The sequence below is a fragment of the Dietzia sp. B32 genome (genome assembly GCF_024732245.1).
In the GTDB taxonomy this organism is placed as follows: Bacteria; Actinomycetota; Actinomycetes; order Mycobacteriales; family Mycobacteriaceae; genus Dietzia.
Window position 1 is genome coordinate 2,796,139 of record NZ_CP093845.1, and the last position, 190,033, is coordinate 2,986,171.

The window sequence follows — 190,033 nt, forward strand, 5'->3', positions numbered from 1 at the left end:
GCCGCTACCAAGGCCAAGGCCGCCGTGACCCGCCGGGCGAAGAAGGAGGCGGACAGCCCCACCGGGCCTAAGCCCCGGACGGGCTCGCTCATGCAGTCCATGGAGCCGTCCACGGTCACGCTGGAGGACGCGCTCAAGCTCCTGTCGCTGCCCCGCGTGGTGGGTGTGGACCCCACGAGTGGCGAGGAGATCACCGCCCAGCTCGGTCGCTACGGGCCGTACCTCAAGAAGGGCACCGACTCCCGGACCCTCGACTCCGAGGACGCGGTGTTCACCGTGACGCTCGAGGACGCGGTGAAGATCTACTCCGAGCCGAAGCGTCGGGGCCGGCAGGCCGCCGCCCCCAAGGCGCTGCGTGAGATGGGGGTCGACGAGGTCTCCGGCAAGCAGATGCTGGTCAAGGACGGCCGCTTCGGCCCGTACGTGACCGACGGCGAGTCCAACGCCTCCCTGCGCAAGGGCGACACGGTGGAGAGCCTCACGGACGCGCGCGCCTCGGAGTTGCTCTCGGAGCGGCGGGCCAAGTCGCCGCCGAAGAAGGCCCCCGCGAAGAAGGCGCCGGCCCGTAAGTCGCCGGCCAAGAAGACGGCCGCCGCGCGCCGCTGAGGCACGGGGTCAGAGAGGCTGGTCCTCGGCCGGTCGCAGCGCGACCGCGCCCGCCTGCCACCGGTCCGCGAGGGTGGCCCGCAGGGGACGGGCGAGCTGGGTCATGATCCCCCGGCCCCGCAGTTCCACGCTGCGACCCAGGACCCAGCGCGCCGCCTCGGGCGCGTCGGCCCGGTGGATGGTGGCCGCCGAGGCCAGGACGTGCCCCTGCTCCATCTTGGCCAGCGTGGTGAGGCGGGCGGCCTCGTTCACCGGGTCGCCGATGACCGTGTACTCGAACCGTTTGGCGTGGCCGATGTGCCCGGCGATGACGGTGCCGTAGGAGACGCCGATCCCCGCCGTCAGCGGGGCCAGCTCCGTGAGCCGACTCTGCAGCGCACGCGCGGCACGCAGCGCGCGACCGGCCTCGTTGTCCACCTCCAGCGGCGCCCCGAAGACCGCGAGCAGGGCGTCTCCCTGGAACTTGTTGATATACCCGCCGTTGGTGTCGACGGACTCGACCGCGATCCGGAAGAACTCGTTGAGGACCGACACGACCTCGGCGGGCTCGTGCGAGGCCGCGAACTCCGTCGATCCGGTGAGGTCGACGAACAGCACCGCGACCTGACGCTCCTGCCCGCCGAGCTCCGTGCCCCGCTCGAGCGCGTTGCGGGCGATGTCCTCGCCGACGTACCGGCCGAACAGGTCCTGGATGGCCTCGCGTTCCTGGAGGCCCGTCACCATCTCGTTGAACCCCTGGGCGAGTCGACCGATCTCGGAGCTGTCGTAGATCGTCACCCGGGTCTCGAGGTCGCCCTGCTTGACGCGGCTGACGCCCGCCTGCATCTCCCGCACCGGGTCGGCGATCGAGTCCGAGACCAACCCCATACCGATCGCGCCCGCGATCACGGCGACGCTGGCCAGCACGGCGAGCGCGACGAGGATGAGCCCGGGGTCGTCGCCGAACAGGCCGAACCAGTGCCCGGTGAGGATGAGCAGGATGCCGGCGATCGGGATGACGGTGGTGAGCGACCACCCCAGGAAGATCCGGCGCCGCACCCCGGGGACGTGTCGGTTCTCCGGAACCCCACGTGACAGGGCGCGGACCGTGATCGGGCGCATGATCCGTTCGGCCTGGAGATAGGAGATCAGGCAGGTCGTGCTGCCGCCGAGGATGCTGGTCACCGCGACGATGAGGGCGAGACGGGGGGAGTGGCTCACGTTGACGGCGACGAAGAGCAGCGTCCCGATGATCCACATGGCGCCCGAGATGAGCGCCTGGTGGAACGGCAGTCGCAGGGTGCGTCGGCGGATGGCGCCGTCGAAGTCCCCGCCCGATCTGTCGACCTTCAGCACCGGCAGGAGCAGCAGCGTCGAGGCGATGACGCCGCCCACGAAGGCCAGGACGAGGTAGCCGATGAACAGGCTCTGGTTGATGAAGCGGAACTCGTCGAGGTCCAGGAACCGGTCCATCGGCAGGACGAACCGCAGGAACGAGAAGACGAAGACCGCGCCGATGATGTTGGCCTGGACCATCGTCAGGGCATAGACGGGCCAGGGGGTGGCCCACAGCCACCTGAACAACCTGACCCAGCGTTCCATCGGTCCAAGACTAGTTCGCGCCGGTCATCCCGGGAACGCAGGCGTGTCGGTGGGCGGGGATAAGGTGGGGGCCATGCCCGGGGTGTTCGATCGGTTGGCCGGACAGGCCGATGTCGTGGCGGAGCTGACTGCTGCCGCGACGGCCGCCCGTGCCCGGGTGCCGGGACAGGGTTGGGACTCCTCGGACGCCCGGATGGTCCACGCGTGGCTGTTCACCGGTCCTCCCGGCAGTGGACGCAGCGTGGCGGCCATGGCATTCGCCGCTGCGCTGCAGTGCGAGCACCCGGACGTGGTCGGCTGCGGGGAGTGCCGCGCGTGCCACACGGTGCTGGCCGGCACCCATGCGGACGTGCACCTGCTCGCACCGCAGGGCGTGAACATCCTGCTCAAGGACGTCAAGGAGACCATCCACCGTGCGGCCAGTCGTCCCGGTACCGGGCGGTGGCAGATCGTGGTGGTCGAGGAGGCAGACAGGCTCACCGAGCAGTCCGGGAACGCGCTGCTCAAGGTGGTCGAGGAGCCGCCCAGCCGGACGGTGTTCCTCCTGTGCTCGCCGACCACCGACCCGATGGACATCATGGTGACCCTGCGGTCGCGCTCGCGGAACGTCGCACTGCGCCAGCCGGACGCGGCGGCGGTCGAGCGGGCCCTGCTCGCCGGCGGGGACCCGATCGACCCCGAGCTGGCCCGGTGGGCGGCGTCGGTGTCCTCGGGGCACGTGGGCCGCGCCCGGTGGCTGGCCACCGACGAGGCGACCCGGGAACGCCGGGATGTCGTCCTCCAGCTGCCGATGGTCATGCACAATCCCGGTCGTGCGTTCCCACTCGCGGACCGGCTCGTCAGCTCCGCCGAGCAGGAGGCGCTGGCGCGCAACAGTGAGGCCGACGAGCGCGAGGTCGAGGAGCTCCGCACCGCGTTGGGTGCGGGTGGCACCGGCAAGGGCACCGCGTCGGCCGGGCGGGGTGCGACGGGCGCGGTCAAGGAACTCGAGAAGGCCCAGAAGTCGCGGCGGACCAGGTCCACCCGCGACTCGCTGGATCTCGCGCTGGTCGACCTGGCCGGGTTCTACCGGGACGCGCTCATGTCGTCCCTCGGCGTCGGCGAGATCGCCCCGGTGCATCCGGACAAGGCGGAGGAGGCGGCCAGACTCGGCGGCCACTACCCGGCCGCGGCGATCCTCCGGGCGATCGAGGCGATCCAGGAGTGCCGCGCCGCGATCGAGGTCAACGTCAAACCCAAGTTCGCGGTCTCCGCGATGGTGGGCGCGATCCGCGGTGCTCTCGGCTGACGGAGCCGGACGGAGCGGGTCGTTTTTCGGCGACGGGGGTCGGTCGGATATAGTTGCGTCGCCCCACAAGGGCTCGCCGCGTTAGCTCAGTCGGTAGAGCATTTCACTCGTAATGAAAAGGTCGTCGGTTCGATTCCGACACGCGGCTCCGCCAGAACCAGTGCCCCCGATCTCGGAATCCGAGGTCGGGGGCACTGTGCGTTCCACGGGTCTAACCGCCGAGCTCCTCGCGGGCGTGGCGGATGAACCAGTCCTCCCATTGGTGCGGAGTCCACCCTCGATCGCGGGTCAGCCTCAGCCACACGGACCGCGAGGTGAGCATCCACAGTGCGTCGACGGCTGTCCCGGCAGGCGGGGAGCCGAGGATGAGCCCGGACGCCCATCGCACCTCGTCCCAGCGGGTGCGCTCACGTTCGGTCAGCCGCGCCGCGGCGTTCCTGTCGACAACCGCGGCCTCGTCCAGGACGTGTTGGATGGCGGCTGACCGTTCGTGCGCACCGCGTAGCCACGCTGCGCCGGCCGCCAGGCGGTCCCCGACCGAGCCGACGCCCATCTTCATGTAGTCCGTCAACTCGCGTACGGGGACGTCCGCGCCATCCGACAGGGAGAGGTCGATGCACGCGTCGAGCAGGCTGAGCTTCCCGTCGAACTGCTGATAGACGGTCTGTCGGGCGAGGCCGGCGGCGGAGGCGACCTCGGCCATCGTCGTGGCCACCCATCCCCGTTCGACGAACATCTCGTGCGCGACGCCCACCACCGTCGCCCGGTTCTGTCGAGCCCGCTCCGTTCGACGCTCCGATGAGTAGGTCCTGGTCATGATCCGAGTCTAGACAGATTTGGATTTACACGGTGTAATGTCAATATGGATTCGGGACTGGTGGGCACGCGGCTCGGCCGACTGCATGTCGACGTACTCGGCGAGGGCCCACCGCTCGTGCTGTGGCACAGCATGTTCGTTGATTCGACAAGCTGGAACAGGCTGGTGCCGGGGCTGGCAGAAGCACACCGCGTCCATCTCATCGACGCGCCGTCGTGCGGCCGGAGTGACCCGCTCCGCGCCGCAACGGACATCTCCGCCTGCGCAGGCGCCGCGATCGATGCGCTCGAGCGGGTCCGGGCGTCGACGGGGCAGGGCAGCGTCGACTGGCTGGGCAACGCCTGGGGAGGCCACGTCGGTATCGAGGTCGCCGCTCGCAGGCCCGACCTGATCCGGAGCCTGGTCGTCGTCAGTGCACCGACTCACCCGATCGACAGGTCACTGCGCCGCAAGGTCCGCATGCTGGTCCCGCTCTACCGGGTGATCGGCCCCCGCGGGCCGGTGAGGTCCGCCATCGAGGAGTCGATCTTCACGGATCGCACCCGCGCTCACGACCCGGAGGCCGTGCACCTACTCCGTGACGCGCTCGGCCGGGCCGGGCGCCGGGCGACGATCCGCGCCATCGAGACCGCGATCCTCCACCGCGCTGACCTGAACTCCGCAGCGCTGGAGGTGAGGTGCCCGGTCCTGTTCGTCACGACGGACGATCGCGGGGAATGGACCCCGGAGCAGGCCCGCGCGGTCGCCGCCCGCATGGCCGACGCGCGCGAGGTCACCGTGCGGGGCGCCCGGGTGATTCCCGCGCTCGAGCAACCCGATGCGCTCCTCCGGGCTCTTGACGAGTTCTGGGCAGGCCTGGACGCTCGCTGATGCACGTGGGCAAGTACCGCCCGGCCATCCGAGCGGTCTCCGGTCGAGGTCGTGGTCGGGTATTTCGGGGCGCGGTCCCGCCAGAGGGGCCACCATGGGCGGTAGGTAGTTAGATAGGGATGGCCACCCCGCGACCAGAAGGACCCCCATGACCACTGCGCCCCTGCTCGTCGAGCGCGCCGACCACATCGAGACGTGGACGCTCAACCTGCCCGACGTCCGTAACCCGATCTCGGATCCGGCGATCGTCGACGCGATCTGTGCCCAGGTGGCAGCGGTCAACGCGGACCACGACGTGCGGGCGGTCGTGCTCACCGGGGCGGGATCGGCGTTCTCCGCCGGCGGGAACGTCAAGGACATGGTGGACCGGGCCGGGATGTTCGGCGGCAGCCCGTACGAGCTCCGCGACGGCTACCGCCGGGGCATCCAGCGGATCCCGCGCGCCCTGTACCACTGCGAGGTGCCGGTGGTGGCCGCGGTCAACGGGCCGGCGGTGGGCGCGGGCTGCGACCTCGCCGTGATGTGCGACCTGCGGGTGGCCTCCACCAAGGCGTGGTTCGCGGAGAGCTTCGTCCAGCTGGGCATCATCCCCGGCGACGGCGGCGCCTGGCTGCTCGCCAAGGCGATCGGCCCGGCGAGGGCGGCGGAGATGGCACTGACGGGGGACCGGGTCACGGCCGAGCAGGCCGCAGAGTGGGGCCTGGTCAACCGGGTCGTCGAGCATGACGCACTCATGGACGCCACCCGGGAGCTGGCGGCCCGGGTGGCCAAGAACCCGCCGCACGCGGTGCGGATGGCCAAGCGCCTCCTGCGCGAGTCCCAGCACCAGTCGCTGGAGTCGCTGCTCGAACTCTCGGCGACGATGCAGGCGCTCGCCCATCACACCGAGGATCACCGCGAGGCTCTCGCCGCGTTCGGTGAGAAGCGCCCCGGCACCTACACCGGCCGCTAGCAGCACCGATGCCGTCCCGAATCGCCCCACCGACCACCCTGGCGACGGAGGAGATGACCGCCCTGCGGGCCGAGGTGCGGGACTTCCTCGCCGAGGAGATCGCCGCGGGCCGCCTCACCCCGTGGATCGACACGTGGCTGACGAGGTGGGACGAGGACTTCACCCGCCGGCTGGCCGAACGCGGCTGGGTGGGGATGACGATCCCCACCGGGTACGGAGGCCACGGGCGTACCTTCCTCGAACGCTTCGTCGTGACCGAGGAACTGCTCTCGGTGGGCGCGCCCGTCGCGGCGCAGTGGGTCGCCGACCGTCAGATCGCGCCGTCGCTGCTGCGGTACGGGACCGAGGAACAGAAGCGGGAGTACCTGCCCCGGATCGCCGCGGGCGAGTGCTGCTTCGGCATCGGGATGAGCGAACCGGACTCGGGATCCGACCTCGCGAGCGTGCGGACGAAGGGCGTCCGGGTCGACGGTGGCTGGTCGATCACCGGGACCAAGGTGTGGACGTCGGGCGCCCAGCACGCCGAGGCCTTCATCGCCCTGTGCCGCACCGAGCCCCTGGACACGTCGAACCGCCACGCGGGTCTGAGCCAGTTCATCGTCGACCTGCGCAGCGAGGGCGTCACCATCCGCCCGATCGTGTCGCTCTCGGGCGACCACCACTTCAACGAGGTCGTCCTCGACGAGGTGTTCGTGCCCGACTCGATGGTCTTCGGCACCCTCGGCCACGGCTGGGAGCAGGTCAACTCGGAGCTGGCCTTTGAGAGGAGCGGGCCCGAGCGTTTCCTGTCCTCGTTCCGGGTGTTCGCCGCCGAGATCGGGGCGGTCGCCTCGGGTGCGCTGCCCGCTCGCGCGGACCTCGGCCGGTCCGTGGCCCGGATGGCCGGTCTCCACGCGCTCAGCCAGAACATCGCCGGGTCCCTCCAGCGGAACGAACCCGCGGACACCGCCGCCGCCCTGGTCAAGCTCCTGGGCACCACCACCGAGGGCGACCTCGTGGACGCGGTCTCCGCGGGCCTGGGCGACGAGTTCGCGGCCGGTGACGACCCGGCCGCGGCCGAGCTGACGGACCTGCTCCGGGCCGGACTCCACCAACGCCCCGGGTTCACACTCCGCGGCGGGACCAACGAGATCCTGCGCGGCGTGATCGCGCGAGCACTGGGGATGCGATGAGCGACGCCACCGACCAGCACGCCGCGTCCGCGGACCCGGCCGATACGAACGACGCGTCCGCGGCCCCGGGCGTCGACGAGGACCTGCTCACGATGATGGGCGATGTCCTCGCCGGACACGCGGGCGCCGACGTCGAGCCCGACCCGGAAAAGGCGTGGCAGAGCCTGGTGGAGGTGGGGCTCGCCCGGCTCACCGCACCCGAAGCGGGCGGGGGGAGTGGAGCCGGCTGGGCAGAGGCGGCTGCGCTGCTGCGACTGTCGGCGGCCGCGGGGGTGGCCATCCCGTACGCCGAGACCGACCTCGTCGTGGGTCCCCTGCGCCGCGCCGCCGCGCTCGATGACGCCTCCACGGCGACGGCCACCCTCGCCGTGATCGGCCCCGACGGCCACGCACGGCGCGTGGCCTGGGCGGGCGGCACCGACACCGTCCTGTTCGTCCGCCGGGCCGGAGGGGACGACGACGAGGTGGGCGAGAGCCGGGCCGGCGGGTACGAGCTCGCCGACGTGCCGACCGGCCGAACCGTCGTCACGTCCGCCCGGGGGATCTCGGCGGTGCCCGTGGGCGATGTGCGACCGCCCGCCGACGCGATGTGGACCGCGGTCGACTCGGGCGCGGTCGAGGCCGCCGTACTGCGGGGAGCGCTGGCCCGGGCGGTGCAGTGCGTCGGCGCGGCCGAGGGGATGCTCGACTCGGCCGTCGCGCACACCACCCAGCGGAATCAGTTCGGCCGGCCACTGGCACGGTTCCAGTCGGTGCAGAACCTCGTCGTCGACATCGCCGCGGAGACGGTCCTCGCCCGCGCGGCGGTCGACCAGGCCGTCGCCGACGCCCTCACCACGGATCTCGCCGGCCCGCTGTCCGGGTTCCGGGTGGCCGTGGCACGCAGCGTGGTCTCGCAGGCACTGGCCGTGGCCGTCCGCAACGCCCACCAGGTCCACGGCGCGATGGGCACGACCCACGAGCACACCCTGCACCGCCTGACCCTGCCCGCCCTGCAGTGGCGCGGGGAGTTCGGCTCGGCCACGTTCTGGGAGTCCCTGCTCGCCGACGCGGCCGTGGCCGGCGGGATGGACGGGGCGTGGCCGATGGTCGTCGGGGGCGTCGCGATCGAGGGTGCCGGGGCGGCGTGGCTCGACCGCGTGACCCGGGCGCGCCACACGCCCTCGCGGGACCGCTGAGCCCCGGGCCGGGCCGCGCGCCACGGGCCGCGATCTCGGTACCCTCGACACCAGTACCGAGAAAGGTCGTGTCGTGGAATTCCTCCTCATCGCCGCAGTGATCGCGGTGGCCGTCGCCGTGGTCTCCCGCAGTCAGAACAAGGGTCAGACCCAGCTGGAGGCGCGGCACAACCATCACCTCGCCGATCACCGGGCCGAGGCGGCCCGGTGGGTCGAGCGGCTCGGGGGCCAGGTGTTCAACCTCGACGGCACCGACGAGGCGTCCAAGCAGGCCATGGCCGACGCCTCGGAGCGCTACACGGCGGCCGTGTCCGAGTTGGAGAACGCCCGCACCCCCGTTCAGGCCCAGCTGGCCAAGGACACCGCGCTGGAGGGGCTGTACTACGTGCGCGCCGCGCGCTCGGCGATGGGCCTGGACCCGGGGCCCGAGCTGCCCAAGACCCCCGGCCAGGACCGTGCCGGCCGCGTGACCGAGGACCGCACCGTCGACGTCGAGGGCCGGACCATGAAGGCCGCGACCGATCCGAGCGACGAGACCCCGCACTACTACCCGGGTGGCGTCGTGGCCGGCCGACCGGTCCCGGCCGGCTGGTACTCCGAGCCCTGGTGGGCATCGGCCCTGACCACGGGCGTGTGGATGATGGGCTCGATGATGATGTTCAACATGATGTTCGCCGGCATGTCGGGCATCGGTTACTCCGGTGAGGACTTCGCGTCCGGGGTGGGCGAGGGAGGCGCCGACGTCAGTGACATGGGCGGCGACATGGGTGGAGACGGCGGCGAGGGGTTCTTCGACGGTGGTCTCATGGGCGGGGACGGCGGCGATGGCGGAGGCGACGGCGGCGGGTTCTTCGACGGTGGCCTGTTCGGCGGCGGCGACGGCGGGGGAGACGGCGGCGGAGGCTTCTTCGACGGCGGCCTGTTCGGCGGCGACGGCGGCGGCTTCTTCGACTTCTGACCGGGCCGCGTGTGACCGCTGCCGCCCGCGGCGGGCTCAGCAGCCGGCCAGGACCCGGTCCATCGCGTCGCGCTCGGCCGGCGTCACCCACAGCCCGTAGCGGTCTTTGACCAGCACCTGCCGGGACACGTACGAGCACCGGAACTCACGACGGGGCGGGAGCCAGGTGGCGGTGTCCCCGTCGCCCTTCTGCTGGTTCGCCCACCCCGCCACGGCCAACAGGTTGAGCGGGTCGTTGGCGAAGTCACGCCGTTGCTCCTCGGTGAGCTGCTGCGCGCCCTTCTGCCATGCGTCCGACATCGCCACCACGTGGTCGATCTGCACCTCGGAGGAGGTGCCCTGTCCGCGGACGAAGTCGATCCGCTCCCCGGTGTACGGCCCCTCCAGCACCCCGGTGAGGACGACGCAGTCCCGCGTCCCGGGCCGGAAGGTGATGTCCCGCAGGTCGCGCCGGAGGATGTCGTTGCGGGTATCGCAGCCGTTGCGTCCGAACTCCACGGACACGTCGTCGGTCCACGACTGCCCGAACAGGTCGCGGTCGTAGCCCGTCTTGGGTGCCCGGCCCTTGACCTCGAGCTGCGGCAGCGCCTCGCGGGCCGCCGCGACCAGGGGATCGCCCGACGGGCCGGCGTCGGGGACGACCGGGGGCTCAGGCTGGGCGGGGGGCGCCGGCTGCGCGTCGACGGGCGGGGGTGTCCCCGGCGACGACGGCGAGGTGGTCCCCTCCGGGTCGACCGCCGAGGTCGGCGTGGTGCCGATGGTGCCGGAAGCGCCGTCCTCGACATCAGCGCACCAGCCGATCCCGGCCAACACGACCACACCGAGGACGACGGCACCGATTGCACGAGGGGTTCCGGAACTCATGCGGGGCACCCTATCGACGCCCACCGACATCCCCGTCGGCACCCGGAGCCGACTAGCCTTGGCCGCGATGCCGCCCGCGACACCCAGCCGACGTTCCGCACCGGCTGACACGGATCCGCCCGCCTCGCCGGGCCCGTCGGCGCCGTCGACCGACCGGCACGCCCGACGCCGGACGCTCGACCGGCGCCCGCTGGTCGCAGCCTGTGCACTGGTGGTGATCGCGGCCACGGTCGTGCGCACCTGGGTCGCGGCGGCGGGCTGGTTCTACTGGGACGACCTCCTCCTGCACGGCAAGGCGGCCGCGCGCCCGCTGCCGGACCCGGCGTTCCTGTTCGCCGACCACGACGGACACCTCATGCCCGGCGGGATGGCCCTGACCTGGGTCGCCGCCCATGTCGCGCCGCTGGACTTCCGCGTCCCGCTGCTGCAGATGGCGGTGCTCCAGCTGCTCGCGGGCGCCGCGCTCGCACGCATGCTCTGGGTCCTGTCGGCGGGCCGGGCGGTCCTGCTGGTCCCGCTCGTGGCCGCGCTCGCGATCCCGCTCGGCCTGCCCTCGGCCACGTGGTGGGCGGCCGCCCTCAACGCGCTACCCCTGGCCGCCGCGATGGCGTGGACGGTGGCGTCGATGGTCCGGCTCGCGAGGTCGGGGCGCCGACGCCACGCCGTGGGAGCCGCGGTGGCCACGGCGCTGGGGCTGCTGTTCGTGGAAAAGGCCCTCCTCATCCCGGTGGTCGCGGCCGCGGTGCTGCTGGGGTCGTGGTGGACGGGCCCCGCAGACCGTGCCGACCTGCGTCTCCTGTGGCAGCGGACCCGCTGGGCCTGGTCTGCACTGGCCGCGATCGTGGCGGTGTGGGCGGCGGTGTTCCTCGTCGTCGTCGGCCGTCTGGGCGGGGGGTCATCCGGCCACCTCCCGGCCGGCTACGAGGCCGAGGGCACGGGTCCCGGGTTCCTCGCGCTACTGGACCACACCTACCGGCTGGCGGTGGTGCCGACGCTGGGCGGGGGACCGTGGAGCTGGGACCGCTGGCATCCGGGGCCGCCCGTGGCCGACCCGTCGACCGCCGCGGTGCTGGCGGGTGTCCTCGCGGTCGCGGCGGTCCTGGTGTGGTCGCTGGCCGCCCGTCGACGCACCGGGGCGGTCTGGGTGGCCGCGGCGTTGTATCCGCTGGTGCCGGTGATCCTGGTCGCGGTGGGGCGCACCGGCCCGGACACCGCGACGGAGATCGTTCAGACCCTCCGGTACCACGCGGAACTGCCGGTCGTCCTCGCGGCGGCCGCCGCCCTGGCCATCGCCGCACCACGACGGGAGCCCGCTGCGTGGGGTCACCGCGTCAGAGCGTGGCTGCCCGCGGTCGGTGCCGCCGGGCTGGTCGCGCTGCTCGTCTCGTCGGCCGTGTCGACCGTGTCGTACCGGCGGTCGTGGTCCGAGCAACCCTCCCGCGACTACACCGAACCGCTGGTGACCGCCCTGCGTGAGCGGACCGAGCCCCTGCTCGACAAGGACGTCCCCCTCGAGGTGCTGCTGCCGGTCACCACACCCGCGAACCGGCTCTCCGCGCTGCTCGCCGGGGTGCCGGGGGTTCCGGAGGTGGGGGCGTGGACCCACGACCCGGTAACGATCGACGCCCGGGGGACCCTGCACCCCGCCGACGTGGTCCCGGGTCGGACCATCGTGCAGGGGCCCGAGCCGGGGTGCGGGCACCGGGTCGGCCCGGGCGGCGCGCGGCTCGCGCTGGACGGGCCGCTGCTCGGGCGTGACTGGGTGGTCCGGCTCCACCTCCTCGCCGACTCGGACGGCCACGTCGCGGTCCGCCTCGACGACGGAGACGAGGTGACGGCCCCGGTGGAGGCGGGGTTTGGGACGGTGTTCGTCCGCCTCGAGGGTGGGGGGACGGGCCTGACCGTCGCCCCGGGTGGGGGCACCTCCGAACTGTGCGTGGGCAGCGGACCTGTCGGAGTGCTCGTGCCGCGCTGAGGTTTCCCGGGGCGGTGGACCATAATGGGCGGGTCGGACGGAGAGGCCACGGACACCGAGAGGGCCACTGACACCGACTGGGCTGGGAACGGAGGCGGGTCATCGACATCGCGTTGGTCATGATGACCCTCACCGCACTCCTGGTGGTGCCCGGTGCGATCGTCGGGCTCGCCGCCCAGCTGCCCCTGCGCCTCGCGGTGGGGACGTCGATCCCGGTCTCGTTCGGTATCGCCGCCATCGCCGGTTTCGTCTACGGGCGGATCGGGGTGCCCTGGTCGCTCGGCGGCTATGCTGTCGCCACGGCCGCGACCGCCGCGGTGGTCGGCGTGGTGGGGCTGCTCATCACCGGGGCGACGTGGGTGTGGCGACGACGACGAGGCCGCGACGCCGCGCCGGTGGGCGGTCGACCCGGGCGGCGCTCGTGGTGGTGGCTGCTGCCGGGTGCGGCGATCCTGGTCAGCGCCTGGCTCATCGGTCAGATGATCCTCACCGAGCTCTCGGGGACTCCCGGTGGGACGGCGAACGTCTTCCAGGGCTGGGACGCCCACTGGCACGCCAACTACATCCGGTTCATCCACGACGTCGGCGTGGCCTCGCCGGATCACGCGGGGGAGCTGCGCTACCCCGAGAACGGGGCGACCCTCTACTACCCGAGCACGTGGCACGCGATCGCCGCCCTGGTCATGGGCCTGCGCGGGATCGGCGCGGTCGAGACCTACAACCTCGTGCAGATCGGCAGTGTCGCCCTGGTCTTCCCGCTGGGCGTGGCGGCGCTGGCGTGGCTGATCACCCACCGACGGTTCTCGCGCCCGGTCGTCGCGACCTCGGCGGCCGTCGCGGCGATGGCCACCCCGCTGTTCCCGGGACTGCCGTTCGTCGAGGTGATGGTGGCCGCGACTCCGTCCGCCGTGGCCAACGGCATGGCCGGCCTCGGGGCCGCGGTGGTGGTGGCGGCCTTGGCCGATCGCCGGCTCATCCCCGCCGCCGCGCTCGGGCTGGTCGGCATCGGCGGCGTCCACCCGTCGGCCATGGTCACGGCCGGCGTGTTCGTCCTGTTCTGGTGGCTGTTCGACGGACTGTGGCGACCGGTGCGCGGCCGCGTGCGCGACGTCCTGGTGTTGGCCGGGGTCGGGCTCGCCGGCGTGCTCACCCTCCTGCCGCAGGTGCTCACGGTCTCCGAGGAGGCCGACGACATCTCGGCCTTCGAGTTCGAGATCGACGCCGACCGCGCCGCCACCTGGGGCAAGGCGGTGGCCCTGCAGGTCCGGCACGTCCAGGACTGGGGCGTGCGGTGGGTACTGCTCTCCCTGGCCGCGCTGGGGTTGGTGGTGATGCTGCGCCGCAAGGTGTTCTGGCCGCTTCTCCTGTGGGGCGGGCTGTTGGTGGTGTGCGTCAACTCCATGAGCGTGTTCGGCAACTGGACGGGCGGTGTGCTGCGCGGGATCGGCAGCATCTACTACAACGACCCGCGTCGGATCGGGGTCGTGCTGGCGGTGGTGGTGGCGGCCGCGGTCGGCGTGGGCGTCGGGGCGGTCGTGCAGGCGCTGGCGGGATGGCTGGGGAGGCTCGTCGACCCCCTCACCGACCCGGACGGTGGCGGTGTGCGGCTCGCCCGGGTAGCCGTGGCCCTGGCCGCCCTGGTGGGAGTGGGATCCTGGGTCGTCCAGGCCTCCCCGGAGTACGCGGTCGCCGCGGGGGTCAACCAGCGCTGGGGCCGGATGGTCGACGAGCACGACCTACGCGCGTTCCGGTGGCTGTCCGAGCAGCCGCAGGCCTACTCCGGCCTGATCTACACCAACCCCGACGAGGGGTCCGGCTGGATGTACGCCACGGACGGGCTGCCCTCGACCTCGCGGCACTACCTGCAGTCCGGGACCACCGCGCCGTTGACCGGGTATCTGTTCACCCGGATGGACCGGGCCGGGGTGGACCCGCAGGTCGACCGGGCGTTGGCGGACCTGGGCGTCACGTACGTCTACGTGAGCCCGCCCAACTACTGGGGATTCCAGAAGCCCAACGAGCACCTGCTGCGCCTCGACCAGACGCCCGGCCTGGTCAGGGTGTACGGCGAATCGCAGGTCCGGATCTATGCCGTGCGGGCGGCGTTCACCGACGCCGAGTTGGCGCAGGTGCTGGAGGACTCCCCGTTCCCGCCCGAGCGGCGGACCCCGCTCACCAGGGCGAGCGGGATCCATGGCCCGGAGTGACCTCGCGAATGGCACCCCGGTCGTATTCTGATCGGGAGCCTCCGGTGGGGTGGCCACTGGTGTTCCAGAAGACCGGGCTCGTCGCACACAAGTGCTCATTGCATACAAGGGGAGGCACCACATGCGCGCGTTGGTGACGGGAGGGGCCGGGTTCATCGGGTCGACCCTGGTGGACAGGCTGCTGGGTGAGGGCCATGACGTGACCGTGGTGGACAACCTGTCCCGCGGTCGGCTGGCGAACCTCGCCGCGGCCCGTGAGGCCGGTGACCGGTTCGAGTTCTGTGAGATGGATCTGACCGACCCCGCCATCGAGGGCGTGGTGGCCGGTGCCCGGCCCGAGGTCGTCTTCCACCTGGCGGCGCAGATCGACGTGCGACTGTCGGTGGAGGACCCGGTCCACGATGCCCAGGTCAACGTCGTCGGCACCGTCCGACTGGCGGAGGCCGCCCGCAAGGTCGGGGTGCGGCGGATCGTCTTCACCTCCTCGGGCGGGTCCATCTACGGGCCCGTGACCGAGCTGCCCGTCGCCGAGACACGGCCCGTGGACCCGCTGAGTCCGTATGCCGCGGGCAAGGTGGCCGGGGAGATCTACCTGGAGATGTTCTCCCGCCTGTACGGGATCGAGTGGGCGGGCGTCGCGCCGGCCAACGTGTACGGGCCGCGGCAGGACCCGCACGGCGAGGCCGGGGTGGTGGCGATCTTCTCCCAGCGGTTGTTGGCAGGTCAGCCCACGCGCGTGTTCGGCGATGGCGGCAACACCCGCGACTACGTGTTCGTCGACGACGTGGTGGACGCCTTCGTCCGCGCGGCCGAGGTCCCGGCCGCAGCGGGCCTGCGGTTCAACGTGGGCACCGGCGTGGAGACCACCGATCGCGGGCTGCACACTCTCGTCGCCGAGGCCGCGGGGTCCGCCGACGATCCGGAGTACGCCCCCGCCCGCCTGGGCGACGTCGCCCGCTCGGCACTGGACGCCGACCGCGCTGCCGAGGTTCTCGGATGGACGCCGAGGGTGACGATCCGAGAGGGCGTCGCCCGGACCGTCGACTATTTCCGCGACTGACGTCCTTCCGCGACTGAGGCGCTAGTTCGCGCCCGTTCCAGCGCGGGCGCCGGCGCCCGCATCGCCCTCTGCCCCGTCCGCGGCGCCCGCATCGACGGTGTCGGCGGCGGCGACCGGCCCGGTGCCCACCGCGTCGGCGCGGACCGTGTCCGGAAGCGGCGCCACGTTGGGCCGGGGCAGGAACGGGCGGAGCAGGTCCGGGAATCCGGGCGCGGGCCGGGCGCCGTCGGGAGCGGTGACCTCGAGCTCGCCCTGTCCCTGACCGGCGTCCTCCCCACCGCCCGCAGCCCCGCCCTCGGTGCCTCCACCCTCCGCGCCCTCCGCGCCCTCGGCGGGCGCCGCCGGTGCAGCCGGAGCCGCCGGAGCGGGGGCGACCGGTGCGGCCGGAACGACCGACGCCCGACGGACCGGCTGGACAGCGGCGACCTGTGGAACCGGCGCCACGGTCGGCACGCTGGTCGCGGGCGACACCGGCTCGGTCGGCTCGTCTACGGAGGTTGTCTCCTCGGTCTTTCCGGTCGGCTCGTCGGTGCCCGGTGCCGTGCTGGTCTCGGAGGTCGTGCTCGCGATCGGCTCGGCGGTGGGCCCGGTGGCCTGCGCGGACTCGACCTGCGCGCGGGCCCGCTCGACGGCCTCGGCGCTGCGGTGCGAGTCGTACCAGAGGCCGGTGGAGATCAGCCCGACGGACAGGACGCCCAGGGCGCCCATCCCCACGGCGGTGAGGGACGGGCGGGTGAACCGGGTGTCGAGCGAAGCCATGGGCCCCAGTATCAGACAGCCCCCGGGCTAACGCCAACCCCTTCCCCCGCCGCGCGCGTCGCCGGAGGGACCATGGTCAGTCGCTCGGGTCCCTCCCAGAGTACGGCCGGCTCCCCATAGGGATCCGCATCGCGACGGAGCAAGAGGCCCACGGTGTGTCGGAGGACGACGGGGACGATCCGCCCCTCCTCACCGCGGTCGACGCGGGTGTGCCGGGCCCGGATCTCCCGCTCCCGCCACAGGGGGGCCGGGCCGCCGAGCATGACGGCGAGCATCGCCCGGAACGCCCCGCAGTCGCGGTCGAACACGCCGCCGTGGCCGCGGGTGCCGTATACGGGCGTGCCGTCGGCGAAGTAGCCGGTGTCGAGGCGGACGGCACCGCCACCGAGGTCGGAGTGGGACCAGCGCCGACGGAGACCAAACCGGACCTGCAGCAGTTCGACCGGGTCGCCGGGTGCGGTGAGGGAGTACCGGCGCACCGGCCCGGGGGCCCGCCAGTCGGCGGGGATCTCCACGCCCACCCCGAGATCGGGCGACTCGGCGTAGATCACCCGGTCGGCACGCAGGCCGAGCCGTTCGGCGGTGCCCACGATCCGCCCGCCGTACGAGTGCCCCACCACGGTGAGCGAGGCGCCGGGGCACTCGATCTCCATGACCCGGTCCACCTCGCGGCAGAAGCGGACCAGCCGCGGCGCCATGGCCTCGGCGAACCGGGGATCGCCGGCATCGGCCATGATGTCCTGCGGGAACTCGCCGTCGAGGAACGCCACTACGGCCAGGCGCCCGCCGCCCGCCGTGACGAGGTCCCCCGCGACGTCGGTGTTGACGTGGGACATGTCCAGATTGGTGCCCGTGCCGGGCACGTAGACCGCCACCGCCTCGGTGTGCGGGCCGAGGTCGCCCACCACCTCGATCATCCGCCCACCGCGCCGAGGCGAGAACGCAGGAAAGGAACGACGACGACGAGCATCGCGTCGCGCCATCGTCTCCAGACGCCCGATGCGCGGACTCCACGGCGTCCCCACGAGCTGCTCGCGGTGGAGCGCCCGGCGCACGGCCACCGCGTTGGCACGGGCCCGTACGGGCCAGGGCACGCCGTACGTCCCGCCCACGGCCTCCGGCTCGGCCAGGGCCAGGACACGCCGGTCGGCGACGGGCATGTGCTCGAGGCCCGAGTACACCTCGTCCGGCTCCGCTCCGGCCCAGCCCGCGACCGTGGCGGCCGTGTCGAGCCCGCCGTGGCCGCCCCACCCGCCCGCCACCTCCGGACCGCCCGACGTCATCCCGGTGAGCCGGGCCAGATCGGCGAACGCGTTGTCCGTGGCCCGGTCCAGCCTCGCCCGCAGGGCCGTTCGCTCCGGCTCGGGGAGCGGGTCCGGGCCGTCGAGGTCGTCCCAGGAGTCCTCGGCGAGCTCGACGAGCCGGTACACGCCCGCCAGGACCTCGGTCAGTCCGCGGGCCTCGCCGTCGACGGCGTCGGCCAACGCGTCCAGGGCGGGGGAGTGGGTGGTGGAGGTGAGGAGCGCGTCGCGCGCGGTCGCCAGGGCGTCCCTCGCCGAGACGACCCCGGCGGCCAGCTCGAGAAGCCGGGTCACCCGGGCCGGCGGCGGGTTCTCCGGAAGTGCGCCGGTCACCGCGGCCGCCGCAACGGCTGGGAGCCCGAAACCGCCCGTGCGGCCTCCTCCGCCGCCGCCTGGGACAGCGCGCCGTCAACGACGGCCCCGGTCAGCTCGAGCAGGCGCGTGATCCGGGACGCCGCCGGGCGGAGGAGGACGCGGATCTCGTCGTCGTCGTCGATCCGTGCGACACCCCCACGCGCCCCGGCGTCCCCGCCGGCGACGGCACCCACCTCGCCCGTTCCGGGGTCGCCACCGGCACGGAGGACCGCGCCGAGTCGGTCGCGCGCGACCGCGAGTCGGCGACGCAGGCGCGCGGCCTCGCCGCGGACGTCCTCGTTCGCGCCCCCGTCCACGGCTGCGGTCAGGGTCGCATCGGGTCGTCGTCGTGCGGAGCCGGCTTCATCACCTTCGCGTCCACCCGGTCCTCGGGGCGCACCGCGTTCTGCAGGGCGATCGTCCGGGCCAGGCGCGAGTAGCGCAGCTCCTGCTCGCGGAAACGCACGTACGTGGACACGGTGACAAAGGCGAAGCCCATGACCAGCGCGTACAGCACCAGGTCCGTGCCGCGCTGCACCCCGAGCGCATTGGCGACCACGGTGAGGTCATCGGGGCGGATCACGGCGTAGACCATGAACACCACGAACAGCACGAAGCCGATCTTCACCCCGGCCTTCGCCCGCGCCTTGCGGCGGTTGGCCAGGAAGAACACGACCAGCGCGGCGCCGGCCAGCAGGAGCAGGACCTTGATCATCGGGGCAGCCTCTTTCCCACGAACCCGTCGGAGAGGATGTTGATGCCGTTGAGCAGCGACTGGCCCTTGGACATCGAGTACTCGGTGTAGAGGATGTCGACCGGTTGCTCGGCCACCCGCCAGCCGCGCGAGTCCATGAGCTCCACGAACTCGCTGGCGTGGCTCATCCCGTTCATCCGCAGGTTCAGCTCCTCGGCGACCCGGCGGTTGAACACGCGCAGACCGTTGTGGGCGTCGGTCAGGCCCAGCCGCCGGGTGCGCGGACTGAGCAGGACCACGGTCCGCAACACGAGGCGCTTGATCAGCGGGACCTGGTCGTCGTCACCGCGGGGCCGGCCGAAGCGCGTGCCCACGACGATGTCCACGGGCTCGGACCGCAGCCGCTCCACCATGGCCAGCACGTCCTTGACCTGGTGCTGCCCGTCGGCGTCGAAGGTGACGAAGTAGCGGGCCCCCGGCTGGGCGCGGGCGTACTCCACGCCGGTCTGGATCGCGGCGCCCTGGCCCAGGTTCACCGGGTGGCGCACCAGATGTGCGCCCGCACGGTAGATCGCCGCCGCCGAGTCGTCCGCCGAGCCGTCGTCCACGGCCACGATGTTGGGGAACGTCCCGCGCGCCGAGCGGAGGACCTCCTCGATCACGGTGCCCTCGTTGAAACAGGGGACGACCAGCCATACGTCGCGGTGACCGACAGGGGAATCCCCTCCCGTCGCGCCCGACTCCGTATCCCGCACACTGTCACTGCTCATCGGAGGTCGATACTATGCGACCGGACGGACAATCCGGTGACGAGAAGGACGGCGGTTCCCCTGATGGCCATCGACGTGATGCTCCCCTACTACGGGGACGTCGACCACTTCAAGAAGGCCGTGGACAGTGTCCTGGCGCAGAGCTACCGCGATTTCCGGTTGGTCGTGGTGGACGACGGCTACCCGGATCCGGAGCCTGCCCGCTACATGGGCGAGATCACCGCGCGCGACGAGCGGGTGACCTACGAGAAGAACGAGACCAACCTCGGCGCGAACGGCAACTACCGCAAGTGCCTCGGGATGGTCACCGCGCCGGTCGTCGTGGTGATGGGCGCCGACGACATCATGCTGCCCAACTACCTGCAGGTCGTGGCCGACGGGTTCGCCGCCGTGCCGGATGCCGCCGTGATGGAGGTCGGCGTCAGCGTGATCGACGAGCACGGCGCGCCCGTCCGGGGGCTGTCCGACTCGGTGAAGGCGTTCACCCAGCCCAAGGCGCAGGGCCGCACCGTGCTGCACGGCGAGAAGCTCATGACCTCGCTCATGCACGGCAACTGGACCTACTTCCCGTCGCTGGCGTGGAACTCCGAGTGGGTCAAGCGGATCGGGTTCCGTGAGGGCCTCGACGTGGTGCAGGACCTCGCGCTGCTGGTCGACGTCATCACCGGGGGCGGCCACATGATCTACGACCCCACGCTGGCGTTCCTCTACCGTCGGCACTCGGCGTCGGACTCCTCGGTCCGCGCCCTCGACGGTCGGCGGTTCGACGAGGAGGCCCGCTTCTTCGCCGGTGAGGCCGACGCGTTCGCCGCCCGCGGCTGGAAGAGCGCGGAGCGTGCCGCGCGCCTGCACGTCACGTCGCGGCTCAACGCGCTGTCGCTGATCCCGACCGCGGCCAGGGCCGGCAAGCTGACCGAGGGCGGTAAGAAGCTGCTCGGGCACACGTTCCGCAAGTTCTGACAGGCGGGTGACGCGTGATCCCCGAGACGTGGATCCCGCACCGCCGCGACGACGGCGAGGTGGTCGGCTGGATCGACGTGACGGTCGCCGAGCCGGCACTCGTGCCGATCGACAGGCTGGGTCGCCCGATGGGCCCGGTCGACGACTGGCACGAGGCGGAGGCGGCGCTCGAGCGGGTCGGCCTCCGCTTCCTCATGGACCGCTACCTGGTCGATGAGGGCGGACGCGACACCGTGGTCCGCATCGCCCACGTCTACGACGACCGCATCGTGTTGTCCACCGCGCTCACCGACGCGATCGAGGACGTGGGTCGCGAGATCGTCGTGCCGTTCCCGGCGCCGGCGTCGCTGCGGCAGACCTGACCCCGCCCGACGGACCGCCCCGCGTCACCGGCGCACGATCACCATCCGCTCCCCGACCTCGCGGACGTCGAACCGGGTGGGGTCATCGAACTGCCGCGGCCGGAAGACGATCTCCTCGCGTGAGTTGTTCCGTACCCGGGGCATCTGGTTGACCATGGCGGGCAGCACCCAGCGTCGGGACCCCTCGCGGGTCAGGACCAGGACGTCCGGGCTGCGGAACGCGCTCGACTCCAGCGCCTCGGTCAGCTCCTCGGGGGTCCCGGTCTCCGCCCACCGACGGACCTCATCGAGGCGCTCCTCGTACCGACCGGCCGGCGTCGCGTATGCCTGGGCCGGCGCCTGGAAGGAGAAGTAGGGGCGGTAGGCGTAGAGGGTCGGATCCGAGGTCAGCACGACGAGATCCGAGGGCACCCGGTCGCCGGTCAGGTCGTCCACCGCGTCCAGCACGTCGCGGGACATCGCGGGGAACGCGCGGGCCGCGGCGGCGAACTCCGCGTCCTCCTCGGACACGTGCTGCACCATCTGCACGGCCGCGAGACCGGCGACGACCACGGCCGCGGCGAGGGTCCGGCCACGGGACCGGTCCGGAGAAGTGTGCACCGCCCACCGGGCCAGGGTCAGCGCGCCGACGACTCCCGCCAGCGCGAGGACCAGCGTGATGACCGGGATCATCCGGAACGGCAGCAGCGTGCTGCCGGTGACCGCCCGCAGCCCCGAGAGCACGTACCACCCCAGTACGGTCACCGTCGCCAGTCCGAGGGCCCGGGCCAGGACGAGCGTGCGGTCGGTCGGCGGGAGGGGGCCGTCGTGGTCGGGGACCACGTCGGCGTCGGGGTTCGTCCCGATCCGCGCTCGCAGCGATCCCGCGACCCGCTCGGCGGCGAGGTCGGCGCGGGCGGGCCACACGGTGACCACCAGCCACACGACGCCGATCAAACACAGCAGCCCGGCGGCGGACACCTCGAACATCGGAAGCGGCCACCGGGAGGCGACCTCGGGCGCGAAGTCGTTGGCCACCGACGACTCGGTCTCGGCGCCACCGAGGACGGCCAGCAGGAATCGATGCCAGAACAGCAGCGCGATCGCGGCGGAGATCCCGGCCATGGCGGCCAGTCGACCGAGTAGCGCGCGGACCACCGCTCGGTCGGCGCGGTACCGCCAGGAATGGAGGACGACGACGAGGCCCACCATCAGCGCCGCGACACCCGCGATGAGGGTGTAACCGAGCGCCGCCCAGCCGAGGTACACACCGATCGTCACGACCAGCGGCCACGTGGGCCGCCCACCGTCCGGGTCGTGCGCCCGCGCGGCGGCGCGGGCGCAGAGCAGGAACGTCGCCACGACGACCTGCGGTAGCAGGCAGACGAGGATCCACGAGTAGGGCTCGTAGGCATTGGTGTGCACACCGACCACCGCGGTGACCAGCCCGAACAGGACCGCGAGACGCGTGGGCACCAGCCAGCGCCAGGCGACGAACGCGATCGCGCCCGCGATGGCCATGGTGACGATGGCGTACGGCTTGTAGAACTCCCAGCCGTCGACGCCCGCGATCCGGGCCAGCTGACCGCCCACCCAGAACCACTGGGGCGGATAGAAGGGCGCGGCGTCGGCGTAGAAGGGGTCGGCGAGGGCGGGGGAGTCGGCGAAGCGGGTGACGTAGGCGACGCGGTTGAGCTGGTCGCCGCCGAGGCCGAACAGGTAGTGCGGCGTGCCGTTCAGCAGGAGGCCGAGGTGGGAGGAGGCCAGGAAGGCCGGCCCGGCGGTGCCGAGGAGCCACAGGGTCCGGCCGCTCGTGGCCCTGCGCAGCAGCAGCCACCCGGTGAGGATGACGACCCCCGCAGCGAGGGTCGCACCGAACGTCTCGGGCAGCCAGCTGGGTTCGACGAACGGCAGCGCGTCGACTCCAGCGAACGTGAGGGCGCCGACCACCGCCGCGACCAGGAGGGCGGCGAGGAGTTCGCCGGCACGGCGGGCGAGCAGGCGGGCGTCGGTCATCCGGCGGGCTCCCCGTGGCGGGAGGACGCGACCAGGCCGACGACGTGGACCGCCACCCCGACGCCGGGGCCGGCGAGCAGCGCGATCGCCGCGCGCACGTCGAGCGCACCCGGGACCGCGACGAGCAGGACCGCCGCGGCGATGACCGCGACCCACCATCCGGAGTTGTAGAGCAGGTGCCGATCGAAGGCCAGCGCCGCATTGCCCGTCACCATCAGGGCGGCGGTGCCCACGGACGCGGCGGTCAGGGCGGCCAGGACGGCGCCGGGGAGCTCGAAGTCACCGCCGAACAGGACGCGGATCAACCACGGTCCCACCAGCCACGCGGCTCCCGCTCCCACGATCCCCACGGCCGTGACCAGGCCCAGGGGCGTGGCGAGCGAACGCGGTCCAAGGGCGCGACGTCGGACGAAGTAGACGATGATCGCGCTCTGGAAACTGGTGAGCGGCACGAGCAACGGCGCGCGGGTCAGGGTGATGGCGAGGATCACCGCGCCGACGAGCGGGGCCGGGTCGTCGGCCCGGACGGTGGCGGTGACGAACAGCGGGAAGCCGGTGACCAGTGCCGAGGTCCCCGCGGAGGCGAGCATCGCCGCACCGGTGTTGCGCCAGAAGCGCCGGCGACCGGCGTCGACCGCCGAGGAGAGCGCGTCGCGGGTGGCGGGGGACAGCGCGATGAGCAGTGCCCACGTCACGGCACCGGCCACCGTGGCCACGGCGAACCCGAGCCCGGCGTCGCCGAGCCACCACGCGACCCCGGCGACGGCCAGGCGCAGCGCCGCGTCGACGGTGAGCAGGACCGCGTACAGACCCCAGCGTTCGGTGCCCGACAGGGCGCCCGCCGTCGCGGCCTGGAGGGTGAAGCCGAGGATGCCGAAGGCCATGATGGCGACGCCGACACCGGCGAACGTGGGCAGGCCCAGCGCGGGCCAGGCCGGTGCACTCACGGCGACGGCGGCCGCGAGGGCCAGGCCCAGCGCGAGCCCGGCCGGCAGCAACCGGATGTCCGACCGCGGCGGCCGCGCACCGGCGGTGCCGGGGCCCCCGGCGCGGGCCCCGAGCCCGCTGCCGACCCCGGGGGCCGACGTGTCGCCCTCACGAGCCGAGCGGACGGCGCGGGTGACCTCCTGCATCAGCCCGTTGGCGACGCCGCCGAGGGCGAAGAACGCACCCCAGTAGGTGGCGAACAGCGGATAGTCGGCCGGGCCGAGGGCACGGCCGGCGACGAGCATCACCAGATACCCGGAGGCCGCGGCGAACAGGGTCGCCAGCGTCAGCGCCCGCATCCCGCCCGCGGCCCCGCGGCCGGTGGTGGGCGTCGGCTCAGCGGCTGCCGGTGTCGTCATCGGGCATACCGAGGGTCGGCGGCAGGGGCTCGGAGAACAACCAGGCGTTCCACAGCGGGCGCAGATCGAGGGTGGTGTGGTCGGCGGCCATGTGGAGGAAGTCGGCGGTGGTGACGGTCTTGCCGGAGTACTTCGCGACCCACGCGCGGAGGAGGTCGAAGAAACGGTCGTCGCCGATCGTCAGGCGCAGCGCGTGCAGGGTGAGGGCACCGCGCTTGTAGACGCGGTCGTCGAACATGTCCTCGGGCCCGGGGTCCGACAGGAGGATGTCCTGGGGGGAGTCCTGCAACTTGGAGTAGTAGCGCAGGGCGTGGCTGCCCGCGTCGACGCCACCGGAGAACTCCGTCCACAGCCACTCGGCGTAGCAGGCGAAACCCTCGTGGAGCCAGATGTGTTTCCACTCGGCGACGGTGACGGCGTTGCCGAACCACTGGTGCGCGAGCTCGTGGGCGATGAGCCGCTCGTCCGAGTCCGGTCGGCCGGCGGCCTCACACGTGTTCCGGCCGAACGTCGACATGCCCATCGCCTCGAGCGGGATCTCGAGTTCGTCGTCGGTCACCACGACCTTGTAGCTGTCGAACGGGTACGGGCCGAAGAGATCGGAGAAGACCGTGAGCATCTCGAGTTGCCGGACGAAGGCCTCCTTGAATCCGCGTTTGAGGTCGGCGGGGAGGAAGGCGTGGAACGGGACCGGCCCGTCGGTGGCCTCGAGGTGCTCGTAACGGCCGAGGTTGACGGTGACCAGGTAGGTGGAGGTGGGGTACGGGAGGTCGAAATCCCAGGTGGTCGTGCTGCCGCTGCGCTTCTTGCCGACGAGCGCACCGGTGACGACGGCGCGGTACGGCGAGTCGGTGGTGAGCCGGATGCGGAACGGGGCCTTGGAGGAGGGATGGTCGTCGCAGGGGAACCAGCTGGCCGCGCCGTTGGGCTGGTTGGCCACCAGGACGCCGTCGGTCAGCTCCTCCCACCCGACCTCGCCCCATGCGCCGCGGATCGGCTTCGGGTTGCCGGAGTAGCGGATGGTCAGCGTGAACGCGGAACCCACGGCGAGCGGCTCGGCCGGGGTGATCGAGAGCTTGCCGCGGGGCCGGGTGTAGCGGGTGACGCGGCCCCGGTCGAGGAGCACCTTGGACACGGTCAGGTGTGGGGAGAGGTCGAGCTGGATCGTCTCGAGCGGCTCGGTGGCGGTCGCGGTGATCACCGCTTCGCCACGCAGGTTGTTGGGGCTCACCTTGTAGTTCAGGTCCAGCTCGTAGCGCGTGACGCGGTACCCGTGATTGCCGGCGCCGGGCAGGTAGGGATCGACCGGGTCGGAGCCCGACGGGGTGCGTGGGGCCGCGATTCTGGCGACGAGGTCTCTCTTGACTGCCTTCAATTCCATGACCCGCGCGAGTCTAGAGGACCAGCGGCCCGGAGCACCGCCGTGGACGACGCCCTGGACTCCCGCGAACTCGAGTACCGGAAAATACTTGCCAGACGGGAAAGTACTACCCTAGGGTGAAATCCACTCCGCGGTGGAAACTCCCCCGGGGCGCCGAGGGAAGGCAGAACCATGGACTCACAGAACTCCACGACCGGTGAGGTCGATCGAGCGGAGGCGGCCCGCATGCTCGCCGAGGCCGAGGGTCGCCCATCGGTCAGCTCCCGGCACGACGTCGGTGTCTTCGCCGGTTTCGCCGCGGCCATCGCGATACTGATGGGCCTCGGGACCATCGCGACGATGTTCACCAACTGGGCGCTCGTGCCCTACGCGGCGTTGTTGTTCGTGGCGATCTTCTGGCAGAGGCGAGCGATCAGCGCGAGCCCCCGGGGGTCGGGTAGGACCTACACGTGGGGCGTCGCGGGATCCGGAGCGATGGTCTTCGTCGTGGTGACGGGCCTGCACGTCATCCGCACGACGATCGGTCTCACGCCCTGGTGGTTCGCCCTCGGCGTGCTGGTGGTCGCGCTGCCCGGACTGGTGGCGGCCGCGATCATCGTCCGACGGGGGCCGAGTGATGAGTGACGCGGCGGGGCACGCCCGGCATCGGCTCGACGAGGTGATCCACGCTCCGGTGCGGTTCTCGATCGTCGCCGCGCTGGCCGGGGTCGACGACGCGGAGTTCGCGCGGATCCGCGACACGGTCGAGGTGACCGACTCGACCCTGTCCAAGCAGGTCGCGGTTCTGGAGAAGGCCGGGTACGTCAAGGTGAAGAAGGGCTACGTCGGCAAGCGCCCCCGCACGTGGCTCTCACTCACCCGGGACGGTCGTAAGGCGTACGAGTCGCACCTGGCGGCGCTGCGCGCGATCGCCGGCGGCTGACCCGCTTACCGGCTCACCCCCTCCAGGGCGCGATCGGGTTGCCCTGCCAGCGGGTGCCGGGCGGAATGCGGTCGCCGCGCATCACCAGCGAGGCGGGACCGACCGTGGAACCGTCTCCGATGGATGACGCCGGCAGCGCGACGCAGTGGCACCCCAGTGTTGCCCCGGCCTCGATCGTCACCCGGTCGATCTGCATGATGCGGTCGTGGAACAGGTGGGTCTGGACCACGCAGCCGCGGTTGATCGTGGCGCCGTCGCCGAGGGAGATCAGGTCGGCCTCGGGCAGCCAGTACGACTCGCACCACACGCCGCGGCCGATGCGCGAACCCAGGAGGCCCAGCATCGCGTTCATCACCGGGGTGCCCGTCGCGGGCCGGGCCAACCACGGCGCGGCCAACAGTTCGATGAACGAGTCGGCGACCTCGTTGCGCCACACGAACGACGACCACAGCGGTTGCTCGCCCGCACGTATGCGACCCACCAGGATCCACTTGGCCAGCACGGCCACCACCAGGGCGACCAGCCCCGCGTAGGCGAGCGTCAGCCCGGAGGTCAGTGCGGCCACCCCGAAGCCCCACTCCAGGTGGATCTCCTGCAGCACGACCAGGACGCTGAGCAGGAGGAGGAATGACATCCACACGGGGATCAGCCGGAGGGTCTCCCACGCCCCGCGGGCGACCTTGAGACGGCGTGGCGGCTGGTAGGTGCGGATGTCGTCGGTGTCGGCGACGGCTCGCGGCAGTCTCTGCGGCGGGGATCCCAGCCACGAGGTGCCCTTCTTGGCCTTCTGCGGTGCGGAGGACAGCACGGCGACCAGGCCCCGTGCGGGCACCTTCCGGCCGGCGGAGGCGATACCGGAGTTGCCGAGGAAGGCGCGCTTGCCGACCCGGGCGTGCTCCAGCCGCATCCATCCGGAGCCGAGCTCGTACGGGGCGACCATGGTGTCGTCGGCGAGGAACGCCCCGTCGCGGACGGTGGTGAGTGCGGGGATGAGCAGCACGGTCGAGGCCTCGACGTCCCTGCCGATCTTCGCCCCCAGCAGGCGCAACCAGATCGGGGTGAGCATCGAGGCGTACAGCGGGTACAGCCAGTTCCTGGCGGCGTCCATGAGGCGTTCACTGCACCACGCCTGCCAGGCGATCCGCGAGTGGACCGGGTGGAAGCCGGGGTTCAGCCCGATCGACAGCACCCGGACCGCGACGAGTGTGGCCGCGGCGAAGACCGCGAGTGCGAGGAGCGTGGCGGGGACCGACCACAGCACGACGCGCAGGACCAGCTCGCCCGGGCCGCCGGCGCCGCGGGCTCCCCACGCCACCAGAGCGAGACCCGCGAGCAGGGCGGCCAGCGGCATCGCACCGAGCGCCACGGCGGAGAACTGGTAGACCAGGCTCCAGACCCGGTTGTGGGGCGCGGGCTCGGCAGGCCAGCTCGACCCCCGCTTGCCGCGCTTGAGCGCGGGGGAGCCCGCGTAGCGCTTGCCTGCCTTGACCGTGCCGACCACCGCGGAGCCGATCTCCACATGTGCCCCGCGGCCCACCACCGCGCCGGGCAGCAGGGTGGACCGGGCGCCCACCACCGCGTTCTCGCCGATCTCGACGGAACCCACGTGCACGATGTCGCCGTCGATCCAGTACCCGGCCAGGTCCACCTCGGGTTCGATCGAGGCCCCGTCGCCCACCCGGAGCAGGCCGGTGACCGGCGGGAGGGTGTGCATGTCCACACCGTGTCCGATCTGCGCCCCCAGTAACCGCGCGAAGGGGGTGAGCCACCCGGCACCCTCGAGGTTGGCGGCCCCGGAGACCTCGACCAACCGCTCGGCGGCCCAGATCCGCAGGTGCACCGACCCCGCCCGCGGGTACATCCCCGGGGTCACTCCGGCGGTGAGCACCCGGCACAGGCCGGCGGTGACCAGCATGCGGCCGGCGGGCAGCAGGAGCAGCACCGCCAGGACCCCGAGCAGCCACCACGACACCGGCCGCGCCCAGGCGAGCCCGAGCGCGTCGGCGGCGTTGTTGGCGATGCCCACCCAGGTGAGCCACTGCAGGCCGGTCAGGGTGAGCAGCGGGATCGTGGCGAGCACCTGCAGGAGCTGCGCGCCGCGGCCGACGGGCCGGACGTGCCGCGGTTCGACCTCGGCCTCGGGCTCGAGCTCGTCCAGGAACCCGGCGAAGTCGCCCAGGCGCGAGCGGTCGTAGATGTCGCCGACCGTCACCGAGGGGAAGCGTTCGCGAACCCGGGCCACCACGTGCGCGGCGGCCAGCGATCCGCCGCCGAGGGCGAAGAAGTCCTCGTCGACCCCGGAGACGTCGGCCCCGAGGGCCGCCGACCACAGTTCGGCGACCCACGCCTCGATGCCGTCGAGCTCGGACTCGGCGGCCGAGGTCTGTGCCAGCGGCCACGGCAGGGCGGCCCGGTCGACCTTCCCGGAGGTGCGGGTCGGCAGATCGTCGACCAGGGCCAGGCGCGGAACCACGCCGGCGGGCAGGTGCTCGCGCAGGCGCCCGGCCGCGTCGGCGAGGTCGAAGCCGCCGGGGTCCTCGGCGACGAGGTAGGCCACGAGCACGGGCTGGCCGGCATCGGTCTTCTTCACCGCGGCGGCGCCGGCGCTCACGCCGGGCAGCGCGGACACGGCGGTGTCGACCTCGCCCAGCTCGAGGCGTCGCCCGCCGATCTTGACCTGGTCGTCGACCCGGCCGGTGAAGTACAGGCCGTCCGCCTCGAGTCGCACCACGTCGCCGGACCGGTAGGCCCGGTCCCATCCGAGTGTCCCCATCGGCGCGTACTTCTCGGCGTCCTTCTCGGGATCGAGGTAGCGGGCCAACCCCACGCCGCCGATCACCAGCTCACCGGATTCGCCGTACGCGACGGGCTGACCGGCGGCGTCGACCACCGCGAGGTCCCATCCGTCCAGGGGTAGCCCGATCGACACCTCACCGCGGCCGTCCAGCGGGGCGGCGCAGGCGACGACGGTCGCCTCCGTGGGGCCGTAGGTGTTCCACACCTCGCGCCCCTCGCCGGCGAGCCGCGCGGCCAGCTCGGGCGGGCACGCCTCGCCGCCGAGGATCACCATCCGGATGTCGCGGAGCATCGAATCGGGCCACATCGAGGCCAGGGTCGGCACCGTGGAGATGACGGTGATCCGGCGGTCCTGCAGCCACGGGCCCAGGTCGAGGCCGGATTTCACGACTCCGCGCGGTGCGGGCACCAGGCACGCCCCGTGGGCCCAGGCCAGCCACATCTCCTCGCAGGAGGCGTCGAACGCCACGGACAACCCCGCCAGTACGCGGTCGCCCGGGCCCAGCGGCGCGCCCTGCAGGAAGATCCGGGTCTCGGCGTCGACGAACGCGGCGGCGCTGCGGTGCGTCACCGCCACGCCCTTGGGCAGGCCGGTGGTGCCGGAGGTGAAGATGATCCAGCAGTCGTCGTCGACCGTCGGGCCGCGGTGCCGCGTGGGGTCGGCGGGTCGGTCGGGGTCGGTGACGAGCATCCCGTCGGCGCTGTAGACGGCCGCGACCTGCGCCTGTCCGAACACCAGCTCGGCGCGTTCGGCGGGGTCGTCCACGTCGACGGGGACATAGGCCGCGCCGGCGGCGAGGGTGGAGAGGATGGCCAGGTAGAGGTCGGCGGAGCCGGACGGCATGTGGATGCCCACCCGATCGCCGGCGCCCACCCCCTGCTCGTGCATCCACCGGGCGGAGGCGTGGATCGTCCGCGCGACCTCGTCGTAGGTCAGGACCCGGGTGCCGTCGTCGATGCACGGAGCCCCGGGGTGGCGGGTCGCCGCGGCACCGAACACGTCGAGGAGTGTCCGGGGCTCCGCGGCGTATGAGCTGCGAAGATACTGCTCTCCAATGGTGGCCACGTGCGGATCGTATCCCGCGTAGGTGAACTGCCCGCCGCGGTCACCCGGGGCTGGTTAAGTGAGTCGGATGACAGAGAGCCTGAGTGACAAGACCATCGTGATCGTGGGGGCGGGGCCGGGATTCGGTCGCACGCTCGCCCTGCAGGCCGCCGCGAAGGGGGCGATGGTGGTCGTCGCCGCGCGGACGGAGTCGCGGGTCGTCGAGATCGCCGACGAGGTCCGTGCGGCTGGCGGAAGCGCGATCGCCGCGGCCGTGGACGCCACCGACCCGGAGTCGGTGCGCGCACTGCGGGAGACGGTGGAGGGTCACACCGATGCCGTCCACGGGCTCGTGTACAGCGCGTTCGCGGTGCCCAGCATGAAGCCGCTCGCGCAGACCGACCACGAGCAGATCTCCCGTGGCATCGATCTGTCCGTGCTGGGCGCGCTGCGCACGACCCAGGAGTTCACCGCGCTGCTCGAGGCCGCCGCCGCTCCCGCCACCGGCACCGCAGCCGCCAGCGCGTCCGTCGTCATGATGGCGTCCGCGGTGATCCACCACTCCCGGGAGCGGTACGCGGGATACAAGATCGCCAAGACCGCCCTGGTCGCGCTGGGCCACTCGCTGGCCACCGAACTGGGCCCGCGCGGCATCCGGGTCAACACCGTCGCGCCGGGCTACATCTACGGCGAGACCCTCAAGGCCTACTTCGAGCACCTGGCCACCAAGTACGGCGGCACGGTCGACGACGTCTACGCCCACACCGCCGAGAAGATGGATCTGCGCAGACTGCCCTCCGAGCGCGAGATCGTCGACCCGGTGTTGTTCCTGCTCTCGGACGCCGCCTCGGCCGTCACGGGCCAGACGCTCACGGTGGACTGCGGCGAGTTCCACACCTGACCCTCGGGGGCAGCACCCCGATGCCGCATCAGGGTCTCGGAATCGGGTCTTTCCCCGATGCGGAGCGGGTGCTCGGGGAGGAGAGTGGAGGTCACCGGGGAGAGGTCCCCGATCCCCCTTTCCCGACGACGACGAGGTGTGACGTCATGACCTACTTCCCGGACTCCCGAGCCAAGCGCCTGACCAGGTCCTCCGACCGCTGGATCGGTGGTGTGTGCGGTGGCCTGGCCGACTACTTCGGGCTCGACCCGGCGTTGGTCCGCGTGCTGTTCGTGGCCTCGATCCTGCTGCCCGGCCCGCAGCTGCTCATCTACGTGATCCTGTGGTTCGTCATGCCCGATTCCCGTGCCTCCTGAGGCCGCGCCCGAGGGGCACGTGGCAGGCTGAGTCCATGAGCACTCCAGACACCTCAGCAGCCCCCGGCGAGTACGCCTCCGTCCGCATCGAGAAGGGCGCACGGCACCCGCACGTCGCGCAGGTGACGCTGATCGGCCCGGGGCGCAACAACGCGATGGGCCCGGACTTCTGGGCCGAGATGCCCCGCGTGATGGCCGAGCTCGACGCCGACCCCGAGGTCCGCGCCGTCGTGCTCGCGGGCGAGGGCCGCAACTTCACCTACGGCCTGGACCTGATGGCGATGATGCCGCAGTTCATGGAGTTCCTGCCGCAGGACACGACCCCGGACGCCGCGCGCAACGAGCGCATCCTGGATTTCGTGGAGAACATGCGTCAGGCCGTCGACGCGGTCGCGTCCGCGAAGACGCCCACCGTCGCCGCGATCCAGGGCCGCTGCATCGGCGGCGGCATGGACCTCATCTCCGCCTGCGACGTCCGCCACGGTTCGGCGGACTCGAGCTACTCGGTCCGCGAGGTGAAGGTGGGGATCGTCGCCGACATGGGGTCGCTCGGGCGACTGCCGTACATCATCGGCTCCGGGCTGACCCGCGAGCTGGCGCTGACCGGCCGCGACATCGACGCGGAGACCGCGCTGCGCTACGGCCTGGTCACGCACGTCGCCGACGACGCCGCGGGCGTGCTGGACTCGGCCCATGCGACGGCCGCCGAGATCGCGGACAACCCGCCGCTGGTGGTCCGCGGTACCCGCGAGGTGCTCAACCGGGCGATCGAGGGTCCGATCTACGAGTCCAACCGCTACGTCGCCACCTGGAACGCCGGTTTCCTGGCCTCGGCGGACATGATGGAGGCCATCGGCTCGACGCTGGAGAAGCGCGAGGCGCGCTACACCGGCCGCTGACCGCGCACGCCGGACCCGGCAATCCGCCCCCCGTCCGACGAGAAGACAGTTCCGCACACCCGCCTCCCGGGCGATGTGTGCGGAACTGTCTTCTCGACCGGGGAAGGGCCGGGCCTGACGGCGTCAGCCGCGGAAGGGCTCGGCCTTCTCCTCGGGGTGCTTCTTGAAGTTCTCGATCCCCTCGACGACCAGCTTCTCGCCGTGGGCCTTGTCCCGCCACTCGCCCGGGGTGACGTGCTTGCCCGGCTCGAGGTCCTTGTAGTGCAGGAAGAAGTGCTCGATGGCCTTGAGTTCGAAGTCCGGGACGTCGTCGACGTCCTGGATGTGCTCCCAGCGCGGGTCCAGAGCGGGCACGCACAGCAGCTTGTCGTCGCCACCGGCCTCGTCGGACATCGTGTACACGCCCACCACGCGCGAGTTGACGATCACGCCGGGGTAGACGGACTCGTCGAGCAGGACCAGGGCGTCGCAGGGGTCGCCGTCGTCCGCGAGGGTCTCGTCGATGTAGCCGTAGTCGGCCGGGTAGCCCATCGAGGTGAAGAGGAAACGGTCGAGATAGATCTTGCCGGTCTCGTGGTGGATCTCGTACTTGTTACGCGAACCCTTGGGGATCTCGATGGTCACTTCGACGGTCACGGGCTACCTCACAAATCGTCATTCTCCGGACCCGGGACGGCTCTCCCGGACAATCCGGGCCGATTCTAGTAGGCCGCCCCGGCTCCGGGGGTGGCCGCCGTCACGCGGGCCGCTAGCGTGGGTCTGATGCACCCGGCAGGAGCCGGGGACCACCGGCACCGGCCGGTGGCGGTGACAGCGGAGGCGACAGCGTCCGGGAGGGTGGGCACGAGTGACCGAGCGCGGAGTGTGGCGCGGGCGTGGGCTCGTGTGGCGGGGCGGGGTCGTCCTCGTCGTCGTCGTACTCCTCGTCGCGGGACTCGTCGCGGCGGCACTGTTCACGGACGTCGAGGACGAGGTCCGCGCGGTCGTCGACGCCCCGGCGGAGACCACGACGGAGCTGAACCCCGGACTCCACGCCGCGGACGGGACGGCGCCGTTGCCCGACCCGGCCGCGCTCGCAAGGCTCCTCGGCCCGCTCGCGACGTCCCCGGCCGTCGGCGACCTCACCGCCAGCGTGGTCGACGACGCGACGGGCCAGGTGCTGTGGGAGCGTCGCCCGCGCGACGCCAAGGTGCCGGCCTCCACCACCAAACTGCTCACCGCGGTCGCCGCCCTGACCCGACTGCCCGGTGACACCCGCGTCGACACGGTCCTAGCCACCGGCGCCGAGCCGGACACCCTCGTGGTGGTCCCCGGCGGCGACCCCACCATGTCCGGTGGCGCCGAGCCCGGGCCGCTCTTCCCCGACGCGGCCACCCTGGTGGGAGCCGCCGACGTCGTCCGTGCCGCCGGGGTCACGCCGTCGCGCATCGTGGTGGACCCGGGTCCGTACACCGGGCCGAGACTGGGTCCCGGGTGGCCACCCTCGGAGATAGCGGCCGGCAACATCGCACCCGTCGACGCGTGGATGCTCGACTCCGGCCGCCTCGACCCGGCCGACGAGTACTCGCCCCGCTCGGGCGAACCCGCTCTCGCGGCGGGTAGGGCCCTGGCCCGCGAACTGGGCGTGGACCCCGAGCGCGTACGGGTCGCGTCCGAATCGGTGGAGACGACCGGCGAACTGGGCCGGGTGTCGTCGGCGGAGCTCACCGAGCGCCTCCGCTCGATGCTCGTCCACTCGGACAACGTGCTGGCCGAGGCGATCTGCCGCGAGGTGGCCCTGGACCGGGATCCGGACGCCCGCGCCGACTTCGCCGCGGGGACCGCCGCCGTGCTCGACACCCTCACCGAACGCGGTCTGGACATGTCCGGGGTCCGCCTGGACGACTGCTCCGGGATGAGCAACGGCAACCGCATCTCGGCGGCCGTCCTCACCGACGTCCTGCGCACCGCGTCCGCCCCCGACGCCACCCGCGAGATGCGGGACCTGCTCGACACCCTGCCCGTGGCGGCCGGGTCGGGGACGCTCATCGACCGGTTCACCGGCCCCTCCGCCGCCGGGGCCGGCTGGGTGCGCGCCAAGACGGGCACCCTCGCCGGGACGAGCACGCTGGCCGGCTCGGTGACCAGCGCCGACGGCCGCACCATGAGCTTCGCCCTCCTGTCCTCCGGCACCGACCCGGCCGTCGCACGGCCGGTCCTCGACCGGATCGCCGCCGAGATCAGCGCCTGTGGCTGCCGCTGACCCCGTTCGGCCCGGTGGGGACTGGACCGGACCGGCCTGGGCCGTGCGCGCGGCGGTGCGGGCCTTCCGCCGGGCGCACCCCGAGGTCGGCGACGACGTGTGCGTGGCGCTGTCCGGGGGAGCGGATTCGCTGGCCCTGACCGCCGCGGCCGCCGTCGAGTTCGCCGTCGTGACCGCCCTCGTGGTCGACCACGGACTGCAGGAGGGCTCGGATGCGGCGGCCCGGGACGCGGCCGCCGCGGCACGCGGGCTCGGTGCGTCCGCGGAGGTCCTCGTCGTCGTCGTGGATTCCGACGGTTCCGGCCCCGAGGCCGCCGCCCGCACGGCGCGCTACACCGCGCTCGACACCGCGCGCCGAGGACGTCCCGTGCTGCTCGCCCACACCCTCGACGACCAGGCCGAGACCGTCCTGTTGGGCCTGGGGCGTGGCTCCGGCGCCCACTCGCTGCGCGGGATGGCCGCCTGGGACGCGCCGTGGGGGCGACCGCTGCTCGGCGTCCGCGCCGTCGACACCCGCGACGCGTGCCGTGACCTGGGCCTGGAGGTCTGGAACGACCCGCACAACACCGACTCGTCGTTCACGCGGGTGCGCCTGCGGCACGAGGTGCTGCCGCTGCTCGAGGACGTGCTCGGAGGCGGCGTCGCCGAGGGGTTGGCGCGCACCGCGACGCTGCTGGGGGTCGACGACGACGAGCTGGACCGCCTCGCCCGCGCCGTGCCCGTCGGCCCGGACGGCGCCCTGGAGGTGAGCCGACTGGAGCCGCTGCCGGCCGCCGTCCTGACCCGGGTCCTGCGGCACTGGCTGCGGGATCGGGGGATCACCTCACCCACGTACGCGCACCTGACGGCGGTGGCCGCGCTCGTCACGGACTGGCGCGGGCAGGGCGGGGTGGCGGTCGGTGGCACCGGCCCCGGGGACGCGGGTGGAGCGGGGCCCTCGGCCAGGTTGGTCGCCCGGCGTCGACGTGGAAAGGTGGTCGTGGAGAACGACCGGGCTAGCGGAGCGGGGACGTAGATGACCACGGACAAGTACGCCGACGAGATCGAGTCGGTGCTGCTCGACGAGGACGCGATCCGCGCGCGGATCGTCGAGATGGGCGCCAGGATCGGCGAGCGCTACGCGAACTCCGAGAAGGAGGTCGTGCTGGTCGCCGTCCTCAAGGGTGCGGCGATCTTCGTCTCCGACTTCGCCCGGGCGCTGACCATCCCCTCAGAGCTGGAGTTCATGGCCGTCAGCTCGTACGGGTCCTCCACCAGCTCCTCGGGCGTGGTGCGGATCCTCAAGGACCTCGACCGCGACATCGCCGACCGCGACGTGATCATCGTCGAGGACATCATCGACTCCGGCCTCACCCTGTCCTGGCTCATGCGGAACCTGCGCACCCGGAACCCGCGCTCGCTGGAGATCGTCACCCTGCTGCGCAAGCCCGACGCGGTGAAGGCGGACCTGGACATCCTCGAGATCGGGTTCGACATCCCCAACGAGTTCGTGGTGGGGTACGGCCTGGACTTCGCCGAGCGCTACCGCGACCTGCCGTACATCGGCAAGCTGCATCCGCGCATGTACTCCTGACGCGAGGACTGCTGGACACGTGTCTGCCTAAATCGTGATCCAGATCACGTCGGGCGGTTAACCTGACGACATGTTCCCAGGTACCTTCGCCGCCACCACCCCCGACAAGCCCGCCGTCATCCGTCCCGCGACCGGCGAGCAGATCACCTACGCCGAGCTCGAGGCCCGCTCCGCGCAGCTCGCGCACGTCCTGACCGACGACTGGGGCCTGCGCCCCGGCGAGACGATCGCGGTGGTCTCCGACAACACCCTCGAGATGATCGAGATCTACTGGGCCGCGCTGCGCGTGGGTCTGTACATCGCCGCCATCAACCACCACCTCACCGCGGACGAGTCGTCGTACATCATCGGAGACTGCGGAGCGCGGGCGTTGTTCGTCTCCGCTCCGGTCGCCGACCACGTGGACCTCACCCCGGGCGCCCATTCCGACGTCGAGCACCGGGTGGTCTTCGGTGGCGAGCTGGAGGGCTTCGAGGACTACCGCGGCCTGCTCGAGGGCAAGCCGACGGATCCTCCCGCCGACCAGCCCCGGGGACACGACTTCCTCTACTCGTCCGGCACCACCGGCCGGCCGAAGGGCGTGCGTGTGGACCCGCCGGAGGGGCAGATCGACGAGGTGCCCGACGTCTACACCCCCGTGTTCAGTTTCCTGTACGCCTTCGACGCCGACAGCGTCTACCTGTGCCCCGCGCCGCTGTACCACGCGGCCCCGCTCCGGTTCTGCGGCGTGGTCAACTCCGTCGGCGGGACCGTGATCCTCATGGACCGCTTCGACGCGGAGGAGTCGCTGCGACTGATCGAGGAGTACCGGGTGACGCACTCGCAGTGGGTGCCGACGATGTTCGTGCGGATGCTCAAGCTGCCGGAGGAGACGCGGGCGCGCTACGACGTCGCCAGCATGACCCACGCGATCCACGCCGCCGCCCCGTGTCCACCGGAGGTCAAGCGCCGGATGATCGAATGGTGGGGCCCGGTGATCCACGAGTACTACTCGGCGACCGAGGGCATGGGCATCACGTTCATCAACTCGCAGGAGGCGCTCGACCATCCCGGTTCGGTGGGGCGCGACGGGCTCAAGGGCATCGCCCACATCTGCGACGAGGAGGGTAACGAGCTCCCCACCGGCGAGATCGGCACCATCTACTGGCAGCAGGACGAGGGGACCTTCGAGTACCACGGCGACCCGGAGAAGACGGCGTCCGTCTTCCATCCCGACCACCCCAACTGGGCGACCTTCGGCGACGTGGGTTACCTGGACGAGGACCGCTTCCTCTACCTCACCGACCGCAAGGCGTTCACCATCATCTCCGGCGGCGTCAACATCTACCCGCAGGAGATCGAGAACGCCCTCGTCATGAACCCGGCGGTCGCGGACGTGGCGGTGATCGGCATCCCGGACGAGGAGATGGGGGAGAAGGTGCACGCGGTGGTGGTGCCCGCCGCGGATCGCGTCGGCGACCCGGGCCTGGCCGACGAACTCCTGGCCTCCCTCCGGGGCACGATCTCCGACTTCAAGATCCCGCGGAGCCTGGACTTCGTGGACGAGCTGCCCCGCACGCCCACGGGCAAGCTGGTCAAGCGCCGGATCGTGCAGCAGTACGTCTGAGCCGGGGCGTCTACGCACAACGAGAGAACCGTCGACCGGTGGTCGACGGTTCTCCGCGTATCGCGAACGAGCTGATGGTCTTCTTCCCCCCGATCGGTCGGCTCAGTCGCCGACACTCGCCGTGAGATCCAACGACGTGCCGAATCCGATCATCCCGAGGATCCTGAGGAGGAACGACGGTGCAGTGGTGAGCGCGTCGAGCAGGACTGATCCCGAATCGAGCGCGAATTCACTGGAACCTTCGGCGAATACTCCGAGACTACCCATGGTGATGGTCCTTTCCCTTGCCGGACGAGGGGCGGCCCGGAGAGCGGTTCTCCAGAGTGACGAAACCGCGAAAAAGTGATGGAGATCACTTCCCTCGCGGAAGATGATGCTCTCTTTATCAGGGCGAGTCAAGGCTCGTGGCGAAAATGGAAAACGCCATGATGTCGGTCCCTGCGCGGCGGCTACCGGGCGTCAGTCGCCGACGCTGGAGACGAGGTCACCGGCGATCCCGTTGAACAACATGTCCGCGAACTGCAGGAGCAGCGACGGCAGTCGACTACCCATGTCGGCGAGGGTGGATCCCGAGTCGAGGGCGAACTCGGCGGAGCCGGCGGCGAGGATTCCCAGGCTTCCCATGATCGTTCCTTCCTGACGGCGCCCCGGTGGGGGTGCCGGTTGGCGAGAGGTGGACGGTCGCGCCGCGGGAGCGGCGCTGGCCTGATGCTAACCAGGGCTCCGCCACGGGTCCGGGGGATCGCGAAGACTCCCGTCACGCCGTCGGATCGACGGCGCACGGGGGACACTGTCGAGGTGGACAGGACCTCCGAGTTCGAGAGTGAACGTCCCCGGCTCGTCCGGATCGCCGCGCACGTGCTCCGTGACCCGACGGAGGCCGAGGACGTGGTGCAACAGGCGTGGCTCCGGTTGGCGCGCACCGACGCCTCCGCGATCACCACCCTCCCCGCCTGGTTGACCACCGTCGTCACCCGTTTGTGCCTGGACAGGCTCAAGGCCGCGGTGCCGCCGCCCGTCGAGCCCACCGACCGTCCCGGCGCCGACCCCGGCCCGTCCGACGAGGCCCTCCTGGCGGAGTCGATGGGGTCGGCGCTGCACGTGGTCCTCGACCGGCTCACCCCGGCCGAGCGGGTGGCGTTCGTCCTCCATGACTCGTTCTCGGTCGACTTCGCCACGATCGCCGCCGTCCTCGACTGCTCGCCGGCGGCGGCCCGCAAACACGCGTCGAGGGCGCGCGCGAAGATCGCGGAGGCGGGTCCCGGCGCGGGCCGGGCGGACTGGCTCGTCGTCGACGCCTTCCTCGCCGCCGCCCGACGCGGCGAGTTCTCCCGACTCCTCCGGCTCCTCGCGCCGGACGTCGAGGTGGTGGGCGACCCGCTCGCGGTGGGCCTCGGGACGCCCGCGCGCATCGAGGGACGCGAGGCGGTCGCCGGGTTCTTCGACGGCGCGGCGGCGTCGGCGCTCCCGGTGTTCGTCCGCGACCGCCCGGGAGCGGCGTGGTTCGACCGTGGCGTGGCCCGCGTGGCGTTCGACTTCCGGGTCCTCGACGGGGTGGTCCGCCGGATCGACTTCCGCGCGGACCCGGACGTGCTCGGCTCGATCCGCCGGCGTCGTGACGGGGAGCCGAGGTGAGCCACACGGTCACACCCGGGGCGCGGCGCTCGTCATCAGGGTGAGGCGACGCGACCCCGCGCGCCTCTCGACCGGGAGGATCAAGTGCCATGAAGACCATGACCTGCAAGGACCTGGGCGGCCCGTGCGACCTCGCCCATCGCGGCGAGAAGGCGGACGACGTGATCAACGCCCAGGACGCCCACCTCAAGGAGCGGGTCGGGGCGGGCGACGAGGCCCACGTCCCCGCGCGCGAGGACATGAAGAGCCGCTGGCGCCGGCCGCGCCAGTCACTCGGGTGGTACCGGGACGTCAAGAAGCGCTTCGCCGAGCTGCCGGAGGACTGACCGGCCCGGCCCGCCCGGCCCGGCCCGCCCGGGCCGCGCCCGCCGACCCGCGCCCTAACGCCCGCCGGCCTCGATCACGGCCGCCAGCGCGAGCAGTGTGGCCTCCGAGCCGGGCCTGCCCACCAGCTGGACCGAGGTGGGCAGGGCCCGGCCGAGGGGGCTGTGGGTGGTTCCGCACGGGACGGACACCGCGGGCCACCCGAGCACGTTGGCGAGCGGGGTGAACGGGGAGAACCGCATCGACGCCCACAGCGACCGGCCCCAGGACCGCCGGTGCCAGTCGGTCGCCTCGGGAGGCACGTCCGCCAGCGACGGGGTGAGCCACACGTCGACGCCCGCCGAGTCCATCGCCCGGCCGACCTCGGCGCGCAGTGACTCCACACCGCGGTTCCAGCGGGTGTCCCCGTCGGACGCGCCGCCGCGCCGGAACACGGTCCGGCCGAGCAGGGCGTGGTGCCGGGTACGCCTCTCCATGGCGGACAGGGGCAGGTTCTCCTCCTCGGCCGCCCGTGCCACGCCGGTGGTCCAGCGCGCGAGGTAGAGGACCGGGTCGGATGGGGAGGGCAGGGTGGTGTCGACGACGACGAGGTCGCTCGCCCGCAGCAGCGCCGCGGCCTCCCGCGCCGCGCGCGTCCAGGGTTCGTGGATGCGCACCAGGTCGCGGCCGAGCCGGATCGGGCTGGTCACGGACAGGCCGATGCGCGTCCCGCCGGGCACGGGGCCGATGTCCGCGAGCTCCGGTCGGCCGGCCATCACCGACAGGGCCAGCGCGACGTCAGCGACTGTCCTGGCCAGCGGGCCGGACTCGGCCAGGCCTCCCCAGTTGTCGCCGGACAGACGGGTCGGCACGACGCCCGGTCCGGGTTTGATGGTGACGATCCCGCAGGCTGCGGCGGGGATGCGCAGCGATCCCATCCCGTCGTCGCCCACCGCGAGCGGGACCATGCCGGAGGCCACGGCCGCCGCCGACCCCCCCGAGGACCCGCCCGCGGACAGGGCGAGGTCGCGGGGGTTGCGGGTGATGCCGTGGGCGTCGGAGTCGGTCATCCCCCAGGCGCACAACTGGGGTGCGGCGGTGATGCCCACCGGCACCGCGCCCGCGGCGAGCAGCGGAGCGACGACCGGGTTACCCAGGGTGACGGTGCTCTTGATCGCGAGCGGCACCCCGGCCAGGGGCAGCGCCGCGCGCTCCGCCGGGGCCGTGGCGTCGACGGCGGCCCCGGCGGCGCGACCATCCGCCCGCAACAAGGTGGTGAAGGCGCGCAACGACGGATCGAGGTCGGCCACCCGGTCGAACGCCGCGTCGAGGGTGGCCAGCGCGCCGACGGCGCCGGTGCGTACGGCCTCGGCGGTCTCGGCGGCGGAGAGGGGGTCGGTGGTCACGGTCACGATCGTACGACGGTGACCGTGTCCGCCCATGGCGATCATCACGGTGGACGGCCCCGCCCGGCGGGTAGCCTGGGGCGATACCGACTCCGGTCGGATGCACGACCGGGCCCGTCGACCGGCTGGGCCGTCCTTCCACACGAGGACCGAATGGAACGCAAGAGCAACACCGTCTTCCGCAACGTCGCCATCGCGGGCGTGATCATCCTGGCGATCGTCGGCTTCTCGTTCTTCGCCAACGGTGACCGCGACTACGCCGAGGTCGACACGTCGGTGGCGTTGGCGCAGGTCGACGCGGGCAATGTGAAAGAGGCGCTGATCGAGGACCGGGAGCAGCAGCTCCGGCTCACCCTCGAGACCCCGATCGCCCCCGAGGACGGTGCGGACGAGACCGACAAGCTCCTGGCCAAGTACCCGGAACGGGCGGCGGACCAGATCTTCGACCGGGTGGCCGCCGCGGAGCCGGAGAAGTACGACACCGCTGTGAACCAACAGGGTTTCCTGTCGCAGATGCTGTCGTTCCTGCTGCCGATGCTCATCCTGTTCGGGCTGTTGTTCTACTTCATGTCCCGGATGCAGGGCGGCAAGGGCGGGCTGTTCGGCGTGGGCAAGTCGCGCGCGGTGGAGTTCACCAAGGACATGCCCCAGACCACGTTCGCCGACGTGGCGGGTGAGGACGAGGCGGTCGAGGAACTCAACGAGATCAAGGACTTCCTCCAGAACCCGGCCCGGTACGAGCGTCTCGGCGCCAAGATCCCTCGGGGTGTGCTGCTCTACGGCCCGCCCGGAACGGGCAAGACCCTGCTGGCCCGGGCTGTCGCCGGTGAGGCGGGCGTGCCGTTCTACTCGATCTCCGGCTCCGACTTCGTCGAGATGTTCGTCGGTGTCGGCGCCTCGCGGGTGCGGGACCTCTTCGAGAAGGCCAAGCAGAACGCGCCCTGCATCGTGTTCGTCGACGAGATCGACGCGGTGGGCCGGCACCGCGGCTCGGGCACCGGCGGCGGTCACGACGAGCGGGAGCAGACGCTCAATCAGCTGTTGGTCGAGATGGACGGGTTCAGTGACCGCGAGACGGTCATCATGATCGCCGCGACCAACCGCCCGGACGTCCTCGACCCGGCACTGTTGCGCCCGGGCCGTTTCGATCGTCAGGTCCCGGTGACCAACCCGGACCTCAAGGGTCGTGAGGCGATCCTCGCCGTCCACTCCGTGGGCAAGCCGCTGGCCGAGGACGTCAACATGACCTCGCTGGCCAGGCGCACGATCGGCATGTCCGGGGCGGACCTGGCCAACGTGCTCAACGAGGGCGCCCTGCTCGCGGCCCGGCTGGGGCGCGACGAGATCGACATCGACATCCTCGAGGAGGCGACCGACCGGGTGGTGGGTGGTCCGCGCCGCAAGCATCGGGTGATCAGCGAGCACGAGAAGAAGGTCACCGCGTACCACGAGTCCGGGCACGCCCTGGCGGCGTGGGCGATGGAGGATCTCGAGCCCGTCCACAAGGTGACCATCCTCGCGCGCGGCCGCACCGGTGGTCACGCGTTGGTCGTCCCGGAGGACGACAAGTCCTTGATGACGCGCGCGGACATGATCGCGCGGGTCGTCATGGCGATGGGTGGCCGTGCCGCCGAGGAGTACGTCTTCGGCGAGCCCACCTCGGGTGCGAGTTCGGATATCGAGCAGGCCACCCGTATCGCGCGGACGATGGTCGCCGAGTACGGCATGAGCGCGAAGCTCGGTGCGGTGAAGTACGGCGGCGAGGGCGGGGACCCGTTCCTCGGCCGCGGTGGTTCCGCGGCGGGGGAGTACTCTCCCGAGGTCGCGAAGACCATCGACGACGAGGTGCGCCGGATCATCGACGCCGCCCACACCGAGGCGTGGCAGGTCCTCGAGGCCAACCGTGACATCCTCGACGCGGTCGCGGGTGAGCTCCTCGAGAAGGAGACCCTGCGGCAGGACGATCTCGAGAGGTTGTTCGCCGACGTGGTCAAGCGGCCGCGGATCACGGAGTTCGACGATTTCGGCGGACGCATCCCGTCCACCCGTCCGCCCATCAAGACCCCGGGCGAGCTGGCCAAGGAGCGCGGCGAGCCCTGGCCCCCGCCGGTCACCGACCCGTTCGCCATGCCCGTACTCCCGGCCGGCCGGGAGGACGAGGGTGACCGCGGCCCGGGCGAGGGCAGCGGCCCCGCGGATCGGGAGGGTGACCGCAACGGCGTGGGCGCCCCCGCCGGGATGACCGGTGGCCGAGGCGACTCCGGTCGCGGCGGTCTCGCCGGTGGCGGCCAGCGACCGACCGGCATCCCGGCCTATGGCACACCGCCGCCCCCGGGCTGGTCGGCGCCGGGTTGGCCCCCGCGACAGCCCGCCCACCACGGGGACCGGGGGCCGAGCGGCGCCGAGACCACCCGTCTGCCGGCCGCACCGGTCAACGGGCAGGGGCATCCCGGCTCCGGGGACACGGGGGTGCGGGACGGGGCCGGCCGGGACGAGCAACCGTCCGGGGCCCGGACCCGGGCGTGGTCCGCGGTCGGCGACGGCGACTCGTATGGTGACTCGACCGGCGACGCGCCGGGCGAGGCGTCGGGCGAGGCGACCGGAGACCCGGCCCGGGACTCGGCGGAGCGCGGTTCGCACCGCCGTGAGGACAAGGACCCCGACTGGCGTGCGCCGTGGGAACGTGAGGACTGACCGCACGGTCGGCTCCGTGCGAGAAGAGGATTGAATGACGACTCCTGACCTGATACCCCCTGCCGACGCCCGGTCGATCTCGACGGGACAGACCTTCGACGCCGAACGCGCCGAGGCCGCCGTCCGAGAGCTGCTCCTCGCCGTGGGGGAGGATCCCGAGCGCGAGGGGCTGCGGGACACGCCCGCACGGGTGGCCAGGGCCTACCGTGAGGTCTTCGCGGGGTTGTACACCGATCCGTCGGACGTGCTGTCCAAGACCTTCGACGAGGACCACCGCGAGCTGGTGTTGGTGCGGGACATCCCCATCTACTCGACCTGTGAGCACCACCTCGTTCCGTTCCACGGAGTCGCCCACATCGGGTACATCCCCGGACAGTCCGGCGCGGTGACGGGTCTGAGCAAGCTCGCGCGTCTGGTCGATCTCTACGCCAAGCGCCCCCAGGTCCAGGAGCGGCTCACCAGTCAGGTCGCGGACGCGCTGGTCGACAAGCTCGACCCGTCGGGGGTGCTCGTGGTGATCGAGTGTGAGCACCTGTGCATGTCCATGCGCGGGATCCGGAAGGCGGGGTCCATCACGACGACTTCCGCCGTCCGCGGCATCATGCGGTCCAACGCGTCCACCAGGGCGGAGGCCCTCGGCCTCCTGCGCGGGACGTGAGCGCTCCCGGTCTGGTGCCCCACCCGGACCGGTGCGCGGTGATGGGCGTCCTCAACGTCACCGCGGACTCGTTCTCCGACGGTGGTGAGCACCTCGCGTTCTCCGACGGGGTCGCGCACGCCCGGCGGATGGTCGCCGAGGGCGCCGACATCATCGACATCGGTGGGGAGTCCACCCGGCCCGGTGCGATCCGGGTCGAGGAGTCCGACGAGGAGCAGCGGGTGGTCCCGCTGGTCCGCGCGGTGTCCGGGCTCGTGCCGGTCTCCGTGGACACCATGCGCGCCGGGGTCGCCTCGCGTGCCCTGGAGGAGAACGCGGCGATCATCAACGACGTCTCGGGTGGGCTCGCCGACCCCGACATGCTGCGAGTCGTGGCCGATCACCGGGCCTCGGTCATCCTCATGCACTGGGTGTCGCCGGACGAGTACCGCGCCGGCGCCGGCGGCCGCGCCGACTACGGCGGGGACGTGGTGGGCGCGGTCCGCGACCACCTGGCCCGCCGGGCCGACGCGGCGCTCGCCGCGGGGGTCGACGCCGCGGGCATCGTGCTCGACCCGGGCCTGGGCTTCGCCAAGAACGCGGACGACAACTGGGCGCTGCTGCACGGACTGGACCGGCTGATCGAGCTCGGGTTCCCGGTGCTCGTCGCGGCGTCCAGGAAACGGTTCCTCGGGTCGCTGCTGCCCGGCGTGGACGGGCAGCCACGTCCGGTGTCCGGTCGGGATCCGGCGACAGCCGCGATCACGGCACTGTCCGCCGCCGCCGGGGCGTGGGCCGTCCGTGTCCACGACGTGGCGCCCAGTGCGGACGCGGTGCGGGTGGCCGCGGCATGGGCTGCCGGCGGGGCGGGGGCGCACTGATGGCCGATCGCATCGAACTCGACCGGATCGAACTGCGGGGCCTGAGGGTGCGGGGCACCCACGGGGTCTTCGAGCACGAGAAGCGCGACGGCCAGGACTTCCTGGTGGACGTGATCCTGTGGACCGATTTCACGGCCGCCGCCGCGTCCGACGACCTGGCCGACACCGTCGACTACGGGGCGCTGGCGCTGTTCGCCCGTGACGTGGTGGGCGGGCCGTCCCTCGACCTCATCGAGACCGTCGCCTCGCGGATCGCCGACGGGATCATGGAGATGGCCCAGGGTGCCCACGCGGTGGAGGTGACCGTGCACAAGCCCCAGGCGCCGATCCCCGCGGAGTTCGCCGACGTCGCCGTCGTGGCCCGACGCTCGCGCCCGGGCGTGGCCGGCGCCGCGGGGGGAGAGCGGTGAGCTGCAGGGCGGTGCTGTCGATCGGCGGCAACCAGGGGGACGCGCTCGCGCTCCTGCGCGGCGTCGTCGACGCCGCGGCCGCGGACGGGATCCTGCGCGCTGTCTCCGCGGTTTACGCCACCCCGCCGTGGGGAGGTGTGGAGCAGGACGATTTCCTCAACGCCGTACTGGTCGTCGACCACCCAGGCTCCCCGGCGGATGTCCTCGAGTGGGGTTTCGCCCGCGAACGGGCCGCCGGCCGGACTCGTGACGTGCGCTGGGGCCCGCGGACCCTCGACGTGGACGTGGTGTCGGCCGAGGTGGACGGGGAGCCGGTGACCTCGGACGCCCCGGCCCTGACGCTGCCCCATCCCCGGGCGGCCGAGCGCGCGTTCGTCCTGGTCCCGTGGCTGGAGATCCAACCGGACGCACGGCTGGGCGGGGTGCAGGTGACGGAATGCCTCGACGCGCTCGATCCCGGCGACGTCGCTGCGGTCCGCCGCCTCCCCGACCCCCTGGTGCGAGACGGCGAGGGGGCATGAGGTGACCCGCGTCGCGAAGTCGACCCTCGCGCTGGTGGCCCTCGTGGCGGCAGTGGCCGCGTACGTCCTCGTCGGCGCCTTCCTCCGTGCGTTGACGCCGATCGGTTTCGGCTGGGTGACCCTTCTGGCGGTCACGGCGGTCGACGTACTGCTGGCCCTGCGGATCCGGGCGGCGATCTCCGATGGTGGCGTGGGGCAGGACCGTAGTCAGATGCACCCGCTCACCGTCGCCCGCAGCGCAGCCCTCGGGCAGGCCTCCGCGGTGCTCGGCTCGGCCGCCACCGGGATCGGGGTCGGCCTGACCTCGTACTTCCTGACCAGGCTCGGCGACCTGGCGGTCGCGGGCGCTGAGCTCCCCGCGTCCGTCGCCGTCCTGGCGTCCGGTGCGGTGCTGGTGGGAGCGGGACTGTTCCTGGAATCGGCGTGCGAGACACCGCCCGACGACGACGAGAACGGCGGGCTGGCCGAACCCGCCTGAGGCGGGGAGGGCCGAACCGGCGGGGTGACGCCGCCCCCGTTACCGCGGACACGCGCTGGTTACCCGTGTGACCCGTGATTCTCCGCGTATCATGCGGGCATGAGTTCCGACGGCGCGATGGACAAGCCCCGGTCAGCTCGCCCGACCCGGGGCGACGACCGTGGACTGGCGAGCATCGCCCTGGGGGTGCTGCTGGTCCTGGCGCTCATCGCCACCATCGTGATGGTCTTCTCCGACAACCCGGTGTGGATGCGCATCGGCACCCTCTCGGCACTGTGGGCCGCGTTCCTGGGTGCGTTCCTCGTCGCCAGGTACCGCCGTCAGGCCGCGGCCGAGGCCGCTCGGGTCCGGGACCTGCACACCGTCTACGAACTGCAGCTCGAGCGTGAGATCTCCGCGCGTCGCGAGCACGAGTTGGTGGTGGAGCGGGATCTGCGGGCCTCCGTCCGCGCCGAGACCGGTGATTCGATCGTCGCGCTCCGGCAGGAGATCGCAGCCCTGCGCGAGCAGCTCGGGGCGCTGGGCGTGACCTTTCCCGAGGACCGCTTCGCAGTGGGCGGGGCGGGGCCCGCCGCGCAGCTGGGGGCGGGGTCGTCCCTGCCGTCCGTCCCGTCCGAGCGGGTATCGCCCCGTCGCCGTGCACCCGGCTCCGAGTCCGGGCCGGCCGGCGGGTTCGGATCGGATCACTCCGCGACACCGGCCCCCGGTGTCGGCCCGGACGCCACCCCGAGCACGGAGCGCACCGAGCGCCTCTCACCGGTCGCCGATCGGGCGTCCCGGTCGGATTCGCCGACGTCGCATCCCCGTCGCCCCGCCGTCCGCCCCACGGGCGGCGACAGTGGGTCACGTCCGTCGTCCGGAGCCCCCCGGCAGCCCCAGGTCCGACCCGGGGCGGCGGCGACCGCCGGCAGTGCGGTCACGTCAGACAGGTCCGCGAGGCCCGAGTCCGCGAAGCCCGAGGCCCCGGTGACAACCGGCGGCGCGGCGGCGTCCGCCACGACGGGGGCGTCCGACAAGACCGACAAGACCGACAAGCCCGGCAGGCACGAGTCCCCCGCGGCCTCCACCGAGACGGCCGCCCTGGCCCGCGCCCGCTCGAAGCCCGCGCCGGCCGGCGAGTCCGCCCCGTCGAGCCGCCACGGGGAGGGGTCCGGCCTGTCGGTCGCCGAGCTCATGGCGCGGCTGGGTGACGGCTCCGCTCCCACGTCGGGGCGCCGCCGGCGTCGCACCGAGGACTGAGCAGGACCCGGCGGGTGCCGCCGGTCGGGCGACGTCCGTCGAGCGGGTTCTGTGAAGTACGCCACTGAATGCTGCTCGTGGCCGCAGTCAGGACTACTCTCGCCAGCGAGATGTCCGGGACCCACCACCAGTGAGTGGGCCTGGAACGGATCGAGCACTGGAGCACCCTGAGATGTCCGACAACGGCGTCACCGGAACACCCCCTGCCCGCCTGTCCATCGGCCTCGTGTCCGCGGGACGCGTGGGCACCGCGGTGGGCGCGGCCCTCGAGCGGAGGGGCCACGTCGTCTCCGCCCTGGTCGCCCGCTCGGCGCAGTCCCGGGACCTCGCCGCCCGGCGCCTCCCCGAGGCCCGCATCACCGAGCCCGTCGGCGTGGCGGAGGCATGCGAACTCCTCATCCTCGCGGTGCCGGACGCCGCCCTGTCCGCAGTGGTGGCGGAACTCGCCGAGGCGAACGCCTTCCGCCCGGGCCACATCGTCATCCACGTCGCCGGTGCCGTCGGCGCCGAGGTGCTGCGTCCGGCCGCCGACGCCGGTGCCGTGGTCGTCGCCGCGCACCCGGCCATGACGTTCACCGGGGGATCCGCCGACGTCGACCGCATGGAGGGGTGCTCGTGGGCGCTCACCGCCCCGGACGAGATCGGGCTGGTCGTCGGCCAGATGCTGGTGATGGAGACCGGGGGCCTGCCCGTCACGGTCGCCGAATCCCATCGAGCGCTCTACCACGCGGCGCTCGCGCACGGCGCCAATCACCTGGTGACCCTCGTGAACGACGCCGCCGAGGCGCTCGCCGCGTCCTTCTCCGTCCTGCCCGGGGGCGGGGTCGAGGGTGACCCCGACGGCATGCTCGGCCAGGACGCGGAGGCGCTCGCGCGCCGGACCCTGGAACCGCTCCTCCGGGCCGCTCTCGACAACGTCCTGGCCTCCGGGGACTCGGCCCTGACCGGTCCCGTGATGCGCGGCGACGCCGTCACCGTCTCCCGGCACCTCGACGCCCTGGAGGACGTCGACGGCGGTATCGCCGCCGGCTACCGGGCGCTCGCGTTGCGCACCGCCGACCGCGTCGGTGCCGGACCCGACGTGACCGACCTGTTGGCCCCCGACCTCACGGAGCAGCTGCGATGACCCCCACCTCCTTCCCGGTCCGGACCGCGGTGCCCGGTCGGCCCGACACCGGGTACACCCGGGGCGAGCTGACCGTCCACCACGAGCCGTCCTCGTTGCGCGCCGTCACCGAGTCACTGCGCAAGGTCGGCAAACAGATCACGTTCGTCCCCACCATGGGCGCACTGCACGAGGGGCACCTCGCACTGGTCGAGGCGGCCCGCCGGACCCCGGGATCGGTGGTGGTGGTGTCGATCTTCGTCAACCCGCTGCAGTTCGGGCCCGGAGAGGACCTCGACGCCTACCCGCGCACCCTCGACGAGGACGTGGCCCGGCTCGCCGACGCCGGCGTGGAACTGGTCTTCGCCCCCAGCGCCGCCGCCATGTACCCGGACGGTCCCCGCACGACGGTGCAGCCCGGGCCGACCGGTGAGATCCTCGACGGGGCCGCTCGTCCCGGCCACTTCTCCGGGATGCTCACCGTGGTCAACAAGCTGTTCAACATCGTCGCCCCCCACCAGGCCTTCTTCGGGGAGAAGGACTACCAGCAGCTCGTCCTGATCCGCCAGATGGTGGCGGACCTGGACATGGACGTGCGCGTCGTCGGTGTCCCCACCATCCGCGAGTCGGACGGCCTGGCGATGAGTTCCCGTAACCGCTATCTGTCCGCCGACGAGCGGGAACTGGCCACCGTCCTCTACGCGGCCCTCGTGGCGGGGACGTTCGCCGCCAAGGGCGGCCGGCAGGCCGTCATCGACGCCGCCCGCGCCGTGCTGGCCGAGCGACCGCAGATCTCGATCGACTACCTCGAGCTGCGGGCCGGGGACCTCGGGGAACCGCCGGAGGAGGGCCCCGGCAGGCTCCTCGTCGCGGCCCGCATCGGGGGCACCAGACTCATCGACAACGTCGGCGTGGCCATCGGAACCGGCTTCCTCGCCGCCGCCGAGGCCACCGTCGCCGCCCAACAGGCCGAGATGGCCGAAGACCTCCAGGAAGGCCTGTAGATGCAGCGCACCATGCTCCACTCCAAGATCCACCGTGCCACCGTGACCCAGGCCGACCTGCACTACGTCGGCTCCTGCACGATCGATGCCGACCTCATGGACGCCGCCGATCTGCTCGAGGGTCAGCAGATCGACATCGTCGACGTCGACAACGGTGCCCGCCTGACGACCTATGCCATCACCGGCGAGCGCGGCTCCGGCGTGATCAGTATCAACGGCGCCGCCGCCCACCTCGTGCACCCCGGCGACCTGGTGATCATCATCGCCTACGCCCAGATGTCGGACGCCGAGGCGCGGGCCTACAAGCCCCGGGTGGTGTTCGTCGACGGCGACAACCGCACGCTCACCGAGGGCACCGACCCCGCGGACGTGCCCGAGGGGTCGGGCCTGAAGAACCCCCGCGTGCCGGAGCCCGCCGCCGTCTAGGCGGCGCGGACAGAAGATGCTGCTCACCGTCGACGTCGGCAACACCCACATCCGGCTCGGCGTCTTCCCCCCGGGCGGTGGACCGCTCCAGCGCACCTGGAGTATGCGCACCTCGCCGGCGGTGACCTCCGACGAGTTGGCATTGACGATCCGGGGACTGCTGGGGGACTGTGCGCTGCAACTCACCGGGATCTCTGCGATGTCCGTGGTGCCGTCGGTCACCGGGGAGCTACGCCGGATGGCCGCCGACTACTGGCCGGGGCTGCCGGCCGTCGTCGTCGCGCCCGGGGTGAAGACCGGGGTGCCCCTCAAGGTGGACAACCCGCGGGAGGTGGGCTCGGACCGCGTGGTCAACGCGCTCGCCGCCCACTCCCTGTTCGAAGGGCCCGTCGTCGTCGTCGACGTCGACACGGCGACCACCGTCGACGCCGTCTCCGCCCGTGGTGAGCTGCTCGGCGGGGCGATCGCGCCCGGCATCGACATCTCCGTCGACGCCCTCGCCGAACGCGCCGCCGCCCTGCGCAAGATCGAGGTCGTGCGCCCCAGGGGCGCTCTGGGCAAGAACACGGTCGCGGCGCTGCAGGCCGGCATCGTGATCGGGTTCGCCGGTCAGATCGACGCCCTGGTGGACCGGCTGCGCAGCGACGTGGCCGAGTTGGCCGACGCCTCCGTCGTGCTCACGGGGCTGCGTGCGGATGTGGTGGCGGAGGAGTCGCGGACCATCACCGACGTCGAGCCCGAGCTCGCGCTGGAGGGCCTGCGGCTGGTGTTCGACAAGAACGTCTGACCGCTCACCCCGGGCCGGCGGTCAGGCCGACCCGGGGCTCGCGGTCACGCCGCTGTGCGGTAACTGGTCATGGAGACCGAGCCCCAGGCGTAGCCCTTGCTGAACGCCTCGAGCGTTTCGCCGGAGCCCGCCGCCATGCCTGCCGTGTACAGCAGCGGCAGGAAGTGGTCCGCCGTGGGCACCGCGAGCCGCGCGTCGGGGTGCTCGGTCAGTGCGAGGGCGTCCTCCGGTCGGGAGGTGAGCAGGTCCTGGGCGTGATCGTCGAACCGATGCGCCCAGTCCACGCCGTCGTTCCCGCGCGAGGGGTCCACCGCCGCGAGGTTGTGCACCACGTTGCCGCTGGCCAGCACGAGCACCCCCGAGTCGCGCAGCGCGGCCAGCCTGGTGCCCAGGTCGAAGTGGTAGCTCGCCGGCTTGGACGCGTCCACGGACAGTTGCGCCACCGGGACGTCCGCGTCGGGGAACACGTGGGTCAGCACCGACCAGGTGCCGTGGTCCAGCCCCCAGGAGTCCTGGTCGGCGCCCACCCAGGTGGGCTTGACGGCCTCGGCCACCTCGGCCGCGAGCTCCGGTGCGCCCGCGGCGGGGTAGTCGAACTCGTTGAGCTCACGGGGGAATCCGTAGAAGTCGTGGATCGTGCGCGGTGCGGACATCGCGGTGACCGCCGTGGCGTTGATGTACCAGTGCGCCGACACGGCCAGTACGGCCCGCGGCCGCTCGGGCAGGGACGCGCCGAGGGCGGCCCACTGGCGGGTCCACTCGTTGACCTCGAGCGCGTTGAGGGGGACGCCGTGTCCGATGAAGACGGCGGGCTGGCGTGCGGTCGAGGATGTCGGTGCGGTCGAGGCGGTCATGGTTCTCCTTCTCTCGACTACATGATGCATCAACTACATGGGTGTGCGCCAGTGCGGGTCGGGACGTCCACCCCCTGGGCGGTAGCCACCCTTGCGGCGGATAGACCGGTCTGTCTATTATTTCCCGCATGACCACGCGACGAATGCCCCCGGCCGGACCGGCGGCGTCGGTGCGCGTGCAGCACTGGTGTCCCCGGCCGGCAGGCCCCTGCCCCATCCCAGCCGACCCCACCACTCCCGGGAGCACAGTATGACCACCACCAGCATTCGCGTCGCCGCCACTGCCCCTGCCACGACGTCGTCCACCACGTCGGCCGCGACCGTCATCCCCGCCGTCGACTATCCCGCCGCGGTCCGCTCGGGCGCCCTCGTCGTCGACATCCGGTCCCGCGCCCAGCGCGAGCGTCAGGGAGTGCTCGCGGGCGCCGTCGCGGTGGAGGCGCGGCCCGTCGTCGACCTCCTCGATCCCCGGTCGGCCGCACCCCTCGCCTCCGTCGTCGAGGGGCGGTCGGTCGTGCTCGTCAGCGACGACGGCCTGGACGCCGAACTCTTCGCGCTGGAACTCCACTCACGCGGTGTCCGCGGTGTCCGCGCGGTGGACGGCGGCCACGATGCACTCCGGGCCGTCCGGGCGCTGGGCCTGCTGTCCGAGGCCGACCACCTGCTGCGGGAGCGCTCCGCCATCTCGGCCCACTGAGCCCGGGCGACCGGGGGCGCCGCCCCGGTGACGCCGGTACGGTCGCACCATGACGGACATCTCCGCAGACCTGCTGGCCGAGATCCTCGACGAGGTCCGCGAGGACTCGTCCGGGGACGTCGTGCCCCACCTCGGTGACTACGAGCACCCCAACCCCGACGCCCTCGCGCTGGCGGTCTGCGATCTGGACGGCGAGGTGATCTCGGCAGGCGACGACGAGGTGCTCTTCGACCTGCAGTCCGCCTCCAAGCCGTTCGTCTACGCGCTCGCGCTGGACCAGAAGGGCGTCGAGGAGGTCGCCAAGCGCATCGGGGTGGAGCCGTCCGGGGACCCGTTCAACGAGATCTCCCTCGAGGCCGGCACCGGCCGCGCCCCCAACGCCCTCGTCAATGCCGGCGCGCTGGCCGCCCATGCGCTGGTGGGGGAGGAGGACGACGACGAGGACTCCCGTTTCGAACAGATCCGCGTGTTGTTCTCCCGCCTGGTGGGCCGGGAGGTCGAGGTGGACGAGGAGATCATCGACATCGAGGCACGGAGCGCCCACCGCAACCAGGCGCTGGCGCATCTGCTGGCGGAGGAGGGCAACCTGGCCGACGACCCGCACCAGGTGGTGTCCGGGTACGGCCGTCAGTGCGCGATCCGGGTGGACACCCGCGAGCTGGCGCACATGGCCGCGATGTTCGCCGACGGCGGTCGGAGGCCGGGCGACGGCGAGCGGATCCTCGGACGTAGGGCCGTGCGGTACGCCAACAGCGTGATGTTCACCTGCGGGATGTACGACGCGGCCGGGGATTGGGTCTACCAGGTGGGGCTTCCCGCCAAGAGCGGCGTCTCGGGGTGCCTGTTCGCCGTGGTGCCCGGTCGGCTCGGGGTGGCGGCCTACTCGCCCCGGTTGGACGAGCACGGGAACAGCGTCCGGGCGGCCGCTGCGATCGAGGCACTGTCCGATCGGCTGGACCTGCACGTCCTCGACCGGGTGTGAGGCCGTCGGGGCGGGTGCCCACGGGTTCGGCCCCCCGGCCGGGGACGACTATCCTCGACAGTCGTGACCGATTCGACTCCCGCCGCGCCCGGGGCCGCCACCGGTGAGCCCGCCGACGACACCCCTGAGCAGCTGCGTATCCGCCGCGACAAGCGGCAACGCATCCTCGACTCCGGGGAGCAGGCCTACCCGGTGCAGGTCCCCCGCACGCACGGGCTCGCCGAGATCACCTCGGACCCCCGTTTCGCCGCGCTGGAGCCGGGCGAGGAGACCGACGTCGAGGTCTCGGTGGCCGGCCGCGTCCTGTTCGTCCGCAACACCGGGAAGCTGTGCTTCGTCCGACTGCAGGACGGACTGGACCCCTCCGCCGACCTGTCCGCCCCGGTGGCGGAGGGCGAGGTGGGGCCCCTCACCCCGCAGCTGCAGGTGATGCTCTCGCTGGCAGCCGTCGGACAGGAGCGGCTCGACGCGTGGAAGCAGGACGTCGACCTGGGTGACCACGTCTCGGTGACCGGCCGGGTGGTCCGATCCAAGCGCGGCGAACTGTCGGTCATGGCGGACTCCTGGGTGTTGGCGGCCAAGTCGCTGCGCCCGCTGCCGGTGGCGCACAAGGAACTGAGCGAGGACACCCGCGTCCGCCAGCGCTACACCGACCTCATCATGCGGGACGCCGCCCGCCGGAACGCCGTCACCCGCATCAAGGTGGTCCGCGCCCTGCGCCATGCTCTGGAGGCCCGCGGGTTCCTCGAGGTGGAGACCCCGATGCTGCAGACGCTGCACGGCGGCGCCGCGGCCCGGCCGTTCATCACCCATTCCAATGCGCTCGATCTGGATCTGTACCTGCGCATCGCCCCCGAGCTGTACCTCAAGCGTTGCGTGGTGGGCGGTATCGAGCAGGTCTTCGAGATCAACCGGAACTTCCGCAACGAGGGCGTGGACTCCTCCCACAGTCCCGAGTTCGCGATGCTCGAGACGTACCAGGCCTACGGGGACTACGACACCTCGGCCACGATGATCCGCGAGGTCATCCAGGAGGTCGCGATCGCGGTGTTCGGCTCCACCACGGTCACGCTCGCCGACGGCAGCGAGTACGACCTCGGCGGGCAGTGGCGCGAGATGCGGATGTACCCGTCCCTCAACGAGGCGCTGCGCGCCAAGCACCCCGAACTGGTGACCGGCGACGACGGCGAGGACACCGTCACGGTCGACTCGACGGTCGACGAGCTCACCGAACTGGCCGGCAGGGTCGGACTCGAGGTCCCCACCGGCCAGGGGTGGCTGCACGGCAAACTCGTCGAGGAGCTGTGGGAGCACCTGTGCGGCGATCAGCTCGAGGGGCCGGTCTTCGTGCGGGACTTCCCCGTGGAGACCTCGCCCCTGACCCGCGATCACCGCACCGATCGCGGCGTCACGGAGAAGTGGGACCTCTACATCCGCGGTTTCGAGCTGGCGACCGGCTACTCGGAGCTTGTCGACCCCGTGATCCAGCGGCAGCGCTTCGAGGACCAGGCCCGGCTCGCCGCGGCGGGTGACGACGAGGCGATGGTGCTCGACGAGGATTTCCTCGCCGCGATGGAGCAGGGCATGCCGCCCACCACCGGGCTCGGGATGGGGATCGACCGACTGCTCATGGCGCTGACCGGCCTGGGGATCCGCGAGACCATCCTGTTCCCGATGGTCAAGCCGCTGCCGCGCGACTGACGGCCGCGGCCGGGTGGGGCTGCGGCCGGGTGGGGCTCGGGTCGCCGGTCAGGGTGCCCCCGCGCCGGCCTCCCGCCGGTCCCACGCGCTGGCGACCAGGTCGCGCAGCGCGCGGGCGTCGATCCGGTCGAGCCTGGTCACATAGAGGCAGCCCTTCCCGGTCTTGTGGGGGCCGAGTCCGGCGAGCAGTTCCTCCTCGCCGGGCCCGCCCAGGAGCCCGTAGAGGGACGTCGCCGACGACCTCGGGCTGAAGCCCACCACGAAGGTGTCGCCCTCGCGGCCGCTGTCGTAGACGTAGTGGCTGTGCCCGTATCCGATGATCGAACCCGCCCACATCGCGGCCGCCGCCCCGGTGACCTCGTCGAACATCGCGAGCAGTCGCAGGCCGTCGTCGACGCGCCGGCCGGCGGGCAGGCCCTCGATCCACTCGCGCGGCCCGGCCCCGGAGGGCAGGAACGCGGTGTTGTCGTTGCGGCCGGTGGCCGGGGGCCGGGACACGGGGTCCGAGAACGCGAGTCCGGCGGCGGTCAGCGCGCCGCGCAGTACCCCGAGCTGGGACGGCCCCACCCCGTGGAGCGCGAGCACCTCCTTCTCCGGGGTGCCGTCGAGCTGTCGCAGGTCCGTGATGCCGGCGGAGTCGAGCGCGCGCGTCGCCGGGGCCGAGAGCCGCGGCAGGGGGAGCGGGGAACCTGTCATGGCCACGACGCTAGACCCGTGGGAACGGCCCGACCAGGCTCGCGTGGAAATCGATCGAGGCCGGATCTGATCACGGCCGGATCTGTCAGAACGCGACGATCTCGTCACCGACCCGCAACTGCTCGAAGAAGTGCGCGGCGGCGTGGTGCCCCAGGTGGACGCACCCGTGCGACGGCTCGTCCAACCGGCCCTGGTGGAACGCCATGCCGCCCACGGTGAAATACGTCGAGTACGGCATCGGGGAGTCGAAGACCCGGCTGTGGTCGTGGCGCACGTGCCGCAGGATCCGGTGCGCGCCCCGGGCGGTCTCGTAACCCGGCTTACCGGTGGTGACGGGGACGGGGCCGTACGTGATGCGGCCGTCGTCGACCATCCAGGCGCGCTTGCCGTCGACGTCGACGCACGCCCGGGCGGTGGGCGGGCACCGTGGCGGTGCCGGCGTCCCGGGCGCGGCGGCGGCACCGGGGCCGTCGCCCAGCAGGGTCTCCCGGGTGAGCCGGTCCACCTCCCCGACCTCGACCGGGCCGCCGGCCAGCACGTCGCGGGCCACGAGGTCCACGTCCGTGAGGTGTTCGGACCGGCCCTGCTCGACCAGGATCCGGCGCGCGACGGAGCGCACCATCCGGTCGTCCACGATGACGGGCCGGGGTGGCTCGTCCGTCACCTCGGCGCCGGCGGTGGTGAGCGCATCCGACGTCGCGGCCCGGGTCGGCGCGGTGGTCGGCACGGTCGCGGACCCCGCCACTGCGGCGCCCAGCAGCGCGGCGGCGGAAAGACCCGCGAGCCTGGCCCGGCCGGGTGGGCGGGACCTCACTCGTCCCCGTGCGCCACGGGGGAGCGCAGGTCGGGGAAGGCGTACTCGGCCGCCCGCGCGGCCCACGCGGATCCGGCTGCCACCAGGAGGAACCCGAGTGCGGCCACGAAGGGCCCGTAGGTGACGGACGCGTCGGCGGGCAGGCCGGACAGGGTGGGGTCGTCGCTGCCGGTCGAGGACATCAGCGTCCACACGAACGCGAGGTGGGCCGCGAGGACCCCGAGGGCCACGACGGCGGCGGCGGCCGCGAACGCGCCCAGTCGGGTCATCGCCGCGACCCCCACCAGGAACAGGAGGACGACCAGCCCCAGGAACAGCACGGGGGCGACGCTGCGGACGTCGATGACCTCGGTGATGCCCAGGCCCGTGATCCGATTCCCGCCGCTGCTGAGCCAGGGCAGGTACAGGCTGACGAGCGCGAGCGCGAGGCCCACGACGGCGACGAGCGCGCCGAGTCGGTTGGTGACGTGGGGGATGACCTTGGTCCTGGACGGGGTCCGGGTCGGCAGAGGGGTGCGGTGCGGGGAGGGGGGCGTGTACGCGGTCACTGCGATCACCCTTTCGGCGACGAGCGCGTTGTGGTACAAGTCACACCCTAGTCCAGGGGGCTGCGCGGATCCACCGCTCACACCCCGCCCGACGTGCCCGCTCCCCCCGCCGGTGGGGGCGGCCGCGCGTCAGCGTCTCGGGTTGGTCCGGCGGGTCGGTTCGGCGGACATGGGGTCCTCCGGCCACGGGTGCCTGGGGTAGCGGCCCCGCATCTCCGCCCGGACCCCGGGATAGGCCTCCCGCCAGAAGAACGCCAGGTCCCGCGTCACCGCGAGCGGCCGGCCCGCCGGCGAGAGCAGGTGGACCGTCACCGGCACCCGGCCGTCGCAGATGCGCGGTGAGGTGGTCCAGCCGAAGCACTCCTGGAGCTTCACCGCGAGCACCGGCGGGTCCTCGGAGCCGGCCTCCGGGTAGTCGACGCGGTACGACGACGAGGAGGGCACCTGCACCCGGTCGGGCACCAGCTCGTCGAACCGACCGGCCGCCGGCCAGGGCAGCAGCCGCCGCAACGCCGGGCCGAGGTCCCGTCCCGCCAGGCGGGAGCCGTGCGCCAGAGCGTCGATCTCCGGCCCGAGCCAGTCGTCCAGTCGATCCGCGAGCCCGTCGGCGGACACGTCCGGCCACGGCGGGCCCAGCTCGCGGTGCGCGAACCCGAGGCGGCGCAGGAGCCGTGCGGCGTCGTCATCGGGTCCCAGGGCGGCGAGTCCGCCGGCCCGGACCGCCGTCGCCACGGCCTGCCCGGCGGCCTCGGGGGAGGGTCGGACCGGTGTCGAGGACAGCTCGATCGCCCCGAGCCGCCGGATGCGTCGCCCGGCGACGGAACCGCGATGGAAGACGGCGGTCTCGTCGTCGTCGAGCAGGTGTGACGCCGCCCGTTCCGCGCCCTCGCGGTCCACCGCCGCGCCGGCGCGGATCACCGCGCCCGCCTCTCCCGCCGCGCGTCCGGAGGCGCGCCCGACCTCGGCCACCGCGAGCCACTCGTGGCCCCCGAGCGCGGAGCCCGGTGGCAACACGGCACCGGTGCCGGACGCGAAGGTGTACTGGTCGCCCCGTCGACGCGCGACGCGGTCCGGGTGGGCGAGCGCCACGACCGTGCCGACGGCGTCCGCCAGCGCGATCCCCCCACCGTGCCCACCGTGCCCGCCGCTCCCGGTGGCCAGACCGGCCCGGCGGTCGCCCTTCGCGATCCGCTCGAGGCGGCGGACCTCCCGTTCCCACGCCGGGGAGTCCGGCGTGCGTCGCGCACGCAGCGCCCGCAGGTCGGCGACCAGGTCGCCACCGGGGGAACGTCGCCCGGACGCGAGCAGCGCGACCACCTCGGCGGCCACCGTCGCCCCGACCAGCCCGGCGCCGTCGAGCAGCGCGCGGGCGTGGCGCGGGTCGGCCGGGACCCGCGCGAGGTCGCGGCCGCGGTCGGTCACGCGGCCGGCGTGGTCGAGCGCACCCACACCGCGCAGCACCGCCTCGGCGCGGGTGATCTCTCCGGCCGGCGGCGGATCGGGCAGCGCGAGCCCCTCGCCGCGGGGAGCGCCCCAGCACGCGACGTCCAGCGCGAACGTGGTGAGGTCCGACGTCGCGATGGCCGGGGTGCGGTGGTCGGGCAGGTGCGCGTATTCCTGCTCCGTCAGGCAGCGCACGGCCACTCCCGGGCCGAGGCGGGCGGCCCGTCCCGCGCGCTGCACGCACGAGTCCCTCGACGCCGAGACCGTCACCAGGCCGGTCATGTCCCGCGCGGTGTCCCGTCGCGGTTCGCGGCTCAGGCACGCGTCCACGACCAGCCGGACGCCCGGCACCGTCAGCGAGGACTCCGCCAGGTCGGTCGACACCACGACCCGCGGCCGGGCGCCCCCGCCCGACCCGACCCGCCTCCCGGATCCGGACACCGCCCGGTCCTGGGCCGACGCGTCCAGGCCGCCGTGCAACGGCAGGACCTCGGCGGCCTCACCCAGCCGCGCCGACAGCGCACGCACGACCCGGTCGATCTCGCGTACACCCGGCAGGAACACCAGCGCGTCGACGCCACTCGCGGCGACCTCGTCCGCCGTCACCGAGGCCACGTGGTCGAGGAATCCGTCGGTGACCCCGCGGGCGTCCAGGCGGGCCGTCGGCGGCGGGGCGTACCGGATCTCCAGGGGGTGCAGTACGGCGGGGACGTCGACGACCGGCGCCGCACCGCCGACCGCCGCACTCCCGACCGCCGCACCCCCGACCGCCGCACCGCCGAGCAGTCGCGCGAAGCGACCGGCCTCGACCGTCGCGGACATCGCCACCACCGGCAGGTCGTCGCGCAGCTGCCGCACCTCACACAGCAGTGCGAAGGCCAGGTCGGACTCGACGTCGCGCTCGTGGACCTCGTCGAGCACCACGGCACCGACGCCGGGTAGATCGGGATCGGCGATCAACCGTCGCACCAGTACCCCCGGCGTCACGAACTCGACACGCGTGTTCCTGCCGACCCGCGAGTCACCGCGGACCGAGTACCCCACCGGGCCGCCGGGGTCGGTGCCCGTGAGCTCGCCCAGCCGCCGTGCGGCCGAGCGGGCGGCGACCCGACGGGGCTGGGTGACGATGACCCGCCCCGCCACCCCGTCGGCGACGGCGACCGCGGGCGGCACGAGGGTCGTCTTACCGGTGCCGGGCGGCGCCTGGACGACCGCCGAACCGGCGGTGGCGAGGGCGTCCCGCAGCGCGGGCAGCGCGTCGGCGAACGGGAGTCCGCGGCCGATCCGCTCGAGGTCGAAAGTGTTCACCCCGGCTCGGGCAGGTGACGGGCGCCCCGGGGCCCGGGCTCCTCGGCGTCCGGGTGGATGGTGTCCGAGATGGCATCGAGCCACAGCATGAGCCCGGCCATCGCGGCCGGACCGACCTCGGCGACGCCGACGGCGCGGCCCATCCTGAATCCGCTCCCGCGCACCGCACCTCCGCTGCTCAACCGTGTCCGGGCCATGCTAGTCGGGCCCGGTCCGGGGCGTTCGCTGTCGGCGTACACGTATCGGCAATCATTCCCCCACCTGCCGCGTTGCACATTCATGACGGACCTACTGCCACTCCTGTGGCTCCCGTCGTCAGACCGGGCCACTACAGTGGTGAAAACCCGAGGAATGTGAGGTAGCACGATGTTCGAACGGTTTACCGACCGCGCGCGTCGCGTCGTCGTCCTGGCCCAGGAAGAGGCCAGGATGCTCAACCACAATTACATCGGCACCGAGCACATCCTGCTGGGTCTCATCCATGAGGGCGAGGGAGTGGCCGCCAAGGCGCTCGAGTCCCTCGGGATCTCGCTGGAAGCGGTGCGGAGTCAGGTCGAGGAGATCATCGGCCAGGGCCAGCAGGCACCCAGCGGGCACATCCCGTTCACGCCGCGGGCCAAGAAGGTCCTGGAGCTGAGTCTGCGCGAGGCGCTGCAGCTCGGCCACAACTACATCGGTACCGAGCACATCCTGCTCGGCCTCATCCGTGAGGGCGAGGGCGTCGCCGCCCAGGTGCTGGTCAAGCTCGGAGCGGACCTCACGCGCGTGCGTCAGCAGGTCATCCAGCTGCTCTCCGGTTACCAGGGCAAGGAGGCCGAGGCCTCGGGTACGCCCGCGGGCACCGGTGGTCGCGAGGCCGGGACCCCGTCGTCGTCGACGGTCCTCGACCAGTTCGGCCGCAACCTCACCCAGGCCGCCATGGAGGGCAAGCTCGACCCGGTCGTCGGTCGCGCCAAGGAGGTGGAGCGCATCATGCAGGTGCTCTCCCGGCGCACCAAGAACAACCCGGTGCTCATCGGTGAGCCCGGCGTCGGCAAGACCGCCGTCGTCGAGGGCCTGGCGCAGGCCATCGTCAACAACGAGGTCCCCGAGACCCTCAAGGACAAGCAGCTCTACTCGCTGGACCTCGGCTCGCTCGTGGCCGGCTCCCGCTACCGCGGTGACTTCGAGGAACGCCTGAAGAAGGTCCTCAAGGAGATCAACCAGCGCGGCGACATCATCCTGTTCATCGACGAGATCCACACCCTGGTCGGTGCGGGTGCCGCCGAGGGTGCGATCGACGCCGCGTCGATCCTCAAGCCGAAGCTGGCCCGCGGTGAGCTGCAGACCATCGGCGCCACGACGCTCGAGGAGTACCGCAAGCACATCGAGAAGGACGCGGCGCTCGAGCGTCGTTTCCAGCCGGTGCAGGTCCCCGAGCCGAGCGTGGAACTGTCCATCGAGATCCTCAAGGGGCTCCGGGACCGCTACGAGGCGCACCACCGCGTCACCATCACGGATGCGGCCCTGGCCGCGGCGGCACAGCTGGCGGACCGGTACATCAACGACCGCTTCCTGCCGGACAAGGCCATCGACCTGATCGACGAGGCCGGTGCCCGCATGCGGATCAAGCGGATGACCGCTCCGCCGGACCTGCGTGAGTTCGACGAGAAGATCGCGGAGGCCCGTCGCGAGAAGGAGTCCGCGATCGACGCGCAGGACTTCGAGAAGGCCGCCGGTCTGCGGGACACGGAGAAGAAGCTCATCGCCGAGCGCGCCGAGCGCGAGAAGCAGTGGCGTGCGGGCGACATGGACGTGGCCGCAGTGGTCGACGAGGAGCAGATCGCCGAGATCCTGGGCAACTGGACCGGCATCCCCGTCTTCAAGCTCACCGAGGAGGAGACGACCCGTCTGCTCCGCATGGAGGACGAGCTGCACAAGCGGATCATCGGCCAGGAGGACGCCATCAAGGCGGTCTCGCGGGCGATCCGTCGTACGCGCGCGGGGCTCAAGGACCCCAAGCGCCCCTCGGGCTCGTTCATCTTCGCCGGCCCGTCCGGTGTCGGTAAGACCGAGCTGTCCAAGGCGCTCGCCAACTTCCTGTTCGGCGAGGACGATGCGCTCATCCAGATCGACATGGGCGAGTTCCACGACCGGTTCACCGCGTCGCGGCTCTTCGGCGCACCCCCCGGGTACGTCGGTTACGAGGAGGGTGGACAGCTCACGGAGAAGGTGCGGCGCAAGCCGTTCTCGGTGGTGCTGTTCGACGAGATCGAGAAGGCGCACTCCGAGATCTACAACACCCTTCTCCAGGTGCTCGAGGACGGTCGTCTCACCGACGGCCAGGGCCGCATGGTGGACTTCAAGAACACCGTGTTGATCTTCACCTCGAACCTCGGGACGAGGGACATCTCCAAGGCCGTCGGCATGGGATTCCAGTCCTCCGACAACACCGAGGACGCGTACGAGCGGATGAAGCAGAAGGTCAACGACGAGCTGAAGAAGCACTTCCGCCCGGAGTTCCTCAACCGCATCGACGAGATCGTGGTGTTCCACCAGCTCACGCAGGAGCAGATCGTCCAGATGGTCGACCTCATGGTCGGCCGCGTCGGCGTGGCGCTCAAGGCCAAGGACATGACCATCGAGGTCACCGACCGGGCCAAGCAGCTGCTGGCCAAGCGGGGCTTCGACCCGGTCCTGGGCGCGCGTCCGCTGCGTCGTACCATCCAGCGCGAGATCGAGGACACGCTCTCGGAGAAGATCCTCTTCGGAGAGGTCGCGGCCGGCGAGCTGGTCACGGTTGACGTCGAGGGCTGGGACGGCGAGTCCGACAAGACCGAGGACGCCAAGTTCACCTTCTCGGGTGCCCCGCGTCCCGACGCCCCCGCGGACCGCGAGGGCGAGGCGATCACGGCGAGCGTCGCTCCCACCGGCGAGGCCGGCCCGGGTGACTCGCTCCCGCCGAGCACCGGTGGCTTCGGCGGCGGTTCCACCGGCGGGCCCTCGGGCACCGGCGGCGGGGCGGCTCCCGCCACCACCTGATCCGGTGCCGGTCTGATCGGACCGGGACGTAGAGAACGGCCCCCGCCTCGGCGGGGGCCGTTCGTCGTGTACGTCGCGGGCGCGTCTCCGGCCCGCGACCACGTCAGGTGGCGCGGTCAGACAGTCCGCGGCGGGATCGTGCTGAGCCCGCCGTCGACGATGATCAGCGGATCAGTGGGATCCTCGTCGAACCACGCATCGAGCAGGCGGGCGATCACCAACACGTGGTCCCCGGCGGGGACGAGACGGTCGAGGGCCACCCGGAGTCGCGCCCGGCCACCGTGGAGCAGGGGCTCCCCGGTCTCCGCCCGGGTCCATACGGCCGTGTCGGCGAACCTCAGATGCGCGGGCCCGGCGAAACGCAGTGCCAGGTGCTCGTCCCCCTCGCCCAGGAGATGAACGACCGCGGTGCGCGCCTCGAGGACCGCGGCCAGGCTCGACGAGGAGATTCCGACGTTGAAGCTGATGAGCGCCGGCTGGGACGAGAGGCTCGAGGGTGACGACGCGGTGAAGCCGACCGGCCCCTCGGCGCCGTCGAGGGTGATGACGGTGACAGCCGCGGGGTGCATCCGCATCGCGCGGCGGTGGACCTCGGGGGCGACGGACGGCTGGTCGGTGGACGGCTGGGAGGTCGACAACGACTGGTGTTCGGTCATATCGAGGAGTCTGCGGCCCACCCGCCACGGGTGTCGAACCTTCCGTTCGCGATGATGCAAAACGCTCGTCGGGATCTCCCGGCCCGCGACCTCAGGAGGCGGTCGAGAGGCGGCGACTCGCCAGCGCGGCGGTGGGGTCGGCCGCGATCACGTCCAGTGCCACGGCCATCGCGGCGAACTGCTGGATCCGGCCCCCGGCGGTCGACACGCGCAGATCGGGCGCGCCTCCGCTGAGGCGGGTCTCACGGGTGGCCCTGATGAGCGGGGACAGGTAGCGGGGATGGTCGGTGAAAGCCTGGCCGCACAAGACCACCGAGTCCGGTCGCGTGATGGACGAGATCAGCCCGACGAGCCGGCCCAGGACGGTCGCACGCTCGACGAGGATGGCCTCGGCGACCGTGTCGTGGCGGGCCCGCGCGGCCAGTTCCGGAACCGAACCCACGCCGATTCCGTGGAGCGCCGCGGCCCGGACGAGGCCGGAGTCGCCCACGACGTCGAGCAGACCCGCGCCACGGTCGTCGAGCAGGTCGACCCCGCCCGCCGGCAGGTGTGCGAGCTCGGCGGAGCCCGCCCGCGGCCGGTGCACGGCGCCGTCGATCACCAGGGCCGAGCCCAGGTGCTCACGGGCGTAGACGACCAGCGTCGTGCCCTCGTGGGTCTCGTGGCCCACCAGCAGTTCGGCCGCGGCCATGGCCTCCACGTGTGGGGCTACGGAGAACGGGACCCCGATCCGGTCGGCGAAGAGCTCGGCGACGGGGACGTCGACCCAGCCCAGGAGTTCGTGGTCGATCCGTCCCGGGCCGGTCAACCGGGCGGCGGTCGCGATGCCGCCCCAGACCAGCGGGCGGTCCCGGTGGCCGTCGAGTAGACGGAACGCGACCGCGGACAGCTCGTCGGCGATCTGTTCCGGGTCGCGGCCGGGCGTGGGGATCGCGTGTTCGGCGAGGATGCGGCAGGCCAGGTCGCAGATCGCCACGACGCTGCGGTGGAGGCCGATGTGTACCGCCACGGCCACCGGTCCCGTGGGGTCGACATCCACGGGGATGCTCGGCCGGCCGACGGATCCGTCGTGCATGAGCTCGGGTCGCTCCCGGATGACGCCGGCGGCGGACAGGGCCGCGGTCGCCCGTCCGACGGTCGCCACCGACAGGCCGGTCGTGGCTGCGATCTCCGGGCGGGAGACGGGTCCGTGGAAGCGGATCGCCCGCAGGACGCGCGCCGAACTGGCGTCGGAGAGGCGCAGGTCAGCGGCGGGGGAGTGGGTCGTCATGGCCCGAGAATAACACACAAGATAGACCGATCGGTCTACTGGTGTTTAGGGTTTCGTGCACGGTGATCGGAATGGTGGCAGCCACTACGGCGACGGTCCCACGATGAGTCGGTCCGAACCGAGCCCCGACCCCGAGGAGTCATCCGTGGCCACCGACCAGCCCGTCACCTCCACCCCCCACGAGGAACCGACCGGGGACCTGCGCTTCCACTGGTTCCTGCCCACCTACGGCGATTCGCGGAACCTCGTGGCCGGCGGGCACGGCACCTTCATGGCGGGGGACAGGCCGGCGACCCTGCCCTACCTGCGGCAGATCGTGGCCGCGGCCGAGTACAACGGGTTCGAATCCCTGCTCACACCGACCGGCGCGTGGTGCGAGGACGCCCTCATCACCTGCGCGCTCCTGGCCGAGTCCAGCGAGCGCATCAAGTTCCTCGTCGCCCTGCGCCCGGGGCTGATGAGCCCCACGCTCGCAGCGCAGATGGCCGGCACCTTCCAGTGGCAGACCCACGGCCGGCTGCTGCTCAACGTGGTCACCGGTGGTGAGTCCCGTGAGCAACGCGCGTATGGGGACTTCCTCGACAAGGAGGGGCGCTACGCCCGGGCGGACGAGTTCCTCGAGGTGGTGCGCCGGCTGTGGTCGCAGTCGGAGCCCCTGACCTTCCGTGGCGACCACCTCGCCGTCGTCGACTCCGTTCTGGCGCGGCGACCCGATCCCGCGCCGCCGATCTTCTTCGGCGGCTCCTCCGCCGCCGGGATCCGTGTCGCCGCACGCCATGCGGACACCTATCTGACCTGGGGCGAACCGCTCGCCGCGGTCGCGGAGAAGCTCGACCGCGTCCGCTCCGCCGCCCGGGGGATCGGCCGCACCCTCGATTACGGGATCCGCCTCCACGTCATCTCCCGCGACACCTCGGAGCAGGCGTGGGCGGAGGCCGAGCGGCTCCTGCGTGGGGTGGACCCCGCGGACGTGGAGCGCGTCCAGGCGTCACTCCGCGCGAGTGAGTCGGAGGGGCAACGGCGGATGCTCGAGCTCCACGGTGGGCGCACGGACGCACTGGAGATCGCGCCCAACCTGTGGGCCGGGGTCGGGCTCGTCCGCGGGGGCGCGGGGACGGCGCTCGTCGGATCGCACGAGGAGGTGGCCGACCGCATCGCCGAGTACGCGCGGCTGGGGCTGACCCACTTCGTCCTGTCCGGGTATCCGCACCTGGAGGAGACCTTCACCTTCGGTGAGGGCGTCCTGCCGGTGCTCGAGCGTCGTGGCCTGTGGACGTCCGGGGCCGCCGCGCACCCCGCCCCGTCGGTGCCGTTCGCGGGCCCCACCCCGTCCTCCGCCCAGCCCACCGCCCAGCCCACCGCCCCAGCCAGGGAACCCGCCTCCGTCGGCGGCTGACCCACCCGAGGAGCTGCCGCAATGACCACCTTCGTGCCCCCGTCCACGCCATCGTCCCCGCCGAGCGCGGGGGCCCGGGCCCGGGGCGGGGCGCCCGGCCCCGAGGTCGCGACCGCCGCGACCGCCGCGACCGTCGCGACCGCCGCGACCACCGAACCCGCCGCGCGGGGAGGGGGGAGACGAGGACGACGACGAGCCCGGGGCGGCCTCTGGTGGCTGCGCTGGCTCAGTCCGGTCGCGCTGATCGCACTCTGGCAGATCGCCGGCGCCACGGGGATCCTGCCGGAGCGGATCCTGCCCGCCCCACAACTCATCGCCGAATCGGCGCTGGAGCTCATCGCCTCGGGTGAACTCGCGGACGCCCTCGCGATCTCGGGGCTGCGCGTGCTCCAGGGGTTCACCCTCGGGGCGGTCGCGGGGCTCGTGCTGGGGGTCGTCGTGGGGACGTCGCGGTACGCGGACGCCATCCTCGACCCGCCGCTGCAGATGCTCCGCGCCCTGCCCCACCTCGGCCTGATCCCGCTGTTCATCCTCTGGTTCGGTATCGGTGAGGCGCCCAAGGTCCTGCTCATCGCGTTGGGCGTGGTGTTCCCGATCTACCTCAACACGGCGTCGGGTCTGCGGCAGATCGACCCGAAGCTCCGCGACATGGCGACGGTGTTCGGGTTCTCCCGCCGCCAACGCCTGACCGAGGTGATCCTGCCGTCCATCGCGCCGCAGGTGCTCGTGGGCGTCCGGCAGTCGCTGGCGATCGCCTGGCTCACGCTCATCGTCGCCGAGCAGCTCAACGCGACGACCGGGCTGGGCTACCTCATCATGAACGCCCGGGACTACTTCCGGATCGACGTGATCATCGTCGGCCTCGTCGTCTACGCGCTGCTCGGCATCCTCACGGATGCACTGGTGCGGGTCGCCGAGACCCGCGCCCTGCGCCACTACCGCTGACCCTCCCGCTGCCCCGCCCATCCATCACAGGAGTCACCTCATGACCACGTCCCACGCCCCCGCGGGCGCACTGCGGGGCGCCACCCGTCGGTTCGGCGAGACCACCGTCCTCGACGGGCTGGACCTGGAGATCCCGCGGGGGGAGATCGTCGCCCTGCTCGGGCAGAGCGGTAGTGGCAAATCCACCGCGCTGCGGATCCTCGCCGGTCTGGACCGGGACCACCACGGGCAGGTGGTGATAGACGGCGCTCCCGCCGTGGTCTTCCAGGACTCACGCCTGCTGCCGTGGCGGACCGTCGCCGCGAACGTGCGGCACGGGCTCAACCGCGTGGAGGTCGACCGCGAGGAGAAGTCCGCCAGGGTGCCGCAGATCCTCGCCGAGGTCGGTCTCGGCGGCCGCGAGGACGCGTACCCCGGTGAACTGTCCGGCGGGCAGGCGCAGCGGACCTCGCTGGCCCGAGCCCTGGTCGCCGAACCCTCGCTCCTTCTCCTCGACGAGCCGTTCGGCGCCCTCGACGCGCTGACCCGACGCACGATGCACAGGCTCCTGCTGAGGCTCTGGGAGCACCACGGATTCGGTGTTCTCCTGGTGACCCACGACGTCGACGAGGCGGTCGCACTCGCGGACCGCGTCCACGTCCTGGACGGCGGCGCGGTCGCGCACACCGAGACCATCGACACCCCCCGCGGCGGCCGGGACACCACCCGTCACCGCCGCTCGCTCCTCGACGCGTTGGGCGTCGGGCACACGGAAGAGGATTACGCGATATGACCACCACCCCCACCCGCAGCCGGCCCGCCGTGTTCGCCCTGGCACTGGCTCTACTGCTCTCGGTCGCCGGGTGCGCGACCCGGGACTCCGAGGCCGCGGCGCCGGCCCCGGAGAGGGTCGCGGTCTCCGACCTGTCCGACGTCGTCCTCAAGGTGGGAGACCAGAAGGGGGGCACCCAGGCGATCCTCTCCGCTGCCGGTCAGCTGGACGATCTGCCCTACGAGGTCGAGTTCTCCACCTTCACGTCCGGTCCGCCGCAGGTCGAGGCGCTCAACGCGGGCCGGATAGACGTGGCCGTCACCGGCAACACCCCACCGGTGTTCGGCGCGGCGGCCGGTGCGCGGGTGTCCGTCGTCTCGGCCTACGCCAACCGGGGAGAGGGCGATCAGATCCTGGTGCGCCCGGACTCCGAGGTGCAGACGGTGGCCGACCTGGCGGGTCGTAAGGTGCTCGTGGCCAAGGGCACCTCGGCGCACGGTCACCTGCTGCTGCAGCTCCGCAGGGCCGGGGTGGATCCCGGGACCGTCGAGTTCGTCTTCCTCCAACCCGCCGAGGCGGGTTCGGCTTTCGCGCGCGGTGATGCCGATGCGTGGGCGATCTGGGATCCGTACACGGCGATCGCGCAGACGACGTCCGCGACGAGGACCCTCACCACCGCGGCGGAGGCCTCCAACGGATTCTGGTTCGGTCTGGCCTCACACGACGCACTCGCGGACGCCCGCAGGCAGACGGCGATCGCCGATTTCCTCGTCCGCCTCGCCGAGGCCGGCACCTGGACCGTGGAGAACCCACAGGAATGGGCACGGTTCTACGGGGAGGCGGTGGATCTGACTCCGGAGGCGGCCGAGCTCTCGCAGGGTCGCAGCACCCGGCAGCCGGTGGCACTGGCGGACACGATCGCCCGCGAACAGGAGCTGGCGGACGTGTTCACCGAGGACGGGCAGATCGAGTCCGTGGACATCGGGGAGCTCGTCGACGACAGGTTCGCCGACGATCTCGCCCCGGTCGTGGGGCCGCTGGCCTGAGCTGCTCCGGTCGGGCCCCCGCGCGATGGCGAACGGCTACTGCGCCCCACCGGCGGCGAGACCGGGTGCGGTGGGGCGCCGGGGTCAGGCGGAGGGCTTGACGTCCATCACGACGTCGAACTCCAGCAGGTTCGCGCCCTCGGCGACGGGCTTGCCGTGTTGGCCGGCGTGCGCGGAGCGGGCGTCGCCGTCGCGCCACGCGGCGAACGACTCCTCGTCCTCCCAGGTGGTGACCACGAAGTAGCGGGTCTCGCCGCCGGTGGGGCGCAGTAGCTGGAAACCGAGGAACCCGGGCGAGTTCTCGACGGTGTGCGCCCGCTCCGAGAAGCGGCGCTCCAGCTCGGCACCGGCCTGCGGCGGAACGTTCAGGGCATTGATTTTCACGACGGCCATGAGGCGAGCCTACCCACGCCTCAGGGCAGTGAGTAGAGCTCGCCGACGCGGACGACGAGCCCGTCGGTGAGCAGCGAGTCCAGTGCCCGGTCGCGTTGGGTCGAGTCGGGCCACACCGCGTCGAGGGCGCTGCGCGTGGCGGCACCGTCGCCGTCGCGCAGCACGTCGAGGAGCAGCCCGCGCACCTGCCGGTCGGTCCCGGCGAACGTCTGCACCTTGCGTCGCGGGCCGTGCCACTCCGGCCGGCCGGCCGCCACCCACGCGCAGGTGGGCGCGAGCGGGCAGTCGTCGCAGCGTGGGTTCCTGGCCGTGCAGACGAGTGCGCCGAGTTCCATGACCGCCACGGAGAACGCCACGGCCTGGTCCCGGTCGTCCGGCAGCAGGGCGTCGACCGCGGCCAGGTCGCGCCGGGTCGACGGGGGACCGGCCTCGGCGGCGCCGCCCACGGCCCGCGCGACGACCCGCCGGACGTTGGTGTCGACGACGGGGACGCGGTGTCCGTACGCGAAGCAGGCGACCGCGCGAGCCGTGTAGTCCCCGACGCCCGGCAGTGCGAGGAGTTGATCGACGTCGTGCGGTACCCGACCACCGTGGAGGTCGACGACGGCGAGGGCGCACTCGCGGAGCCGCAGCGCGCGGCGTGGATAGCCGAGTTTGCCCCACATGCGGATCACGTCGGCCGGGGCGGCGGCGGCGAGTTCGGCGGGGCCGGGCCAGCGGTCGAGCCAGGCCCGCCAGACGGGCTCGACCCGGGCAACGGGGGTCTGCTGGCTCATGACCTCGCAGAGCAGGATCTCCCATGCGCCGACCCCGTCACCGCGCCACGGCAGCGGGCGGCCGACGCGGTCGAACCAGGAGAGGAGCGCGGGTGTGTCGAGGGAGGTCAACGTCGGTCTTCCGGGGTCGGCGGTGCACAATATGAGCCATGCCTCATACCAACCCGATCAGCGCATGGGCCTCGCTCCGCGACGGCAACCACCGCTTCGTCGATTGCGAGATGCGTCATCCCAGCCAGAATACCCAGCGACGTGAGCAGCTCGTCGCCGCGCAGCACCCCAAGGCGGTCCTGTTCGGGTGCTCGGACTCCCGGGTGGCGGCGGAGATCATCTTCGACCAGGGGCTCGGTGACCTCTTCGTCATCCGCACGGCCGGTCACATCATCGACACCGCCGTGCTCGGGTCGATCGAGTACGCCGTCCACGTGCTGGACACTCCGCTGATCGTGGTCCTCGGTCACGACAGCTGCGGCGCGGTCAAGGCGACCGTGGACGCGCTCGCGACCGGTGAGATCCCGCCGGGCTTCCTGCGCGACGTGGTGGAGAAGGTGTCGCCGTCGATCCTCAACGGGCGTCGCGAGGGGCTCAGCAGTATCGACGACTTCGAGGCGCGCCACGTGCTCGAGACGGGTGAGCTGCTCGAGCAGCGTTCCAAGATCATCAGCGAGCGGATCGACAACGGCGAACTCGCGATCGTCGGCGTGACCTACAAGCTCTCCGACGGCCGCGCCTACCTGCGCAGCGTCCTGGGCGAGGTCGAGGACGTCCCCCACGGCCCCGGTGAGGAGATGGTCGCGATCTGAGGGTCGCACCGTCTGAGGGCTGCACCGTCTGAGGGACACGCCGCGCCGGGGGGCCGGAGGGGCCCCCGCTCGGCTCTAGAATTGGTCCCGTGCAGGAACCCAACGGCCCCCTACCGCGCGAAGTCTATGTGCGTCGCCGCGTCGCCGCGGTCGTCGTCGCGGTCATCGCCGTCGTCGTGGTGGTGCTCGCGCTGTTCCTCGCCTCCCGGGACAGCGGGACCGATACGCAGGAGACCGCGGCGGGCGGCGAGAGCGGCACGTCCGAGGCCGCGGAGACCACGGAGACGTCCCCCACCGAGACCTCGTCGCGTGAGGACGGTGGCGCCTCGCGGGGCCGGTGCGCGGATGAGGATCTCCGCCTGGACGTGTGGCCGGCCGAGCCCAACGTGCCCGTGGGCTCCGACGTGCGCTTCTTCGTCAACATCATCAACGTCGCGGACACCACGTGCGACCGGGACCTGGCGGAGGCACCGCTGTCGTTCGAGGTCTACCGGCTCGACGACAACTCCAAGGTGTGGTCGAGCATCGACTGCACCACACCGCGCGACGAGGACGAGGTCGAACTGCGCCCCGAGGAACCGGAGCCGCGGCAGATCGACTGGACCGGCCGTCGTTCGGCCGAGGGGGCGTGTTCCGAGTCGGATCGCACGCAGGTCGAGGTCGGTGCCTACCAGGTGTACGCGCTGGTCGGTAACGTCTTCAGCCCGGCCGCGACCTTCAACGTGGTCGAGGCGCCCGAGTCCTGACCGGCCCCGGCGCCATTGCCCCCGGCGCCCTGGCCCCCGGCCTCGCCGCCAGCTGGTTTCTCAGCTACCCGGTGCCCAGACCGGTGAGGCGCTGCCGGACGTGGCGGGCCCACAGTGCGCCGACGCCCTCGACGTCGGCGAAGTCCGACTGCTCGGCCGCCAGCAGCGCGGGCACCGATCCGAAACGCTCCACCAACGCCGTGATCTGCACGGGCCGCAGACGCGGGATGTGTGCCAGCATGCGGTGTCCGCGGGCGGTGATGTGCTCGTCCAGGTCCTCGGGCTCGGCGGGTAACCCCAGGCACCGGGCGACCGGCGCGGGCAGGAGGAGGTCGGCGTCGGACAACGCGGCCAGCCGCTCGAGCCCGGAGGTGATCTGCTCTGGGGTCGGGATCGACCGCGCGTCGCCGTCGACGGGTCCCACCTGGAGGTGGTCGGCCACCAGGCCCCATAGTTCGTCGGGGGTGTCCGACAGCAGCTCCTCGAGTTGCAGGGTGGTCTGGCGGCCGTACTCGCCCATCTCCACCGTGAGCTCGGCGAGTTCGGCACCCAGGCGCTCGAGCCGGAGCAGGCGCTGGGCCATGGTGACGACGTCGCGGACCGAGGCGTACCCGCCCATCTCCGCACGGTCGAGTCGGGCCCGGGCGCGGGCGGTGCGGGCGCCGTGGCGCTCCATCGTGGCGACCGTCTGGTCGGCCCGGGCCAACAGGACCACCGGGTCGGCCAACACCCTGGCCAGACCACCGGCGTAGACCGTCACCGTGGTCATCGACGCCGACACGGCCACGGTGGGGACGCCGGTGTGCATCGCGGTGCGTTCGGCCGCACGGTGACGGGTTCCGGTCTCGACGGCCGGGATCGACGGGTCGGGAACCAGGTGGACGTTGGCGCGGGTGATCCTGGATCCGTCGGTGGACAGCACGACGGCGCCGTCCATCTTGCTCAGTTCCCGGAGCCGGGCGGGCGCGAACTCGACGTCGAGGTCCACGCCGCCGTCGCAGATGGCCTGGACGGCGGGATCGTCACCCAGGACCACGAGGCCCCCGGTTCCGCTACGGCGGATCCGGTCGAGCGCGTCACGCAGCGGGGTGCCCGGGGCGAGCCGTCGGAGGACGGCCCGCATCTCCGGGTCGACCGGTGAGCCGTCGGCCGAGCGGGCGGACAGGGCGGACGTGTCAGTGCTCCTCGGACTCGCCGACGTACTCCGCCGGACGGTCGTACTCGCCGGCCTCGAGGATCTCGCCCACGACGGCGGCCTCGGTCTCGATCCGGTCGCCGTTGGAGAAGGCCACGGTCGCGGGGACGGACACCCCGATGTCGAGGTCGTCGGCCGAGGGGAGCGTCGCGGTGGCCTGCTCGATGCAGACGCCCTCCTGCACGGGGGCGGGACGGGCGTTCTCACGCGGGTCGACGACGACCGTGCAGCCGCGTGCCAGGGGCTGGGTCTCGCCGAGCTGGACCTGCGTCCCGTCGATCTCGACCCGGTCGATGGAGACAGGGTCGCCGAGGCCGTATCCGGTGTACGACGCGACGAACCCGACGCGGGCCTCGCCACCGTTCTCGGGGACGACGACCTGGAGGTCGTTGACGTGGAGATCGCCCGCCGAACCCCGCCCGCCGTCGACCGCGGCGACCTGGTTGGCCGTCTGGGAGACCTGGCCGGCACTGCAGGCCGACGCCCCGAGGGCGGCGCCCACGGCCAGGACTACGAGCGCGGTGCGGCGCAGGCCGGTGTTCGGTGAAGTCACGTCAGGCTCCTCGGGGATGGTCGTCTCTCAGGCCGGTCTCATCGTAGTCCACGGCCTGCGCTGACCGGCGTCAGAGTGGCCCCGTCGCACCCTCGGGAATCTTCCGTCAGCCCGCCGGAGGTTGCTGACCTGCGCAAACGGAAAACGCCTGCGCTGAGGGCGTGCTAAGATAGGGCGGTCGAAAGGGGAAAGCCACTCATGGAGTTCAAGGTCGGCGACACCGTCGTCTACCCGCATCACGGCGCTGCGACCATTCAGGCGATCGAGATGCGGACGGTCAAGGGCACCGAGAAGGAATACCTCGTCCTCAAGGTGTCACAGGGCGACCTCACGGTGAAGGTACCGGCCGAGAACGCCGAGTACGTGGGCGTGCGTGACGTGGTCGACCAGGCGGGCCTCGACAAGGTCTTCGAGGTCCTGCGCACCGAGCACGCGGAGGAGCCGACCAACTGGTCGCGTCGCTACAAGGCCAACGGTGAGAAGCTCGCCTCCGGCGACGTCAACAAGGTCGCCGAGGTCGTCCGCGACCTCTGGCGCCGCGATCTCGACCGCGGCCTGTCCGCGGGTGAGAAGCGCATGCTGGCCAAGGCCCGCCAGGTGCTCGTCGGTGAGCTCGCGCTCGCCGAGCGAGCCGACGAGGATCGCGCCGACGCACTGCTCGACGAGGTCCTGGGCTCCGCCGCACCGGCGTGACGCGACCTCGAGAGTGACCGGACACGTTCCAGACGGCCACCCCGCCCCCACGGGCCGGGTGGCCGCCGTCGTCCCCGCGGCGGGATCGGGCGTCCGGCTCGGCGCGGGACTGCCCAAGGCGTTCGTCGAACTGCACGGCCGGACCATGCTGGAGCGGGCCGTCGCCGGCCTGCTGGCCTCGGGAGCCGTCGACGACGTCGTGGTGGTGGTCCCGTCGGACCGCGTCGGACAGGCGGACTCGGTGCTCGCCCCGCTCCGGGACGACGACCACCTCGTCGTCGTCGCCACCGGCGGCCCGGAGCGCACCGACTCCGTGCGCAACGGACTCGCGGCGCTGACCGCCACCCACGGGGGGTCCGGCGCGGCGGTCTACGACGTCCTGCTGGTGCACGACGCGGCGCGGTGCCTCACCCCCGCCCCACCGATCCGCCGCGTCGTCGAGGCCGTGCGCTCCGGCGAGGTCGCGGCGGTGCCGGTCCTGCCCGTCATCGACACCGTCAAACAGGTCGACGCCGACGGCTACGTCGTGGGCACCCCCGACCGCTCCGCGCTGCGCGCCGTCCAGACACCCCAGGGGTTCGCCCCCGACGTACTGCTCGCCGCCTACGACGCGGCCGGGGACGTGGCCACCGACGACGCCGGTCTGGTCGAGCGACTCGGACAGCGGATCGCGACCGTGGAGGGTGACCTGCTCGCGTTCAAGATCACCACCGCGGCCGACCACGCCCGCGCACTGACCGAACTCGCCCCATCACGTCCCGGCGCCGCGCACCCGGCGACCGCGGGCCGCACCCAGGAGGACCCGTGACCGGACCCGTCATCCCCCGCGTGGGGATCGGCACCGACGCCCACCGCGTGGAGCCCGGCAAGCCCTGCATGATGGCGTGCCTGCACTTCCCGGACGACCACGGGTGCGAGGGACACTCCGACGGCGACGTCGTGGCGCACTCCCTGGTCGACGCGCTGCTCTCGGCCGCCGGGCTGGGCGACCTCGGGTCCCTCGTGGGCACCGGCCGACCCGAGTACGACGACGTCTCCGGTGAGCGCCTCCTCCGGGAGGCGGTGGCCGAACTCGCCGAGCACGGGTGGGCGATCGGCAACGCCGCCGTGCAGATGGTGGGCAACCGCCCCAAGATGGGCCCGCGTCGCGTCGAGGCGGAGCGGAGACTGTCCGAGATCGTCGGCGCCCCGGTCTCCGTGTCCGCCACCACCACCGACGGCATGGGCTTCACCGGCCGTGGCGAGGGGGTCTCCGCCGTGGCCACCGCACTGGTGTACCGGGCCTGAGGGGCCGACACCGGTAGACTCGGCACCCGTGACGCTCCATCTGTACGACACCGCGACCCGCTCCCCGAGGGAGTTCACCCCCGTCAGGGAAGGTCACGCGTCCGTCTATCTCTGTGGAGCCACCCCACAGGCGGTGCCGCACATCGGCCACGTCCGCTCCGGCGTCGCGTTCGACGTGCTGCGCCGCTGGCTGATCGCGAGCGGCTACGACGTGGCGTTCGTCCGCAACGTGACCGACATCGACGACAAGATCCTCACCAAGGCCGCCGAGAACGGTCGACCGTGGTGGGAGTGGGCCGCCACCCACGAGCGCGAGTTCACCCGGGCCTACGACGCGCTCGGCGTGCTGCCCCCGTCCACCGAACCTCGGGCGACCGGGCACATGACCCAGATGATCGCCTATATGGAGCGGCTCATCGAGCGCGGCTTCGCGTACCCGGCCGAGGGCAGCGTCTACTTCGACGTCGCCGCCTGGTCGGCTGCACCCGAGGGTGACTACGGGCACCTGTCCGGCCACCGGCTCGACGAGGTGGACCAGGGAGAGGCAGCGGACCTGCGCGGCAAGCGCGACCCGCGGGACTTCGCCCTGTGGAAGGCCGCCAAGCCCGGCGAGCCCAGCTGGCCGACCCCGTGGGGCGACGGCCGGCCCGGCTGGCACCTCGAGTGCTCGGCCATGGCCACGTGGTACCTCGGGGGCACCTTCGACATCCACGGCGGCGGACTGGACCTGCAGTTCCCGCACCACGAGAACGAGGCCGCCCAGTCCCACGCCGCCGGCGACGGGTTCGCCCGCTACTGGCTGCACAACGGCTGGGTCACCATGGCCGGCGAGAAGATGAGCAAATCGTTGGGCAACGTGCTCAGTGTGCCCAACATCCTCACCGCCGTCCGGCCGGTGGAACTGCGCTACTACCTCGGAAGTGCGCATTACCGGTCGATGCTGGAATACTCACCCGAGGCACTGCAGGAGGCGGCCGCGGCGTATCGCCGCATCGAAGCGCTCGTGCACCGGGTCAACGAGGCCGTCAGGTCGGGCGCGGGCCCGGAGGGCGATGTGCCGGTCGGCGAGTGGACCGGTGGATTCGCCGCCGCGATGGACGACGACCTCGGGGTCCCCGCCGCACTGGCGGAGATCCACGGCCGGGTCCGCGCGGGCAACACCGCGCTGTCGTCGGGCGATCTCGACGCGGCGCTCACGGCGGCCTCGTCCATCCGGGCGATGACCGCCGTGCTGGGCGTCGACCCGCTGGACCCGCAGTGGGCATCCGGCGGGGGCGGGGAGGACGCTGCGGCGACAGCGCTCGATCTCCTCGTGCGCGCAGAACTCGAGGCCCGCGCCGACGCGCGGGCGAACAAGGACTTCGCCACCGCCGACGCCATCCGTGACCGACTGGTCGCGGCGGGCATCGAGGTGGCCGACACCGCGGACGGCCAGAAGTGGTCGCTCGCCAACCGGAAGGACTGACATGGCGGGCAATTCGAGCCGGCGCGGAGCGATCCGCAAATCCGGCACAAAGAAGGGACAGGTCGTCGGCTCCGGCGGCCAGCGCCGCCGCGGGCTCGAGGCGCGCGGCGCCACCCCCAAGGCCGAGGACCGGACCTACCACCCCGCGCACCGCCGGGCCAAGGCCGCGTCGCGCAAGACGGAAGGCGCCCAGCAGCGGCGCCAGTACGCGCAGAAGAAGGCGGACGGTCCCGAGCTCGTGGTGGGCCGTAATCCGGTCGTGGAGTGCCTGCGCGCCGGTGTCCCGGCGACGGCGCTCTTCGTGGCCGTGGGGGCCGACAACGACGAGCGGCTCACCGAGGCCGTGCGGTTCGCGGCCGACAAGGGCATCTCGATCCTCGAGGTGCCCCGCCACGATCTCGACCGGATGACCTCAAACGGCATGCACCAGGGGATCGGCCTCCAGGTGCCGCCCTACGAGTACGCCGACCCGGACGACCTCATCGCCAGTGCGATGCACTCCTCGCAGCCGGCGCTGCTGGTGGCGCTCGACAACATCACCGACACGCGCAACCTCGGCGCCGTCATCCGCTCCGTCGCGGCCTTCGGTGGGCACGGTGTGCTCATCCCCGAGCGGCGCAGCGCGTCCATCACCGCGGTGGCCTGGCGCACGTCGGCCGGCGCCGCGGCCCGCCTGCCCGTGGCCAAGGCGACGAACCTCAACCGGACGCTGCTCGACTGGGCCAAGCAGGGCGCGCAGCTCGTCGGCCTCGACGCCGGTGGCGACGTCTCGCTGGACGACTACGACGGCACCGGACCCACGGTCATCGTCGTCGGTTCCGAGGGCAAGGGCCTGTCCCGTCTCGTCCGCGAGAACTGCGACTCGATCCTGTCCATCCCCATCGCCTCGAAGGTCGAGAGCCTCAACGCCTCCGTCGCGGCGGGTGTGGTGCTCTCGGAGTTCGCGCGGCAGCGGCGCGTCAAGCGCTGAGGCGGGTTCAGGCCCGCGGCCGGCGCGGGGAGCGGCACCGGTCGAACGCCGCCCGGGCGTACTCCCACGTCTCCATGCCGTAGTACAGGTGGCCGGCGATCATGTAGAGCGCGGCCAGCCGCTGATAGGTCCACGCCCGGTCGAGGAAGCTCTCGTCGACCCGGCCGGTGTAGCGGGCCAGCACGTCCTCCACGAAGCGCGGGCCGTACTCGTACAGCTCGGCGAAGTCGACGGCCGGGTCGCCCAGGCACATGTCGGTGAAGTCGATGAGGCCGAGACGGCCGGATTCCCGGCCGGAGTCCGGCCCGCGGTTCCAGTACAGGTGCCGCACGTAGACGTCGTTGTGCAGCAGCACCCGGGGCAGGAGCGTGGACTGCAGCGCCGCGACCTCGTCGCAGATCTCGCGGGCCGTGCGCAACTCGTCCGGAGCGAGGACGTCGGGCATGTTGTTCTCGACGATGCCGCGGACGAAGTCCAGGTTCTCGGGCTGATAGGAGTGGGGCACCCGGTCGACCGGGGGCGCTGACGTGTCCTGGATGTGCAGCGCGGCCAACAGGGCGCCCAGCTGGGCGGCCAGTGTCGTCTTCTCGGTGGTCGGCAGGCTGCGGAACAGCTCCGGAGTGAGGCGCCGGCCGGCCACCAGCGGGTACCCGGCGAACCCGCCGTGCGTCGGCACGTGGGAGTAGCGGGGGAGCGCGGCGTCGACGCGTCCGGCCAGGTGCTCGAGTACCGCGATCTCGGTCGGCAGCTGCGCCATCGCCTGGTCGTCGGCGGGGAAGCGGAACACCAGCTCGCGGTGGCCGAGCGCGTCGGGGCCGGAGCACCCGCGGCAGATCACCACGACGTGGTCCCAGCCCTCGTCGATGCGCTCGGCGAACTCCCACGTCAGGGTGGGGTAGGCGGCCCGGATGGCGTCGAGTTCCGTGGCGTCGAGTTCGGGGGCACCGTCGTCCGCCCCGGCACCCACGTTCATCGCCGCACCGCGGCGACCGCGCGGCACGCCAGGTAGATGACGAACGAGATCGTGGTGACGAACACCGAGACCGGCACCCCGGGCGCGAGGGAGAGCAGCATCCCGCCGACGGCCGCGATCTCGGCGAACACGATCGTGAGCCCGATCGCCCGCAACGGGCTGGAGGTGACGGCGGCCGCGGCGGCGGCGGGCGTGATGAGCAGGGACAGGACCAACAGTGCGCCGACGACCTGCACGGCCTGCGCGGCGGCCAAGCCCACGAGCACGGCGAAGACCATGTTGATCATGCGCACCGGAACGCCCCGGGCCTCGGCGACCTCGGGATCGGCGGAGGAGAACACGAGCGGCCGGTACAGCGCGACCAGCGCGCCGCAGATGATGGCGGCGACCACGGCCATCTGCACGAGCCCGTGCTCGGAGACGCCGACGATCTGCCCGGTGAGCAGGGAGAAACTGGTGCCGGATCGGCCGGGGTAGAGATGGATGAACAGCACGGCTAGGCCGAGGCCGAACGCCAGCACCACGCCGATGGAGCTGTCGCGTTGGGACGCCCGGGAGCCCATCAGCCCGAACATCAGGGCGGCGATGACCGACCCGACGACCGCGCCGAGCCCCAGGTTCAGCCCGAACAGCAGCGCGGCGGCGGCACCGGTGAGGGCGAGTTCGCTGGCGCCGTGCACGGAGAACGACATCTGCCGCATCACGATGAACGGCCCGATCGCGCCGGCCAGCAGTCCGAGCAGCGCGATCGCGGCCAGGCCGAGGAGCACGAATTCCTGCTCCAGCAGGTACGCGGTGGTCTCGGTGTCGGCGATGGACCCGAGGATTTCGAGCAGTCGGTCCATCGTCAGGCTCCGTGTCCGTGGTCGTGGCCGCCTGCGGCGTCGTCGTGGTGGTGGTGCCCGCTCGACCAGGGTTCGGCGACGAGGTGCTGGGTGTCGCCCACCACGACGATCTGCCCGCGCACCCGCAGCACCTCGACGGGGGAGGAGTACAGGTCGGACATCACCTCGGTGGTGAACACCTCGTCCGGGGTGCCGATGCGGTGCCGTCCGTCCACCAGGTAGACGATCCGGTCGACCATCGGCAGCACCGGGTTGATCTCGTGGGTGACGAACACGACCGCGGTGTCGTGCTCGCGGCGCCGGTGGTCGAGCACCGAGGCGACGGTGCGCTGGCCGGTGAGGTCCAGGCTGAGCAGCGGTTCGTCGCAGAGCATGACGCACGGGTCGCACGCGATGGCCTGGGCGACCCGCACGCGTTGCTGTTCACCACCGGACATCCGGCCGAGCGGAGTGTCGGCGAGCCTGCCGGCCTCGAGCCTGGCCAGGGCGTCGTCGACGATGCGCCGCTTGCCGGTGTGTCGGGACGGCCATCCGGGGCCCCAGCGGGTGCCGTCGATCCCCAGGGACACGAGGTCCCGTCCGCGCAGGGTGATGCCGGGGTCGAATGCGCGCTGTTGCGGCACGTAGCCGAGGTGGGTGCCGCGATCGCCGGGCGCGCGGCCGTCGACGAGGACCGTGCCGGAATCGGGACGATGTTCGCCGAGCAGCACCTTGAGCAGGGTGGTCTTGCCGGCGCCGTTGGGTCCGAGCACGGCCACGAACTCGCCGGGGGCGATCTCCAGGTCGAGGTCGCGGATGAGGGTACGACCGCCGCGGGACACCGTCACGCCCTGCAGTGAGACGACCGGGCCGGGGCCGGGGGTGCCGCGGACGTGGCCCGCCCCGGGTTCAGTGGCCACCGTCGCCGACCGGGGTGGCGTCGGCCAGTGCGCCGGAGACGTCGTCGACGATCCCGGTCATCCAGCCGATGTAGTCGGAGCCCTCGGGGAGGGTTTCGGTGAGGTCGACGACGACGAGGTCGGCGTCCTCCGCCGCGCCGCGGACGCGGGCTGTCACGGAGGTCTCGGTCTGGGCGTTGAAGGCCAGGAACGCGACCCGTTGCTCGGCCATCAGGTCGAGCATGGCGGCGAAGTCGGCGGCGGACGGGTCGGTGTCGTCCTCGACGGAGGCGAGGAACCCGCGCGGCGTGAGGTCGGTCAGGTGCGCGGCCTCGAACAGGTGCGCGCCGACCCGCTCGGTCTGGGCGTAGGGGAAGTGTCCGCGGTCGTGGATCTCGTCGAGCCGGTCCTCGAGCGGTGTCAGCGCGTCGGCGAAGGCGCGGGCGTTGTCGCGGTACTGCTCGGCGTTCTCGGAGTCGAGCGTGGCCAGTTCCTCGGCCACCCGCTCGGCCACGGCCGCGGCGGTGGGCAGGCTGAACCACACGTGCTCGTTGCCGCCGTCCTCGTGGGCGTGCCCGCTGTGATCGTCGGCGGGCTCGGCCTCGTCGTGGCCGTCCGCACCGTGGCCGTCGTCGCTGTGGGTGTCGTCGCCGTGGGCGTGCCCGCTGTGATCGCCGGCGGGCTCGCCGGTGACCCTCTGGAACTCGTCGACCGCCCGCACCACGGGGACGTCCCCGGCGTTGCCCAGGGCGAGGTCGACGAAGCCGTCGTAGCCCGCGCCGTTGTAGACGACCAGGTCGGCGCCCGCGACCGCGGCGGCGTCGGCGGGGCTGGCCTCGTAGGAGTGAGGGTCGGCGGCCGGGTCCGAGATCACTGACTCCACCGTGGCGTTGTCGCCGGCGACCTGCTCGGCGATGTCGGCGTAGACGGTCGTCGAGGCCACGATGCTGGGGCTGTCCGTCGCCGCGCCGGCATCGCCGTCCGTGCCGCAGGCGGTGAGCGCGCCGCCGCCCAGGAGGGCGGCGGCGGCGAGGGCCAGCGCGCGGGGTGTGCGGGCGCTGGGTGTGCGGGCGTGGGGTGAGGACGACGTCACGAGCATCACTCTCGTAGTAATGGGAACCGTTGTCGTTAAGTGTAGAGCCGCGCCGCCGCCGGTGTGTGCATCCGGGGGTGTCAGGCCCGCAGTCGGGCGAGCGTGTCCAGCAGGTCGACGACGGCGGGGATGTCCGCGACCCGGTACGCGGCGGCCGTCTCCCCCTCACCGACCTTGACGCCCACGTCCTCCGGGCGGAGGCGGGCGAAGCCGCGCTCGTCGGTCACGTCGTCGCCGATGAACAGCGCCACCTCGGCCCCGGTCCGCTCGACCATCGTCTCGATGGCCGCCCCCTTGCTGGCCTCCCGCACGGCGATCTCCACGACGTTCTTGCCCTCGGTGACGAACACCCCGTCGAGCGCGGCGGGTCCGGCCATCGCCTCGGCCTGCGCGCGTTCGCGCTCCGCGGGGTCGGCCACCGGCCGGACGTGGAGGACGGCGGCCGTCGGTTTGGTCTCGACGTGCGCCCCGGGGGTGCGGGAGGCGATCTCCTCGAGGGCGGACCGCACCCGCGAGAGCAGCGCCACCTCGTCGTCGTCGAGGGGGGAGTCGAACCCGCCCTCCCACTCCGAGCCGTGGCTGCCCACCAGGACCACCGGCGCGCCGGCCCCGCTCACCTCGGCCAGTGCCGCGCGGTTGCGGCCGGACAGTAGCGCCACGGTCGTCCGGGGCAGCCGGGCCAGGCGCGCCAGCGCGGCGGTGGCGCCGGGGGCGGGCACGGCTCTGGTGGGGTCGTCGACGAACGGGGCGAGTGTGCCGTCGTAGTCGCACGCGACGACGAGGGTGGGGGCGTCGGCGGCGCGGCGCAGGGCCTCGGCCAGGTCGGGGGAGGGGGCGGCGGACGCGGCGTCGGAGCTCATGGCCCCAGCGTAGGAGTCGGAGCCGGGGACGGTGGGGCTCCCGGCCGGATCGGAGCCGCCCGCCGAGGTCGCTTGACGCGCGGGTGCCCGGCTGTAGGATTGTCGACAATCCGACGGAGGGTGAACGTATGACGACATCGATGAGCGCCCTGCAGCTGGCCGAGGCGTTCCGCAGCGGGGCCGTCTCGCCGGTCGACGCGGCCCGCGACGCACTCGGGGCGATCGAGCGGGTCGACGGCGGGATCAACGCCTTCTGCCACCTCGACCCCGAAGCGACCCTGGCGGCCGCACGCGAGGCCGAGGGCAGGTACCGCGACGGCGAACCGCTCAGCCCGATCGATGGCGTACCGACCTCGATCAAGGACATCTTCTACACCCGGGGGGTGCCCACCCTGCGGGGCTCTCGCCTGCTGGCGGACAAGGCCGACGCGGCCGACCCCGCCGCCTGGCCCGACGACGCCCCCGTCACCGCCGCCACCCTGGAGGCGGGGTGCGTGGTGATCGGCAAGACCACCACGCCCGAGTTCGCGTGGAAGGGCGTCACCGACAACACCCTCACCGGCATCACCCGCAACCCCCACGACCCGTCACTGACCCCCGGCGGTTCCAGCGGCGGGGCCGCGGCCGCGGTGGCGGCGGGCCTGGGTCAACTCGCACTGGGCACCGACGGCGGCGGATCAGTCCGGATCCCCGCCGCGTTCTGTGGGATCGTCGCGCTCAAACCCACCTACGGCGTCATCCCGATGTTCCCCTCGAGCCCCTTCGGCACCCTCGCCCACGCCGGTCCCATGACCCGTACCGTCGCCGACACCGCGGCCTTCATGGACGCCCTACTTCGCCCGGACCCGCGGGACTGGTCCGCCGTCCCCGCCCGGGCCACCACGCCCGGTCCCGGCGGCTACCTGGCCTCGGCCGCCGAGGGCGTGCGCGGCGACCGTCCGCTGGAGGGCCTGCGGGTCGCCTACAGCGCCACCCTAGGATTCGGGAGCAACGACGCCGACGTCGAGCGGGAGGTCACCCGCGCGGTGGGCCTTCTGGGGGCGCTCGGTGCCCACGTGGACGCCGTGGACCCGCCTGTGAGCGACCCCATCGACGCCTTCCACGTCCTGTGGTTCGCCGGGTTGGCGGCGGTGCTGGCCCCGCACGGACCGTCGGCGATCGACCGCGTGGATCCGAGGATGCGTGAGGCGCTCGGCCGCTACCACGACTATTCGGCCGCCGACTACCTCGACGCCGTGGCCGTGCGCATGGCGCTGGGCGCGACCATGGCCGACTTCCATCAGGACTACGACCTATTGGTCACGCCCACCACCCCGATCCCGGCTTTCGCCGCGGGTTCGGATGTGCCGCCCGGCTGGCACAGCCCCGATTGGACCTCGTGGACGCCGTACACCTACCCGTTCAACATGACGCAGCAACCGGCGCTGAGCATCCCCTGCGGGATCAGCGACGCCGGACTCCCGGTGGGGCTCCAGCTGGTCGGCGCACGGTTCGAAGACCGGCTGGCCATCCGGGCCGGCGCGGCGCTGGAGGCCGCACTGGGGTCCGCGCCGGGCGCCGCGTCGGGCGGGGTCGTCCCCGTCCCCCGGCTCCACGCCGACGCGTCGGGGGGCGACCGACCGTGACCGCCCTCGATCCGCCCGGCGGCCTCGGGCCCGTCGTGCAGGAGTCGACTCCCGCGCTCATCGCGCGGACCCTCCGCCGTGCCATCTCCGACGGGACGTTCGCGCCGGGCACGCAGCTGGGGGAGGCGGCGCTCGCCCGGTCGCTCGGTGTGAGCCGCGGGCCGCTGCGCGAGGCCATGCAGCGGCTCACCCAGGAGGGGCTGCTGGTCTCGCACCGCAACCGCGGCCTGTTCGTCGCCGACCTCACGGCCGACGCGGTGCGGGACATGTACCTGCTGCGCACGACAGTCGAGACGGCGGCGCTGGACAGGGTCTTCGAGTCCGGGTGGGCCGCCGGGACCGCCGACGCGCTCGACGCCGCCGTCGACGCGATGGCCGCCCTCTACGACGAACCCCGCTCCGCGGCGATGGTCGCGGCGGACCTGGACTTCCACCACGCCCTCGTCGAATCGGCCCGCAGCCCCCGGCTCTCGCGCGTCCACGAGACCGTTCTGGTCGAGACGAGCATGTGCCTACACGCCATGCGGAGCACGTATTCGGACGCGGAGTCCAGACTCGCCGAACACCGGGCGATCGCCGACGCGGTACGCGCCGTGGACCCCTCCCGGGCCCGGTCGCTGCTGGTCGACCACATGCGGGACGGGCACGCGCGGGTCCGGGCGGCCGGAGGTGACAGCTGAGCGCTCCATAACGGGCCGGTCACGCTTTGGTCCGTTAGCCACCAGCCGGTGAGGACACGGTCCTACGGTGCAAAGACCGTTAACTTCGGCCCACGAGAGGCACCGATGAGTACGAACATCTCACGACGTCAACTGTTCCGCGGCGCACTGGCACTGGGCGGGATGGTCGCGGTCGGCGGCTCCCTGACCGCCTGCTCCACCACCGAGCCCGGCGGGTCCGAGGCCGGCGGCGGAGGACTGCTCGAGCGGGCCAGGCAACAGGGCCTGCGCATCGCCATCGGCAACGAACCCCCCTACACCGAACTCGCGGCGGACGGCACCGTCACCGGGTGTGAGCCGGACGTCCTGCGCGCGGTGTGCCAGCGGATGGGAATCGAGAAGGTCGAGGGCATCGTCTCGGGCTACGACGCGATGATCCCGGGCCTCAAGGCCAACCGCTGGGACGCCATCGCCGCCGGACTGTTCATGAAGCAGTCCCGCTGCCGCGAGGTCATCTACGCGTCCCCGGTCATCGTCTCCACGGAGTCGTTCGGCGTCCGCCCGGGCAATCCCAAGGACGTGACGACGATCGCCGACGTGAAGGACCGCGATGACCTGCGGGTGGGCGTGGTCCCCGGCGGGTTCGAACAGGGGATCCTGGAGACCGCCGGTGTCGACCCGGCCCGGATCGTCAACGTCACCGACGCCCGCGGCGGTGCGGACGCGCTGGCCGCCGACCGGATCGACGCCTTCCTGCTCCCCACCCTGTCGCTGCGGGAACTGGACGGAGTGGAGGTCACCGACCCCATCGAGGACGCGCCCAGCACGGGCTCGTCGGCGGCCTTCCGGCCCGACGACCAGGACTTCCTCGACGCCTACAACGTCGAGCTCGAGGCATTCAAGGCCGAGCCGGAGTTCGCCGAGATCCTCGAGAAGTGGGGCTTCGATCCGACCGTCGTGGACGGGGTGACCACCGAGGAACTCTGCGCGGTCGACGGCTGACCAGAACCGATGGATGCCATAGCGGACTACCTCCCGCTGATCCGCCAGGGCTTCGTCACCACGGTCCAGGTGACGATCCTGGGCGCGGTGCTCGCGCTGGTCGTGGCCTTCGCCCTGGGATTGGCCCGGCTGTCCACCCATCGCTGGCTGCGCTGGCCGGCGGCGTGCATCGTGGAGTTCCTGCGCGGCACGTCGCTGGTCGTCCAGTTGTTCTGGCTGTTCTTCGCCCTACCGTTCTTCGGGCTCCAACTCACCGCCCTGTTCGCGGGGGTGCTGGCGTTGGGGCTGAACGAGGGGGCCTACGCCTCGGAGGTCGTCCGCGGATCGATCGCGTCCCGGCCCAGGGGACAGACCGAGGCCGCCATCGCGCTCAACATGACACCGGCGATGCGGATGCGCCGGATCCTCCTGCCGCAGTCGATCCCGGCGATGCTGCCGCCGATGGGCAACGTCATGGTCGACCTGCTCAAGAACAGTTCCCTGGTCTCGCTCGTCACCGTGGCGGACCTGACGTTCAACGCCGGGCTCATCCGGTCCTCCACCGGCGAGACCGCCCTCATCTACGGGATCATCCTCGTCCTGTACTTCCTGCTCTCGCTGGTGATCTCCGCGATCGTCGCGCTGCTCGAGCGGCGGTTCTCGCCGACCCGTGAACGACGGCCGCTGCTCACCGCCCTCACCGGCCGGATGCAGGGGGTGAGCTGATGATCTGGGACAACGCCTTCGCGATCAGCATCCTCCCGGATCTGCTGCGCGGCCTCGTCACGACCGTGCAGATCACGGTCGCCGGCATGGCGATCGCCGCCGTCCTGGGCCTGGCCGTGGCCGTGTTCCGGTACCTGCGGATCCCGGTGCTCTCACAGATCCTCGGGTTCCTCGTCTACTTCGTCCGGGGCACGCCGCTGCTGGTGCAGGCGTTCTTCGTGTTCTACGTGCTCCCCGAGTACGGCATCGCCATGAGTGCCCTGGTCACCGGCATCATCGTGATCGGCGTGAACTACAGCGCCTACACGGCCGAGGTGTACCGGTCCGGCATCGAGGGCATCCCGGTGGGCCAGTGGGAGGCCTCGACCGCGCTCAACCTGCCCCGTGGCCGCACGTGGATCCGGATCGTGCTGCCCCAGGCCGTGCGCCGGGTCGTGCCGTTGCTCGGCAACTACCTCATCCAGATGTTCAAGGACTCGGCGATCCTGTCCGCGATCACCGTCTACGAGTTGATGTCTGTGGCCAAGGCGATCGGCCAGTCCGAGTTCCGCTACATCGAGCCCTTCACCATCGCGGCACTGCTGTTCCTCATCGTCAGCGTCCCGTGCACCCTCGTTCTGCGTCGATTGGAGACCCGCTATGGCACCGTCCACTGAGCTCGGAACGCCCGGGGAACCGATGGTCCGTTTCGAGAGGGTGAGCAAGAACTGGGGCGACAACCACGTCCTGCGAGAGCTCGACTTCTCCGTGAACAAGGGGGACAAGATCTCGATCATCGGCCCGTCGGGTTCAGGCAAGACCACCATCCTGCGCGTGCTGATGACCCTCGAGCACCCGACCTCCGGCCGCGTGCTGGTCGAGGGGGACGAGTTGTGGAACACGGACGACGCCCGCAAGCGTCCTCGTGAGACCAGGCGGATGCGGCAGATCCGCAGTCGGATCGGCATGGTCTTCCAGCAGTTCAACCTGTTCCCGCACATGACCGCGCTGGAGAACGTCATGGAGGCCCCCGTGCACGTCCTGGGGAAGGACAAGGGGACCGCCAGGCGGGAGGCGGAGGAACTGCTCGGGCTGGTGGGCCTGGCCGAGCACTCGTTCAAGAAGCCACCCCAGCTCTCCGGCGGCCAGCAGCAGCGCGTCGCGATCGCCCGGGCGATGGCGACCAAGCCGGACATCATGCTGTTCGACGAGCCCACCTCGGCCCTCGACCCGGAACTGGTCGGGGAGGTGCTCAAGGTCATCAGGGATCTGGCGAACGACTCCTCCATGACCATGCTCATGGTGACCCACGAGATGAACTTCGCCCGCGAGATCTCCGATCTGGTCGTGATGTTCGACCAGGGGGTCGCGGTGGAGGTGGCGCCGCCCGACCGGCTCTTCGACGCCCCGGAGAACGAGCGGACGAAGCGTTTCCTCGGCGCGGTGCTCGGCTACTGACCGGTCAGCGGATGGGCTCCAGGCCGTTCGTCAGGGCCCACGCCACGGCCTGCGCCCGTGTCGTCACGCCGATCTTGCGATACGCGTCGCGGATGTAGGACTTCACGGTGTTGATCGACAGGTAGCAGGCCAGGGCGATCTCCTCGTTGGACCGGCCGTGCGAGATCAGCGCGAGCATCTCCGCCTCCCGCGGGGACAGGCCGGCGTCGCCGGCAGGCCACGGGGAAGCGGGCCCGGAGTCCCCGTCGCCACCGATCACGGTGACGCACTCACCGGCCGCGATCCGCTCGATCCCGGTGACGAACGCGTCCCCGACCAGAGACTTGGAGAGGAATCCCCGGGCCCCGGCCGCCAACGCCTCGTCGACGGCCCGTGGATCGGTGATGAACGAGTAGACCGCCACCGCGCCGATCTGGGGGTCACGGGTCAACTCGGCGCACCGCTCCTTCCACCCGGGTCCGGAACCGAAGGTGTCGAACAGGGCGACGTCGACCGGCGTGGCCGCGTTGACGGCATCGGGACTCGGCACGACGAGCACCCGGTCGGCGTAGGGGCCCAGAAGGGCCTCCACGCCGGCGACGACCAGCGAGTAGTCGTTGACGACCGAGACACGGACCTGCATGAGAAAACCTTAGCAACAGAACCCATCCCACCCCGGGGGGTGTGCCGAATCACTCCCGGATTGTCAGAAGCTGGAACGGACGGTGGGGGGAAGATGCGACACAGCGTGATGACCAAGACCGACGAGCACTGGGCATGGGCCGACTCCGGGATGTGCCGAGAGATTCCTGACCTGTTCTACAACTCGGAGGACGAGGCCAAGTCGACGCGGCGCCGCAAGGAGGCCGCCGCCAAGGAACTCTGCGGGAAGTGCCCCGTGATCGACGCCTGCCTCCGGCACGCCATGGCCCAGCGCGAGCTGTACGGCGTGTGGGGTGGCCTGACCGAGGCCGAGCGGCACCGCCGCGCCGGCCGCGTCCGCACCGGCTAGACCTCACCGCCCGGTCTCAGCGCACGGGGATCGCGACCAGCTTGGTCTCGACGAACTCCTCGATCCCGCTGAGCCCGCCCTCGCGTCCCAGCCCGGACTGTTTGATGCCACCGAACGGGGCGGCGGGGTTGGACACGATCCCGGTGTTGATCCCCACCATCCCGGCCTGCAGCCGTTCGGACATGGTCATCGCGCGGTCGAGGTTCTCGGTCATCACGTAGGAGACCAGCCCGAACTCGGTGTCGTTGGCCATCTCCACCGCCTCGTCGTCGGAGTCGAAGGGGATCAGGGCGGCCACGGGGCCGAAGATCTCGGTCGACATCAACTCGGCGTCCGGGGTGACGCCGGTGAGCACGGTGGGCGGGTAGAAGTAGCCTGGTCCGTCGACCCGAGAGCCCCCGACCAGCACCTCGGCGCCGCGCTCCACGGCGTCGTCGACCAGGCCGACGACCTTGTCGACGGCCTTCTCCTCGACCAGCGGCCCCACGTCGGTGCCCTCGACGGCGCCGTCGCCCACGGTGAGGGCGGACATCCTCTCCGTCAAGCGCCGACCGAACTCGTCCAGCACCGAGCGGTGCACGAGGATCCGGTTGGCCGACGTGCAGGCCTCGCCCATGTTGCGCATCTTTGCGGCCATGGCAGCGGCGACCGCGGTGTCCATGTCCGCGTCGGAGCACACGATGAACGGTGCGTTCCCCCCGAGCTCCATGGAGGTGCGCAGCACACCACGCGCGCACTGCTCGAGGAGTGTGCGGCCGACCTCGGTGGATCCGGTGAAGGAGAGTTTGCGGGCGATCCCGGAGTCGATCCACGGTTCCACCACCCCGCCAGCGTCGGTCGTGCAGACCACGTTGAGCACGCCGTCCGGCAGGCCGGCCTCGCGCAGGAGGTCCACCACGTACAGCGAGGTCAGCGGCGTGAGATTGGCGGGCTTGAACACCATCGTGCAGCCGGCGGCGATGGCGGGTCCAATCTTGCGGGTGGCCATGGCCAGTGGGAAGTTCCACGGGGTGATGAGGATGCAGGGCCCGACCGGCTCGTGGGTGACCATGAGGCGGGTCTTGCCGTCGGGTGAGCGGCGGGCGTCACCGCGGATGCGGCAGGCCTCCTCGGAGAACCAGCGGAAGAACTCGGCACCGTAGGTCACCTCGCCGCGCGCCTCGGCCAGCGGCTTGCCCATCTCCGTGGTCATGAGCAGCGCCACCTCGTCGGCGCGCTCGACGATCAGCTCGTAGGCCCTGCGCAGGATCTCGGCCCGCTCGCGGGCGGGGACGGCCGCCCACGACGACTGCGTGCGGCCCGCGGCCTCGATCGCCGCGGTGGCCTCCATGGCCCCGCCGTCGGCGAGGGTCGCGATCACCTCACCGGTGGCGGGGTTGACCACGTCGAAGGTGGCGCCGGAGGCGGCGTCGCGCCAGGCCCCGTCGACGTGGACGCCGGTGCCGAGGGAGTCGATGATGTCGGCTGCGGAGCGGGTCATGTTGGCCTCCTGGTGGGACGGGGGTCGGGGTCGAGCAGTTCGAACAGGTGGTGGCCGGTGCGGCCGGGTCCGGTGGTGGGGTCGACGGCGCCGAGGTGATCGACCTGGGTGGCGCACGAGAAGCCGTCGGTGAGGACGGGGGCGTCGGTGTCGGCGCGCAGGGCGGGCGCGAGCGCGAGTTCGGCCACGGCCGCGGTGACGGACTCGTGGCCCGCGGTGAATCCGAAGTCGCCGGCCACGCCGCAGCAGCCGGTCGCCTCGCGGACCGATCCCACGCCGAGCGCGGTGAGCGTCGCGCGTTGGACGCGGTTGCCGAAGGTCGCGTACTCGTGGCAGTGGGTCTGCACGGTGACGCGGTCCGGGGGCGCTCCACCGGACCACGCCGGCGCGCGGCCCTCGGCGGCGAGCCGGCCCAGGTGGTCGGCCGCGGACCTGACGCGGGCGGCGACGCGGCGGGCGGCGTCCGCGTCGGGGGTGTCGGCGAGCAGGCGGGGGAGGTCCTCGCGGAGGGTGGCGGCGCAGGAGGGTTCGACGACGACAACGGGGACCTCCTGCCCACCCGGCCCGCGGATCGCGTCGAGGCGGCGCGCGGTCGAGGTCATGGTGCGGCGCGCGGCGTCGAGTCGGCCGGTCGTGACATGGGTCAACCCGCAGCACTGGTCGGCCGTGCAGGCCACGGAGGTGTGCGCGCCGCCCAGGACGCGGGCGGCGGCGCCGGCGACCGCGGGGCGCAGGCCGCGGGTGAACGAATCGAGGAACAGCACGACGTCCGCGGAGGTGCGCCCCGGTCCGCGCACGGTCCACACGCTGTCCGGGACCCTGGCGAGCTCCTCCCGCAGCTGTCGTGCGGACGCGAAGCGCGGCAGGGTGCGGTCGGTGCTCAGCCCGCCCAGCCGCGCCGCGGTCCGACCGGCGCGGGTGCCCAGCAGCGCGTTGATCGGCCCGGCCGCGCGGACGGTCCCACGCAGCCACAGCGGCAGCAGGCCGAGGGAGTAGTGCGCCATCGGCCGCGGTCGACGCCGGTAGCGACTGTGCAGTGCCTCGGATTTGAAGGTGGCCATGTCGACACCGGTGGGGCAGTCCGAGGAACACGCCTTGCACGCCAGGCACAGCTCGAGTGACTCCTCCACGGCCGGGGCGTCGATCGGCAGGGTCCCGCGGACCACCTCCTGCAGGACGCGGGACCGGCCGCGGGTGGAGTCCTTCTCGTCCCCGGTGGCGCGGAAGGACGGGCACATCACACCGCCGGAGGTGGTGCGGCAGCGGCCGACGCCGATGCAGGCCTGCACCGGGTGTGCGCCGTCGGGGGAGACGGCGGTGCCGAGGAGGTCGCGGCCGCGGTGGCCGGGCCCGGTGGGGGAGATGTCCGCGAGTGCGAGGTCGGCGTCGAACGGACGGGTGCCGGTGAGCCCGCCGGGTGCGAGCAGCCCCGCGGGGTCCCAGATGCGGGCGAAGCGGTCGAAGGCGCCGATCATCTCGGGCGAGTACATCACCGGCAACAGCTCGGAGCGTGCGCGGCCGTCGCCGTGCTCGCCGGACAGCGATCCGCCGTGCCGCACGACGAGGTGGGCGGCGTCGGTGCAGAACGCCCGCATGACGGCCCGGCCGGCGTCCGAGCGCAGGTCGAAGCTGATGCGGATGTGCATACAGCCCGCGCCGAAGTGCCCGTACATGACGCCCGTGAGCTGGTGCCGGGCCAGCAGGTCGCGGAACTCGGCCAGGTAGTCGGCCAACCGATCGGGCGGTACCGCCGAGTCCTCCCACCCGGGCCAGGACTCTGTGGTGACGCCGGTGACGGGGTCGGTCAGCCGCGAGCTCAGCCCGGCGCCGTCCTCGCGCACCCGCCACAGGTCGGCGCGGGCCACCGGATCGGTCACGACGAGCACCTCGAGGGCGTGGCCGTCCCGTGTCAGCTCCTCGGCCAGTTCGGCCACCCGGGCGTCGAGCCCACGACCGCCGGCGCCGGCCTCATCGTCGTCGTCGCTCCCGTCGTCGTCGAGTTCCACGAACAGCCACGCGTGTCCGCGCGGCAGCTCGGCGACCGAGTCCGCGCCGCGGCGCTGCCGCATGGTCTCCACGATGACCTCGTCGATGCCCTCTACGGCCGTAGGGCGGTAGCGCAGGATCGCGGGGACGTCCCGCGCGGCGTCCACCACATCGGCGTATCCGACCACTGCCAGGCCGGTGCGCACGGAGCGGGGGGCGGCCCGCATCGTGGCCGCGGTGACGACGGCGCACGTGCCCTCGGAGCCGACGAGCGCGCGGGCCACGTCGAGCCCCTCCTCGGGGAGTAGATGTCGCAGGTGGTAGCCGGACACCTGGCGGGGGATGCGTCCGAGTTCGGTGCGGATCGCCGCGAGGTGGTCGGCGGCCAGGTCCCGCAGGTGCGTGGTGAGGTGCTCGGCGCGGGCGGTGGCGGCCGGGTCGGCCGGATCGGTGGCCTCGACGCCGGTGCGCGTGGCGGTGAGGCGCAGACCGTCGGCGGTGACGATCCGCAGTGCCTCGACGTGGTCGGCGGTCCGGCCGTGGCGCACCGAGTGATTGCCGCAGGCGTCGTTGCCGATCGCGCCGCCCAGGCAGGCCCGGGACTGGCTCGACGGGTCCGGTGCGAAGGTCAGGCGGTCGCCGGTCGCGGTGTGGACGGCGGCGCGCAGGGCCGTGAGCACGATCCCGGCCTCGGCGGTGACGGTCCCCGCGGCCTCGTCCACGGCGAGCACCCGGGTCATGTGCCGGGACAGGTCGAGCACCAGCCCGGACCCGATCGCGTTGCCGGCCATCGACGTGCCGCCGCCGCGGGCGGTCGCGGGCACCCCGAGCCGGTGACACACGGCCAGGGCAGCGGCGACCTCGGCCTCCGACCGCGGGAACAGCACGGCGGCCGGCTCGACGCGGTAGTTGGAGGCGTCGTAGGAGTACTCCGCGATGCGACGGGCGTCGGCCTCGGGCGCCAGGCCCGCGTCCCGGAGTGCCCCCACCAGCGCCTCGGCTGTCCCCGTCCGCCCGGGGGCGGCGGGTGCGGCGCCGGAACTCACGCCGCCCCGTCGCACACCCGGTGCACGGCGCGGGCGAAACGCTCGACGCCGGTGTCGACCTCGTCGGCGGTCACCACCAGGGCGGGGATGAGGCGCACCACGGACCCGGTCGGGCCGCAGGTGAGGGTGAGCAGGTCCTCGTCGACGCACGCCTGCTGTACCGCTCCGGCCAGGCGGGCGGCCTCGCGTGCCCCGGCGCTGCCGGCGGGTGCGCGGGCGTCGCCGAACTCCACGCCCAGCATGAGCCCGGTCCCGCGGATGTCGCAGATCTCGCTCACGTCGCCGAGGGTACGCCGGAGCCCGTCGAGAAGCTGGGTTCCGCGGGCGGCGGCGTTGTCCACCAGACCCTCGCGCTCGACCACGCCGAGGGTCGCCACGCCGGCCGCCGCGGCGACCGCGTTGCCGCCGTAGGTCCCGCCCTGCGAGCCGGGCCAGGCCTTGGCCATGAGCCCCGAGGGCGCGGCGATCGCGGAGATGGGGAAGCCCGAGGCGATGCCCTTGGCCGTGATGATGATGTCCGGCACCAGCCCGTCGGTGTGCTGGTGGCCCCAGAACCGGCCGGTGCGCCCGATGCCGGCCTGGACCTCGTCGAGGACCAGGAGGGCACCTGCCGCGTCGGCCCGCTCGCGCAGGCCCTGAAGGTAGCGCGGGGGAGTGGCCATGTAGCCGCCGTCGCCCAGCACGGGTTCGATGAGGAAGGCCGCGATCTCGCGGGCGTCGACGCGGGTGGCCATGAGGTAGTCCAGCTCGGCCAGGGCGAAGTCCACGGCGTCGTCGGTGGTCCACCCGTGCCGCAGGGCGTGCGGGAACGGGGTCATCACCACGCCGCCCATCAGCGGGGAGAAGCCGGCGGAGAACCGGGTCCCGGCGGTGGTGAGGCTGGCCGCTGCGACGGTGCGACCGTGGAAGCCACCCTGGACGGTGACGATGTTCGGCCGACCCGTGGCCATCCGCGCCAACCGCACGGCGGCCTCGACCGCCTCGGAGCCGGAGTTGGCGTAGAAGACCGAGTCGATCCCGGCGGGCAGGTGCTCGCCGAGCTTCTCGGTGAGCTCGAGCAGCGGCTGGTGCATGACGGTCGTGTACTGGGCGTGGATGATCTTCCCGCACTGCTCGCGTGCCGCGGCGACCACGTCGGGGTGGCAGTGGCCGGTGCTGGTCACGCCGATGCCGGTCGTGAAGTCCAGGTAGTCGCGGCCGTCGGTGCCGTGGATCCACGAGCCGAGCGCGTGGTCCACCACGACGGGCGTGGCCTGCTTGAGATGGGGCGACAGGTGCGCGGTCATGGTGCCAGTGTGTGGCGCACCCCGGCAGATTGTCAACAATCCGACGATCCTGGTTTCCGGGAGGGTCGGCGCGTTACGGTGGGGCCATGACGCAGCCGCACCGTGACCCGGACAACCGCGACCCGGGCGCCCGGCCGACCGTCGTCCTCCTCACCGCGGACGGCGTGGAGCCGCCCACCACCCTCGCGCGGATCCGCGAGCTCGCCGAGGTCCGGGAGTGCACCGCGGACACGCTCGCCGACGCGCTCCCCGGGGCCGAGATCCTGTTGGTGTGGGACATCTTCTCCGACGCCCTGGCCGCCGCCTGGCACGCCGCCGACGCGCTGCGCTGGGTGCACGTGGCCGCCGCCGGGGTCGACAAACTGCTGTTCGACGAGCTGCGCGAGTCGGAGGTGCTGGTCACCAACGCCCGCGGAGTGTTCGATGGGCCCATCGCCGAGTACGTCCTGGCCTGCGTCCTCGCCCACGACAAACGGCTGCACGAGACCGAGACGCTGCAGCGCGCGGGCCGGTGGCACCACCGCGAGACCACCCGGGTGGCCGGCCGGCGGGCCCTCGTGGTGGGCACCGGCGGGATCGGACGGGCCACCGCGCGTCTGCTGCGGGCGGTCGGGCTCGACGTCAGCGGGGCGGGACGTCGACCACGCGACGACGACGAGGACTTCGGTCGCGTCCTGGATTCCGCGAGCCTGGTAGAGCATCTGGGCGACGTGGACCACCTCGTCATGGTGGCGCCGCTGACCGACGCCACCCGGGGGATGCTCGGCCCCGCGGAACTGGCAGCCCTTCCCGACGGCGCCCACGTGGTGAACGTCGGTCGCGGGGAACTCGTCGATCAGGACGCCCTGGTGCGCGAGATCGGGACGGGCAGACTCTCGGCGCATCTGGACGTCCTCGTCGTCGAACCCCTCCCGGACGGCGACCCGCTCTGGACCCTCGAGGGCGCGCACATCAGTCCCCACATGTCCGGCGACGTGGTGGGGTGGCGGGACACCCTCTCCGGGCAGTTCCTCGACCACCTGCGCACCTGGACGGGCGGCGGGACCCCCGGCCCGAGTGTGGACAAGAGTCGAGGATACGTCAGCGGCTGAGTGGTTGTCCGCGGTCGCGGACGCGGATACGGTCGGCGCCGCGAGGGGCGGCACCCCTCGCTTTCCCGAGTCAGCCGGGGTTGTCAGGCTGAGGAGAGAAAGGAATCGTCGTGACCATTGCCCTAGATGACTACCGGACCCGCGTGAGCGGGCGACCCGAGATCGTCGAGCGCCGGGACCCCGCCGCGTGGGGAGACGTCTCGGATCCCGAGGTCGAGCAGTTCGCCGAGCGCGGGTACATCCAGCGCGAGGGCGCCCTGGACGAACGGCGGATCGATGCCTGTCTGGCCGAGATCGACCGCATCGGATCGGATCCGCAGATGGCCGGAGACCCCCGGATCATCCGCGAGTCCGGCAGTGAGGCCGTCCGCTCCATCTTCGACGTCCACGCCCTGAGCGACGTGGTGTGGGAGGCGGTCGAGCAGTCCGGCGCGATCGAGCTGGCCCGGGAGATCCTCGGGTCGGACGTCTACGTCCACCAGAGCCGGCTCAACTACAAGCCGGGTTTCGCCGGCGGCGCGTTCTACTGGCACTCGGACTTCGAGACCTGGCACGCCGAGGACGGTATGCCCCGGCCGCGGGCCTGCAGCGCGTCGCTCGCGCTGACGCCCAACGAGACCTACAACGGCCCGCTGATGATCATGCCGGGCACGCACAAGTACTACGTGCAGTGCGCGGGTGAGACGCCGGAGGACTACTACAAGGAATCGCTCGTCACCACGGCGCCGAAGATCGGCGTGCCGTCCGAGGAGCACATCGCCGAGATGTACGAGCGTCACGGACTCGACGTGCTCACCGGCGGGGCGGGCTCGATGACGATGTTCGACTGCAACGCCCTGCACGCCTCGGGCGGCAACATCACACCGCTCCCGCGGGCGAACGTGTTCATCGTCTTCAACAGCGTCGAGAACGAGCTGACCGCGCCGTTCGCGGGCACCCCGCCGCGGCCGGACTTCCTCGCGCGCCGTCCCTGAACCCGGCACCGTCCCTGAAGCCGGCAGCGGGGCCACCCGTCAGGTGGGGTCCAGGCCCACCTCACGGGCGGCGTCGGTGAAGGCCTCCACGAACGCCCGGAGCGGTCGCCGGCGCGCATCGCGTCGGCGGTAGGTGATCGCCACCGTCCTCGACAGGCCCTCGGTCAGCGGGAGCGCCTCCACGTCCGACGGGAACGTGCTCAGGCCCAGGTCGGAGGCCAGCGTCACACCGAGTCCCGCCGCGACCAGGGCCAACGCCGTGGACTGCTCGCCGGCCTCGTGCCGGACGTCGGGGTCGAAGCCCGCCTCGCGGCACGCGATCCGCACCGCTCGGCCGAAGTGCGAACGCGGGTGGGCGAGCACCCAGGGGGCCGCCGCGAGGTCGCTCAGGGACACGGTCTCGGAGTCCACCGAGCCGCGGGGCACCACCGCGTGCAGCGACTCCCGCGCGATCGGCACCCGCACCAGGTCGGGGACGTCCGCCATCGCGTAGCTGGAGTAGTCCAGGACGAACGACAGGTCGAGCGATCCGTCCCGGACCGCGCCGGTCGTGTCCTCCGGGGCGAGCTCCCGGGTCCGCACCACGATTCCCGGGTGGTCCCGGGACAGGATCCGGATCCCGGTGGGCAGCAGCGTGGACGCCACCGACGCCCACACCCCGGCCGTGAGTGTCGTGCCGACGCCCGCGCGGGCCGACTCCATCGCGTGGCCGGCGTCCTCCACGGCGGTGAGGATCGTCCGCGCGTGCCCGGCCAACACGAGCCCCGCCTCGGTCAGGGCGAGCCCGCGGCCCCGCTTCTCGAACAAGGGGGTCCCGGCCTCGCGTTCGAGCAGCGAGAGCTGCTGGGACACGGCCGAGACGGTGTAGCCCAGAGCGGCCGCGACCGCGGTGACGGTGCCCCGGCGCTCCAGCTCGTGGAGCAGCCGCAGTCGGTGCAGTGACGGCTCCATGCCCCGAGCGTAGGAGGGTGCGGGCGCACCGTGCAGGAAAAGTGAACGGTCGGGTCCACCAAGTCTCGCTGGACCCCGGGGGGGACGGCTCCCATGCTGGAGACACCCCCGCCGGACCAGCCGGCGGACGAGGTCGCCGAGGAGGCGAGCACCATGACGTCCATCGAGATCCCGGGCACCACCGGCCACACCGGAACGGTCCCCCAGGCCGTGCCCGCCGCACACCCCGCACCCCCCGCCCCCGCGGCGCCGGGGGCGGGTACCCGATCGAACCGCGAGCCCTATCTGCGGCTCCACTGGGAGGACGACGAGACCGCGGCACGCGGATACCTCGTGGTCGACACCCTCGTCGGTGGCCTGGCCACCGGAGGCACCCGCATGCGCGCCGGGTGCACCCTCCGCGAGGTCGAGGACCTCGCCCGTGGCATGACCAGGAAGACGGCGGCGTTCGACCTGCCCGTCGGCGGGGCCAAGGGCGGCATCGACTTCGATCCCAAGGACCCCCGGGCGGTGGACGTACTGGGCCGGTTCTGCGAGGCCATGCGGCCGTTCCTCGACCGGCACTGGGTCACCGCGGAGGACCTGGGCGTACCGCAGCACCTGATCGACGAGGTGTTCTCGCGACTGGGGATGCGGCAGTCCTACCATGCGGCGATCGAACGGTCGGCCGACCCCGCCGCCACCGCCGACAGGATCCTTCGTGGGTTGAACGCCGAGGTCCCGGGCGGGTTGCTGGGAGATGTGATCGGTGGATACGGGGTCGCGCAGGCCTGCCTGGCGGCGGCGTACGTCCGCGGGTGGGACACGGAACGCACCTCGGTGGCCGTCCAGGGCGTGGGCACGATGGGCGGCGGCGCCGCGTGGTACCTGCACGAGGCGGGGATGCGCGTGGTCGCGCTGGCCGACGCCGCCGGCGCCCTCTACGACCCGGCGGGGCTCGACGTCCCGGCGCTGTTGGCGACCCGCGACCGGTTCGGGGAGATCGACCGCTCGGCCGTCCCCGCCCGCGTGCAACTGCTCGACCGGGACCGGATCCTCGGCATGGACGTCGACGTCCTCGTGCCGGCCGCGGTCTCGTACGCGATCACCGCCGACAACTGCGGCGAGGTCACGGCACCGATCGTGGTCGAGGCCGCCAACGCCGCCACCACGGCCGACGCGGAACTCGACCTCACGGCCCGTGGGATCGCGGTGCTGCCGGACTTCATCGCCAACGCCGGGGCGGTCGCCTGGGCGTGGTGGCTGATCCTCGGAGAGGTCGACGAGCAGCCCGAGAGTTCGTTCCTGCGTCTGGGCCGGGAGATGACCGCCAAGGTCGCGGACCTGCTCACCGACTGGACCCCGTCCGACGGGCCACTGCGGTGGTCGGCCGACGTCTCCGGCACGGTCCGCACGGTGCCGCCGGTCGTCGTGCCCTGACCGCCCCTACGCAACCGCCCGGGCCCGTCGCCCCTCGACATGGCGTCTCGCGTGCCCCGATGGGCAGGCGAGACGCCATCTACGGGAGCGGCGGCCGTCTTGGCGGTCAGGCGCGGGAGCGGGACGCCAGCCGCGGGAGCGGTTGCGGTGCCGATCTGGGCGGGCGGTCAGTCGGTGTCGGGCTCCCCGGCCGGTGCGCCGGGGTCGGAGCCGTGGCCGTTGCCGATCGCGGAGTGCATCCGCGCCCGGCGGGGGGAGTCGTCGCTGCCGAGCAGCAGATCGATGGTCAGGCCGAGCCGGGTGGCGACCTCGGCGGCCGACGACCTGCGGGTCAGCCACGACACGAGGTTCGACATCCACACGTCGGAGACGACCCGGGCGATGGAGAGCTGTACCTCGTCCGGCGTGCCCTGGGCCATGGCCCGCGCGAGGATCCGGTCCATGTAGAAGCCGACCTCCTCGACCTCGGTGGCCACGGACGCGTCGGCGAACATGAACGCCCGCGTCATCGCCTCGGTGAGGTTGGGGTCGCGTTGCATGGACTTGGTGATCATCTCCACCACGACCTTCATCCGCTCCTGCGCGGTGTCGCCGGGCGGGGCCGACCGCTCGGTGCGCTGGTCGAGTCGGCGGAACTCGCGGGCCAGCGCGGACACCAGCAGGTGGACCTTCGACGGGAAGTACCGGTAGAGGGTTCCCACCGCGACCTCCGCCTTCTCGGCGACGGCGCGCATCTGCACCGCCTCGTACCCGCCCTTGGCGGCCAGGGCCAGCGTGGCGTCCAGGATCCGCCGCCGGCGCTCCCGTTGCGACGACGTGGTGGGTTCGTCGCTCCGGGGGACGGGATCCGACGCGGCGGCGGAACCGGACTCGGCTGAGCTCTTGGTCATGGAAGCGAACCTTCTGCGCTGGTCGGAGCGGAACCGCGGGACTCTCCGGCGGTCTGGTGCGGGACCCGGGTGTGCGTGGAGGTCCCTGCTGGTGCATTCTAGAACACGTTACTTAGAACACGTTCTACTATGGCGTGGAGTGCGCGGGTCAGCGGGTCCGCGCCGGGTATGCACCCCGCCCGAGTCGAGGAGCCCAGCAGTGAGTATCGCCACCACCCCGGACCAGACCGAGATCCAGAACTCGATCAAGGCCTGGGCCAAATCCGCCGATCCCGTGGCCACCGTACGCGCTCAGGAAGATGATCCGGAAGCCTGGAAGGCGTTGTGGCCACAGCTCGCCGAGCTCGGGTTGTTCGGCGTCGCGATCGCCGAGGAGCACGGCGGGGCCGGAGCCGAGATCGTGGACCTCGCCTGCATGCTCGAGGAGGCCGCGGCGAAGATGGTGCCCGGCCCGGTGCTGTCCACCGCGCTGACCGGCGTGTTGGTCTCCCGCGCGGGCGGTGCCCTCGCCCGGTCGCTGGGGGAGACCCTCGCGGAGGGCGGGCTGCCGGTGGGCGTGTGCCTGGGCATCGGCACCGCGACCCTGGACGGGTCGGGTGCGGTCACGGGCGACCCCGGGGTCGCCTACGGCGGCACCCCCGGTGGTGGGTTGCTGCTGCCCGTCGAGATCGACGGCGTCACCCGATGGGCGCTGCTCGACGCGGACACGCCAGGGCTCAACGTCACCCCGGCGACCCCGTACGACATCTCGGCGTCGATCGGCCACGTCAGCCTGCAGGACGTGACGATCCCCGCCGACCGCGTCCTCGAGGGCGTCACCACCGAGCACGTCCACCAGTTGTTCGTCACCCTGGCCGCCGCCGAGGCCGCGGGCGTCGCCGACTACACGCTCGCCACCGCGGTCGACTACGCCAAGATCCGCGAGCAGTTCGGCCGGACCATCGGCTCGTTCCAGTCCATCAAGCACCTCGCCGCCGACATGCTCTGCCGCACCGAGCAGGTCCGCGCCCTGGCGTGGGACGCCGCCGCGGCCGCCGAGGACCTGCTCGCCGCGGACTCGGAGCTGCCCGTTGCCGCGTCGGTGGCCGGAGCCCTGGCCTTCGACAACTCCGTGCGCAACTCCCAGGACTGCATCCAGATCCTCGGCGGGATCGGCTTCACCTTCGAGCACGACGCCCACTTCTACATGCGGAGGGCGGGCGCGCTCCGCCAGGCGATCGGCGGATCGGCCCGGTGGCGGCGCTCGCTGGCCGAGCTCACCCTGGCCGGCAAGCGTCGCCACCTCGACATCGACCTGTCGGAGATCGAGGGCCTCGACGCCAAGCGGGAGGACATCCGCGCGTTGGTGGCGAAGGTCGCGGCGGTCGAGGGCGATGAGCGCAAGCGGGCCCTCGCCGACACGGGCCTGTTCATGCCCCACCTGCCGGAGCCGTGGGGCCTCGGCGCGAGCCCGGCCGTGCAGCTCCTCATCGACGAGGAGCTCGAGGCGGCCGGCGTGCCCCGCCACGACATCACCATCGGTGGCTGGGCGGTGCCGACCATCCTCCAGGCGGCCCCCGAGCACGCCGACCTGCTCGTGCGCGACACCATGGCCGGAAAGATCAGGTGGTGCCAGCTGTTCTCCGAGCCCGGCGCCGGCTCCGACCTGGCCGCCCTGCGCACCACCGCCGAGAAGGTCGACGGCGGCTGGAAGCTCAACGGACAGAAGGTGTGGACCTCCCTGGCCCGCGAGGCCGACTGGGCGATGTGCCTGGCCCGGACGGACAAGGACGCCCCCAAGCACAAGGGCATCACGTACTTCCTCGTGGACATGCGCTCCGAGGGCATCCGCACCCGGCCCCTGCGCGAGATCACCGGCGAGGCGCTGTTCAACGAGGTGTACCTCGAGGATCTCTTCGTCCCCGACGAGTTCCAGGTGGGCACCGTCAACGACGGGTGGAAGATCGCCCGCACCACCCTGGCCAACGAGCGCGTGGCCATGGGCGGAGGCTCGTCGCTCGGCGACGCGGCGGAGGAGATCATCGGGCTGATCAACGCCGCAGGTGTGGCCGACGACGCCCTCGTGCTGGACGAGTTCGGCAAGCACGTCGCCGACGGCGTCGTCGGCAACCTGCTCGACCTGCGCACCGCACTGCGCAGCCTCGCCGGCTCGGGCCCGGGCGCCGAGTCCTCGGTCCGCAAGATCGTGGGCGTGCGCCACCGCCAGGACATCGCCGAGTTCGGCCTGCAGCTCACCGGCACCGGCGGCGTCGAGTTCACCGAGCAGGGCCGCAAGTTCCTCATGGTGCGTTGCCTGTCGATCGCCGGCGGCACCGAGCAGGTCCTGCTCAACGTGGTGGGCGAGCGCATCCTCGGCCTGCCCCGCGACTGACCCCGCACGACCCGGCCCGCCCCCTACCGACCGAACAGGACTGATCCCCCGTGGACTTCACCCGTACCGAGACCCAGGCCGCCGTCGCCGAGGCGGTCGCCGGCGCACTCTCGACGGCCGCCCCCGCCGAGGAACTGCTCACCGCGCTGCCCAGCAGGAGCGTCGACGACGCCGGATACGACGAGCGGCTGTGGGCGGCGTTCGCCGAGTCGGGTCTGCTCTCCCTGGGCCTGCCCGCCGCGGTGGGGGGCGACGACCTCACGGCCGCCGACATCGCCGTGGTCCTCGAGGAGGTCGGCCGGGCCGGAGTGGTGATCCCGGCCCTGGAGACGCTCGGCCTGGGCGTGGCGCCGATCGTCGCGCTCGGCACGGCCGACCAGCAGGCCAGGCTGCTCGAGGGCATCGAGGACGGCCGCATCCTCACCGCCGCCGTCGCCGAGCCCGGCCGCCCACTGCCGCTCGACCCCACCGTGCGACTGGAGTCCGGGGCGATCACGGGGACCGCCACCTCGGTGCGGTACGCGGCCCAGGCCCGTTCGGTACTCGTGCCGGTGTCCACGTCCGAGGGTGCCGCCCTCGTCGTCGTCGCCCCCGACGCCCCGGGAGTCACCCTGACGCCCACCCTCGGCTCCCTGGGCGTGCCCGAGTACGCGATGCGGTTCGAGGCCACCCCGGTCGACGACGACGACGTGCTGCGCGGCTCGGGAGCGGAGCCCGTTCTCGAGGTGTTCCGACGTCTCGTCCTGTCCGCTTGTATCGCGCACGGTGACGGTCTCGTCGCCGGCGCGCTGGACATGACGGCCGGCTACCTCAAGGACCGCCACCAGTTCGGCAAGCCGTTGGGGTCGTTCCAGGCGGTCCAGCAGGAGCTCGCGGACGTGTACATCGTCTCGAAGACGCTGCACGTGATCGCGCAGTCCGTGTCCTGGCGGATCTCGGAGGGGCTCGCCGGCTCCGGCGACCGCTACGAGACCGACCCGACGATCGGTGCCTACTGGCTGGCGGCCGAGGGCCCCCGCGCGGTCCAGATCCTGCACCACCTGCACGGCGGGGTGGGCGTGGACGTCACCTACCCGATGTTCCGGTACTCCTCGGCCGTCAAGGACCTGGCGCGGTTCGTCGGCGGCGCGCAGCTGCACCTGGACGTCCTCGGTGCCGCGGTCGCCGCGGACCCGGTCGACGGCATCGATACAGGCGGTGCGGCCGCCACCGACGCCGACGCCGCCGCCTCGGGGGACGGGGCGTTCATCGACCTCACCCCGGAGCAGCGCGCGCTGCAGGCCGAGCTGCGCGAGTACTTCTCGACGCTCATCTCGCCCGAGGAGGCGGCGGACATCGCCACGACCCGCCACGGCGACACCTACGCGGAGATCATCAAGCGCATGGGCCGGGACGGCTGGCTGGGCGTGGGCTGGCCGACCGAGTTCGGCGGCAAGGGCTTCGGCCACATCGAGCAGGCGATCTTCACCAACGAGGCCACGCGCGCGGACGTGCCGCTGCCGTCGGTGACGCTGCAGACCGTGGGCCCGACCCTGCAGAAGTACGGCAGCGAGGCGCAGAAGGCGAAGTTCCTGCCCGGCATCCTCGACGGGTCGATCCACTTCGCGATCGGCTACTCCGAGCCCGACGCCGGCACCGACCTGGCCGCCCTGCGCACCACCGCCAAGCGCGACGAGGCCACGGGCGACTGGATCATCAACGGTCAGAAGATGTGGACCACCGGCGGCCACCACGCCGACTACATCTGGCTGGCCGCCCGCACCGGCACCCCGGACTCGCGGCACCGCGGGCTGACCATCTTCATCGTCGACACCACTGACCCCGGTTTCTCCTTCACGCCGATCATCACCTGCGACGGCGCGCACCACGTCAACGCCACCTACTACTCGGACGTGCGCGTGCCGGCCGACATGGTGGTCGGCGAGGTCGACGGCGGCTGGAAGATGCTCACCACGCAGCTCAACCACGAGCGCGTCATGCTCGCGCCGTCCGGTCGCCCGGGCGGGTACTACGACGAGCTGGCCGCCTGGGCCCGCGGCACCGGCCCGGACGGGGTCCGCCACCTGGACCGTCCCGAGGTGCGGCGCGGACTGGCGGAGATCTTCGCGGTCGTCCGGCTCAACGAGCTCCTCAACTGGCAGGTCTCCTCGACGGGCGACAACCCGTCGATGGGCGACTCCGCGGCCTCCAAGGTGTTCTCCACGGAGAAGATCCAGCACGTCGGCCGGATCGTCGAGGAGCTGCTCGGCCGCTTCGGCGACCCCACCGATCCCGACACCGCGGCGCTGCAGCGCTGGTTCGACATGATGAACAAGCGCAACGTCGTGATCACCTTCGGCGGCGGCGTCAACGAGGTCATGCGCGAGCTGACCTGCATGGGCGGCCTCGGCATGCCCCGCACCTCGCGCTGACCCGACCCCTGCCCAGACGCCCACGAACGAACGAGAAGGCACCCATGAGTGACGAGCAGGCCGCCCGTATCCTCGCCGCCGCCGAGGAGGTCCGCGCCTCCGGCGGCAGCGCGCGCCGCGCGGGCCGCGACCCCATCAACACGCCGATGATCCGCAACTGGACCGAGGCGATCGGGGACGCCAACCCGATCTACTCCAGCGAGGACGCGGCCCACGCCGCCGGTCACGGAGGTCCGGTGGCGCCGCCGGCCATGGCCCAGGTCTGGACCATGCGGGGACTCGGGAAGACCCGCGAGGCCGACGACCCGCTGGGCCGCATGACCGACCTCCTCGACGCGGAGGGCTTCACCTCGGTCGTCGCGACCAACTGCGACTCCACCTACCACCGGTACACGCGCCCGGGGGAGGAGGTGACGATCGAGTCCGTCCTGGTCGACGTGGTCGGCCCCAAGACCACGGGCCTGGGGGAGGGCTGGTTCTTCACCACCCGCAACTTCTGGAGGGTCGGCGACGAAGTGGTGGCGGAGATGGACTTCCGCATCCTCAAGTTCCGCCCGGCCGCGAAGGCCGCCGACCCCGCGCCGGCGCCCGCGGACCAGATCGTGGCCAGTTCCGGATCGGCCACCGACGACCTGGTGGTGGGCAAGGTCCTGCGCCCGTCGGTCTCGCACGACACCCGCTTCTTCTGGGAGGGTGTCCGCGCCCACGAGCTGCGCATCCAGACCCGCGAGGACGGCTCGCTGCAGCACCCGCCCGTGCCGGCGCTGTGGAAGGACAAGACCGAACAGACCGACTACGTGGTCTCCTCCGGCCGCGGCACGGTGTACAGCTTCGTCACCCACCACGCGCCGCGCGTACCGGGCCGGACCCGGTTCCCGTTCGTCATCGCGCTCGTGGAACTGGAGGAGGGCGTGCGCATGCTCGGCGAGCTGCGCGACATCGATCCGGCCGAGGTGCGGATCGGTATGGAGGTCGAGGTCGAGTACCTCGACATGCCCGGCGACCCGGCCGAGGACGCCGCGTTCGGCACCGAGCCGTGGACCCTGTACGCGTGGCGACCCGCCGGCGCGCCGCCGGTCGACCGCCAGATGGCCGAAGTCACGGAAGGTGGCGCGAAGTGAGCGAGAACAGTGCTGTGAACGTGATCTGCCCCGCCGAGCCGCCCGCCGTGGCGGTGGGCGACCGGCTCCCCGAGCTGACCATCGAGGGGACCCCGACCTTCATCGTGGCCTCGGCGCTGGCGACCCGGGATTTTCAGGACGTCCACCACGACCGCGACCTGGCCCATCAGAAGGGCTCGAAGGACATCTTCGTCAACATCCTCACCGACACCGGGCTGGTGCAGAGGTTCGTCACCGACTGGGCGGGCCAGCGCGCCCGCATCACCTCGATCAAACTGCGTCTCGGGGTGCCCTGGTACGCCTACGACTCCCTCACCCTGACCGGTGAGGTCACGGGGGTCGACGACGACGGGCTGGTCACGCTGAAGATCGTCGGCACGGACTCGTTGGGCGCGCACGTCACGTCGACGGCGACCCTCTACATGAACGGAGACCCGCAGTGAGCGTGCTGGCAGACAGGGCTGCGATCGTCGGGATCGGCGCCACCGACTTCTCCAAGGACTCGGGGCGCTCCGAACTGCGGCTGGCCGCCGAGGCGGTGCGCGCGGCGGTCGCCGACGCGGGTCTCCAGCCCTCGGACGTCGACGGCCTGGTGTCGTTCACCATGGACACCAACACCGAGATCGCGGTGGCCCGCGCCGCCGGTATCGGCCACCTGAACTTCTTCTCCCGCATCCACTACGGCGGCGGTGCCGCGTGCGCGACCGTGCAGCAGGCCGCGATGGCCGTGGCGACGGGAGTGGCCGAGGTCGTGGTCTGCTACCGCGCGTTCAACGAACGCTCCGGGATGCGCTTCGGCCAGGTCAACTCGGCGCTGGTGCAGCAGGTCAACTCCTCCGGCACGGACAACGCCTTCTCCTACCCGCACGGGCTGTCCACCCCGGCGGGATTCGTGGCGATGGTCGCGCAGCGCTACATGCACGAGTACGGCGCCACCAGCGAGGACTTCGGCCGGGTCGCGGTGGTGGATCGCAAGCACGCCGCGGTCAACCCGGCCGCGTTCTTCCACGGCAAGCCGATCACGCTGGCCGACCACCAGAACTCGCGCTACATCGCCGAACCACTGCACCTGCTGGACTGCTGTCAGGAGTCCGACGGGGGCCAGGCGATCGTCGTGACGACCCCCGAGCGGGCGCGGGATCTGCCGCACCGGCCGGTGTCGATCGCGGCGGCGGCCTCGGGATCGGGGCCGGATCAGTACATCATGACCTCGTACTACCGGCCGGAGCTCGCCGGACTCCCGGAGATGGGCATCGTCGGCGACCAGCTGTGGGCCCAATCGGGCCTGCGCCCCGAGGACATGGACATGGCCGTCCTCTACGACCACTTCACGCCGTACGTCCTCATGCAGCTCGAGGAGCTCGGATTCTGCGGCCGCGGCGAGGCCAAGGACTTCGTCCGTGAGCCGGGCGCTCTCGAGGTGGGCGGCAGGCTGCCGCTCAACACGCACGGCGGCCAGCTCGGCGAGGCGTACATCCACGGCATGAACGGCATCGCCGAGGGCGTGCGTCAGCTCCGCGGTGACTCGGTCAACCAGGTCCCCGGCGCCGAGAAGCTCGTCGTGACCGCCGGGACCGGCGTGCCCACCTCGGGTCTGGTGCTCACCGTCTGACCGCCGCCTCCGGAGGAAAGCGCATCACATATATGTGATCGGCGATAGGGTGGTGGCATGACCGCGACCGCCGCCACCCGCGCCACCGACGGGCCCACACTCCACGATGTCGTGGGCGACGTCGGGTTCCTCGTGGGGGCGCCTCGGCGCTTCCTCATGGAGATCGCATTGCGACCGGTGGGTCACGGGGTGGCCGACCACAGTCGGGCGCTGCGGGACCCGGTGGGGCGGTTCCGCAACACCACCGCCTACATCTATCTCGTGGCGTTCGGCAGCGCGGACGAGCGGGACGCGGTGGTCCGCATGGTCAATCGCGCACATCGCCCGGTGAGGTCGGCGCCCGGCGCGGAGGTGGGGTACACGGCGTTCGACCCCGACCTGCAACTCTGGGTGGCCGGGTGCATGTACTACGGCGGTCGTGACATGTGGCAGCGCATGGTCGGGCCACTCGACGCCGGTTCCGCCGATCGGCTCTACCGTCGGTTCCAGGCCTACGGGACATCGTTGCAGGTACCGGCGGAGCTGTGGCCGACCGACAGCAGGGCCTACGACGCCTATGTCGAGCGGATCCTGGACGGGATCGTCATCGACGAGCGAGTGCGTGACTACGGGGCCGCGCTGCTCGATCCCGCCGGGCACCCGTTTCCGGCCCGGCCGGTGATCCGCCTCATGCGCTTCGTCACCATCGGGCTCCTGCCCGATCAGCTGAGGGCCGCCTACGATTTCCCGTGGAACCCGGCCGATCAGCGCCGATTCGACCTGCTGATGCGGGTGGGTGCGCGCGTGCACCGTGCGACGCCCCGCCGTGTGCGCGAGCTGCCCAAGGATCTGCTGCTGCGGGCCTCCCGGCGAGCGGTGGCCGCCCACGCCTGAACGCGACCCGTGGCAGGGGCCTTCCCGTCCGCGCCCGCCCGGCTCAGCCCCGGAGGCAACCGCGGACGAACGACCCGATGTCCCGAACCGCGACCTTCGCCTCCGGGACGAGCGGGTGGAAGACCTGGAAGACGTGGAACTGGTGGGGCCACAGCTGGAACTCGTGCCGCACCCCGTGTTCGGCGAAGTTCTCGGCCATCTTCTCGATCCCGCCGCGGAAGATCTCCTCACCACCACACTGGATGAGGAACGGCGGCCAGTCGGGAGAGGGTTCGTAGTTGATCGGCGAGATCGCCGGGTCGTCCGTGTCCACGCCCGGCGCGTACTGGCGACGACACAGCTCGGCCAACCCCAGTGCGAGGAACGGGTCCTTGCGCGCCCGGTCCCGCGCGGTCATGTCGGTGAAGTCGAGGTCGACCCACGGCGAGAGCAGGACCACGCCGGCGGGCATCGGCGCTCCGGTCCGCTCGAGATGGGCGACCAACTGCATCGCCAGATTTCCCCCCGCGGAATCTCCCGCGACGACGATGTTCTCGGCCGGGAAGCCCATCTCCAGCAACCACTCCCACCCGGCGATGGTGTCCTCGGTGGCCGCGGGATGCGGGTGCTCCGGGGCGAGCCGGTAGTCCGGGAGGAACACGGGGACACCGGTCTCGCTGGCGATCCGCGACGCCAGCGCCTTGTGGGACCACGGCGATCCGAAGGTGAACCCGCCGCCGTGGACGTGGTAGATGACCTTGTCCGAGTCGAAGAAGCGCTTGCGCCCCACCCACAGTCCGGGGACGGGCCCGTCCGAGGACCAGTCGTTGGTGCTCTCCAGGGCGGCCGCGCGCCCGGCCCCCGACGTCAGTGCCCGGAGGCGACCGAGGGAGGCGTCCGTCGCGGGCATCCGGTCCAGGGCCGGTCGGACGAACAGCCGCAGCCCCCCGGCGAGCCCGCGGGACCGCAGGGTGCCCTGCTCGGACGGGCCGTGCAGGGCCGGTCCGCGGCGCCGTGAGGGGCGGTCGGCCTCGCGCTCCGAGGAACGACGCCCGTCCTGCGGCACCTCACCCGATCCCGTCGATCGCGGCAGCCGGAGACCGCCGTCGTACGGCGGGCCGGGATTTCTGGACCGTGATCCGTTCATGTGCGCAATCTAGGCGTTCCCCGGCCACGCCGCTGCACCGACGTGCCGGTGTGGCAGCCTATAGTTAATAGAACCTGTTCCAACTCTCCGGGATCAGCGCAGGTCAGCCCTGCGTCTGGACACGAGAACAAGTTCAGGTAACAATGTGAGAGACGACACAGTTAGCCCCCCGCGTGCAAAGGACCCGCCCCGATGACGGATACAGCAGCCGACCAGTCCACCGATCCCCTCGCCGGGACGAATCCGGAGATGAACCAGGCCGCCGTGTTCGAGGCCGTGGCCGACAAGATCCCCGACAACCTCCTGCTCACGATGGACGGTGTCGACTTCACCTACCGTCAGATCGACGAGCTCGCCAACCGGATGGGGCACCTGCTCAAGGCCCACGGCGCGGAGCCGCGGAGCCACGTCGCGCTGTACATGAAGAACAGCACCGAGCACATGGCCGCGATCGTCGCCTGCATGAAGATCCGGGTGGCCGGGATCAACGTCAACTACCGCTACACCCCGGCCGAACTGGTCTACCTCTTCAACGACTCGCAGTCGGTCGCCGTGGTCGTCGACGCGGAGTTCGCGGACACCATGGCCGCCGCCGTGCCCAAGCTGGAGACCGCCCGGACGGTCCTCGTCGTGGGCGGCGTCCCGCAGGTCCTCGCCGAGGCCTGTGCCGAGAGCGGCCTCACGGTGGTCGACGTGGACGCCGAGCTGCCGAAGCAGTCCGTGGAGCGGGACTTCGAGCCGGCCCGCGGCGACGACCACTGGATCGTCTACACCGGCGGTACCACCGGGTTCCCGAAGGGCGTCCAGTGGCACATGTCGGACTACTACTACGCGTGCCTGTCCGGCGGTAACCCGTACGGCGACAAGCGGCACAGCCCGCAGGAGGTCGCCGACAACGTCTCGCCCGAGGGCGGTTTCAAGATCGTCATCTCGGCGCCCCTGATGCACGGCGCCGGCCTGTTCACCCTGCTGACCTTCGTCAACCTGGGTGGCCATCTGGTCATGTTCCGCGACTTCGACGCCGAGGTCATCGTGGACTCGACCGCCGAGTTCAAGGCCCAGCTGCTGATGTTCGTCGGCGACGGCATGGCGGTGCCGATCACCGACGCCCTGCTCGCGGCCAAGGACACCAAGGATTTCAGCTCGCTGTTCATGGTCGCCTCGGGCGGCGGTATCTGGTCCAAGACCTCGCGTGACCGGCTGGTCGCGGAGTTCCCGAACGTCATCATCCGTGACAACTTCGGGGCCTCCGAGTCCGGCAACGACGGTGAGATGAGCCTGAACGAGGACGGCGAGATGCTCCTGCCGCCCGGGCCGCGGCTGGGTCTGATCGACGAGTCGAACCAGCCGATCGAGCCGGGCTCGGACGAGATCGGGTACATCGTCCGGCGCGGTCACGTCCCGGTGGGCTACTGGAACGACCCGGAGAAGACCGCCAAGACCTTCCCGGAGGTCGACGGTCGCCGCGTGTCGATCCTCGGTGACATGGGCAGGGTCCGCGAGGACGGGACCATCGTGTTCCTGGGCCGCGGCTCAGGCTGCATCAACACCGGTGGCGAGAAGGTCTTCCCGGAGGAGGTCGAGCAGGCGCTCAAGGCGCACCCGGCCGTCCACGACGCCCTGGTCGCCGGCGCCCCCGACGAGCGCTACGGCCAGAAGGTCGCCGCGGTCGTCTCGTTCCGTGAGGGCATGTCGGCCGAGCCGGAGGAGCTCTCGGCGTTCCTGCGCGAGTCCCTGGCGAACTACAAGGTCCCCAAGGTGATCGTCGACGTCCCCGAGATCCGCCGTTCGCCCGCGGGCAAGGCCGACTACAAGTGGGCCAAGGAGCGGATCTCGAGCAACTGACGCCCCGCGGCGCCCCTCCGCCGCCCACCCGCCCGGCCGGGCCCGCAGCAGCGGGCCCGGCCGCGCACGTTCAGCCGGTGGCGAGGATGCGCTCCACCGCGCCCATCGGCACGGCGACCCACCCGGGTCGGTTCCGCGTCTCGTACACCACCTCGTACAGCGCCTTGTCCAGGGTGTAGGCCCGCAACAGTGCCCCGGAGTCCCGGGGGTCATGGTCGCTGACCTCGGCGTACCCCGCGCAGAACGCGTCGACGTTGCGGTCGCGCCATTCGCGGGCCCGGAAGCGCAGCTGCCGGTCCTCGACGCCGACCAGGGTGTGCTGCGCGGCGTAGTCGAGGCTGCGCAGGATGCCGGCCACGTCGCGGGCGGGCGAGTCCGGCACCCGCCGCTCGGCCAGGGGCGCGGCCGGTTCGCCCTCGAAGTCGATGACGATCCACCGGTCCGGCACCCGCAGCGTCTGCCCCAGGTGGAGGTCGCCGTGGATGCGGTGCACCCGGACCGGTCCCGACCCCGCGACCTCGTCGAACACCGCCCGGGCGGCGTCTGCGTACGCGGCCAGTTCCGGCACCTCCGCCACCGCCGCGTCGAGCCGGGCACGCATCGACGCCACCAGGTCGGTACCGTCGCGCGTGCTCACCCCGGTCGCCGCGGCCAGGTCCTCGTGCACCTGCGCCACGGCGGCGCCCAGCCGGAAGCTCTCGTCGGCGAAGTCGGTGCCGACCTCCTCGGCGAGCAGGTCGGCCTCGGCGAACAGGTCGCGGACGCTCGCCGTGGCCATCGCCCACCCGTCCGCCGCGCCGGCCATGAACTCCTGGGCCATGGCGAGCGTGGTGGGCCCGGCTCCGGTGTCGCCGGCGGCGGCCTCGTCGTCGTCCAACTCCACCCAGCCCCGCAGCGCCGCCACCGCCGGGCACTCCCGGTCCGCCAGCGCGGCGTGGAGCTCCACGTCCGGGTTCACACCCGGCTGCACCAGCCGGAACACCTTCACCATGAGGTCGTCGCCGAACACCAGTGACGAGTTGGACTGCTCGCCCTCCAACAGCCGCCCCCACGTGGGCTCGGGAAGCGTGGCGTCGGCGACGAGCCGGAACCGCAGCCCGCCCACCTCGTCCTGCCCGGCCAGGTGGCGGAGCAGCGATTCGGTGCCGCGGCGGTCGCGCAGTCCGTCGTAGACCACGGGGGAGGCGCCCTCCGGGGTCAGCGGGAACGCCCGCCGGTCCCCGGGCAGCTCGGCCGCGGTCGCGATCGGCACCTGGTAGCGCTGGGGCCGGCCGTCCACCTCGAGATCCACCAACAGGTGCTCGACCAGCACCTCGGGATCATCCAGGAAGACCTCGCGCCGGGCGATGCGCACCCCGGTGAGCTCGAGGCCCTTACCGGCGAACCACCGCTGCTCGGGCAGCCAGTCGGTGAGCAGTCGGGCCAGGGTGTCGTCGTCGACCGGGGAGATGCTCATCTCGGTCCCTCCTCCGTGCTGCGCAGTTCGAGCCAGTAGAACCCGTATCCGGGCAGGGTGAGCTGGTACGGATCGGCGTCGATCTCCGGGAACGGCACCCCGCCGGTGAGCTCGACGGGCTGGCGACCGGCGTGCTCCGCCAGGTCCAGGCGCACCGCCTGCGGGAACCGCGACAGGTTGTTGACGCACAGGATCACGTCGGTGCCCGCGCCGTCGGAGTCGAGCGTGCGCAGGTAGGACAGGATCGACGGATTGGACCCGCCGAGGTCGGTGAACTCGCCCAGCCCGAACGCCGGTTGGCTCTTGCGGACGTGGATCATGCGCCGCGTCCAGTGCAGCAGGCTGGCGGTGGAGTTCATCTGCGCCTCCACGTTGACGCCCTGGTAGCCGTACAGGGGGTCCATGATCGCGGGTAGGTACAACCGGCCCGGATCGCAGCGGGAGAACCCGGCGTTGCGGTCGGGGCTCCACTGCATCGGCGTGCGGACGGCGTCGCGGTCGCCGAGCCAGATGTTGTCGCCCATGCCGATCTCGTCGCCGTAGTACAGCATCGGCGAACCGGGGAGGCTGAGCAGCAGTGCGGTGAACAGCTCGAGTTGGTTGGTGTCGCCGTCGAGCAGCGGGGCCAGACGCCGGCGGATGCCGATGTTGGCCTTCATCCGCGGGTCCTTGGCGTACTCCGCGTACATGTAGTCGCGTTCCTCGTCGGTGACCATCTCGAGTGTCAGCTCGTCGTGGTTGCGCAGGAAGATCGCCCACTGCGCCGACGACGGGATGTCCGGGGTCTGGGCGAGGATCTCGGTGACGGGGAACCGGGACTGCCGCCGCACCGCCATGAAGATCCGCGGCATGAGCGGGAAGTGGAACGCCATGTGGCACTCGTCGCCCACCTCGGACTCGCCGAAGTAGTCCACCACGTCGTCGGGCCACTGGTTGGCCTCGGCCAGCAGCACGCGTCCCGGGAACTCCTCCTCGACCACGGCCCGGCACTTGCGCAGGAACTCGTGCGTCTCGGGCAGGTTCTCGCAGTTGGTGCCGTCGCGCTCGAACAGGTAGGGCACGGCGTCCAGTCGGAAGCCGTCGATGCCCAGGTCCAGCCAGAAGCGCAGGACGTCGATCATCGCCTCCTGGACCTCGGGGTTGTCGTAGTTGAGGTCGGGCTGGTGGGAGAAGAAGCGGTGCCAGTAGAACTGCCCGCGTACCGGGTCGTAGGTCCAGTTGGAGGACTCGGTGTCGACGAAGATGATGCGGGCCTCCGGGTACCGCGTGTCGTCGTCGGACCACACGTAGAAGTCGCCGTACGGGCCGGTCGGGTCGGCGCGGGACTCGGAGAACCACGCGTGGGTGTCCGAGGTGTGGTTCATGACCAGGTCGGTGATCACCCGGATCCCGCGACTGTGGGCCTGCTCGAGGAGTTCCACGAAGTCCTCGACGGTGCCGAACTCCGGCAGCACGGTGCGGAAGTCGCGGATGTCGTACCCGCCGTCGCGCAGCGGCGAGTCGTAGAACGGCGGCAGCCACAGGCAGTCGACGCCCAGCCACTCGAGGTAGTCGAGCTTCTCGATGAGGCCGCGGAGGTCGCCGGTGCCGTTGCCGTCCGAGTCGTAGAAGGCCCGGACCAGGACCTCGTAGAACACCGCGGACTTGTACCAGTCGTGGTTGATCTCGAGTTCGGTGGCGTGACGGTAGTCGTCCGCGCTGGGCTCGACGACGTGCCCGTCGTCGGTGAGCTCCGGTTCGGCAGCACGGGGATCGCCGGGGTGGGATTCGGACTGAAGGCTGGGCTTCGGTGCCATGGGGGCGAGCCTACGGCCCCGTACGATCCGTTGCATGCGGAAAATCGACCCGACGACGCGGATCCGCGACCTGCAGCGGTCCCACCGGGACCGGCACGGCCGGCGCGTCCGTGCGCTGGCGGTGCGACTCGACGGCGACGACGACGAGGTGGTCCTGCGCCCCTGGGAGCTGCGGCTTCCCCGGTCGGTCATCTACGCGGCGGCCCGGTCCAGGGGCCTGGAACCCGTGGGGGGCACGCGGGCGCTCGTGCAGCGTGGCCCGTGGCTTGAACCGATGCGGTTCACCCGCGTGGAGGGTGGGCGGTGAGCTCCGGCTGGGCGCTCACGATAGTGGCGTTGCTGCCGCTCGTCGCGTGGGGGATCGCGGCCTGCGTGGTGGCGGTGCGCCGGTGGCTGCGTCGCCGGGGGGACGAACCGGCGCGGCGACTGCGACTGGCCCGGATGCTGGGGACCGCGGACCTCGTCGTCGTCCCCACCTCCGACGTAGACCTGCCCGAGCGCACCGTCCTCGAGGTGGCCTCCGGGGCGGGCATGCGGCTGGTGGGCTACGAACGCGCCGACTCGCCACTGCGTCGCCGTGTCGGCGTGTTCGTGCGGATCGGCGGCGAGGTCGACGCGGTGATCCGCGGCGACCGGACCCCCCGGTAGCGTTGCGCCCATGCGCATCGGAATGGCTCTCAACTACAGCGGCGGGTTCGCCGAGACGGCCGCGGAGGCCGCCGACCTCGAGCGGGCGGGACTGGACATCGCGTTCGTCCCCGAGGCCTACTCGTTCGACGCGGTGAGCCAGCTGGGCTACCTCGCGGCCAAGACGTCCACCATGGAGCTGGCCTCGGGGATCCTGCAGATCTACACGCGCACGCCGACCCTGACCGCGATGACCGCGGCCGGCCTGGACTTCGTCTCCGACGGCCGCTTCACCCTCGGCCTGGGCGCCTCCGGGCCGCAGGTGGTCGAGGGTTTCCACGGCGTGAAGTACGACGCGCCGCTGGCCCGGACGCGGGAGATCATCGAGATCTGCCGCAAGGTGTGGCGCCGCGAGAAGGTCGTCCACGACGGGAAGAAGTACCAGATCCCCCTGCCCGCCGATCAGGGCACCGGCCTGGGCAAGCCGCTCAAGCTCATCAACCACCCCGTGCGCGAGGACATCCCGATCATCCTCGCCGCCCTGGGACCGAAGAACGTCGAGCTCGCGGCCGAGGTCGCGAACGGCTGGCAACCGCTGTTCTTCCACCCGGAGAAGGCGGACGTGGCGTGGGGTGACGCGCTGGCCAAGGGCCGGGAGAAGCGTGATCCTTCGCTGGGCGAGCTCGAGGTCTACGCGGGGCCGGCACTGGCGATCTGCGAGGAGAGCGAGGTTCCGGGTTACCTGGACTTCGTGCGCCCGCACCTGGCCCTCTACATCGGTGGCATGGGTGCACGCGGCAAGAACTTCTACAACGAGCTCGCCTGCCGCTACGGCTACGAGGCCGAGGCCGCCCGGATCCAGGACCTGTACCTGGACGGCAAGAAGGAGGAGGCCGCCGCGGCCGTGCCCGACGAGTTGGTCCGCTCGGTCTCGCTGATCGGCCCGGCGGGGTACGTGGCCGAGCGCGTCGAGGCGTTCCGCGAGGCCGGGGCCACGACCCTCACCGTCACCCCGATGGCGCTCGACGCCCCGGGTCGTCTCCGGCTGGTGGAGCAGTTCCGCGAGCTCTGCTGAACCGTCGGGTCAGGCCGTGCTGTCTCAGGCAGTGCTGTCTCAGGCCACGCGGTCCCCGGCCCGCCGGGACACCGCAGCCCCGAGCTGGAGCATGCGCATCGACCGCTCGGTGGCCTCGACCAGCAGTCGTCGACCCTGGGCGACGGCGTCGGCCAGGGGCATGGGGACCGCCATGATCGAGGTGACGGCACCGATGCCGATGTCGTGGACATCCGGCGCCCCCCGGCCCAGCGACCCGGCGATCGCCATCACCGGCACTCCGGCCAGCCCGGCGCGGCGCGCCACCTCGGCGGGCACCTTGCCCCGGGGCGTCTGGAAGTCGATCGCCCCCTCGGCGGTGATCACCAGGTCGGCGGCGGAGATCTCGGCGTCCAGGTCCGCCCCGAGCAGGTCCGGGGTGAGCAGGGTGTCGAATCGGGAGCGCAGTACCGCACCGAGCCCACCTGCCAGGCCGGCCCCGAGCCCGCCGGACGCACCGGTCCCGGCTCCCGTCCGCAGGTCGAGCCCACCGGGGGCGCCCACCCCGTCGCGCCGGAGCACGTCGGCCCACCGTTCCAGTCCCCGCTCGAGGTGTGAGACCTGGTGCGGGGTCGCCCCCTTCTGCGGGCCGAACACGCGGGCCACCCCGCGGGGTCCGCACAGGACGTTGGTCGCATTGCAGGCCAGCTCGACGGGCACGCGGGCCAGCCGCGGATGCACAGGGGACAGGTCCACGCGCGCCACCCGGTGGAGGTGACGGCCACCGTCGGGGAGCACCTCGTCGTCGTCGTCGAGGATCAGCGCCCCGAGCGCGGCGAGGGCCCCGACCCCGCCGTCACACGTCCCGGAGTCGCCGCAGCCCACCACGATCCGGTCGGCACCGGCGTCCAGCGCGGCGGCGATGAGCTCGCCCACGCCACGCGTCGTGGTCTCGCCCGGATCCCGCAGGTCGTGCGGCACGAGCGACAGCCCGGCTGCCGCGGCCATCTCGATGACCGCGGTGCGCGGCCCGCTCCCGCCGAGCATCACCCACGTCGCCGTGACCGGGAGCCCCACGGGACCGGTGACCACCGTCTCGGTCGTCACGCCACCGGTCGTGGCGGCGAGGATCGACACGGTCCCCTCCCCACCGTCGGGCACCGGCAGCGTCGAGACGTGCACCCCCGGCAATGCGCGGCGGACCCCGGCGGCGATGGCGTCGGCCACCTCGATGGCGTCGAGGGACTCCTTGAAGCCGGACGGGGCGACGAGAATGCGATCGGGCAGGTACATGAGTCATTTCCTTCAGGGGGAGGGGGTTCAGGACAGGAATAGGGGCAGGCCCAGGACGGGCCACACCCACCAGGCGAAAGCCAGGAACACCACACACATCAGCGGGGTGAGCCAGGCGGACAGTCGGAGCAGGTCACGACGTTCGAACGTGGGCACGTCGACCACACCCGCGAAGATCGTCACCGGCTTGGCGGAGGACGGCAGCGTGTGGCAGAGGCCCGCGGCGGCGGTCGACAACAGGGCGGCCGCAACCGGGGACACGCCCACTCCCGGCGCGAGTGACAGGACGATCGGCACGAGGACCGCGGACCGGGCCGAGCGCGACTGGATCACCAGGTGCGACAGGGCGGAGACCACCACCACTGCCACCACGAACACCGCGCCGGCGACCGGCCCGGAGTCCGGCACCCGACCCAGGGCGACCCGGGCGAGCAGGTCCGCCGCGCCGGACGTGCCCAGGGCGTGGCCGAGCGTGACGGTGGCCGCCATGAAGAGCAGCAGGGCCCACGGGATCTTCTTCACCGCGTCCCCCAGCTCGACCCCGCCGTAGCGCGGGGACGTCACCACCAGGGCGCCGATCAGGGCGATCAACGCCGGTGGCGCCCCGTGGAGTGCCTCGGTGGACCACAGCACGATCATCGCCGCGAGCAACAACACGGTGCGGGACTGCTGGACCGTGAGCGGACCCGTCACCCGGCCCGCGCCGGCGGCCTCGAACTCCGACACCCCGATCTGCAGCCCGCGGCCGCGTTCCTCGGAGGTGGTGAACAGCAGGAGGACGAGTTCGGCGGCCAGGTGCGAGGAGACCAGCGCCAGCGGCAGTCCGAGGATCAGCCAGTTCGCGAAGTCGAGCCCCTCGTGGCCGGCGGTGGTGAGCAACTGCACGGTGATGAGGTGGGCGCCGGCCCCGATGAGCGAAGCGACGGCGGACAGCAGGATCACCGTGGGGAACAGCAGTGCCAGCATCCGCACGAGCGCCGGCCGGTCCGCGAGCACCCTGGCCAGCGCCAGGAAGACCGGCAACGCGAGCGCGGCCCGCCCGGACGTGGCGGGGACGGCGAACGCCGTCGCCAAGAGCGCGGCGGTGAGCAGGTGCACCAGGCTCCGCGGCCCGCGGGCACCGGTCACCACGAACACCGCCGCCCGGGTGGCGAGTCCCGACGCGGACACCGCGAACGCGATGATGAACGCCGCGATGAGCAGCCACATCGTGTCGTCGCCGAGGGACCCGAACAGGGCGTCGGGGTCGGAGATGCCCAGAACGGTGAGGACGACGGCCGCTCCCAGCGCGACGAACGTGTCGTCGACATCGGTGAACACCCAGAACCACGCCGCCGCCGCGAACACGGTGAGGGTGGGGATCGCGGACGCCCCGGCGTCGGGGCCGGCCACGGCGAGCGCGACGACACCGGCGGCGAGGACCAGGGCGGCGACGGCCGCGCGGAGCACCCGCGTGGATGGCCGGAAAGAGCTCGGCCGGAGCCCGCGCCGCGGGGTGCTGCGGGCATGCGGGGACGACCCACCGGGCCCCGGGGTCCGGTGGTGGACGGTGGTGGTCACGACAGTTTGTATCCGGCCCCGCGGACGGTGACCAGCCGTTCGGCGCCGATCTTGCGGCGCAGTGTGCGGACGTACACGTCGACGACGTTGGAGGCGGGATCGAAGTCGTATCCCCAGGCATGGGCCAGGATCTGCTCCCGGGAGAGAACCTGGCCCGGGTGCTTGAGGAACACCTTGAGCATCGCGAACTCCCGGCTCGTCAGCTCGACGGGTCGCCCGGCGACGGTGGCGATCCGGGTGAGCAGGTCGAGGGTGAGGTCGCCGTGGTGCAGGACGGGTGTGGCCTCCGCTGACTCACCGCGCTCGCCCAGCCGGATACGCACCCGGGCGAGCAGTTCGGCGAAGTGGAACGGCTTGGCCAGGTAGTCGTTGGCCCCGGATTCCAGGCCGAGGACGGTGTCGTCCACCGAGTCGCGGGCGGTGAGAACGACGACCGGCGTCGTGATCCCCGACCCGCGGGCGGTGGCGAGCACCTCGAACCCGTCCATCAGCGGGAGGCCGATGTCGAGGACCACCAGGTCGTGGTCGCCGGCCCGCATGGCCTCGAGGGCGGAGCGGCCGTCGGCGACATGGGAGGTGACGAAGCCGGCGGCGTGCAGGCCCTTCTGGAGGAACGACACGATCCGGGCGTCGTCCTCGGCGATGAGGATGCGGTTCACGGCTGGGCCTCCTGAGGGCGGTCTGGAACGGGGATGTCGACGGCGAAGGTGGCGCCGTGACCGGGCGTGGAGTCGAGGGTGACGGTGCCTCCGTGGGCAGTCGCGATCGCGGTGACGATGGCCAGTCCGAGGCCGGCGCCACCGGAACCGGAGGTCCCGGCGGTGCCGCGGTCGAAGCGGCGGAAGATGCGTTCGGCGTCCTCCGGCGCGACCCCGGGGCCCTCGTCGGCCACGGAGATCACCAGGCGGCCGTCGACCCACCGGGACCCGATCCGGACCCGGTCGCCCACCTCGGTATGGGTGACCGCGTTGGACGCGAGCTGGAGCACGGCCTGGGTGATCCGCTGCGGGTCCACGGACGCCTCGCCCTCGGCGATCTCGACGAGTTCCCACCGGCGGTCGCCCAGCTGTTGGGCCTGGGACTCGATGTCCAGCAGCAGCTCGGCGGCGTCGACGGGTCGGGGCCTGACGAAGTCGGGTCGCTCGGACTTGGCCATGGTGAGCAGGTCGGAGACGATCCGGGACATGCGGTCGAGTTCGGAGTCGACGAGGCGGAGGGTCTCGGCGCGGGCGGCGGGGTCGTCGTCGGGATCCATCGTCTCGAGGTGACCGCGGATCACCGTGATCGGAGTCCGCAGCTCGTGACCGGCGTCGTCGACGAACCGACGTTGGGTGTCGTAGGCACCCTCGATCCGGTCGAGCATCGCGTTGAACGTCTCGGCGAGCTGGGAGATGTCGTCGCGACCGTGTACCGGAACCCGGCTGTCGAGGTCGCTCTCCTGTATCCGCTCGGCCACCAGGCGCACCTCTCGGACGGGCGCGAGGATCTGTCCGGCCACGAGGTAGCCGAACAGTGCGGTCAGCGCGAGGCCGCCGAGCGACCCCCAGCCGAAGACGCGCATGGTGGAGTCCACCTCGGCACGTTCCGGCCCGGTGAACACGGCGATCACGAACGTCGACTCGCCGGCGGCCGCGTCCGCCCCGCCCGGTGTCTCACCGGCGGCGATGGTCATCTTGCCCCACCGGACCGGGCCGACAGGACTGTCGGCGATGCCCGACGGGGCGGCCGAGGCCCGGATGGTCTCGAGGAGTTCCGCATCGGCCGCGAGGTCGTAGGGGCTCGGATCGCCGGCGGAGCGGTCCACGGCGAACACCCTGGCCTCGTCCATCCCCAGGTGGACCTCGTCGGCCGCAGGGATCTGGCGGCTGAGGTAGAGCCGCAGCAGTCGTTCGGGATCGTCGAACGGCTCTGCGGTCGTCGGATCGACGCCCTCCCGGACGAACGCGCGGAACTCGTCGAGCTCCTGGACCACGTCCGCGTTCGCGGTCCGGTCGACGTCGGCCATGAGCAGTGTCCGGAGCGTCAGACCGAGTGCGAGCAGCACCAGGGCGGTGGTGAGCACGATCCACCCGACGATCCGCCACCGCGCCGGGATCGAGGTGGCGTCCGCCCGTTCGGCGGCGCCGGTCTCAGTCGTCCCAGTCGTCATCCCAGTCATCCCCGTCGTCGTCCCACCCATCGTCCCAGTCGTCATCCCGGTCGTCTCCGTAGTAGGGCACCACCGGCTGAACCGGTTGCACGGGCACCGGTCGCGCCGGTGCCGGTGCCGGTGCCGGCGCGGGCGCCGACGCCGGTGCCTCGCCGGGGGATGAGGTGGTGGTCGGGGAGGAGCTCGTCGTGGGAGATGACGACGACGAGGTACGCCCGTGCTGGCCGGGGGGCGCGTGCAGGTCGACCGTCGCGTCCTCGACCCGGACGGGCGGGGCGCCGGTATCGGAACCGATCGCCACGGCGCCCAGTGCGAGTCCGGCGGGCACGAGCACCACCGCGGCGATGAGGGCGAGCTTGCGCGTGAACTCAGACATGGCGGGCCCGGTCAGTCGTCGAGGTCGTCGTCTTCGTTGTCCCGGTCGTCGTCGCGGTCGTCGCGGTCGTCCCGGTCGTCGCGGTCGTCGTCGTCCCGGTCATCGTCCTGATGATCCAGGTCGTCGTCCGTCGACGGGGCGGCGGCTCCCGCGGTCCCGTCGACGGACTGGGCAGGCGCGGTCACGGTGGTGGTCTCGGAGGCAGGGGCATTGCTCCCGGCGTCATTCCCCGCGCCGCATCCGGACAGGATGAGGGCGGCGGAGGCGGACAGGGCGAGGAGGACGGTGCGGAGGCTGTTGTTCTCTGTCATGAGTGCCATCCTGGGTGCCCGGTATGACGGGTTGATGAAACCTCCATGACGGAGTCTTCATGTCGCACCACGGCGGGCGCCGGTGTCGGCCGGACGCGAGAACACCCCGCGGTGGTCGACCGCGGGGTGTTCTCGGGTGCTTTCGGATGCCGCCCGGTGGGGCGACCAGCGCCGGTCAGGCGAGATCGACCACCACGTTCTTCAGCACGGGGGCGTCGTCGCGTTCCACGACGGTCGCCGCCACGAGCAGTCGCGAGCCCTCTTCCCACACGCGGATGCGCATGGTCTCGCCGGGGAAGAAGATGCCGCCGAAGGTCACGCCGTAACCGCCGACGCGGGCGACGTCACCGCCGAGCACCTGATCCACGACCGCGCGCAGCACCAGGCCGTACGAGCACAGTCCGTGGAGGATCGGGCGCGGGAACCCGGCCGCCTCAGCGAACGCGGGATCGGAGTGCAGCGGGTTGCGGTCGCCGCAGAGACGGTAGAACAGCGCCTGCTGGGGGAGCGTGGCCACCTCGATGGTGTGGTCGGCCTCCCGCTCGGGGTACTCCACCTTCTCGGAGGTGCCGCGATCGCCGCCGAAACCGCCCTCGCCACGGGCGAAGATGCCCGAGCGCGAGGTCCACAGCTTCTCGCCGTCGGCGGAGACCGTCTCGGACTCCTGGATGATGACCGCGGCGGAACCCTTGTCCTGGATCTCGGCGATCTTCGTGGTGGTGGTGGCGGTGCCGGAGGCGGGGATCGGCCGGTGCAGCGTGACGGACTGGCTGCCGTGGACGACCTTGGCGAGGTCGATCTCCACGCCCGGGAAGGACACCCGGGGCGCCTCGGTGACGTTCATCGTCGCGGCTACGGTGGCGAACGACGGCAGCACCTTGGGGTCGGTGTCGTGGACGTACGCCAGCCCGGTGGTGTCCATCGGGTCGGCGGCCGCGCCCACCGACAAGGCGTAGAGCGCCACGTCGGAGGCGGTCCAGGAGAACTCCTGCGAGGGCAACTGCGCCCCGAGGGCCTTGTCGAGGTCGATCGGCACGTCAGACTCCCGTCTTCGCGGTGGTGGGGGTGGAGGCCAGCATGTTCTCCACGGCGAGGTAGCCGAAGACCATCGCGGGGCCGATGGTGGCGCCCGGGCCGGCGTAGGTGTGGCCCATGACCGGCGAGGACGCGTTGCCCGCGGCGTAGAGGCCCTCGATCACGGAGCCGTCCTCACGCAGGACCCGACCGTGGACATCTGTGTTCGCGCCGCCCTTGGTGCCGAGGTCGCCGGGCACCATCTTGGCGGCGTAGAACGGCGCCTTGCGGACCGGGCCGAGGCTCGGGTTGGGCTTGTTGGTCGGGTCGCCGTAGTAGTGGTCGTACCCCGACTCGCCGCGGTTGAAGTCCTCGTCGACGCCCTTTGCGGCGAAGCCGTTGAACTTCTCGGCGGTCCGCTCCAGCGCCTCCGCCGGCACGCCGATGAGATCGGCGAGCTCGGCGAGGGTGTCCGCCTTGTGGAAGTTCTCGGTCTCGAGCCACTTCTTGGGCAGCGGTTGCTTGGCCTGCAGGCCGGCGAAGAGGTACCGGTTCTTGTACTCCTGGTCGAAGATGATCCAGGCCGGGACGTTCTCGCCGGGGGTCCCCTCCTGCCCGGCGGGTGCCTGTCCGAACTCGCCGCCGTACATCTTGTGGCCGGCCTCGACGTAGGGCAGCGACTCGTTCATGAACCGCTCGCCGCGGGAGTTGACCATGAAGGAACACGGCAGCGACCGCTCGGCCAGTGCGAACCAGGGGCCGCGCGGCAGCAGGATCGACGGACCCCACCAGGAGTCCTCCATGAAGGACAGCGAGGCGCCGGCCTTCTCCATGTACTCGATTCCCTCACCGGTGTTGGCGGCGGCGCCGACGGTCCACGAGGTGGGGATGGGCTGACGCTGGTACTTGTCGCGCATCTCCTGGTTGTGCTCGAAGCCACCGGACCCGATCACCACACCGAGTCGCGCGCGCAGGGTCATCTCCTCGCCGTTCCGGGTGACGGTGACGCCCACGACGCGCTCCTGGGTGCCCGAACCCTCGGTGACCAGGCCGGTCATGGGGGTCTCGAGCCACACCGGAACGCCGGCGTCGAGCAGGCCCTTGCGCATCGCGGCGATGAGCGCGCGACCCATCCCCACCGAGTTCTGCCCGCGCGCCTTGGCGAGGAACATCCGGAGGGCGACCCGGATCGAACGCCTGATGCCCTTGGTGTGCGGACGCTGGAGGAGGTTGAGCCAGCGGTAGTCGGACTGCATCACCACCATGTTGACCGGCGCCTTGGCGTAGCCCGGCTCCAGCTTGTCGGCCTCGGACCCGAGCTGGCGGAGGTCGAACGGCTTGGGCTCGACGGACCGACCACCGAGACGACCACCGGGGGCCTCCGGGTAGTAGTCGGCGTAATCCTTGACCCACTCCAGCCGCAGGGGGCTGTTGGCCAGGACGAAGTCCAGGACCTCGGGGCCGCGGTCGATGTAGGCGTCGATCCGCTCGGGTTCCACGACGTCGCCGATGATCGCGCGCAGGTAGGTCCGGGCCGCCTCCGGCGTGTCCAGGACACCGTCGCGCTGGAGCACCGAGTTGTTGGGGATCCACACGCCGCCGCCGGAGCGGGCGGTGGAGCCTCCGTAGTGTGGGGCCTTCTCAACGAGCACCACGCTGAGGCCCTTCTTTGCTGCCGCGAGGGCGGCCGTCATGCCTGCTCCACCGCTGCCGACGACGACGACGTCGAATTCCTGGTCTGCCATGTAGAACACGTTATAGAACTGAGCGCCGTGGCGCCAGACGCCCCAGGTAGCATCCCCGTCATGCTCAACAAAGAGACCCGCGCCACTCTCGCCCAGCGACTCTGGGACGCCGAGTCCGACGTCGCGCCGATCGTGCCGCTGACCGACGATCATCCGGACCTGACGCCGGACGACGCCTTCGAGATCCAGTTGGTGAACATCCGCCGCAAGCTCGACGCCGGAGCGGTGGTGACCGGACACAAGGTCGGGCTCGCGTCCAAGGCGATGCAGGAGATGATGGGCGTCGACGAACCGGATTACGGACACCTCCTCGACACCATGGAGTACCCGGAGGGGACCGCGATCGAGGCGGCCCGCTTCTGCTTCCCGCGGGTCGAGGTGGAGGTGGGCTTCATCCTGGGCGCCGACATCCCGCCGGAGGGGTGCTCCCAGGCCGAGGCCGCCGCGGCGATCGAGTGGGTCGTGCCGTCGATCGAGTTGATCGACTCCCGCATCCGGGACTGGAAGATCACGCTGCCCGACACGATCGCGGACAACGCCTCGTCGTGTGGCTACGTGGTGGGCGAGCAGCGGGTCCGGCTCGCGGACATCGATGTCGCCGCGATCGACGCGACCCTCTACAAGAACGGCGAGTTCCTCGCGTCCGGGCGTTCCGACGCGGTGCTCGGCAACCCGCTCAACTCGGTCGGGTGGCTCGCGTCGACGGTCGCCAAGTTCGGCGTCCGTCTGCGGAAGGGCGACGTGATCCTGCCGGGCACCGCGATCCGCGCGATGGACGCCGCCCCGGGCGACAGCTTCCGCGCCGAGTTCGCCGGGCTGGGCGACGTCACCATGGACTTCCGCTAGGCGTCCGCGGCCAGCGCGCGACTGGCCGCCGCGGCGACGCGGGTGACCAGCGGCTCGAGCCGGGCCAGGGCGCTCTCGTCCGCGGCGCTGGCGGACAACGCGGCGACCGCCCGCGTCCGGCCGGCGTGCTCCTCGTCGTCGTCGTCGAACACCGGCGCCGCCACGCAGTACAGGCCGGGGGTGAGTTCGGCGCGGTCGATCGCGCGTCTCCTCCGTCGTATCTCTGCGAGCTCCACCGCCAGGGCGTCGGGGGAGGTCAGGGTGGTGTCCGTCCACTCGACCAACGGCCCCTGCGCCACGCGGTCGGCCGCGTCCTCGTCGAACGCCAGCATCGCCTTGCCCACCCCGGTGCAGTACGCGGGTAGCCCGCCGCCGATCCGCGACGGCGACGGGATCGGCCGCGGCCCGTGCAGCTTGTTGAGGTAGACCACCTCGTCGCCGTGCAGTGTCGCCAGGTGCACGGTCGCACGGGTGGCCTCGAAGAGGTGCGCGAGGAAGGGCGTGAGCACCCGGCGGATCCGCTCGTACGCCGGCGAGACGGGGATCGGGTCCAGCTCGTGCACCAGCGGCCCCAGCCGGTAGCGCTGCCCGATCCTCGTCACCGCGTCGTTGCGCTCGAGCGCGGCCAGGAGGCGCAGCGCCGTGGACTTGGCGAGCCCAGTCTCGCGGGCGATCTCACTGAGCGTCATCCCCGTCCCGCCCGCCGTCACGCGTAGCACCTCGAAGGCGCGGTCGACGGGAGAGGCGGGGGGCTCGGTCATGCGCCGAGTGTAGCGCGCAGGTCCGACGCCGGAGGCCGAACTGTTCGAACACTTGCGCGAGTGAGCGTGACGTCTTAGACTCGAACAGAAGTTCTAGAAAGGGCGCGGCGGGGGTGGGGGCGTGACGACAACGACGACACTGTTCGTGGTTCCGGAATCCCTGGGCGGGCTCGACACGACAGCGGTGAGCGAGGCGGCACGAGCCGCGACCCTGGCGCAGAACCGGGCAGGTGCCACCCGGTTGGAGGCGGCAGCGGCCCTGGTCGAGCAGATGTCGCGGGCGGATGAGGTCGGCACGGGCGCTGACGGGGTCGGCGGGAACGGTTGTCCCACACGTCCGGCGTACGCACGGTTGGACCCGCAGTCCAGGGCTCGTGACCATCTCGTGGCGGCCTGTCAGCTCACGTGTTGGCACGCCGCGCGTCTGGTCACCGCCGGGGTCCAGATCCATTCGCGGCTCGCGCGACTGCGGGCCTCGGTGGAGCGCGGGGTCGTTCCCGAACAGCTCGCCATCGACATCGCCTGCAAGCTGGCCGACGTGCCCGACTCGATCGTCTCGGACGTGGAGGCCGAGGTCGTGGCGGGCATCGTCGACGACCTGGACGGCGGTGACCGGCCGACTCGGAATTCCGTGGACGGCCGGATCGATGACGCTGTCGGCCGCCTCGACCCGGAGGGCGCCGAGGACGCCCGGGCCCGGGCGGCGCTGACGCGCACGGTCCGATTCCGGTCGGGCCGGGACGGGATGGCCTCGATGTGGGCGAAGCTGCCTCTGGCCGATGCGGAGTTGCTGCGGGGACGCATAGAGACCGATGCCCGCGCCGCCTCCGGAGACGGAGTGCCTGGCACTCTGGATCAGCTGCGTGCCGACGCTCTCGCCTCCCTCGCCGTGTACGCCCCGGCCCCGGCGCCCGCCGATGCCGGCGGGACGGGCTCCGGACCGGGGGATGACGGATCGATCGAGCTGGGCGAGGTCACAGTGGGCGCGGACATGCCCAGGCCGTCACTCGGTAACGCCGCCGCGGCCGGCCAGCCGATCCGGATCAGCGTGATCGCCGCGGCCGGGCAGGGGCTGCCCAACAGGGTGGAGTTCGTGCACGGGGCGTACAGCAGTTTCAACTGGTTGTGCCAGCAGTTGCTGGAGGGTGAGGACGCGAGCGTGCGGTTCGAGCTGGTCGACCCCGCCCCCGGTGCCCTCGACGGACCGGATCACGCCCTGCGGTACGTGATCACTCCGGCGATGGCGGAGAGGATCCGCATGCGCGACGGCACCTGCAGGCACCCGGGGTGCTCGGTTCCCGCGGAGGACTGTGACGTGGACCATGTGATCGCGTTCAACAAGAAGGATCCCGAACTCGGTGGGCCGACCACCGAGTGGAATCTCGTCTGCCTGTGTCGGAAACACCACCGGGAGAAGACGTTCGGGACCAACGCCTACCGGTCCGGGCCATTGGGTGAACTGGTCATCCTCACCGATACCGGACACGAACACCGCACCAGGCCCAAGGGCCCCCTGGCCCGTGCGCGCGACGCCATACGGGAACGCGAGTGGAACGCCTTCACCGACCGGCTCATCAGCGCAGACGGACACCTCACGAACCCTCCGGGCGCGGCCCGGGCGCGCGCACGGCCGGCCTGAGTGCCCGCGTTCGCCTCCCCGGAGTGCCGCGATTTCACTGAGTGGCACAGCCTGTTGTCGCACGAGGCCGCCCGCGCGACACTTCCGTCATGACAGACAAGACCAAGCTCACCGCCGCGATCGTGGGGTCCGGAAACATCGGGACCGACCTCATGTACAAGCTCCAGCGCAGCGAGTTCATCGAACCGAAGTGGATGATCGGCATCGACGCCGAGTCGGAGGGGATGAAGCGCGCCGCCGCGGAGGGCCTCATCTGTATGGCCGGCGGCGCCGACGAGCTCCTCACCTCGATCGAGGGCGGAGGCGAGAAGCCGGATCTGCTCTTCGAGGCCACCAGCGCCTACGTCCACAAGGAGTACGCGCCCAAATACGAGGCCGCCGGCATCGTGGCCATCGACCTGACCCCCGCCGCGGTGGGTCCGATGGTGATCCCGCCGGCCAACCTGCGCGACTTCCTCGACGCGCCCAATACCAACATGGTCACGTGTGGCGGTCAGGCCACCATCCCGATGGTCCACGCCGTCTCCTCGGTGGTGCCGGTCGACTACGCGGAGATCGTCGCCTCGGTGTCCAGCGAGTCCGCCGGCCCGGGCACGCGCGCGAACATCGACGAGTTCACCCAGACCACCAAGATGGCCATCGAGAAGGTGGGCGGCGCCAAGCAGGGCAAGGCGATCATCATCCTCAACCCGGCCGAGCCTCCCATGATCATGCGCGACACGATCTTCTGCTCGATCCCCGAGGACGCCGACCACGACCTCATCACCACCGCCATCCGCACGCGGGAGAAGGAGATCCAGGAGTACGTGCCGGGCTACCGGCTGCTCCAGGAACCGCAGTTCGATCCGCCCACCGAGATCACCGGCGGCATGGCCCGCGTGGCGATCTTCGCCGAGGTCGAGGGCGCGGGCGACTTCCTGCCGCCCTACGCGGGCAACCTCGACATCATGACCGCCGCCGCCGCAAAGGTCGGCGAGGAGATCGCCAAGAGCAAGCTCGGAGTGTGACAGACATGGACAAGAACAACCCGCTCAACGCACAGGCCCGCGCCTACAGCGCCGACCTCGACATCCGCATCACCGATTCCTCGCTCCGCGACGGCTCGCACCACAAGCGCCACCAGTTCTCCGTGGAGGACGTCCGCAACGTCGTGGCGGCGCTCGACGGAGCCGGCGTGCCGGTCATCGAGGTGACCCACGGCGACGGGCTCGGCGGTGCCTCGTTCAACTACGGCTTCGCCAAGTCGTACGACCAGGACCTCATCAAGGTCGCGGCCGAGACCGCCACGCAGGCCAAGATCGCCTTTCTCACGTTGCCCGGCCTCGGCATCAAGGACGACATCCTCAAGGCCCGCGACAACGGCGGGTCGATCTGCCGCGTGGCCACCCACTGCACCGAGGCCGACGTCTCGATCCAGCACTTCGGCTACGCCCGTGACCTCGGCCTCGAGACCGTCGGCTTCCTCATGATGAGCCACACCCAGCCGCCGGAGGTGCTCGCGAAGCAGGCCCGGATCATGGCCGACGCCGGCTGCCAGTGTGTCTACATCGTCGACTCGGCGGGGGCGCTCGTCATGGACCAGGTCTCCGACCGCGTCTCGGCGCTCGTCGCAGAGCTCGGCGACGATGCCCAGGTCGGCTTCCACGGCCACGAGAACCTCGACATCGGCGTGGGCAACTCGATCATGGCGATCCGCGCGGGAGCCCAGCAGATCGACGGCTCCACCCGTCGCTTCGGCGCCGGCGCGGGCAACACACCGGTCGAGGCGCTGGTGGGGTGCTGCGACAAGCTCGACATCACGACCGGCGTCGACTTCTTCAAGATCGCGGACGCGGCGGAGGACGTCGTCCGTCCGCTGATGCCGAGCGAATGCGTGGTCGACCGCCAGGCGATGATGCTCGGCTACGCCGGCTGCTACTCGTCGTTCCTCAAGCACGCCGAGGGCCACGCCCAGCGGTACGACGTGCCGGCCTCGGAGATCCTCATCCGCGCCGGGGAGCGCCGCCTCGTGGGCGGCCAGGAGGACCAGCTGATCGACATCGCGTTGGAGATCCAGAAGGAACTCGCCAACGCCTGACCGGGCCGGCGCGGCCCGGCGAGGTCAGGCCTTCTTGACCACGCTCGATTTGAGGTGCATGGGGCCGAAGCCGTCGATCCGGCAGTCGATGTCGTGGTCGCCGGGCCCGTCGACCAGCCGGATGTTGCGCACCTTGGTGCCCACCTTGATCGGCCCGGATCCGCCCTTGACCTTGAGGTCCTTGACCACCACAACGGTGTCGCCGTCGGCCAGGATGTTGCCGACGGCGTCCCGGATGTCCGCAGACCCCGCGTCGTCACCGACCGCGGGGTCGTCGGCGTTCCCGGCCACCCACTCGTGAGCGCACTCCGGGCACACGAGCAGTGGCGGCATCTCGTAGGTGTACTCGCAGGCGCACTCGGGGCACCGCGGCAACGTGGTCTCGCTCATTCCTCGACCATAGTGTCGCGGTGCGCCCAGGCCACGACCGGATCGAGGGACGTCTCGTCGACGAAGTGCAGCGGTTCGCCGGGCAACAGCATCCGCGCGGCGGGCGTGTCGGGGGTCCTGCGCAACTGGCGGCGGAGCGCGGCCATGAGGGTGCGGTCGAGCCGGGTGAGTCGTGCGGGGTCGAAGTCGCCGCGGAGGTGGAAGGTGGTGACGGCACGGCCCGACGCGTTGATCAGCCGGGCGGCGAGGTTGCCGCGCCCCGGGTCGTCGGCGGGGGAGAGGGCGACGACGACGAGGGCCGCCCTCCCGGGAGCCGAGCGGATCGCCCGGATGATCCGACGCCGCCCGAGGATCCGCGTCGCGTAGACGGGCGCGAGCACGATCAGCGGGTCGGCGTCGGAGGCGGTGGCGAGGTCGGCGAGCTCGACCGCAGGGGTGCCGAGCCGACTGCCGAGAGCGGTGGCATAGCGCCGGGTGGAGCCGTACCTGGAGGTGAAGGCGACGACGGGGCGGGTCACGCCCCCGAGTCTGCCAGCCTCCGGTGGAATCCGAGAGGTCTCACTCGGAGTACGACACCTCGACACGGTCGGTCTTGGGCAGGAGCTGGCAGCTCAGGACGTACCCCTCGTCGACCTCCTCGGGATCGAGGATCCCGTTGTGGATCATCTCGACCTCACCGGACTTGAGGATGCAGGCGCACGCCGAGCACTCCCCCTTGCGGCAGGAGAACGGTGCCTTGATGCCCTTGGCGAGCAGGACGTCGAGCAGCGGGGTCTTGCGGGGCCAGGAGACCTCGTGGACCTCGTCGTCGAGCTCGACGACGGCGGTCGCCGGGCCCTCGCCGTCGTCACCGGGGGAGTCGTCGATGACGATCTCGGCGAACGGATCCCCCTCGATCGAGGAGAAAACCTCGGTGTGGATGAGGTGCATGTCGGCGCCCGAGCGGCGGAGCCCGTCCTTGACGGTCTCCATGAACGGGGCCGGGCCACAGATGTAGGAGTGGCGCTTCGTGGCGACGGGCTGGAGGAGGTTGCCGATCATCTCCGCGGTGGGGATGCCGGAGACCGACTCGAGCCAGTGCAGGACGGTGAGGCGGTCGGGGTTCTCCCGCTGGAGCTTCTGCAGCTCATCCTTGAAGATGATCGACCTCTCGTCCCGGTTCGCGTACACCATGACGATGTGTCCGGTGCCCTGGGCGAGTGCCGACTTGAGGATCGACATCACCGGTGTGACGCCCGACCCGGCGGCAAGGAGGATGAAATCCTGGTCCAGGTTCTTGGGCGTGAAGATCCCGGACGGGGCGAGCACGTGCATGCTCATGCCGGCCTCGGCGTTGTCGCACAGCCAGTTGGAGCCGTACCCGTCGATCGTGCGCTTGACGGTCACCTTGAGTCGGGCGTCCTGGGTGGGGGAGCTCGACAGGGAATAGCAGCGCGCGACTGAGCCGGTCCGGTCGCTGGGGATGCGCAGCGTGAGGAACTGGCCGGGGGTGTAGCGGAAGTCGTCCTCGCAGCCTGCGGGGATGTCGAAGACGATCGACCTGGCATCGGCGGTTTCCTCGATCACCTCGGCGATCGTGAGCTCGCGCACGAAGGAGCCGAGCTGGGGTGTTTCGGTCATGGATCGGGAGCCTATCGCTTGGATACGCGCGGACGGGTTTCAGTGCACTGTCCCAGACGACGGCGACCTCCTCCGGGCTGTTCTCGCCCCGGGGAAGTCGCCGGCCGTCGGGGTGTTACTCGGGGACGTAGAGCGGGTTCACCATGTGCTCGTCGTCGGCCGGGTCGACGCCCTCGGCGATGGTCAGCAGACCCTCGGCGTAGGCGTAGCGGATGCTCGCGAGCATCCGGGGGCACGTGTCCTCGCCATCGGGCCGTGCACCACCCTCGCGCCACTCGTTGAGGACGGGGCAGTTGCGGTCGCCGCCCTCCGTCCACTGGATCGAGGTGTGCTTCTCGCTGTTCTTGCGCACGGCCACGCTGGTGCCGCAGCTGCGGCACTCGACGGGCTGGAAGCCGGCCCGCGTGTAGGTCTCGCGATCCAGGTCGGTGTACTCGTGGAGCCGCGCGGCGCGCGCGGGGTCGGTCTCGTCCCAGGTGGGCGCGCGCCGCGAATCGTTCTTCTTGAACATCACTTCTTCGACGGGGCCGCGCCCGCCTCGCCGGCGACCTCGGCCATGCCGGTGTACTGGGTCTGCTCGTCGGAGATCTCCGCCTCGCCGGCCGCTTGCTTGCGCATGTTCTCGGCGACCTCGCTCTCCCAGTACTGGTTGGCCGCGGTGGTGTCGACCTCGAACTCGAAACGCTCCTGCATCTCGGGTTCGACCTTGTCGCGGTCCACGTAGAACTGCTCGTACCAGCGGCGGAGCTGGTAGACGGGGCCGTCCTCCTCGCACAGGAGCGGGTTGGCGATCGAGGACTTGCGCTGCCAGATCCGGACGTCCTGGAGGAAGCCCTCGCCGAAGAAGGTCGCGATCTTCGCGGCCATCTTCGCCGACGTCTCGTCGTCGAAGCCCTGCGGCTTCTTCACCGAGAGCCCGTACATGAGCACGAACGAGTTCTGGTCGATCGGGTAGTGGCAGTTGATGAGGATCGCGTCGGTGACGAAGTCTCCGTACATCTGCTTGAGGGGGTTGATCATGTACGCGGGGCCGAAGTACGAGGCCTCGGACTCCAGGAGGGTGTCGCCGTACTTGCCGCCGGACGGATCGTGGTCCGGACGGCCCTTGGTGTTGAGGTACTGGGTGGCTGTCTGTCCCTCGAAGACGTTCTTGAAGTACGTCGGGAACGCGAAGTGGATGTAGTAGAAGTGGGCCATGTCGACGACGTTGTCGACGATCTCCATGCAATTGGAGCCCTCGATGACGAGGCGGTTCCACTCCCAGTCGGTCCACTCGCCCGTGTCGTACTCCTCGATGACCGGGATGGCGTCCTCCTCGAGGGGCGGGTTGCCCTCGTGGTCGTGCCAGACGAAGACCTGGCCGGACTGGACGTTGGTGATCCACGCGCGGGTCTTGGCACGCAGGGGCACGCGCTTGGCGTAGGGGATGCCCTTGCACTTGCCGTCGCCACCCCAGCGCCAGTCGTGGAACGGGCACGCGATGTTGCCGTCCTTGATCGAGCCGTCGGACAGGTCGCCGCCCAGGTGGCGGCAGTACGCGTCGAGGACCTTGATCTCGCCCTCGTCGTCGGCCCACACCACGAGCTTGGTGCCGAAGGCGTGGATGGAGTGGGGCTTGCCGTCGGAGAACTCCTTGACGGTGCCGATGCAGTGCCAGCCGCGTGCATATCGATCCCGGGCCTTGCCGGTATCGATCTCGCGGACGGCTCCGGGGGCTGAGCCGGGTGCGGTCATGATTCCTCCTGAGGGGCGTGAGCCGGATGAGAACAGGTTATAGAATGGGCGGGCAGGCCACAACCAGGGTGCGTAAGTGCTGGCACGGGGTGCCAGAAGCTCTTGCTCGGCGGCGGTTGTCTGGTGCAAAACTGTAACGTGTTCTAGTCTAGTCCGCATCACTCCCACGAACGCCAGAGAGGTTCACATGAGCGAGTACGCCTCCCACGAGGTCATCGACCGCATCACGGCTCTGCTGCCCGGTTTCGCCGAGCGGGCCCAGGAGACGGAGGACCTGCGCAAGGTCCATCCCCAGAACATCGCGGAACTCGACGAGGCCGGCTTCTTCAAGCTGTGCCAGCCGGCCCAGTGGGGCGGGTACGAGGCGGACATGGAGACCTTCTACACGGCGGTCAAGACCATCGCGACGGCGTGCCCGTCCACCGGGTGGTGCGCGAGCATCCTCGGTATCCACAACTGGCACCTCGCGCTCTTCCCGCAGCAGGCGCAGGAGGACGTGTGGGGCGAGGACCCGACGGTGCGGATCTCGTCCTCGTACGCGCCGATGGGTGCGGCGAAGAAGACCGCCGACGGGCTGCTGCTCAACGGCAAGTGGTCCTGGTCCTCGGGTTCAGATCACGCCGACTGGGTCTTCGTGGGCGGCCCGGTGCTCGACGACAACGGCAAGATGGTCGACTTCTGCACGTTCCTGGTCGAGAAGTCGCAGTACGAGATCCTCGACGTCTGGCACGTCGCCGGGCTCAAGGGCACGGGCTCCAACGACATCCTGGTCAAGGACGCACTCATCCCCGAGCACCGCGTGCTGTCCTTCGGCCTCATGGCGGCCACCAAGAGCCCGGGTCTCGAGGTCAACACCAACCCCATCTACAAGATGCCGTGGGGCACCATCCACCCCACCACCATCTCGACGCCGATCGTCGGCATGGCGTTCGGCTGCTATGACGTTCACCGCGAGCACCAGCGGGAGCGCGTGCGCGCGGCGTTCGGCACCGCGGTCAAGGACGATCCGTTCGCCAAGGTGCGCCTGGCCGAGGCGGCCGGCGACATCGACGCGGCGTGGCTGCAGCTCATGCGCAATGTGCGCGAGGAGCAGGACATCATCACCGCCGGCGGATACCCGGACATGACGATCCGCACGCGCGCCCGCCGCGACCAGGTCCGCGCCACGCAGCGGTCGATCGACGCCATCGGTCTGCTGTTCCAGAACTCCGGGGCCCGCGCCCTGGAGGAGACCTCGCCGATCCAGCGATTCTGGCGGGATGCCAACGCCGGGCGGGTCCACGCCGCCAACGAGGCCACCAAGGCGTACATCATGTATGGACAGAACGAGTTCGGCGAAAAGGTCACCGACTCGATGGTCTGATCCACCTCACGGATCGAAAGGACTAACAATTATGGCGATCAGCAATTTCGGGTATGTCCGGGTCTTCGCCACGGACATGGCCGCCTGGCACGAGTACGGCACGAAGGTGCTGGGTTTCGTGGTGGGAGCGGGCGACGATCCCGAGTCGCTCTACTTCCGGATGGACGATCATCCGCACCGGTGGATCATCGTCCCCGGCGAGGAGGACACGCTCTCCGCGGTGGGCTGGGAGTGTGCGAACGAGGGCGAGTTCGAGGACGTCAAGCGGCGCCTCGACGCGGCCGGTGTGCCCTGGGAGGACGCACCTGCCGAGGTGGCGCGCGACCGCAAGGTGCGCGGGCTGATCACCTGTCAGGACCCGGCCGGGTTCACGCTGGAGATCTACCACACCATCGCGCTGCAGCACCGTCGCATCCCGACGCCGTACGGGCACGAGTTCGTCACCGGCGACCAGGGTGCGGGCCACATCGTCCTGTCCACCCCGGACGAGACCGCGGCGCTCGAGTTCTACCGTGACGTCCTGGGGTTCTCGCTGCGTGACTCGATGAGCCTGCCGCCGGAGATCGTGGGCCGACCGGCCGACGGCGAGCCCGCGTGGCTGCGGTTCCTCGGCTGCAACCCGCGGCACCACTCGCTGGCGTTCACCCCGTTCCCCAACCCGACCGGGATCATCCACCTGATGGTCGAGGTCGGTACCGCGGACGACGTGGGGCTGGCGCTGGACCGGGCGACGCGCAAGAAGGTGAGGATGTCGGCCTCGCTCGGCCGGCACGTCAACGACAAGATGCTGAGCTTCTACATGAAGACGCCCGGCGGCTTCGACTGCGAGTACGGCTGCGAGGGCGTGCAGGTCGAGGACGACGAGAAGTGGGTGGCGCGGGAGTCGACGGCCGTGAGCCTGTGGGGCCACGACTTCTCCGTCGGGTTCAAGTAGCCGCCTAGGCTGGGCCTTGTAGACAGTTCACGAGCCGAAAGTCCAGGGAGGACGACCCACATGAGCAGCACCGACGAAAGCCCGGAGGGCCAGTCCTTCAGCAGCCGTGAACTGCGTGACGCACTGGGACAGTTCTGTACGGGGATCACCGTCATCACCGCGATCGAGGACGACAAGCCGGTGGGTTTCGCCTGCCAGTCGTTCTCGGCCCTGTCGCTCGAGCCGCCGTTGGTGCTGTTCTGCCCGATGAAGACCTCGGGTTCGTGGAAGGGGATCGAGAAGGCGGGACGGTTCGTGGTGAACATCCTGTCCGAGGAACAGGAGGACGTCTCCTCGACGTTCGGCCGCCGCGGTGACGACAAGTTCGCGCAGATCGACTGGTCGCCCAGCCCGCTGGGCTCGCCGGTGATCGACGGCGTCATGGCCTGGTTGGACTGCGAGATCGACCAGGTCCTCGACGGCGGCGATCACTGGATCGTGCTGGGGCGGGTCGATAACCTCGGCCCGACCAAGCGCGACATCCGCCCGTTGCTGTTCTACCGCGGTGCCTACCTCAGCATCGAGGAGGACGTGGTCGACCCGACGCCCGAGCAGGAGGAGTTGGAGAACTTCATCACCTCCGCCGACTCCTACACGTGGCTGTGAGCGGGCCGGTGGGCGAGGTCGGCCGGGCCACGGAGCCGCTGGCCAAGGCGTTGGCCGAGGCGGAGGAGATCATCCGCTCGGCGCCGCACGTCCACACCGAGGAGGACGTCGCGGAGGGCCTGGACTACCTGATGGGGACCATCCGGGGGGCCATCGAGACCGGCCAGCACCGCGGGCGCAGTCACCCGCAGCTGTTCCAGGCCACGGGCCCGTATACCAAGATGGGCCTGGACAACCCGGACACGTTGTACTTCTACGCCAACCTCACCGACGGCGCGGAGTACGTGATCGAGGGGCGGCGCGGAACGACCGCGGACCTGTCTTTCCAGGTGATGGCGGGGACGTACTCGGCCGACGAGCGCGCCGCGTCGCACGCGGCGTTCGACGACCGCGCGCTGGAGATCGACGCCGAGGGTCGGTATCACTTCCGATTGGGGCCGGCGAGATACGACGACGACGAGGGCGACTCCGGCTACGTGGTGCTCCATCCGGGATCGTCCATGATCGCGGTCCGCGAGGTGTACTCGGACTGGAGCCGTGAAGAGGCCGGGTCGGCGATCATCCGCAGACTCGACACGGTCGGCACCGCCCCGGAGCCGGTGACGCTCGCCGGGCAGGAGAAGTTCTACACCAAGCTCGCCGAGGCGCTCGTCGGCCGGCTGCGTACCTGGCTGGCGTTCCCGGAGTGGTTCTTCGGGGACCAGCCGCGCAACACCCTGAACGAGCCCCGCCGGACGCCGGGTGGGCTCACCACGCAGTACTCGTCCGCGGGCGTCTTCGAGCTCGGGCCGGACGAGGCCATCGTGATCTCCGTGCCCGTCGCCGGGGTGCCCTACCAGGGCTTCCAGCTGGGCAGCATGTGGTACGCCTCGCTGGAGTACGTGCACCACCAGACGAGTCTCACCGCCGACCAGGCGCACGTCACCTCCGACGGGCTCATCCATCTGGTGGTCTCCGAGCGGGACCCGGGGTTGGCCAACTGGGTCGAGACGCTCGGTCGTCGCGAGGGCATCATGCAGTTCCGGTGGCAGCGGGTGAGCGACCCCGTCACGCCGGAGCTGGGCCCCACGGTCAGGGTGGTGCCGTTCGAGCGGCTCGCCGACGAGGTCCCCGGATACGACGAGTTGCGGGTGACGCCCGAGCAGTGGCGCGAGCGGATCGCCGCCCGCCAGGACGCGTTCGCGCGGCGGGGGCTCTCGTGAGCGGGCCGGCCGGGACCGACTCCGATCGTGTCCACGTCGGCACTGTCGAGGACCTGCACGCCAGCGCGTCGCGCACGGTCGGGCTCGAGGACTTCGCCGACGGCGACGACGGGCACCGCGAGGCGCTGGGGGTTCTGCTGGACTCCCTGCACTCCGACGCGGGTCTGACCCCGGCCGGCAGCAAGTACTGGCGGTCGGTCCTCAAGAGCGCGCTCACCGCCCGGCTGCTGGCGAACGCGGGATTCTCGGCGGACCCGGCCCGGGCGGACTCCGTGATCGAGCGGCCCGTCGTCGTCACCGGGTTGCCCCGGACCGGCACCACGGCGCTGCACCGGCTCCTGGGCGCCGACCCCGCCAACCAGGGGCTCGAGCTGTGGCTCACCGAGGTCCCGCAGCCGCGGCCGCCTCGCGAGCAGTGGGAGGACGACCCCGCCTACGTCGGCCTGCGGGACCTGTACTCGGGGTTCATGGCGGAGAATCCCGACTACGGCGGGGTGCACTACATCTCCGCCGACGACCTCGAGGAGTGCTGGCAGCTGCTGCGTCAGTCGGCGACCAGCGCCTCCTACGAGTGCCTCGCCCGACTCGACGGCTACTCGCAGTGGCTGGCCGGGGTCGACTGGGTGCCCGCGTACCGGCGTCACAGGCGGAACCTGCAGCTCATCGGGGCGAATGATCCCGGGCGGCGCTGGGTGCTCAAGAACCCCAGCCACCTGTTCGCGCTGGACGCGCTGCTGGAGGTGTACCCGGACGCGGTGGTGGTGCAGACGCACCGGGATCCGCGGAAGTCCATGGCGTCCATGTGCTCGCTCGCGCACAAGACCGCCACGGAGTGGTCCACGCGGTTCACCCCGGAGTACATCGGTGCGTCGCAGTTGGACTTCTGGGCGCGGGGCGTCGAGACCTTCGACGCCGCCCGCGCCCGGCACGAGGCGGACCCGGCATCGCGGGCGACGTTCGTGGACGTCGACCACCACGAACTGGTGGACGATCCCGCGGGCGTGGTGGAGCGCGTCTACGCCGCGGTGGGGACGGAACTGCCGGAGGACGTACGCGCGGGCGTGGTGGCCGAGAACGACAAGAGTCTGTCCGGCGACCGCGCGCCCGCGCACCGGTACACGCTCGCCGACTACGGACTCAGCGAGGCGCTGATCGCGGAGCGGTTCGCCGGGTACCGCGGGCTGGAGGGCTAGAGGTACTTGCCGACCGCGTCGATGATCTTCTCGGCCACGTCCCGGGTGCACACCAGCAGGTCGGGGAATTCGATCTGTTCGGTGTTGTATACTAGTTCGGACCCGTCCAGGGCGCTGGCGTGCAGACCGCGCTGCTGCACCACGCCGACGGTCGCGGCGGAGTCCCACTGGTGGTGCCCGCTGGTGTGGATGTACGCGTCGCACTCGCCCTCGAGCACCGTCGCGGTCTTACCGCCGCCGGATCCGAGGTGGACCAGGGAGGCGCCGAGTTCCTCGGCGAGCTCTTCCGCGAACGCCGGCGGTTCGGCCTCCGAGACGGCGATGCGCAGGCGGTCGTCCTCACGGGGCGGTACCAGCGGGCCGGGCCGGGGGCCACGGATGATCGACAGGGGCTGGTAGGTGGTGGCGCCGCGTCCGGTGAGGACGCGGCCGTAGGCGGGCATGGCGATCGCGCAGGCGGTGATGCCGCCGACGCCCTGCGGGTCCTTCTCCCACAGCGCCACGTGGACCGCCCAGTCGGGGCGGCCCTCGGTCACGTAGGAGCGGATCCCGTCGAGGGGATCGACGAACCACACACGGTCGGCCTCGAGCCGGGCGCGGGAGTCGGGGTCCCACTCGCCGAACACCAGGTCCCCGGGTCGCGCCACGGCGAGCCGGTCGATGATGACGGACTGCGCCTCACCCTCGGCGAACGCGCCGAGGTCCTCCGGCGCCACCTTCGAGACCCGCAGGTCGGTGAGCAGGCGTCCGGCCTGGGCCGCGAGGTCCTCGGCCGACCGCTGGTCATTGGTCCGTCCATGCGCGGGGAAGGGGCTCATGCGACTGATTCTAGTGGCCCCGGCTAGAGTCCCGCCGCGACCTCCAGCGCGGCGAGCAGTTCGTGGGGTTGGCCGAGCAACTGCGCGGTACCGTGTGCCCGCTTGAAGAACAGTTGGGCGTCGTACTCCCAGGTGATGCCGACGCCACCGTGGAGCTGGATCGACTCACCGGCGATCCACTGCAGGGCTTCGGAACAGTAGACCTTGGCGGCGGCCGCCTCGATCTCCGCGGCGTAGGCCGCCTCGTCGGCGTCCGGCCCGTCCCCGAGGGCCTGCGCCTCGGCGACGAGGGCGGCGGCGGAGTACGAGAGCGAGGCGGCGGTCTCCGCGCGGACGTACATGTCGGCCATGCGGTGCTTGAGTGCCTGGAACGAGCCGATCACGCGGCCGAACTGGGTGCGCTCCTGCGTGTACCGGACGGTCGCGTCCAGCACGGCGCGCGCGGCGCCCACCTGCTCGGCGGACACCGCCGCCCACGCGGCCGCGCGCAGGCGGGCCAGGAAGCTCGGCCGGGTGGCGATGGCGGTGGCCGCGGCGCCGTCGAACTCCACGCGCGCCAGGGTGCGGGTGGGGTCCATGACGGGCACGCGGGTGACGGTCACGCCGTCGGCGTCGGCGGGGAGCTCGAACAGACCGACGTCGTCGCCGGTGACGGCCACGACGAGTAGCGTGGTGGCGGTGTCGGCGCCCAGCACGTGGTGGGCGGTGCCGGTGAGGGTGGTGCCGTCGGCTCGGACCCCGGGGGTGGCCCAGCCGTCGAGCCCGGCCCAGCACAGCGCGGCGAGCTCGCCGGCGGCGATTCCGGGCAGCAGACGCGCGCACGCGGCCTCGTCGCCCGAGGCGAGGACGGCCTGTGCGGAGAGGACCGCGGACCCGAGCATCGGGGAGGGGGTCAACCGGCGGCCGAGCTCCTCGCACACGAGGTGGGTCTCGACCCAGGTCGCCCCGGCACCGTCGTGTGACTCGGGGATCGACAGCGCGGCGGCCCCGATCTGGTCGACCAGCGTCGACCACAGCGCGGGGTCGTACCCGTGGTCGGAGGCGAACGCGGCGCGCACAGCGGCGGAGTCGGACCTCTTCTCCAGCAGCGCGGCCACGGACTGCCGCAGCGCGGCCTGTTCTTCGGTGTCGACGCCGGGGGTGGCGGGGGCGGTCATCGGGTGGCCCCCGCGGCGTCCGCGCGGAGCGAGTCGAGCACGCGGCCGCGGTGGTAGCTCTGGGTGCCCCACGCCGTCTGCAGGGCGCGGGTCTTGGTCAGCCACAGGCCCAGGTCGTGCTCGAGCGTGTAGCCGATCGCGCCGTGCACCTGCAGCGCCGTGCGGGCGGCCAGGTAGGCGGCGTCGGCGACGGCCACGCGGGCGGCGGAGACGTCGCGCACCGCGGCTGCGGGGTCGTCGGGGTTCTCGGCGATCGCCAGGGCGCCGGCCCACAGCAGTGGTCGGGACATCTCCAGCGCGATGGCCACCTCGGCCAACTGGTGCTTGAGGCCCTGGTACTCACCGATGAGCTTGCCGTACTGCTTGCGCTGCTTGGCGTAGTCGACGCTCATCGTGAGCATGGCCTGACCGAGGCCCTGGAGCTGCGCCGCGGTGCCGAGGGCGCCGTGGTTGACCAGGTCGGTCGTGCTCGCCGCCGCGACGCGGGCCCCCGCGGTCGGGGTGGCCACCGTGCGGGCCCGGTCGACCGACCGACGGGTCTCGCCGGCCTCGGCGGTGAACACCTCGTCGTCGTCGGCCACCCACAGGTACTCCGCCACGTGCACGTCGGGCGCGAGCGGCGAGACGCCGGGCACGGCGACCGACGCCAGCGCACCGCCGGCGATCTCCCCGGCCACGTCCCCGGAGGCGATACGCGGCGCCACCATGACGGTCTCCACGACGGGACCCGGCACCGCGTGGCGGCCCAGGACCTCGAGCGCCGCCACGGCCTCGACCGCGGTGGCCCCGGCGCCGCCGGCGGCCTCGTCGATGAGCAGGGCGGCGGCGCCCGTCTCGGCGACGCGGCCCCACACGGCGGTGCCGGGGGCCGTGTCACCGGCGGCCCACGAGCGGATCACCGCGGGCATGTCGGACTTGGCCAGCAGGGAGTCGATGCTGCCGGCGAAGTCGATGATCTCGGGATCGAGTGCGAACTGCATATTCAAGAACCGCCTTCTCAGCCGCGCGGGAGGCCGAGGAGTCGCTCGGCGATGATGTTCTTCTGGACCTCGTTGGTGCCCGCGTAGATGGGGCCGGCGAGGGCGAACAGGTACCCGTCCATCCACTGCTCCCCGGCGAGTTCGCCGGCGGGCCCGAGGACGTCCAGGGCGGTCTCGTGGGTCGCGATGTCCCAGTCGGACCAGAAGACCTTGTTGATGGAGGACTCGAAGCCGAGGTTGGCGCCGCCGGTGAGCTTGGTGACCGTGTTCCACGTGCTCAGCTCGTACGCGCGGGAGCCGATCCAGGCGTCCGCCACACGGTCGGCCAGCGCCCCGCGGGTGCGATCGTCGAGGTCGCCCTCCCGGGAGTCCCACAGCTCCAGCAGCCGGTCGGTGGTGGCCAGGAACCGTCCCGGGGAGCGTAGCGAGAGGCCGCGCTCGTTGTTGGCGGTGGACATGGCCACCTTCCAGCCCTGGTTGACCTCGCCGATCACTCCGGACTCGGCGGGGTTCGCCGGGTCGTCGGGCACGAAGACGTCCTCGAGGAACAGCTCGGCGAAGCCGGGGAGCCCGTCGAGCTGGTCGATCGGGCGCACGGTGACGCCCTCGGCCCGCAGGTCGAACATGAAGTAGGTCAGGCCCTTGTGGCGGGGCTCGTCCGGGTCGGTGCGGAACAGCCCGAAGCCCTTGTCCGCGAACGAGGCGCGGGTCGACCACACCTTCTGCCCGTTCAGGACCCACCCGCCGTCGACCTTCCTGGCGGTCGAGCGCAGCGAGGCCAGGTCGGACCCGGCCTCGGGCTCGGACCAGGCCTGCGCCCAGATGTCGTCGGCCCGGGCCATGCGCGGCATGATGCGCGCGAGCTGCTCGGGGGAGGCGTGGTCGAACAGGGTCGGGGCCAGCAGGAAGATGCCGTTCTGGCTCACCCGCAGCGGCGCGCCGGCGCAGAAGTACTCCTCCTCGAACACCACCCAGTTGACCAGTCCACAGTCGCGGCCGCCGAACTCCTCGGGCCAGGAGACGACCGACATGCGGGCGTCGGCCATCTTCCGCTCCCACTCCCGGTGGGCCTCGAAGCCCTCGCGGGTGTCCATGTGGGGCAGCGGCTCGGCGGGCACGTTGGCCTCGAGCCACTGTCGCACCTCGAGGCGGAAGGCCTCGGTCGAGGCGTCCAGTTCCAGATCCACGGCGTCAGCCCTCCTTCTTCTCGGTGGGGGAGGTCGTCCCCGTGTTGGCGCTGTCGCGCATCGAGCGGGCGTCCATCCCGCCGAGCGAGGCGGAGAACGAGTCCGTGTCGTCCGGCTCCGCGTTGGCCGAGTGGGCGAACATGTGCCACCCGAACGCGGTGTCCAGGGAGGTCTGCAACCCCATCTGGTCCTCGTTCGAGTTGATGACCTTCTTGGCCAGGGTGAGCCCGAAGGCGGGCATGGCCTTGATCTCATCGGCGATCGAGTCGACCCTGGCCTGCAGCTCGTCGCGGGGGACCACGTGGTTGAGCATCCCCCACTCCAGGGCCTCCGCCGCGCCGAATCTGCGACCGGTGTAGAGGATCTCCTTGGCGCGGCGCGGGCCCAGCACGAAGGCGTGGGCGAAGTACTCGACGCCGGGGATGCCCATCTTCACCACCGGGTCGGAGAAGAACGCGTCGTCGGACGCCACGATGAAGTCGCAGACCCACGCCAGCATCAGCCCGCCGGCGATGCAGGCCCCGTGGACCTGGGCGATCATCGGCTTGGGGATCTCGCGCCAGCGCCGGCACATCTGGACGTAGACCTCGGACTCGCGGGCGAGTCGCCGGTCGCCGCCGCCGCGGGTGGTGTGGTCCCACCAGATCGCGGCGCGGTTGGGGTACTCCACGTGATGGTCGCGCTCGGGGGTGCCGATGTCGTGGCCCGCCGAGAAGTGCTTGCCGTTGGCCCGCAGGACGATCACCTTGACCGCGTCGTCCTCGACGGCCCTGATGAACGCGTTGTCCAGCGAGTACGTCATGACCGAGTTCTGCGCGTTGCGGAAGTCGGGACGGTTGAGGGTGACGTACGCGGTGCCGTCGGAGACCTCGTAGGCCACCGGCTGCGTGTCCGGCCCGAGGTCGTCGACCCCGAGGACCGGGGGGATGGGTGCATCGGTCATGACCTGGGACTCTCCTTACCTAGCAAGTGCTTGGTTGGTACTGTACCTCACACGCCGTAGCCGCCGTCCACGTCGAGCTTCTGTCCGGAGATGAAGCCCGCGCGGTCGGAGGCGAGGAACGCCACGGCCTCGGCGATGTCGGCAGCGGTTCCGAACCGACGCAGCGGGATGTTGCCGCGGGTGACCTCTAGCGCGCGCTCGTCGAGGTCGCCGGAGGCGATGAGCCGGGAGGCCATGCCGTCGGTCAGCATCCCCGGGCCCACGCAGTTCACCCGCACCCCGAAGCGCCCCTCCTCGGTGGCCAGGCCGCGGACGAGCTGCTCGACCGCGCCCTTGGGGGCGGCCGACAGTCCGTCGCGCACCGGGTAGCGGGTGGTGGCCGCGGTGGTGACGACGACGACGTTGCCCCCCACCGCACGCAGGTGCTCCAGCGCGGGGCGCACGATCGCGAAGAACCCGACCGCGTCGTCCTCGAGCTGTCGACGGAATTCGGACGGTGCGATCCGGGACAGGTGCACCATGGGCACGTGCGGACCGGCGCAGTGGGCCAGCACGCGGATTCCGCCGTGTCGGGAGGCGATCCCGTCGATCACCCCGGCCACCTCGTCGTCGTTCCCGTCGGCGCCGTCCCGCCCCGGGGTGAGGCGGACGCACTCGACGGTCCGGGATCCCTCCGCGGTCAGGTCGTGCGCGAGGTCGACGGGCTCGGTCGACCGGTACCCCAGCACCACCGGCGCATCGGGGAACTCGGCGGACAGGCGGCGTGCGACCGCCGCCCCGATCCCGCCGGACGCGCCCGTGACCACCACCGCGCCCGCTCCGCCGGGCCCGCCCGGCTCGGTCATCGGAGCTCGGTCTTGAGGATCTTGCCCGAGGCGTTGCGGGGGAAGGCCTCGACGAACTCGACCGTCCGCGGTCGCTTGAAGTTGGCCAGGTGCTCGGCGGCGAAGTCCTTCACGTCCTGCTCGGTGAGCCCCGACCCCTCGCGCCGGACGATGAAGGCCTTGCCGACCTCGCCCATCCGCTCGTCGGGAACGCCGATCACCGCGGACTCGACGACGCCGTCGATGCGGGCGAGGGCCTGCTCGATCTCGGCCGGGTACACGTTGAACCCGCCAGTGATGTACATGTCCTTGAGCCGGTCGGTGATCCGGAGATTGCCACGGGAGTCGATCTCCCCGACGTCTCCGGTGTGCAGCCAGCCGTCGGGGTCGATGGTCTCGGCGGTGTTCTCCGGGTCGTCGAGGTAGCCCTGCATGACCATCTCGCCACGGGTGAGGATCTCGCCGGACCCGCCGATCCGGATCTCCATGCCGGGGTAGGCGCGGCCGCAGGTCGTGGCCACAGTGACGTCGTCGTCGTCCGCGGTGGTGGTGGTGATGAACCCCATCGTCTCGGTCTGCCCGTACGCGGTGAGCACCGTCTCCAGCCCCAGGTCGGACTGCATGCGCTCGACCAGCACAACGGGGACGACCGAGGCACCGGTGACGGCCAGGCGCAGCGAGGACAGGTCGTACGCGCTGCGGGACGGGTCGTCGAGCAGCGTCTGGAAGATGGTCGGCGCCCCCGGCAGTACGGTGGCACGCTCGGTCTGGACCAGGCGCATCGTCTCGGCGGTCGAGTACACGGCCAGCGGGATGATGGTCGCGCCGAACAGGGTGCACACGAGGAAGCCGGCCTTGTAGCCGAAGCTGTGGAAGAACGGGTTGACGATGAGGTAGCGGTCGTTCTCGGTGAGCCCGCCGTTGGATCCCCATGCGCGCGCGCCGGCGACGGTCTGGCGGTGCAGGGCCACGACGCCCTTGCTCTTGCCGGTGGTGCCGGAAGTGAACAGGATGTCGGCGACGTCGTCGCCGGTCACCGCGTCCGCGCGGCCGTCGGCCTCGGCGAGCAGGTCCTCGGTGGCCAGCGCCCGGAGGTCGGCGAAGTCGAGGAGGTGCACGTCCGCGCCGTGGATGCTGTCGGCGTGGATGCCGTCGGCGGGGGCACTGTCGGCGGGGGCACTGTCGAGGGGGATGCGGACGAGGGTCCGCAGCTCGGTGACCCCGGCCAGGGTGTCGCCCGCCGTCCCGCGCGCGGCCGCGGCGAGGTCCGCGATCCGATCGGACCCGAGGAACGGTCCCGCGACCACGGCCGCGACCGCGTGGGTGCGCTGGATGATCTCGAGCGTCTCGCTCCCGGTGTAGCGGGTGTTCGCCGGGACCACGGCGCCTCCGACGTACTGCACGCCCAGAGCCGCGACCACCCAGTGGCGGGTGTTGGGCGCCCAGATCACCACGCGGTCGCCGGGGGCGACCCCGCGGGCCACGAGGCCTGCGGCGAACCGGCGGACCTCGTCGAGCAGCTGCGCCCACGTCCAGCGGGTGTCCTGTCCCGGTTGGACATCGGCGATCGCCTCGCGGTCCGGCCACGTCAGCGCCGCGCGGCGAAGGGCGGCGGGCGTGGTCTCGACGGCAGTGCCCTGGGCGGGCGTGGTCTCGGCGGGGGGATTCATCGCGGACTCCTCGGTGGGGCTGCGGGTGTGGCGCACGCAACCCTACCAAGCAAGTGCTTGGTCAGTCTCGATCCGCGCGTCCGGCTAGTACTTGAAAGCACCCCGGTCGACGGTGAGCTGGACCCCGGAGATCGACCGCGACCCGTCCCCGGCGAGGTACGAGACCACCTCGGAGACCTCCTCGGGCGGCATGAAGTCGGCGAGGGTGCTCGCGCCGTCCACCCGGGCGTTCTTCAGAGGCATCGGGGCGAAGCTGTGGAGGAACGACGGGAAGCGGCCGAAGAGTTCGGCCATCCCCTCGGGATCGATCATGGGCGTGGCCACCGAGTAGGGATGGATCGAGTTGACGCGGATGCCGAACTCGCCCACCTCCAGTGCGAGCGCGTTGGTCAACGCCACCAGGCCGGCCTTCGAGGCGGAGTAGTGCCCGTTGCCGGGCGTGGCCTTGAGGCCGGCGGACGAGCTGACGATGATGATCGACCCGCCGTTGCCGGCCTCGATCATCGCCGGCACGGCCGCGCGGATCGTCCGCCACGTCCCGCTGAGGTTGACGCCGATGACGGTGTCCCAGTCGTCCTCCGGCATCTCCCACAGGCGGCCCCAGCTGAGGACCGCGGCGTTGGCGACCAGGATGTCCAGCCGTCCGAAGGTGTCGACCGTGCGGGCGACGAGGCCCTGCAGTGCGCCCAGGTCCCGGATGTCGAGGACGGCCGAGAGGGCGCGCTGACCCGTCTCCTCGATCAGGCGGACGGTCTCGCCCAGGTCGTCCGGTGTGGGGGCGGGGTAGGTGGCGGACCCGGACACCGGCGCGCAGACATCGGAGACGACGACGTCGGCGCCCTCCGAGGCGAGGCGGACCGCGTGGGCCCGACCCTGCGCGCGGGCGGCTCCGGTGATGAAGGCGACCTTGCCGGCCAGGGGCTTCGAGGGGGTGGTCATGGGCTCATCCAAACCGATGGCGGCGTGGGCGGAGGCCGGATCCCACGAACCAAGCAAGTGCTTGGTAGTGTGGCCGCATGACCGAGAGCACGGCACCCGAGAAGTGCAAGCCCGCGTCGGAGATGACCGATGACGAGTTCGCCGCGGAGTTCCGCACCTGGCTGGACGCCAACCTCGTCGGCGAGTTCGCCGAGATCAAGGGCGTCGGCGGCCCGGGGAGCGAACACGAGTTCTTCCCCCAGCGTCTCGCCTGGGAGCGGCACATGGCGGCGGCCGGATGGACCTGCGTCGGCTGGCCGGTCGAACACGGTGGGCGCGGCGCGTCACTGAGCCAGCAGGTGCGCTTCCACGAGGAGTACGCCAAGGCCGACGCCCCGGCGCGGGTGTCGCATCTCGGCGAGACGCTCCTCGGCCCGACCCTCATCGCCCACGGGACGCAGGAGCAGAAGGACCGGTTCCTGCCGCGGATCATCGACGTGACCGAGCTCTGGGCGCAGGGGTACTCCGAGCCCGGCGCCGGATCCGACCTGGCCAACGTCGCCACCACCGCCGAGCTCCGGGAGGACGGCAAGTGGCACCTCAACGGCCAGAAGGTGTGGACCTCGCTCGCGCACCTCAGTCAGTGGGTGTTCGTGGTGGCCCGCACCGAGGAGGGCACGAGCCGCCACAAGGGGCTGAGCTTCCTGCTCGTCCCGCTCGACCAGCCCGGCGTCGAGATACGTCCGATCCAGCAGTTGACCGGCACCAGTGAGTTCAACGAGGTTTTCTTCGACGACGCCGTCACCGACGCCGGGATGATCGTGGGGGAGCGGGGCGACGGGTGGAAGGTGGCCATGACCCTGCTCGAGTTCGAGCGCGGGGTCTCCACGCTGGGGCAGCAGGTCGGTTTCGCCCGCGAACTCGACGAGATCGTGGCCATGGCCCGCGCCAACGGTAGTGCCGAGGTGCCGGCCGTGCGGGAGCGCATCACCCGGGCGTGGATCGGGCTCAAGGTGATCCGGGCCCATGCGCTGCGGACCCTCGCCGAGCGTGACTCCTCCGGCGGCAACGCGTCCGCGGCGAAGCTGCTGTGGGCCAACTGGCACCGCGACCTCGGCGAGCTCGCGATGGACGTGCAGGGGGCCAGGTCGCTCACTGGGCCCACCCACACCTCCGAGGGAGCCCCCAACGACCTGCGCGACCCGGAGAACGTCGAGTTGGCGCTGTGGCAGCGACTCTTCCTCTTCACCCGCTCCGACACCATCTACGGCGGATCCAACGAGATCCAGCGCAACATCATCTCCGAGCGCGTGCTCGGACTACCCCGAGAGGCCAGGCCGTCATGACCGAGCGCACATCCCCCCTCGCAGTCGTTCCCGAGGAGACCCCCGGGCACGGACTGCTCAAGGGCAAGAAGGTCGTCGTCACGGCCGCCGCCGGTACCGGCATCGGCTTCTCCGCCGCCCGCCGCGCGGCCCTCGAGGGCGCCGACGTCCTGGTCTCGGACTTCCACGAGCGGCGTATGAACGAGGCCCGCGACGCGCTCGCCGCCGAGTTCCCCGACCAGCAGTTCGAGGCGGTGGCCTGCAACGTGCAGTCGACCTCGGACGTCGACGCGCTGATCGCGGGCGCCGCAGAGAAGCTGGGCCGGATCGACGTGCTCGTCAACAACGCCGGACTCGGCGGCGAGACCGAACTCGTCGACATGACCGACGAGGACTGGGACCGCGTCCTGGACATCACCCTTAATGGGACCTTCCGCGCGACGCGTGCCGCGCTGCGGTACTTCCGCGACGTGCCGCACAACGGAGTGATCGTCAACAACGCCTCGGTGCTCGGCTGGCGCGCCCAGCGGGCGCAGGCGCACTACGCGGCGGCCAAGGCCGGCGTCATGGCGCTGACCCGGTGCTCGGCCATCGAGGGCGCAGACTACGGCGTGCGCATCAACGCGATCGCCCCGTCCATCGCCCGCCACAAGTTCCTCGAGAAGTCCGCGTCGTCCGAGTTGCTCGACGAACTCGCCGCCAAGGAGGCCTTCGGCCGCGCCGCCGACGTGTGGGAGGTCGCCGCGACCATCGCCATGCTCGCCAGCGACTACACGACCTACCTCACCGGCGAGGTCGTCTCCATCTCCTCGCAGCGGGCCTGACGGACGCCGCGGGTCAGGCGTTCCGGACCTTCTCGGCCTGCGCGGCGAAGAGTCCGAGGGCGGTGTCCCGAGCCTCGTCGGAGACCGGCCCGTCGGTACCGGACGCGGTGACGGAGATGCCGAGCCCTCGGACGACTCCCGTGATCATCACGTTCGAGGTCCGGATCGTCTGCCCCATCATGTCCATCGAGTTGTCCTGGACCACGGCCGCGAAGTCCTCGACCCCCTCCGGCGCATCGACGTCGAGCAGCGAGTTCGTCGCCTCGGTGACCATCTCCTCGCCCTGCAGCGGGAACGTCACCGTCATGACCGGGCAGTCCTCGATCTGCTGGGCCCGCGCGGGCAGCCCCTCGGTCACCCGGGTCACGGCCACGGCGATCGAGGTGTCGCCGACCTGGCCGGCCTGGATCGCCATCGCGCCCGGCTCCGACTGCGCGCCCAACCCGTCCTGGCTGACGTCGGCGCACTGTTCCGGCTCGACCCGGACGTCGGAGGTGAACGCGCCGAGGGCATCCATCCCTCCGGCGATCTCATCCGCGGGGACGGGCTGCAGACCCACCTCCGGGGCGTCCTCCGCGGTGAGGACGAGCTGCTCGACCTCTGACGCCGGCGGGGTCGATCCCGCGTCCCCGGGGTACTCCGGTTCGGTGGACCCGGCCGCCGCGGTGGTGGGGGAGGCGCCGCCCTCGCCGTCGTCGCCCCCACCGATCGTGCAGGCGGAGAGGGCCAGGGCGAGGCCGAGCGACGCCGACGCCGCGAGGACCCTACGGCCGTGACAGCGGGACGGGGTGGTGATGGTGGAGCGCATGCCGGGCAGTCTAGGCACGCTCGCCCGATCCTCGGCTCATCTCCCTCGGGGTGGGCGACGGGTGTCACGGGAACGGTCCCACAACCTAGCAAGTGCTTGGTTGGTAGGGTGGGCGCATGACGAGTACGACCAGGCGTGAGGAGCTGCTGTCGATTGCGGCCGGGCTCTTCGCCGAGCGTGGACTGAGGGCGACGACCGTCCGCGACATCGCGGACGCCGCCGGAATCCTGTCGGGCAGTCTGTACCACCACTTCTCCTCCAAAGAGGCGATCGTCGACGAGATCCTGCGCGGATTCCTCGACGCCCTCTTCGGCGAGTACCGCCGGATCGTGGAGGCGGGGCTCGGGCCCCGCGAGACCCTGGAGCATCTGGTCCGGGCCTCCTTCGAGGCCATCCACCGCGACCGTGACGAGGTCGCCATCTACCAGGACGAACTCAAGCACCTCCGTGGCAACCCGCGGTTCGACTACCTCCGCGAGCGCAACACCGAGTTCCGCGAGATGTGGACCGACGTGCTGACCCGGGGGATGGAATCGGGGGAGTTCCGCGGCGACCTCGACGTGCGGCTCACCTACCGGTTCCTCCGCGACACCGTGTGGGTCGCCGTGCGGTGGTACCGGCCCGACGACGACAACGACCACGCGGCCATCGCGGACCAATACCTCAACATCGTGCTCGACGGCCTGGCCGTCGACTGACGCATCCACCCACTCCGAGGAGACACATGACCAGCGTGACCGGCCGCGAGGCCTACGTGATCGACGCCGTGCGGACACCCGTCGGCAAGCGCGGCGGCAGCCTGTCCGGACAGCATCCGGCCGACCTGGGCGCCCATGTCATCAAGGCGGTCGTCGAGCGGACGGGTGTTGACCCGGAGGTCGTCGACGACGTGATCTTCGGCTGCGTCGACACCATCGGCCCCCAGGCCGGCAACATCGCGCGCTCCGCCTGGCTCGCCGCCGGGATGCCCCTGGGCGTCCCGGGCACCACCGTCGACCGCCAGTGTGGTTCCAGCCAGCAGGCCATCCACTTCGGCGCGCAGGCCATCTTGTCCGGCACCCAGGACGTGATCCTGTTCGGCGGCGTACAGAACATGAGCGCACTGCCGATCTCCTCGGCGATGCTCGCCGGGCGTGAGTACGGATTCGACGACCCGTTCACCGGTTCCACAGGCTGGGTCGAGCGCTTCGGCTCGCAGGAGATCTCGCAGTTCAACGGTGCACAGATGATGGCCGACAAGTGGGACATCTCCCGCCGCGAGATGGAGGAGTGGGCGCTGCAGTCCCACCAGCGCGCCCGCGCCGCGATCGCCGAGGGGCGCTTCGCCCGCGAGTACGTCCCGATGGCCGGTCTCGAGGCCGACGAGACCACGCGCGAGACCACCCTCGAGAAGATGGCCTCCCTGCCGGTGCTGGCCGAGGGCGGCTCCCTCACCGCTGCCGTTGCCTCGCAGATCTGTGACGGAGCGTCCGCCGGGCTACTCGCCTCCGCCGAGGCGGTCGAGAAGTACGGCCTGAAGCCCCGCGCCCGTATCCACCACCTCACCGTCCGGGGCGACGACCCGGTGATGATGCTGTCGGCACCCATCCCGGCCACCAAGTACGCGCTGGAGAAGACCGGCCTGACGATCGACGACATCGACGTGGTGGAGATCAACGAGGCCTTCGCTCCCGTCGTCCTGGCGTGGATCAAGGAGACCGGCGCGGACCCGGCGCGCGTCAACCCCAACGGTGGCGGCATCGCACTGGGCCACCCGCTCGGCGCCACGGGAGCCAAGCTGTTCGCGACCCTGCTGAACGAGCTCGAGCGCACCGGCGGCCGCTACGGCCTGCAGACCATGTGTGAGGGCGGCGGCACCGCCAACGTCACGATCATCGAGCGCTTGGACTCCTGACCGCGCCCGCGATCTGACGACCGCCGCGATCTGACCGCCCGGGGAAACGACGAGGGCCCGACTTCCGCGAGGAAGTCGGGCCCTCGTTCCAGCTCCGGCGTCGGTCAGGAAGCGGAACCGCTCGTGGAACCGGTGGTGCCGCCGCCCTGGATGGGCGCCGGGGCGACACCACTGCTGCCGGCGGCACTGCCCGCGAACGCGTCCAGGGGGTTGCCGACAACGGCCGGGAAAAGGTGCGGCTCGGCGGGCCCGCCGCCGGTCAGGCAGATCACGGCGAGCGCGTAGATGTTGGAAGGCACGTTCTCGGCCGTGAGCTTGCCTGGCTGGCCGGGCAGCGTCATCGGGAGGTTGAAGATGCCGGGAATGCCGGGGCCCTTCAGCGAGATGACGTCGCCGCGGTTGCCGAGTGCGCGGACGATGGTCATGAGGTCGCCGCCCCCGGCGACGGCGGCGCCGGCGAGGTCAGCGGCCGCGTACGGCGGGACGAGCATTCCGAGGCACGTCTGGCCCTCGAGGGGCTGGTTGATGTCCACCACGACCTGGTTACCGAACACGTGCGGCACGGGAGCGGCGGCGTTCGCGACGCCGGCACCCGCGACAGTGAGTCCGGCAGCGGTGGCGATAGCGGTGAGCCCGGCGGCCGCCTTCTTCGCGATGGTCATGAACGCTCCTTGGTGGTTGATCGACGCGGTGTTCTCGATCACGCTGTCGCTCAGGAGACGCTCAGTGTTACACGCCGTCGCGAAATGGCCGGTGCCCGACCCGCTGTCGCGAGCCGGGCACCGATGACGAGCCGAGGCGTCGTCGGAATCAGTTCTCGGTATCGGTCTCGCCGAGCGCGGAGGACAGGGTGCCCAGGTCGAGCTCGCCCTCGGTCTCGCCGCCGCCGAGAACGGACGAGAGGGTGTCGAGGCCGCCGCCTTCCGTGCCACCCTGGAGCATGGCGGAACCGGTCTCGAGAAGGCCGTCAGAGCTCAGTCCGCTGATCACGTCGAGGGGGCTGCCGACGGTGACGATGGAGATGCCCGGATCGGACAGCGTGGAGAGGCACACCGTCACCAGGCCGTAGAGGCCGGACGGGACCTCGGAGGCGCTGACGGTGTCGCTCGGGGTCGCCAGGGTCATGATGACGGTCGGGGAGACGCCCTTCTTGAGGACGTGCACCCCGTCGAGGGCGTCGAGCCCCGTGAGGATGCCGCCGAGGCCACCGTTTCCGCTGACACTGTCGAGGATCTCCAGACCGGCGGTGGGCGGAACGAGCGCCGCCCCGCAGGTGTCGCCGAGCTCGCCCGACTCGAGTTCGAACTCGACCGAGACGGTGTTGCCGGTGACGTCGGAGGTGGCGGTGGTCGCGAACGCGACGCCAGCGCCGGCGAGGGTGAGGGCGGTGGTCGCGCCGAGGACGGCGGCGATCCGGACGGCGTGGCGGGGAGCGGTCATAGGTGACTCCTGAGCGTGGGGAATGGTCGCGGAACGCGAACGTGGAGTTCACGTTAGACCAAGAGAGTCCTGAGGATCAGCTGATTGATCGGACGACGCACGCCCGCCACCCCTGTGGGTGGCGGGCGTGGCTCGCGCGGAACGGGCGTGCTGTGATCAGGCCAGGCGTCCCAGGGCGTCGAGTCGCTCGTGTGCCTGCGTCATGATCCGCTGGATCAACTCGTCGCAGCTCGGCAGGTCGTCAATCATGCCCACGACCTGTCCGGAGGCCAGGACTCCGGCCTCGGTGTTGCCCTCGACCAGCCCGGCCTTGAGCAGCATCGGGGTGTTGGCGGCCATGACGATCTGCTGCCACGTGCGGTCGGACGCCTTTTTCATGTTGAGGCCGTCCTTGGCCAGTTGTTGCCACTTCATGCCGGTCATGGACTTGAACTTATTGGCGTTCTGGACGGCGGCGGCCATGCCCTTGAGGGGGCTGCCCGATTCGAGGGCGTTGACCAGACCGGTGCGCAGGACGCGGTGCGGCATGCCGTCGACGCGGGTGGAGACGACGGTGTCCTGGAGTCCGCGTTCGAGGTATTGCTGCTTCACCGCGTCGGGGACCTGCGAGTCGCTGGTGAGGAGGAAGCGGGTGCCCATCGCGACGCCCGCGGCACCGTAGGACAACGCCGCGACCAGTCCGCGGCCGTCGAAGAACCCACCGCCGGCGACCACGGGGATCGAGGTGTTCCCCGCGCCGCCGAGGGCGTCGATCACGCTGGGGAGCAGCAGGGTGGTGGCCACCGGTCCGGTGTGCCCGCCGCCCTCGCCGCCCTGGACGATCACCGCGTCGGCGCCCCAGGACGCCACCTTGACGGCGTGCTTCGCCGCGCCGATGGAGGGGATGACGACGAGGCCGTTCTCCTTCAGCCTGGCGATCAACTCGGGCTTGGGCGCGAGCGCGAACGACGCGACCTTGACCCCGTGACGGATCATCAGCTCGCACCGCTCGGCGGCGTCCTCGGCATCGGCCCGGAGGTTGACGCCGAACGGCTTGGTGGTCAGCTCCTTGGTGCGCACGATCGCGCTCTCGAGCTCCGAGAACGTCATGGTCGCCGAGGCGATGATGCCCAGGCCGCCGGCGTTGGCGGTGGCCGCGGTGAGCTCGGGTCCGGAGACCCAGCCCATGCCCGTCTGGACGATGGGGTACTCGACGCCGACGAGCTCGGTGAAGGCGGTCGAGATGGTGGGAGCGCTCATGCGGCCGGCACCTCGCGGTCGCGGAACCCGCGGGGGTCCAGCACCTCGCGGATGATGCGCAGCTCCTCGGCCGAGGGGTCGCGGGTGACCGCGGCGTCGGCGAGGCCCTCGATCTCGAAGCCGGTGTTCTCGGCGACCTCGTCGGCGGTCACGCCGGGGTGCAGACTGAGCGCCCGCATGCTGTGGTCGGCGCCGCCGAAGTCGAACACGCCCAGGTTGGACACGATGCGGTGGAGGTGGTGGTAGCGGAACGCCGGGTCGCCGGGCGTGTAGCGGTCGTAACCGATGCCGCAGACCACGTCGACCTTCTCGGTGAACACCCGCGAGGAGTGCTTGCCCACCCAGTAGCTGGTGGCGTGGTTGATCGAGTTGCCGGGCGCGCCGCGCAGGCCGAACATCTGGCGGGTGGGCTTCTGGACGTCGTCACCGAACGCGGACAGGTTCTGGTTACCGAAGCGGTCGATCTGGTTGGCGCCCATCACCACGTGGCGGGTGCCGGCCTGCAGGACGTCGAACACACGGGGGAACGGGATGTACCCCTCGAAGTCGATGGTCTTGCCCAGCGGCGGGGTCTGGCCGAGGAAGCGATACTCGCCGTCGGTGATGAGCAGGTCGGGCTCGGTGGTGAGCCGGGCCAGGCGGGCGCCGATGGTGGCCATCGGGGTCATCGGCGAGGCGAAGATCTCGCCGGCGCCGGCGAAGATCTCCGCGCACGCGACAGCGCAGTACTCGGCCCTGGTAGCGGTCTCGGTGGTGACGTCGGACATCACTTGGCTCCCTTCTGGGCGGCCTTTTCGGCAGCGACCTTCTCCGCGAACGCGGTGACGGCCTTCTGGTAGTCCTCCTCGGACCCGGACAGGAACTCGTCGACGAACGCCTTCCACGACGTCTCGTCCTTCGCGGACGCGGCGTAGTGCTTCTGGAACGCCTCGTCGCGCCCGTAGCCGCCGGCGAAGGTGAAGTGGGCGCCGTTCGGTGCCTCGGAGACGGTGTCGACGAACATGCGGCTGAGCAGCATGCGCTGCGGGCCGACCTCGTTCATCAGGGCGTCCGCGGACTCGACGATCTCGTCGGTCTCGAGCAGGACCGTGTCGGCGGCCATGGCGTACAGATCGTCGAAGTACCCGTCGGCGCCGGTGAACGCGGCGTTCCCGTGCTTGTCCGCCTTGTCCAGGTGGATCAGCGCGGCGTCCATGCGCAGGGCGGGCATGGCGACCAGCGTCTCGGTCCTGCCATCCACCTGGTACGGGGAGTCGACGGTCTTGAGCTCGTCGCCCCAGAAGCGGAACACGTCCGAGCCGAGCCCGGCGCGGGTCGGCAGGAACGGCAGGCGCTGCGCGGCGGCGGTCAGGCCGGCGCGGACCATGCCCTCGTCCATCTCGCGGGCGACGATCGAGCCCTCGGTGCGCCGCTTGGCGAACCACGGGTCGTAGAACGGCGCGGAGTCCAGGGTGACGAACCCGTAGTAGGCCTTGGAGACCTTGCCCGCCGAGCACAGCAGGCCCAGGTCCGGACCGCCGTAGGTGATGACGGTGAGGTCGGTCAGGTCCTCGCGCCTCAAGATCGCCCGGACGAGTGCCATCGGCTTACGCCGTGAACCCCATCCACCGATACCGATGGTCATGCCGCTGGAGAGGCGCGACACGGCCTCGTCGAGACTGGTGCGCTTGTCGCGCGGGGTGGGGGTCGTCGTCACTTGTGCTCGCCCGTCCTCTCGGATCGTTTGTCCAGATTCTTGCCGGTCTTGACGAACTCGTCGCGGTGCTCGTCTGCCACACCTGCGAGGTTGAGTTCAAAGGTGAAGCCCTGCTCCATCCGGTAGGAGGACTTCACGTCGATGGGATCGATGTGGTTGATGGCTTCCTTGGCCGCACGGATGACCCGCGTGTCCTTGGCGGCGATCGCCTCGGCGAGATCGCGTGCGGCCGCGTCGAGCTGGTCACGGGGGACCACGTCGTACACCGTTCCCCACGAGTGCAGCTGCTGCGCGGTGACGTTTCGCGACGTGAAGTACAGGGTGCGCATCATGTGTGGCGGGACCATCCGGGACAGGTGCGTGGCGGCACCGAGTGCTCCCCGGTCCACCTCTGGCAGGCCGAACACCGCGTCGTCGGAGGCGACGATGCAGTCGGCGTTGCCCACCAGACCGATGCCGCCGCCCACGCAGAAGCCGTTCACCGCCACGATCACGGGGACCGCGCACTCGTAGACGGCGTTGAAGGCCACGTAGCAGCCGCGGTTCGCCGCGAGCAGGTGGTCGAAGCCCTCGAAGTCCTGCATCTCCTTGATGTCGACGCCCGCGTTGAACCCCCGGCCCTCGGCCCGCAGGATCACCACGTGGACCTCGGGGTCGCGCCCCGCGGCGAGGATCTGATCGCCGAGTTCGAACCATCCCGCGGACGGGATGGCGTTGACCGGAGGGTAGTCGACGGTGACGGTGGCTATCCCGTCCGCGCCCTTGTCGACACTGATGCCCATGGAGCTCCTTCCCGCGCCACCGCCGTCCTCGACGGGTCGGTGACTAACCAAACGCTTGCTTGGTAGGCTAGCACGCATGACGAACATCGATCTGGGTCTGGCGGGGAAGGTCGTCCTCATCACGGGGGGCGTACGCGGTGTGGGCGCGGGCATCAGCACGGTCTTCAGGGAGGCCGGCGCGGTCGTCGTCACCTGTGCCCGTCGACCCGCCGACGAGGGCTCCGGGGTGGCGGATCTGGAGTTCCACCCGGTCGATCTCCGCGACGCCGACGCCGTGCGCGCGATGGTCGACGACATCGTCGCCAGACACGGGCGGCTCGACGTGGTGGTCAACAATGCCGGGGGCGCACCGTTCGCCCTCGCCGCGGAGGCGAGCGCCAACTTCCACTCGAAGATCGTCGCCCTCAACCTCCTGTCGGCATTGACCGTCTCGCAGGAGGCCAACCGTGTGATGCAACCGACCGGAGGGGCGATCATCAACATCTCGTCCGTCTCCGGACACCGGCCTTCGCCGGGTACGGCGTCATACGGGGCGGCCAAGGCGGGCGTCGACTCGCTCACGCAGTCTCTGGCCGTGGAGTGGGCTCCTGCGGTCCGTATCAATTCCGTCGTGGTGGGGCCCGTCAAGACCGAACTCGCCGAGATGCACTACGGGGACGCCGACGGGGTGGCGGCCGTCGACGCGACGATCCCGATGGGCCGGATGGCGGACCCCCGCGACGTCGGACAGGCCGCGGCGTTCCTGGCCTCGCCACTCGCCGCGTACATCACGGGGGCCGAGTTGCTGGTCCACGGCGGTGGCGAGAAGCCCGCATTCCTCTCGGCGTCCACAGCCGACAACAAGCACTGACCACACACGAACAAGGAGAACGACTATGGGTATCTGCGACGGACGCGTCGTCATCGTCACCGGGGCCGGCCGCGGGATCGGCCGCGAGCATGCGCTGGCCTTCGCCGCGGAGGGGGCCAAGGTCGTGGTCAACGACCTCGGTGCCGGTCTCGACGGATCGGACGTGGGTGAGTCGCCGGCCGAGCAGGTCGTCGCGGAGATCAAGGCCGCCGGTGGCGACGCCGTGGTCAACGGCAACGACATCTCCTCGTGGGAGGGGGCCCGTGAGCTCGTCCAGCAGGCGATCGACACGTTCGGTGGACTCGACGTCCTGGTGAACAACGCGGGATTCCTGCGCGACCGGATGCTCGTCGGGATGGGTGAGGACGACTGGGACAACGTCATCAACGTGCACCTCAAGGGGCATTTCGCCCCGCTTCGCCACGCCGCCGAGTATTGGCGCGCGGAGTCGAAGGCCGGGCGTCCCCGCGCGGCCCGGGTCATCAACACGTCCTCGGGTGCCGGCCTGTTCGGCTCTGTCGGCCAGGGCAACTACGCCACCGCCAAGGCGGGGATCGCGCTCCTGACCGTCCAGACCGCGGCCGAGATGAAGGGCTACGGGGTCACCGCCAACGCCATCGCCCCGGCGGCGCGCACCCGGATGACCACCTCGGCAGGCGAGGGCATGGCATCGCAGATGGCGGCTCCGGAAGACGGGTCGTTCGATGCGATGGACCCGGCCAACGTCTCGCCGCTTGTCGTGTGGCTCGGTTCCTCGGAGTCGGCGGAAGTCACCGGCCGCGTCTTCGAGGTCGAAGGCGGCAAGGTGACCGTGTGCGACGGCTGGCAGCGCGCCGCCTCCGAGGACAAGGGTGCCAAGTGGGACCCGGCCGAGCTCGGTTCGGTGGTCCCGCGATTGCTCGCCGAGTCGCCGGCACCGGTCCCGGTCTACGGCGCACGCTGATCCTCTAGGCGCCGGGGCGGCACGTCCCGCCGCACGATAAGACGAACTGAGCCCCGCACCAGCAGGTGCGGGGCTCAGTCGTTCAGCGGGTCAGACCCGACTCGCGGCAGGTTGCGTCAGGGGCGCGGGCACTGCTGCGCGTCGACCGAACCCGCGGCTGACAGCTGATCCACCTGGGCCTGCGGCAGGTCGCACAGGGTGGGCAGCGGGGGCAGGCCGGGCAGGGCCGGCATGACGATCGTGCCGTTGGCCGCGGCCGTGGCGAGCGCCGCGCCGCCACCGGCGGATGCGGTGATGGCGATCAGCGGGATCAGGCTCCCCGCAGCGCCGCCGTCGGCCAGGCTGGCCACACTCTCGAGCGAGGTGAGCGTGCCCATCTCCGAGCCCAGGTTGGTGGACGCGGTGCCCTGGAGCGAGCCGTTCTCGAGCGACCCGGTGAGCGCGGTGAGCGAGCCGTTGACCTCGGTGAGCTCACCGAACGAACCGGTGATGACCCCGGCGCTGCCGCCGGTCGATCCGGTGATCAGATCGGAGCTCTGACCGGTCGAGCCACCGTTGCCGGAGAGGGACCCGGAGGTCTCCGAGATGGAACCGGAAAGCGCCGGAAGGATGCCGCCCTCGGCGATCGAGCCGATGATCGGGTCGGCGGAGTTGCTCTCCACCGAGCCCGCGAGCTGGTTGGCGGATCCGTTGGTCAGCGACCCGGCGATGCCTTCACCGACGAGCACAGCGGAGCCGCCGATGCCCTCGGTCGAGCCGTCCGGGAACTCGGCGGAGAGCGCAGGCAGTTCCGCGGAGCCTCCGAGGAGGTTCAGCTCGGTGGACAGGGGCTCCATACCGATGGACGAGACGATCGGGGCCATCCCGAGCGAACCCATCCCCGTGGAACCGGTGAGCGGGTTCAGGTCGGAGGACCCGAACTCGGCAGAGCCGCCGAGGAGGTCGGTGGACAGCGGGGCCATCTCCTCGGATCCCACGAGCGGGGCGAGGTCAGACGAACCGAACTCGGCAGAACCACCGAGCAGGTCGAGCTCGGTGGAGAGTGGGGTGGTGCCCAGCGACCCGAGGAGCGACGTGGGGAGGTCGGACGAAGCAAAGGCGGCGGAACCACCCAGGAGGTCCGTGGACAGCGGTGCCATCTCGGTGGAGCCGACGTCGCCGGAGCCGGTGAGCAGCTCGGTGGACAGCGGTGCCATCTCGGTGGAGCCGACGTCGCCGGAGCCGGTGAGCAGTTCGGTGGACAGCGGCACCGTGCCGAGGGAGCCCGTGAGGTCGGTCGGCAGGTCGGACGAGCCACCGAGGAGCTCGGTGGACAGCGGCGGGAGCTCGGCAGAGCCCGGCAGTGCGGCGGATCCGCCGAGGAGCTCGGACGACAGCGGCACCGTGCCGAGGGAGCCCGTGAGGTCGGTGGGCAGAGACGTGGAGCCCTCGAGGACGCCGGCCGAGCCGGGGAGGATCTCGGAGGACCCGGGGAGCTCGGACGAGCCATCGAGGACGCCGGCCGAGCCTGGGAGGATCTCGGACGACCCGGGGAGCTCGGACGAGCCGCCGAGCGGCGACAGGCTCAGCTCGGGCAGGTCCGACGACCCGCCCAGCGGGCTGAGGCCGGAGGACCCGGGCACCTCGGAGGACCCCGGCGCGTCCGCGGAACCCGCCAGCGGCGAGAGTCCGCCCGAACCGCCGGCCAGATCTCCCGCCGATCCCGTGTCGATGAGCGACGGGAGCATGTCGAGGACGCTCCCCAGGTCCTGGGCGTTGGCTGTTCCCTGAGTGCCGGCGGCGGCGAGGAGGACCGACGCCGCGACGGCGACGGCCTTGCTGGACTTGTTCATAAAGAAGCCTTCCCTGAGATGAGATCCCCCTGGATCACAGTCGTGGCCGGTCAGCGCAGGAGGCGCGCCTCGGCGGAGATTAGATTCCTCTAAGAAAGCTCATATGTCAATGGTTTGCTCAGGAAATGTTACTGGTGTGACCAATGGTGTGAAACTCGATGAAATCACGACGGCCGGCCCCTGGGGAGGGGCCGGCCGTCGGAGGCGTGGAGTCAGGCTCTGGGTTCGCAGATGATGACCGGGATGACCCGGCTGGTGTTGGCCTGGTAGTCGGCGAAATCCGCGTAACGCTCGACGAGCCGGGGCCACAACTCGGCTCGCTCGGACGGGGTCGCCTCCCTCGCCGTCATCGCGCGTCGGCGGCGACCCACCTGGACGGTGACGTTCGGGTCGGCCCGCACGTTGAAGTACCACTGGGGATGCTTGGGAAGGCCCCCCTGGGAGGCGACGAGCAGGACGCGGTCTCCGTCCGGGAGGTGGAGCAGGGGCACGGTCCGCGGCTCGCCCGACTTGCGGCCCGTTGTCGTCACGAGACACACCGGCACCGGGGCCCGCAGGGCGGAACCCACTCGCCAGGACCCGCCGATCCGCCCGCCCGACACCCGGTATGCCCACGTGTTGACCCTGGACATCGTCTTGATGAGCCCCACGACCCACGGCGCGCCCCTCCGCGGGTCGTCGACGCCCGTCTCGGGTGCCGGGTCGGCAGAGCTCACCGGCCGCCGCCCAGAGGGGCGCGGACGATCACGTGCTTACCGGGGAAGAACGCGGCGAGCTCGCGGCGGCTCTCCTTCAGCGAGGCGAGCCCGAAGCCCTTCTTGCGTTCCTCAGGGCGGATCCAGATGGCCACGTCCACGTCGCCGTTGTCGACCTGTTCGCCGAACACCAACCCCACCGGGGCGTCGCGGGAGGTGTCGACCGCGACGAACCACATCGCGGACTCGGCCTCGACGCGCGCCAGTCCGTCCCGGAGCTCCTGCTCGGTCTTCTCGAGGTCCCAGGTCCCGCCGGTCGCGGACGTCTCATCGGACGAGCGCGCGTGGAACAGGGACGTGTGTTCCTCGGACTCCGTGAAGGGGCGGAGGGTGAAGCCCCGGGCGGCACCGTCGCCGGATCCGCCGGAGGGGGATCCCGCGAACGTCTCGAGCGGGGTCTTCAGGACGTCACGCGCCTCGTCGGGGGACACCGACAGCAGGCTCGCGATGGCGCGGACGGCGTCCTCGGGCCCGTCGGCCGACGACACGGCGGCGAACACCTCCCGCCGGCGGTTCGCGGCCGTCTCGATGGCGTTGCTCATGTCAGATCCTCTCGATGATGCTCGCCGAGGCCTGGGCGCCGCCCGCGCACATCGTGATGAGGGCGCGTTCGCCGTCCGTGCGCTCGAGCTCGTGCAGGGCGGTGGTGATGAGCCGCGACCCGGTGCTGCCGACGGGGTGGCCGATCGCGATGGCCCCTCCGTTGACGTTGACCTTGTCCATGTCGGGCCCGTGCACCTGCGCCCAGCTTAGGAGCACGGAGGCGAACGCCTCGTTGCATTCGAAGAGATCGAAGTCCGAGATCGACATGCCGGAGCGGTCCAGCACTCGCTGCGTGGCCTGGACCGGCCCGTCGAGGTGGTACTCGGGCTCCCCGCCGACGAGCGCCTGGTGCACGATGCGGGCGCGCGGCGTGAGTCCGTGGGCGCGGGCCACCTCCTCGTCCATGAGCAGGACCGCGGCCGACCCGTCGGACATCTGGCTGGAGGTCCCGGCGGTGTGCAGGCCGCCGTCCATGACGGGCTTGAGGGACGCCAGCGCCTCGGCGGTGGTGTCGCGCAGCCCCTGGTCGCGGGTGACGGTGACCGTCTCGCCGGTGTAGGTGCCGTCCTTGAGGCGTTCGGGGGCGTCGACGGCGAAGGTCTCGCGATCGAACCGGCCCTCCTCCCACGCGCGCTTCGCGTTGGCCTGGGACCGCACGCCCAGGTCCTCGAGGTCGGCGCGGCTGAGCCCGCGTCGCTGCGCGATCCGGTCGGCGGCCGTGAACTGGTCCGGCAGGTCGACGTCCCAGTCATCCGGGCGGGGCATGCCGTTGGAACCGTCGCCGACGGCCGCGCGCAGAGCGATCCAGCTCATCGACTCGACGCCGCACGCGATGCCGACGTCCATCGCGCCCGCGTGGATCAGATTGGCGATGAAGTGGTTGGCCTGCTGCGCGGACGAGCACTGGCAGTCGATGGTGGTACACGCCGTCTGCCAGGGGAGCCCGGACGCCAGCCACGCCCCGCGCGTGACGTTGTTACCCTGGGCGCCGGCCTGGGTGACACAGCCTCCCACGACCTGCTCGACGAGCGCGGCGTCGATGCCAGCCCGCCGGATCACCTCTTTCTGCGATGCGCCCAGCAGGTGCGCGGGGTGCAGGCCCGACAGTGCGCCGCGGGCCTTTCCGATCGGGGTCCGGACGGCCTCGACGATGACGGGATTTCCCATGGATGCGCTCCTTCGGAAGCAAGGTTAGAACGGGTTCTAGTTTACGCCACCCCGGGCGCGGATTCGCGGTTCGCCCCGCGGGGTGCACGCCAGGGTCGGCGGGCGGACCGGGAACCACAACCCACGGAGGAACGTGTTCCAGTATGGTTCTTATAACGTGTTCTAGATTACAGCGCGGGGTGAGGGCAGAGATGTCCCGGCGCCGTCCGAGCACGAGACGCAATCAGACGTGGTCAAGGAGTGCCAGTGCAGCCAGTCACCATTCCCGAGGGGTTCGACTTCACGGATCCGGAGCTCTACGAAAAGCGCCTTCCCCATCCCGAATGGGCCCACCTCCGCCGCACCGAGCCGATCTGGTGGTGCGCGAAGGAACCGGGAGTGGACGGCTTCGACGACGACGGCTACTGGGTCGTCACCAAGCACGAGGACGTCAAGGAGATCTCGCGCCGGACCAACGAGGTCTTCTCCACGTGGGAGAACACCGCCATCCCGCGCTTCGCCCCCGGCACCGAGCGGGAGATCGTCGAGCTCACCCGCCTGCTGTTCATCAACCAGGACGGCGACGAGCACAAGAAGTACCGGCGGATCATCTCCAAGGGTTTCACCCCGCGCAACATCGAGAAGATGCGCGAGAACCTCACCGCCAAGGCCAAGGACATCGTCCAGACGGCCGCGGCCAAGGGCACCGGCGACTTCATCGTCGACGTGGCCTCCGAGCTGCCGCTCCAGGCCATCGCCGAGCTCATCGGCATCCCCATGGAGGACCGCCACCAGATCTTCGAGTGGTCCAACCAGATGACGAGCTACGACGTCCCCGGCAAGGTCGAGGAGTCGCAGATGGCCAACGCCATGGTGCTCTCCTACGCCCAGGAGCTGGCCACCAAGCGCGAGACCGACCCCCGCGACGACCTGGTGACCAAGCTGGTCCAGGCGGACCTCGACGGCGAGAAGCTCACCTCCGACGAGTTCGGCTGGTTCGTGGTCCTGCTCGCCGTGGCCGGCAACGAGACCACCCGCAACGCCACGACCCACGGGATGATCGCGTTCCTCGAGAACCCCGACCAGTGGGAGCTGTTCAAGCGCGAGCGCCCGGCGACCGCCTACGACGAGATCCTGCGGTGGGCCTCGCCGATCAGCTCGTTCCAGCGCACCGCCACCGAGGACGTGGAGATCGGCGGGGTGACCATGAAGAAGGGTGACCGCGCCGCGATCATGTACGGCTCGGCGAACTTCGACGAGGACGTCTTCTCCGACCCGTTCACCTTCAACATCCTCCGCGACCCGAACCCGCACCTGACGTTCGGCGGCAACGGCCCGCACTACTGCATCGGCGCCAACCTGGCGAAGCTCCAGATCGAGCTGATCTTCAACGCGATCGCCGATCACATGCCGGACATCACCTCGCTGGGCGACTCGACGCGTCTGCGGTCGGGCTGGCTCAACGCCATCCAGGACTGGAAGGTCGACTTCAAGTGCCCGGTCATGCACTGACCTGACACAGCGAGTCTGACACCGCGAGCAGCCACACCCGGCCCCCGGCCGGTCAGCCCCGGTCCCGCCTGTTCCGCAGGCCGGGCCGGGGCTCTCGTCTCCGGGGAGAGGGCGACCTCGTCGTCGTCGTCCGACCCCAGAAGCCCCGAACCGATCCCGTCGGCCCATCGAACAGGCAAGGTGATCCCCATGATCGACCACCGCTCCATCGAGCGTGACGGCGTACGACTGCACTACGTGGTCGCCGACCCGGACCCCCGACCCGCCACGGCGCCGGCCGGCCCCGGGACCGTGGTACTCGTGCACGGGTTCCCGCACTTCTGGTTCACCTGGCACCGGATGATCCCCGTCCTGACCGCGGCCGGGTGGCGGGTGATCGCTCCCGACCTGCGTGGGATGGGCGGATCCGATGCGCCCACGGACGTCGCGGCCTACGCGCCGCGCGAGGTCGTCGGCGACGTGGTGACCATCTGCGAGGCCGAGGGCGCGGACCGGGTGGTGCTGGTGGGCTTCGACTTCGGCGCCGGCGTCGCCTACGACACGTGCCACCTCGAACCCGACCTGGTGCGGGCCGTGATCGGGATGGAGAACCCGTTCATGAGCACCGCCGGATCGGTCCCGCCGCTCGAGGGGTCGGCGATGATGGCGCAGGAGCACTTCCTGCACCTGCACTACTTCGCGCAGCCCGGAGTGGCCGAGGCCGACCTCGCGGGCCGCGAACGCGAGTTCCTCACCCGCGTCTTCTGGGCACTGTCCGCGGACTATCACTACCTCGACGTGTGGCAGCATCCGCCCGGCTCCACCTATCTCGACGCGCTGCCCGAGGCGCCGCCGCTGCCGTGGCCGTGGCTGACCGTCGAGGAGATGGACACCTACGAGGCGGAGTACGCGCGGACCGGGTTCGCGGGGCCGCTGCAGTGGTATCGGGCGATGGACGTGAGTTGGCACGCGCGCAAGGAGTTCGAGCGGCAGACCAACCCCGTGCCCTTCTACTTCCTCTACTCCGAGCACGACCCGGACCTCGAGGGATTCCACGGCCGCGACCCGCTGGCCAAGCTCGGCCGCTATCACGATGACGTGCGGATGGTCCGCGCGATCACGGCACCGGCGGGGCACCTCATGCACCTGGAGGCCACGCAGGACACGCACGGCGCGATCCTCGCGTGTCTGGACGACATCGCGGCGCACCTGCCCGTCTGAGGGGCTCCGCGGCCGGCCGCGCAACCGGGAGCGCCCCGGCCCCGGGAGATCGGGGGCCGGGGCGCGGGGCCGGTGGGCGTGCGGGGCTGACGCTGCGGGCTCAGCCGGTGAGGCCGTACTTCTCGCCGAAGCGGGCGATCGACTCGACCTTCTGCTCGGCCGTGCAGTCGTAGCCGTGGCCCTCGATCAGCCACGGCATGACGATGATGTCGGTGACGCCGGCCTCCGCGAGCTCGGCGAAGCCCTTCGAGCCGTAGCGGTCCAGGCACACCACCTGGATAGCGAAGCGCTTGCCGTCGCCGCGGTCGGCCAGCGAGCGCCCCTGCTCCTCGAGCAGTTCGCCCAGGCGGGTGACGGTGGCGACGATGTCGTCGAACCCCATCATCGCGCTGGTCCAGCCCTGACCGACGCGGGCGGCGCGCTTGAGCGCGATTTCGGTGTGGCCGCCGACGTAGAAGGGGACCTGCTCGGACGGCGCCGGGGCGAAGATGAGCTCGTCGAAGTCGAAGTGCTCGCCGTGGAACTCCATCCACTCGCCACGCAGGCCTTCTCGCATGATGGCCAGCGACTCGTCGGTGCGTTTGCCGCGGCCCTTGAACGGCGCGCCGCACCATTCGAACTCGTTGGGGTCCCAGCCGATGCCCACGCCCAGGTCCAGCCGGTTGCCGGTGAGCAACGCGACCGAGCCCACCTGCCGGGTGAGCAGCAGCGGGTTGCGCGGGCCCACCTTGAGCACCTGCGGACAGAACCTGATCCGGGAGGTCGCCCCGCCCATGGCGGCGCAGGCGATGAGCGGCTCCACCCACTCGGTGTTCTCGTCCCACATCCGCGAACCGTCCGGCGTGTACGGGTAGTCCTTGTCCTGACGCCGCGGGTGGAACAGCGAGTCGGGCAGGACGATCCGGTCGATACCCGCGGCCTCGGCGCCGCGTGCGATGTCGAGGTACTGGTCGACGGGGGAGAAGGAGACGGGGACGGAGAACTCGACGTCCGCTACGCGGCTCATGGTCACTCGCTCTTTCCTGCGGCGCCGGCGATGGCGGCCTTGTCGTCGTCCGTGAGTGCACGCAGGCCCGAGGCCATGGCCACGTCCTGCTCCCAGAAGGCGCGGAGGTTGATCAGGCGACCGTCGGCGTCGACACGGTAGTCCACGGCGATGTCGATCTCCATGATGCTGGAGCCCATATGGGTGCGCATGGTGCCGATGCAGAGCAGTTCGTCGCCCACGGCGATCCCGCGGTCGAAGCGGAACTCGATGTGATCCGGGGTGGCCACGGCCTTCTCCCAGAACTCCAGGAGCCTCTCCGTGCCGGTGTGGCCGATGCCCTCGGCATCGAACATCGACGGACCCACGGGATCCTCGATAGTGCCCTCGGGATTCCAGCCGGCGATCCAGGCATCGCGGTCGCCGGCGTTGGTGGCAGCCCACGAGCGGCGTGCGGCGGCGTAGGCGGGACTGGCCAGGGCCGCGTCACTCATCTCCAGTGGTCGGTACTGCCCGCTGGCGTCCAGATAGGGGTTGCTCATGAGTGACGCTCCGGACGGTCGGTCCCCACGACCCACATGGAGAAGTACTGGGACCCGCCGCCGTAGGCGTGTCCGAGGGCCTTGCGCGCGCCGGGGATCTGGTGTTCGTCGGCGCGGTTCATCACCTGACGGGCGGCCTCGGCGAAGCGGAGCATGCCGGACGCGCCGATGGGGTTCGAGCACAGCACGCCGCCGGACGGGTTGACCGGCAGGGAGCCGTCGCGCGCGGTGGCGCCGGACTCGGTCATGCGCCACCCCTCGCCCTCCGCGCAGAATCCGAGGTTCTCCAGCCACATGGGCTCGAACCAGGAGAACGGCACGTAGATCTCGGCCGCGTCGATCTCCTCGGCCGGGTTGGTGATCCCGGCCTCGGCCCACAGGGCGGCGGCGGCGTCGCGGCCGGCCTGCGGATTGCGGTAGTTGCGGAAGGCGTAGGTGCCGGGTTCGGTCCGCAGCGAGGTGGCGTGGACCCACGCGACCTGTCGGCCGGCGGACTCCACCGCCTCGGCCGCCTCGGCGTCGCCGATGACGATCGCGCACGCGCCGTCGGAGGAGGGGCAGGTCTCGTCGAACCGGATGGGGTCCCACAGCATCTGCCCCTGAAGCACCTTGTCGACGGTGATGTCGGGCTGCTTGAGGTGGGCGTGCGGGTTGACCGAACCGTTGAGGCGGTCCTTGACCGCGACCATCGCGCCCACGTGCTCGGGCGCCCCGGTGGTGCGGATGTAGGAGCGCACGTGCGGAGCGAAGTAACCGCCCGCGCCGGCCCCGACGGGTGCGGTGAACGGCACCGGCAGGCTGAGCGCCCACATGGCGTTGGACTCGGACTGCTTCTCCCACGCCACGGCCAGGACGCGGTGGTAGCGGCCGGACTGGACGTGCGACGCGGCGACGACAGCGGTGGAACCGCCGACGGAACCGGCGGTGTGGACACGCAGCAGAGGCTTGCCGACCGCGCCGAGCGCGTCGGCCATCATCAGCTCGGGCATCATGACGCCCTCGAACAGATCCGGGGCCTTGCCCACGATCACGGCGTCGATGTCGTCCCAGCCGACCCCGGCGTCGGTCATGGCGGCGTCGATGGCCTCGCGGCAGAGGCCGGCCATGGAGACGTCGGTGCGTCGGGAGACGTGGTGGGTCTGGCCGGTCCCGAGGACGGCGGCGGGCAGACCGGAGCTGTGGGTTCCGGATGCGGGGGCGCTCATGCGGTGCGTCCTTCCAGGAGGCAGATGAGGTTCTGCTGCAGCAGGTGGCCGCTGGTGGCGTGGGCGAGGGCGCGCTCGGAGCGGCCCTCCCAGATGCTGTGGGCGGCGTAGCCGATGCGCTCGAGGCCCGCGGAGAACAGCGGGTCGGCGAGCAGCGAGCCGCCGGACGGGGTGACGGCGACGTCGTCGGAGATGCCCAGCGCGCCGCGCAGGAGGAGCTCCTGGTGGGTGTACTGGGTGTGGAGCTCGGCCACCGAGACACCGCCGAGGTCGGGGCGGTCCCCGGACGAGCCGGTCGCGCGGACGGCGGCGGCGCGGGCGGACGGGGAGTCGGTGAGGTCGCGCGCGCCGAACTCGGCGGAGTCGGCGATGTGCTCCATCCCGGTGATGTACGCCGGGGTGTCGACCAGCTCGCGGGCGCGATCGGCGGAGGCGAGGATGATCGCGCCGGCGCCGTCGGTGACGGGCGGGCAGTCGTGCCGACGCAGCGGGTCGGCCACGTACGGCTCGGCGAGCAGGTCCTTCTCGTCGTGGCCGGTCGCGCGGGCGGCGACCGCGGCCATCTCCGCCTCGGACCAGCGGCCGGCGTCGATGCCGGCGCGGGCCTGCAGGGCGGCGACGTGGTGCCGGCCGGGCCACAGCGGGGCGACCGTGTACGGGTCGAGCTGCAGCGCCAGGGCGGAGTCGAGGTCGGTGCTGGCGGAGGCCTTGCCGAACCCGTAGACCAGGGCGGTGTCGGCCTGTCCGGAGGCGATCTTGAGATAGGCCTCGAAGAACGCCCAGGCGGCGTCCATCTCGACGTGCGACTCGGAGATCGGCGGGACCGCGCCGATCGAGTCGACCGCGGAGATGAACGAGAAGGCGCGGCCGGCGAGGTAGTCGGAGGAGCCGGAGCACCAGAACTCGATGTCGGTGCGCTCCAGACCGGTCTGCCGGTAGCACTCGGCGAAGACGGGGGCCAGCATCTCGACACCGTTGGTGGTGCCGAAGGTGGACTCGGTGTGGCGGGCGTGGGCGAATCCGACGACGGCCACGTCCCGGGGTGCGTTGGGGGTCACGTGTGGTGTCCTCTACAGGTGATCGGCGTAGGTGTCGGGGTCGGCGTCGGGATCGCCGGTGGGCTCGAAGTGGGCGATGGCCTTCATCGAGGCGGGCCGTTCGGACTCGGGCGTCCACACGGCGCGCACGCGCATCCCCATCCGCACCTCGGACGCCTCGCAGCCCAGCACCAGGTGCTGGATGGGCACGTCGGAGCCGTCGAGCAGGATGTAGGCGGTGACGTACGGCGGCTTGATCTGCTGACCGGCGAACGGGACGTTGACGATGCCGAACGTGGTCACGGTGCCCACGTCGGCGACCTCCACGTACTCGCCCATGGCCACGCCGTCGGACGGGCAGTAGTCGCGCGGGGGCACGTAGACCTCGGGGCCGTTGGAGCGGCGCCGCCCGAGCATCCGGCCCTGCACGATCGCCCGGAGGAACTCGCTCTCGGCGGGTCCGGCCGTGTGGGTGACCGCCAGCCCGATCGGCGTCACCACGATGGTGACCGGGTCGTCGGAGGTCTGCAGGGCCTCGTCGTCGCCACCGGACTCGCCCGGGGCATCGGCGGGGACCACGCACGCGATGTCGTGGATGGTCCCGGTGCGCTCGGCGGCCCACCGCAGGCGCACGCGCATGCCTGTGCTCACCGCCTCGGGGCCGTCGGCGGCCAGGGGCAGGAGCATGGCGGTGTCCGCACCGTCGAACCGCACGAGCGCCCACGCGAACGGGGTGTCGAGCGGGTTGACCTCGGTGGGGGCGGGAACCCAGGTCCATGCGACGACGAGGCCCTCGATCGCGGAACCGGATCCCACTTCCACGGATTCCGTGAGGGCCCGGCGCGTGTGGGGGTCGAACTCGACCGGCGGCAGGTGCACGGTGCCGCGGGAATCGCGGTTACCGACCAGGCGTCGCTCGCGTAGGCCGGTGAAGAACGCTCCCAGCACGGGGCCGGTCGACCGTGTGTAGTCGAACGACGGTGCCAGGGACGCCGAGAGCACGGGCTCGTCCGGTGGGGTGATATCGACAACGATCTCTCTGGATGTCACGCGCACAAGTAGAACACGTTCCACCGGCCGGTGTGTGGGTTTCCCCGACACGCTGATCCGGGTCGCCGCCCCCGCCGCGGAGAGGTGTGGGTCACACTGGTGTCCATGAAATTCGCGTTGCAGCTCGGATACTGGGGCGCCCAGCCGCCCACCAACCATGCCGACCTCGTGGTGGCGGCGGACAGGGCGGGCTTCGACACCGTCTTCACCGCCGAGGCCTGGGGTTCGGACGCCTTCACGCCGCTGGCCTGGTACGGCTCGCTCACCGAGCGCATCCGGCTGTCGACGGCCGTCGTGCAGCTCTCCGCGCGGACGCCCACGGCCACCGCCATGAGCACCATGACCCTCGATCACCTGTCGGGCGGACGCTTCGCTCTGGGGCTGGGTGTGTCCGGGCCGCAGGTGGTGGAGGGGTGGTACGGCCAGCCGTTCGTCAAGCCGCTGGCGCGGACCCGCGAGTACATCGACATCATCCGCCAGGTCCTGCGCCGCGAGGCGCCCGTCACCTCAGACGGCCCCGCGTACGCCCTGCCCTATCAGGGCGACGACGCCTCCGGATTCGGCAAGCCGCTCAAGCCGATCCTGCATCCACTACGCGAGGACGTGCCGATCTGGCTGGGCGCCGAGGGGCCCAAGAACGTGGCCCTGGCCGCAGAGATCGCCGACGGCTGGCTGGGCTTCCTGGCCTCGCCGCGCACCGCCCACGAGTTCAACGCGTGGCTCGACGAGGGGTTCGCCCGACCCGGGGCGCGCCGCACCCGCGAGGACTTCGAGGTGGCTTTCCTGTGCCAGCTCCACGTGACGGACGACCGCCGCGGCGTCCTCGACGCGTACAAGCCGTTCACCGCCCTGTACGCGGGCGGCATGGGCGCCGAGGAGAAGAACTTCCATGCCGAGGCGTTCCGTCGCATGGGCTTCGGCGACGACGTGGACCGCATCACCGAACTGTTCCGGTCCGGCCGCAAGGACGAGGCCGCCGCCGCGGTGCCGGACGAGATGGTCGAGGCCACCGCGATCATCGGGGATGCCGACTCGGTGCGGTCGCAGATCGCCGAGTGGGAGGCCGCGGGCATCACCATGCTCGTGGTGACCGCCCGGTCGGTCGAGGAGATCGAGACGCTCGCGCAGTTCATCGACTGACGTGGGCCGGGCCCGGGGGTCAACCGCCGTCGCCGACCTCCAGGATCTCGCGACCGGCGCCGACCGTGACCCAGCCGGGTCGGTCCGTGAGTGAGACCCTGACCGCGTAGACGGGCGGGGGCCCGGAGTCGGAAGGGGGTGAACCAGGGGAGATCACCACGCTGTCCGGAACTGCCCCGGGCGCTCCCAACAGGGCGGGCGTCGCCTCGATCGCGAACATCACGGTCTCCGCGTCCACCGCGGCTACAGGGAAACCGGGCGACGCGGGCAGCCGGCTGGTGATCCCGTCCCGCCATCGACCGTGGAAGGTGTGGTGCAGCGTCGCCTCCGCGTCGTCCGGATCGGGGCGGCTCAGGTGCGCGGTGTCGCCTTCGATGACGAGCCGCTCCACGGTGGGGTCGTCGAGCTGGTCGCGTGCGGCATCGATGACGCGGGTCATCCCTTCGGCGGTGAGCAGTGGTCCCGGTGCCGTGCGGATCACCTCGACGGAGGCCGGGCGGTCCACCGTGTCGCCGGCCGGGGAGGGTGTGTTCCCGGCGAGGTGGTCCAGGCCGGCGATGAGGCCGACGGCCAATGCGCTGGCCAGGACCGCGCGCAGCAGTCCGCTCGCCAGGCGCCTGCGCCCCGCCGGCCCCCGCGTCGAAGGCCCGGGCGGTCGCTTCGCGACGATCCGCTCGCGCGCGTTGGTCCGCCGTACCGAGAGCGGGGTGTCGGCTGACAGGCCCCGGCTGCGTACCTCCAGTTCGAACAAGCGTCTGTTGAGGTCGGCCACCAGAGAGTCGAGTTCGTCGCGGGTGGTGGACACGGCGGCCTCGCGGCTGCGCTCGCCGTGTTCGAGGGGGCCGATCCGGCCGTCCGTGTAGGCATTGTCGAGGATCTGCCACACGGCTCGCCTGCGGCCCTCGGTGGCCGGCTCCGGGGCGGGCCCACCGGGGTGCGGGGGTGGTGCGCTCATCGGGGGACGCCGACTTCTCTCACGTTCCTGTCGTGTCCCACCACTATGTGCCCGCGGTCACCCTCACGAGTCACGGTGATCTCATAGGTGGGCTGGGCGAGCGCGTCCGGGCCCACGTCGATCCCCACGAGATCTGCGTCCGAGAGCCCGTTTTCCGCCGCGGAGGCTCGAGCCGCCTCCAGGGCGGCCGTCACATCGATGGACTCCATTCCGACCGAGAGGTCGTCAACCGGGCGGAAAGCCTCCCCTTCGGCGGCCCACTCGCCCAGGTTGTCGCGTCGCCACGAGTCGACCGCCCCGGGGTCCGCCGGATCCTCGATGAGGAGGAGGGCGTGGTCGCCCCTGATGTCGAACGAGACCACACGAGCGTCACCGAACCTCGCGCGCGCAGAGGAGAGGACCTCACCGACGCTGCTCGAGGTGATCGTGTCCTCGGTGCCGCTAAGGAGGCTGGCGAACGCACCGTCTCGCAGCGCGAGGACCCCGCCGGCGACAAGGGTGAGCCCCGCCAGGGTCGAGACGCCGACCAGCTTGGCGGTGTCGAGCGGGTCGCGTGACGCGCGGCGGGACCGGACGACCGGAGTGGGGTGGTCGCCCGCCACCTCCGAAGGCGACCGGGCCGGGGCGGGCAGGTCCGCGAGGATCGCCCGGAGTTCGTCGACATATCCGCTCGACCGCACCTGCCACCCGAGGTGGAGGTGATCCACGGGGTCGAGGCGCCCATCTGCGGCGGCGGCGTCGAGCTGCTCCCACGCCTCGACGCGCTGGGGGTCGCTCGCGCGGATGCGATGCTGCGCCATGGGCAGCAGGGTAACCACCGGCGGCTCGCAGTGGTCCGGTCACGGTCGCCGGGAAAGCCCGCCATCGCGATAGAACACGTTCTACTATGGGGTCATGAGTGCACCCACGCCTTCCGTCCCCGCCGACGCCGGAATCCTGGATCCGCGGACCGGCGAGCACGTGACCAGTGTCTACCGGATCGCCGAGGCCGACCCGGACCGTGTCGCGGTGATCGAGGCTGCCGGTCGTCAGGTCACCTTCGGCCAGCTCGCCGACGCCGCCCACGGGTACGCGCGGGGCTTGCAGGCACTCGGGCTGGAGACCGGCGACTGCATCGTCCTGCTCGCCCCCAACAGCATCGAGTTCCTCGAGGTCTACTACGCGGCCATGGAGATCGGGCTCTACGTGGCCCCGGCGAACTGGCACCTGACCGGCCCCGAGGTGGCGTACATCCTCGAGAACTCGGGATCGACGGTGTTCATCGCGGACACGCGGTTCGCCGACGTCGCGAGCGCCGCCGCCGAGGAGGCCGGGCTCGACCCCGCCCGCTGCTACGCCGTCGGTGAGGTCCCCGGATTCCGTCCGCTGTCCGAGCTCAGGGCCCCGGCTGCGGGGGAGGACCCCTTGCCGTCGTCGCGGACCCTCGGCGGCCCCATGCTGTACACCTCCGGCACCACCGGCCGCCCCAAGGGCGTGCGGCGCCCCCTCACCGGCGGCTCGCCGGATCAGGTGACGGTCCCCAATTACTACTTTTTCGCCGGCTTCAACATCCAGGCGCCGGACAACGTGCACATCTGCGGTTCGCCGCTCTACCACACGGCCGTGCTCAACTTCGTCACCATCTCGCTCAATCTGGGCCAGGCGGTGGTGCTCATGGACAAGTGGACGCCCGAGGAGATGCTGCGCCTCATCGACGCCCACGGCGTCACCCAGTCGCACATGGTGCCGACCCAGTTCTCGCGTCTGCTGGAGCTGCCGGAGGACGTGCGCGCGAAGTACGAAGTGTCGAGCCTGCGCACGATCGTCCACGGTGCAGCGCCGTGCCCCAAGCACGTCAAGCAGGCCATGCTCGACTGGTGGGGCCCCGTACTCACCGAGTACTACGCCGGCACCGAGGGTGGCGGCTGCACCATCACCGGCGAGGAATGGCTGCGCAAGCCCGGCAGCGTGGGCCGGCCGTGGAAGACCACCACCCTGAAGATCCTCGACGACGACGGGGGTGAGCTGCCCACCGGCGAGATCGGCAACGTGTACCTGCAGATGCACGGGTCGAAGTTCGAGTACCACCAGGACAAGGAGAAGACCGCGAAGACCTACGTGGGCGAGCTGTTCACGATGGGCGACATCGGGTACGTCGATTCCGACGGTTACCTGTTCCTGTGTGATCGCAAGAACGACATGATCATCTCCGGTGGCGTGAACATCTACCCGGCGGAGATCGAGTCCGAGATGACCCGCCACGAGGCGGTCCGCGACGCCGCCGTGTTCGGTATCCCGCACAAGGACTGGGGTGAGGAGGTCAAGGCCGTCATCGAGCTCGCCGAGGGATTCACCGAATCCGACGACCTCAAGGCGCAGATCCTCGACGACCTGTCGGGACGGCTGGCCAAGTTCAAGATGCCGCGGTCGATCGACGTGGTGGACGAGCTGCCCCGCCAGGCCAACGGCAAGCTCATGAAGCGCACCCTCAAGGAGCCCTACTGGGCGGACGCCCAGTAATCGGGTCACTATCCCCGAGTCGGGGCTGAGCGACGGCGTGGCCGGACCATCCAGATGGTCCGGCCACGTCTCGTCTGTGCCCCTGTCTCGACAGGTGGCAGCCGTATCGGGTTCAACTATCGTGCGCGACAGAAGGTGTCCGCGCGAGAGTGGGAAGGATTACCAGTAAAGATAAGTGCTCGCTAATGTTGTAGGCGTCCAGTGGTCTCGAGGGGCCACGTGCACCCATCCTCGGGGGAGTTCAGATGGCGCCGATTCGACGGCGGATAGCCGCGTTGGTCAGCTCGGTGGTCTTGGCCACGACGACACTCGTGGTGGGCCAGGCGCCCGTGGCGTCGGCCCAGCCGACGACGGGTATCGGTCCGGTGTCGGTGGGGCCTCTGAACGTGCCGATTCCGTCTCCCGGGCTCCCGATGTACGCCACCTGGACAAGGACGGTGAGCGAAGGGTCTCCTCGTCAGGGAGATGTCATCACGGTGACCAACGTGATCCAGGGTGTGAAGGTCATCGCCTACACGAACCTGGAGTGGATGAAGGAATTTCATCCCAGTTGTTTTGAGCGTCAGAGCGGCGGGTGGACGATCTCGGGACATCGGATCGGGTCGCCCGGTGAAGTGAGTTCAACGAGCCCGCGGACCTACTCGCCGACCAGCCGGGCCAGCGAACTCGACTTCACGTTTGGTACCGAGGGCGGTCAGGCCACTACCAGGGTCGAATTGGCAGACGTCCTACCGAGGCTGAGGATCAATGGCGGCAACGGAGACGGCCTGACCACCACGTGGACCGAGACGTACAAGGTCACGTGTGCACCCGGGGCACTGAGCTCCGGCGGGTTCACGTGGGACGACTCGAGGGCTCGGAACATTCCGTGGACGACAGCGGGCCCGTCGATCACGGTGCGGCCTGCGCTGACCACCACCAGCACTACGCTCGCGGTTGACCCCGGCCCCGAGGAGAGCAGCGAGTCCGTTCTCACCGCGACAGTGGCTAACGGCCGGAACGGCGATGTCGTCGAGTTCTTCGACGGCGAGGTCCGGCTGGGCGTCGGAACCGTCACAGGCGGCGTCTCGACCCTCCCGTGGCGGCCCGGCGCAGGGACCGCTGGCCAGCCGTTCGCCATCGCCGCGAAATATCTCGGCTCCGCCGACCACGCGCCGTCCGAATCAGCTCCGGCCACCGGAACTGTCGCCGGCGACACCACCGCGCCCGCCCCGCCCTCTGACCTGGTAATCGCCCCGCAACCTGTCGATCCGGGACAGCTCGTCGCGGTGTCGGGCCAGGCCGAGCCAGGGTCATCGGTAACCGTCTTTCTCGGCGACGAAAGCAGGTGCTCTGCCACCGCCGGCCCCGAGGGCGATTTCTCGTGCAGCTTCGCGGTACTGGAGACCGAGAACGGCCTGCCCGTCACGGCGATCGCAACCGATGCATCGGGGAACTCGTCCCAGCCGGGAGACGCCGGACCACTGGCGGTCAACGACAAGACCCCGCCCGCGATACCGTCCGGAGTCGTGATGCTTCCCGCAGCGGCAGACCCTGGCGAGACCGTCACGGTCACCGGCGAGGCCGAGCCGGGGTCGACCGTGTCTGTCGTCGTCGACGGTGAGCAGGTGTGTTCTGTAACAGCTGACCTCGTCACCGGCGAGTTCTCCTGCGAGTTCATCGTGACCGAGGAGATGGATGGCCAGATGGCCGCCGTCATCGCCACCGACGCGGCGGGGAACCCGTCGGAGCCGGCCACGGTCGGCCCGATCGGCGTGAACGATGTGACGCCCCCGCTGCCGCCCACCGACCTGAGAGTGCAGCCGAACCCCGCCAATCACGGCGGAGCGGTGACGGTCTCGGGAAAGGCGGAGCCCTTCTCCACGGTCCGGGTGTACGTGGGCGCAGCTGAGGATCCGGCATGTTTTGCGACGGCCAACGCGGCAGGGGAGTTCGCCTGCAGTTTCACCGCGGTAGAGGAGTGGAACGGGCTGCCAGTGACGGCGACCGCGACGGACGCGGCCGGGAATGTCTCGGACGAGGCACCCGCAGGGACGCTCGGCGTCGCGCCATCCCAGCCCCCTGTGACGGTGACCGCGACGACCACCGCGATCGAGGTGACCACTGCCGTGGAAACCACTACTCAGACGTCGACTGCCACGGTGGTGGAAACGACGACCGAGGTCGTGCCGACCACGGTGCCGACGACGGTGGTGGCGACCACCACCGAGTTGGTGCCGACGACGGAGATCGAGACGGAGACGCTGCCGCCCACGACGGTCCGGGAGACGACGACGGCGGTTGAGACGTCGACGGTGACGGAGACTCCGCCGACGGTGACGGAGACGCTTCCCCCGACAACGGTGCGGGAGACGACCACTCAGTTGGTTCCGACTACGGCGATCGAGACCGAAACCGAGACGACGACTCAGCTGGTCCCGACGACCGCCTTCGAGACTGAGACGGAGACGACGACGGCGGTTGAGACGTCGACGGTGACGGAGACTCCGCCGACGGTGACGGAGACGGAGACGCTTCCCCCGACGACGGTCCGGGAGACGACGACGGCGGTTGAGACGTCGACGGTGACGGAGACTCCGCCGACGGTGACGGAGACGCTTCCTCCGACGACGGTCCGGGAGACGACCACTCAGTTGGTTCCGACCACGGCGGTCGAGACCGAAACCGAGACGACGACTCAGCTGGTCCCGACGACCGCCTTCGAGACTGAGACGGAGACGACGACGGCAATTGAGACGTCCACGGTGACGGAGACTCCGCCGACGGTGACGGAGACGCTTCCCCCGACGACGGTCCGGGAGACGACGACGCAACTGGTGCCGACGACAGCGATCGAGACCGAAACCGAGACGACGACCGCGGTGGAAACCTCCACGGTGACTGAGACGGCTCCGACGGTGACCGAACTCGTCCCGACGACGATCGTGCAGTCCACGACTGAGTTGGTGCCGACCACCGTCATCCCGCCGACCGTGACGATCACGGAGGTCGAGACCTCGACGTCGACGACCACCTCCACGGCCACGCAGGTCGAGGTGACCACAGAGGTCTCCACCACCACCCAGACGGCGACGTCCACAGTGACCTCGACGTCGGTGGCCACCACGACCGTGGTGCCCGAGTGGTTCGGGTCGATCGGCTCGGGATCCGCCGGGAACGGGGGCGGTGCCGACCCGGGCAGCGCGGATATCGGGTTGGCCGGTGCGATCAGCGGTCTCCTCGAGATGGCCTTCGGTTCGCTCGGTGTCACCGCTGGTTCGGTGGCGAGCGGGTCCACCGGTGAGAGCGGCTCGCTCGCGGCGGAGGGACTCGGTTCACTCGACGGCGCGTCCGGTTCGATCTCGGGCGGTGGGGGAGACGGCGGCAGTGGTGCCGATGGCACCGGATCCGGCGGGGTCGGCGCGATCGCGTTCGGATCGCTGGGTCCGCTGGGGTCGTCGGATGTGGCCGGCTCGACAGGTGCGTTCGGCTCCACAGGCGGGCTCGGTTCCCTCGCCGTGGGATCGCTGGCTGTCGGTGCGCTCGCCGTGGGAGGCGTGCTCCACGGGGTCAACACCGGCGCGATCCGGCTCGACCCGGTGATGCTGCCGCCGCTGCCCAGGGAGCTCGCCGTGCTGCTGGGGGCGGGCGTGCCGGCGGGCCGGGACGAGGTGCCGGTGGCGCCGGGCCCGCTCGTCGGCAACGGCCGCGGCTGAATCCGCCCCTACGCGACCCCGAGGGCCCGCTTCCCACACTCGAGGAGGCGGACCCTCGTCGTCGTCGGATCCTCGACGCGCGGCGAGAACGCGTTCTACCCTGGACACATGACCAGAACCCCCACCGCGCGCGACCTCACGCTCGCGCAGATTCTCGAGCGGCAGCAGCAGGCGTTCCTCGCCGAGCCCCAGCCGGGCGTGAAGATCCGCCGGGACCGGATCCTGCGACTCAAGCAGCTCGTCCTCGACAACGCCGCCGAGCTGACCGAAGCGATCCGCGAGGACTACGGCTCGCGACCGGAGACGTTCTCCACCATCACCGACATCGCCTCGTCCATCCCGGATCTGGACCACCAGCGCGGCAACATCAAGAAGTGGATGAAGCCCACGCGGATCTCCCGCGCCCTGGACGCGGTCGGGTTCTCACAGCAGGTCCGCCACGACCCCAAGGGCGTCGTGGGCATCATCGGCCCCTGGAACTTCCCCCTGTACCTGACGATCGTTCCGGCGGGATCCGCGCTCGGCGCCGGCAACCGGGTGATGATCCGGCCGTCGTCGGTCACCGCGAACACCACCGAGGTGCTGTGCCGGCGGGCGCCCGAGTACTTCGCCGTGGACGAGCTGGCCATCGCGGGTCCCGAGCACGGCCGGGGCTCCGACTTCTCCGTGCTCCCGTTCGACCACCTGTTCTTCACCGGATCGCCGGGGGTCGGCAAGTCCGTGGCCAAGGACGCGGCCGAGAACCTCACGCCCGTCACGCTGGAACTGGGCGGCAAGAACCCCGTCTTCGTCGACAGTAGTGCCGACATCGACCGGGCGGCGCGCAGCATCGCCTCGTCCCGCCTCGTCAACGGTGGCCAGGTGTGCATGTGCCCGGACTACGTCTTCGTCCCCGAGGACCGCCTGGACGCGTTCTGCGACACCGTGCTCGACCAGTGGCGGACCACCCTCCCGGCCATCGTCGGCAACCCCGAGTACACGGCGACCATCAACACCTCGAACTACGAGCGGATCGTCGGGCTGATCGACGACGCCGTGGCGAAGGGGGCCGTCAAGCGGGACGCCGCGCCGGCCGGGGAGCGCCTGCCCGACCCGGTCGTCCGCAAGATCGCGCCCACCCTGCTCACCGGCGTGACCCCGGACATGGAGATCGACTCCGACGAGGTGTTCGGCCCCGTCCTGACGGTCTTCGGGTACTCCGGCCTCGACGAGGCGATCCGCTACGTCAACAACCGGCCGAGCCCGCTGGTCCTGTACTGGTACGGGGACAGGAACGACCGCTTCGAGACCGTCGCCGACCGCACCCGCTCCGGCAACATCTACGGCAACGACTTCGGGATCGGCATGGCCTCGTCGGCCATCCCCTTCGGTGGCGTCGGCAACTCGGGGATGGGCGGCTACCACGGCCACTACGGGTTCCGGACGTTCACCCACGAGCGGGCGGTGGCGCACCACTCGTTCGACTTCAACGCGTCGGAGCTTATGGTCCCGCCGTTCACCAAGGGCAAGAAGCGGATCGCCTCGGGTTACCTGGGGGCGATGCAGGTACGGACGAGGCTCAAGCTGTAGCGGGGCCGCCGGCCGTGGGGTCGGCGTCCCCGGTGCCGCCGGGGTGGTGCAGCGGCACGGTCAGCCGGAAGGTGGTGCCTTCACCCTCCGCCGAGTCGAAGTCCAGGTCGCCGTCGTGGCCTTCCGCGATCGCCTGGACGATGCTCAGGCCCAGACCGGTGCCGGGGATCGACCCGCGCTGGGCGGTGCTCGACCGGAAGAAGCGGGTGCCCAGGTGTTCGTGCTCGGCCACGGGGATGCCGATGCCGGTGTCGGCCACGGTGACGGTCGCCGTGCCGCCGTCCGCGGTGAGGGACACGGTGACCGTCCCGCCCTCCGGGGTGAACTTGATCGCGTTGCTCACCAGGTTGGTCACCGCCCGCTCGAGTTGAAGAGCGTCGCCGGTGACCTCGGCAGGGTCGATCCGCTCCTCGAGGGCGAGTCCGGCGCGGTCGGCCACGGGCCTGAGTGACTCGAGGACGTGGTCCACCACGGAATCGAGACGAAGCCGGTCGTGGTCGATGTCGAGACCCCTCGCCTCGATCCGGCTGAGGGTCAGCAGATCCTCGATGAGCCCCCTCAGCCGGTCCGCGTTGCGCTGCACCACGGAGACCAGGCGGAGTTGGGCGGGGGTGAGGTCGCCGCCGTCCCCGTCGCAGAGCATCTCGGTGTAGCCGACGATCGAGGCCAGCGGCGTGCGGAGTTCGTGGCTGACGGTGGAGACGAAGTCGTCCTTCTGGCGGTCCAGTTCCTCGAGTCGGCGGACGTGTTCCTCCCGGCCCGCCTCGAAGTCGTCGCGCGTGTCCAGGAGCACGTTGAAGGCCGCGGCGAGAGCGCGGACCTCCGCGGGGCCCTCGTCGGTCCGGGCCCGGGTGCCGCGACCCCCCTCGGTGTCGTTCCGGGCCACCTCGGCGAGCTCCTCGATGGGATCGACGATCGTCCGGGCGGTCCGACGGGTGTCGCGGATGATCGCGGCGGAGGCCGCGAAAATGATCAGGAAGGCCAGTGCCGACCCACTCCACAGCGTCACCGTCCGCCAGTCGCGCATCTCGGCCCGCTTGTCCTTGGCGGCGGAGAGCAGCGTGTCGGCGGCGGTGACCATCGCCGTGAAGTCCATGACGGCGTCGATGTTCTCCTGCTGGCTGAGGGGGGACTCCCCGGCGGCGAGCTCGGGCGTCGTCCCGACGACGGTGTCCGCGTACCGCCACCACGATTCGGACGCGGCGGTGAGCTTGCCGAGGGCGGGGGAGAAGGCGTCGTCGTCCCCGACCAGACGCTGCAGCTCGGCCAGGGCCTCCCGCGAGTCCGTCTCGCGCACCCGCAACCTGTCCTCCGCGCCGGGGAGGCCGTACGCACGGTCCATCCGCAGATCCGACTGGGCCCAGCGCATGGCGATGACCAACCGGCTGGTGGTGTCGACGGCCGGCGTGTAGACCGTGCTGGTGCGTTGGGAGAAGTAGAACTGGACCAGGAGGAGCGCAGGCCCCAGCAGCGCGATCACCACCACGAGGATCAGCATGCTGCGGCTCTTGCGGCGGAGGACCTCGGAGACCTTCTGGGCGGGCGGGCCGGAGTCCGCGGGGATCCCGTCCTCCCTCACGACGCCCCCTCCGTGGTGAAGCCGCGGCGCGTCATGACGCCCCACTGCTGTTCGCTCCCGCGCAGTGCCTGCCACCAGCCCCGAAGGCGCCAGATCACGTGGAGTTGGCGGTAGCCGATGTTCTCCAGGACCGACGAGGCGATGAGGGAGAGCATGCTCCCGAACCGGTGGTAACGAGAGAAGTACACCTCGTCTACCGCGGCGGCGGTGAGCGCGACGACGATCGCATACCCGTAGGCCACGGCGAGGAACAACCAGAAGGTGGTGGGATTGACCAGGCCCAGGACGAACCCCAGGACCATGAGCACCAGGCCGACCGCCTCGATGAGGGGCGCGAACAGTTCAAAGGCCCAGTAGTAGGGCACGGCGAGCGTGCCGGCCCGTCCGTATCGCGGATTGCCGAACATCACGCGGTGTTTGACCAACGTCTCCCAGAGCCCGCGGTGCCAGCGCGCGCGCTGCTTCCCGAGGACCGCCAGCGTCTCGGGGACTTCGGTCCAGCACACCGGTTCGGGCACGAATGTCACCTGGTAGTCCTGATCGCGCTCGCGGAGCAGGCGGTGGAGACGCATGACCAGTTCGAAGTCCTCGCCGATGGAGTCCGGGTCGAGTCCACCGACCTCGACGAGCAGATCCCGACGGAAGCACCCGAAGGCGCCGGAGATGAGAATGAGGGCCCGCAGCTTGGACCACCCGGAGCGGCCGAGGAAGAACGACCGCAGGTATTCCAGCGCCTGGATCTGGGCGAGGAGATTACGGGGCATTCTGACGTCGACGATCTGCCCGGACCGGATGGTGCAGCCGTTGGCGACGCGCACGACCCCACCGGTGGCAACGGTGCGTAGCGGGTCGTCGGCGAACGGTTCGGTGACGATGAGCAGCGCATCGGGGTCCAGCAGGGAATCGCCGTCGACACAGATGATGAGGTCCTCGACGGCGGTGTTGATGCCGACGTTGACGGAATCCGAGCGCCCCGAGTTGGGTTTGTCGATGACGGTGAGGCGGGTGTAGCCGTCGCGGGGGACGTAGAGACCGCGCGGGACCTGGCGGGTCGGTATGTCGTGGGGTACCTCTCGGTCCGCGCGGACCAGGTCGAACGCCTCCGTGAGGGCGCGCAGTGTTCCGTCGGAGGACCCGTCGTTGACGACGATCACCTCGTGGCGGTGGTAGCGCAGCCCGAGGAGCGACCGGGTGGCCTCGACGACGCCGGCCTCTTCGTTGTAGGCGGGGACGACCACGGAGACCCCCGGCGCCGTGTGGCTGCCGAGACGTTCGACACGACCGGAATGACGACGACGACGCCGCGTGCTGCGGAAATCCACGGCAGCGGCGATCACGAGCACCAGGTACGAGGAGTTGATGAGCAGGAAGTAGAAGAGGATGGGCCAGGCGATCAGATCCAGCAGCGTCGCGATCGCCACGCGGAGTGTCTCGATCACGGGGTGGGCTCCTCGTCGTGACGGGTGAGTTCGCCGGCCCGCCGAGTACTCGTGGCGAGGTCGTACAGTTCGGGCCTGCGCTCCCGGATGCCGATGGCGGTCACCGCCCCCAGCGAGGCGAGCGCGGCCAGGTCGTCCTCCGACACCATCGAGGTGTCCCGGACGGAGATCTCCGGCGGGATGGTGCCGCGTTCCAGGGCGTCGACGAGGACGGCCTCGCCCCTCCGGCCGAGGGAGGCGAGCGCGCCGGCGGCCACCTCAGCCAGTCTCCGGTCGGGATCGGCCAGAACGGTCCGCAGGGGCGGGATCGCGGCCGGGGCGCCCAGTTCACCGAGGGCGGTGGCGGTGGCCAGTCGCACGGCCGCCGGCTCGTGGGCCCCGAGGGCCCGCCCGAGGTCGTCGATGACGCGGGCGTCCCCGATCATCCCGAGCGTGCGCGCGGCGGCCGCACGTACCCGCTCGTCCCGGTCGGTGCGGAACAGGTGCAGGAGGCGGGGCAGCAGGGAGGCCATTCCGCCGCGGGCCGCGACGGTGGCGGCGACGTACCGCACGCCGGGGTCCGGGTCGTCGAGGCCGCGCCGCACCGCCTCGCGGACGTCGTCGCCCATGGCCAACAGGGCGTCCGCGGCGACGTAGGAGGGCACCCCGGAGATGCCCCCGTCCTCGCGCACCGCGCGCAGCACCGCGTCGGCGTAGGTCGCGTCACCGAGCACCCCGAGGGCGCGCACGGCGGTCGAACGCACGGCGCGGTCGCGGTCCCTGAGCAGCCCCGCCAGGGGGGCCGCGTGCTCGGGCCGCCGCGTCGCCCCGAGCACCTGTGCCGAGCGGGCCCTGGTGGTGGCCGACAACGAGCGAACACCACGGAGTGCACCGTCGACGGTGCCGTGCCCGTCGAGGATGTCGACCAGCGCGGTGACGGCACCGCCACGGACCTTGCCGAGCAGGTCGAGTACCGCGCGGTCGACCACCCGCGCCCGGTATCGGCCCAGCCTCCCGGGGGGCTCGTCGTCCGGCTCCTCGTCCGCGGCGAGCGCGAGCAGCCGGGGCCGGATCGGGCGGAGGATCCGCTCGACGCGACGGCCGCGGCTGACCCGGGCCGCGTGGGCCCAGAACATCACCACCACCAGGATGCCGATGGTGGCGACGAGCACCCACAGCGAGGTGGTCAGGACGCCGGACGCCACCTCCGGCGCGACATCGTCGAGCAGGGAGGGGGACGGGTCGTCATACGAGGGCAGCACCGACCGGGACCTGTGGTTCTATCGGCCGAGCAACGCGTCGACGCGGCGCAGCAGCTCCCGGGGGCTGAAGGGCTTGATCACGTAGTCGTCGGCTCCTGCAGCGAACCCCGCGTCGACCTCGGCGTCACGCGCGCGGGCCGTGAGCAACAGGACGCGGCAGCTCTCCGGCCCCTCCCCGTCGCGGAGGCGTCGGAGGACATCGAGTCCGGACAGGCCCGGCATCATGATGTCGAGGATTGCCAGTGACGGGGTGAAGCTCGTGATCGCCTCGAGCGCCTCCACCCCGTCCCGGGCCGTGCGGATCTCGTATCCGGCGTTCTCGAGCTTGAAGGCGACGAGCTCACGGATGTCGTCGTCGTCGTCGGCGATCACGACCCGCGGCCCGGTACCTGTCACTGGATCGCCCCACCCTTCGTCTCAACGTCTGTCGCGTCGACTCTATCGGCAGATCCTCGCGCGCGCAGTCACTCTCCCCGGAACTCGGGCCTGCGCTTCTCCGCGAAGGCCCGCGGCCCCTCCTTGGCGTCAGCCGACGCGAAGACCCGTCCACCGACCTCGGCGTCGACCGTGAACGCCTCCTCCTCGTGCATCCCCTCGGTGCGACGGATGGTCTCGATCATCCCCTGGACGGCCAGGGGGCCGTTCGCCGCGATGAGGTCGGCGATCTCCAGTGCCTTGTCGAGGGCCGACCCGTCGTCGACCACGTGCCCGATGAGTCCGAACCGTTCGGCCTCCTCCGCGGTGAGGTGGCGGCCCGTCATGAGGACCTCCATCGCGACGGTGTACGGGATCTGGCGCACGAGCCGGACCGCCGAGCCGCCGAGCGGGTACAGGCCCCACCGCGCCTCCGAGACGCCGAACTTGGCCGATCGCCCGGCGACGCGGATGTCGGTGCCCTGCAGGATCTCGGTCCCGCCGGCGATGGCCGGCCCCTCGACCGCGGCGATGAGCGGCTTGCTCAGGCGGCGCCCCTTGAGCAGGGCGGGCAGGCGGGTCAGGTCCCAGCCGCCGCCGGCGAACTTGTCCCCCGGTGCGTCCTTGTTCATGGCCTTGAGGTCGGCGCCCGCGCAGAAGAACCCGCCCGCCCCGGTGAGGATGCACGCCCGGATGTCGGGGTCGGAGTCCACCAGGTCCCAGGCGGCCTCCATGCCCCGCATCATCGGCCCGGACAGGGCGTTCCTGGCCTCGGGGCGATTCATGGTGACGATCAGGACGTGCCCCCGCCGCTCGGTGAGCAGGTGCTGGTCCTCGGGGGTGTCGACGCTGGTCATCTGGGGCCTCCTGGAGGATTTCTTTATGCCGGGTTCGAAGTAACCCACACCACGGGAAGGTAACACGTTCTAGTTTGGGGTCATGGCGTACACCATCGGAGATCTCGTAGAACACAGCGTGGACCGCGTCCCCGACCGGCTCGTGCTCGTCCAGGGTGACCGTGAGCTCAGCTTTCGGGAGTTGGAGGACCGTGCCAACCGGCTCGCCCACCACCTGCAGTCGGTGGGGGTGGGACCGGACGACAAGGTCGCGGTGTACAGCCGCAACACCATCGAGGCCGTCGAGGCCATGGTCGCGATCTTCAAGATTCGCGCGGTCATGGTCAACGTGAACTTCCGTTACGTGCCGGCCGAGCTCGAGTACCTGCTGGACAACTCCGACGCCGTCGCGGTCATCCACGAGCGCCGCTACTCGGAGACCCTGGCCGAGGCGCTGCCCAGGACCCCGGGGGTCCGGCATTGCCTCGTGGTCGAGGACGGGACCGACGGGCCGGACCCGGTCGTGCCCGAGAGCGTCTCGGTGGCGCACTACGAGGACGCCCTGGCCGCACAGTCCCCCGAGCGGGACTTCGGCGAGCGGTCGAACGACGACATCTACATGCTCTACACCGGCGGCACCACGGGGTCGCCGAAGGGGGTCATGTGGCGTCAGGAGGACGTGTTCATGGTCCTCGGCGGGGGCATCGACTTCCTCACGGGGGAGCGGGTCGCCGACGAGTGGGAGCTGGCGAACAAGGCCGTCGAGGGCGGCGTGCTGGTGCGGGCCGCACTGCCCCCGCTCATCCACGGCGGCGCCCAGTGGGCGATCCTCATGGCCCTGTTCGCCGGGCACACCAGCGTGCTCATCCCGGAGTTCGACGCCGAGACGGTCTGGCAGACGGTCACGGACCGCAAGATCAACCTGCTGTTCATCACCGGGGACGCGATGGCGCGCCCGATGATCGAGGCCTGGGACGCGGAGAAGTACGACCCCTCGTCGCTCTTCTACATCGGGTCCTCGGCCGCCCTCTTCTCGCCGTCGGTCAAGGACCAGTTCATCGAGGCCTTCCCCAACGCGATGATCTCCGACTCGATCGGGTCCTCCGAGACGGGCTTCTCGGGCATCGCCCTGGCGGAGAAGGGCAAGACCCACACCGGCGGTCCGCGCGTGAAGATCGACGGCGAGACCACCGTCCTGGACGACGACGGCAACGAGATCCAACCCGGATCGGATGTCATCGGCAAGGTGGCCCGCACCGGTCACATCCCGCTGGGGTACTACAAGGACGAGGCCAAGACCGCGGCGACGTTCAAGACGTACAACGGCAAGCGCTACTCCATCCCCGGCGACGACGCCCGGGTCGAGTCCGACGGCACCGTCACGATGCTCGGCCGGGGATCGGTGTCCATCAACACCGGCGGCGAGAAGGTGCACCCGGAGGAGGTCGAGGCGGCACTCAAGACCCATCCCGACGTGTTCGACGCCCTGGTGATCGGGGTGCCGGACGAGCGGATGGGCCACAAGGTCGCGGCCGTGCTGCACACCCGTGACGGCAAGTGCCCGCCCATCGAGGAGATCAACGAGCACGCGCGCAAGGAGATCGCCCGCTACAAGTGCCCGCGCGCGTTGTGGGTCGAGACCTCGGTCAAGCGCAATCCCGCGGGCAAGCCCGACTACCGGTGGGCCGCGGACATCGCCGCGTCCCGCCCCGCAGACGACAGCCAGGAGATCAGCAAGTGAGCATTCGCACTTCCCTCGCGGAGGAATTCGGGATCGAGTACCCGGTATTCGCCTTCACCCCGTCCAAGGCGGTCGCGGCCGCGGTGACCCGTGCCGGCGGCATGGGCGTACTCGGGTGCGTCCGCTACAACGACGCCGCCGAGCTCGACGAGGTGCTCACCTGGATGGACGAGAACACCGATGGCAAGCCCTACGGTGTGGACATCGTCATGCCCAACAAGGTGCCCACCGAGGGCAGTCCCGCCGACATCGCCGCGATGATCCCGGAGGAGCACAAGGCGTTCGTCTCCAGGGTCCTCGATGATCTCGGGGTGCCGCCGCTCGGGGACGACGCGGAGCACAACGCCGGCGTGATCGGGTGGCTCCACTCGGTCGCCCAGTCGCACGTCGAGATGTCGCTCAAGCACCGGCCGGTACTCATCGCCAACGCCCTGGGGTCGCCGCCGAAGCACATCATCGACCTCGCCCACGAGAACGGGATGAAGGTCGCCGCCCTCGCCGGCGCCACCAAGCACGCCCTGGCCCACGTGGACAACGGCGTCGACATCGTGATCGCCCAGGGCGGCGAGGCCGGCGGTCACACCGGCGACGTCGCCACCATGGTGCTGGTGCCGGAGATCGTCAAGGCCCTGGGCGGTCGCGCCCCGGTGCTGGCCGCGGGTGGCATCGGCGACGGCACCCAGGTCGCGTCCGTGATCGGGATGGGCGCGCAGGGCGCCTGGATGGGGTCCCGCTGGCTCACCGCCGCCGAGTACGCCGAGGACGGCGGCTCGCAGGCCATGCAGAAGGCGCTCGTCGCCGCCACCAGCCGCGACACCGTCCGTACCCGGATCTACTCCGGCAAGCCCGCGCGGCTGCTCAAGAGCAAGTGGACGGAGGCGTGGGCGGCCGCCGACGCGCCGGACCCGCTGCCCATGCCGCTGCAGAACATCCTCGTCGCGGAGGCCCACCAGCGGATCTCCGAGGCGCAGGACCCCGAGGTCGTGGCCATGCCCGCAGGCCAGATCATCGGCTCCCTCGAGGGCGTGGTGCCCGTGGCCGAGACGATGGCGCAGATCGTCTCCGAGTACGAGGCGGCCGTCGAGCGGCTGCGCGCGACCCTGGCCTGACCGGCCGGGCCTGTCTCACCGGGCCCGTCTCACCGTCGCCGGCCAGATCCGCTACTCCGATCCCGGATCCGC

General features: G+C 71.3%; 180 protein-coding genes, 1 tRNA gene and 1 pseudogene (1 of these 182 cut by a window edge). 94 read left to right on the forward strand and 88 right to left on the reverse strand.

Going from position 1 to position 190,033, the window contains the following annotated elements:
• Window positions 1–606: the final stretch of a type I DNA topoisomerase gene (gene topA, locus L8M95_RS13220; RefSeq protein ID WP_260486578.1), read on the forward strand. Its footprint begins 2,373 nt before the window's first position; 606 of the gene's 2,979 nt are visible here — the last part of the coding sequence; the start codon falls outside the window, past its left edge; it ends in the stop codon at window positions 604–606.
• A gap of 9 nt (window positions 607–615) precedes the next feature.
• Here the strand turns inward: topA and L8M95_RS13225 are convergent, their stop codons facing one another.
• A complete protein-coding gene (locus L8M95_RS13225; protein ID WP_260486579.1) occupies window positions 616–2,187 on the reverse strand; it encodes an adenylate/guanylate cyclase domain-containing protein in 1,572 nt (523 codons plus the stop codon).
• Window positions 2,188–2,260: 73 nt separating this feature from the next.
• On the opposite strand from L8M95_RS13225, the gene L8M95_RS13230 reads away from it, so the two are divergent.
• Both L8M95_RS13230 and L8M95_RS13235 read left to right on the forward strand, forming a co-directional pair.
• Window positions 2,261–3,475, forward strand: a complete 1,215-nt coding sequence (locus tag L8M95_RS13230; RefSeq protein WP_260486580.1) for a DNA polymerase III subunit delta' — start codon at window positions 2,261–2,263, stop codon at window positions 3,473–3,475.
• A 75-nt stretch (window positions 3,476–3,550) separates the two neighbouring features.
• Window positions 3,551–3,623, forward strand: a tRNA-Thr gene (locus L8M95_RS13235).
• 63 nt (window positions 3,624–3,686) lie between these two features.
• Here L8M95_RS13235 and L8M95_RS13240 read toward each other — a convergent pair.
• Window positions 3,687–4,292 (reverse strand): TetR/AcrR family transcriptional regulator, encoded by a 606-nt coding sequence (locus L8M95_RS13240; protein ID WP_260486581.1) that lies wholly within the window; start codon window positions 4,290–4,292, stop codon window positions 3,687–3,689.
• A 45-nt stretch (window positions 4,293–4,337) separates the two neighbouring features.
• Here L8M95_RS13240 and L8M95_RS13245 point away from each other — a divergent pair, with 45 nt between their 5' ends.
• From L8M95_RS13245 to L8M95_RS13265, 5 genes are all read left to right on the forward strand, one after another.
• Entirely contained in the window at window positions 4,338–5,162 is an 825-nt protein-coding gene (locus tag L8M95_RS13245; protein ID WP_260486582.1) for an alpha/beta fold hydrolase, read from the forward strand.
• Between the two features lie 148 nt (window positions 5,163–5,310).
• Complete coding sequence (locus L8M95_RS13250; RefSeq protein ID WP_260486583.1) at window positions 5,311–6,114, forward strand: crotonase/enoyl-CoA hydratase family protein; 804 nt, start codon at window positions 5,311–5,313, stop codon at window positions 6,112–6,114.
• A gap of 8 nt (window positions 6,115–6,122) precedes the next feature.
• Window positions 6,123–7,286: an acyl-CoA dehydrogenase family protein gene (locus tag L8M95_RS13255; RefSeq protein ID WP_260486584.1), complete on the forward strand. Its 1,164-nt coding sequence runs from the start codon at window positions 6,123–6,125 to the stop codon at window positions 7,284–7,286.
• Window positions 7,283–8,464 carry an acyl-CoA dehydrogenase family protein gene (locus L8M95_RS13260; RefSeq protein WP_396118866.1) on the forward strand — a complete coding sequence of 394 codons (1,182 nt, stop codon included), beginning with the start codon at window positions 7,283–7,285 and terminating at the stop codon, window positions 8,462–8,464. Before L8M95_RS13255 ends, L8M95_RS13260 begins: the two co-directional genes overlap by 4 nt.
• Window positions 8,465–8,537: 73 nt before the next feature.
• Complete coding sequence (locus L8M95_RS13265) at window positions 8,538–9,422, forward strand: DUF1542 domain-containing protein (RefSeq protein ID WP_260486585.1); 885 nt, start codon at window positions 8,538–8,540, stop codon at window positions 9,420–9,422.
• Between the two features lie 36 nt (window positions 9,423–9,458).
• Here the strand turns inward: L8M95_RS13265 and L8M95_RS13270 are convergent, their stop codons facing one another.
• Entirely contained in the window at window positions 9,459–10,286 is an 828-nt protein-coding gene (locus tag L8M95_RS13270) for an HNH endonuclease family protein (RefSeq protein ID WP_312027416.1), read from the reverse strand.
• A gap of 67 nt (window positions 10,287–10,353) precedes the next feature.
• Here L8M95_RS13270 and L8M95_RS13275 point away from each other — a divergent pair, with 67 nt between their 5' ends.
• The 3 genes from L8M95_RS13275 to L8M95_RS13285 all read left to right on the forward strand — a co-directional run bounded on the left by L8M95_RS13275 (window position 10,354) and on the right by L8M95_RS13285 (window position 15,528).
• Complete coding sequence (locus L8M95_RS13275) at window positions 10,354–12,261, forward strand: hypothetical protein (RefSeq protein WP_260486586.1); 1,908 nt, start codon at window positions 10,354–10,356, stop codon at window positions 12,259–12,261.
• Between the two features lie 122 nt (window positions 12,262–12,383).
• Window positions 12,384–14,468, forward strand: a complete 2,085-nt coding sequence (locus L8M95_RS13280; protein WP_260486587.1) for a DUF6541 family protein — start codon at window positions 12,384–12,386, stop codon at window positions 14,466–14,468.
• A 121-nt stretch (window positions 14,469–14,589) separates the two neighbouring features.
• The gene (locus L8M95_RS13285; protein WP_260486588.1) at window positions 14,590–15,528 is read left to right on the forward strand and encodes an SDR family NAD(P)-dependent oxidoreductase; all 939 of its coding nucleotides are present in this window, start codon (window positions 14,590–14,592) and stop codon (window positions 15,526–15,528) included.
• Window positions 15,529–15,549: 21 nt separating this feature from the next.
• On the opposite strand, the gene L8M95_RS13290 is transcribed toward L8M95_RS13285, so the two are convergent.
• Genes L8M95_RS13290 through L8M95_RS13310 form a run of 5 tightly spaced genes read right to left on the reverse strand, consistent with a single transcriptional unit; the run spans window position 15,550 to window position 19,406 of the window.
• A complete protein-coding gene (locus L8M95_RS13290; RefSeq protein ID WP_260486589.1) occupies window positions 15,550–16,287 on the reverse strand; it encodes a hypothetical protein in 738 nt (245 codons plus the stop codon).
• Window positions 16,288–16,298: 11 nt separating this feature from the next.
• The gene (locus tag L8M95_RS13295) at window positions 16,299–17,921 is read right to left on the reverse strand and encodes an alpha/beta hydrolase family protein (RefSeq protein ID WP_260486590.1); all 1,623 of its coding nucleotides are present in this window, start codon (window positions 17,919–17,921) and stop codon (window positions 16,299–16,301) included.
• Window positions 17,918–18,259 (reverse strand): hypothetical protein, encoded by a 342-nt coding sequence (locus L8M95_RS13300; RefSeq protein ID WP_260486591.1) that lies wholly within the window; start codon window positions 18,257–18,259, stop codon window positions 17,918–17,920. Before L8M95_RS13300 ends, L8M95_RS13295 begins: the two co-directional genes overlap by 4 nt.
• Window positions 18,260–18,267: 8 nt before the next feature.
• On the reverse strand, window positions 18,268–18,657 hold the full coding sequence (locus L8M95_RS13305) for a DUF2304 domain-containing protein (RefSeq protein ID WP_260486592.1): 390 nt from the start codon (window positions 18,655–18,657) through the stop codon (window positions 18,268–18,270).
• Window positions 18,654–19,406, reverse strand: coding sequence for a glycosyltransferase family 2 protein (locus L8M95_RS13310; protein WP_260486593.1), 753 nt, complete (start codon window positions 19,404–19,406; stop codon window positions 18,654–18,656). Before L8M95_RS13310 ends, L8M95_RS13305 begins: the two co-directional genes overlap by 4 nt.
• A 63-nt stretch (window positions 19,407–19,469) precedes the next feature.
• Here L8M95_RS13310 and L8M95_RS13315 point away from each other — a divergent pair, with 63 nt between their 5' ends.
• Together L8M95_RS13315 and L8M95_RS13320 are read left to right on the forward strand one after the other, a co-directional pair.
• Entirely contained in the window at window positions 19,470–20,366 is an 897-nt protein-coding gene (locus tag L8M95_RS13315) for a glycosyltransferase family 2 protein (RefSeq protein ID WP_119192901.1), read from the forward strand.
• A 14-nt stretch (window positions 20,367–20,380) separates the two neighbouring features.
• Complete coding sequence (locus L8M95_RS13320) at window positions 20,381–20,728, forward strand: hypothetical protein (protein WP_260486594.1); 348 nt, start codon at window positions 20,381–20,383, stop codon at window positions 20,726–20,728.
• Between the two features lie 24 nt (window positions 20,729–20,752).
• On the opposite strand, the gene L8M95_RS13325 is transcribed toward L8M95_RS13320, so the two are convergent.
• From L8M95_RS13325 to L8M95_RS13335, 3 genes are read right to left on the reverse strand one after another with little or no spacing between them, the layout of a single operon-like run.
• Complete coding sequence (locus L8M95_RS13325) at window positions 20,753–22,723, reverse strand: galactan 5-O-arabinofuranosyltransferase (protein WP_260486595.1); 1,971 nt, start codon at window positions 22,721–22,723, stop codon at window positions 20,753–20,755.
• Complete coding sequence (locus L8M95_RS13330; protein ID WP_260486596.1) at window positions 22,720–24,069, reverse strand: polysaccharide biosynthesis protein; 1,350 nt, start codon at window positions 24,067–24,069, stop codon at window positions 22,720–22,722. Before L8M95_RS13330 ends, L8M95_RS13325 begins: the two co-directional genes overlap by 4 nt.
• Window positions 24,047–25,444 (reverse strand): M1 family metallopeptidase, encoded by a 1,398-nt coding sequence (locus tag L8M95_RS13335; protein ID WP_260489259.1) that lies wholly within the window; start codon window positions 25,442–25,444, stop codon window positions 24,047–24,049. The genes L8M95_RS13330 and L8M95_RS13335 overlap by 23 nt, the downstream gene beginning before the upstream one ends.
• Window positions 25,445–25,621: 177 nt before the next feature.
• Between L8M95_RS13335 and L8M95_RS13340 the strand changes: the two genes are divergently transcribed.
• Both L8M95_RS13340 and L8M95_RS13345 read left to right on the forward strand, forming a co-directional pair.
• Entirely contained in the window at window positions 25,622–26,074 is a 453-nt protein-coding gene (locus tag L8M95_RS13340) for a hypothetical protein (RefSeq protein WP_260486597.1), read from the forward strand.
• Window positions 26,067–26,372, forward strand: a complete 306-nt coding sequence (locus L8M95_RS13345) for a transcriptional regulator (RefSeq protein ID WP_260486598.1) — start codon at window positions 26,067–26,069, stop codon at window positions 26,370–26,372. The genes L8M95_RS13340 and L8M95_RS13345 overlap by 8 nt, the downstream gene beginning before the upstream one ends.
• A 13-nt stretch (window positions 26,373–26,385) precedes the next feature.
• Here L8M95_RS13345 and L8M95_RS13350 read toward each other — a convergent pair whose 3' ends face one another.
• Entirely contained in the window at window positions 26,386–30,234 is a 3,849-nt protein-coding gene (locus L8M95_RS13350; protein ID WP_260486599.1) for a Pls/PosA family non-ribosomal peptide synthetase, read from the reverse strand.
• Between the two features lie 67 nt (window positions 30,235–30,301).
• Between L8M95_RS13350 and L8M95_RS13355 the strand changes: the two genes are divergently transcribed.
• From L8M95_RS13355 to L8M95_RS13365, 3 genes are all read left to right on the forward strand, one after another.
• Window positions 30,302–31,114: an SDR family oxidoreductase gene (locus tag L8M95_RS13355; protein WP_260486600.1), complete on the forward strand. Its 813-nt coding sequence runs from the start codon at window positions 30,302–30,304 to the stop codon at window positions 31,112–31,114.
• 146 nt (window positions 31,115–31,260) lie between these two features.
• Window positions 31,261–31,470: a PspC domain-containing protein gene (locus L8M95_RS13360; RefSeq protein ID WP_260486601.1), complete on the forward strand. Its 210-nt coding sequence runs from the start codon at window positions 31,261–31,263 to the stop codon at window positions 31,468–31,470.
• A 35-nt stretch (window positions 31,471–31,505) separates the two neighbouring features.
• Window positions 31,506–32,369, forward strand: coding sequence for a crotonase/enoyl-CoA hydratase family protein (locus tag L8M95_RS13365; protein WP_260486602.1), 864 nt, complete (start codon window positions 31,506–31,508; stop codon window positions 32,367–32,369).
• A gap of 123 nt (window positions 32,370–32,492) precedes the next feature.
• On the opposite strand, the gene L8M95_RS13370 is transcribed toward L8M95_RS13365, so the two are convergent.
• Window positions 32,493–33,005: an inorganic diphosphatase gene (locus L8M95_RS13370; protein WP_260486604.1), complete on the reverse strand. Its 513-nt coding sequence runs from the start codon at window positions 33,003–33,005 to the stop codon at window positions 32,493–32,495.
• Window positions 33,006–33,216: 211 nt separating this feature from the next.
• Between L8M95_RS13370 and dacB the strand changes: the two genes are divergently transcribed.
• From dacB to L8M95_RS13390, 4 genes are all read left to right on the forward strand, one after another.
• Window positions 33,217–34,611, forward strand: coding sequence for a D-alanyl-D-alanine carboxypeptidase/D-alanyl-D-alanine-endopeptidase (gene dacB / locus L8M95_RS13375; protein WP_260486605.1), 1,395 nt, complete (start codon window positions 33,217–33,219; stop codon window positions 34,609–34,611).
• A complete protein-coding gene (gene tilS, locus L8M95_RS13380; RefSeq protein ID WP_260486606.1) occupies window positions 34,598–35,626 on the forward strand; it encodes a tRNA lysidine(34) synthetase TilS in 1,029 nt (342 codons plus the stop codon). Before dacB ends, tilS begins: the two co-directional genes overlap by 14 nt.
• Window positions 35,627–36,184, forward strand: coding sequence for a hypoxanthine phosphoribosyltransferase (gene hpt, locus L8M95_RS13385; RefSeq protein WP_260486607.1), 558 nt, complete (start codon window positions 35,627–35,629; stop codon window positions 36,182–36,184).
• 70 nt (window positions 36,185–36,254) lie between these two features.
• Entirely contained in the window at window positions 36,255–37,790 is a 1,536-nt protein-coding gene (locus L8M95_RS13390) for an acyl-CoA synthetase (RefSeq protein ID WP_260486608.1), read from the forward strand.
• Between the two features lie 102 nt (window positions 37,791–37,892).
• Here the strand turns inward: L8M95_RS13390 and L8M95_RS13395 are convergent, their stop codons facing one another.
• Window positions 37,893–38,057 carry a hypothetical protein gene (locus L8M95_RS13395; RefSeq protein ID WP_260486609.1) on the reverse strand — a complete coding sequence of 55 codons (165 nt, stop codon included), beginning with the start codon at window positions 38,055–38,057 and terminating at the stop codon, window positions 37,893–37,895.
• 192 nt (window positions 38,058–38,249) lie between these two features.
• On the reverse strand, window positions 38,250–38,414 hold the full coding sequence (locus L8M95_RS13400) for a hypothetical protein (protein ID WP_260486610.1): 165 nt from the start codon (window positions 38,412–38,414) through the stop codon (window positions 38,250–38,252).
• Window positions 38,415–38,588: 174 nt separating this feature from the next.
• On the opposite strand from L8M95_RS13400, the gene L8M95_RS13405 reads away from it, so the two are divergent.
• Together L8M95_RS13405 and L8M95_RS13410 are read left to right on the forward strand one after the other, a co-directional pair.
• On the forward strand, window positions 38,589–39,425 hold the full coding sequence (locus L8M95_RS13405; RefSeq protein WP_260486611.1) for a sigma-70 family RNA polymerase sigma factor: 837 nt from the start codon (window positions 38,589–38,591) through the stop codon (window positions 39,423–39,425).
• Window positions 39,426–39,514: 89 nt separating this feature from the next.
• Entirely contained in the window at window positions 39,515–39,751 is a 237-nt protein-coding gene (locus L8M95_RS13410) for a DUF1059 domain-containing protein (RefSeq protein WP_260486612.1), read from the forward strand.
• Between the two features lie 54 nt (window positions 39,752–39,805).
• On the opposite strand, the gene L8M95_RS13415 is transcribed toward L8M95_RS13410, so the two are convergent.
• Window positions 39,806–41,134 (reverse strand): amidase, encoded by a 1,329-nt coding sequence (locus tag L8M95_RS13415; RefSeq protein ID WP_260486613.1) that lies wholly within the window; start codon window positions 41,132–41,134, stop codon window positions 39,806–39,808.
• A gap of 153 nt (window positions 41,135–41,287) precedes the next feature.
• On the opposite strand from L8M95_RS13415, the gene ftsH reads away from it, so the two are divergent.
• The 11 genes from ftsH (at window position 41,288) to L8M95_RS13470 (ending at window position 51,316) form a co-directional block, all read left to right on the forward strand.
• Window positions 41,288–43,828, forward strand: a complete 2,541-nt coding sequence (gene ftsH / locus L8M95_RS13420) for an ATP-dependent zinc metalloprotease FtsH (protein WP_260486614.1) — start codon at window positions 41,288–41,290, stop codon at window positions 43,826–43,828.
• A 34-nt stretch (window positions 43,829–43,862) separates the two neighbouring features.
• The gene (folE, locus tag L8M95_RS13425; protein WP_260486615.1) at window positions 43,863–44,486 is read left to right on the forward strand and encodes a GTP cyclohydrolase I FolE; all 624 of its coding nucleotides are present in this window, start codon (window positions 43,863–43,865) and stop codon (window positions 44,484–44,486) included.
• A 41-nt stretch (window positions 44,487–44,527) separates the two neighbouring features.
• A complete protein-coding gene (folP, locus tag L8M95_RS13430) occupies window positions 44,528–45,346 on the forward strand; it encodes a dihydropteroate synthase (RefSeq protein WP_260489260.1) in 819 nt (272 codons plus the stop codon).
• Complete coding sequence (gene folB / locus L8M95_RS13435) at window positions 45,346–45,756, forward strand: dihydroneopterin aldolase (protein WP_260486616.1); 411 nt, start codon at window positions 45,346–45,348, stop codon at window positions 45,754–45,756. The genes folP and folB overlap by 1 nt, the downstream gene beginning before the upstream one ends.
• Window positions 45,753–46,277 carry a 2-amino-4-hydroxy-6-hydroxymethyldihydropteridine diphosphokinase gene (gene folK, locus L8M95_RS13440; protein WP_260486617.1) on the forward strand — a complete coding sequence of 175 codons (525 nt, stop codon included), beginning with the start codon at window positions 45,753–45,755 and terminating at the stop codon, window positions 46,275–46,277. Before folB ends, folK begins: the two co-directional genes overlap by 4 nt.
• Window position 46,278: 1 nt before the next feature.
• The gene (locus L8M95_RS13445) at window positions 46,279–46,755 is read left to right on the forward strand and encodes a DUF3180 domain-containing protein (RefSeq protein WP_260486618.1); all 477 of its coding nucleotides are present in this window, start codon (window positions 46,279–46,281) and stop codon (window positions 46,753–46,755) included.
• A gap of 99 nt (window positions 46,756–46,854) precedes the next feature.
• A complete protein-coding gene (locus L8M95_RS13450; RefSeq protein ID WP_260486619.1) occupies window positions 46,855–47,994 on the forward strand; it encodes a DUF6779 domain-containing protein in 1,140 nt (379 codons plus the stop codon).
• A 172-nt stretch (window positions 47,995–48,166) separates the two neighbouring features.
• Window positions 48,167–49,120 carry a Rossmann-like and DUF2520 domain-containing protein gene (locus L8M95_RS13455; RefSeq protein WP_260486620.1) on the forward strand — a complete coding sequence of 318 codons (954 nt, stop codon included), beginning with the start codon at window positions 48,167–48,169 and terminating at the stop codon, window positions 49,118–49,120.
• Window positions 49,117–50,103 carry a pantoate--beta-alanine ligase gene (gene panC, locus L8M95_RS13460; RefSeq protein ID WP_260486621.1) on the forward strand — a complete coding sequence of 329 codons (987 nt, stop codon included), beginning with the start codon at window positions 49,117–49,119 and terminating at the stop codon, window positions 50,101–50,103. The genes L8M95_RS13455 and panC overlap by 4 nt, the downstream gene beginning before the upstream one ends.
• A complete protein-coding gene (panD, locus tag L8M95_RS13465) occupies window positions 50,104–50,529 on the forward strand; it encodes an aspartate 1-decarboxylase (protein WP_260486622.1) in 426 nt (141 codons plus the stop codon). It begins immediately after the preceding gene.
• 16 nt (window positions 50,530–50,545) lie between these two features.
• Window positions 50,546–51,316 carry a type III pantothenate kinase gene (locus L8M95_RS13470; protein WP_260486623.1) on the forward strand — a complete coding sequence of 257 codons (771 nt, stop codon included), beginning with the start codon at window positions 50,546–50,548 and terminating at the stop codon, window positions 51,314–51,316.
• 44 nt (window positions 51,317–51,360) lie between these two features.
• On the opposite strand, the gene ygiD is transcribed toward L8M95_RS13470, so the two are convergent.
• Window positions 51,361–52,170 carry a 4,5-DOPA dioxygenase extradiol gene (ygiD, locus tag L8M95_RS13475; RefSeq protein ID WP_260486624.1) on the reverse strand — a complete coding sequence of 270 codons (810 nt, stop codon included), beginning with the start codon at window positions 52,168–52,170 and terminating at the stop codon, window positions 51,361–51,363.
• Between the two features lie 250 nt (window positions 52,171–52,420).
• On the opposite strand from ygiD, the gene L8M95_RS13480 reads away from it, so the two are divergent.
• The 3 genes from L8M95_RS13480 to lysS all read left to right on the forward strand — a co-directional run bounded on the left by L8M95_RS13480 (window position 52,421) and on the right by lysS (window position 55,550).
• Window positions 52,421–52,867, forward strand: a complete 447-nt coding sequence (locus L8M95_RS13480; protein WP_260486625.1) for a rhodanese-like domain-containing protein — start codon at window positions 52,421–52,423, stop codon at window positions 52,865–52,867.
• Between the two features lie 49 nt (window positions 52,868–52,916).
• Window positions 52,917–53,849 (forward strand): glutaminase A, encoded by a 933-nt coding sequence (gene glsA, locus L8M95_RS13485; protein WP_260486626.1) that lies wholly within the window; start codon window positions 52,917–52,919, stop codon window positions 53,847–53,849.
• A gap of 63 nt (window positions 53,850–53,912) precedes the next feature.
• On the forward strand, window positions 53,913–55,550 hold the full coding sequence (lysS, locus tag L8M95_RS13490) for a lysine--tRNA ligase (RefSeq protein ID WP_260486627.1): 1,638 nt from the start codon (window positions 53,913–53,915) through the stop codon (window positions 55,548–55,550).
• Window positions 55,551–55,598: 48 nt separating this feature from the next.
• Here the strand turns inward: lysS and L8M95_RS13495 are convergent, their stop codons facing one another.
• From L8M95_RS13495 to L8M95_RS13515, 5 genes are all read right to left on the reverse strand, one after another.
• Window positions 55,599–56,246, reverse strand: a complete 648-nt coding sequence (locus L8M95_RS13495) for a DUF1801 domain-containing protein (protein WP_260486628.1) — start codon at window positions 56,244–56,246, stop codon at window positions 55,599–55,601.
• Window positions 56,247–56,331: 85 nt separating this feature from the next.
• Window positions 56,332–57,060 (reverse strand): L,D-transpeptidase, encoded by a 729-nt coding sequence (locus tag L8M95_RS13500; protein WP_260486629.1) that lies wholly within the window; start codon window positions 57,058–57,060, stop codon window positions 56,332–56,334.
• Window positions 57,057–57,608, reverse strand: a complete 552-nt coding sequence (locus tag L8M95_RS13505) for a hypothetical protein (RefSeq protein WP_260486630.1) — start codon at window positions 57,606–57,608, stop codon at window positions 57,057–57,059. Before L8M95_RS13505 ends, L8M95_RS13500 begins: the two co-directional genes overlap by 4 nt.
• Window positions 57,609–57,737: 129 nt before the next feature.
• Window positions 57,738–60,359 (reverse strand): ATP-dependent helicase HrpB, encoded by a 2,622-nt coding sequence (gene hrpB, locus L8M95_RS13510; RefSeq protein ID WP_260486631.1) that lies wholly within the window; start codon window positions 60,357–60,359, stop codon window positions 57,738–57,740.
• Complete coding sequence (locus tag L8M95_RS13515) at window positions 60,356–60,502, reverse strand: hypothetical protein (RefSeq protein WP_260486632.1); 147 nt, start codon at window positions 60,500–60,502, stop codon at window positions 60,356–60,358. The genes hrpB and L8M95_RS13515 overlap by 4 nt, the downstream gene beginning before the upstream one ends.
• Window positions 60,503–60,725: 223 nt before the next feature.
• On the opposite strand from L8M95_RS13515, the gene L8M95_RS13520 reads away from it, so the two are divergent.
• The gene (locus L8M95_RS13520; protein ID WP_260486633.1) at window positions 60,726–63,380 is read left to right on the forward strand and encodes an ATP-dependent Clp protease ATP-binding subunit; all 2,655 of its coding nucleotides are present in this window, start codon (window positions 60,726–60,728) and stop codon (window positions 63,378–63,380) included.
• A 116-nt stretch (window positions 63,381–63,496) separates the two neighbouring features.
• On the opposite strand, the gene L8M95_RS13525 is transcribed toward L8M95_RS13520, so the two are convergent.
• Both L8M95_RS13525 and L8M95_RS13530 read right to left on the reverse strand, forming a co-directional pair.
• Complete coding sequence (locus L8M95_RS13525) at window positions 63,497–64,036, reverse strand: flavin reductase family protein (protein WP_260486634.1); 540 nt, start codon at window positions 64,034–64,036, stop codon at window positions 63,497–63,499.
• A 91-nt stretch (window positions 64,037–64,127) separates the two neighbouring features.
• Window positions 64,128–65,306, reverse strand: a complete 1,179-nt coding sequence (locus L8M95_RS13530; protein ID WP_260486635.1) for an ROK family transcriptional regulator — start codon at window positions 65,304–65,306, stop codon at window positions 64,128–64,130.
• A 145-nt stretch (window positions 65,307–65,451) separates the two neighbouring features.
• Between L8M95_RS13530 and L8M95_RS13535 the strand changes: the two genes are divergently transcribed.
• The 4 genes from L8M95_RS13535 to L8M95_RS13550 all read left to right on the forward strand — a co-directional run bounded on the left by L8M95_RS13535 (window position 65,452) and on the right by L8M95_RS13550 (window position 69,444).
• Entirely contained in the window at window positions 65,452–66,702 is a 1,251-nt protein-coding gene (locus L8M95_RS13535) for an LLM class flavin-dependent oxidoreductase (RefSeq protein ID WP_260486636.1), read from the forward strand.
• 216 nt (window positions 66,703–66,918) lie between these two features.
• Window positions 66,919–67,647, forward strand: coding sequence for an ABC transporter permease (locus tag L8M95_RS13540; protein ID WP_260489261.1), 729 nt, complete (start codon window positions 66,919–66,921; stop codon window positions 67,645–67,647).
• 40 nt (window positions 67,648–67,687) lie between these two features.
• On the forward strand, window positions 67,688–68,419 hold the full coding sequence (locus L8M95_RS13545; RefSeq protein ID WP_260486637.1) for an ABC transporter ATP-binding protein: 732 nt from the start codon (window positions 67,688–67,690) through the stop codon (window positions 68,417–68,419).
• Window positions 68,416–69,444: an ABC transporter substrate-binding protein gene (locus L8M95_RS13550; RefSeq protein WP_260486638.1), complete on the forward strand. Its 1,029-nt coding sequence runs from the start codon at window positions 68,416–68,418 to the stop codon at window positions 69,442–69,444. The genes L8M95_RS13545 and L8M95_RS13550 overlap by 4 nt, the downstream gene beginning before the upstream one ends.
• Window positions 69,445–69,528: 84 nt before the next feature.
• On the opposite strand, the gene L8M95_RS13555 is transcribed toward L8M95_RS13550, so the two are convergent.
• Window positions 69,529–69,837 carry an antibiotic biosynthesis monooxygenase gene (locus L8M95_RS13555; RefSeq protein ID WP_260486639.1) on the reverse strand — a complete coding sequence of 103 codons (309 nt, stop codon included), beginning with the start codon at window positions 69,835–69,837 and terminating at the stop codon, window positions 69,529–69,531.
• A gap of 20 nt (window positions 69,838–69,857) precedes the next feature.
• Window positions 69,858–70,724, reverse strand: coding sequence for an A/G-specific adenine glycosylase (locus tag L8M95_RS13560; protein ID WP_260486640.1), 867 nt, complete (start codon window positions 70,722–70,724; stop codon window positions 69,858–69,860).
• 38 nt (window positions 70,725–70,762) lie between these two features.
• Between L8M95_RS13560 and L8M95_RS13565 the strand changes: the two genes are divergently transcribed.
• Window positions 70,763–71,416 carry a carbonic anhydrase gene (locus tag L8M95_RS13565; RefSeq protein ID WP_069390409.1) on the forward strand — a complete coding sequence of 218 codons (654 nt, stop codon included), beginning with the start codon at window positions 70,763–70,765 and terminating at the stop codon, window positions 71,414–71,416.
• A gap of 89 nt (window positions 71,417–71,505) precedes the next feature.
• Window positions 71,506–72,162 (forward strand): hypothetical protein, encoded by a 657-nt coding sequence (locus L8M95_RS13570; protein WP_260486641.1) that lies wholly within the window; start codon window positions 71,506–71,508, stop codon window positions 72,160–72,162.
• 64 nt (window positions 72,163–72,226) lie between these two features.
• Here L8M95_RS13570 and disA read toward each other — a convergent pair whose 3' ends face one another.
• A complete protein-coding gene (gene disA, locus L8M95_RS13575) occupies window positions 72,227–73,285 on the reverse strand; it encodes a DNA integrity scanning diadenylate cyclase DisA (protein WP_260486642.1) in 1,059 nt (352 codons plus the stop codon).
• Window positions 73,286–73,337: 52 nt separating this feature from the next.
• Window positions 73,338–73,910: a hypothetical protein gene (locus L8M95_RS13580; protein ID WP_260486643.1), complete on the reverse strand. Its 573-nt coding sequence runs from the start codon at window positions 73,908–73,910 to the stop codon at window positions 73,338–73,340.
• A gap of 198 nt (window positions 73,911–74,108) precedes the next feature.
• Between L8M95_RS13580 and L8M95_RS13585 the strand changes: the two genes are divergently transcribed.
• From L8M95_RS13585 to rlmB, 5 genes are read left to right on the forward strand one after another with little or no spacing between them, the layout of a single operon-like run.
• Window positions 74,109–74,603, forward strand: coding sequence for a CarD family transcriptional regulator (locus tag L8M95_RS13585; RefSeq protein WP_230929935.1), 495 nt, complete (start codon window positions 74,109–74,111; stop codon window positions 74,601–74,603).
• Window positions 74,604–74,616: 13 nt separating this feature from the next.
• On the forward strand, window positions 74,617–75,411 hold the full coding sequence (gene ispD, locus L8M95_RS13590) for a 2-C-methyl-D-erythritol 4-phosphate cytidylyltransferase (RefSeq protein WP_260486644.1): 795 nt from the start codon (window positions 74,617–74,619) through the stop codon (window positions 75,409–75,411).
• Window positions 75,408–75,890, forward strand: a complete 483-nt coding sequence (ispF, locus tag L8M95_RS13595; protein WP_260486645.1) for a 2-C-methyl-D-erythritol 2,4-cyclodiphosphate synthase — start codon at window positions 75,408–75,410, stop codon at window positions 75,888–75,890. The genes ispD and ispF overlap by 4 nt, the downstream gene beginning before the upstream one ends.
• A gap of 28 nt (window positions 75,891–75,918) precedes the next feature.
• A complete protein-coding gene (gene cysS / locus L8M95_RS13600) occupies window positions 75,919–77,355 on the forward strand; it encodes a cysteine--tRNA ligase (RefSeq protein ID WP_260486646.1) in 1,437 nt (478 codons plus the stop codon).
• 1 nt (window position 77,356) lies between these two features.
• The gene (gene rlmB / locus L8M95_RS13605) at window positions 77,357–78,325 is read left to right on the forward strand and encodes a 23S rRNA (guanosine(2251)-2'-O)-methyltransferase RlmB (RefSeq protein ID WP_260486647.1); all 969 of its coding nucleotides are present in this window, start codon (window positions 77,357–77,359) and stop codon (window positions 78,323–78,325) included.
• Between the two features lie 7 nt (window positions 78,326–78,332).
• Here the strand turns inward: rlmB and L8M95_RS13610 are convergent, their stop codons facing one another.
• From L8M95_RS13610 to otsB, 5 genes are all read right to left on the reverse strand, one after another.
• Complete coding sequence (locus L8M95_RS13610; RefSeq protein ID WP_260486648.1) at window positions 78,333–79,298, reverse strand: aminoglycoside phosphotransferase family protein; 966 nt, start codon at window positions 79,296–79,298, stop codon at window positions 78,333–78,335.
• Window positions 79,295–80,143, reverse strand: a complete 849-nt coding sequence (locus L8M95_RS13615) for a metal ABC transporter permease (protein WP_260486649.1) — start codon at window positions 80,141–80,143, stop codon at window positions 79,295–79,297. The genes L8M95_RS13610 and L8M95_RS13615 overlap by 4 nt, the downstream gene beginning before the upstream one ends.
• 2 nt (window positions 80,144–80,145) lie before the next feature.
• Entirely contained in the window at window positions 80,146–81,042 is an 897-nt protein-coding gene (locus tag L8M95_RS13620) for a metal ABC transporter ATP-binding protein (protein WP_396118889.1), read from the reverse strand.
• Complete coding sequence (locus L8M95_RS13625) at window positions 81,032–82,120, reverse strand: metal ABC transporter solute-binding protein, Zn/Mn family (protein ID WP_260486650.1); 1,089 nt, start codon at window positions 82,118–82,120, stop codon at window positions 81,032–81,034. Before L8M95_RS13625 ends, L8M95_RS13620 begins: the two co-directional genes overlap by 11 nt.
• A 74-nt stretch (window positions 82,121–82,194) precedes the next feature.
• Window positions 82,195–82,974, reverse strand: coding sequence for a trehalose-phosphatase (otsB, locus tag L8M95_RS13630; RefSeq protein WP_260486651.1), 780 nt, complete (start codon window positions 82,972–82,974; stop codon window positions 82,195–82,197).
• A 128-nt stretch (window positions 82,975–83,102) separates the two neighbouring features.
• Here otsB and L8M95_RS13635 point away from each other — a divergent pair, with 128 nt between their 5' ends.
• From L8M95_RS13635 to L8M95_RS13660, 6 genes are all read left to right on the forward strand, one after another.
• Window positions 83,103–84,599, forward strand: coding sequence for an amidase (locus L8M95_RS13635; protein WP_260486652.1), 1,497 nt, complete (start codon window positions 83,103–83,105; stop codon window positions 84,597–84,599).
• Window positions 84,596–85,279: a GntR family transcriptional regulator gene (locus L8M95_RS13640; protein ID WP_260486653.1), complete on the forward strand. Its 684-nt coding sequence runs from the start codon at window positions 84,596–84,598 to the stop codon at window positions 85,277–85,279. The genes L8M95_RS13635 and L8M95_RS13640 overlap by 4 nt, the downstream gene beginning before the upstream one ends.
• A gap of 105 nt (window positions 85,280–85,384) precedes the next feature.
• Window positions 85,385–86,260, forward strand: coding sequence for an ectoine/hydroxyectoine ABC transporter substrate-binding protein EhuB (gene ehuB, locus L8M95_RS13645; RefSeq protein ID WP_260486654.1), 876 nt, complete (start codon window positions 85,385–85,387; stop codon window positions 86,258–86,260).
• Between the two features lie 9 nt (window positions 86,261–86,269).
• Complete coding sequence (gene ehuC, locus L8M95_RS13650; protein ID WP_260486655.1) at window positions 86,270–86,965, forward strand: ectoine/hydroxyectoine ABC transporter permease subunit EhuC; 696 nt, start codon at window positions 86,270–86,272, stop codon at window positions 86,963–86,965.
• Complete coding sequence (gene ehuD, locus L8M95_RS13655) at window positions 86,965–87,621, forward strand: ectoine/hydroxyectoine ABC transporter permease subunit EhuD (protein WP_260486656.1); 657 nt, start codon at window positions 86,965–86,967, stop codon at window positions 87,619–87,621. Before ehuC ends, ehuD begins: the two co-directional genes overlap by 1 nt.
• 22 nt (window positions 87,622–87,643) lie before the next feature.
• On the forward strand, window positions 87,644–88,402 hold the full coding sequence (locus tag L8M95_RS13660) for an amino acid ABC transporter ATP-binding protein (protein ID WP_260489263.1): 759 nt from the start codon (window positions 87,644–87,646) through the stop codon (window positions 88,400–88,402).
• A 4-nt stretch (window positions 88,403–88,406) separates the two neighbouring features.
• On the opposite strand, the gene L8M95_RS13665 is transcribed toward L8M95_RS13660, so the two are convergent.
• Window positions 88,407–89,024, reverse strand: coding sequence for a response regulator transcription factor (locus L8M95_RS13665; protein WP_260486657.1), 618 nt, complete (start codon window positions 89,022–89,024; stop codon window positions 88,407–88,409).
• 93 nt (window positions 89,025–89,117) lie between these two features.
• Between L8M95_RS13665 and L8M95_RS13670 the strand changes: the two genes are divergently transcribed.
• Window positions 89,118–89,393 (forward strand): WhiB family transcriptional regulator, encoded by a 276-nt coding sequence (locus L8M95_RS13670; protein ID WP_260486658.1) that lies wholly within the window; start codon window positions 89,118–89,120, stop codon window positions 89,391–89,393.
• A gap of 16 nt (window positions 89,394–89,409) precedes the next feature.
• Here the strand turns inward: L8M95_RS13670 and L8M95_RS13675 are convergent, their stop codons facing one another.
• From L8M95_RS13675 to L8M95_RS13685, 3 genes are read right to left on the reverse strand one after another with little or no spacing between them, the layout of a single operon-like run.
• On the reverse strand, window positions 89,410–90,873 hold the full coding sequence (locus tag L8M95_RS13675) for an NAD-dependent succinate-semialdehyde dehydrogenase (protein ID WP_260486659.1): 1,464 nt from the start codon (window positions 90,871–90,873) through the stop codon (window positions 89,410–89,412).
• Window positions 90,870–93,905 carry an FAD-binding and (Fe-S)-binding domain-containing protein gene (locus tag L8M95_RS13680; protein WP_396118895.1) on the reverse strand — a complete coding sequence of 1,012 codons (3,036 nt, stop codon included), beginning with the start codon at window positions 93,903–93,905 and terminating at the stop codon, window positions 90,870–90,872. Before L8M95_RS13680 ends, L8M95_RS13675 begins: the two co-directional genes overlap by 4 nt.
• Window positions 93,902–95,191 (reverse strand): aspartate aminotransferase family protein, encoded by a 1,290-nt coding sequence (locus L8M95_RS13685; RefSeq protein ID WP_260486660.1) that lies wholly within the window; start codon window positions 95,189–95,191, stop codon window positions 93,902–93,904. Before L8M95_RS13685 ends, L8M95_RS13680 begins: the two co-directional genes overlap by 4 nt.
• 86 nt (window positions 95,192–95,277) lie before the next feature.
• Between L8M95_RS13685 and L8M95_RS13690 the strand changes: the two genes are divergently transcribed.
• Window positions 95,278–96,282, forward strand: coding sequence for a D-2-hydroxyacid dehydrogenase (locus L8M95_RS13690; protein WP_260486661.1), 1,005 nt, complete (start codon window positions 95,278–95,280; stop codon window positions 96,280–96,282).
• Between the two features lie 110 nt (window positions 96,283–96,392).
• Window positions 96,393–97,256, forward strand: a complete 864-nt coding sequence (gene thpD, locus L8M95_RS13695) for an ectoine hydroxylase (protein ID WP_260486662.1) — start codon at window positions 96,393–96,395, stop codon at window positions 97,254–97,256.
• A 39-nt stretch (window positions 97,257–97,295) separates the two neighbouring features.
• On the opposite strand, the gene L8M95_RS13700 is transcribed toward thpD, so the two are convergent.
• Complete coding sequence (locus L8M95_RS13700) at window positions 97,296–98,207, reverse strand: LysR family transcriptional regulator (RefSeq protein ID WP_260486663.1); 912 nt, start codon at window positions 98,205–98,207, stop codon at window positions 97,296–97,298.
• 93 nt (window positions 98,208–98,300) lie between these two features.
• Here L8M95_RS13700 and L8M95_RS13705 point away from each other — a divergent pair, with 93 nt between their 5' ends.
• A complete protein-coding gene (locus L8M95_RS13705) occupies window positions 98,301–99,626 on the forward strand; it encodes a Glu/Leu/Phe/Val dehydrogenase dimerization domain-containing protein (protein ID WP_260486664.1) in 1,326 nt (441 codons plus the stop codon).
• Between the two features lie 167 nt (window positions 99,627–99,793).
• Here L8M95_RS13705 and kstR read toward each other — a convergent pair whose 3' ends face one another.
• The gene (gene kstR / locus L8M95_RS13710) at window positions 99,794–100,516 is read right to left on the reverse strand and encodes a cholesterol catabolism transcriptional regulator KstR (RefSeq protein ID WP_260486665.1); all 723 of its coding nucleotides are present in this window, start codon (window positions 100,514–100,516) and stop codon (window positions 99,794–99,796) included.
• A 199-nt stretch (window positions 100,517–100,715) separates the two neighbouring features.
• Between kstR and L8M95_RS13715 the strand changes: the two genes are divergently transcribed.
• The 7 genes and pseudogenes from L8M95_RS13715 (at window position 100,716) to L8M95_RS13740 (ending at window position 108,904) form a co-directional block, all read left to right on the forward strand.
• Window positions 100,716–102,887, forward strand: coding sequence for an acyl-CoA dehydrogenase (locus tag L8M95_RS13715; RefSeq protein ID WP_260486666.1), 2,172 nt, complete (start codon window positions 100,716–100,718; stop codon window positions 102,885–102,887).
• Window positions 102,888–102,937: 50 nt separating this feature from the next.
• Window positions 102,938–104,032 (forward strand): annotated as a pseudogene (locus L8M95_RS17530) (acyl-CoA dehydrogenase family protein); the annotation flags it as partial.
• 102 nt (window positions 104,033–104,134) lie between these two features.
• The gene (locus L8M95_RS17535) at window positions 104,135–105,298 is read left to right on the forward strand and encodes an acyl-CoA dehydrogenase family protein (protein ID WP_312027460.1); all 1,164 of its coding nucleotides are present in this window, start codon (window positions 104,135–104,137) and stop codon (window positions 105,296–105,298) included.
• A gap of 44 nt (window positions 105,299–105,342) precedes the next feature.
• Complete coding sequence (locus L8M95_RS13725) at window positions 105,343–106,419, forward strand: bifunctional MaoC family dehydratase N-terminal/OB-fold nucleic acid binding domain-containing protein (RefSeq protein ID WP_260486668.1); 1,077 nt, start codon at window positions 105,343–105,345, stop codon at window positions 106,417–106,419.
• Window positions 106,416–106,862: a MaoC family dehydratase gene (locus tag L8M95_RS13730; protein WP_312027418.1), complete on the forward strand. Its 447-nt coding sequence runs from the start codon at window positions 106,416–106,418 to the stop codon at window positions 106,860–106,862. The genes L8M95_RS13725 and L8M95_RS13730 overlap by 4 nt, the downstream gene beginning before the upstream one ends.
• Window positions 106,859–108,031: a lipid-transfer protein gene (locus L8M95_RS13735; RefSeq protein WP_260486669.1), complete on the forward strand. Its 1,173-nt coding sequence runs from the start codon at window positions 106,859–106,861 to the stop codon at window positions 108,029–108,031. Before L8M95_RS13730 ends, L8M95_RS13735 begins: the two co-directional genes overlap by 4 nt.
• A 57-nt stretch (window positions 108,032–108,088) precedes the next feature.
• Window positions 108,089–108,904, forward strand: coding sequence for an oxygenase MpaB family protein (locus L8M95_RS13740; RefSeq protein WP_260486670.1), 816 nt, complete (start codon window positions 108,089–108,091; stop codon window positions 108,902–108,904).
• Window positions 108,905–108,947: 43 nt separating this feature from the next.
• Here L8M95_RS13740 and L8M95_RS13745 read toward each other — a convergent pair whose 3' ends face one another.
• Entirely contained in the window at window positions 108,948–110,030 is a 1,083-nt protein-coding gene (locus tag L8M95_RS13745) for an alpha/beta hydrolase (RefSeq protein WP_260486671.1), read from the reverse strand.
• Between the two features lie 192 nt (window positions 110,031–110,222).
• Between L8M95_RS13745 and L8M95_RS13750 the strand changes: the two genes are divergently transcribed.
• Window positions 110,223–111,875 carry an AMP-binding protein gene (locus L8M95_RS13750; RefSeq protein WP_260486672.1) on the forward strand — a complete coding sequence of 551 codons (1,653 nt, stop codon included), beginning with the start codon at window positions 110,223–110,225 and terminating at the stop codon, window positions 111,873–111,875.
• Window positions 111,876–111,945: 70 nt separating this feature from the next.
• On the opposite strand, the gene L8M95_RS13755 is transcribed toward L8M95_RS13750, so the two are convergent.
• Window positions 111,946–113,331, reverse strand: coding sequence for a maltokinase N-terminal cap-like domain-containing protein (locus L8M95_RS13755; protein ID WP_260486673.1), 1,386 nt, complete (start codon window positions 113,329–113,331; stop codon window positions 111,946–111,948).
• The gene (gene treS, locus L8M95_RS13760; protein WP_260486674.1) at window positions 113,328–115,127 is read right to left on the reverse strand and encodes a maltose alpha-D-glucosyltransferase; all 1,800 of its coding nucleotides are present in this window, start codon (window positions 115,125–115,127) and stop codon (window positions 113,328–113,330) included. Before treS ends, L8M95_RS13755 begins: the two co-directional genes overlap by 4 nt.
• Window positions 115,128–115,161: 34 nt before the next feature.
• Here treS and L8M95_RS13765 point away from each other — a divergent pair, with 34 nt between their 5' ends.
• The 3 genes from L8M95_RS13765 to L8M95_RS13775 are packed head-to-tail and all read left to right on the forward strand — an operon-like array spanning window position 115,162 to window position 116,829.
• Window positions 115,162–115,434 carry a hypothetical protein gene (locus tag L8M95_RS13765; RefSeq protein WP_260486675.1) on the forward strand — a complete coding sequence of 91 codons (273 nt, stop codon included), beginning with the start codon at window positions 115,162–115,164 and terminating at the stop codon, window positions 115,432–115,434.
• On the forward strand, window positions 115,431–115,775 hold the full coding sequence (locus tag L8M95_RS13770; RefSeq protein WP_260486676.1) for a hypothetical protein: 345 nt from the start codon (window positions 115,431–115,433) through the stop codon (window positions 115,773–115,775). Before L8M95_RS13765 ends, L8M95_RS13770 begins: the two co-directional genes overlap by 4 nt.
• A gap of 10 nt (window positions 115,776–115,785) precedes the next feature.
• Window positions 115,786–116,829 (forward strand): LLM class F420-dependent oxidoreductase, encoded by a 1,044-nt coding sequence (locus L8M95_RS13775; RefSeq protein ID WP_260486677.1) that lies wholly within the window; start codon window positions 115,786–115,788, stop codon window positions 116,827–116,829.
• A gap of 39 nt (window positions 116,830–116,868) precedes the next feature.
• On the opposite strand, the gene L8M95_RS13780 is transcribed toward L8M95_RS13775, so the two are convergent.
• From L8M95_RS13780 to kstD, 8 genes are all read right to left on the reverse strand, one after another.
• Window positions 116,869–118,080 (reverse strand): glycerate kinase, encoded by a 1,212-nt coding sequence (locus L8M95_RS13780; protein WP_260486678.1) that lies wholly within the window; start codon window positions 118,078–118,080, stop codon window positions 116,869–116,871.
• Between the two features lie 27 nt (window positions 118,081–118,107).
• Window positions 118,108–119,640: an SLC13 family permease gene (locus L8M95_RS13785; RefSeq protein ID WP_260486679.1), complete on the reverse strand. Its 1,533-nt coding sequence runs from the start codon at window positions 119,638–119,640 to the stop codon at window positions 118,108–118,110.
• The gene (locus tag L8M95_RS13790; protein ID WP_067711728.1) at window positions 119,637–120,299 is read right to left on the reverse strand and encodes a response regulator transcription factor; all 663 of its coding nucleotides are present in this window, start codon (window positions 120,297–120,299) and stop codon (window positions 119,637–119,639) included. The genes L8M95_RS13785 and L8M95_RS13790 overlap by 4 nt, the downstream gene beginning before the upstream one ends.
• Complete coding sequence (locus tag L8M95_RS13795) at window positions 120,296–121,789, reverse strand: cell wall metabolism sensor histidine kinase WalK (protein ID WP_260486680.1); 1,494 nt, start codon at window positions 121,787–121,789, stop codon at window positions 120,296–120,298. Before L8M95_RS13795 ends, L8M95_RS13790 begins: the two co-directional genes overlap by 4 nt.
• Window positions 121,770–122,165 carry a hypothetical protein gene (locus L8M95_RS13800; RefSeq protein ID WP_260486681.1) on the reverse strand — a complete coding sequence of 132 codons (396 nt, stop codon included), beginning with the start codon at window positions 122,163–122,165 and terminating at the stop codon, window positions 121,770–121,772. The genes L8M95_RS13795 and L8M95_RS13800 overlap by 20 nt, the downstream gene beginning before the upstream one ends.
• An 11-nt stretch (window positions 122,166–122,176) precedes the next feature.
• The gene (locus tag L8M95_RS13805) at window positions 122,177–122,476 is read right to left on the reverse strand and encodes a hypothetical protein (RefSeq protein ID WP_260486682.1); all 300 of its coding nucleotides are present in this window, start codon (window positions 122,474–122,476) and stop codon (window positions 122,177–122,179) included.
• A 175-nt stretch (window positions 122,477–122,651) separates the two neighbouring features.
• Window positions 122,652–123,512 carry a MaoC/PaaZ C-terminal domain-containing protein gene (locus tag L8M95_RS13810; protein ID WP_260486683.1) on the reverse strand — a complete coding sequence of 287 codons (861 nt, stop codon included), beginning with the start codon at window positions 123,510–123,512 and terminating at the stop codon, window positions 122,652–122,654.
• Between the two features lies 1 nt (window position 123,513).
• A complete protein-coding gene (kstD, locus tag L8M95_RS13815) occupies window positions 123,514–125,235 on the reverse strand; it encodes a 3-oxosteroid 1-dehydrogenase (protein ID WP_260486684.1) in 1,722 nt (573 codons plus the stop codon).
• Window positions 125,236–125,295: 60 nt separating this feature from the next.
• Between kstD and L8M95_RS13820 the strand changes: the two genes are divergently transcribed.
• A complete protein-coding gene (locus L8M95_RS13820; protein WP_260486685.1) occupies window positions 125,296–126,081 on the forward strand; it encodes a 2-keto-4-pentenoate hydratase in 786 nt (261 codons plus the stop codon).
• On the opposite strand, the gene L8M95_RS13825 is transcribed toward L8M95_RS13820, so the two are convergent.
• Window positions 126,078–126,842: an IclR family transcriptional regulator gene (locus L8M95_RS13825; RefSeq protein WP_260486686.1), complete on the reverse strand. Its 765-nt coding sequence runs from the start codon at window positions 126,840–126,842 to the stop codon at window positions 126,078–126,080. The genes L8M95_RS13820 and L8M95_RS13825 overlap by 4 nt on opposite strands.
• 121 nt (window positions 126,843–126,963) lie before the next feature.
• On the opposite strand from L8M95_RS13825, the gene L8M95_RS13830 reads away from it, so the two are divergent.
• The 3 genes from L8M95_RS13830 to dmpG all read left to right on the forward strand — a co-directional run bounded on the left by L8M95_RS13830 (window position 126,964) and on the right by dmpG (window position 130,558).
• A complete protein-coding gene (locus L8M95_RS13830; RefSeq protein WP_260486687.1) occupies window positions 126,964–128,481 on the forward strand; it encodes an HNH endonuclease signature motif containing protein in 1,518 nt (505 codons plus the stop codon).
• Window positions 128,482–128,570: 89 nt separating this feature from the next.
• A complete protein-coding gene (locus L8M95_RS13835; RefSeq protein WP_260486688.1) occupies window positions 128,571–129,488 on the forward strand; it encodes an acetaldehyde dehydrogenase (acetylating) in 918 nt (305 codons plus the stop codon).
• Window positions 129,489–129,493: 5 nt separating this feature from the next.
• Window positions 129,494–130,558, forward strand: a complete 1,065-nt coding sequence (gene dmpG, locus L8M95_RS13840; protein WP_260486689.1) for a 4-hydroxy-2-oxovalerate aldolase — start codon at window positions 129,494–129,496, stop codon at window positions 130,556–130,558.
• 24 nt (window positions 130,559–130,582) lie between these two features.
• On the opposite strand, the gene L8M95_RS13845 is transcribed toward dmpG, so the two are convergent.
• The 5 genes from L8M95_RS13845 to L8M95_RS13865 form a co-directional block, all read right to left on the reverse strand.
• Window positions 130,583–130,948: a zinc ribbon domain-containing protein YjdM gene (locus tag L8M95_RS13845; protein ID WP_260486690.1), complete on the reverse strand. Its 366-nt coding sequence runs from the start codon at window positions 130,946–130,948 to the stop codon at window positions 130,583–130,585.
• The gene (locus tag L8M95_RS13850; protein WP_260486691.1) at window positions 130,945–131,466 is read right to left on the reverse strand and encodes a flavodoxin domain-containing protein; all 522 of its coding nucleotides are present in this window, start codon (window positions 131,464–131,466) and stop codon (window positions 130,945–130,947) included. Before L8M95_RS13850 ends, L8M95_RS13845 begins: the two co-directional genes overlap by 4 nt.
• Before the next feature lie 40 nt (window positions 131,467–131,506).
• Window positions 131,507–132,568, reverse strand: coding sequence for a ferredoxin--NADP reductase (locus L8M95_RS13855; protein WP_260486692.1), 1,062 nt, complete (start codon window positions 132,566–132,568; stop codon window positions 131,507–131,509).
• Window positions 132,569–132,683: 115 nt separating this feature from the next.
• Window positions 132,684–133,079 (reverse strand): hypothetical protein, encoded by a 396-nt coding sequence (locus L8M95_RS13860; protein WP_067711766.1) that lies wholly within the window; start codon window positions 133,077–133,079, stop codon window positions 132,684–132,686.
• Window positions 133,079–134,302 (reverse strand): Rieske 2Fe-2S domain-containing protein, encoded by a 1,224-nt coding sequence (locus L8M95_RS13865; RefSeq protein ID WP_067711769.1) that lies wholly within the window; start codon window positions 134,300–134,302, stop codon window positions 133,079–133,081. Before L8M95_RS13865 ends, L8M95_RS13860 begins: the two co-directional genes overlap by 1 nt.
• A 187-nt stretch (window positions 134,303–134,489) precedes the next feature.
• On the opposite strand from L8M95_RS13865, the gene hsaA reads away from it, so the two are divergent.
• From hsaA to L8M95_RS13890, 5 genes are read left to right on the forward strand one after another with little or no spacing between them, the layout of a single operon-like run.
• Window positions 134,490–135,665, forward strand: a complete 1,176-nt coding sequence (gene hsaA, locus L8M95_RS13870) for a 3-hydroxy-9,10-secoandrosta-1,3,5(10)-triene-9,17-dione monooxygenase oxygenase subunit (protein ID WP_067711772.1) — start codon at window positions 134,490–134,492, stop codon at window positions 135,663–135,665.
• Between the two features lie 31 nt (window positions 135,666–135,696).
• Window positions 135,697–136,599, forward strand: a complete 903-nt coding sequence (hsaC, locus tag L8M95_RS13875; RefSeq protein WP_096906051.1) for an iron-dependent extradiol dioxygenase HsaC — start codon at window positions 135,697–135,699, stop codon at window positions 136,597–136,599.
• Window positions 136,600–136,659: 60 nt separating this feature from the next.
• Complete coding sequence (hsaB, locus tag L8M95_RS13880; protein WP_067711778.1) at window positions 136,660–137,244, forward strand: 3-hydroxy-9,10-secoandrosta-1,3,5(10)-triene-9,17-dione monooxygenase reductase subunit; 585 nt, start codon at window positions 136,660–136,662, stop codon at window positions 137,242–137,244.
• On the forward strand, window positions 137,235–138,446 hold the full coding sequence (locus tag L8M95_RS13885; protein ID WP_260486693.1) for a hypothetical protein: 1,212 nt from the start codon (window positions 137,235–137,237) through the stop codon (window positions 138,444–138,446). The genes hsaB and L8M95_RS13885 overlap by 10 nt, the downstream gene beginning before the upstream one ends.
• Window positions 138,443–139,639, forward strand: a complete 1,197-nt coding sequence (locus tag L8M95_RS13890; RefSeq protein ID WP_260486694.1) for a sulfotransferase — start codon at window positions 138,443–138,445, stop codon at window positions 139,637–139,639. Before L8M95_RS13885 ends, L8M95_RS13890 begins: the two co-directional genes overlap by 4 nt.
• On the opposite strand, the gene L8M95_RS13895 is transcribed toward L8M95_RS13890, so the two are convergent.
• From L8M95_RS13895 to L8M95_RS13930, 8 genes are all read right to left on the reverse strand, one after another.
• Complete coding sequence (locus L8M95_RS13895) at window positions 139,636–140,457, reverse strand: inositol monophosphatase family protein (RefSeq protein ID WP_260486695.1); 822 nt, start codon at window positions 140,455–140,457, stop codon at window positions 139,636–139,638. The genes L8M95_RS13890 and L8M95_RS13895 overlap by 4 nt on opposite strands.
• Before the next feature lie 23 nt (window positions 140,458–140,480).
• Window positions 140,481–141,614: an acyl-CoA dehydrogenase family protein gene (locus tag L8M95_RS13900; protein ID WP_260486696.1), complete on the reverse strand. Its 1,134-nt coding sequence runs from the start codon at window positions 141,612–141,614 to the stop codon at window positions 140,481–140,483.
• Window positions 141,611–142,594, reverse strand: coding sequence for an acyl-CoA dehydrogenase family protein (locus tag L8M95_RS13905; protein ID WP_260486697.1), 984 nt, complete (start codon window positions 142,592–142,594; stop codon window positions 141,611–141,613). The genes L8M95_RS13900 and L8M95_RS13905 overlap by 4 nt, the downstream gene beginning before the upstream one ends.
• Window positions 142,595–142,611: 17 nt before the next feature.
• A complete protein-coding gene (locus tag L8M95_RS13910) occupies window positions 142,612–143,781 on the reverse strand; it encodes an acyl-CoA dehydrogenase family protein (protein ID WP_260486698.1) in 1,170 nt (389 codons plus the stop codon).
• Between the two features lie 4 nt (window positions 143,782–143,785).
• Window positions 143,786–144,724, reverse strand: a complete 939-nt coding sequence (locus L8M95_RS13915) for an enoyl-CoA hydratase (protein ID WP_260486699.1) — start codon at window positions 144,722–144,724, stop codon at window positions 143,786–143,788.
• 47 nt (window positions 144,725–144,771) lie between these two features.
• Window positions 144,772–145,569, reverse strand: coding sequence for an SDR family NAD(P)-dependent oxidoreductase (locus tag L8M95_RS13920; RefSeq protein ID WP_260486700.1), 798 nt, complete (start codon window positions 145,567–145,569; stop codon window positions 144,772–144,774).
• Complete coding sequence (locus L8M95_RS13925) at window positions 145,566–147,218, reverse strand: FadD3 family acyl-CoA ligase (protein WP_260486701.1); 1,653 nt, start codon at window positions 147,216–147,218, stop codon at window positions 145,566–145,568. Before L8M95_RS13925 ends, L8M95_RS13920 begins: the two co-directional genes overlap by 4 nt.
• A gap of 84 nt (window positions 147,219–147,302) precedes the next feature.
• Window positions 147,303–148,157 carry a mycofactocin-coupled SDR family oxidoreductase gene (locus L8M95_RS13930; RefSeq protein WP_260486702.1) on the reverse strand — a complete coding sequence of 285 codons (855 nt, stop codon included), beginning with the start codon at window positions 148,155–148,157 and terminating at the stop codon, window positions 147,303–147,305.
• Window positions 148,158–148,234: 77 nt separating this feature from the next.
• On the opposite strand from L8M95_RS13930, the gene L8M95_RS13935 reads away from it, so the two are divergent.
• Window positions 148,235–149,482 (forward strand): acyl-CoA dehydrogenase family protein, encoded by a 1,248-nt coding sequence (locus L8M95_RS13935; protein ID WP_260486703.1) that lies wholly within the window; start codon window positions 148,235–148,237, stop codon window positions 149,480–149,482.
• On the forward strand, window positions 149,479–150,285 hold the full coding sequence (locus L8M95_RS13940) for an SDR family oxidoreductase (RefSeq protein ID WP_260486704.1): 807 nt from the start codon (window positions 149,479–149,481) through the stop codon (window positions 150,283–150,285). Before L8M95_RS13935 ends, L8M95_RS13940 begins: the two co-directional genes overlap by 4 nt.
• A 13-nt stretch (window positions 150,286–150,298) precedes the next feature.
• Here the strand turns inward: L8M95_RS13940 and L8M95_RS13945 are convergent, their stop codons facing one another.
• Window positions 150,299–151,093: a hypothetical protein gene (locus L8M95_RS13945; RefSeq protein ID WP_260486705.1), complete on the reverse strand. Its 795-nt coding sequence runs from the start codon at window positions 151,091–151,093 to the stop codon at window positions 150,299–150,301.
• A 116-nt stretch (window positions 151,094–151,209) separates the two neighbouring features.
• Here L8M95_RS13945 and L8M95_RS13950 point away from each other — a divergent pair, with 116 nt between their 5' ends.
• Both L8M95_RS13950 and L8M95_RS13955 read left to right on the forward strand, forming a co-directional pair.
• On the forward strand, window positions 151,210–151,791 hold the full coding sequence (locus tag L8M95_RS13950) for a TetR/AcrR family transcriptional regulator (protein ID WP_260486706.1): 582 nt from the start codon (window positions 151,210–151,212) through the stop codon (window positions 151,789–151,791).
• A 26-nt stretch (window positions 151,792–151,817) separates the two neighbouring features.
• Window positions 151,818–152,987, forward strand: a complete 1,170-nt coding sequence (locus L8M95_RS13955) for an acetyl-CoA C-acetyltransferase (RefSeq protein ID WP_260486707.1) — start codon at window positions 151,818–151,820, stop codon at window positions 152,985–152,987.
• Window positions 152,988–153,091: 104 nt separating this feature from the next.
• Here the strand turns inward: L8M95_RS13955 and L8M95_RS13960 are convergent, their stop codons facing one another.
• The 6 genes from L8M95_RS13960 to L8M95_RS13985 all read right to left on the reverse strand — a co-directional run bounded on the left by L8M95_RS13960 (window position 153,092) and on the right by L8M95_RS13985 (window position 158,144).
• Window positions 153,092–153,649: a hypothetical protein gene (locus L8M95_RS13960; protein ID WP_260486708.1), complete on the reverse strand. Its 558-nt coding sequence runs from the start codon at window positions 153,647–153,649 to the stop codon at window positions 153,092–153,094.
• A 148-nt stretch (window positions 153,650–153,797) separates the two neighbouring features.
• Window positions 153,798–154,427 carry a hypothetical protein gene (locus L8M95_RS13965; protein ID WP_260486709.1) on the reverse strand — a complete coding sequence of 210 codons (630 nt, stop codon included), beginning with the start codon at window positions 154,425–154,427 and terminating at the stop codon, window positions 153,798–153,800.
• A 156-nt stretch (window positions 154,428–154,583) separates the two neighbouring features.
• The gene (locus tag L8M95_RS13970; protein WP_260486710.1) at window positions 154,584–155,666 is read right to left on the reverse strand and encodes a nitronate monooxygenase family protein; all 1,083 of its coding nucleotides are present in this window, start codon (window positions 155,664–155,666) and stop codon (window positions 154,584–154,586) included.
• Window positions 155,663–156,433: a CoA-transferase subunit beta gene (locus tag L8M95_RS13975; RefSeq protein ID WP_260486711.1), complete on the reverse strand. Its 771-nt coding sequence runs from the start codon at window positions 156,431–156,433 to the stop codon at window positions 155,663–155,665. The genes L8M95_RS13970 and L8M95_RS13975 overlap by 4 nt, the downstream gene beginning before the upstream one ends.
• Window positions 156,433–157,362, reverse strand: coding sequence for a CoA transferase subunit A (locus tag L8M95_RS13980; RefSeq protein WP_260486712.1), 930 nt, complete (start codon window positions 157,360–157,362; stop codon window positions 156,433–156,435). Before L8M95_RS13980 ends, L8M95_RS13975 begins: the two co-directional genes overlap by 1 nt.
• Window positions 157,359–158,144: an enoyl-CoA hydratase family protein gene (locus L8M95_RS13985; protein ID WP_260486713.1), complete on the reverse strand. Its 786-nt coding sequence runs from the start codon at window positions 158,142–158,144 to the stop codon at window positions 157,359–157,361. The genes L8M95_RS13980 and L8M95_RS13985 overlap by 4 nt, the downstream gene beginning before the upstream one ends.
• 76 nt (window positions 158,145–158,220) lie before the next feature.
• On the opposite strand from L8M95_RS13985, the gene L8M95_RS13990 reads away from it, so the two are divergent.
• Both L8M95_RS13990 and L8M95_RS13995 read left to right on the forward strand, forming a co-directional pair.
• Window positions 158,221–158,994: an SDR family oxidoreductase gene (locus L8M95_RS13990; RefSeq protein ID WP_260486714.1), complete on the forward strand. Its 774-nt coding sequence runs from the start codon at window positions 158,221–158,223 to the stop codon at window positions 158,992–158,994.
• Window positions 158,995–159,019: 25 nt separating this feature from the next.
• On the forward strand, window positions 159,020–159,937 hold the full coding sequence (locus L8M95_RS13995; RefSeq protein WP_260486715.1) for an SDR family oxidoreductase: 918 nt from the start codon (window positions 159,020–159,022) through the stop codon (window positions 159,935–159,937).
• A gap of 116 nt (window positions 159,938–160,053) precedes the next feature.
• Here the strand turns inward: L8M95_RS13995 and L8M95_RS14000 are convergent, their stop codons facing one another.
• From L8M95_RS14000 to L8M95_RS14015, 4 genes are all read right to left on the reverse strand, one after another.
• Entirely contained in the window at window positions 160,054–161,769 is a 1,716-nt protein-coding gene (locus L8M95_RS14000; RefSeq protein ID WP_260486716.1) for a hypothetical protein, read from the reverse strand.
• Between the two features lie 212 nt (window positions 161,770–161,981).
• Window positions 161,982–162,485 (reverse strand): nitroreductase family deazaflavin-dependent oxidoreductase, encoded by a 504-nt coding sequence (locus L8M95_RS14005; protein ID WP_396118919.1) that lies wholly within the window; start codon window positions 162,483–162,485, stop codon window positions 161,982–161,984.
• Window positions 162,482–163,066, reverse strand: coding sequence for a GNAT family N-acetyltransferase (locus L8M95_RS14010; protein WP_260486717.1), 585 nt, complete (start codon window positions 163,064–163,066; stop codon window positions 162,482–162,484). Before L8M95_RS14010 ends, L8M95_RS14005 begins: the two co-directional genes overlap by 4 nt.
• A 1-nt stretch (window position 163,067) precedes the next feature.
• Window positions 163,068–164,234, reverse strand: a complete 1,167-nt coding sequence (locus tag L8M95_RS14015; protein ID WP_260486718.1) for a steroid 3-ketoacyl-CoA thiolase — start codon at window positions 164,232–164,234, stop codon at window positions 163,068–163,070.
• Between the two features lie 246 nt (window positions 164,235–164,480).
• Here L8M95_RS14015 and L8M95_RS14020 point away from each other — a divergent pair, with 246 nt between their 5' ends.
• On the forward strand, window positions 164,481–165,725 hold the full coding sequence (locus L8M95_RS14020; RefSeq protein ID WP_260486719.1) for a cytochrome P450: 1,245 nt from the start codon (window positions 164,481–164,483) through the stop codon (window positions 165,723–165,725).
• 189 nt (window positions 165,726–165,914) lie between these two features.
• Complete coding sequence (locus L8M95_RS14025) at window positions 165,915–166,925, forward strand: alpha/beta hydrolase (protein ID WP_260486720.1); 1,011 nt, start codon at window positions 165,915–165,917, stop codon at window positions 166,923–166,925.
• Window positions 166,926–167,025: 100 nt separating this feature from the next.
• Here the strand turns inward: L8M95_RS14025 and L8M95_RS14030 are convergent, their stop codons facing one another.
• From L8M95_RS14030 to L8M95_RS14050, 5 genes are read right to left on the reverse strand one after another with little or no spacing between them, the layout of a single operon-like run.
• A complete protein-coding gene (locus tag L8M95_RS14030; protein WP_260486721.1) occupies window positions 167,026–167,931 on the reverse strand; it encodes a TIGR03619 family F420-dependent LLM class oxidoreductase in 906 nt (301 codons plus the stop codon).
• 2 nt (window positions 167,932–167,933) lie between these two features.
• Window positions 167,934–168,452, reverse strand: a complete 519-nt coding sequence (locus L8M95_RS14035) for a nuclear transport factor 2 family protein (protein WP_260486722.1) — start codon at window positions 168,450–168,452, stop codon at window positions 167,934–167,936.
• Window positions 168,449–169,657: a thiolase domain-containing protein gene (locus L8M95_RS14040; protein ID WP_260486723.1), complete on the reverse strand. Its 1,209-nt coding sequence runs from the start codon at window positions 169,655–169,657 to the stop codon at window positions 168,449–168,451. Before L8M95_RS14040 ends, L8M95_RS14035 begins: the two co-directional genes overlap by 4 nt.
• The gene (locus L8M95_RS14045; protein ID WP_260486724.1) at window positions 169,654–170,715 is read right to left on the reverse strand and encodes a thiolase domain-containing protein; all 1,062 of its coding nucleotides are present in this window, start codon (window positions 170,713–170,715) and stop codon (window positions 169,654–169,656) included. The genes L8M95_RS14040 and L8M95_RS14045 overlap by 4 nt, the downstream gene beginning before the upstream one ends.
• Window positions 170,716–170,727: 12 nt before the next feature.
• A complete protein-coding gene (locus L8M95_RS14050) occupies window positions 170,728–171,744 on the reverse strand; it encodes a Zn-ribbon domain-containing OB-fold protein (RefSeq protein WP_260486725.1) in 1,017 nt (338 codons plus the stop codon).
• 105 nt (window positions 171,745–171,849) lie between these two features.
• Here L8M95_RS14050 and L8M95_RS14055 point away from each other — a divergent pair, with 105 nt between their 5' ends.
• Window positions 171,850–172,884: an LLM class F420-dependent oxidoreductase gene (locus L8M95_RS14055; RefSeq protein WP_260486726.1), complete on the forward strand. Its 1,035-nt coding sequence runs from the start codon at window positions 171,850–171,852 to the stop codon at window positions 172,882–172,884.
• Window positions 172,885–172,903: 19 nt separating this feature from the next.
• Here the strand turns inward: L8M95_RS14055 and L8M95_RS14060 are convergent, their stop codons facing one another.
• Window positions 172,904–173,839 (reverse strand): DUF1707 domain-containing protein, encoded by a 936-nt coding sequence (locus tag L8M95_RS14060; protein WP_260486727.1) that lies wholly within the window; start codon window positions 173,837–173,839, stop codon window positions 172,904–172,906.
• The gene (locus tag L8M95_RS14065; RefSeq protein ID WP_260486728.1) at window positions 173,836–174,639 is read right to left on the reverse strand and encodes a DUF1707 domain-containing protein; all 804 of its coding nucleotides are present in this window, start codon (window positions 174,637–174,639) and stop codon (window positions 173,836–173,838) included. The genes L8M95_RS14060 and L8M95_RS14065 overlap by 4 nt, the downstream gene beginning before the upstream one ends.
• A gap of 94 nt (window positions 174,640–174,733) precedes the next feature.
• On the opposite strand from L8M95_RS14065, the gene L8M95_RS14070 reads away from it, so the two are divergent.
• Window positions 174,734–176,338 (forward strand): acyl-CoA synthetase, encoded by a 1,605-nt coding sequence (locus L8M95_RS14070; protein ID WP_260486729.1) that lies wholly within the window; start codon window positions 174,734–174,736, stop codon window positions 176,336–176,338.
• Window positions 176,339–176,579: 241 nt separating this feature from the next.
• Here L8M95_RS14070 and L8M95_RS14075 read toward each other — a convergent pair whose 3' ends face one another.
• Window positions 176,580–176,762 (reverse strand): hypothetical protein, encoded by a 183-nt coding sequence (locus L8M95_RS14075; protein WP_260486730.1) that lies wholly within the window; start codon window positions 176,760–176,762, stop codon window positions 176,580–176,582.
• 52 nt (window positions 176,763–176,814) lie between these two features.
• On the opposite strand from L8M95_RS14075, the gene L8M95_RS14080 reads away from it, so the two are divergent.
• Window positions 176,815–180,033, forward strand: coding sequence for an Ig-like domain-containing protein (locus L8M95_RS14080; protein WP_260486731.1), 3,219 nt, complete (start codon window positions 176,815–176,817; stop codon window positions 180,031–180,033).
• 108 nt (window positions 180,034–180,141) lie between these two features.
• Window positions 180,142–181,602, forward strand: a complete 1,461-nt coding sequence (locus L8M95_RS14085; protein WP_260486732.1) for an aldehyde dehydrogenase family protein — start codon at window positions 180,142–180,144, stop codon at window positions 181,600–181,602.
• Here the strand turns inward: L8M95_RS14085 and L8M95_RS14090 are convergent.
• The 5 genes from L8M95_RS14090 to L8M95_RS14110 all read right to left on the reverse strand — a co-directional run bounded on the left by L8M95_RS14090 (window position 181,592) and on the right by L8M95_RS14110 (window position 187,132).
• Window positions 181,592–183,181 (reverse strand): cell wall metabolism sensor histidine kinase WalK, encoded by a 1,590-nt coding sequence (locus L8M95_RS14090; RefSeq protein ID WP_260486733.1) that lies wholly within the window; start codon window positions 183,179–183,181, stop codon window positions 181,592–181,594. The two genes, L8M95_RS14085 and L8M95_RS14090, sit on opposite strands and share 11 nt — an antisense overlap.
• Window positions 183,178–184,620 (reverse strand): glycosyltransferase family 2 protein, encoded by a 1,443-nt coding sequence (locus L8M95_RS14095; protein WP_260486734.1) that lies wholly within the window; start codon window positions 184,618–184,620, stop codon window positions 183,178–183,180. Before L8M95_RS14095 ends, L8M95_RS14090 begins: the two co-directional genes overlap by 4 nt.
• Window positions 184,617–185,861, reverse strand: coding sequence for a HEAT repeat domain-containing protein (locus tag L8M95_RS14100; RefSeq protein ID WP_260486735.1), 1,245 nt, complete (start codon window positions 185,859–185,861; stop codon window positions 184,617–184,619). The genes L8M95_RS14095 and L8M95_RS14100 overlap by 4 nt, the downstream gene beginning before the upstream one ends.
• Before the next feature lie 18 nt (window positions 185,862–185,879).
• Window positions 185,880–186,257, reverse strand: coding sequence for a response regulator transcription factor (locus L8M95_RS14105; protein WP_260486736.1), 378 nt, complete (start codon window positions 186,255–186,257; stop codon window positions 185,880–185,882).
• A 68-nt stretch (window positions 186,258–186,325) separates the two neighbouring features.
• Entirely contained in the window at window positions 186,326–187,132 is an 807-nt protein-coding gene (locus tag L8M95_RS14110) for a crotonase/enoyl-CoA hydratase family protein (protein WP_260486737.1), read from the reverse strand.
• Between the two features lie 82 nt (window positions 187,133–187,214).
• On the opposite strand from L8M95_RS14110, the gene L8M95_RS14115 reads away from it, so the two are divergent.
• Window positions 187,215–188,852: an acyl-CoA synthetase gene (locus tag L8M95_RS14115; protein WP_260486738.1), complete on the forward strand. Its 1,638-nt coding sequence runs from the start codon at window positions 187,215–187,217 to the stop codon at window positions 188,850–188,852.
• A 2-nt stretch (window positions 188,853–188,854) separates the two neighbouring features.
• The gene (locus tag L8M95_RS14120; RefSeq protein WP_260489267.1) at window positions 188,855–189,961 is read left to right on the forward strand and encodes a nitronate monooxygenase family protein; all 1,107 of its coding nucleotides are present in this window, start codon (window positions 188,855–188,857) and stop codon (window positions 189,959–189,961) included.
• Window positions 189,962–190,033: the final 72 nt, after the last annotated feature.

Bases quoted from the DNA above. Each gene is read 5' to 3' on its own strand.
- L8M95_RS13225 (WP_260486579.1), bottom strand. From the start codon at position 2,187: ATGGAACGCTGGGTCAGGTTGTTCAGGTGGCTGTGGGCCACCCCCTGG.
- L8M95_RS13230 (WP_260486580.1), top strand. From the start codon at position 2,261: ATGCCCGGGGTGTTCGATCGGTTGGCCGGACAGGCCGATGTCGTGGCG.
- L8M95_RS13240 (WP_260486581.1), bottom strand. From the start codon at position 4,292: ATGACCAGGACCTACTCATCGGAGCGTCGAACGGAGCGGGCTCGACAG.
- L8M95_RS13245 (WP_260486582.1), top strand. From the start codon at position 4,338: ATGGATTCGGGACTGGTGGGCACGCGGCTCGGCCGACTGCATGTCGAC.
- L8M95_RS13250 (WP_260486583.1), top strand. From the start codon at position 5,311: ATGACCACTGCGCCCCTGCTCGTCGAGCGCGCCGACCACATCGAGACG.
- L8M95_RS13255 (WP_260486584.1), top strand. From the start codon at position 6,123: ATGCCGTCCCGAATCGCCCCACCGACCACCCTGGCGACGGAGGAGATG.
- L8M95_RS13260 (WP_396118866.1), top strand. From the start codon at position 7,283: ATGAGCGACGCCACCGACCAGCACGCCGCGTCCGCGGACCCGGCCGAT.
- L8M95_RS13270 (WP_312027416.1), bottom strand. From the start codon at position 10,286: ATGAGTTCCGGAACCCCTCGTGCAATCGGTGCCGTCGTCCTCGGTGTG.
- L8M95_RS13275 (WP_260486586.1), top strand. From the start codon at position 10,354: ATGCCGCCCGCGACACCCAGCCGACGTTCCGCACCGGCTGACACGGAT.
- L8M95_RS13280 (WP_260486587.1), top strand. From the start codon at position 12,384: ATGACCCTCACCGCACTCCTGGTGGTGCCCGGTGCGATCGTCGGGCTC.
- L8M95_RS13285 (WP_260486588.1), top strand. From the start codon at position 14,590: ATGCGCGCGTTGGTGACGGGAGGGGCCGGGTTCATCGGGTCGACCCTG.
- L8M95_RS13290 (WP_260486589.1), bottom strand. From the start codon at position 16,287: ATGGCTTCGCTCGACACCCGGTTCACCCGCCCGTCCCTCACCGCCGTG.
- L8M95_RS13305 (WP_260486592.1), bottom strand. From the start codon at position 18,657: ATGATCAAGGTCCTGCTCCTGCTGGCCGGCGCCGCGCTGGTCGTGTTC.
- L8M95_RS13310 (WP_260486593.1), bottom strand. From the start codon at position 19,406: ATGAGCAGTGACAGTGTGCGGGATACGGAGTCGGGCGCGACGGGAGGG.
- L8M95_RS13315 (WP_119192901.1), top strand. From the start codon at position 19,470: ATGGCCATCGACGTGATGCTCCCCTACTACGGGGACGTCGACCACTTC.
- L8M95_RS13325 (WP_260486595.1), bottom strand. From the start codon at position 22,723: ATGACCGACGCCCGCCTGCTCGCCCGCCGTGCCGGCGAACTCCTCGCC.
- L8M95_RS13330 (WP_260486596.1), bottom strand. From the start codon at position 24,069: ATGACGACACCGGCAGCCGCTGAGCCGACGCCCACCACCGGCCGCGGG.
- L8M95_RS13340 (WP_260486597.1), top strand. From the start codon at position 25,622: ATGGACTCACAGAACTCCACGACCGGTGAGGTCGATCGAGCGGAGGCG.
- L8M95_RS13345 (WP_260486598.1), top strand. From the start codon at position 26,067: ATGAGTGACGCGGCGGGGCACGCCCGGCATCGGCTCGACGAGGTGATC.
- L8M95_RS13355 (WP_260486600.1), top strand. From the start codon at position 30,302: ATGACAGAGAGCCTGAGTGACAAGACCATCGTGATCGTGGGGGCGGGG.
- L8M95_RS13360 (WP_260486601.1), top strand. From the start codon at position 31,261: ATGACCTACTTCCCGGACTCCCGAGCCAAGCGCCTGACCAGGTCCTCC.
- L8M95_RS13365 (WP_260486602.1), top strand. From the start codon at position 31,506: ATGAGCACTCCAGACACCTCAGCAGCCCCCGGCGAGTACGCCTCCGTC.
- hpt (WP_260486607.1), top strand. From the start codon at position 35,627: ATGACCACGGACAAGTACGCCGACGAGATCGAGTCGGTGCTGCTCGAC.
- L8M95_RS13390 (WP_260486608.1), top strand. From the start codon at position 36,255: ATGTTCCCAGGTACCTTCGCCGCCACCACCCCCGACAAGCCCGCCGTC.
- L8M95_RS13395 (WP_260486609.1), bottom strand. From the start codon at position 38,057: ATGGGTAGTCTCGGAGTATTCGCCGAAGGTTCCAGTGAATTCGCGCTC.
- L8M95_RS13400 (WP_260486610.1), bottom strand. From the start codon at position 38,414: ATGGGAAGCCTGGGAATCCTCGCCGCCGGCTCCGCCGAGTTCGCCCTC.
- L8M95_RS13410 (WP_260486612.1), top strand. From the start codon at position 39,515: ATGAAGACCATGACCTGCAAGGACCTGGGCGGCCCGTGCGACCTCGCC.
- ftsH (WP_260486614.1), top strand. From the start codon at position 41,288: ATGGAACGCAAGAGCAACACCGTCTTCCGCAACGTCGCCATCGCGGGC.
- folE (WP_260486615.1), top strand. From the start codon at position 43,863: ATGACGACTCCTGACCTGATACCCCCTGCCGACGCCCGGTCGATCTCG.
- folP (WP_260489260.1), top strand. From the start codon at position 44,528: ATGGGCGTCCTCAACGTCACCGCGGACTCGTTCTCCGACGGTGGTGAG.
- folB (WP_260486616.1), top strand. From the start codon at position 45,346: ATGGCCGATCGCATCGAACTCGACCGGATCGAACTGCGGGGCCTGAGG.
- L8M95_RS13450 (WP_260486619.1), top strand. From the start codon at position 46,855: ATGAGTTCCGACGGCGCGATGGACAAGCCCCGGTCAGCTCGCCCGACC.
- L8M95_RS13455 (WP_260486620.1), top strand. From the start codon at position 48,167: ATGTCCGACAACGGCGTCACCGGAACACCCCCTGCCCGCCTGTCCATC.
- panC (WP_260486621.1), top strand. From the start codon at position 49,117: ATGACCCCCACCTCCTTCCCGGTCCGGACCGCGGTGCCCGGTCGGCCC.
- panD (WP_260486622.1), top strand. From the start codon at position 50,104: ATGCAGCGCACCATGCTCCACTCCAAGATCCACCGTGCCACCGTGACC.
- L8M95_RS13470 (WP_260486623.1), top strand. From the start codon at position 50,546: ATGCTGCTCACCGTCGACGTCGGCAACACCCACATCCGGCTCGGCGTC.
- ygiD (WP_260486624.1), bottom strand. From the start codon at position 52,170: ATGACCGCCTCGACCGCACCGACATCCTCGACCGCACGCCAGCCCGCC.
- L8M95_RS13480 (WP_260486625.1), top strand. From the start codon at position 52,421: ATGACCACCACCAGCATTCGCGTCGCCGCCACTGCCCCTGCCACGACG.
- glsA (WP_260486626.1), top strand. From the start codon at position 52,917: ATGACGGACATCTCCGCAGACCTGCTGGCCGAGATCCTCGACGAGGTC.
- L8M95_RS13495 (WP_260486628.1), bottom strand. From the start codon at position 56,246: ATGACAGGTTCCCCGCTCCCCCTGCCGCGGCTCTCGGCCCCGGCGACG.
- L8M95_RS13515 (WP_260486632.1), bottom strand. From the start codon at position 60,502: ATGGGCCGCGCCGTCGGCGTCGCCGAGGTCGGTCCGGCCGCGATGGCC.
- L8M95_RS13520 (WP_260486633.1), top strand. From the start codon at position 60,726: ATGTTCGAACGGTTTACCGACCGCGCGCGTCGCGTCGTCGTCCTGGCC.
- L8M95_RS13525 (WP_260486634.1), bottom strand. From the start codon at position 64,036: ATGACCGAACACCAGTCGTTGTCGACCTCCCAGCCGTCCACCGACCAG.
- L8M95_RS13530 (WP_260486635.1), bottom strand. From the start codon at position 65,306: ATGACGACCCACTCCCCCGCCGCTGACCTGCGCCTCTCCGACGCCAGT.
- L8M95_RS13545 (WP_260486637.1), top strand. From the start codon at position 67,688: ATGACCACGTCCCACGCCCCCGCGGGCGCACTGCGGGGCGCCACCCGT.
- L8M95_RS13550 (WP_260486638.1), top strand. From the start codon at position 68,416: ATGACCACCACCCCCACCCGCAGCCGGCCCGCCGTGTTCGCCCTGGCA.
- L8M95_RS13555 (WP_260486639.1), bottom strand. From the start codon at position 69,837: ATGGCCGTCGTGAAAATCAATGCCCTGAACGTTCCGCCGCAGGCCGGT.
- L8M95_RS13565 (WP_069390409.1), top strand. From the start codon at position 70,763: ATGCCTCATACCAACCCGATCAGCGCATGGGCCTCGCTCCGCGACGGC.
- disA (WP_260486642.1), bottom strand. From the start codon at position 73,285: ATGCGGGCCGTCCTCCGACGGCTCGCCCCGGGCACCCCGCTGCGTGAC.
- L8M95_RS13585 (WP_230929935.1), top strand. From the start codon at position 74,109: ATGGAGTTCAAGGTCGGCGACACCGTCGTCTACCCGCATCACGGCGCT.
- rlmB (WP_260486647.1), top strand. From the start codon at position 77,357: ATGGCGGGCAATTCGAGCCGGCGCGGAGCGATCCGCAAATCCGGCACA.
- L8M95_RS13610 (WP_260486648.1), bottom strand. From the start codon at position 79,298: ATGAACGTGGGTGCCGGGGCGGACGACGGTGCCCCCGAACTCGACGCC.
- L8M95_RS13615 (WP_260486649.1), bottom strand. From the start codon at position 80,143: ATGGACCGACTGCTCGAAATCCTCGGGTCCATCGCCGACACCGAGACC.
- L8M95_RS13625 (WP_260486650.1), bottom strand. From the start codon at position 82,120: ATGCTCGTGACGTCGTCCTCACCCCACGCCCGCACACCCAGCGCCCGC.
- otsB (WP_260486651.1), bottom strand. From the start codon at position 82,974: ATGAGCTCCGACGCCGCGTCCGCCGCCCCCTCCCCCGACCTGGCCGAG.
- L8M95_RS13635 (WP_260486652.1), top strand. From the start codon at position 83,103: ATGACGACATCGATGAGCGCCCTGCAGCTGGCCGAGGCGTTCCGCAGC.
- ehuB (WP_260486654.1), top strand. From the start codon at position 85,385: ATGAGTACGAACATCTCACGACGTCAACTGTTCCGCGGCGCACTGGCA.
- ehuC (WP_260486655.1), top strand. From the start codon at position 86,270: ATGGATGCCATAGCGGACTACCTCCCGCTGATCCGCCAGGGCTTCGTC.
- ehuD (WP_260486656.1), top strand. From the start codon at position 86,965: ATGATCTGGGACAACGCCTTCGCGATCAGCATCCTCCCGGATCTGCTG.
- L8M95_RS13660 (WP_260489263.1), top strand. From the start codon at position 87,644: ATGGTCCGTTTCGAGAGGGTGAGCAAGAACTGGGGCGACAACCACGTC.
- L8M95_RS13665 (WP_260486657.1), bottom strand. From the start codon at position 89,024: ATGCAGGTCCGTGTCTCGGTCGTCAACGACTACTCGCTGGTCGTCGCC.
- L8M95_RS13670 (WP_260486658.1), top strand. From the start codon at position 89,118: ATGCGACACAGCGTGATGACCAAGACCGACGAGCACTGGGCATGGGCC.
- L8M95_RS13675 (WP_260486659.1), bottom strand. From the start codon at position 90,873: ATGACCCGCTCCGCAGCCGACATCATCGACTCCCTCGGCACCGGCGTC.
- L8M95_RS13685 (WP_260486660.1), bottom strand. From the start codon at position 95,191: ATGACCGCGCACCTGTCGCCCCATCTCAAGCAGGCCACGCCCGTCGTG.
- L8M95_RS13690 (WP_260486661.1), top strand. From the start codon at position 95,278: ATGACGCAGCCGCACCGTGACCCGGACAACCGCGACCCGGGCGCCCGG.
- L8M95_RS13700 (WP_260486663.1), bottom strand. From the start codon at position 98,207: ATGGAGCCGTCACTGCACCGACTGCGGCTGCTCCACGAGCTGGAGCGC.
- L8M95_RS13705 (WP_260486664.1), top strand. From the start codon at position 98,301: ATGCTGGAGACACCCCCGCCGGACCAGCCGGCGGACGAGGTCGCCGAG.
- kstR (WP_260486665.1), bottom strand. From the start codon at position 100,516: ATGACCAAGAGCTCAGCCGAGTCCGGTTCCGCCGCCGCGTCGGATCCC.
- L8M95_RS13725 (WP_260486668.1), top strand. From the start codon at position 105,343: ATGAGTGACGAGCAGGCCGCCCGTATCCTCGCCGCCGCCGAGGAGGTC.
- L8M95_RS13740 (WP_260486670.1), top strand. From the start codon at position 108,089: ATGACCGCGACCGCCGCCACCCGCGCCACCGACGGGCCCACACTCCAC.
- L8M95_RS13745 (WP_260486671.1), bottom strand. From the start codon at position 110,030: ATGAACGGATCACGGTCCAGAAATCCCGGCCCGCCGTACGACGGCGGT.
- L8M95_RS13750 (WP_260486672.1), top strand. From the start codon at position 110,223: ATGACGGATACAGCAGCCGACCAGTCCACCGATCCCCTCGCCGGGACG.
- L8M95_RS13755 (WP_260486673.1), bottom strand. From the start codon at position 113,331: ATGAGCATCTCCCCGGTCGACGACGACACCCTGGCCCGACTGCTCACC.
- treS (WP_260486674.1), bottom strand. From the start codon at position 115,127: ATGGCACCGAAGCCCAGCCTTCAGTCCGAATCCCACCCCGGCGATCCC.
- L8M95_RS13765 (WP_260486675.1), top strand. From the start codon at position 115,162: ATGCGGAAAATCGACCCGACGACGCGGATCCGCGACCTGCAGCGGTCC.
- L8M95_RS13775 (WP_260486677.1), top strand. From the start codon at position 115,786: ATGCGCATCGGAATGGCTCTCAACTACAGCGGCGGGTTCGCCGAGACG.
- L8M95_RS13780 (WP_260486678.1), bottom strand. From the start codon at position 118,080: ATGTACCTGCCCGATCGCATTCTCGTCGCCCCGTCCGGCTTCAAGGAG.
- L8M95_RS13795 (WP_260486680.1), bottom strand. From the start codon at position 121,789: ATGACGACTGGGACGACTGAGACCGGCGCCGCCGAACGGGCGGACGCC.
- L8M95_RS13800 (WP_260486681.1), bottom strand. From the start codon at position 122,165: ATGTCTGAGTTCACGCGCAAGCTCGCCCTCATCGCCGCGGTGGTGCTC.
- L8M95_RS13805 (WP_260486682.1), bottom strand. From the start codon at position 122,476: ATGACAGAGAACAACAGCCTCCGCACCGTCCTCCTCGCCCTGTCCGCC.
- kstD (WP_260486684.1), bottom strand. From the start codon at position 125,235: ATGGCAGACCAGGAATTCGACGTCGTCGTCGTCGGCAGCGGTGGAGCA.
- L8M95_RS13820 (WP_260486685.1), top strand. From the start codon at position 125,296: ATGCTCAACAAAGAGACCCGCGCCACTCTCGCCCAGCGACTCTGGGAC.
- L8M95_RS13825 (WP_260486686.1), bottom strand. From the start codon at position 126,842: ATGACCGAGCCCCCCGCCTCTCCCGTCGACCGCGCCTTCGAGGTGCTA.
- L8M95_RS13835 (WP_260486688.1), top strand. From the start codon at position 128,571: ATGACAGACAAGACCAAGCTCACCGCCGCGATCGTGGGGTCCGGAAAC.
- dmpG (WP_260486689.1), top strand. From the start codon at position 129,494: ATGGACAAGAACAACCCGCTCAACGCACAGGCCCGCGCCTACAGCGCC.
- L8M95_RS13845 (WP_260486690.1), bottom strand. From the start codon at position 130,948: ATGAGCGAGACCACGTTGCCGCGGTGCCCCGAGTGCGCCTGCGAGTAC.
- L8M95_RS13855 (WP_260486692.1), bottom strand. From the start codon at position 132,568: ATGACCGAAACACCCCAGCTCGGCTCCTTCGTGCGCGAGCTCACGATC.
- L8M95_RS13860 (WP_067711766.1), bottom strand. From the start codon at position 133,079: ATGTTCAAGAAGAACGATTCGCGGCGCGCGCCCACCTGGGACGAGACC.
- L8M95_RS13865 (WP_067711769.1), bottom strand. From the start codon at position 134,302: ATGACCGCACCCGGCTCAGCCCCCGGAGCCGTCCGCGAGATCGATACC.
- hsaA (WP_067711772.1), top strand. From the start codon at position 134,490: ATGAGCGAGTACGCCTCCCACGAGGTCATCGACCGCATCACGGCTCTG.
- hsaC (WP_096906051.1), top strand. From the start codon at position 135,697: ATGGCGATCAGCAATTTCGGGTATGTCCGGGTCTTCGCCACGGACATG.
- hsaB (WP_067711778.1), top strand. From the start codon at position 136,660: ATGAGCAGCACCGACGAAAGCCCGGAGGGCCAGTCCTTCAGCAGCCGT.
- L8M95_RS13895 (WP_260486695.1), bottom strand. From the start codon at position 140,457: ATGAGCCCCTTCCCCGCGCATGGACGGACCAATGACCAGCGGTCGGCC.
- L8M95_RS13900 (WP_260486696.1), bottom strand. From the start codon at position 141,614: ATGACCGCCCCCGCCACCCCCGGCGTCGACACCGAAGAACAGGCCGCG.
- L8M95_RS13905 (WP_260486697.1), bottom strand. From the start codon at position 142,594: ATGCAGTTCGCACTCGATCCCGAGATCATCGACTTCGCCGGCAGCATC.
- L8M95_RS13915 (WP_260486699.1), bottom strand. From the start codon at position 144,724: ATGACCGATGCACCCATCCCCCCGGTCCTCGGGGTCGACGACCTCGGG.
- L8M95_RS13920 (WP_260486700.1), bottom strand. From the start codon at position 145,569: ATGACCGAGCCGGGCGGGCCCGGCGGAGCGGGCGCGGTGGTGGTCACG.
- L8M95_RS13925 (WP_260486701.1), bottom strand. From the start codon at position 147,218: ATGAATCCCCCCGCCGAGACCACGCCCGCCCAGGGCACTGCCGTCGAG.
- L8M95_RS13930 (WP_260486702.1), bottom strand. From the start codon at position 148,157: ATGACCACCCCCTCGAAGCCCCTGGCCGGCAAGGTCGCCTTCATCACC.
- L8M95_RS13935 (WP_260486703.1), top strand. From the start codon at position 148,235: ATGACCGAGAGCACGGCACCCGAGAAGTGCAAGCCCGCGTCGGAGATG.
- L8M95_RS13940 (WP_260486704.1), top strand. From the start codon at position 149,479: ATGACCGAGCGCACATCCCCCCTCGCAGTCGTTCCCGAGGAGACCCCC.
- L8M95_RS13945 (WP_260486705.1), bottom strand. From the start codon at position 151,093: ATGCGCTCCACCATCACCACCCCGTCCCGCTGTCACGGCCGTAGGGTC.
- L8M95_RS13950 (WP_260486706.1), top strand. From the start codon at position 151,210: ATGACGAGTACGACCAGGCGTGAGGAGCTGCTGTCGATTGCGGCCGGG.
- L8M95_RS13955 (WP_260486707.1), top strand. From the start codon at position 151,818: ATGACCAGCGTGACCGGCCGCGAGGCCTACGTGATCGACGCCGTGCGG.
- L8M95_RS13960 (WP_260486708.1), bottom strand. From the start codon at position 153,649: ATGACCATCGCGAAGAAGGCGGCCGCCGGGCTCACCGCTATCGCCACC.
- L8M95_RS13965 (WP_260486709.1), bottom strand. From the start codon at position 154,427: ATGACCGCTCCCCGCCACGCCGTCCGGATCGCCGCCGTCCTCGGCGCG.
- L8M95_RS13970 (WP_260486710.1), bottom strand. From the start codon at position 155,666: ATGAGCGCTCCCACCATCTCGACCGCCTTCACCGAGCTCGTCGGCGTC.
- L8M95_RS13975 (WP_260486711.1), bottom strand. From the start codon at position 156,433: ATGTCCGACGTCACCACCGAGACCGCTACCAGGGCCGAGTACTGCGCT.
- L8M95_RS13985 (WP_260486713.1), bottom strand. From the start codon at position 158,144: ATGGGCATCAGTGTCGACAAGGGCGCGGACGGGATAGCCACCGTCACC.
- L8M95_RS13990 (WP_260486714.1), top strand. From the start codon at position 158,221: ATGACGAACATCGATCTGGGTCTGGCGGGGAAGGTCGTCCTCATCACG.
- L8M95_RS13995 (WP_260486715.1), top strand. From the start codon at position 159,020: ATGGGTATCTGCGACGGACGCGTCGTCATCGTCACCGGGGCCGGCCGC.
- L8M95_RS14000 (WP_260486716.1), bottom strand. From the start codon at position 161,769: ATGAACAAGTCCAGCAAGGCCGTCGCCGTCGCGGCGTCGGTCCTCCTC.
- L8M95_RS14010 (WP_260486717.1), bottom strand. From the start codon at position 163,066: ATGAGCAACGCCATCGAGACGGCCGCGAACCGCCGGCGGGAGGTGTTC.
- L8M95_RS14015 (WP_260486718.1), bottom strand. From the start codon at position 164,234: ATGGGAAATCCCGTCATCGTCGAGGCCGTCCGGACCCCGATCGGAAAG.
- L8M95_RS14025 (WP_260486720.1), top strand. From the start codon at position 165,915: ATGATCGACCACCGCTCCATCGAGCGTGACGGCGTACGACTGCACTAC.
- L8M95_RS14030 (WP_260486721.1), bottom strand. From the start codon at position 167,931: ATGAGCCGCGTAGCGGACGTCGAGTTCTCCGTCCCCGTCTCCTTCTCC.
- L8M95_RS14035 (WP_260486722.1), bottom strand. From the start codon at position 168,452: ATGAGCAACCCCTATCTGGACGCCAGCGGGCAGTACCGACCACTGGAG.
- L8M95_RS14040 (WP_260486723.1), bottom strand. From the start codon at position 169,657: ATGAGCGCCCCCGCATCCGGAACCCACAGCTCCGGTCTGCCCGCCGCC.
- L8M95_RS14055 (WP_260486726.1), top strand. From the start codon at position 171,850: ATGAAATTCGCGTTGCAGCTCGGATACTGGGGCGCCCAGCCGCCCACC.
- L8M95_RS14060 (WP_260486727.1), bottom strand. From the start codon at position 173,839: ATGAGCGCACCACCCCCGCACCCCGGTGGGCCCGCCCCGGAGCCGGCC.
- L8M95_RS14065 (WP_260486728.1), bottom strand. From the start codon at position 174,639: ATGGCGCAGCATCGCATCCGCGCGAGCGACCCCCAGCGCGTCGAGGCG.
- L8M95_RS14070 (WP_260486729.1), top strand. From the start codon at position 174,734: ATGAGTGCACCCACGCCTTCCGTCCCCGCCGACGCCGGAATCCTGGAT.
- L8M95_RS14085 (WP_260486732.1), top strand. From the start codon at position 180,142: ATGACCAGAACCCCCACCGCGCGCGACCTCACGCTCGCGCAGATTCTC.
- L8M95_RS14110 (WP_260486737.1), bottom strand. From the start codon at position 187,132: ATGACCAGCGTCGACACCCCCGAGGACCAGCACCTGCTCACCGAGCGG.
- L8M95_RS14115 (WP_260486738.1), top strand. From the start codon at position 187,215: ATGGCGTACACCATCGGAGATCTCGTAGAACACAGCGTGGACCGCGTC.